Here is a 230,686-nt window from a genome sequence, read left to right as displayed (position 1 = left end):
AAACCAAGAGTCCAAAATTGATCCCTATTTAAAGAAAAACCCAAAATATGCAGAAGTGATAAAAAAAATTGAAATTCCTATTGTAACAAAGCCTTATTTCATAGTTTTTTCCCATAAATTTTATAAAAAAAATAGTGCTTTGGCAGATAAAATTTGGGCTTTACTTGCTGATCATAAAAATAATCCAAAATACAAATCTATAATAAAAAAGTATGAGTAAAAACAATGAGTAACTTTATAAAAATATTTCTAATAATAGCAATTACACTCTCTTCTTTATTTTCAAATGAGCATGAAGAAGAAGCCTCACATATAGAACTTTTGACATCAAATTATCTCTATAACTATGATACTCAAGGTTTGCTAAACGTGGCAAAAAGTTATTTAAAATCTCATAAACAAATAAAAGCTCTTGAAATATTTGATAGTGTAGAAAATAGTAGAATGTTAACTTATTATAAAGATGGTGACAAAACTTTTTTTAATAAACCTCTGCCAAAATTTGACTCAAATATTACTAAACACTCTTTTTCTATAAAATATAAAGATGAAATTGTTGGAAATGCAACTATATATTTTACTAATCAAAACTCTTTAGGTTTAAGCCAAGAAGAGTTGCAGTGGTTAAAAACCCACCCTAAAATAAAAGTACACAATGAACTAAATTGGATTCCTATAAACTTTAATAAAGAAGGCATTCCTAGTGGATTTTCTGTCGAATTTATGAACCTTTTGGCAAAAAAAATAGGTATAAAAGTTGAATATGTCCAAGGGGAATGGAATGAGTTATATAATAAAGCTATTAACAAACAAATTGATGTAATGCTTAATATTATAAAAACAGATGAAAGAGAAAAATTTTTACTCTTTACTCAATCATACCAAAAAGGAAGAATCGGTATTTTTACTCTAAAAAACAATCATTCAATAACTGATATAAACTCATTAAGTGGGAAAAAAGTTGCAGTAGTTGATGGTTTTTTTCAAGAAAACCTTATAAAAGAGAAGTATCCTTTAGTTCAAGTTATAGTTTTAAAAAATGCACAAGAGACTTTATATGCACTTGAAAAAGGGGAAGCAGATGCTGCAATAGGTTCATATATAGTAATGGGTAATTTAATAAAAGAGTTATCACTTTATGAAGTTGAGTATAGAAGTGAATTGGAGATTGATGAAGATACTGATTTAAGAATTGCAGTAAGAAATGATTATACATTATTACACTCTATTTTACAAAAAGCTATTGCAAATGTAGGTTCCCAAGAGTTAAATGCCCTAAGAGAGAAATGGATAGGGAGTAGTTCTACAACTAGAGCAAATATTTTTTCAAGGGATGAATTGCAATGGATTAAAGAGCATGGAACTATAAATGTTGGAGGAGAATTAGATTGGGCTCCCTTTGATTTTGTTGATGAAAACAATCAATACAATGGTCTTGCAAAAGATTATCTGGATTTAATTTCATCTATTAGTGGACTAAATTTTAAAATTAATACAGGCAAAAGCTGGAATGAACTGTTACTCTTACTAAAAGATGGAAAAATTGACCTATTACCAGCAATCTATTACAACGAAGCTCGTGCAAAAGATGTGATATTTACAAGTCCATATCTTGCTATTGCTGACTATTATATAACAAAAAAAACTCTTACAAAACTTGATAACATTGAGACTTTATATGGGAAAAATGTTGCTGTAGTAAAAGGTTATGAAATTACAACTTGGCTAAAAGAGGAACATAAAAAGATTAAACTTGTTGAATTTGATTCTATTATAGAAGCACTACGTTCTGTAGAATCAGGAGAGACTGTTGCTTTTTTAAATGATAATCCATCTTCAACTTATGCAATTGAAAAAAACTTTATTTCCACATTGAAAATCAATAATCTTTTAAAAGAAAGAGCACCTACAAGTCTTCATATGGCTGTCAAAAAAGAATATAAAATACTTGCAGAAATTATTAACAAATCTATAAAAGAGATTTCAAGAGAAGATAAAAAACTAATATCCAATAAATGGATGAGCACTATGCAAAAAAGCACTTCTCTTATTAACTTTAATGAAAAAGAGATTTTATGGTTGTCAAAAAAACCTGTAATAAAATTTGCAGTTGATCCAAATTGGATACCAATTGAAGGAATAAACAAAAAAACACAACTTTATGAAGGGATGATGGCTGATTATCTCTCTTTAATTAAAGAGCATACAGGAATTGAATTTCAATTGATTTCTACTGAAAACTGGACACAATCAATGCAGTTAGCAAAAGAAGGAAGAGTAAATATGCTTGCAGCTGCAAGTAAAACACCCCAAAGAGAAAAATTCTTAAACTTTTCAAAAACTACTTTTACTCTAACTGATGGAGTAATAATGAATAGTAATGCAAACTTCATCTCAAAAGTATCTGACTTGAAAGGATTAAGAGTTGGTCTTTCAGAAGGAACTTCACTATATAACTTAATCAAAGACAAATATCCTGAACTAAATTTGGTACCAATAAAAGGAACAAAAGAGGGTATTGATAAATTAAGAAATGGATTTATTGATGCCTACATTGGAAATTTAGAAGTAATAAGTCATATAATATTTACAAACAATATACTAAACCTAAAAGTTGCTCTAAAGTTGGATAATAGAAGAGATATTCATATTGCAATAAGAAAAGATTATCCAAATGAGGCAATCACTGCAATAAACAAAGCAATAGATATAATTTCAGAAGATGAAATAAATCTTATAAGAAAAAAATGGGTTGGATTAAAAATAGATGAAGGAATTGATTATATATTAGTTGCAAAAGTTGCACTGATTATAATTGTAATATTTTTAATTGTTATTTATTACAACCGAAAATTGCAACATCTAGTAGATAAGAAAACAAAAGATTTACAAGAACAAAAATTAGAATTGGAAAATTTAATCTCACAATTTGATAAAAATGTGATCTTCTCAAAAACAGATCTTGAAGGAATTATTACCCATGCCAGTGATGCTTTTTGTAAAATAAGTGGTTATAGTTATGATGAATTGATTGGAAAACCTCATAATATCTTTAGACATCCTGATATGCCCCAAGAGATTTTTACTTTTATAGGGGAAAGCCTCAAAAAAGAGACTTGCGTAAAAGTTGAAATGAAAAATAAAAATAAAAATGGAACTACTTGTTGGTTTGATACAAAACTTGAACCTGATTACAATAAAGATGGAAAACATATAGGATATTCTGCAATTAGAGTAGATATTACAGATAAAAAAAGAGTTCAAAGATTAAGTGAATCTCTGGAACAAAAAGTAATTGAAAGAACAAAAGAGCTTGATAGCGAAAGAAAATATATTAATTCTGTAATGAATTCCCAAGAAAATTTAGTGGTTTCTACTAATGGATATGAAATTAAAACTGCAAACAAAGCCTTTTTGAAATTTTTTAATGTGGAAAATATTGAAGAATTTAAAAATAGATTTGGAAATTGTATCTCAGATACTTTTGATAATAACTCAAGTGATGAGTTTATAAAAAAAGTCTATTTTGATAGAAAATGGAATGAATATATTCTTGAAACTCCAAATATTATGCATAAAACAAAAATTACTGTAAATAATGAAAGTTTCATCTTTTCAATTGGATTAGAAAAGTTTAAACATGGAGAAGAGTATCTTCAAGTTGCAGCACTAAATGATATTACAGAACTTGAAAATATTAGAGTTGAAGTTGAACAAATGCATAAACATACGCAAGACTCAATTGAGTATGCATCTCTTATACAACACTCTTTAATACCGCCAAATGATACCTTTAAAAAATATTTTAGTGATTATTTCGCTATTTGGCATCCTAAAGATATTGTTGGTGGAGATATCTATTTGCTTGAAGATTTAAGAGATGACAATGAATGTATTCTAATGGTAATAGACTGTACTGGGCATGGAGTTCCTGGCGCTTTTGTAAGTATGTTGGTTAAAGCTATAGAGAGACAAATAACTTCAAAAATTTTAAATAGTCAAGAAGAGGTTAGTCCAGGAAAAATATTAAGCATTTTCAACCGTTCTATGAAACATCTTCTAAAACAAGAGGATAATAATAGTATTTCAAATGCAGGATTTGATGGAGGAATAATTTACTACAATAGAAAAGAGTCAATAATTAAGTTTGCAGGGGCAGAGATTCCTTTATATTATATTGATGAAAATAGAGAATACCACATGATTAAGGGAAATAGACAATCAGTGGGTTATAAAAAATCTGATGCAAACTTTGATTTTGAGGACCATATAATTAAAGTAAAAAAAGATATGCAGTTTTATATAGCAACAGATGGATATGTTGATCAAATTGGTGGAGAAGAAGGGTTCTCTTTTAATAAAAAAAGATTTCAAAAACTTATTGAAGAGATAAAAGATGAATCTTTCGCAGATCAGCAGGAGCTTTTATTAGATAACTTGCATGAATATCAAGGTGATGAGATTAGATGCGATGACATTACCCTTGTGGGGTTTAAAATATCCTAAAAAAGGAAAAAAATGAAATTTTTGATTGTAGATGATTCAAAGGTATCAAGAGAAAAAATATCTAAGATACTGATTCAATTAGGTTATGAAGTTGTTGGTGAAGCAAAAGATGGTCTTGAAGCTCTAAGAAAAACAAAAGAATTGTCTCCAACGTTTATAACTATGGATTTTGAAATGCCAAATATGAAAGGGGATGAAGCTTCAAAAAAAATATTGGCTCTATTCCCAAATGTTAAAATTATAGTTATTACTTCAGTTGTTAATAAAAGAGAACTTCATAATATGCATGAGATTGGTGTTAAAAAGATTTTAAAAAAACCAATCACTAAAGAATCATTGGATTTAGCCCTCTTAGAATTTAAAAAATGATATTTTAAATTATCTTTTTTAAATAAACTCCTTATTAGAATAAAATACTATAATGTCAAAATTATAAATAGGATTTAAGGTTTATGGGAAGAGAGTTATCATATATCATAGGAAGTTTAATAAGATGGGGAATATTTTTTGGTATTTTGTATCTTATATTTACTAACTTTGGTACTTTTTTATTAATACTTTTTGCACTTGTTGTAATTGCATATATTGTAATCTATCAATTTAAAAAAAAGCTAAGAGAGCATAGCAATAGTTTTAGATTTACTTTTAATGGACAAGATTTTAGGTCAAGTTCACAAAATGGTGGATATGATTTCAATTTTGAGCAGTTTCAAGAACAATTTAGAAGAGGTAGTTTTAATACAAATGCTCCATTTAGCGAGGTTGAACAAGCAAAAGAGTTTTTTGGATTTACGACAACACCAACAAAAGAAGAGATAAAAAAGAGATATAAAGAGTTGGCAAAAAAATATCATCCAGATATAAATGGTCAAGATGACGCTTTAATGCAACAATTAAATCACTACAAAGAAGTGCTATTAAAAGCATTTGGAAATTAAAAATAGGATAAGAAGAAGTGAGTAATATTTTTAGATTTGTTTTACTAATCTCAATTATTTTTTTAGAGAATATTAGTGCTAACATTGATAAAAAACAAGAAGAGGTGAAAAAAGACCAAATTATAGTTGGTTATTATGGACGTCCAAATACTAAATCCCTTGGCATATTAGGACAAAGTAATATTGATGAATTGGTTCAAAAAATGAAAGAGAAAGCTAAATACTTTGAAAAAGAGTTAGATAATAAAGTAGAAGTAAAAATGGCCTTTCATATAATTTATGGACTTGCAACATCTGATGCTGGTTCTAGAGATACCTATATGTTAAGACTTTCAGAAAAAAGCCTAATGCCATATATAAAAAGAGCACAAGAAGAGGGTTTTGAAGTAATCATAGATTTACAAATGGGTTCAAATACTCCTGTTGAAGCAATAACTCCTGTATTAAAATATTTAAAATACGATCATGTACATTTAGCTATTGACCCTGAGTTTAAAATACCAAAACATAAAAAGTATCCTCCAGGTAAATTTATAGGTCATATTTATGCACAAGATTTAAATGATGCACAAGAGTTAATTAGTAACTATATAAATGAAAATCATTTAGAAAACAAACTCTTAATAGTTCATATGTTTCATGATAAAATGTTAAGAGAAAAAGACAAAGTAAAAAAATTTGATAATATAAAACTTGTCTATAATATTGATGGACATGGAGCACCAGCAGTTAAAATAAAAATATATAATTCAATATATAGTGAAGAGCAAACTACAATTGCAGATAGTGGATTTAAAATTTTTTATAATAACGACACAAAAATTATGACTCCAAAACAGATACTGGGGTGGGAATCAACTAAGGGTAAAAAAATCCAAAGACAACCCTTTTATATAAACTATCAATAAAAAACGTAAAAAAGAGCTATTAAAAAATACCTTTTTTATGTAAAATTTTAAGAAAGGATATTTATGTTAAGAGCTCTTTTTTTAATCACTCTTTTCCTCTTTACATCACTTTATTCTAAGGAGAATTCTATGGATATTTATAGTTTTAATGTTAAAAATATTGATGGAGAAGAGATCTCTTTATCAAAATACAAAGGTAAAGTTCTTTTAATAGTCAATGTAGCAAGTAAGTGTGGTTTTACAGGGCAATATGAAGGTCTTGAAAATCTTTATGAAAAGTATAAAAATAGAGATTTTATGATTTTAGGATTCCCTTCAAATCAATTTGCAAACCAAGAACCAGGCACAAATAAAGAGATAAAAGAGTTTTGCCAATTAACCTATGGAGTCAATTTTGATATGTTTGAAAAAATTGATGTAAATGGTGAAAATGCTGCACCACTTTATAAATATTTAAAAAAAGCTGCTTTAGGAGTTGTTGGAACAGAAGCTATAAAATGGAATTTTACTAAATTTTTAATTGATAAAAAAGGTAAAGTAATTGATAGATATGCTTCAACTACAAAACCTATAGAACTTGAAGATAAAATTGAAGAGTTACTAAAAGAGTAGACTAAAACTCATCTTTTAGTTTCTCTCTAATCTCTAAAAATTCATCCAAATGTTCAAAAAAGATATCTACAAGTTTTGGGTCAAAGTGTCTGCCTCTTTCTTCTTTAAAGAGATTAAAGATTTTTTCATCATCCCAGGCTTTTTTATAACATCTATCACTTCCTAATGCATCAAAAACGTCTGCCATTGCAGTTATTCTTCCATAGATATGAATATCTTCACCCTTTAATCCTCTTGGATAACCTGTGCCATCCCACTTTTCATGATGTTCGTAAGCAACTGTTGTAGCACATTTTAAAAGGGGTCTTGTTGAGTATTTCAACATATCATATCCCAATTGAGAGTGAGTGTTCATAATTTTTCTCTCCTCTTCATCAAATCTACCTGGTTTATTTAGTATGGAATCAGGAATTGCTACTTTTCCTATATCGTGCATTGGACTAGCTTGTTTTAGCATTTCTGCCTCTTCTTTAGCTAATCCATAATATAAAGCAAAAACTTTTGAATATTCAGCTACTCTTTTTACATGATTCCCTGTCTCTTTACTTCTACTCTCTCCTATTGCACCCATTGTAAAAACAACTTCTCTTTGGGTCTCTTCTATCTCTTTACTTAAAGCTTCTACCTCTTCAAGCTTCTTTTGAAGCTCATCATACTCTTGCCTTTGTCTTTTATCACTTTGTATCATAATCTTATCGTGACGTTTTATATCTTTAATTAGTTTACTTGTAGTCTCTTTAAAACTTTCTTGAAGAAGTTCTAACTCAAAAATAAGTTTGTTTTTCTCTTCATTTGGCATGGTATTACTCTTTAAATCTATTTTTCTACTAAGTTAAAATTTAGTTCCAGGAAATCCTCTTTAAAATCTTCACCAGCTTCAAGGGCGCTTTCGTTATCACTATGATATATCCAGTTTATTTCTATTTCTTTCCCTTTATTATGAGCCTCTTCAAGTAAATCAAAAAAATCAAAAAAGAGCTTTGAACTACTAGAATTAAAATATATGATTTCCAAATTTACTAATGTTTTCTCTTTTCTATCTGAATTAAAAAAATCTTCAACCCAATTCATCATTGGTTTATAAAACTCAAATGTATTTTCTGGATACGATTTTCCTTTTATTTCTATAATTCCATTTGTAGCATCAAGTTTAATATATGGGGTATATTTTGTTTCATCTATTATTAAATCATGCATAATTATTTCTCCTTATTTGTTTTAATTTTTGATATAAAATGAAAATAGTATTTTTCATCAGTAATTTTATTAAATTCAAATTTTATTCCATCACTTCTCTTTGCAATTTCATAAAAACCTATTCCAGCACCCTTCCCATGGGAATCTTTTCCACTTTTTCTTAGAAGCCTGTACTCTTTTTTTATCTCTTCTTTTGACATATCTACAATTTTTTCCAATTTAGGTTCAATTCTATTTTTATCATCTTCAGTTATTATATTTTGACTATGAATATAATAGCAATCATCTATATCTTTTGTAACCAGAATTAATCCCTCTGGACTATTTTCATCATATTCAAGGTTTTTACTTTTTGAGTAGTTCATCATATTTTGAGTAAGTTCAATAAAGATTGTAAAAATATTACTAGAGATGCCTAAGTTAAGATTATTTTGTTCGGCCTCTTTTTCCAAAGCTTCCATCATTGAAGAGATTAAGGATTGTGAAATAAATCCACCATAAGTTAGAAATAAAATTCCATCTTCTTCTACAATATCTTGAATCATTTTAATATTCATTTTCAGCCTTTAAAATATGAGCTTATAAAAAACAAAATATAACTTAAATATACATAATATAATTACTAAATTAAACTTTGATTATTCTTTTATGTTATAAAAATTTTTATTATAAATAATAGAAAACTAAAAATAATAATACATTTTCTAATAAGTTATAAAAAAATTAATGTTATAATCACTTTTAAGCAATAGGATATAGTAATGAAAAAAAATAATGAAAACTCAGAATATATAGGCAAATTCTTAAAAAAAGACTATAACCAATTTAAAGATGGATTATTAGAACTTTTGGATGATTATAAAAGAAAAAGTGAACGACTTGATAAAATTATCAAACAAAGTGATAAGATGCAATTACGTCTAATTGAAGCAAATGAAGAGTTGGATGAATATAAAAATAATTTAGAAATAAAAGTAAAAGAAGAGATTAGAAAAAGAGAAGAGAAAGAAAAAATTATCCTAGAACAATCAAAATTTGCAGCTATGGGTGAGATGATAGATGCAATTGCTCACCAATGGATTCAACCTTTAAACATATTATCATTAAAATTAAATAGTTTAAGCTTTGCCTATGAAAATGGCAAAGTTGATAGTGACTATATCAAAAATTTTGAAACTTCAAATAGAGAAATTATTGAAGAGATGAATAACACTTTAATTGAGTTTAGAACCTTTTTTAGACCAAATAAACCAAGCAGTGAATTTGCTATTGATAAGATGATAAAAAAAGTTCTACTTTTTGTTAAAGATGAATTTATCAAACATAAAATAGAAGTGAATTTTGAAATTGTAGATAGTTTCAAACTTCTTGGAATTGAAAATGAGTTTAAACATATTATTTTAAATCTAATAAATAACTCTAAAGATGCCTTTTGTTCAAATAATATTCCCAAAAGAATCATTACAATAAAAATATATAAAGAAGAACATTATAATGTAGTTGAAGTTAGTGACAATGCAGGAGGAATACCTGATAAAATCATTAATGATATCTTTAAAGCAAATGTCACCACTAAAAGAGAGAATGGAACAGGCATTGGTTTATATTTAAGTACTCAAATTGCACAAAAAAACAATGCACTACTTGATGTTAAAAATATTCAAGATGGCGCATGTTTTACTCTTAGAATACCTAAATAAATTTTATTTTTTCTTTCGAATACATAAAAAACCTATATCGTAGTGTTGATAACTTGGGTTATTGTAAAAATTCATTTGAGAATTTGATATCTTAAAATATGAAGATTCACTAAAACTCCAAGAACCACCTTTTAAATAATTATAATCATTGTTATCTAAAGTTGATGTCCATACCCAAACATTACCAACCATATCACTTACTCCAAATGTTGAATCTCCTTGTGGGAAAAGTCCAATTTGTGTAGTTTTATTTAATTGATTAGTTGCATTATTACAATAATTGTTATCCCAGATATTTCCCCAAGGGTAAAACCTTGTTCTATCCCCTGCATTTGCAATATATTCCCACTGCTCTTTTGTTGGAATTGAATATTCATATTCATTGTCTAAATCTGTTAAATATCTACAAAATGCAACTGCTTCATAATAGGTAATATAAACTATTGGTTGTAAAGGGCTATTAAAATTATCTTTTAATAACTCTTGATTAAATTTCTTTTTAAAATAGATTGATTCTTTGTTAATCATGAAATCATATTTTTCATCTAATGAAGATATTTTGTTATTCATTAACCAAATTTTGGAAGGCACATCTGTCCAATAATTTGAATTTTCATAACCACCTGACAATATGAACTCTTCAAACCAACAATTTGTTATTACATATTTACTGACTTCATACTCTTTATTAGGTATTTTTATAAACTCTTTTGGATTGATCTCTTTTTCACCAAAAGATATAGCATTTTCAGAAAAATCAGTTTTATAAAGAGGCAAAGAGTCAATTTTTTCACTCTCAACGTAACTATTATTTGATTTCAAAAATTCATAAGTACTTATTCTATATGCTCTATTTTCTAACCAATATTTACCTTCTTCTGTACTGAAAATCATTTTTAATAAATTGAAATTATCTTCAAATATATTTATTAGTACCTCTTTATCTATATCAATCACATTAATATTTGAGAGAATTTCATCTTTATAAAACTCTTCTCTTTGAACTAATTTTATTATAAATTTAGACAAAGAATTATTCTTTATTAGAATTGAATGTAGCTCTCTGAAAAACTCTTCTAAAATGCAAGATATAGAGAACAAAGAGAGTATATTTTCATTTGATAATTGAGTGTTTGGATTTAATTTCATATAAATATTAGAGCATAATTTAATTCTATTTATAAGTCTAATTATTAATCTAGGAGACAATAGTTCTAAAGAGGATATTGAATTTAATATATTTTTTATTGGTTGTTCCAAGGATTCATCTGAATTGTTTCTTAAATAAATATTCTCTAATAAATCATTTATTTTCCCATTAAATGAAGGTAAATAAAAAGGCAAATTTATTACTCTATTTAGATACTCCTTACTATTAATAAGTTTCTTTGATAATTTATATTCTAAGGTATCAATATCAGAAGCTATAACAAAAGAGAAACCTTTTATTCTGAAAATTTGATTAATACTATCTAAGATATTAATCACATCTTTTGAACTACATTTATCTAAATTATCAATAAAAACTATAATTAAAAAATCTTCATCAAATAGAGTATTTTCCAAATTTTTCAATACCTCATACACTTGAAATATATGTTCTTCATTTTCAAAATAAATTCCATTATTATTGTCGCAAGTGCTATTTAATGCAGTCAATTTTATATAACTTAATAAATCCAATATGTTGATAATTAAACTATCATCAAATTTTAATCGTTGAAGTTGAAACTCTTTTTCAATTGTATTTATCAAATCAATTAACAAATTATTTTCTTTTCTATATTTCCAAGAATCATAATATACTGTTACAAGTTTTTTCCCATTTTTGTTACTATTTATTTCATTAATTAAAAAATTTAAAAGTGAAGTTTTTCCTTTTCCCCATTCTCCATAAATACCTAAAGAAAAAGGAGATTGCGTATTTAAAAGAGATTCAGATAAGGCTTGTGCATAAATATCAAAATCTAAAAAATCGTATTTTATTTTATCAATTGCATAATCATTTATCATATTCATTTTTTTATAGGTCGTATTAGTTAACATTCTTTTCCTTTTTTTATAATGCAACATTATAATATAAATAATTTAATACATTATTTAATTTGGATATAAATTTCGATTTTTTGAAAAAGAATCTATTTTGAATCAATCCTTGATTTAATCTCTTTTATAATTTTTGACCAATCTTTTATAAAAGTTTTATGCTCTTCTTTCTCTATTTCATCATAAGTAAGATATGTTCTAATATAACTTCTTCTTTTAGCAATTGAATCAAAAATAATCTTATTACTTTTTGATAATCCATATACTTTAAGCCGTTCAAAATCTGGATATTTACTCTTTACTTTATTGAAATTAAAAACAGTATCTTTTATTTTCTCTTTTTCAATTCCAGTGGTAATAAACATCAAATTTTTATTCAACTCATATATATTATTTGCTGATATTAAACAACCTGTATGATCTAGATAAGGATTTTCTCCTGTTGGCAAGATTACTAATTGTGATTTTTTTATTAAATTTAATATCACCTTATCAATTAAAAAACATCCTGCTAAATCTACTACCACTACTTTTGATTCATTTATTTTATTATCAAATTCAAAATCATATGTTAAATATGTATGATTATAAAACTTTGCTTGTCCTGTTATTGCTGAGCCTTGATCATTTGTAATATATGGAACATCAAACTCTTTAGCAAGCCCCAGTGCAATAACTGACTTGCCTATTCCTCCTTTATATCCTGCAGTGAATATAATGAATTTACCTTCTAATGCGCTTAGAAGTTTGTTATTTATTTTTATAAGATTCATTTTGATATTTGTTTACCTTAAATTAAATTTATTAATAATAAATATGATTATACATAAGTCAAATTTAAACTAACTTTAAAAGTTATTTTGTAATAATTTATCCAATTATTACTTATCAGGAGAAACATAGTGAATTTTGAGAATTATAACAAAATTTATCAAGAGATTTTAGACGATGAAAACAATCAACTGTCAGCAAATTATCTTCTTAATAAATATGAAATTAAGCATGATGAAGAGCTAATAAATATATTGAATCAAATTAAAAAGAATGAATATATAAGTAGCGATAATAAGGTTATTAATACACTTTTAAAAGAGCTTAATGAAGATGACGAACTATTAGATATTAATGAAATAATAGATATCAAAGAAAAAGTTATTTCTACCACAAACAATATTGAAGAGAAGGTTGAAATAGCTTCTATTTCTCAAGAAAAAGATATAACAAAAAAAGAGAAAATAATAAATATTATAAATATACTAAAACTAAAAATCAAAGATAATACTAATAAAGACTTTTTTGTTCAATATAAAAAGTATGCTATTCCTACTTTTACAACACTATTTATTCTATTTTTAACATTTTTTATTTTTAATAAAGAAGATAAAAGCATCCCACAACAAAGTACTTTATCTTCAAATGAATCAATAAAAGAAATTAATTCAATTGAAATAAATAAAAAAGATGAACTAACTACAAATAACATATCAACAAATGAAAAAATAGATAATAGTAATAATATATCTACGTTAAATGATGATATATATGATGAAAATCTTGTAGTTATGTCAACCGAAAATGTGGCTGAGAAACTTGACAGAATTGTTACTTATAGTGGGAACTTGGATGATGAGATTAACAAATACACAGAAGAGAGTGAAGAAGAACTAAATAGAGATTTAGAAGAAGTACTTGCAGTGAATACACCATCTAACGTCTCTTCTAATGAAATTAAACTAAATTCATTGGATGAAATTCATAACTATAAAAATAAAATTAAATACCAAGATGGTAGTTTAGTTTTTAATGAACATAGTTATAATGAAAATGATATGCTTTTTGGATTCAAAATATATAAATTAACTCCTATATATGTCAAATTCCAAGATGAAAAAAATCATTTAAGAAAACAAATTTTATTTAAATAAAAGGATCAAAATGAAAAATATACTTTTAATTTGTACATTAATAATACTATTTGTAGGATGTACCATTAATAGACAACCCCAAACACAAAATGATGTTGAACAAACTACAAAAGATGACATAACAGAAAACAGTTTATCAGAAGATACTGAAATAAAACCGACAAAAAAAATAAGCTATACTTATTATCGAATAATACCAAGTAAAATTGAAGTTTTCCCTTATAATAACCTTTATAATACTACACTAATAGATGACAAAAAGATTAAAAACTCTTTTTATGTTGAAGGAAACAAAATTAGAATAGAAAGAGTATATACCTCTGCTATTGGTGACAAATATGGGAAAATTGCAGGAAAAGATTTAATAGTCTCGATGGATGACTTAACAGATTATAAATAAACAAATTTCTAAAATATTGAAAAAATGTGAGATCTGAAAATTTAATAAAAAAAAGAGATATTATTATATTTTTAATAATATTAATATTGCTCTCTTCATATATAATCTTTTTAAATTTTGGCATTACAGATTTAAAAAGTGAATTGAAAACTAAAGATGAGCTTTATAAAATACAAATTAATAATAGAATAAATGAAATTGAACAATTAAACTCTCAACTAGAAGATTTACAAAAGCTTTTAAATATAGGTTTAGATTTGTCAAATAAAAAGGATATTTACCTTAATACAAAATTTGAAGACAAAGATAAAAGTTATATATTAACTTCTATTCCAAGTGCCTCACCATTGGAAAAAGTGTTTATTACTTCAAAGTATGGCACAAGATTTCACCCAATATTTAATAAGTCACTATTTCATTCAGGGCTTGATTTAAGAGCAAAAATAGGAACTGATGTTTATACAACAGCTGATGGCATAGTTTCAAATATAAATGAAAATGATAATGAAGGATATGGAAAAGTAATAAAAATAGTTCATAACTATGGCTTTGAAACTTTATATGCCCATCTTGATAAAATATTTGTAAATGTTGGACAAATAGTAAAAAAAGGGACAATAATAGGACTTTCTGGCAACACTGGAACAAGTAATGGTCCTCATTTACATTATGAAGTAAAATATTTAGATAAAAGCCTAGATCCATTAAGTTTTTTATATTGGAACAAAAAAACATTTGACACAGTATTTTCACAAAATAGTGAACTTATTGATTGGAATAATTTAGTTTTATATATAAAAAACAGTAACAATGAACATAATAATTAAGGAAATATATGAATAATGAAAATGACAAATATCAAAATATTTTAGCCCAACTTCATGAGTTAAATAGACAAAATCTATTAATGGAAAATGAAAGAAATGAACAATTACAAGATAGAATAGAGTACTTAACTAAAATTATAGAAAATAAAAAAGATAATAATACGTCTACAACAATGACTCAAATAGCCTACTCTTTAGTAGCTCTATCTATTATAAATATTATTCTTATTGTTCTTATTCTTTTCAATTTAAATACAAAATCTTCTCAACTTCAAACAAATATACCAACAGAGACAAAAATCTCTACAATTGAAGATAAAAAAGAGTTTATACCCAAAATTGATCCTGATGAGATTGAAAAAAAAGAGGAAACAGATAATAATCAAGAAGATGTAGTTACTTTTGAAGGAAGCAATATGCATACATTAGAAGATGAAAAATATGAAGATATAAAACCAATTATTAAAAAAGATACCATTTATACTTGTGAAGATGACAATTATAATAGAGTTTATAGAATACCATATACAGTTGAGATAAAAGGTAAACTATACTCTGATAAATTTATTTTTATACTTCAAAATGATAATGGAACTAGAAAATGTATGATAAATAAAAATGATATGTAAAAGTTAGGATTATAAATATTTATAATCCTAGCCACCTTTTCCAAAAAGGTTTGAGTGTACCATCCTTTTCAAAACAAGATTTACCATCTATTATATCTTGAGAATTTTTAGGAGAACACCATCTAAGTTGTGTATTACTTGCAGTAAAGGTTAAATACTTTGGATCTATATCTGTATTTGCCATTATTCCACTTGCATCTGTAACTTGTGTACCTGATATATTAAGGATAGTTAGCTTAGGTAGTTTTTTTAAAACAGATATATCTTTTATATTTGTTTTATTTAAAAAGAGATGTTCTATATTTGGGAAATTTAATATAAAGTCAATATTTGTTATAAACTTAGCACTATCTAAATCTAATCTCTTTAGTTTTTTAAGATTTGTTAAAGTACCCATGTCTTCCACTGTAATAGATCTAGGAGGACTAAAGTTTGTAAGATTAATAAAATTATTAATCATTTGAAAATTTTTAACTTTTACATTTCCTAGTCCTAAATATTCTAAGTTTGTTAAATCTTTGATTTGAGATATATCTATGGTATCAATATCTTTCATATAACCATATGATAAACTTTTTAAAGTTTTAATATTATTTATTGGAGATAAATCTGAAACCTGTGTATTATAAAGATCTAAATCCTCTAAATACTTTAAATCTTTTAAAGCACTCAAATCACTTACAGGATTACCATCTAAATTAAGCTCTTTTAGTTTTGTAAGATATTTTAAAATTGAAATATCTTTGATTTGATGATTTGGAAGAGAGAGGTAAGACTTAAAAAGAACTTTAAAGGAGATAAATCTGTGATTTTTATAGTATTATTTTTATCATAGGCAGGTAAAAAACCACTTGTATCAGTCCATATATAAAGATAAGCACACATATCTTTATCAAGTTTTACTCTATTATCTTTAGCTAATGCTTCAAATGTAATTTTTTGTGAAGGTGTTGGATTATTACACATCTGCATAAATCCCCCTTTATCTTTTGCTAAATCTCCTGCAAATAAAAAACAACTACAAATAAAAAATCCTAAAAATATTCTTCTCATCTTTTTGCTCCAACTCTTTGTAAAAACTCTTTCACTTCTTTATATAGCCAACTTCTGCTTGTAGAATGGGATTCTATAAGTAGATATGGAATACTTCCCCTAAGAAGTGTATCATTATAAGGATTATCATCTGCATTATCTTCTAATTGTTTTGTGGTTAGTTTATGAGAAGTATCAATAATTCCTCCAAATTCTCTTTCTTTGAATATATTTTGTAATTTTGTAGCTAAATCTGCCAGTTCAAAGATTCTTTTGAAATTAAATACCATTAAATATTATCATAGTACAGATAAATAATATTACACTTGATATAATCAAGATTTTAAGTTTTTCTTTAAAAATAAGAACTGCTAAAAAAATAAGAACTCCTAGTATACTATTCAATATTATAATTAAAAAAGGAAAAAGGAATAAAAAAATTTTGTCAAAAAATAAAATAAATTCTAAAACCCCTGCAAAAGCAAAAAAACCTAAATTAAATAAACCTAACTCTGGAGTATAGTCCATCAATTCATCTGTATCCATTTTTACAATTTTTTCTAACTCATCGTATCCAATAATAAATATAATATCGAGGTACATTACGTATAATATGATTCCACTAATAATAAATTTTAAAATAAGCCATATATATTTACTCATCATCTTTTTGCTCCCAACCTTTTTAAAAATTCTTCTACTTCGAAGTGTAGCCAACTTCTGCTTGTAGAATGGGATTCTATAGTCCTAACCATCTTTTCCAAAAAGGTTTGAGTGTTTTTCCATCTGCTTCAAAACAAGATTTGCCTTCTCTCACTTCTTTCATACTTTTAGGAGAACATCCTGCAAGAGAACGATTAAAATACTCTTCAATAAACATCTCACTTAAATCTTCAGCGAATTTAATTGACTTTGATTCTTTTAGAGGACTAAGATATTTGATTTTTGTTTTTGTAAAAAGGATTGATTCAAGATTTTTCATTTTTGCCAATGGACTTATATCTTCAACTGGCATATCATGGAAATGGAACTTTTTAATACTATTTGCATTGACTAAAGGGGTTAAATCTGTGATTGGAGTTCCTTTAATAGTAAGTTCTTGTAAATTTGGAAATTGATCGATACATTCTAAAGATTTTAAACTCTCATTCCATCTCAAATCTAAACTTTTTAAGGCTTTTAAATCTTTTAAATCACATAAACTTTGAATATCTACTGATGCTATTGACAAAACTCTCAAATTTGTTAAGTTGCCAAGAAATTTTGAATTTTTCCCTCCCCAAATAGATAACCTTTCCACAGATTGTATGTTACCTATATATTTTAAATCTGTATCATTTGTAACATCGATTCTTAAATCTTTTAAAGGTAAATTTTCTAAGCTTTCCACTCCTTTTGAAACCTTGTTTGAACTTAATTCTAGTTTGGTAAGTTTTGTGAGGTATTTTAGAGGGGTTATATCGGTGATGTTATTATCTCTTAGATTTAAATGAGTAAGCCAATCGAAATATTTTAAAAATGTAATGTCGCTCATACCCTGACCCACTATAGCTTTAAAGCCATTATTATATTTATCATATAATTCTTCACATATTTCAGGGTTATTTATATTAATCTTAAATTTTTCTTCCTTAAATTCATTATATGCATTTACCATCGCATTGATAGTCATTTTTTGTTCAGGTGTTGGATTTTTACATATATCTATAAAGCTATCATTACTAAAAAGAAATGAAATATTTAAAAGTAAAACTAAAAGTATCTTTTTCATTTATGTTCCATCACCTTTTTTATAAATTCTTCTCCTTCAAAGTGTAGCCAACGTCTACTCGTAGAATGGGATTCTATATCCCTAACCATCTTTTCCAAAAAGGTTTGAGTGTTTTTCCATCTGCTTCAAAACATGATTTTCCTTCACGCACTTCTTTCATACTTTTTGGAGAGCATCCTGCAAGGGAACGATTAAAATACTCTTCAATGAATTTTTCTCTCGTATCTTCAGCAAATTGAATTGATTTGGATTCTTTTAGAGGGCTTAGGTATTTGATTTTTGTTTTACTAAACAATATTGAGCGTAGATTTTTCATCTTAGCTAATGGACTTATATCTTCAACAGGCATTTCATAAAAATGAAATTCTTCTATACTATTTGCATTGACTAAAGGAGTTAAATCTGTAATTAGACTTCTTTCAATTCTAAGTTTTTTTAAATTTGGAAATTGGTCAATGCATTCTAATGATTTTAGATTATTCTCAAATAATGTTAATTGCTCTAAAGATTGTAAATCTTTTATATCGCATAAACTACTCATTTTTACAGATAATAACGTTAATTTTTTTAAATTTGTTAGCTTATTTAAAGCATGGGCATTTTTCCCATAAAATAAAGATAAATTTTCTAAAGTTTTAATCCTTCCTATATATTTTAAATCAATATTATCATTAATATCAATACTCAACTCTTTTAAAGGTAAATTTTCTAAGCTTTCAACCCCTTTTGAAACCTTATTTGAACTTAAATTTAATTTAGTGAGTTTGGTGAGGTATTTTAGGGGGGTGATGTCGGTGATGTTATTATCTCTTAGATTTAAATGAGTAAGCCAATCGAAATATTTTAAAAATGTAATGTCGCTCATACCCTGACCCACTATAGCTTTAAAGCCATTATTATATTTATCATATAATTCTTCACATATTTCAGGGTTATTTATATTAATCTTAAATTTTTCTTCCTTAAATTCATTATATGCATTTACCATCGCATTGATAGTCATTTTTTGTTCAGGTGTTGGATTTTTACATATATCTATAAAGCTATCATTACTAAAAATAAATGAGATATTTAAAAGCAATATTAAAAGTATCTTTCTCATTTATGCTCCATAACTTTTTTTATAAACTCTTCTACTTCGAAGTGTAGCCAACGTCTGCTTGTAGAGTGGGATTCTTGCAAGAAATAAATGAGTTGTCCCATATTAAAAGCTTCTAGATTTCCTACAAAATTTTTATTAAAAACTCTTTTTAGTTTATTCATAGTTTGTTTAAATCTATCCAAGCTTTGTTCTACTTCATTGTTCATCATCACTTCAGCTATCCAAATTCCAGTATTTGCCCACTTATCAATAAGAGTATGTACAGGACTATGTGCTATAAGCGTAAAGAGTATTTTCATCAGATTAGTTTGATCTGGATTACCTTCATAGTTGGTTTCTAGCTCTTTTATTTTATCCAAAAGAGTATAGTATCTTTTTGAAAAAATTGCAGGATTCATTATATCTTGCATTTGCTGTTGCATACCATATAGTGGTGTAGTGTTTGAGAGTATGATTGCTTGAGTGATTTTTCCCTCTGGTTCTGTTTGGGCTGTGCGTTTGTCGTATTCATCTTCTTTGGTGACATCCAAGACTTCTAGTCTATCTTGTAAAAACGTCCCTTGAAACTGTACTATTGGATCTACATAGGTATTATCAAACTGGTCAATATTATGATCTAAGATTTTAAATAAAATATTCCATAAAGAATTAGAACGACTAGATACGAGTGAATCTTCATCTATATCTAAAAATGCTGTAAGGGTTTCAATTAGCTGTTTTGAGCCGTTTAAATCTTGGATAAATCCCCATCTATTATAATTAGTTTTCCCTTCTTCCACTTTTCTTTTCGTATCTTCAAACTTTGCTTTTAAAGCTCTAATCCCTTCTAAAATCTCTTCTAAAGCACTCAATAGTTCTTGATACACATCATCTTTTAGGATTTGTCTTTTGGTTTTGAGTAGCCCTTTTGGAATGGTTTCTTTTAAAAAGTCTGATACATTGTATTCTATTTCATTATTGAGTTCTTTTAGGGCTTCAAAGATACCTTTATCAGTTTTGTTTTTTGAATTTTTTGATTCCTCTTCCTCCCCAGTAAATACACTTTCAACAGATTCCAAAAAACGTATTGTTCTCGAATAAAGCCACTCTCCCTCTTGGTGATTTAACCACAAATCAGAAAATTTATCAGTGGGTATTGATTCAAGAGCTTTTTTTGCTTGTTCAATTAGACCCTCTTGGATAAGCTCTCCTTTTTTGTCTGCTTCATTAGTAGGAGTTAGACCTCTAATTGATAGAACTCTTTTTTCTTCTAAAACTTTTTGAATAAGTGATAAATCAAAGAGTGAAAAATCAGCTAAAAAGTTTTGAGTAAGATCATAGTCATTATACACATGTAATACGCTTGCCTCTTTATGAAATATTTTTTCAGTCACCTTTACTTGATGCAGTTTTTTAAAAAAAGGAGTTGAAAGGTATATGATAGATTTTACTTTCCATTTTTGTGGCCATTGAGGTAAGCTATGCATCTCTTTGGTCATCTCATTTATTACATTTCCTCCATGAGAATGTCCTATTAGATGAAAATACACCACTTCATCATCTAATCCTTCATAGTAGCCTTGTGGATTGTATTTATCTTTCATACATAATCGTCTAACAAGATATTTTCCTGCAATCTCACGATTACTTACACAGTTATCTCCACTCCAGCCAAATTTATCAAAGACTATGATATTTTTATCTGCTTTTTCTAAATCTTTCATATCTTGATAAAATTTATCATCCCAATATTGAGATTTAGAATCATAACTATTTGCTCTATGCGTAGTTTCATCGAAACCCAATCTATTTTTCTTTTTTGGATCATGTTGGATATTTACAAAGCTATTTACTGGATCAGTAGTCCCAGGTACGAGTATAAAAATATTTATTACTTTTGGTACAACAACATCATGTAATACTTTGATTTCTATAGGTTTAGACACTGAATTCTCCTGTATATTTTACTATATCATCCTCTTCAAGATTATGAGCTTTTTTTAATTGTTTTGTATCAAACTCTTGAATTATTTTATTTTTATTGACTGTGGTTGTTTTAGTTTCTTGAGCTATCACTTCATCATTTTTATCAAGACCTTGAATAGTTACTTTTACACTTCTACCATTTTTGAGAGTTGTATCTGCTTGCATATACAGTATTTGCTCAAGCTGTTTTGAAATAGCAGTTGAATAGTGATTTGTAATCCTTGGATTGATAATATCACCTTCAACCACTACCTCTGCACCTTCAACACCATTATTAGGAGAATTCTTAACATAATTTGAAGTATGAAAAAATATCCCTGAACTATCCACAGTAGCTACATTTCCTCCACATCTTAAACTTATTCCTGAACTAGCTTCTAGGGTTATCTCATTTATCCCTTCAAAAAGGGCATTTGTAGTATCTAGATGAAAACTATTACTTATATCTACTCCCATCTCATTTGCTACTTGGATAAAAAGGTTTTCTAGGTATTTATCACTTACATCTTTTTCAATATATTTTAAAAGTATATTTCGTATTGATAAAGATAAGTTTTCTTCTATATATGTTTTTTTATCTCTTTTTACTATTGTATTTAAGTCTTTATTTGCAAATATCTCATAATCCTCTTTTACAGTTGTAATCTTCTCTTTCTCTACTGTATTTATCTGATTCTCTTTTATATTCTGGGTATAATCTTTATTTACTGTTAATGTAGAATTAGCTTCTACTGTCTCCTCTTTATCATTATCAATAATAGTCTTAGAGTTATTCTGTATATGTTTGAATTCATCATTTAATACTAAGGTATTCATATCCTTTTGTGCTCGTAAAGATAGATTCTCATCTCCCCTTTTATCTTCAAAGGCTATTTCGTTATATCCTTCTTTATCTTCATATTGTGGAATAGAATATGTCTTTATAAAGCTCTTTGTTTTCTCTTTTGGCAGATTATAGGGATTTTTATTCTCTCCATTATGCAAGGTTCCTATTATGATTGGCAGATCTGGGTCTCCATTTATAAAACTTACTATCACTTCTGAGTTTACCCTTGGCAAAAACTGAGATCCAAAGTTTGTTCCTGAGTAAAAGTTTGACAATCTTAGGTAACAAGAAGAGGTTTGATTTGTCTCAAAGTGGAACAGTACTTTTATTCTTCCTTGTTCATCTACATCTATTGTATTTACGAAATCTTTTGTATTTGATTCTCCATTTGACACTCTTGCTGTTAGAATTCCTGGAATTCTTGGTTTAGTTATTGTATATGGTGGTTTATATATTATATCTTTTGGTATTGCTTTAAAGCTTATCTCATATTGAAGTTGATGTTTTACTATATCATTTATACTCTGTTTATATTCATCCAAGGCATTTGGAAAAAACCCTTCATATTTTACTTCTAATATTATTGAGTCTATCTTTTTATTTGCTTTCTCATCTTCTAGGGCTATACACAAAGAATCTTGTATATTAAGCTCTTGGGAAGTTCCATCTATCTCATTTGATTTTACATATTCTCTTTGAGACTCTATTTTATTGTATCTTGTAAGATCTTTAAAGAGTGATTCATCTAACAAGTTTAGTTTATCTCTTAGGTTCTGTTTTTTTATATCTACTCTTAATTGTCTTGTGCTTTCATTATCTTCTACACTAGAGCTCATTGTTGAGCCATTTGATATTTTATATTCTAAAGAGGGTTTATCTTTATCATAGAAATCTTCTATTCTATAAGAAGCTACAAATTTTTTACTATGATTAAAGCTACAAGTTGAAGAATAGGTTTTTACTGTTGCATGTTCATTTAATTCACAGATAGTTATTGTATATGGGTTATTTGAAGAGTAATCTATTATTAAGCTATATCCCTCCTCTTCACAAAGCATTTGTATAAATTTTAAATCACTTTGGTTATATTGGGTTACATACTCTCTTATTGGTGCTTTTATCAAATCTAATTTTACATCTATTTTTAGATTTAATATTTGTGCATATCTATTTATGATTTCACTTATTATATCACTTACTTTTTTCTCATGAAATATCTCATATCTATTATTTAATCCTAGATAATAAAGGGGGCTTACTATTTGTATTTCGTAGAGGTATTTCCTTGATACTACACTATCTTCTTTAGCTTTAAAGACTTTCCCATAGATTGTTTTTTTTATTAAAGGATTTACTTCATCTGTTAGTTTTAGTTCTACATCTGTATCTACTATATCTTCTACATTTATAAATTCATCACTTACAAACACTAGGTTAAACATATATGGATTATTTACACTACTATTCCCTTTTAATTTATAGACACTATAATTACCATCATACACACCTACTGTATCATTATTCTTATAATTTAGCAGATTTAATCTACAGCTTATATCTTGTCTTACTTCTCTTCTTAACTCTTTTAATGCTATGCTCTCTTCTATTCTCTCTTCTCTCTCTTTTAGTTTCTCTGACATAATATTTCCCTAAACCCTTGTAAACTTTGAACCAGATGCAGTATAAATTACTCTTCTGCCATAAAAATCACTATTTTCTTTCTCTTCATTTGAAGCTCTATTTACAAAACTATCATTTTTTGAAGAGTGATGAAGATAATCATCTTTTAATTTTTGATATAGATCTTTTTTATAGATTTTTAGCTCCTTATTCTCTTCTAAAGCCGTGGATGCCTCTATTAGAGTATCACTATCAGAAAATCTATATGAAGATAGATCTCCTAAAGGGACTCTTTCAAAAGGGTTAATATCTTTTTTGTCCACTAACTTTTCAGTTACATCTTGATAGATAGCACGATTGTGCATTAGCCTTAAAGCCACATACTCATATTTATTTGAAACTTTTGCTTTATGCATATAAACATATATAATATATTGTGAACTATTTGGTAAGAATCTTGAAATATAATAGAAACCATCTTTTTCTAAATTTTCAAAATCTTTTTTTCTATTTATTGTTGATATAGTAAAATTATCAGAATTTAACCAACTATATTTTTTATTCCAAGCTATTATTTTACTTTTTAATTCAGTAGGAATTTCTGAACTTTTTGATAACTGTTTAGCTATAAAAATAGTTTCATTTGAGATATTGTACCCACCTCCAATATCTGCATGGGCTCCTGGAATATAGTACTCTTCAAATTTGTAACCACCTTTGCATAACTTTTTATCCTGTTTCCTAAAACTTTTATTTATAGTAGGGAAAATAGAATAAGCATCAAAATTAAATCTATATTCATCATCTGCCATTAGATGAACAACCTGCCCTACTTTTTTATCATTTCCATCTTTATAAAAGTCTAAATTTAAATCTTTAGAATCATCATCTTGAGTTAAGCCATAGTGTGAAACTGTATCGTATAATCCAACAAACCTAAAAGAGATAGAATCAATTCTTATTTTCTCTTTTTTATAATATGGATTTGAAACTCTTTTTTTACCTAATTGTCCCTCTTTTACATCAGTTCTAAATGGATTAAAAAAAAGTTTTTCAGCAATATTTACATAACCATTCTCCCCAAAAAAAGGATAAAAAATATCTTTATCTCCTTTCATAGAGATTGTGTACTCTCTTCTTGAAGGTTTGATAATATCAGCCTCTTTTAAAATAGAGCATACAAAATGTCTTGCTGTAGCAGCTCCTCTACTAAAACCAAATACATCAAAAACTAGTTCATCTATCCGTTTTATTGAAGCTGCTTGAAGCTGTTCTATAATTTTTATACAACTATAAATAATATGAGCTTTTATCCCTGTCTCTCCAATAGCTAAGCCTAAGCCCCATACAGAGTCTCCTTCATAATCTTTTTCTACAAAAGGATTATAAGTACCTGAGCCACTTTCATACAGTTTAAATCTAGTTGTTGCAGCCACATCAATACTATTTTTTACATCATCTGCATCATAGACTTTATAAAGTCGAGAGATATTTGATTCTCCATTTACATAACTACTTCCTTCATCATCATCTACAAGTATTTTTTCTCTTACAAAATTAGCAATATCTTTTTCTTCTATTTTTTTAGAAGAGTCTTTTATATCAACTAAGAAATCAAAAACCTTTTTTGCATGATTTGCTTTTGTACTTTTTAGAATATCTTTTTCATCTAAAGATAGATTGGATTTATCATCAAAATATCTTATAGGTTTCTCTGCTTTATCCATTTGAGAAAGAAGTAAAATAATTACCTCATTTGAAATCTTTGGGTTAGGAGTTGAAAGAATATATTCTTCAATTTTTTTATGTTGATCATCTGGTTTTCCCCTTGCACCAAGTTCATCAATATTAGATTTATTATCTTGTATATATTTGACAGGTTTTTTTAAAAACTCATTAAAATTTCTATAAAAATCAATATTATAGATATTATTATTTGTACCATCAAAAAAAACTCCATACTCTACTATAAGCTCTGGCATAAAAGAAGCTATTACTCTATCTTCATAATATGTAAGTTCTAATTCTTGTTTATTTGAACCCTTAACTAAATTATAAACATAAGGCATAGAGATTATAATATAAGCTTGTTCATCATCTTCTAATCCATCTTGTTTATCTTTTTCATATGATAGTAATCTTTGTGAGCTATCAAAAGTAAATACTAAAGAGGTGGTACTAATATCCTCTTTTTTCTCTTTTAAATCTTCTTCTAACTTTTTATTATAGGCATTTGCATATTCATCAGCTTTTAATACTGTGCCATAAGATTTTGTTGAAAACAGGGATATCGTAGATAAAAAAACTAATTTTTTATCTACTTCCTGTTCACCTCTATCTTTTAGTTGATTAAAAGTTAGACTTTTACCATCTTTTATACTCTCTTGTTTTACTGCTCTTATTAGATATTTTTGATAATTCTCTTTTACTTTTTTTAAAATTTTTTCTTTATCTTTTTTATCTGCAATTAAATCTTTTGATTCTAAATTAGAAATTATCATATAAGCAATTCTAACTTTTCTATCCTCTTTTAATGCACCCTCATCCACTCTGGAACAATACTCATTTAGATGTAATCCATCATTTTCTTTAAAGTAGGCTCTTCCTATTGTAATATCATTACTCATAAGGTACTCCTAACTCTTTTAACTTATTTATTGATTTTTGATATCCAAGCTTTGCAGCTTTTTTATACCAAGATATTGCAGTATCTTTATCTTTATATACGTAATTATAAATATAAGCTAAATTATTAGCAGCTTTTCCACTTCCTAAAGAATAGGCTTTTGTATACCATTTAATTGCATTTTCATAATCTTTTAAATCTATTTGATATGTATATCCTATATCAGATGCACACTCAATACAGTTTAATTCTTCAAAACCTTTTTTATACCATTTAATTGCATTTTCATAATTTCTAAACTTTTCTGCATAAATAAGCCCTAACCTTGTTACAGACTCCTTACTTCCTAGTTCAAAACCTTTTTTATACCATTTTATTGCATTATCATAATCTTTTAAATCTTCTTCATACAAAGTTCCAAGTCCCCAAACAGAATCAATATTCCCCATCTCAATAGCTTTCAAAAAGTATACTTCTGCTTTTTGAAAATCTAGATGACTTTTTTCAATCATATAAAATAATGCTAAATTATCATAACCTTTTGAATTTCCAAGTTTTCCTACCTCTTCAAAAGTTTCTATTGCTTTATCATATTTTTTTTGCTTTCTATAGATATGTCCAATTGCAAGCAAAGAGAAAGTATCCCCTTTTTCAAAAGATTTTTCATACCATTTTATCGCTTCTTTAAAATTAAATCTTTTATCATATATTACACCTAGATTATGAGCAGCTTTACCATGACCTTTATTTGCAGCTATCGTATAGTATTCAATAGCTTTTTCTTTATCATTTAAAAAACTAGAATATAAGCTACCAAGTTGAGCATAAGATTCAATACTTCCTTTATCTTTTCCTTTATTAAAATACTCTTCTGCTTTATCATAATCTTTTGCCCTCATATAATAAAGACCTATACAGTTATAGCCTTGGATTTCACCATCTTTTATTAGTTGGTTATATGTGTCTAAATCTTGTGTAGTATAAGTATCTTTATTACACTTTTCTATATTGTAAGAACTTGTTTTCAGTTCTATATTCTTTTCATCTGCATAAGCAGTAAATAGAAATACGCTTAGTGTTAGGAAGAGAATTTTTAGAGTTTGTTTCACTATGCTATCCTTAACTTTAAAGTAGGCTCTTCCTATTGTAATATCATTACTCATAAGGTACTCCTAACTCTTTTAACTTATTTATTGATTTTTGATATCCAAGCTTTGCAGCTTTTTTATACCAAGATATTGCAGTATCTTTATCTTTATATACGTAATTATAAATATAAGCTAAATTATTAGCAGCTTTTCCACTTCCTAAAGAATAGGCTTTTGTATACCATTTAATTGCATTTTCATAATCTTTCAAATCTATTTGATATGTATATCCTATATCAGAACCACATTCAATACAACCAAGTTCTTCGAAACCTTTTTTATACCATTTAATAGCTTTTTTATAATCTTTAAACTTTTCTGCATAAATTAGACCTAACCTTGTTACAGACTCCTTACTCCCTAGTTCAAAACCTTTTTTATACCAAACTATTGCATTGGGATAATCTTTTAAATCTTCTTCATACAAAGTTCCAAGTCCCCAAACAGAATCAATATTTCCAATTTCTATTGCTTTTAAATAATATTCTTTTGACTTTATTAGATTCTTAATACTTTGTTCTCTTCTATAAATTATTGCTAAACTATGATAAGCTTCACTTTCTCCCAACTCACCAGCTTTCTTAAAAATCTTAATAGCTTCATCAAAGTTTTTTTGCTTTCTATAGATATGTCCAATTGCAAGCAAAGAGAAAGTATCCCCTTTTTCAAAAGATTTTTCATACCATTTTATCGCTTCTTTAAAATTAAATCTTTTATCATATATTACACCTAGATTATGAGCAGCTTTACCATGACCTTTATTTGCAGCTATCGTATAGTATTCAATAGCTTTTTCTTTATCATTTAAAAAACTAGAATATAAGCTACCAAGTTGAGCATAAGATTCAATACTTCCTTTATCTTTTCCTTTATTAAAATACTCTTCTGCTTTATCATAATCTTTTGCCCTCATATAATAAAGACCTATACAGTTATAGCCTTGGATTTCACCATCTTTTATTAGTTGGTTATATGTGTCTAAATCTTGTGTAGTATAAGTATCTTTATTACATTGTAAAATAGGATAATTCTCTTTTTTTATCTCATTCGCACTTATTATATTTATTAAAATTAATAGTATAAATACTGTTTTTATTCTTTGCAAAGTAAGTCCTTCATATATTTCTTTATATTATATATAAATATTATTTAGTATTATTTTTAACTTCTTGTTCTTTATTCTCATCATAATATAATCTACCTCTTGCAGCATCTTCAGGTTTCCCATCAATATAAGCTGTAAAGTTTATCTCATGCACTTTTTCTTCTTTTAGATTATGAGTTATCTCTTTTTTACCATTGTATTTAGATTCTTCTCTTCCCTCAACTGTCCATCTAATCTGAGCTAACTCATCTTCTCTTGGTTCTTTAATATTTAGTATTGCTTCACATTTTCCCTCTTCATTTGAAGGATAAGAGCCTCTTATATCATCAACTTCAAGATATCTTTTTAGCTCACTTTTTGTGTAACCTTCCTTTTCACTATTTACTACATAACAATGACCATGTCCCCATTTATAGATGTTATCTTCTTGCACATTTACTGTCATAGTTAGACCATTTATTGTTATATTATCATCTGTTGGATTATCTGTGATAATATCCCTATCACTTTCATTATTGTTTTTTATAAAGTACCATTGCAGTTGAGAAAGTTGTGTTTCATTTAAATCTGTTGTTTCAGCCCAAGCATCATTTTGATATTTTTCTACTCTTGCTGTAAAAGTTAAAACATCAGTTATATCTGCTTGTTTTGCTATATCTACATCTAATGATATAACTCTTATTTTTTCATATAAAGGTTTTTTAATTAGTGGTTTAGATACATCTTGCGCATTAACGCCACCATTACTTGAAGTTGTATCTATATTTGAAGATTTTAAGTGTATTCCACCTTGATTTACAGTCAATACATTTCCTCCACATCTAAGGGTTACTCCTGTTTCTCCTATTAGTTCAATAATCTCTGCATTTAGTTTTATATTGTTGCTTTTAAGGTGATAATTGTTTTGTACATCAAGTCTAAAATCTTTTCCAACTTGGGTAAAAAGATTTTCAAGATACTTCTTTTTTACATCTTTTTCCACATACTCTATTGAAGTTCCTTTTATCCTTGTTATCATGTCATTTTCAATAATAGTTTTCATATCATTTTTCACAATTGTGTTTAAGTCTTTATTTGCAAATATCTCATAATCCTCTTGAACAGTTGTAATCTTCTCTTTCTCTACTGTATTTATCTGATTCTCTTTTATATTCTGGGTATAATCTTTATTTACTGTTAATGTAGAATTAGCTTCTACTGTCTCCTCTTTATCATTATCAATAATAGTCTTAGAGTTATTCTGTATATGTTTGAATTCATCATTTAATACTAAGGTATTCATATCCTTTTGTGCTCGTAAAGATAGATTCTCATCTCCCCTTTTATCTTCAAAGGCTATTTCGTTATATCCTTCTTTATCTTCATATTGTGGAATAGAATATGTCTTTATAAAGCTCTTTGTTTTCTCTTTTGGCAGATTATAGGGATTTTTATTCTCTCCATTATGCAAGGTTCCTATTATGATTGGCAGATCTGGGTCTCCATTTATAAAACTTACTATCACTTCTGAGTTTACCCTTGGCAAAAACTGAGATCCAAAGTTTGTTCCTGAGTAAAAGTTTGACAATCTTAGGTAACAAGAAGAGGTTTGATTTGTCTCAAAGTGGAACAGTACTTTTATTCTTCCTTGTTCATCTACATCTATTGTATTTACGAAATCTTTTGTATTTGATTCTCCATTTGACACTCTTGCTGTTAGAATTCCTGGAATTCTTGGTTTAGTTATTGTATATGGTGGTTTATATATTATATCTTTTGGTATTGCTTTAAAGCTTATCTCATATTGAAGTTGATGTTTTACTATATCATTTATACTCTGTTTATATTCATCCAAGGCATTTGGAAAAAACCCTTCATATTTTACTTCTAATATTATTGAGTCTATCTTTTTATTTGCTTTCTCATCTTCTAGGGCTATACACAAAGAATCTTGTATATTAAGCTCTTGGGAAGTTCCATCTATCTCATTTGATTTTACATATTCTCTTTGAGACTCTATTTTATTGTATCTTGTAAGATCTTTAAAGAGTGATTCATCTAACAAGTTTAGTTTATCTCTTAGGTTCTGTTTTTTTATATCTACTCTTAATTGTCTTGTGCTTTCATTATCTTCTACACTAGAGCTCATTGTTGAGCCATTTGATATTTTATATTCTAAAGAGGGTTTATCTTTATCATAGAAATCTTCTATTCTATAAGAAGCTACAAATTTTTTACTATGATTAAAGCTACAAGTTGAAGAATAGGTTTTTACTGTTGCATGTTCATTTAATTCACAGATAGTTATTGTATATGGGTTATTTGAAGAGTAATCTATTATTAAGCTATATCCCTCCTCTTCACAAAGCATTTGTATAAATTTTAAATCACTTTGGTTATATTGGGTTACATACTCTCTTATTGGTGCTTTTATCAAATCTAATTTTACATCTATTTTTAGATTTAATATTTGTGCATATCTATTTATGATTTCACTTATTATATCACTTACTTTTTTCTCATGAAATATCTCATATCTATTATTTAATCCTAGATAATAAAGGGGGCTTACTATTTGTATTTCGTAGAGGTATTTCCTTGATACTACACTATCTTCTTTAGCTTTAAAGACTTTCCCATAGATTGTTTTTTTTATTAAAGGATTTACTTCATCTGTTAGTTTTAGTTCTACATCTGTATCTACTATATCTTCTACATTTATAAATTCATCACTTACAAACACTAGGTTAAACATATATGGATTATTTACACTACTATTCCCTTTTAATTTATAGACACTATAATTACCATCATACACACCTACTGTATCATTATTCTTATAATTTAGCAGATTTAATCTACAGCTTATATCTTGTCTTACTTCTCTTCTTAACTCTTTTAATGCTATGCTCTCTTCTATTCTCTCTTCTCTCTCTTTTAGTTTCTCTGACATAGTTATATTCTCTTCTTTTATGATATATTTACTATAAAACAATTATTTTTTTGATTTATTACTCTATACTAAATAAAAAAGAAGAGGCAATTAAAAACTGCCTCTTTAAAAGTGTGCTGAATTATGCACTTAATCCTACACCTATTCTCCAATCATCTTCACCAGAAGTACTTGCAGTTTCATGTCTCCAAGTAATTTTTCTATATGCAAAAGATACTCTTTCAAGAGGTGCAACTTGACTTTTATTTAAAGTTTCTTCATTATCCATAAAAGAATCGATATTTACGATTACTGCATCTTCCAATACTATACTAAAATAATGTTCTGGTTTTCCAGCATAACTTGTTCTATACCATTTCAATTCTACTTCAGTTAGCGTTTCTCCCTTAGTCAATGCATTGTATAAAAGAGGTGATGATTTATCAAATAGTTTTGATATTACAAATGGTTCATGTACTCTTTGCCCAGATGGTTGTCCAGATTGTGGATCTCTTGGAATACTAATGTTATGAGAGAAACCTTTAATTAGTGCTTCATCTTCATGACCTTTTTGATAAGAGTTACCTATTGACTCTGGTGTAAAAGTACCTTGCGTAATTAAACCTTGAGTACTACCTTTAATCGTAATAAAAATTGGGTTGTTCATTCTTCTTCCTTATAAAAAATTTGTAATGTATTTTACTTAATTAATAATTTAATTATAATTAAAATTATTATAAAAAATTAAATTTATTATCTTTTTTATTATATTTTATAATGTCTTTTTAAATATCTTTTTTCTGGAATAGCATTTAATGCATATTTAAACCATCTCTTTAATGAAAGTGGTACTTGTGACAAATCTCTCATTTTTATTGGATTTTCTAATAATTCTAAAGAGCTTTCTTTAAATAGTTGTTTGTTAGAATAAAGTTCATACATCACACAAGCAAAAGAGAAAATATCTGAATACATTGTTGGTTTAGATTCAATATCTTGTATTAATTCAGGTGCAGAATATTTAGGATTAAATGCTTTAACCTTTTTATATTCTAATGTAAAACTCTCTTCTTCAACACTTTGTGAAATTCCAAAATCAAATATTATAGGAGAATTTGCATCATTTAAAATTATATTTATTGGAGTTATATCTGCATGAATTATATTTTTACTGTGTACATATTTCAAAGTATTGTGCAAAGATTTAAATACTTGATTTTTTACAGAAAGGCTCATTCTTTCTAATGGTATTTCACTTAACAACATACCATTAATATACTCTAATACTAAGTATGGAATATCTGTTTTTCTATCAATTCCAAAATCTAATACTTTTACAATATTATCATGATTTAATCTTCTTAGAAAATTATACTCAGCATAAGTAAAAGCACAAATATCATCTTTTTTTAATAATTCATCAGATGGTATTTTTATTACAATATTTGAATCCTTGCCAAAATATTCACTATATATATCAATCCCTTTATAAATAGTACTTAATCCGCCTTTTGCTAACTCTTCAGCACAGAAATATCTTTTATTTAATACTCCTTTATTTTTTTTAATTTTCTCTTTTTTCTTTATACTATTTTTAGTTATCTCTTCTATTAAATTCATTATTTTCCAATTAAAACTGCAGTTATATTGTCATCTGCGACTGAAGATAAAACATTAAATTTCAAAATATCAATACCCAAATTAAGTGGTTCTTTTTCCATTGATGATTTTATTGTTTGATTTGCTACATTATCATATAAACCATCACTACATAAAAGATATACATCTTCAGGATGTACTATAAATCTAGTTACTTCTATTTTTAAATCACCAGGAGCACTTAATGCTGAAGTTAATACTCTTCTATATCCATAAAAATCATCTATCTCTATTGCATGATCTTTTGTTACAGTACTTAATATATTGTTTCTTAGGTTATAACATCTAGTATCACCAGAATGAATACAAACTCCTTTATTCTCGTAAATATGAAGTAACATTAGAGTTGTTCCTATTTGAACATCATTCCCTAATTTATCCACTCTATTTTGAAGTAAAGTATGAATAATTTTTAACTGTTTACACATTAAAACAATTCTATCTTCAAAAGAACCTTTAAGCTCAAACTCTTCAAAAATATCAGTAACTAAATGACTTGCAAAATTACCTTCATCGTGACCACCCATTCCATCACATACAATCCATAAACCTTTTTCATCACAAGTATAAAAAGCATCTTCATTTACTTTTCTAACATGACCTGGATGTGTGAAATAAAAGCTTTTAAAAGACATTATAAATTCTCACTCAAATAAAATCTTGACAAAGAGTCATTCCCACCAAAGAAATCAACTGCTGAACCTTTAATAAAGAAAGAACCATCATATTCTCCCTTTTTATAAACTATTACAGCCTCATTACTTTTTGAAGAACTATAAGTAAAGTTATCAAGTAACTTAAATAAACTCCAGTCATTATCTATATACTCTTGGGTGACAAGTCCATTTGATAGATCATAAAGTTTAAACTTCACTACGCTATTTTGAGTTTTTGGTGGCCAATAAATTTTTTTACTTATTATTGGTCCATGCTCATAATAGATTGATTGATTGTCATAAAAAAGAAACATTGTTGCAAGATTTCCACTTAAATCCCTTGGTTTAAGTGATATATCAAAACCTAATGTACCACTGTTTTTAAAGAATACACTTCTAATTTTATATGCTCTTAGAACTCCTTGGAGTATGCTTTTATCAATATTCATCATACTACCATCTAAGTTTTTATTGCCATATTCATATGTATTTGAATTCACTGTTACAAAATTTGAAAGATAGTTATTATAAAAACTATCAATTACACCAGATTTTCTAAAGAAATCACTTAAATCATCTAACTTAACAAAGGTGTTAGTCTCTTTTTTATTAAAAGGGTATTTATTCTTTAATCTACTATCATAAAATGAATATACTTCATCTTTGTATTTTTTATTTATATAAGCTTTTGCATTTACTAAAAGATGATTCCAGTTACTTTGTAAAACAAAAGTAAACCATTTTTTTACATGAATTGGTAAAAAATTCAAAGGAACAACAATAGGTTGTAATTTTCCATCAATTCTCTCTTTAACAATTTTAAAAGAGTCAAAATCTGGAGTAATTGCCCCTTGAATTGATGTCATTAATTGGTAAGTATTACTAATTTTACTAATTGGATCTTTTAAAATACTACTTGCTTGGAATTCATCATCAAGTAGTACATTATAGGGTTTAAAAAATTCTCTAAGACTTTTTACACTAGTATTATCCATAATAGATATTGAACTATTCGCAATTTTATTTGCAGCAATTCTTGTCAACTGCCCAGAGGCAACTCTATTTACAACAGCATTTTTAACTTTATCATCAGATTTCATCTGAAGTTCCTCTTCAGGAGTATAAAGTTGAGTATTCTTTTTTAAAGCAGTAAGTATACTAATTATTGGTGAATCAGCAGAACTTAAAAGTGATAATTGATTGTTTAAATCAATTATGGAACTATACGTTTCAATTTTTAGTTCAGATAAGGCTTTATTCCAATAGTTTTTATAGTCATTAAAATAAAAAGAGAGAATTTTTTTATAATAATCTGAAATTTCTAATGTGGTAAAATCAGTTCTCTCCCCTAAAACCCAGTTATTTAATAGAACTTGAGAAGTTAAATCTTTACCTTCATTTATCATAATCTTATACCCTTTTTTTGTATAAAATCCAGGTATAACATAATTACTCCCACCGAATGAAGAGACATTGTTTCCTAGTACATTAGCAAAGATAAAATCATTTAAATTTTTTTGTGCAACTTGATTTTTTATCTCTTTATAGGCAAGTTGTTCTATCCCAAACTTGATTAATCTACTTCTTGCAAATTTTAATGTTTTTGTATCTATTTCATAAGAGTTAAAACCAAGACTTAAAAGATTTTGCCAATGATAGTTTAAATATTTTTGTATATCTGGCATATTTGCATATTTTTTATTTAAGTAAAAAGCAACATATTCTGATAAAAATTCTGCATCGATTCTATTAATTTGATTTAACATAATATAGGCTTTTGTATTATCCCATGTCTTATCAAAATCATTAATTTCAGCTTTTATATTACTTTTGATAAGAGCTGCAATTCTTGGAAGTAAAAGTTTAACCAAGTCAGTATGATAGAGTTGATTTAATTTTGCTTTTCTCTCATCAACTCTAAAAAATAGAATTTTCCAAAAATCACTTGAAGTATTACTATCATTATATTTCTTAATATCATTTAGTTTATTTATAGTCTCTAAAATCTCTACAAAATCATCACTTGGGACAATCTTCTCTTTTTTATCCAAATATATTTCATAATTTTTTTCAAGTTTAGTTAGTAAGTTATTATGATAAATAAAATCTTGTATAATAAAGATGCTAAAAAAAGTTATAAAAAGAAGAGTCACACCATATGTTATCCGCTGATCTCTCTTTATTTTCTTTTTGTAATTATCATCCATTTTAATTATTTCTGACTCTGGGAAAATAATATCATTAAGAAGTTTTTTAATAAAAAGCCCTTTTGTATTGCTTCTTGAATACTCTAAAGAGTTTTTAGGAATAAGTGCATATTCATTGGTTTTTCCAGGAACACTTGTAAAATATACTCCTCTTAATAAAAGTGGTTTTCTATATCTTGTTTGAGAAAAACACATCTCAATAAACAGATTTGCCTTCTCAAAAAAGTTTGAAAAATTTTCACAAAAAGAGAAGATTTTACCTCTATTTTTCTCTTCCCACTCATAATGAAGTTTTTCTAAAACAGAACTATTTAACCTCTTTATTAAATCTTCCAAAAGAGGTTTTATAACTGTTGAATCAATATTTCTATTTTCACTATCAAAAGTAATTCCTAATATTTCATTTTTTTCTTCTTCTGTAAGGGTTGAAAAATACTCATTAAACCCTTCAATCTTATCACTTTTTGTAAAAATCAAATAGATAGGAATACCTGAAGACATAAAAGCCTTTGATAACTCATCAAATCTATCTCTTAAATCTTTTGCATATTGTTCAAGCTCCAACTCTGATTTTTCTATTATTGTTTGGGCACTTATTGGAAGTATTATTCCATTGATTGGTCTTCTCCATCTCTTTTTTGTAAATATCCTTAAAAACTCTTTCCAAATTATTGGATCTTCAGGATTCTGTTTTTGTTCAATATAGTTTCCTGGCATATCAATAAATACTGAGTGTTCTGCAAAATACCATTGAAATGAGTTTGTATTTTTTTCTTCAACTACTTCATTATTACTATAATCAACATTTAAAGGGAAACTAAGCCCTGATGATTCCAAAAGTGTAGTTTTCCCTTCGTTACTATTACCAACAACTAAATACCAAGGAAGTTCATATTTTGCTTTTCTTTTACTTCTATATAAAGAAGACTTTTTTATAATCCCTATTGCTTCATAAAACTTGCTTCTTAAATCTTTTTTCTTTTCATTTATTACTTTTTTATACTCTCTTTCTAACTCAAGTTGCTCTTTTTTCTCTTTTATTGCATCTTGTGTCTCCTCCTTTTTAAAAAGAACAGCCAATAGTAGAATAATTATTGTTCCAAAAAATATGCAAAAAGCAACAAGAAGTCTAAAGTTTAAATCCTTGTATGATTCAAAGAGATACGGTGTTGCAAAAATTACAAATAGTGAAATAAGAAAGGCACTAAATAAAATCCAAAATGAGACCCTTTTAAAAATACTCTTTTTCATCTATTTCTTTCCTTCTAAAGTCTCAATTACAATTTTTTTATTATCAATGAAATTTAAAAAATCACTATTTTGTTCATTTAAAGCATAGGTAAAGATTGAATAAATCACTGAAACGAAAAGAAAAACACCTAAAAAAAGTAGACTATAGGGTACTTTATTAAAAAGTCTATATCTATCTTTTGATGGTTCTTGAATAGTATAAAAAGTAAAAGGATCTTTGCCTTGTACCATTTTTATTTGTCTAAAAAGACTCTCTTTTATATTACTTAATTCAACTTCTCCCCTACTTCTAACTCTATATTTCCCTTCAAAACCTAAAGCTAAACAGATATACATTAACTCTAAAATATGAATATATTTTGCAGAGGTCTTTAGAAATTTATCAAGAAGATGAAAAAAATTCTCGCCACCATAGGTTTCTCTATGAAAAATATTCAATAAACTATTACTTGACCAGCTATTTTGAGTTGTTGAATAATTAATATTCATCAACTCATCAACAAAAGTACATATAATATATCTAGTTACTAAAACTTCAGTATTTTCAATACCATATTTTAAAGCAGTCTCAGAGTAGTGATTTATTTTAGATATACAGTTTTCCCTTACTTCATCCATATCAATATTTTCCGATGGAAATTCACAAACCTCTAAAGCATAAGTAATAATGGGCGAAGCCGAACTAATAAAGGGATTAAAACTTATATCAAACTCATTAAATCTATTTTTTAAATTATTTCTCCTAAATGTACTTGTCTGCTTTTTAAAATTATCATGGGGAGTCATATCAACTCTACTAAAATTTGTTAAAGAGTTACTTCTGTTGTTTTCATTTGTTATTAAAATAGTTTTATTGCTCATTTTTTCTTCTTTCTAATTATCTTTTATTGCCCAGATTGAATAATCTACATTTGATAATTCCGAAGATAAATAGAATGCAAAACCAGTAGATTTTAATAATTCATCTTTATTCTCTTTTGTTAACTCAATACTAAAATATAGATGATTTACTTTAAAAGGTATCTCTTTGGGTGGAGTTGATAATGCTCTGATTTTAAATCCAACTAAATGGAAATTAACAAGCTTTTTTATTGTTTCAATTGTTCCTAATTTTAAACTATTAAGAAGTACTTCTTTAATTTTTTGAGCAGGAACATCAGCTGAAACAGAGAAAATAAATGTAGAATTTTTTATTAAATTTTTGTCTTTAATTAATGCAATATATATACCATATTTTCTTTTTTCAACAGGAAGAGATATACTATTTTGCTCTAATACCATTGAAAGCATTGATTTTATTTCATCAAAAACTCTAATAAAACTTGAATACTGTTCATTATGGTTATATACAATTTGAGCACTTAATCTTTTCTCTTTTTTCATAAAAACAGATAATTCGCCACTTAAAGTTATCAACTCTAAAAATAGAGAATCTGGATGAACTTTATCTTGAGTAAGAAAATAGTTCAATCTTGCCTCAGCTTTATTAAGCAATTGAAGCATTAAATAGTTGCCCAATTCAGTTGCCTGTAAAGTTGTATCACTTAAGGTATCTGCCAATCTTTCAGCTCTATAAGAGATCATACTTAAAAGCTCTTTCGTTTTTGAAACCAAACCTTCACAATTATTAAAATGTAAAAATGTAGCACTAAAATTTTCATCAAGAGAGACAACACCACTTGTTAAGACATTTCCAACTTTTAATATCTCCATTTTTATATAATTGTCATTTATTCCATCTTGAGTTACTAACTTAAAATTTTGTTGTGCAATAAGAATATCACTAATACTTGATTCCCCTGAATTTGTATTTGGCACATTATTAATAACCTTTGCACTGTATCTAGTTAGTAGATTTTTTTGTTCTTCAAAATGAACTTCATCACTATCTTGAATAAATGCAGGTAAAACTAAATATACAATTTTATTTGCATCATTTATTTTTATATCTAAACTCAACTGCTGATTTTTTGAGTTTATATCAAAAAGGGTACCATCTGGCAAAATTCCTGAAATACTTTTTATTGATATTTTCCCTGTATTTAATAGGTTTTCATCAATAGACAAGTTATACAAACCCCAACTATTTGGTTTTGACTGAATTGTTCTTGTCATTAGCTGATAATTAACATGTCTATCATTTTGTTGAAAATGTTGTGGTCTTAAAAATAACCCTTCTCTCCATACTACTCTATTTTGCATCATTCAACTCTTTCAATTGTAAATTTTTTTAATTTTAGTTCGCTATAGTTATAAGAATCCTCTTCTAAGTTTATTGCTTGTTTCCAATTTGTATTATTTTGAATATCTCTAAATTGTGCAACAACTCCTAAAAACCTACTATCTGCATCAAATCTTATTTTGTAAGTCTGTTTTTGATTTGGAGTAATAATATGTTTTGTTTGAGAAATCAGATCTCTACTTAGATTTTTCCCTGACTCTTCCATTAGTGTCCAATAATCATATTTTAAAAAGTTCTCCGCAGATTCAAGTTCATAAAAAGTAAGCATCAAAGGAGATGAAACATTGTTTATATCTGGATTCAAATCATTTGAAGACTCAACAACCAACTCTATATGTGTAGGTTTGGTTGAGCAAGCATTAAAACCTAAAATCACCAACACAATTACTATTAGATTTAATAAATTTTTCATTTTTTCCCTTTTATACTGATGTCAATTTTATTGTGTAACAAATATTGTTATACTCTTTGGAAAAATCTTTTGCTATAAAATTAATTCCAAAATCTTGACTCTCATTGATTTTTTTAAACATATTTACATAAGCATCCCACATCTGATATTTTTTAGGCATCAAACCATTTACTTCACCACTCTCTTCAAAATAGTGTTCTAAGCTTTTGGGTGAAAATTTAGTTGCTGCAATGTTTACTAAATTTTTACTTGAACGATGAAGTGCAATATTATGGATATTTAACTCATTGAAAGATTTTTTAATGGCTTCAGAGAGTTTTAGAGTATCTCTATCCAATCTCTCATTTAAAAGAGTAATAGCATATTGCCCCATTAATACTGGATTATCATCTTTTTTAGGTGCAACATTATCAATCATCAAATCTTTTTTTATTTTCTCTTTTATTCCAAGAGAATTTTTTAAGCCATCCAAAGAGTTAATTACAATTTTTGAAATCTCTTCAACCGTTGCTACTTGGTCTTCCATACTTAAAGTATGAATAGATAATCCAAGTTTTTTTTCTAATATCTCTATTAAACTATTTCCATTTAACTCATTTGGATTTTTAGTTGGAATAAAACTCTCTTCACTTTGACTAATAGTATTAAGCTTTGGAATATTTATGTGTTCATGAATTACTTGAGTTGATACTGAATTTCTATCATTTATACTACTTTCCAAAAAAGGTTCTTTTTCAAAATCATATAGCTCTTCAAACTCTTCACTCTCTTTTTCAAAAATATTTAAAACATTGTTAGTTTCATAGTTCTCTTCCTCTTGAACAATAAAAGAGTTATTCATAACTGTATTATCTTCAAGCAAAAAATCATCATCAGGGATTAAACTTGCAGATAATCTCATAGGGGAATTAACATTTGAGTGTTCTGTTTGTGATTTATAACTTATAATATCCTCATGTCCATAATCATTGTCAATAAATCTTGCTTGAATCTCATAATCGCCTATTATAAAGATATCAGTAGAGTTTATTTTGATAGCAATATCTTTAGGAAGTTTTTTATATGGAGATTTTAGATAAGTTCCATTTGTACTAATATCTTTTATAAAATAGATTCCATACTTATACTCTATTATGGCATGTTTGCTTGATATATGATTTTTGGTATCCACTAAATGAAAATCACACTCTTCATCTCTTCCTATAACGCCATCTGTCATATTAAAATGGAAATTTCTTTTATTTGGAAAATCTTTACCATTTTTTATAATGTCAAATATCAATTTCATCTATTTTGTTCTCTTTATATCTTCAATTTCAGGTTTTACTTGATATAAAGGTTTGTACTCATCTCTAAAACTTGTACAACCAGAAAAACTCATCATAATCATAGAAAAAACTATTAGCAACACTATTTTATTCATATATAATCCTTATTATTTATGTGTAATATAAATTTCACTATTATCATCCATTGAAACGATAAGTGAAGATAATTTATTATCATTTAAACTTGCATCTAATATATATTTTGATAGTTTTGGAGTAAGATTTGTGTTTATAATTAAATCTATATTTCTTGCTCCTGTATCAACACTATTACTTAAAGAGACAACATAATCTAAAAACTTCTCATCCAAAACAAGTTCTATCTCTTTTTTTTCAAGCTGTTTTTCTAAAATTTTCAATTTAAGTTTCGCAATCTCTTTTAAAGAATCATCTTTTAAATTAAGATATGCAATAGTATTCATTCTTCCTAGAAGTGCAGGTTTTAAATATGCCAAAAGTGTTGGTGTAATCTCTTTTGTAACCTCTTGCATTGTTATATCTTTATTATTTAACCAAAGCTGTGTTATTTGTTCTGTTGCAAGATTTGATGTCATTATAATAATTGTATTTTTAAAATCGATTACTCTTCCCTCTCCATCATTTGCCACTCCTTTATCAAATATCTGATAAAAAAGATTTAAAATATCTGGATGTGCTTTTTCAATCTCATCTAAAAGAATCACTGAATAAGGTTTTACTCTAACAGGATCTGTTAATTGCCCACCTTCTCCATATCCAACATAACCAGGAGGAGAACCAATAAGTCTTGAAATTGTATGTTTTTCCTGAAACTCTGTCATATTTATAGTTGTAATAAATCTCTCTCCACCATACATCAAATCTGCAATTGCTCTTGCCGTTTCAGTTTTTCCAACTCCGCTTGGACCAACTAATAAAAAAACACCTGCTGGAGAATTTTCATTTTTTAATCCTGAAATTGAAATTTGTAAAAAAGTATTTAGATAAGAGATTGCTTCATCTTGACCAATAATTCGCTCTTTCATCTTCTCTTCAAGCTGCATAACTGTTTTTATTTGTTCTTGAACCATACTTCCTAAAGGTATTCCTGTCCAAGAAGATATTACCTCAGCAATTTGCTCTTTTGTTACATGTTTATAGATATAACACCCCTCTTTTTGTAACTCTTTTAACTCTATATTTAGTTTTACTAAACTCTCTTTATCAACTGTTGCTTCAATTTTCTCCAAGAGCTCTTTTTGATTTTTCCAGTTCTCTTCAATTCTCTCTTTATTATCAAAAAGATCTTCTATCTCAGAGTCTAATTTCTCTATTTGTAAAGAGTAATCTTGAATAGATTTGTCACTATCTCTACTTAAATGAAGTTTTTCTCTCTCTTTTTCTAATATCTTTGTATTTATTTTTTGCAATTCATAGGGAATATTTGTTTTGCTAATTTTTACATTTGCACAAGCTGTATCTAAAACATCTATAGCTTTATCAGGAAGTTGTCTTCCTGTTATATATCTTGCAGATAAAATTGAGGCAGCTCTAATTGCTTCATCTTCAATATAAACATTATGAACCTCCTCATATTTATGGCAAAGCCCTCTTAAAATAGTTATTGCCTCTTCAACAGAAGGTTCTAATAAATTTATTTTCTGAAATCTTCTTGAAAGAGCTGGATCTTTTTCAAAGTATTTTCTATATTCCAGCCAAGTAGTTGCGGCAATTGTTCTTAACTCTCCTCTTGCTAATGCTGGTTTTAGAAGATTTGCTGCATCTGAACCACCTTCATTTCCCCCTGCTCCAATTAAAGTGTGGGCTTCATCAATAAAAAGAATTATAAATTGAGTACTTGATTGAATCTCTTTTATTACTGCTTGTAATCTTCTTTCAAACTCACCTTTTACACTAGCTCCTGCTTGCAATGCTCCTATATCCAAAGATAATATTTGAGCATTATATAAATAATCAGGTACCTCTTTTTGGATAATTTTTAGAGCAAGACCTTCCACAACAGCAGTTTTACCAACACCCGCTTCACCAACTAAAATTGGATTATTTTTTCTTCTTCTTAATAATATATCTATTGCTTGTTTTATCTCTGCATCTCTGCACAATACAGGATCAATTTTCCCCTCTTTTGCAAGAATAGTTAAATTTGTAGTATATTTTTCTAACTCTGAACCTTTTTCCAAAGCTTTTTTTGTTCCATTTTTTGATGAAGTTTTTTTTATTGCTTCACTATTTAAACCAATAATTAAACCTTTTACTTCTTCAAAATCAATATCTTTTAATAGTTTAAAATATGCAGTATTTGAATACTTTATTGCATTATCAAACAAAGATAAGATAAGAGAAGATTCTGTAATCTCAGTTAATTCCAAAGTAACTTTTGTTGTAAGATATGAATCCTCTAACCACTGAATAAGCAAAATTGAAAAGATTGGATTCCCACTTTCAGTATTAGACAATTTTAAACTTGATTGTACTGAATTAAATACCTCTTGAGGATCTATTTTATACTGTTCTAAAACTGCTCTAAAAACACTTAGCTCATTTTCTAACATACTATATAAAACATCTTCAATTATAATTTCATTTCCACCTCTTTGAACACATCTTTGAGCAGAATCCTCTAAATATCTTTTTGTATTTAAGTCCAAAGAATTAATCAAATCTTTTAGTTCTAACTTCATTTTTTACCTTTTATGCCATAATAATTTGTTCATCATCTCTTAAATCACCTATCCAACAATTTATTCCCAAATAGTTTTTTTCTCCTAAAATAAAAGAGACTTTTTCCTCTTTTTTTATATCTAGGCAAACCTCATGTTCAAACTGTTCATTTAATGAAAAAGTGAGGATTGATTTTATCTCTTCTAATTTTTTGCCTAAGATACTATAATCAATAATTTCATGGGACTTTATATTTTTAAGCAAAACCCTAAACTTGCTATTTTTACTTATAATTGATTCTCCAATTAAAAAATCACTTCCTAAAGTAATATTATTACTTCCTAAAGAGGATTGTTGCCACGATGGAATCTTATATTTTGCTGGAATACATTGAATAACTTCTATCTCATTATGTGACAAATAGTGCTTCAAAATAGATTTTATTGTTCCAGAAGATTTATGTTTCATACTAAGTATTCCAATAGCTGAAATCAACTTTTGAAGTTTTAGTTTTGAGTGTTCTTTATTTTGATTATGAAGACCTAAAAAAGACAGAGCATATTTTGAGAATCTATCGCTCAAATCTTTTTTATACTGTATATAGTATCTATGTTTTTCCCAAATTGGGTAGATAAATTTTTGTAAATGATGATTAAAAAGGTTTAGAAAATCATATAAAACCATATCTTCATCTAAACTATCTAATACCATCTCACTATAATGAGAAGGAAGAGGAGAAGAACTTCCAAAAATTCCTAAAAAATTTAAAGTAAGTTCTGCTTTTACAACACCTTCTTCTTCAATAAATCTAATTCTATCAATCTCTGATTTTTGAAAAGATAAGCTTGTATTAGATTTAAATACAATTTTTTCGTATAAAGCTTCAAAAGTGCTATTTGGATAAAATTTCTTCAAATATATGCAACTTATTCTAATAGCTTGTGGCAACATAACTTTTTTTATTGATTCGTTTAATTCTCTATTTATAATCTCTAACTGCATCTTTTTTATATCTCTTTATCAAATCAACTCTTGAGAACCTAATCTAGGTCTCCATACAAAAAGTTCTTCATTCAAAATATCTACACTTAATCTATGAAAAGAGTTTATATTGCTATATAAAGAGAAAAACTCATTTAATACCGAAGAGAAAAGATAAGCTTCTCCAATACATGAAAATTTGTGAGGATCTATTTTTAACTTTATGTGCATTCCTCTAATTGGCAATCCTTTATCTATCATCTCACAAGTTTCATATTCAATACTCTCTAAACCTTTTAACATCATTAATGTTTTTTCTCTTTGTTTAATATCATGGGCACCAAAAAAATCATAGGTTTCTAGGATTGCTCTTAATGTTTTTACATCACTTAGTGATAAATAATTTAAAGACATATTTGAAATAACTCTCCATAAAAAGTCTCCATCTAGTGGAGGCGGATAGCTAATTGTTGGAATTGTTATATTTTTAAAACTTACATTTGCAGAGTTTGACATTGCATTTAAAATAGAGATATCTCCTAAAAGTAAAGAGGAAGGAACATCTTTATTAGTACACAAAATTTTAACAGAAACTGTTGAATTTGTTTTATTTATATCCTCTTCATTTTCAAAAAGGTTTGAAAATCTTATATAAGTATTAGTTCTCTCTCCATCATTTGTAAGTTTTATTCTTGTTGAATAGTATCCATTATCATCATCTAGATGTTCAAAGGATTCAAAAGGTAAATAGTTTTTATATGTATGTTTTTTAGGAATCCAACCTCTTACTTGCAAAATAGAATAAACTTCACTATAGTTTTTGTCTAAATCTGCTGGCAAAACCAAAAATTCTGTAAAATCACTGTTTTTTCTAATTGGTACGGAATCCGTTTCAAAAATGTTTACTATAGGAGTACAGTAAAGCGAAAAATTCTCTTTTTTAGGTAGATTTGATTGCGCCATTTTTTTTGAAAAATTTATTTTTATTGTAAACTCTCTACTTTGAGACAATATTTCACTAGATAAAGAGCTTATTAGATTTAGATTTTTTATATCTACAAAAAGAAATCTATCTTTAAAACAGAAAAAGTCTTGTAATAGTAAATACCCATCAAAAACATTTGCTGATTGTGGAGTTAAAGGTTCATAGGAAGAACTAAACCCTACAGGGAAGATAGACTCTTTATTAAGAGGAAGTGTCTCAAGCAGATTTTTATCTGAATCTTTTATTTGGATTTCAATACTTTCAATATATCTTGTTAAAAATAGATATAAATCTTGTGCAATAAACTTAGAACCACTTAAATATATTCTTAAATCGTTAAAAACAATATCAAGTAGGCTTCCTGAAGTAGTTAAATTCATATTTAACTCTAAAATACTTCTTTTTCCATAAATATGATAATCGACATTTTTTAGATGAAATGGCATTACTACTGTATCATAGGTGGTTCTAAACTTACATTGTATTGCATCAGGTTTAACCTTACTCAATACTTCTGTTCCTTTATTAACTTTTGTATTTGTTGTTGACTCTTTAATAGGTTCAAACTGTATTATGCTAAAAGAGGGAATTGGCTTTGTATAATTTGACCATAACAATTCAACTAAAGTGTGAGCAACTTCAGGAAGCTCTTTATCAAGCTGTTGCTTCAATCTTCCTGTTAAAAAAGCAAAGCCTTCTAACAATCTTTCAACATCTGGATCTTGTCCCTCTTTTGAAAGAAAAGTTGATAAGCCTGGATTCTTTTTTGAAAAATTTGCACCATCATCTCTTAGGGCAATCAGCTCTTTTTTGTAATAATCATTAAATACCATCTTTGTATATCTTTACCTTACCATTTTTTAATAAATCAGCTTTAAAATCAACTCTTCTACTTTTGCCATTTATTACTAAATAACCTTCAATTAGAATATTCATTTGATTCATTGCTAATCTCTCTCGTGAAACTGCAACTCTTGTTTTATAAAGTCTTGGTTCATACATCTTAATACAACGCTCACAATAAAACTCTATTTTTTCTATAGACTCTTTCATACTCAAATTTATATTATTTAAATCAGGTCTACCATAATCAGTTGCAGTTTCACAGCTACCTGCATTTGTTGAAAATATTCTTGATAAATTGTTTGCGATGGAAGCGTATAACGCCTCCTCCTTTGTCTCATATTGAGCATAATCAAACTCTGAATTTAACCTCTCAAAAAGACTTCCTTTAAAAGGTTTCATTTCTACTCTTTATCAAGTTTTCCTACTAAAGATAACTCAAAACTTGCACCCATATATTTAAAATGTGGTCTTAGTGAAATTTTTACTCTATACCAACCTGGATCATTCTCTATATCTTCAACAACAATCAATATATCTTTAAATGGTTTTTTACTTCTTATTTCTGCACTTGGATTCTCTTGATTTGCAACATACTGTTTTGCCCATCTATTTAGTTCTCTTTCTAAATCTGCTCTTTCTCTCCAAGAACCAATATGTTCTCTTTGTAATACTTTAATATAATGAGACATTCTTGTTATTGCAAATAAATATGGAAGTTGAGTTCCTAACTTATAGTTTAGTGCTGCTTCATTCCCTTCTTTTGTATCAGGGAAAATTTTTGGCATTTGTGCAGAGCTTGCTGCAAAAAAAGCTGCAGAATTACTTCCTTTTCTCATAATCAAAGGAATAAATCCTTGTTCTGACAATTCATATTCTCTTCTATCTGAAACTAAAACCTCAGTTGGAATTTTCATCTCAATGTCACCCATACTTTCAAAAGTATGTACAGGTAAATCTCTTACTTCTCCACCCGATTTTGGACCAATAACATTTGTGCACCATCTGTAGTTTGCAAAACTGTCTGTAAGCTTACTTGCAAAGGTATAAACTGTATTTCCCCATAAATAGTGTTCATGATTTTTTGAAACATCTTCTTTGTACACAAAATTTGAAATTGGATTATCTTCTGGATCATAAGGAGCTCTTAATAAAAATCTTGGAAGGGTTAATCCAACATATCTTGAATCTTCATTTTGTCTAAACCCTCTCCATGCTGCATATTGTGGAGAATTCATTACATCATCAATATCTTTTAAATCAGGTAGCCCTTCAAAACTCTCTAATCCAAAAAACTTAGGTCCTGCACCAGAGATAAAAGGAGCATGTGCCATTGCAGCGATTGATGCGACTTTATTTAAAAATTTTATATCTACATTTGAAGGAGATAATTGATAATCTGCAATAATAGTACCAACAGGTTCACCACCAAATTGCCCATATCCACTTGTATAAATATGTTTATAAAGTCCTGATTGGGTTATATCTAAGCTATCTTCAAAATCTTCAATTAACTCCTCTTTTGACACATTTAGTATCTCCATTTGAATATTCTGTCTAAAATCAGTTCTTTCAACTAATAGATATAATCCTCTCCATTTAGACTCTAAAGCTTGGAACTCTTTGTGGTGTAGTATCTCATCCATTTGTGCAGAAATTTTTTCATCTATCTCTGCAATCATTTTATCAATTATTGATTTATTGACTTTCTCTTCTTCACTATCTGATTTAATTAACTCTTCAATTAAAGCACCAACTCCTGATTTAACAACATCATATGTTTCATCCTCTTGTGAAAGTTTTGTTTGGGCAACAATACTATCTAATAAAGAGAGCGTCTCTAATGATGAACTCTCTTGAAGCATATTTTCTACCATTTATAAATCCTTTATATTATTTAGCACTTAAACTAAGTTCTGCCATTAATTTATCTCTCTCTTCTTTATTTGAGATAGCCTCTTCTATAGCTTTTCTAAAAGCAGGTACATTTCCCAATGGTCCTTTTAATGCCATTAATGATTGTCTTAACTGCATTAAAACTTTCATCTCAGGTACACTTTCAACTATTTTTTCTGGTGAGAAATCTTTGATTCCATTTATTTTTAGATTGACATTTAAAGAAGCATCTTCATCTTCAATTAATCTATTGTCAACATTAAAATTTACTGATAAATTTTGAGCTTTTAACACATCATTAAAATTGTTTTTATCAATTTTTATAGCCCTTTTTTCTTCAATAGATACTCTCTCTTCATTTGGATTATATTCCCCAAGAATTGTTAACTTGTAAGGTATCTCAACATCTTCTTGCACATCTCCTGTTGCAGGTCTATATGTGACGTTTATTCTCTCTTTTGGTGATTCTGATTGTTTGTTCATTTTTTCTCCTATTTTAGTTCAATTTCAAATGCACTTTTTATATCCGATTTACAAAGACGTTTATAAATCTCTTCTAATCTATTGTTTTCAATATCCACATTTGTATAGTTACTCAATATCAATGAATAAACTTTTGATACAAGTTTGGGATTCCACTCGTCTAAATTAAATTTTTCTATATCATTTTGTAAATCCTCCAAAAGTGCTAATGCAATATCTTTTTTACCAAACTCAATTGCTAGTTGAGCGTGATTTAATCTCCAATTAAACTTCTCCTCTTTTGTAGAAGCATTACTGTAATAAGTTGCCATAGATGACATTGACTCTTTTACTTTACCGCTACTTGCTTGTTCAAAAAGTGCATCAATTTTTTTGCTAAATTCATTATCATTTGAAGTTTCATCTTCACTATTATTTGTTTTTAGTTCTTCATTTATCCATTTTTTAACTCTACTTGAAGCAAAAGCTGTATCATCTACAAAATAAAAATCTAATATTCCTTCATTTGTTTTCACAAAACTTATTAATGAATTTTTAACCTCTAAAGAGAGATTTTTATTGTTGGTTTTTTCAAATATATTATGCACATGATAGTGCCCATCAATCCAAAATGGAGAGACTTCAATAATCTCTTCAGCAAGAAATAATGCTTCTTCATATTTTTCTTCTGCAAGCAATTTTTTTAATTCATCCAATTCAAGTTCAGAGGGAGGATATAATGAAGTTCTTTTTCTCTCATTATAAGGTAATCCATCAGTTTCAATCCAAGATAAAAACCTGCTGATTCTAAGAGCTTTTAAATTTGTAAAATCATTTTTTCTATAATAACTTGCCAATAATGATGCGATTTTTTTTAAAGCATTTAAAATTTTTGTTGCATCTGCATCTGATGTTATTTCAGTAATAGCCTCAAAAGATAGAGTTTTTGTATCAATGTTTTGTCTATTTTCCTCTTTTATTAGACTCTCTTTTCCTCTATTTTTCTCTTCATCATAAAAAGGTTTAATAAAATTTATAATTTTTCTAAAATTCTCTTCATCACTATTTAACATCCCTTTTACAACTAAATTCAATTTTAAAAATTTTTCATAAAGAGAGATATAAGAAGTGATAATGTTTTTATTTTGTTCTGTTACGAGTTCATATGTCAAAGTTTCCTCTAACCATAAAATAATATTTTTTTTACTTTTAAGTGATTTAGGGAAAAGATCTACACTAAATTTTTCTAATAATTCAGTAAAAGTAATTAATGAAGTTTCTAATCCACTCCAAGATTTACTTTTCCATGCTGAAAAAAGCCACCATGATGCAAGTTTTAAATCTTTTGTTTTTTTTTCAAGTAGCTCTAAAGTATTATCATAAACTAATGTCCAATCAGTATCCTCTTGGGTAACGCAATGCTCTTTATCTACTTCTTGTTCAATTAGTAAATAAGTATCTTCATATTTGCAATCAATACCGCATTTTTCAATATCTGAAAGTTCATTTAACATCAAACAACTCAATGACTTATAACCTTATATAATAATTTTTTTGTGTATTTTAACTGTTTAAAACTTTAAAATATATAAATTTATTATTAATTTATATTCTTAATTCTTATTTTTTATTAATAATAATTCTATAAATATATATTTAAGAGTATAATATCTTTTTAAATTATTTTTTTGTATGATTTTAAAAAATTTTTGGAAGTAATAATGGGTAATGAATTTAATGTATTGGAAAAAGGTATTATAAAATGTGCTTGTGGTGGGGAAGTAGTATTAACTTCAACAGTACCAAATCTTAAAATAAATGGTGAAAAACCTTTATACTTAAAAGACATACTTAATGCTCCTATTTCAGGTTGTCCTTCAAAAGATCCTTGTACAAAAGTAGCTTCAATATCAGATGCAGGAACTGAAGTAAATGTGTCAGCAACAGGCTTAACCTACCTTCTTAGAACTGATGGTTTTAAATCAGATAAAGGAAGAGCAATAATATTAAATGACCCAGGACAAAGAACATCAAAAATCTCTGCAATACCTAGTTTGGAAAATCAAGATGTAGAACCTGAAGAGGAAATTACTAAAGAAGAGTATCAAGAAGAGATTATAAAAAAAGATACAATATATACCCTAAGCTTTTTAAGAAAATATCAAGACATCTATAAACCTATACGACCGACAAGAGCTTTTAGAAATACCATAGAGACTCACTCAACTGATGCCTTAGATGAGTTTAATGACACATCAATCCACTCACATACCTTTGCCTTTATCTATATTACTCAAAATGGCAAAACAGCAGAGTATCAAGTATTTTCTAAAGGAAATATATATGCAGAATCACAAAAAGATATATTTTTTCAAAATACAGCTACGACTAAAATTACTGAAATTATTCCAATATATGAAGAGAGTAAAATAGATATATCATACAGTAATATACAACTAAAAGATAACTCGGACATAAAAAAACTAAAAAAAATATCTTTTTCTCCAACATCCGTTGATGGGATTAATACATTTTATATAAAAGAACTTGATGATATAGATTTGAGAGAAGTTACAAAACAAGATATAAAAAATAAAAAGATAGAAAAAGGTACAGATGAAAATGTAAATATTGTATGTATTATAGAAGATATTTTAGCAGAAATTGAAGATTTGTACCTTGAATATCACACTAGATACAAAGTGGCTTATAGAAAAAATCACGACATTATAGAGGATATAAAAGCAAGGAACAAATACCCCTATACTATAGCAAATCTTGTGGATTATTTTTATGTTTCAAAAAATGAAGAGAAGATATATAAAGAAGATACAGAAAAACTAAAAACTCTTTATAACAAATTAGTTGGTTTACTTTTAAGTGATGATTCACTTTTAGAAAAGTTTTTCAAAGATGAAAATGATATATCAAAAATACTTGATAAAGATACAAAGAAAGTTGCAGCTTCATACATACAACAAATCAATATCATAAAAAGTGATTTTTTTGAAGATAAAAATGATTCAAAAAGAAAAGAGAATCTTAATAATGCAATGATTACAAAAAGATATTTTAAAACTACAGCAAAAAATCAAAAATTTGTATATATGACAAAAGCTGTAACAGGACAAAGTAAACATGTGGGATATGGGTATAAAAAGTTTGAATTTAATAGTTCAAATCAAGCTTTCACAAAAATAAAAAATGATGCTAGGCAAGTTTTAGCTTATCTAATGTTTTCACTTTATTTTAGTGAAGAGTTTGAAGATGAGTTAAAAAAGTTAGATAATTATAGCAAAATAGATAGTTTAAGAGATAAATTTTTATTACAACTAAAATCAATTGCTCCATTACCTAATATAAGTGATGATAGTATACAAGATGTTCAAAAGGCTGTGAAAGTAAACTCTTCAGTATATTGGGACACAATTGGCGCATTGGAAGAATATAAAGACAACTATTTAAAAGAGTATGAGAATCTAGACCATACAAAAAAGATAAAATCTTTTGAACAATATGGAGATAGTGTCAAATTTAAAACAAAATATTTATACTATGATAAAACACTAAAATACTATAAAAAAGAAAAAGAGTTCGAAACTCCTAAAGAAATCCTAACTAAAATAGTGTCTAAACTAAATGACTCAAAATTAATTGAAGTTTTAAATATCTATAAAAATATAAAAGATACAAATAGCTTCAATTATGTTGTATCTGCTATGAATATAGCTTACATGTTATCAACTCCAAGAATTTATTTAGATGAAGAAACTGATAAAACCTCTTTTTTTAGCTCTTCTCTTACACATATATATGATTTTGTAGTTGACTTGACAAATAAAAGAATAAATCTTTCTGATGAAGAAAAAAATACTCTAAATAAAGAGTATCAAATAGCAAATAACTACAGTGACATGCAAGTAAAACTCTTACTAAATAGTGTGTTTTTCCCAGAAAATAAAAATCCAAAAGGTTTAGAATTTTTAAAACTTTTTGCAAAAAAAGATGAAAATCAAAAACTATTAAAAGAAAATGAAGATAAATATAAATCAGTAACAGGTTTGCCTCAAAATTTAAAATCAAAAGAAAGAGAGCTTTATGAAACTATTAAAAATATTGAAGGGATAACTTCGGGGCTTGAGAAAATTTTAGTAGAGATGAAAAATGTTGCACCTGAAAGAAGAACACTATCAAAAACAGTGTATTTCAGAGTTGGTAGTAAATTAAAAGTATTCTCAAATATTCTAGTATATGCAAGTGCAGCAGACTATCTATTTTTTAATGATGAGAAAAAAACAATAAAATCACATATAGGTTTTATAAATGATATGGCAAATATAAGTGTAATGGTAGGTGGATTTATAGAAAAAAATCCAAAAATGCCTTTAGAAGTTTTAAGAAACTATCTTAGTGCAAAAGCTGTAAAAGAGATAAGTCTTTCAAGTCAAAAACTACTTACATATGCAGAAAATACAATGTTAAAAAAACTCTCAATCATATCAATTGTTGTAACAACACTTTTTGATAGTGTTAATTTATATAAAAGAGAAGATTATGATGCTTTAGCTGTTACAACATTAGCAACAGGTTTAAATATTGCTCTTCTTATTTGTACTCCAACTTTACCTGCTTTTATAACTGGTGTATTATTAACTATTATTACAGGTATTATATTAAATGAGATTATCGACAGCGATGTGGATATATATCTTAAAAAATCGCTTCTTTATAAAACTATTGATTTTTCAGTATTTAAAGCCTTATTTGATAAGGAACAAAGTAAAAAATACCAAGCTTATTATCTATTTGAAACAACAAACAAAGATGATGAGTTAAAAGCTATTTCAGATGATGGTTTTAATGACTATAAAAAACTAATAGATTTTATAGGTAAAAACTACAAAGGAAAAGAAAACTTTTTTGATACAGCACTAAACAATGAGCTTAGTTTCTTAAAAGCTTCTATCTATGGATATAAGTTAGAACTTCTTGATAGAAGAAAAGGTAAAAAACTTAAAAATATTTATGGTAATGATGTTCAATTATGGCAGAATACTTTTGTAAAAGTCCCTCAAATATTGATTGATAACAAAGAAACTAAATTTATTTTTAAAATAGATGACACGTATAAAGAAATAAAACAAAATCTGTTTATCAAGGAAAGTAACTATGCTCTTTATGACTTATTTAATCAAGATTTTAATATTTTAAAAGAATTGGAATTAATAAATTATAAAAAAGCATCTATTATAGTTTTATCTCCATTAGTTGAATTAAAATATAATTTTACTTACAATTATAGAGAGTTAGTATATTTAGATGTACTTGGATTTGAACAAGTGAGCTTTACCCCTGAGGATAAAAATAACTTAGAACAATTTATAGAAAAAAAAGAGGATAAGTAAAATGAAAAAAACAATAATAACTATATCTTTAATTATTTATATACTTGTATCTTTTACAGCGTGTAATGATGATAGTAATAAAAAAGAAGAAATAAAATCAAGTTTAACTATTCCAGAATGGGATGAAAAAGCAAAATCAACTATAGATAACTATTGGAGCCTATGGAATGATGCAAAAAAAGACCCAATGGCAGCGACAAGTATAGGTTATGCCTATTCAGAAAAATTAAATGACTATGAAAAAGCTATTGAATGGTACAAATACTCAAACTCTATGAAACCTCTTCCTGAAACTTCAAATTATGCTTGTTATTCTTATCAACAACTAAAACAATATGAAGAAGCTATAAAATGGTGTGAAGATGCAATTAATATGGGAAGTAAAGATGCTCTAACTGGATTAGGATATAGCTATTCAAAGCTAAAACAATATGATAATGCCATTAAGTGGTATAAAAAAGCTTATGAAAATGATGACATTAATGCAATGATAAATCTAGGTACAGTTTATTTAAATAAAAAAGATTATAAAAATTCTGAACTTTGGTACAAAAAAGCTATTGAAAAAAATGACTATGAAGCATATCAAGGTATTGCAAAACTATATCATGATGGATTTAAAGACGACATAAAAGCCTCAGCCTATGCAATTGCAGTTATCAATACAAAATATACTAAATCATCCGTACTTCGTCTTTTAAAAGATGATTGGAATATTTCAAAAGAGACAATAAAAAAAGGTTACGAACTTCAACTAACCTCAGATGAGTTTCCTATTAAATATAAAGGTGATTTAGGATTATGAATAAAACTGTAGCTATTTTAATTGTTCTTATAGTATTTTTTGGTGGTAGATATATTATTCAAAAACAACATGAACAAGATAGACAACAAAGTATGAGAGGTGCTGTTTTAGATACTTTGAATCCTCACTCTCCTTTTTATAGAGATAATAAATGAGAATCAATATATTAGCTAAAATATCAGTCATACTACTATTAACAATTAGCTTTTCTGCTTGTGAGGATAAAGCTGTAAAAGAAACCCAAACACAAGAAGTAAAATATAAAGCAAGTTTACCTATGCCTGAATCAGGCAACGAACTTAGAAAAATGGGAATTATTGATTTATGGTATGATGCAAAAAAAGACCCCATCCCCGCAATGAAAATAGGATACGCTTATTCAGAAAAGCTACATGATTATGAGAAAGCCTTAGAATGGTTTAAATATGCTGATTCCATGATTCCCTTGGGTGAAAATTCTTATTTTGCTTGTTATTCCCTGCAACAATTAAAAAGATACAATGAAGCAATAATCTGGTGTCAAAAAGCTATCGATTTAAAATGGGATAAAGCTTTATATCAATTGGGAACGGTTTATTATAAAAAAAATGATTTTGATAATGCTTTAAAATGGTTTACTAAAGCATATGAAAAAGGTGAAAAGATAGCAGTAACTAGTATTGGTCTTTCAAATGAAAAATTAGGAAACTATAAAGAGGCAGAAAATTGGTATAAAAAAGGTGTTAAAAATAGTAATCAAGACTCTTATCATAACATTGGAAGGTTCTATTTTTATAGTGTTAAAAACAATCTAAAGGCCAGTGCTTATACAATTGCTCTAATTGATACTAAATATACAAAATCTTCAGTTTTAAAAGTTTTACAAGATGAATGGAATATCCCAAATGAAACAATAAAAAAAGGCTACGAACTTCAACTAACTTCTGATGATTTTCCTATTAAATATAAAGGGAAATTAAATTTAGAGTAAATAAAAATGTCAATTTCTATTAACCCAATGAAAGAGTATATTTATGATAATACAAATAAAGATATAAAATCAACAATAGGTTTTATAAATGATTTTGCAGGACTTAATAGTGCTTTAGTAGGGATAATACAAAATAAAGAGTTTGAAAATATGGCACAAGCTTTTTTAAATAAAATGCACAAAGGATTAAGTGGAAAAGAGGTAATAAAAATAAATCTTGCAAATAATGAATTTTTAACAGCAACTGGCAAATCTTTTGCAAAAGTATCAGCATACGCTGTAATAATTATGTCAATACTTGATGCCATAAAATATGAAAAGAATGAAGACTATGATGCTTTAACGGCAACAGTTGGAATGATAACTTTAAATATCGTAGCTTTATTTGTAACTAGCGGTACTCCTCTTGTTGTATTTGTATCCTTAAGTTCAATTGCTTATGCAATTGTTATGTTAAAACTTGAAGACAGTGCTTTTGAAAGCTATTTAAAAAGGTCTTTGTTTTATAAAGATACTATATATTTAGAAAGTAAAGATAAAAAAATAAATGGCTTCTCAGCAAAATATCTTTTAGAAACAACAAATAGAAAAGAAGAGTTAAAAGCAATAAATAGTGAAGGTTTTACAAGTGCTAAAAAGATAACAAATTTTATAGGAGAGAATTATAAAACAAATGAACTATACTTTGATACAGCACTAAACAATGAACTTAGCTTCTTAAAAGCTTCTATTTATGGATATAAATTGGAACTACTTGATAGAAGAAAAGGTAAAAAACTTAAAAATATTTATGGTAATGATGTTCAGTTATGGCAGAATACTTTTGTAAAGATTCCTAAAGTTATATATGATAGTGAAAATGTAAAATTTATCTTTGTTGAAAACGACAGTTATAACATAATTGAAAAAAGTACCTTATTTGATGAAAAAGATTACTATGTTTATGACTTATATAATCAAAATTTTTCATATTTAGAAGATTTTGAATTTATCAATAAACAAAAAACTTCAATAATTGTAATCTCACCACAAGTAGAACTAAAATATGAATTTATGTATGATTATAGAGAAATTGAGTATCTTGATGCAATAAATTTCAAACAAGTTAGCTTTACTATAAAAGATAATGAAGAATTAAAAAAATTTAAAGAAAAAAAGGATAAAAATTGATAAATTCTATAAAGATTTATAAATTTATTTTTATAATACTATTAAGTCTATTTTTAAATGCTTGTAATAATAATGAAAAAAAGAAACTAGAAAATTCTTTGCCTATCCCTGCATGGGATAAAAATGCTGAAAATAAAATATGGTTTGCATATAAAGAATGGCATCATGCAAAAAAAGACCCAATAGCAGCAACAAACATAGGTTATGCCTATTCAGAAAAATTAAATGACTATGAAAAAGCTATAGAATGGTACAAATACTCAAACTCTATGAAACCTCTTCCTGAAACTTCTAATTATGCCTGTTATGCTTATCAACAGCTAAAACAATATAAAGAAGCTATAAAATGGTGTGAGGATGCAATTAATATGGGAAGTAAAGATGCATTATTTAGATTAGGTAAAGTTTATGAGCTAAACAAAGATTATAATAAGTCTCTTACATATTATAAAAAATCTTTTGAAGATACAAGTGATTTAATGGCACTAAGTAATTTAGGTTCAGTTTACTATGATAATAAAGATTATGAAAATGCAGAAATATATTTTAAAAAAGCTATAGAAAAAGGAAATCTAGAATCTTATCAAAATATAGCAAGTTTTTATCACAATGGATTGAAAGACGACATAAAAGCCTCAGCCTACGCAATTGCAGTTATCAATACAAAATATACTAAATCATCCGTACTTCGTCTTTTAAAAGATGATTGGAATATTTCAAATGAAACAATAAAAAAAGGTTATGAACTTCAACTAAATTCAGATGATTTCCCTATCAAATTCAAAGGTGACTTAGGATTATGAATAAAACTGTAGCTATTTTAATTGTTCTTATAGTATTTTTTGGTGGTAGATATCTTATTCAAAAACAACACGAACAAGATAGACAACAAAGTATGAGAGGTGCACTTTTAGATACTATGAATCCAAACTCTCCTTTTTATAGAGATAATAAATGAGAATCAATATATTAGCTAAAATATCAGTCATACTACTATTAACAATTAGTTTTAGCGCTTGTGAGGATAAAGCTGTAAAAGAAACCCAAACACAAGAAGTAAAATATAAAGCAAGTTTACCTATACCAAAATGGGATGAAAATCTTTCAAGTGAAATGGGAAAATATGCAACTTTATGGCACACATCCAAACACGACCCAATCCCAGCAACCCAAATAGGTTATGCTTATGCAAATAAACTACAAGATTATCAAAAAGCTTTAGAGTGGTTTGAATACTCAAACTCAATGAAGCCAACAGCAGATAATTCTGCTTATGCGTGTTATGTGCTTCAAGAAATGAAACAATATGATAAAGCAATAAAATGGTGTAATGACTCAATCATACAAGAAAGCAATAAAGAAGCATTATTTATGCTTGGGACTATATATGAAGATACACAAAAATATGACAAAGCAATAGAATATTATAAACTTTCAGCTAATAAAGGTTATGTAAATGCAATGAATAACTTAGGATTTATCTATAATGAAAAGTTGAAAGATTTTAAACAAGCAGAACAATGGTATTTAAAAGCAGTAAAACAAAGAAATTATACAGCTTTTAATAATATAGCTCTTTTTTATCATGAAGATTTACGAGATGATATCAAAGCTTCTGCTTATGCTATAGCTTTAATAGGAAATAAGTTTAGTTATAGATCAGTTATAAATCTATTAAAAAAAGATTGGCAAATCCCAAATGAAACAATAAAAAAAGGCTACGAACTTCAACTAACCTCAGATGAGTTTCCTATTAAATATAAAGGTGATTTAGGTTTATAATAAGACTGTAATTATGTTATAGGTAGAGTTATAGAAAACTGTGCACCTTTATGAACTTTTCCTTCATACTCGTATTCTATATTTTCAACTTTAATTGAACCACCCATATTTTCATTTATTATTCTATAAGACATATAAAGTCCTAGTCCTGTTCCATCACTATCACCTTTTGTTGTAAAATATGGGTCAAAGATTTTACTCATTATATCTTCAGGAATACCACCTGCGTTGTCTTTTATTATAATTTTTATACTATTTTCATCACTTATTGTTGAAACAAAAACCAATCTATTGTTAAGAGTATTTGATTTAAGAGCATCTTTTGCATTGTGTACAATATTTATAAAAACTTGAGTTAGCTCGTTTGGGAACCCTTTTATAATCTTATTTTGAGAATCTAAAAAAACATTAACTTCATGAATTTTAAGACTTCCTTTTAATATTCCTAAGTTCTTTTCTAAATTTTCTTTAATATCAAACTCTACTGCATCTTGGCTATTTTTTACAAAACTTATAAAATCATCAATTGTTTGAGAGAGATATTTTGTACTATTTACAATACACTCAACAGAGTTATTAAGCTGTTCATCATCTAAAATTTTCAATTCATTTTGAAGTCTCAATCCACTTGCACTTGTTGAAATTACACTTAAAGGTTGTCTCCATTGGTGGGCAATATTTCCTATCATCTCACCCATTGAAGCAAGTTTTGATTGTTGTAACATCATTTTGTCTTTTTTAAGGACATTAAGATAAAGTTGGTCTATCTTCTTTAAAAAGTAGTTTAAACCAATATTTAAAACAATAAACAACATAAAGATGACCAAAAATATAGCTATCAAATTCTTTTTCATCAAAGAGGAAAACTCTTCATTTTCCTTGGTTAAATCATAATAGACTAATATTTTTGCTGCAACATTTCCTTTATGATCCAAAAGATCAATTACATTAATATGATATTCTCTATTTTGAAACAATATTCTAAAACTGTTTTTTGATAAATCAATTTGATTTAGATTATCTTTTATAATATTTGAACCTCTTGCAAAAATAAAGTTACCAACACGACTTCTATTCTCCAAATTCTTATCTAATGAGACTTCTAAATTACCATCTTTTACAAAAAGTGAAGATTTTATATCAAAAAGATTATTCATTTTTTCAATTATATATTCAGGTTCTATTCCAATTTCAACAACACCAACAAAGGTATCATTATAAAAAATTGGTGTTACAACCCTATGTGTCATTCTGAGTTTTCCAAGTTCAAAACCAAATTGACGTTTTTGAGTGGTGATTGTATCTATAATAATTTTTCTTTTTGTATTTAAACTATCTCCATACATTTCTGGTTTATGAACTCTTAAAAAAGCACTTCCATCGGGTAATCTAAAAGTTACAATTTTAAGAAAACTATTACTTTTTATCATATCTTCGTAATCATCTTTGACAAGTTTATACAAAGCATCTCTATTTTGATTAAAAAACTCTTTTCTTGCCTCTTTACATAACATTTTATCTGTTCTTTGAGAGATTTCTCTATCCATATCATTTATAAAAAGATTAAATACTTTATTTATATGTCTATTCTTTTCTTGCATATCTTCAGATATATGTGTTTTTATTAGATGATTATCATAAATACTAATAATAAATCCTGCTGAAATCAATATCAACATTATTAAGATTAGAATTGTATTTTTTATTCTTTGTTCTTTAGATAGCATAATTGAAAATTCCCTTTTAAAGCTGAAATTATACTAAAATACTACTTTTAAATTCTTTTATAAATGATTTTTTTATAATTTAATAATTTATTAGTTATTTCATAATAAATTTATCTCTATTTTAAAATAGTGATTTTTTAATGCTTTTTCTTATTTTAATAAGTTATATTATTATTTTATTAATAGCCATTTGAATGAATAATTTTTTATTAAAATGAAATCTACTTTCAAGAATTAATTTGCTAAAATCCAAAAATGAATCTGGAAGAAAAACTACAACAATTACCAAACAAAGCAGGTGTTTACCAATACTTTGATGAGAGGGGAAAACTCCTTTATATAGGGAAAGCAAAAGTTTTAAAAAACCGAGTTAAATCTTATTTTAAATTTACCCCTAAACTCCTTCCAGCAGATAAATTAAGCCCTCGTATTTACAAAATGATAACTGAAGTAAAAACTTTGGAGTGGATTGTTGTTCCAAATGAACACGACGCACTAATTTTAGAAAACTCACTTATTAAACAGTTAAAACCAAAATACAATATCTTACTAAGAGATGATAAAACCTACCCATATATCTATATCAATCTAAATGAAGATTTTCCTAGACTTGAAATAACAAGAAGAGTTCTAAATGATAAAAATATAAAATATTTTGGTCCTTACTCAACTGGAGCTAGAGATATGCTTGATTCAATATATGAGATTGTTCCATTGGTTCAGAAAAAATCATGTATTAAAGGGAAAGAAGCTTGCCTTTTTTATCAAATAAAAAAGTGTCATGCTCCTTGTGAAGGGAAAATCTCAAAAGAGGAGTATTCAAAACTTGTAGATGAGGCACTAAATTATATCTACAATAAAAACAAGTTAATTACTAGATTAAATAAAAAGATGCAAGAGTATAGTCTTGATTTAAAATTTGAAGAGGCTATGAAACTAAGAGATAGAGTAAAAACCATAGAAAAATCTCAGATTCAAACAGGAATGGATTTGGCAACAAATGAAAATATTGATCTATTTTCAATTAAAGTTGAAAATAACAAAGGTGTTGTCGTAAGAATGTTCTTTAGGGATGGAAAACTAGCTTCAAGTAACCATGACTATATAAAACCAAATAGAGATGATATTTCAATTGATATTCAAGAGGTTTATGAAAGAGCCATTGTAAACTATTATAATAATGAAATTCCTGTTTTACCAAATGAAATTTTAATCTCAGATGAATTAGAAGATATTGGAGATATTGAAGAGTTTATAAAAAATAGATTCTCTAAAAAAATCCCTATTAATTTTCCTCAAAGAGGCAAGAAAAGAGAGATTATTAATGTTGCATTAAATAACTGCAATGAACTTCTAAGATTAACCAATGCAAAAGAGGCAACTTCTATATACAAACAATTACAAGAACTCTTTAATTTAGGTAAAACTGCATATAGATTTGAATGTTTTGATAACTCACATATGATGGGGCAAGCAACAGTTGCAGCGATGGTTACATGGGAAGAAAAATTTGTAAAAAGTGATTTTAGACACTACAATTTGGAAGCAAAAGATGAGTATTCACAAATGAGAGAGACTCTAATGAGAAGAGTTGAAAGTTTTGAAAAGAACCCTGCTCCTGATATGTGGGTAATAGATGGAGGAGAAACACTTCTAAAACTTGCAATTGATATTAGAGATTCTTTTGGTGTAAACCTGGATATTATTGCAATTGCTAAAGAGAAACTTGATTTTAAAGCACATAGAGCAAAAGGGAGTGCAAAAGATATTATTTTTTATGAAAAAGATAATAAAGTTGAAAGATTAGAACTTCTTCCAAGTGATAAAAGACTTCAATTTGTACAAAGACTAAGAGACGAAGCCCATAGATTTGCTATAACTTTCCATAAGAAACAAAAAAGAAAAGAGGATACTCAAATCTCTCTTTTACAGATAAAAGGTATAGGGGAAGCAAAACTAAAAAAACTGCTTTTATACTTTGGAACCTTTGATAATATTAAAAATGCAAATTTAGAAGAATTGAAAGATGTTCTAAACGAAAAAGATGCTATGCTTTTAAAAAAATATTTCAGATCTCTTGAAGGTTAATCCTTGGCAAAAATTATTATTAATAAATCACACTATTTTCACAACCTACAAACTATTACAAATCATATAGGAGATAAAAATAAAATTGCTGTAGTTTTAAAAGATAACGCTTATGGTCATGGACTTTTAGAAATTGCAAAACTAGCAAATGAGTTTGGTATAAAAAATGCTGTGGTAAGAAATGTAGAAGAGGCAAAAAAAATTGAGACACTTTTTGAACAAATCTTAATTCTCGCTGATTCTAATTTAGAGAGTTATTCACATACTTTTCACATAGCAATAAATGGTTTTGAAGATATCAAAAGGTTACCCGAAAAAACGAATGTTCATCTAAAAGTTGATACAGGAATGCATAGAAATGGTTTTTTATTAGAAGAGCTAGAAGAGGCTATTCATGGGCTTTTAGAAAAAAAACTTATTCTAACAGGCGTATTTACTCACTTTAGAAGTGCAGATGAATTATCATGTGAATTCTTTTGGCAGAGGTCAGTTTTTATACAGGCAAAAAATTTAGTAGAAAGTATATGTGAAAAACTTTTTTTACCCATTCCTAAGTTCCATTGTGCTAACTCTTCAGCCTTATTTAGATTTAAGAATTACAACTTTGACATGGCAAGAATTGGTATTGCTCAATATGGATATTTAGATACAAATCCTATCTTTGATAACCCAGAATTAAAACCAGTAATGTCTCTTTGGGCAAATAAAATTGTAACAAGAGAGCTTAAAAAGAACCAAAAAGTGGGATATAGTGGGAAATTTGTTGCAGATGAAAATATAAAAATATCTACTTATGATGTTGGATATGGAGATGGTTTTTTAAGATTAAATGGAGACAAACAGTACTATACCCCTAAAGGATACCGTGTTTTAGGTAAAGTTTCAATGGATAATATCTCAGTTGATAGTATAGAAGATGAAATTTGTATCTTTGATGACGTAAAAGAATTGGCAAAAATCCATAATACTATTAGTTATGAAATCACAACAACACTTAATCCAAATCTTCCCAAAGAGGTTCGATGAAAAAAATTATTTTTTCTCTTTTTGTAGTTTTTACTACTCTTTTTTCACTCACTTTTGAGGAAGTAAAAGATATAGAGAAAAAGTATGGTGACAATGATGCCTTACCACTATATAAAAAGTTAGCAGAGCAAGATGATGTTGAAGCAATGTTTGAACTTGCTAGAATTTATCTAGAAGGGAAAGTTGTAAAAAGGAATTATTTTAGTGCAAAACAACTTCTAGAGAGTGCAAGTGAAAGAAATCATGATAAATCAACTTATTATCTTGGTAAACTCTATTTATTGAAAAAAGGCCCATATTATGATCCTGTTAAAGCATATAATACCTTTGTTATTGCTGCAAATAATGATTATGCACCAGCACAAAATATGATTGGACAGTTTTTACTCAATGGAATAGCAGTAGACAAAGATTATATTCTTGCAGTTAAGCTTTTTGAAAAAGCCTCAAAACAAGGTTATATTGAAGCTCAATGTAATTTAGCTTTTATGTATGCAAGTGGAAAAGGAGTTTTCCCAAATTTTGGTAGAGCTCACCAGTTTGCCAAAAAAGGGAAAGAAGAAGGAAACAAAAGATGCATAAAAGTCTGGAATGACTATAACTTAGAGAAATATCCAGAAGATAAGGGTTGGAAATTTAATTTCTATACTCAACCCTAACTATAAAAGAATTAAAGTAGCCAAACCTAAAAAACTAAAAAATCCAACCACATCAGTAACTGTAGTTAGAATTACAGTTGAACCAATAGCAGGATCAATTTCAAACTTCTCTAAAAGTATTGGTATAACTGCACCAAAAAAACCTGCACTAAGTAGATTTATAACCATTGAAAGAGCAATTACTAAACCTAAAAGAGGTATTTTAAACCAAATAAAGGCGATTATTCCTATTATAAAAGCAAAAATCAATCCATTTACCAAAGAGATAATAACCTCTTTATTAATTGTCTTTTTTGCATCTTGATAAGAGATCTCTCCCAAAGCCATTTGTCTTACAGTAACTGTCAAGGTTTGAGTTCCTGCATTTCCTCCCATTGACGCAACAATAGGCATTAAAACTGCAAGTGCAACAAGAGATTGAATAGTTGTATCAAAAAAACCAATAACAATTGAAGCTAATATTGCGGTAACTAAATTGATTCCCAACCAAATTGCTCTTTTTCTACCAATTAGATATACACTCTCTTCATTTTCAGCATCATCATTAACCCCTGCAAGTGAATATAACTGTTTTGTATCTTGATCTTGAATTACATCATGGATATCATCGTGGGTAATTCTTCCAAGTAATCTATTCTCTTCATCTACAACTGCCAATGCACTTAAATTATAGTGGGTAAACATCTCAACGGCATCTGAAATATCACTTTTATGATTACAAGAGTAGTTTATAAGTTTATCTTGAGGAATTTCTCTAAAGTGTTGTTGTCTATCAAAAAGGATCAACTCCTCTAAACCAACTGCACCTATTAGTTTTTTATCTTTGTCAATCAAAAACACATGAAAAATATTGTCAAGTAACTCTTCCTCTTTTAAACTCTTTAATCTTTTTATAGCTGTTCCAATATCTTCATCTAAAGTTGCACTAAAAAGCTCACTTTGCATATATGAACCAGCTTCATGGTCATCATACGAGTTTAATTTTTCAATTATCTGTTTATCTTCATCATCAAGTTTAGAGAGAATTGTTTGGGCAATCTCTTCATCTTTTTGAGAAATATTATATATCAGTTCAGAAGCGTCATCACTATCCATTTTTGAAGTAATTGTTGCAATCTTTTTATCACTAATTACCTCAGCAATCTCTTCTTGGATATAACTTGGCATCTCACAAAGAATCTCTGCAAAAAGGTCACTTGGGATTCTCTTACAAACATATTCATACTCTTTGTCATCTAAATCTCTAAGTTTTTCTAACTCTTTTGCCAAGTCATAAGGGTGAATATCAGAAGTACCATCCTTATACTCTTCAATTGAATTTAATAAAAGATTTTTTATATCATTTATTTTGTTTATATCTTCCATCTCATATCCATCTGTTTTTCTTCAATAAATAAAATTGTATTGTCCCTAAAATAAAAAGGATTATAATAAAAATAGCAAAAGCACTACCATTTTCAGCACCTGGTATTCCTCCTACATTTACCCCTAAAAGACCTGTTAAAAATCCCAAAGGTAGAAATATTGCCGAAATAATAGATAAAAAATACATTCTTTTATTTATCTGTTCACTTGTTTTATTTGCAATCTCATCTAAAACGAGTGCAATTTTATCATTAATTGAATCAAGTTCTTCTATATATCTTATTAATTGGTTGTTTATCTCTTGAAGTTGTATTCTATCATACTCACTTAGCCAAGTAACTTTTTCATGATAGAGTCTAAACATAGCTTCCCTTTGAGGAGAGAGGTATCTTCTTATAGCTATTGCTTCCCTTCTTATTGTTGAAATCTTACTTCCTAATTCATAACTATTTGACTCGATTACTAGCTCTTCAATCTCTAAACTTCTATCTTGCATACCATCAATTGTTCCTTCCATTCTGCAAGTTAGTCTATCAAGAATAGAGATAAGAAACTCTGCACTGCTACAAGGACCTTTTTTATGTTCAAGCATCTCAAATATATCTTTTACTGATAAAAGATTTCTCTTTTTTGTACTAATAATCATTGTTGGACTAATAAATAACCTAATTGATATCATATCTTCTGGGTCTGAATCTGGATTTAGATTGACTCCTCTCAAAGCTAAAAGGATATTGTCATCTAAAATTGTAGTTCTAGGTCTTGTCTCTTCTTCCAATAAAGCTTCAGCTGCAATTGGATCAATGCCACTTTTGTCATTTATCCACTCAATTGCCTCTTTGCTAGAGTAATCAAAATGAGCCCACAAAATACCATCCTCTTCTTTGTAGTTAAATAACTCTTCATAAGTAATGCTTTTTGCACCACCATTCTTATCCATAATTACTGCGTGAACTAATCCATTTTCCATGTAGACACCTTTTGTAAATAACTAACATATCTTATAAAAAAGTAGTTTAAAAGGTAACTACCCTATTTTTACCTGCTGTTTTTGCTTTATATAAAGCATTGTCTGCCCTATCGATAAAACTCTCAATGGTATCACCACTCTTTATAGTAGTAACGCCAAAACTTGCTGTTTTTTCTCCTATTATATCAAATTCATTTTCTTCTATCTCTTTTCTTATCTTTTCTGCTAAGTTTTGTGCTCCATTTAAGTCTGTATATGGACAAATTACTACAAACTCTTCTCCACCCCATCTGCAAATACTATCAACATCTCTAATCGCTTTACTTACAACGGAAGAGAACTCCATTAATACTCTATCTCCAACACTATGTCCATATAAATCATTTACAACTTTAAAATCATCTATATCAATAAAAATAATACTAAACTCATTTTTAAATCTATTCCAAATTGTAAATTGATAGTTTAATATCTCAGTAAATTTTCTTCTATTATAAATACCAAGAAGGGAGTCTTTTAGTGATAACTCTTCAACAAGTTTCTTATCTGTTATATCAAATCTAATTGATTGATACCCCATGATTTCACCTACACTATCATATATAGGTTCAACTTTTGCACTTACCCAATAGTATTCACCATTTTTCTTTTTGTTTTTTATCTCACCTGACCAAACTTTTCCTAATTGGATTGTTTCCCATAACTCTTTATAAAGAGATGATGACATATCTGGATGTCTAATAATATTATGGGATTTACCAATAAGCTCCTCTTTGCTATATCCACTTATTTTACAAAAAGCATCACTTGCATATACAATTATCCCTTTTAGGTTTGTAATAGATATTAAAACATATTTGTCAACAGTCTCAACATAAGTATCTAATCTGTTTTTCTGTTTTATTATCTTCATCATACTTAAAAGGTTTGTATTAAACTCCTCTTTATCAACAGGAAGAGATATAAAGTTTACAACTCCACTTTTATAAAACTTACCTCTTAATTCTTTTATTTGAATTAGATTTGTCTTATTTTGTGCCCCTGCAAAAATCAAAGTATCTTTATATTTAATATTCTCTTTAATTTCACGACAAAAATCTACCCCTTTTCCATCTTTTAAATCTGCATCAATATATATAAGTTTTATAAAGTCTTCTTTTCCTAAGATACTCTTTGCCTCTTTAATACTTGTTGCTAACATTGGTTCAAAAAGCAAAGAGTGGAAAGTTTGTACTAAAGAGTGTAACTTTTGTGGGGATTTATTGTCATAACAGATTAAAACTTTTTTATTATTAAAATACTCTAACCCTTGAAGTAAATCTGCAAGATAATATTTTCCTGCATAATTATTATCAATTACATAATCAATAATTGAATAGTTGGTAATTTGATCATAAGCCTCTAAAGTCAACTCATCTAAAGTTACAATTGTAGGAATTTTTTTTTCAAGGATATATTCAAAAAGTTTTTTACCACATCTATCTTCTACATTAAAATCAACTATTGCAGCAAAAAAATCCTCATTTTCTAGTTGTTCTATAACTTGTTCTAAAGAGAGAGCCAAAATAAACTGAAATCTTCTATCTTTTATCCTCTCTTGTAAAAATGCTACTAGTTTTATATCATCATCTGAAACTAATATTTTATGAGTCAAAATTTTTCCTCTGTTAAAGTTATAAATATTATATCCTAAAAAGGAAAATTAATAGAAAAAAAATTATTTCATTATGTAACCAAAGCATCGTGCCATTGAACAATTGATAACCTATATCCACTCTTTACTTCAAGAACTTCATGGGTAAAATAAGGATTGCTCAAAAAGACAACCATATCTCCTGCTTGTGGAGCATATTTTATAACATTTCCCTCTTTGTCATAAAGATAATTAAAAATTAACTCGCCACCTGTAAAGCTGTTTTCAGAGTTTTCATCATTGCAAGAGGTTGCAAAAAGAACAGTTGTAACTTTTCTATTAACAGCCACACATTTAAAACCTATTAGTTCTTCATCATCTATTATCATATTTGAGTCATCACTATGAGCCACATAAAAAGAGCCTTTAGTGTACTCAAGAACTTGTATTTTAGTGCTTGTTGTTAAAGCCAAATTAAAATATTGTTCAATTTTTGGTTGAAACTCTTTAAAGATTTTATTATATAAACTTCTAAACTCTTTATCCAGTTTATAAATTTTTGTTTTTCTAATATCTTTATCAATATGATTTTCATAATTTTCTGCTTTAACCTTTGCATCAATACAATCTTCATCTCTTTTTATAGACTTAACTATCTCTTTGCAAATCTCATCACTAAAAAAGTTTTTTATAATCAAAAAAGGGTAATCATAATATGGATTTGGTAATAGTTTTGTCTCAATATCAAGAGAGTTTAAAGAACTATCACAATATACATAATTACTTATTTGCTCAAGGCTTTTGTTTTCCATCAACACCTACAATTTAAATTTATAGATGCAATTATAAGTTAAAAAAAAAGAAAATTATTGAAAGAATTCTTAAACTCTTACCAAAAGGCGAAGAAGGCTTATTTTAAGGTACTTCAAAAAATAAAAAAACTATTTACTTATATCTTTTAAAAGAAATTTAACTCCACTATTTTCCAAAAATTTAATAAATTTTGCGAAATAGTTTAGAATTAACTCTTTATCATGTCCACTAAGTGAGATAACCACCATTCTTTTGTCATCAATGATTTTAGGCAAAGAAGAGAGTTCAATCTCTTTTGGAATAGTTTTCATTATATCAATTAAATCATTCTCTCCACAATATGCAGTCAAAGATTCTCTATATTTTACAATCAAATTTCTTTCATAATATCTATCTAAAGCTTCCACAACCATAGCTTGACTCATAGAGGGAAATCCAGGAGTAAAGAAAAATCTATTCTCTAAATAAAATCCAGGTACATTATTTACTACATTTTTAAGAAGTTTTGCATTTTGTGGTAGATATGCCATATTTATTCTATGGGGATATGCTTCTTCTTTAAATTGATTGATTATCAGCTCTTTTGCCTCTTCATGGTAATTCATTATTCCATTGGTAAAGATTTTTGCTGCAATCTCTCTTGTATAATCATCAGGAGTTGCTCCAATACCACCAAAACTAAACATTACAGAGTTTTCATCAGCTTTAATAAGATTGTAGATATTTTCCATTAAAAGGGTGTCATCTTCAACTACAAAAGAGGCTTTATGTCTCCAGCCTCTTTTTAGTAGTTGTTCATTTAAGAAAGAGAAATGGGAATCTTTTCTTCTCCCATTTAGTAACTCTGTTCCAATAATAACAGAGTAAAAATTAAGTTCTTTGCTCATTAGATTCTTGATTGAATAAAGGCATCCATTTCATTTACAATCTCTTCAATAGTTCTTTCACCATTGATTTTTTTCAAGATACCTTTTTGTGTATAAAACTCTTGAATATCTGCTAAAGGTTCTGTATATACTTTCATTCTATTATTAAATACTTCAACATTATCATCAGCGCCTCTTGCTCGTCCAAGAACTCTATCTCTTGCTACTTCTTCAGATACTTCTACTTCAATTGTATTTACTAATTCAACACTACTCTCTGTAGCTAAATATTTATCCAACTCTATCATTTGCTCATTGCTTCTTGGATATCCATCAATTACAACAATTGGAGTTGGTGCATTTTTAATTGCTCCTACTATTGTCTCTATAACAATATCGATTGGCACTAAATTCCCTTTTGATACATATGAATCAATTATTTGGCCTCTCTCACTTCCACTTGCCACTTCAGCTCTAAACATATCTCCTGTAGAGTAGTGAGTAATTGTTGTATGTTTCTCTGCAATTAGCTCTGCATCTGTAGTTTTCCCTGAACCTGGGGCCCCAATGATTAAAAAAAGTTTTTTCATTTCCTGTTTCCTTATTGATACTTTTCTTGTGTGTTAAAAAAGAGTGTAATTTTATCCAATTATCTCTATGAGTTTAATAAGAGGGAATAGTATATCTTCACTTTTATTTCAATTCTGTGTTTTCTGCTCTGTATTGTTCACAAAAATCTTCAAAAAGATATTTAACAACTGATTCATAAATATCCTTTTGTAAATCTTCTGCTTCAAAACTATCCTCTTTTTTATAAGTAATTGCTAGAATTTCCAAATCTTTATCTCTTAGAGGAGAAACATCTTCACTTATAATTAAAGCTGTCCTTACAAAATCGATTCCATTTATTTTGTCAATTTTTATTTGAACTAGAAAATTTGAGTAACTTTCACTTTTTGTTTTAACTCCAAGTTCTTGAAGTTTTGCAGTAATATCACCCTTGATTTTCTCTTCTAACTCTTTTGAAATTTCATTTTTCTTATTTAGAATTTTTACATTTAGCTCTTTTAGATTTTCAAGATTATATGGAGTAATTGCAAATAAATACAAAAAACAGAAAAACAGTAAAAAAATTACTCTCATTTTGTTACCTCTTCTAGTATAGCTTTAAATTCGATTTTATCTTTATATCCTAAAACCTTTGTTATTTCTGTCTCATTTTTTGCATCTATAAAAATTGTTGTAGGGAAAAGTTTTGCTTCAAATTTTTTTGGAAAAGAGTTTGAATCTTTATCCACTAAAAGAGGTATAAAACTCTTTTTTATAAGCTTATCTATAGGCTTTTTTTCTAAAGTCTGTTTCTCCATCTTTCTACACCAAGGACAAGATTGTTGGCTAACAACCATCATTATATTTTTATTCTCTTTTTTTGCTTTACTTAAAGCTTTTTCATATTCAGTTTCATACGACATTTTTTTTATAAAATCAGGTGAGATTGCATTTGCATTTGTTAAAAATAGTGTTATACAAATAATAAATAGAACTCTTTTCATCTTTTTCCTAACTTTGCATTCCTGCATTTGAATCTTTTCTTCTTTGGTAATACTTTTTATCAATTACAATATTTTTTTGCTTCTCTTTTCGGGCCCTATCTTTTTCCACATAAATCTTTTTTCTTGTAATTGGATCAATCTCTGTATAATACATAACAGAAGAGTATGTTCCTGGAGTTGGGGTAAAGATTTGAGCTTGTTCTGGATTCATTTTTAGTTCATGGGTTGTAAACTGTTTTAACTCATGCATATCTTTTTCCTCACATCCAGGGTGTGCCGCAATTAAATAGTAGGTTAAGAACTGCTTTTTCCCTGCCTCTTTATTTAATCTATCATACATCTTTTTAAACTCAATAAGAGGTTCTTTCCCTGGTTTTCCCATAAGTTTCAAAACCCTGTCAGAAGTGTGTTCAGGAGCAACTTTCATTTGCCCACTTATATGGTGATTGACAAGCTCTTTTAAATACTCATACCCATATTTTTTATCTGCTGGAATAAAATCATATCGTAATCCTGAAGCGACAAAAGCTTTTTTTACACCTGGAACTTGTCTAATATCTCTTAAAAGTTTTAGATGTCTGCTATGATCAACTTTCATAACCTTGCAAAGCCTGTCATAGTCTACACATCTAATATCATCACAGGTTCCTTTTTTAAGTTTTTTACCACACTCATACCCATACATATTAGCTGTAGGACCTCCTATATCAGAGATTACACCTTTAAACTCTTTATCTTTTGTAAACTCTTTTGCTTCCCAGATAATATTTTTTTCACTTCTTGTTCTAATTGTTCTTCCTTGGTGAACTCCAATTGCACAGAAGTTACACTCTCCCCAACATCCATGATGAGTCTGAATAGAGAATTTAATTGTCTCTAAACACTTTACTTTACCCTGATTTTGATGAAAAGGATGAAGCTCTCTTGCATATTTATATGAAGCAACCTCATCCATCTCTTTTTCATCTAAATAGTCACAAGGTGGATTTTGTATAGAGTATCTATTATCAACTTTTTGGCAAAGTCCCATTGCACTAATTGGATCATTATTTTTATAAAAATCATCAAAAAGGTCAATATATTTCTCTTTGTTTTTTAGACACTCTTCATGGCTTGGAAGTTGAAGATAGCTTTCTATTGGTTCTTTTGAGATATAACAAACTCCTCTTACTTTTGTAGGGTCTTCTCCTTTATCAAGAGCTGTTGAAAACTCTCTAATTGCCATTTCACCCATTCCATAGATTAGATAATCAGCTTTTGAATCAAATAAAATTGGTTTTCTAAGTTTATTTGACCAAAAATCATAGTGAGTTGTTCTTCTTAAACTTGCTTCTATTCCTCCAAGAACTATTGGAACGGTATCTTTATAATATCTTCTTATTAGGTTTGTATATACTAAAGTTGCCCTATCTGGTCTTTTATCATTTTTCCCGCCAGGAGTATAATCATCGCTATTTCTAAACTTTTTTGTTGCAGTATAGTTTGATACCATTGAGTCAATACTTCCACCACTAACTCCCCAGTAAAGTCGTGGCTCACCTAATCTTGTAATATCATCACTATTTATATCTGGTTGGCCTATGATTCCTACTTTAAAGCCTTGTGCTTCAAGTATTCTTCCAACTACGGCAACACCAATAAAAGGAGAATCAATATAGGCATCTCCACTTATTAGTATTACATCGCATTGGCTCCAGCCAAGTTTTTTCATCTCATCTTTTGTAGTAGGTAAAAACATCTATTATCTTTGAATTTTCTTGTAATTCTATCTAAAATGTTTTAACTTCCTATATAAATTTCTAATTAGCTCACTTTTTGGTCAAGTTATCATCAATCTTTTTAATATCCAAAATCATGGCAACTTGTGGTTCATCAAGATCATCTATTTCAACTATACTCTCAACTAAAGTTCCAGCTCCTAAAAAGTGACTTTGAATATGTTGAATAGCTTTTTTTTCAACTACACTAATACTCTCTAAAGAGGATACCAAAATCCCTATGCAGTGCTCTTTATTATCTTTATCATATTCTAAAAGTATAATTGTGGTTAACTCTTCATTTTTAATCTCTTCATTTACAAAACTTCTAATATCTAAAACAGAGATAAGCCTATCTTTATGTAAAACCATACCTTTAAAAGGATTGTTTTTATCCATATCAATTGATTTTTCTAATTTTTCAATCCCTATTGATTCAACAACATTTTTTGCATTAACTGCAAGAAATTTTTTTCCTAGATGAAAAGTTGCAAGCTCTTCACAACTACTATTAAATGATTTTTTTAAAATATTACTGTTTATAAATTTTTTTCTTTTTATTTTAGAAAGTTTATTTAAACACTTCTTCCCAATATAAACAAAAACTAAACATAAGATATCATTTACATAATCATCACTACTACTTTTATACTCTCTATACCCTTTAGAACATCTAACCCCTAGAGCATAGTATTTATTATCAATCTCAACAATTTCACTTATTTTTTCACCATTTTTAAGACTAAAAAATTTATCATCAATATTGATTTTTGAGTTTATTTCAATACTCTCATTTGAAGAAGAGATTACACTTTTATCTCTAGTCGCAAAAATTGCAAAAATAGAATCTTTGTTTTGGGGTAAAGACTCTTGAAGCATAGCTTTAAACTGTGGTTTTGAATCAAAAACAACTGCAATCCCACCTGTTATTTGTTCCTCATTTTTAAAAGATCTAATAGAACTACAATAGATATATGTTGACTCATTTGAGTAAAGCGTTGATTTTTCAAAATTTGAAACACAATATTTTTGTGTATTTTTTAGTTTCAAACTCTTTTCAACCCAAGAGTTAGTTAATACTCTTCCAATTAAATGACTCTCCTTTTTATTTGAAACAGCAATGATTTTGCCACTTCTATCATATACCAAAATATTTGTATATACTGTATATAAATCATTTATATATTTTAAAATTGAAGAGATCTCTTGGGCTTTAGATTCAAGGGTTTCTAGTTCATCAAAAGCTTTTCTAAAATATGTTGTTAATGACCACCATCTACAATCATTTGCTCTTTCATAAAGATTTCTATCCATAATATCTATTGCCAAAGAAGATATAAACTCACTATCTTTTAAAATAGAGTTTATAATAGTTCTATTTAGGTTATTTAATGAGGAATTTGCCTTTGAACCTGTTACACCAATCTCAGATAACAAAGATTTAGAGAACTCTCTATTTGAAGAGTTTATTTTACTTTGGGCAACATTTCCATTCCAAATTACACGGCTTAAATTATCTTGAATATTTCTACTTTTGTTAAATACCTCTTTTAGCTCTTTTGAAAAATGCTCTTCATTTTCCATCATTGCTTCAATTATAAGTTCATCAACCTCTTTTGCAGAATTTGACTCTTCACTTAAAAAGGCATACTCCAAAGGAATCATTATATGTCCATACCATTTAAGCCCAAAAAAGCCTTGATAACCTGTTGTTTTACAAGTTTTTGCTATAAAATCTCTACTTGAAAAAGATACAATTTTGTACTCATCATCCAAAATTATCTCTTGTTTTGAGTTTAGTGCTATGCAGTCCTCATCACTTGAAGAAATTACTCTACCCTCTTCATCTAAAAGCATAATAATCTCTTTATTTTTTTTATCTAAAAGATTGTTAAAAATTCCCTTCATCTCATCTTGAAACTTAAAACAAAGTGATAAAACTCCAATAGTTTCAGAGTTAGAACTATTTGTTCTTGTAACTTTATACGAATAAACCAATGATTTTTTATATTGTGGAATGAAATTATGTGAAGCAAAAGTCTCAACATATTCATCATCAGTATTTAAAACTTTTTGAATAAATGATAAGTCAATATTATCAATATCAACACTATCATCAAGTCTTACTAAAATTTTACCTTTTGTATCTGCTAAGACAATATCATAATAAACCGAATACTTTTTTACATATTCAAAAAATCTCTTTTTTATATTCTCTCTTATCTCAACACTATCTTTATTGTATTTTGAAACGAAATGAAGTAAAAATTCTCTAATATCATCATCTGTTGCTAAAAAACCAATATCGGCAGTTCTTTCAAATAGATTTCTTATAACCACATCAATAGCAACTTGAGCTTTAAATTTCATCTCAGAAGTTGTTTTTTTTACTGTTTCATCGCTTAAATGGTTTAATAAAGTTGTTGTAAGATTTAAAAAATTCTCTTTTGTTTTCCCAATATCAATATTGATATCTCCAAGTTGTCCTAAGAGTGCAAAAATATCCCAAGAAGAACTTAAACGTCCTAACTCTTCTCTATATTTATCCACATCCTCAATATGTTTTATAATAGGATATAACTCTTTTTTTACTTGTATTCCTTTATAATCTATTAAATTTTTTGACATTAATAACACTCCCTTTGTAAAATACGATTTTACTATAAAAGAAAAAAATAATTTTATGATAAGTGTATATGAAATATACAAATATATAATTTATATATTTTAAAATATGATTTATATAGATAGATAAATATGTATAACAAAAATTGATTTCAACCTCAAATTTGACTATAAATAAAGCTTTATGTGAAATAAAAAAATTGAAAACAGAATTTTTTTGTTACTATTATGAAACAATTTTAAATTTATTTTGATGAAAATATTAAAAAGGGTATTTTATAATAAATAATTTTTTACTATAAACTAATTAGTCTCAATTCCTCTTAAAATTGAGTAAAGATTTACTTTCCAATTATATGTATAAAGATTATATTCAACAAGTTTTCCATCTATATGTCCACAGAAAGATTGAGCAATTCTATAATCACAATTTATTGGTACAAGTAAGTGTTTTATATTTTTTTTCCTTGAAAATTTTAAAAGTTGTAATACTTCATCCACATGTAAAAGTTTTGCATCTTCGTGATAGATATTAAGTCTAAATCTTTTTGCAAAGTAATATAACTCATCACTAAAGGCAAAAAAACCAAAAGTTTTACTTGTTTCAACTCTCTGTTTTATATCTAAAAACATCTCATCAAGTTCACTAAGAAAACTTTCATAATTTACCCTATAAATATCTTTACTCTCTGGCTCTATTTCAATTAGTTTATTATATAGATTTTCGGCAAGTTTTCTAACTAACAAAGGATCCAACCAAACATAAGGATTTGCTTTTCCATCATTTGCTTTTACTCTTGGAATCCCTTCTAGCATGTGGAAAATTTTTATACTGTTATTTCTTGCTTTAAATATAGCTTCTATTTTTTGTTCATCTTCTAGATTAAAATTAAAGTAGTAGTTGCTGTTTGAAAACTTCTTAATCTGTGAAATATCATTTGTATCAAAATTCTCTTCATCGAATATTGTTTTGATATATATTGTGTTTTCTGCAATTCTTTTTATAAAAAAACGCTCTACAGGATAGGTTACAGTTATAAAAACTTTTGCAAAGCTAAAGGATGAGAGAAGCAATAATATGAAAATGGATTTATACATATTATTGCCTTTGTGCTTAAGCCTCTATTTTTCTTACTCTAATACTTAACTCTTTTAATTGTTCATTATCAACTTCAGATGGTGCATCTGTAAGCAGACATTGAGCTTTTTGAGTTTTAGGGAAAGCAATAACATCTCTAATAGAATCAGTTCCTGCTAAAAGCATAATCAATCTATCAAAACCTATTGCAAATCCACCATGACTTGGTGCTCCATATTTAAGTGCTTCAAGTAAGAATCCAAATTTTGTATTTGCATCTTCATCAGAAATTCCCATAAGTTTGAATACTTTTGATTGAATCTCTTCTTTGTGAATTCTTATACTTCCTCCACCTAGTTCTGTTCCATTTAGAACAATATCATAAGCAATTGATTCAATATCTTCAATATCTTCAATATTATCTAAATCAAATTTTTCTGTATTTGGCATAGTAAATGGGTGGTGTAAAGCTTTTGTTCTACCCTCTTCTACTTCAAACATTGGGAAATCTACAACCCATAAAAACTCATATTTATCTTTTGGAATAATATTCATTTCATTAGCCAAAAATAGTCTAAATCTTCCCATATAATCCCAAACTACTTTTTTAGCTCCAGCTCCAAAGAATACAACATCTCCAACTTCAAGATTTGTTACTTTTACAATCTCTTCTAAATCTGCTTCACTAAAGAATTTTGTAAGAGGACCTTTTAATCCATCCTCTTTCATTTGGAAGTATCCAAGACCTTTTGCTCCAAATTTTCTTACATAATCTTCAAAACCTTTCATCTGTCTTTTTGAGAAAATATTATCTCCATTTGGACATCTTAGAGCTTTGATTCTATTATTCTTTTTATCTTTTGCAATCTCTGCAAAAATCTCATTTGTTGAGTTTGCAAAAATATCAATTACATCTACCATAGGCATTGCAAATCTAAGATCTGGTTTATCTGAACCATAAGTTTCCATTGCATCACTATATTTCATTCTAGGGAAAGTTGTAGGAACATCTTTTCCACAAGCTGTAAAAGTATCATGAATAAGTTTTTCAGCAACTTTTATAACATCATCTTGAGTACAAAAACTCATTTCAACGTCTATTTGTGTAAACTCTGGTTGTCTGTCTGCTCTTAAATCTTCATCTCTAAAACATTTTGCAATTTGAAAATATTTATCAAACCCTGCAACCATAAGAAGTTGTTTAAATAATTGAGGAGATTGTGGTAACGCATAAAACTCACCTGGATGTACTCTACTTGGAACTAAATAATCCCTTGCACCCTCTGGTGTTGATTTTGTTAAAATTGGAGTTTCAACATCTAAAAATCCAAGCTCATTCAAACAGTTTCTAACTGCAATATTTGCAGTACTTCTAAGTTTGAAAATATCATAAGATCTTTTTGTTCTAAGCTCTAAAAATCTATTTTTTAGTCTTATCTCTTCGTTTACTTTTTCATCACCAAGCTCAAAAGGCATTGGTTTTGATCTATTTTCAATTACTAAAGAGTCAACAATAATCTCAATTTTTCCAGTAATTAAATTAGGGTTTTCTAAACCTTCACCTCTAGCTCTTACTCTTCCTGTTGCAATAAGAACATACTCATCTCTAACACTATCTGCAACTTTCCAAGCCTCTTCATTATCAGTAGGGTCACAAACAAGTTGTACTAACCCTCCTCTATCTCTTAAATCAATAAAAATAATTCCACCGTGATCTCTTCTACTGTTTACCCATCCTGCAACAGTTACAGTTTCACCAATGTTTTTTTCAGTTACTTCAGTACAATAATGCGTTCTCAATTCCTACTCCGTTTTATTTCTCTTTTTATTAAATTCCGCGATTATATCCAAATACGACTTAATTTGTAAGCACTTTTTCAAACCCATAAATTGTACTTTTATATAAAGTCTCTTCATAATCGGCTTGATTATCTATAATCTTAGTTTTAATTACCAATGACTCATTTTCGTTTATTAAATAGTTTACTCCAATTAAAGTAGAATAATCTACCCATTCATAAGCTACATTTGCTCCTAAAAGATTACTATAATCTTCTATAAAACTATCAACTTTATTTATAGAACTAACCACATAGAAATTTTCTCTATCTTTTGCTTGGGTTAATTTTATTAAAAGTGGGTTATAGTTTAACTGTGTTGATAAAACTTTAGCTGGCATAACCTCATAAGCTGTTAGTTGTGTTAAGATTATTGATGTTTTTACTATTGGAGTATTTAGAACAACTGTACTACCAGCAATTCTTTCATCTTCCATAATATCTTTATATTTGTTATTTTGTCTTTCAATCTCTATTATTGCTCCAGGATTTGCAAAACTATTCTCATAGATTTTTTTTAATTTATCACCAAGATATGATTTTACATAAAACATACTATTTTTTCCACTTGATAGTTTTTGCAATAAAGCAACTTGCTTTTCATAAGAGATACCACCAAAAATAAAGTTACTATTGAAAGTCATAACTTCATTTTTATTTATCAAAGGAAAGTAAAATTTAACTCCTTGAATATCCCCCATAGTATTTAAAATATCAAAGCCATCTTTTGTAAATAGTGCTACAACTTTATCAAATCCTCTATCTTTTAAAGATTCAACTTGTGTAATAACATTCTCTCTTTTTTCATTATAGGTATCAAAAGATTCTAACTCGAATTTTGTATTATTAAATATCAAAAAAGCACTGATTGTGCTCATTGTAGACTTTGCATATCTTCCAACAACAGTTGAAGGATAAATTATTGCAATTCTTTTTGTATCGCTGCTTAGATTTGAGATAATACTCTCTTCTTGAACTTCACTCTTTTCAAAAGGATTTATATTTCTTGCATTCTCAAAACTATTTGATTGTCCCTTATTATAAGTTTTATTTGAAACTGAAACCTCTTTTTTTACAGAACATCCAATTAATAAAAAACAAGATAAAAGAATAAATAGTAAATTTTTCAATTTGACTCCAATATAGATTTGATTTTTAACATATCATGAAATGCCTCTCTTTTTAGTGATGGATTTCTTAAAAGATAACTTACACTAAAAGTTGGTAACACAACAAAACTCTTAAAATTAATTATTTTACCCCTAACTTGATTAAAAGGGGTTTTATCTGCACTTAGATAGCTATAAACTTTTTCTCCTAAAGCTACAACCAATTTAGGATTGACTAACTCTATTTCTTTGTATAAATATGAGCTACAACTACTAAAATGAGATGCATTCATTCCATCTTTACTTTTACATTTAACTAAACTTGTAATATATATATCCTCTTTTTTTAAAGGTAGAACATTTTCAATCATTTTTGCTAATTGCTCTCCGTTTTTACCAACAAAATGACTCTTTAGTTCATCTTCTGTTGCTGTTGGTTCGTCAGAAATAAACATCAATGATGCATTTTTATTCCCTTCTCCAAAAAGAACATTTTTTCTTGATTTTGACAACTCACACAAATAACAATTGTTTACCAATGTTTTTAACTCATCAAGACTGTTTGGTAAGTTGTTTGAGTTTAATTCATTATTATAAAATTCTATTTGTTCGTGATAGTCACATCCAATTGACTTTAAAAAATTTAGATGATGTAAAATCTCTCTTTTAACTGCTTTTGTCATACGAAATTGTACAAAAAAACTACTTTTGGAATAATTTGTTCCAATAATTTGTACATTACTATAATTTTATATTGACATATGTACAAATTATTGATACAATCATCAACACAAAAGGAAAAGAATGAGTTATCCGAGTTTTAGAAAGTTGGAAAAAGATTTAGAGGTTAATAAAACAACTTTACACAATTGGAAAAAAAATAGACCAAAACTTTATGAGTTTATTATTGAGTCATATAGAGATAAAGAGTTATTAAAACAGCATCTAAATTTTATGATTGAACAAAAAAAACATATTGAAAATGAGATTGATTTAACAAAAAATAGAGCTATGTGAAAAATAGACCTATGAAGTTTATGATTAGTTACTTTTTAAAAGCGCGAATAGCTAATTTATAGGCTTCATAGGTCTATTTACTTTAAAAAAGAATAAAGGATAATATAGCTTGATATTATCCCTATTTATATCTGTGAGTAATTCTACCCTTATCTAGTGAATATGGTGTAATTTCAACTTTTACTTTATCACCAGGTAATATTTTTATGTAGTGCATTCTCATTTTTCCTGAGATATGACATAAAACTACATGTCCATTATCTAATTCTACTCTGAACATAGCATTTGGTAAAGCTTCAATAACTTTACCATCAATTACTATTACATCATCCTTTGCCACATTTTCTCCTAGGTTTACTCTTCTACTTGACTTAAAATAACTGCTTTTCCATTAACAACAGCAACTGTATGCTCATAATGACTTCCTCTTAATCCATCTTCAGAGACAACATCCCAATCATTTTCTAAGATAATTGGTTCTCTTTTTTTCTGACAAATCATAGGTTCTATACAAAATACCATTCCATTTTTAATTTTTGGACCTGATTTTGCATTTCCTGACTCCAAATAGTTTGGAATCTCTGGCTCACCATGAGGTTTTTTACCAATACCATGACCACAAAATCTAACTAAAGGTTGATAACCTCTATCTACGATAAATTTTTCAATCATTGAAGATAACTCTTTAAATCTCATTCCCTCTTCTATAATATCGATTGCATAATATAAGGCATCTTTAGAACAAGCAATTAGATCTTCATCCTCTTTTGATATTTTCCCTATAGGCATAGTAATTGCTGCATCACCATACCATCCATCAATTTCAGTACCTATATCAAGCCCTAAAATATCACCCTCTTTTAAAACTTTTTCATCTGGAATTCCGTGAATAATAACTTCATTTAGTGAAGTACAAACTCCTGCTGGGAAACCATATAGACCTTTAAAAGCAGGTCTAGCCCCAAGGCTTGCAATAAAATCTTCACCCATTTGGTTAACTTCTAAAAGAGTCATTCCAGCTTTTACATTTTTTTCAAGATATTTTAGAGTCTTCGCAACTGCAACGGATGCAGTGCGAAGTTTTTCAATTTCATTAGGTTTTCTTAAAGGAATAGCCATAATTTTATAGTCCAACCGCACTTAGAGTTTGATATTTATTCATATACTGTTGAGCCTCTATTTTTCTCATTGTATCAATAGCAACTTGAACAACGATAAGAACAGCAACTCCACCAAAATAGAATGGAACTCCCATAGCTTTTACTAAAAGCCAAGGCACAGTTGAGATAAGACCAAGATATACAGCTCCCCAAAGAGTAAGTTTACTTGCAACTTCATTTAAGAACCCAGCTGTTGATTCTCCTGGTCGTACACCTGGAATAAATCCACCTTGTTTCTTTAAGTTCTCAGAAATATCTTTTGCGTTAAATGTAATTGATGCATAAAAGAATGCAAAGAAAACTACAAATAAAAACATTAAGATATTAAATGTATATGAAGTTGGACTAATAAAGTCTGCAATAGCTAACATAAATTTGTTTTGGCTTCCTTGCAATACTGTTGCAGGGAACATTAAAATTGCACTTGCAAAAATTGCAGGAATAACTCCTGATAGGTTTACTTTTATTGGAATATAGTTCATAACTCTTCTGTTTTGATTTTGCATCATAACTTTTCTTGAGTATGAAACAGGAACTCTTCTTTCACCTAATTCAACATAGATAATTGCTCCAACAGTTGCTAAAACAATAACTAAAATTGCAATTACAGTTAAAAAGTTCATTTGTCCATTATTAACTAAATCTATAGTACCACCAATAGCTCCTGGAATTGCTGAAACGATACCTGCAAAGATAATAAGCGAAATACCATTACCTATACCTCTTTGTGTGATTTGTTCACCAATCCACATTAAAAGCATAGTTCCTGTAAGCATTGAAATTGAAGATACTGCAACAAATGTATTCATATCTATAGAAATTGCACTTTGTCCACTTTGTCCAGTTAATGAGTTAAGACCCATTGATACACCAATAGATTGAATAAGAGTAATTACAATAGTTGTATATCTGATGATTTGCATATATTTTTGCATCCCATCTCTCTCTTTTTTCATTTTACCAAGTGCTGGGAAAGTTGCGGCAAGTAGCTCCATAATAATTGAAGCTGTAATGTAAGGCATAATACCTAGTGATATAATAGACAGTCTTGACACTGCATTACCACTAAACATATTCACAAGACCTAATGCATTGTTTGCATTTGAATCAAAAAATTCTTTTACTACGTCAATATTAACTCCAGGAACTGGCACATAAGCCAGTAACCTATAGAGTAAAATAAAACCTAATGTAAGAAGAATCTTATTTATTAGATCTTTATTCATAATCAATTTCCAGTAGTTGTTACGTTTTCGTCTTTAATCTTAGATACTAAATCTTTTGCAGATGCACCAACTAATTTAACTTTTGTAACACTTTTAGAAAGTTTGTATACAGTTTTAATTGTTTCAACTGTAATTTCATTTAGTTCAGCAACGCTTTTTACTTTATCTACATTAAGTGAATATGGTTTTACTACTCTAGAGAAAAAACCAACTTTTGGAAGTCTTTTTTGTAATGGTTGTTGACCACCCTCAAAACCTCTTTTGATTTTGTATCCAGATCTAGCTTTTTGACCTTTGTTTCCTTTACCGGCAGTTTTACCAGTTCCAGAACCTTGTCCTCTACCTATTCTCTTAACATTTTTTGTACTACCTTCTGCTGGTTGTAAATTTTCTAATGCCATCAATTATCCTTTAATTCTTGCTAATGCTTCAACTGTAGCTTGTACAAGGTTGTTTGGATTATTTGAACCTAAAGATTTTGCAATAATATCTTTAACTCCAGAAAGTTCTAGTACTGGTCTTGCAGCACCTCCTGCTATAAGCCCTGTACCTTCTGATGCTGGTTTTAATAAAATTTTACTTGAATTATATTTATGTTCAATATCATGAGCAATAGTAGTACCATGAATATTAACTTTTACTAAAGATTTAAATGCATCATCTAAAGCTTTTTTAATTGCATCAGGAACCTCTTTAGCTTTTCCTGTACCAAATCCAACTGTACCGTTTTTATCTCCAACAACAACTAAAGCTGTAAATCTGAATCTTCTACCACCTTTTACAACTTTTGTTACTCTTCCGATTTTAACGATTGCTTCTTGAAAATCTTCTCTATTTACTGCTGCCATCATTAACCCTTATAATTTAATACCATTATCTCTAAGTGCATCAGCAAAACTTGCTATTACACCATGATAAAGGTATCCATTTCTATCAAATACTACTGTTTCAATTCCAGCAGCTTTTAAGTTCTCTGCAAACTGTGCTGCAACTTTAACTGCATTAGCTTTGTTAACATTTAGACCTAAAGCTTTAGAGTTTACTGCTACTAATGTAACACCTGCAACATCATCAATTGCTTGTGCACTTAAGTATCTATTTGATTTGAAAATAGTTACTCTAGGTGATTGCGCAGTACCTTTAGCTATACTTCCTCTAACTCTCTTCTTTCTGATTGCTCTTAAAGAGTTTTTCTTTAATATATCTTTTGCTCTACTCATACTTCACACCTTATTTCTTAGCAGTTTTACCAGCTTTTCTGATGATTTTCTCATCAGTATATTTAACACCTTTACCTTTATATGGTTCAGGAGCTCTAAAGCCTCTAATAATTGCTGCAGCTTGACCAACTTGTTGTTTGTCAGCACCTTTTACACTAATAATGTTTTTTTCAACAGTAACTTCTAAACCTTCTGGAATATCATAGTTGATTGGGTGTGAATAACCTAATTGTAGTTCTAAGATTTTTCCTTTTACTGCTGCTCTGTAACCAACACCGTTGATTTCTAAAGATTTTGAGAAACCTTCAGATAGTCCAGTTACCGCATTGTTAATTAATGCTCTGTATGTTCCCCAGAAAGCTGATGATTCTTTTGTTTCACCAATTCTTTCTAAAACAACATTACCGTTATCAATTTTAACTTCAACTCTTCCGTGTGTTTCAACAGGAATAGCTTTGTTTCCTTTTTTAACTGTTACGATTGTACCATCAACTGCAACTTCTACACCTGATGGAATTGCGATAGGTTTTTTTCCAATTCTAGACATTACACTCTCCTACCATACAGTACATAGAACTTCACCACCAACATTAGCAGCGAAAGCTTCATCATTTGCAATTACACCTTTGTTTGTAGAAACAATGATTGTACCATATCCATTTTTGAAAGTTTTAATTTCAGAAGCGTTTTTATAAACTCTTCTTCCTGGAGTTGAAACTCTTTTTAATTCGTTGATTACAGATCTTTCGTTATCATCATATTTTAATGTAACTTGGATTGTTTTCTTATTTTTTTCACCATCAACTTCTTTGAATCCTTCGATGTACCCTTTCTTCTCAAGTACACTTAAAATTCCAACTACTGTATTAGAATGTAATAATGTTGCAACTTCTAATTTTCTCATTGCAGCATTTCTAATTCTAGTTAAAGCATCTGCGATTATATCATTCATCATAGCTTTTATTCTCCTACCAACTAGATTTTTTAACGCCAGGAAGTAATCCCTCGTTAGCCATTTTTCTTAAACAAAGTCTACAAAGACCGAAATCTTTGTATACAGAGTGCGGTCTACCACAAACAGAACATCTTGTATATGCTCTTGTAGAGAACTTAGGAGTTCTCTTTTGTTTAGCAATCATTGATTTCTTTGCCATTACGCTCTTCCTTTAGTAAATGGAACTCCAACAAGCTCTAATAATCTGTATGCTTCTTGATCATTATCAGCAGATGTTGAAATTGAAATGTTCATACCATGAGTTTTAATAATATTATCATATACAACTTCTGGGAACATTAATTGCTCATCTAAACCAAAGTTGAAGTTACCTCTACCATCAAAACCGTTTCTGTTTAAACCTCTAAAGTCTTTTACTCTTGGAAGTGCAATTGAACATAACTTATCTAAAAAGTTATACATATTTTCACCTCTTAAAGTAACTTTTACACCTACAGGCATACCTTCTCTTACTTTAAAACCAGCAACTGATTTTTTAGCAATAACTTTTACTGCTCTTTGTCCAGCGATTAAAGAGATAGTATCTTCAATGTTTTGCATTAATTTACTATCTTTCATAGCTTCACCAGCACCAACAGAAATAACTACTTTTTCTAATTTAGCAGTTAATGTTTTATTTTTAGGAAACTCAGACTCTAAAGCTGGCTTGATTTCTGCATTATATCTTTCAAATAGTCTTGCTGCCATCTTACTCACCTTCTACTTTTGCTACATTAGAGATGTTAATTGGCATCTCTTTATTTACAAAACCACCATTTGGGTTTTTCTCTTGATCTGGTTTAACTGTCTTTTTAGCCACTTTACAATCTTTAACGATTACTTGACCTTTTGAAGGGAAAACAGCTAAAACTTCACCAGTTTTACCTTTGTCGTCTCCAGCAATAATTTTTACAGTATCACCTTTTTTAATCTTCAATTTAGCAGCCATTATAATACCTCCGGAGCAAGTGAAACAATTTTCATAAAACCTGCGTATCTAACTTCTCTAGCTACAGGTCCAAAAATCCTTGTACCAATTGGTTCTCTTTTAGCATCTAGGATTACTGCAGCATTGTCATCGAATCTAATTAAAGATCCGTTTTCTCTTTGAACTTCTTTGTGTGTTCTTACAACTACAGCTTTAACAACAGCACCTTTTTTAACTTTACCAGTTGGTAAAGCTTTTTTAACTGAAGCAACAATAACGTCACCTACAGATGCATATCTTCTTTTAGAACCACCTAAAACTTTAATACACATGATCTCTTTAGCACCAGTGTTATCAGCTACATTTAATCTAGTAAAACTTTGAATCATTATTTAACTCCTGTAGCTACTATTGTCTTTAATCTGAAAGATTTAGTTTTTGATAAAGGTCTACACTCAATAGCAATTACTGTGTCACCTTCATTTAACTCATTTTTTTCATCATGAACTAAATACTTTTTAAATCTTTTAACTGTTTTGTGGTATTTAGGGTGTAAAACTTGTCTAGTAACTAATACAGATGCTGTTTTGTCACCAGCTTTTTTAACCACTACACCTTGAATCTCTCTTTTATGTGAACTCATACTTTGGATCCTTAGTTAGCTTTTGCTGCAGTAATAGCTGTTTGAATTCTAGCGATGTCTTTTTTGCACGCTCTTAATTCAGAAGTATTAGTTAACTGCATAGTTTTTAGCTTAGCTTTTAATTCAAAAAGTAGCACCTTTTTCTCTTTTAATAACTCATTTAGCTCTTGTAAGCTTTTCTCATTTAAATCAGAATAAATCATTTTCACTTTCTCTACTTACAATTTTAGTTTTGAATGGTAACTTATGTTGTGCTAATGATAGAGCCTCTTTTGCTAAATCTTCAGACACACCAGCCATTTCGAAGCAAACTCTTCCTGGTTTGATATTCATAACCCATTTATCGATTGCACCTTTACCTTTACCCATTCTTGTTTCAAGTGGTTTAGCAGTAAGTGGTTTATCTGGGAATACCATAATCCATACTTTAGCAGCTCTTTTTACTTTTCTTGTCATAGCAATTCTGGCAGCTTCGATTTGTCTTGAATCAATTCTTCCATGCTCTAAAGCTTTAATACCATATTCACCGTAAGCTAAAGAGTTACCTCTTTGTGCTTTACCTCTGTTTCTACCTTTTTGGTATTTTCTGTATTTCATTCTTTTAGGCATTAACATGATTATTTACCTCTTCTTTTACTTGGTCTTCTTTTTGCAGGTTTAGACTCAACTTCTTTCTCAGTTGGAATACCTTTAGCAAGTACTTCACCTTTGAAAATCCAAACTTTAATACCAATACAACCATAAGTTGTATGAGCTTCAGCAAAACCATAATCAATTCTTGCTCTTAAAGTATGTAAAGGAACTCTTCCCTCTAAATACCACTCAGTTCTAGCCATCTCAGCACCACCAAGTCTTCCAGAAACAGAAACTTTGATACCTTTTGCACCAGATTTTAGAGCATTTTGCATAACTCTTTTCATAGCTCTTCTAAATGCTACCCTTCTCTCTAATTGTTGAGCAACATTTTCAGCAGAAAGTTGAGCAGAAAGTTGTGGTTTTCTCTCTTCTTTAATATTAACTGCAATCTCTTTTCCAACTAATTTTGAAAGAGAGTTTTTAAGTTTTTCAACATCAGCACCTTTTTTACCAATGATAATACCAGGTCTTGCTGCTACTATAGTTACTCTAACTTTTTTAGCTGTTCTTTCAACAACAGTTTGAGCAACACCAGCATAGTAAAGTTCTTTTTTTACAAATTTTCTGATTTTATCATCTTCAGCTACATTTGCAGGCATATTAGAGAATTTAGGAAACCATCTTGATTCCCAGTTTCTATTGATACCTAATCTTAAACCTATTGGATTAACTTTTTGACCCATTACTTGTCTCCTTTTTCAGCAGCCGCTACTTCAATCATAATGTGTGCAGTTGGTCTATTTTTTGGTGATGCACTTCCTCTTGCTCTTGGAGTAAATCTCTTAAGAACAGGACCTTTGTCAACTCTAGCAGATGTAATAACCGCGTCTTGTGGTTCTAATCCTGCGTTTGCTACAGCTGAAGCGATTACTTTTGAAATAATTCCAGCAGCTTTGTTAGGAGTAAACTCTAATGATGCAATAGCATACTCAGCATTCATACCTTGCACTTCTCTTGCAATAAGTCTTGCTTTAATTGGAGAAAGTCTAATAAATTTTAATATTGCTTTTCCCATACTATCATCCTACCTTTTTTTGTACAGAGCCTTTATGCCCTTTAAATGTTCTAGTTGGAGCAAATTCACCTAATTTATATCCAACGTGGTTTTCTGTAACTAATACAGGTACAAAGTTTCTACCATTGTGCACATTAAATGTTAAACCAATCATTTCAGGTAGAATCATAGATCTTCTTGACCACGTTTTAATTGGTTTTTTATCGTTAGCTTCATTAGCTTTAATAACTTTTTTTATTAAGTGTGCGTCTACAAATGGACCTTTTTTTATTGATCTTGCCATCTTAAACCCTTACTTCTTTCTTCTTGAAATGATTAATTTGTCACTAGCTTTTTTCTTTCTAGTTTTATAACCTTTAGTTGGCATACCCCAAGGAGTAACTGGATGTCTTCCTGAGTTAGTTTTACCTTCACCTCCACCGTGTGGGTGATCAACTGGGTTCATTGCAGAACCTCTTGTTTGAGGTCTAATACCAAGGTGTCTAGTTCTACCAGCTTTACCTACTACCATGTTTGAGAAATCTTCGTTTCCAACAACACCAATTGTTGCTATACAAACACCAAGAATTTTTCTCATTTCACCAGAAGGTAATCTTAAGATAACATATTTGTCTTCTCTACCCATGATTTGAGCATATGCACCAGCAGATCTTGCAAATTGTGCACCTTTACCTGGTTTAAGTTCAATATTGTGAACCATTGTACCAACAGGGATATTCATAAGTCTCATTGCGTTACCTGGTAAAATATCAAGACCAGATTCAGCAGCTTGTACTTTATCTCCAACTTTTAAACCAGTTGGTTGAATAATATATCTTTTATCACCATCTAGGTAACTAACTAAACAAATTCTACAGTTTCTGTATGGATCGTACTCAACAGTAGTTACTGTACCTTCAACTCCAAATTTATCTCTTTTGAAATCAATAATTCTATATAATTTTTTAGCACCTGCTTCTTTGTGTCTTGAAGTGATTCTACCGTAATTATTTCTACCAGCTTTAGCATTTAGTTTTACTAATAAAGATCTAACAGTTGGTTTAGAAGTAATATCAGAAGTGTCCATTACAGACATAAATCTTCTTGCAGGAGTTATTGGTCTAAATTTTTTAATTGCCATCTATAATCTCCTTAAGCTGATAGGTTCGCTATTTCAGCGCCCTCTGGTAATGTAACATAGAATTTTTTGAAATCTGGTCTTTTACCAGGTCTTCCTCTAAATCTTTTTACTTTACCATCTTGTCTTAAAGAGTTAATTTTTGATGGAGTTACTCCAAAATACTCTTTAAATACTTCTTTTAAACCGTTTTTAGTCATTTTAGGACTTGTTTGAACAACGATTACACCATTTTCTTGAAGCTCGATTGTCTTTTCTGTATATAATATTGCTTTAATATCTGTAATATCTGCCATCTTACGCCTCTTTTGTTAATGATTCAAGTACTTCTTTTTCAACAAGTACTGAGTGATATGCAGAAATTAAATATGCATTAATTTCTTGTTTTTCAATCATATAACAATTTTTAATGTTTCTAAACGCTAAGTATGTTTTCTCTTCAATTGAGTTAACAATTAAAAGAGTATCTCTTTGGTTTAATCCGTTAATAATTGAAACCGCATCTTTAGTTTTACCAGATTCAACTTTGATTGAATCAGCTACAAATAAAGAACCTCTTTCAGCGTGAGCATTAATAGCAAAATTAAGTGCTAAAGCTTTTTGCTTTTTATTGATTTTTTGATTGTAGTTTCTTTTTGTAGGTCCAAAAATTTGTCCCCCACCAACAAATAGTGGTGATCTTTTAGAACCCCATCTAGCTGCACCAGAACCTTTTTGAGCTTTAGGTTTTTTACCACCACCGCTTACTTCAGATTTGTTTTTAACTCTAGCAGTATTTGCTCTTTGAGCAGCTAAGTATGATTTTACATAAAGGTATAAATTGTGTGAGTTAATGTCTTTGAATGACTCTGGTAACTCGTTTGTTTTAACTACTACTGCGTTACTCATTTAGCAATCCTTACTCTTCCTAATCTACCATTTGGTCCAGATACTGAACCTTTAACAACTAATATACCAGTCTCTGCATCAAATGAAACAATATCATTTTTAACAGTTACATTTGTATTTCCGTAGTGACCTGGCATTTTTCTACCTGGTTGTACTCTTCCTGGCCATTCACAGTTACCAATAGAACCAGTTCTTCTACCCATTCTATGTCCGTGAGATGCTCTACCACCAGCAAAATTCCATCTTTTAACTGCACCAGAGAAACCTCTACCTTTTGTTTTAAAAGTAGTTTTTAAAACTTTTGCTTCAGCTAAAACAGATAGATCTAAATCACCAGCTTCACTGTTAGCAACATCTAATGTTGCAAATCTATTAAACTCTTTGCTTAAACCATATTTTTTTTGTTGACCTTCAATAGCTTTGTTAAATTTTTTACCATCGCTATATGAAACAAGTGCTACACCCTCATTAACATCACATACTTTTGTATCAAGAACTTTTAAAAGTGTAACAGGAGTTGCAGGAACAGATATAGTTCTACTCATACCGATTTTTTCTACGATAAATTCCATCTTTACTTACCCTTTCTTTTTATTCTTGACCCATTGATCTAACTTCAACATCAACTTCAGGAGCTAAGTCAAGTTTCATTAATGAATCAACTGTATCAGGAGTTGCCGCAATGATATCAATCATTCTAGTGTGAACTCTGATCTCAAATTGCTCTCTTGAATCTTTGTTTACGTGAGGACCTTTAATAACTGTGTACTTTCTAATTTTTGTTGGAAGAGGAATTGGACCTCTCAACTCAGCACCAGTTCTTTTAACAGCTTCAACAATTGAAGCAACACTTCTGTCTAAAACTCTATGATCGTAAGCTTTAAGCTTTAATCTAATTTTTTCCATGTTTTTCCTTTAAAGAACTCGTTAGATGTGCCCAAAAAAGCACTCTAACCACATTTAGTGGGCGCGTATTATAATTAATTTTCTATTAAATGTCAATAGTTATGGTATTTCTTAGCTTTTTTTATATAATTTCTTTCCTTTTTTAAAGGACAACTTGAGATTATTTGAAACTAATTTAAGTTAAATAAAAGATTTGAAGCTTTTTAGTGTACTGCTCCATGATAAAAAAAATCACCTAATCCAATGGTAAAGATAAAATCCCCATATAGTGCATGTTCAATACATACCAAAGTAAACGATTTACTATTTAAGTATGTTCTCATAAATATAATTCCTCCAACAAAACTAAAAATTACAGCTATATAGTTTGCAAAAATAATATGTATAAAACCAAATACAAGTGCATTTAGCAAAATAAGTGCTTGAGGCATAAATATCTGTTTATACCTAAAAAGAAAAAACTTTCTAAATATGAGTTCTTGTGGGATTACTGAAAGAATTGGATATAAAAACATTATAAGAATATAGGTATAAGGTTTTTTCTCAATAAAACTAAATAGCCTCTCTTCAAAAAAAATATATGTAAAAATAGAGAGCAAAAAAGCAATAATAATAAATCTTTTAAATACCTCTTTTAACTCATCATATTCAATCCTATCAAAAGCGAAACTTGAAATATCATCTTTTAAAATAAAAAGTACATAAAAAGAGAGAACCCAAAGAGTTGGTACAATTAAAGTAATTGGTATATACCTAAAGAAAAAAAGAAGAGGAAGGGCAATAAAAATAAACAAAAACTCATTTACACTATAAAAATATCTCTTACTCAAAAGTTGCCTTTGTATAATCTAGTTGATTATAATATATAAATATGGTAACAATTTGGTTAATTATTTATAAAAAATTTTCAGCTTAAAAAACTTAGATTTTGCTATACTTGAAAAATGGAAAATTTAAAACTTAACTCATATTATGATGTAATTATTGTTGGTTCTGGTCCATCTGGACTTGGTGCTGCATTTAAAATAGCAGAAAATTCAAAAAAGAGTGTACTTTTAATAGAGAAAAAGAAGATTAGCTCAGGAGGCTTACGAAACGACTGCAAACAAAACTACACTTATCCTGTTGGATTTCCTTTGGAACATTGGGAAAAAGATGAGGCACAAAAGCTTTTAGTGGAAGTTGCAAATCATTTGAAACCCAAAATGGAGACTAGACTAAATATTGATAAATATGTAAACAGAGCAAAAAAACTTGATGTTGATATTTTAGCAATTGATCAAGCACATGTGGGAACAGATAAATCTTCTGCACTTATAAACTCTCTTATAGAACAATTAAAAAATCTTGGAGTAACTGTTGCACTTGAAACAGAAGTTAAAGAGTTACATGAAACTAAAAAAGAGATTAGATTAAGTAATGATTTCAAAATTGAATTCAATGATATTATTTTAGGACCTGGAAGGGCTGATTATGATTGGATGCAAGCTCAAATGGATAGAATCGGTGTAAAATACAGTGATAATATTGTAGATATTGGAATTAGAGTTGAGATGAAAGAGGAAAACTATCCAATAGTAAAAGATTATTATGACCCCAAAATACTTTTCCCAAATAAAGTTAGAACTTTTTGTACAAACTCTGGATGTGCTCATATAGTAAGGGAAAAATATAAAGGTTATTACTCTGTAAATGGACACTCACTTTCAAGAGATAAAAAACCAAACAATCTTGTAAACTTTGCCATGCTTAAAACTATTAGATTAACCCAACCTGTAGTTAGCGGTCAACAGTTTGGAAAGATATTAGGTGAAATGGTTATGCAGCTAAGTGGCGGTTCTGTTATTATGCAGCGGGTTGGAGATTTTAGATTGGGTCAAAGAAGTAAAAAAGAGACTTTTAATGATGACCTTTATGATTTTAAACCAACTCTCTCAAATGCAATTGCAGCAGATTTAAGCCTTAGTATGCCTGCAAAAATTTTAAGAGATATTTGGAGTGCATTAAAAAAACTTGACTCTATTGTGCCAGGAGTTCTTCATCCTTCAACTATTCTTTATTATCCAGAGATAAAAACCTACTCAAATAAACCACAATTTTTAAATAAAAACTTTATGGTAAAAGAGGGTTATTATATCATTGGAGATGGTGCAGGTACAAGTAGAGGAATAACTGCTGCTTGGGCTTCAGGAATTAAAGCTGCAAAGAGTATATTAGAGAAATAGATTTAAAATCTCTAATATACTTCTCTTTCGTCACATAAAATGTCACAATTTCGCGAAATTTTTTAACAAAAAACTAAAATAAATTCACTCTTTAACAATAGATTTAATATTAAGCTATAAAATATGGATATTTGAAGAAGGGTGTAAAATAGAGATGAGAAGAAAGATAGAACAATTTTTTTATGAATTAGAGAATGAAAATGATATGACTTTAAATAGGGTTTTAAGTTGGGGATTTTTCTTTAGTGATGATAATGTCAATCTTCTAAAAAAAGCAAAAGAACTATTAGCTTCAAATGATTTTAGTAAAATAGAAGTCTTTTATGATAATGGAACATATCATTTATGTTTAGAAGAGATAACAAAACATGATATAGAGTCCTTATGTCAAAGATGCAATAACTTTAAAAAATTTGCAAAAGAGTTAAAAATTGAACATTTTAATGGTTTTGATGTAGAAGAACCTTGCTTAGCCTAAGCAACTTCTATTGATAAAAACCAGAAAAAAGAAGAATATCATCACTATGGGCATTTTTCTTATCATTTACAATCAAATCAGTTAATATTGTTCCAATTGCCGGAGCAAAAGTCATTCCAAGCCATCCAAGTCCCATACCATATGTTAGGTTTTTAATCTCATCATCTCTACCAATAAGTGGTATATCATTGGGAGTTAGTGGTCTAAATCCTGTCCAGTATATTTCATTTTTCATCTCAAAAGGCAAATTATATTCAAAAAAGTTTTTCTTTATACTCTCAATTTGTTTTTTAACAACCTTTGCATCACTGCTTCCAATCTCTAATTTTGAAGTAAATCTTACATTATCTCTTCTTGGTGTCATCACAACAAAAAGATCATTAAAAATTGTAGAGGTTTTAGGTTTAAACTTCTCTTCCATCTCAAAAGTTATACTATAACCTTTTGCAGGTGTCATCATCAAATCTCTTCCACACTTTTGAGCTAAAAGGGTTTGATATCCTGTAGAGATTACATAGTGCTCTGCTTCATAGATATTTTTTGAAGAGACCAGATGTTTTACTTCATTGTTTTCAACTCTTATTGAGTTTATTTTTTCATTTAAGATAAACTCAACACCTGCTTTCTCAAGATGATTTTTTAGTTCAAGCATCACTCTTTTTGAATCAAAATAAGCATTTTTCTTAAAAAGTATTGCCCCTTTTATTTTAGATGTAGCACTTGGAAGATACTCAAGAAGTTCATCTTTATTTAATATTTTAAATCTTTGTTCATCTACATAGTTATATTTTTGAAGTCTTTGTTTATAACTCTCTTCTTCTGTAAAAACAGAGAGCATCCCATCTCTATGATAATCAAAGTCTAAACTATCTTCACTAATCATTTTTTCATATAGTTGAAGAGAGATCTCTCCATATTTTTCAAAAAGCATCATTGTCTTTTTTGTTCTTTTTTCATTTGCACTTAAAATGAATCTTGCAAGCCATCTGTAAACTTTTAAATCAAAGCTTGGATGTATGATAGCTGGAGATTGTCCCTTTAACATAAGTTTTAAGGTATTTAAGACAACCCCTGGATAACTTAAAGGTGTTTTATCAAAAGCAGATAATAATCCAGCATTTCCAAAAGAGGTAGAGTCTGTAATAGAGTTTTCATCTATAACAGTTACTTTTTTACCAGATTTTTGTAAATAGTAAGCAGTACAAAGACCAACGATACCACCACCAATTATGATTATATCTCTTTTCATTCTTTATCCTTTTAAGAATAATTTATAATACAACAATCTTTTCTATGGAAATAAAAAAGTTTGTATATAATTTATATATATTCTATTATTATTTTCTTATTTTCTGCTCTAAAATCTTTACTATCAAAGGAAAGATTTTAAAAGAGTTTATATCTGAAACCTCTTTTAGTGTCACTTCCTTTGAACACTTCTTTATACTATTTTTTTCAAAAACAGTATTTAACTCTTCAAAACTTATATTAAAGAGGATACAAATCTCTTCTAAGGTTTTGTTTTCCACTAAATCAATTAGTAGATCCATATCATTATCTAAAGTTACCTTTTCATTTGTAAAAATGTGAATAAACTCATTTAAAAGTTTTTTTACTTTTTTTCTTTTTGTATAAAAGTGAAGTAAAGATAAAATTATCAAAAGAATCCCTGCAACTTTGTGGATTACTAATGTGCTATTATCTATTTGTCCATAAAGGAAAAGATATCCTGTGTAGGTTAACATTATTAAAAATATTGTTATAAAGAGTATTAAAAAGTTTTTATAGATTACTTCTAGCATATTTATTCTTTTTTTATTTTTGAAATGTAAGTATATCATCTGTTGTTTAGAGTTTAGTAAAGTTTAGGGTTTTGTTAATCTTTTATAAAGTTTTTATCTTATTTAAAACTTCTCTTGCACTCTTTTGCAGAGTGTTTACAATCTTTTGTACCAAAAGATTCATCTCTCTTGCTCTCTCTTTGAGAGTAGCGCTTACAACCTTTTTGTTGAAAAAGGTTGCGCCAAAAGCAACCAAACAGTTGTTAAAGCTATCCTTGAATAGTAATAAAATTTTTTAACCTGCGGAACTTATATAATACATTTAAGGGAATATGATAATATATTTCCTTAGAGTTTGAAAGATAATATATCGGTGCGGAACTAAAGCAATTATAAAAAATAATTAGCTTGATGGCGAGTTTGATAGTTATACTTTAAATTTGAGTGGCAACAAGAACAGCATTGCTAGTTCGTATTTTATAAGTCTAAATTTGGTGTAACAATTATCAGGTAGGAGAAATCCTACCCTAACGAACTCTTTATCCTAAAATAAAGGTTCTAGAAATGTATTCTATCGGATTAGATATTAGTAAGTCAACAATCAATGTGTATGTTCCATATAATGATTTAGATTTGATTATTGAGAATAATCTAAAATCAATAAAAAGTTTATATTCTAAATTAAAAAAATATTATAAAAAAGAACTGGATAAATTAGTGTTTGTTTATGAACCAACTTCTAATTACTCTTTTTTATTAAAATCTTTTTGTGCAAATCAAAATATAAAAAGTTTTATTGTCAATCCTAAAAAAAGTGCAAGCTTTGCGAAAGTAATCGGACATAGAAATAAAACAGATATAAAAGATGCTAGATTACTTTCTAAGATGATTGTAACAGCTAAAAATGAAGATATTAAAGTACCTATAATTAATTCGGTTGAAGAAGAGTTAAAAGAATTAATAGCCTGTTATAAACTTATTATTAAACAACAAGTAATAGCCAAAAATCATATTGCAGCTTTAAAAGCAAAAAGAGAAAAGAGCTATTCAATTAAAGAGTTAGAATCACAGTATCAATTTTTAAAAAAGCAAGAATTAAAACTTATTAAACAAATTAAATCTATGATAAAAAAAGATGAGAAACTCCAAGAAGCATTTAAAAATATTCAAACAATTGATGGTATAGGAGAAATATCTGCAATAGTATTATTATCACATTTCACACAATATCCAAATGCCAATCAAAAACAAATAGTATCCCTAGCAGGATTAGATCCAATAGAAAAGAGTTCAGGAAGTTCAGTTAAAGGTAAGACTAAAATATCAAAAGCAGGTTCAAAAATATGTAGAGGTACTTTGTTTATGCCAGCAATGACATCTGTACGACATAATGAAAGATTAAAAAGTTTTTATGATAGGTTAAAAGAGAATGGGAAACACACAACAGTTATACAAGTTGCAATTATGCGAAAATTATTAATTATTGCTCATTCAATTTATAAAAATAATGAAGTCTATGAGCCAAATAGGATTTAATTCTTTTAATGATTATATTTATGTTTTTTTAAGGTGGCAACTCGTCGAAAAAGTGCATTTAGCACTTTTCTCTCCTCAAACAGTTTCGACTTTTTTTCACTTTAAATCATAAAAATCTCGGCTTTAACAAAGTCTGGACTATCCTAGCCACCAACTTTTGCAAAATATTTAAACTTTCATTCTTCTTCCCAACATCTGCAACTGCCGAAAAGATAAGAAAATATTTATGGTATGCGTGAGGACTGTTTGACTGACTAAAAGATATTGAATATACCTTTTATGAAGGAGTTCCGCAACGCAATAAATATTTTTCTATTTTTGAGGGGATTTGCGTAGCAAACAGTGAAGCCGTTGGTGGCTTTTTACATTACTTTTTTCCACAAAAAAGTGATAGAAGCGCAACTCTTTGCAAAAGAGTGCAAGAGAAGTTGTGCCCATGCAAATAGGTACAAGAAAAAAGACTAAAAGCTTTATCTTAAAAATTATCTATTTATTTCTTTTTTGATTTCTTCGATATACAAGTTAACATTTTTTGTCCAATTATAGTTAACATTTCTTCTCATTTCCATGTCAAAGCTATCAATATCAATTAATTCAAGTCTTTTTGATTTAAAAGCTTCCTCTCTTGCATCTTTTGTAAAATAAGAAGTGGTAACTAATACACATTTTGTTGCTATTTCTCGAGACAAAATTCCTAATAAACTTCTAATCAATCTAACACCAATATTTTTTTTAATATACCTTTTACACTCTATATATATTTTTTCTTGTTCTCTAAAATTATCTTTTTTTGCCAAAATATCATAACCACCATCACGAGTCCTTTGAGTAATAAATATTTGATATTCTTTCTTTTTATATAAATATGCAGTTAATAATTCAAAATCTCTAGGACTAATATCTTCTAAAATATTTTGTACTGGTAGTCTATGATTCATGTATTTAGCTTCTATTATTGATATTGCATCAAATAATCCCATTGCCCTTCCCTCAGGAAGAAATTGCACATGTGCCATAGAATAAGCTCTTAAAACATTAATTGCCATATCTGGATGATTTGGTAATAAATCAAATATCCATTCAATTGAAATCCATGGTTTTGAAAATAGTAAGTTTTTAATAAATACATAATTTTTAATATATTTATCTATTTCTTCATCATCTAATCCAAATATCCATTCTTCAAGTTGGGCATCACTACCAAGAGACATATTTTCTACAATAAGAAATTTTCTTAATAAAAATTTTATTTCTGAATCACTACGATTGTCAATTGAATTTATATATTCATGAAAATGCTCATCTGACATAAACTGATAATCTATTACATCAAAATCTTTTTCACTATTTTTTATAATTTTAAGCCATTTTTCTAAAGATATATTATTAGACATACAATTTTACCTTATATTATAATTAGTATAAATTTTATTATTCTAAATAAAGTATTTAGAAGCCTCAGCCTTGAGCTTCAAAAAAATCTCCTCAAAATCAGCAGGATAAACCCTCATCCCACCAATAGAACTTATAAAATTTGTATCACCTAACCATCTAGGCATTGCATGGTAATGAACATGTTGAGCTATTCCAGCACCTGCTGCTTTACCCAAATTCATACCAATATTTACACCTTCACAATTCATAGTATCTTTTAGTAAACAAACTGCTTGTCTAATTCTTACACTCATTCTATCCCAAATTTCAGCTTCTAGCTCTTCTATTTTATCTGTGTGAAAATGTGGTATTACCATTAGATGACCGGGAGAGTATGGAAACTTATTCATTACCACATAACAAAACTCATCATGGAAAAGTACATGATGTTTCTTTTCATCTAAATGTTTTGAAATATGGCAAAAGATACACCCTTCTATCTTCTCTTCTGTAACATAAGAGTATCTCCAAGGTGCGTATAGGTGTTCCATTTTTTGACTCCTTAAAAACTGTCCCAGTTTTGAAGGGACCTTATCTTTCTTCTACTTTTAGCAGGATTTTGTAAAAAAATCCTTAAAGTAGCAAATCCTATTTCATTTAATTTTATTTAAGTCATAGCTTAAATAAAATTAGGTGCATCATTTGCAAAAAGGATTAAATCTCCAGCTTGCGTTTTTGTTGCCAATGTATTTTCTAATTCACTTTTATCTTTTAATACAAAAAGTTTTTCATTATCAATATTTGAGCTTAAAAGTTGTGCATTTAGACTTCCTGTTATTATTGCATAATCAAACTTCTCATTAATCTCATTTGCCAAAAGAATATTAGCTTCAGAAGTTGACTCTACAAGTCCTGGAGTTACTATAACTTTTCTTCCCTCATGATGAGAGCAAATATGTATTGCTTCAAGCATTCCTTCAAGATTTCCATTAAAACTATCATCAATAATAATTTTACCACCTGCTTCTATCTTTTGAAGTCTATGTTCAACTTGAGGTAAGTTACTTAATGCCATTTTTATCTCATCTATGCTCATTCCAAGCTCATGGGCAACAAGAATAACAGCTGTTAAATTTATGGCATTAAAGCTTCCTAAGATTGGTGCACTAAAATGTTCTTGTTTCCCATTTATTACAATATCAAACCAGATTCCATCAAGATTTGACATTGTTACATGAAGATTCTCAGGAAACTTTACAATAGTCTCATAGTCTTTAATAGGTACTGATTCATGAACAAACCCTTTTATCATCTTTGGAGAGGTTAAAATCTCCATTTTTGTATGAATAATATTATCTAAGGTTTTAAAGTATTCTATATGCTGTTCTCCCACACTTCCTAAAACACAATACTCTGGTTCTAAAAAAGAGGTTATCTCTTCAATATCTCCACTTTGTCTAGCTCCAGCTTCTGCTATATAAATCTGTGTATCTAAAGGTAAATCTCTATTTACATCTAAAACTATACCACCAATAGTGTTTACTGATCTTGGAGTTTTATAGACTTTGAATTTCTTTTTTAATACATGGTATAGATAATTTTTAATTGAAGTTTTTCCATATGAAGCTGTAATTGCAATAGTTTTCAAAGAAGGAATTGTTGCTAGTCTATCTTTTGCTTTTCTCTTAAAAGCCATAAAAAGTATCTTCTCTAAAATATATGAGATAGTATATGAAAGGATTAAAGGGATAAATAAGATTGCTGAAGAGTTGCATTTTTGACTTGCCAAACATAAAGATATCATTGCAAAAGTAACAAAAAGCAAAATTAATAAAAATCTTTTTACACGCCCTGTCAAAACCAAAGGTCTATCTAGTTTTTTATTCCATAAAACAAAACTTGTCATAAAAACAAGATAAAAATATATTGCAAAATATAAACTATCTAAAATATGAAACAAAACAATTGGAGCTACAAAATAAGTAATATGCCATTGCCATTTGTGGTGTTTTAAAATTACTCTCTCAAGTCTATAGTTATACCATTGTAAGTTGGTTATTAAATACCAACCCAAAGACATTATCAAGACTATATGAGTGAATATATATAGATACTCCATTATTTAATTCCCTTTTCTATTTTTGAAGATATATTTTGTGCATATTTTAGAAAAAAGTAATGTCCATCTTTATAAGAGTCAAAGCTACTATTTTTTATCAATGAATGGATCTCTTTCCCAGCACTTAAAGAGGTAGCACTATCCTCTTCTCCCCAAAAAATCATACCATTTTTTTCATAAGAGATAAAATGAGCACTAAAATCCTCATTAACTACGTTTTTAAAAGTGCCATACATATTTTCACTCATTTTTTCAACATCTTTACTTCTAAAAGCTTTTGTAAGTTTTCCTAAACCTAATGATTTAAGAAGTTTTGCTAAAAAGATTTTAACTTTTACTTTTAGTGGTTTTTCTTCTAAAATACCTGCTGTGCTAAGAAGTATTAGATTATCTGGATTAAGTAAAGTTGCAACTTTTCCCCCAAAAGAGTGACCTGCAATTGCAACTACCTCAAAATTTAAAATCTCTAAAAAAGTTTTAACAATCTTGGCATACTCTTTTGTGTTTAAAGTGTATTCATTTGAACTTTTTCCAAACCCAGGCATATCAAGATAGATATGTTTAAACTCTTTTAAAAAAGGAGAAAAAGCTTGTTTCATAATCTCTTTATTTGAACCCCAACCGTGTAAAAATAGTATACATTTCTCTTGATTTGGGTTTAATATCTCATAAGAGATATCAAACTCTTTATTATCTATTTTTATACTCTTTAATGCCAACTATTTTCCTTTGGCACTTTGGATTTTATTTACATATTCGTATGTAATATTTATTTTTTTTGTTTTTGGAAGATTATTTGATAAAGAGGTTAAAGTTGAATTAAAATCACTGAAAAGATAGTTTGCCATAGAGCCAGGAATTGGGTTTATCTCATTTAAATAAACTTCATCTTCTAAAACAAAAAAATCACATCTAATCAATGAACCTTCAAAGATATTGTTATAAATCTTTTTAAAAGAGTCTTTGATTTTCTCTTCCATTTGTGTAGAGATATCAGCTTTTAAAGCTGTTGAAGTTCTTGCAAAATCTAAATATTTTTTATCAAAATCCAAAAATTCAGCTTTTTGTGGTTCCTCAATAATAGAAAATTTAAACTCTCCATTTATTTTGCAACCTGCTAGATTGTACTCTTTTATTCCAGCAATAAATGGTTCAATAATAATTGCTTCATCAAATTCAAAAGCAACATCAAGGGCATATTCTAATTCCTCTTTTGATTTTACAATTGAAACTCCTATTGAACTTCCCAATGTTGTTGGTTTTACTATTACTGGAAAATTTGATACTTCTATTTGATTATCTTTTGTATAATATTTATAATCAATTGTTTTTATATCACAACTATAAGCATAACCTTTTGTTAAAAACTTATTAATACTAACAGAACAAGCACTTTTTCTAGGTCCAATATAAGGAAGATTATATAACTCAAACATAGAAGAAAATAGTCCATCTTCCCCATCAGCGCCATGGGCAAGATTTAAATAAACATCAACATCTAAACTTTTTTGAGATAAAAGCCCTTTTTTTACAAAAGATCCCTTTTGTAAAGTTAAAGAGTCACATTTTTTATACTCCCCACTGCTAAAAAGTTTTGATTTTATTGTATTTGTTGGGATATGAAAAAAATCTCTATTTTGGTCACAAAAAATATATATTAACTCCTCTTTTAAAACATCTTTCATTGCAATAGCTGATACTATTGAGATCTCATGTTCATATGATTGACCACCAAAAACTATTCCTATTTTCACTATTTTCTCCTATTTTTGTAACAATTTAAGTGATTCTTTTACAAGATCACTTGTGTTTGTTGATTTGCAACTGTTTAATACTTTTGAAACTATATCTTTTTTAAACCCTAAAGATTCTAAAGCAAGTGAGGCTTCAAGCATTGCTGAAGAGTTACTACTATTCTCTCCATCTGAATCTATTACAAAACCAGAAAGCTCCACTAAAATTCTACTTGCTCCTTTTGGACCAATACCAGGAACTCTTTTTAGCATTGAAATATCTTTTGAAGTTACAATCTGGGCAAAAGAACTAGGTGTAAAGGTGGAACAAATTGCAAGGGCAACTTTTGGCCCAACTCCATTTATTTTTATTACCGTATCAAATAGTTTTTTTTCATTTATATCACTAAAACCATACAAAGATTGAGCATCTTCCCTTATAATATGTGTAATATTTAGCTTAACTTTATTTTCCGTTATTTTTGAGCTACAATTGACTGAAACGAACACTTCATAAACTACGCCATTTACGTTAATATGAAGAGATGTTGGCTCCTTTTTTTCTACTGTTCCTTCTAGTCCGATTATCATTATTTTTCCAAACTTCTAATTTATTTTATACTTTTTTTATATGTAATAAATGAATTAGATTATATAATAAATGAACTTAAATATTGGGGATATCAATAATGCTAAAATTAATAACAAAAAAGATTAGTAACAAAATTATATTTGCACTTTTTGTACTAATGTCACTATCTAGTTTGATTGTGACGTATTTTACGACACTACAAGTGAAAAATGATGCTATTGTTACAACAAAAGAGAATCTTGAAATGTTAAATACAGCAATTTTTCAAAGTTTGAGAAATGCTATGAACACTGGAGATCCTGCTCAAATTATGAAAGCAGAAGAAGAGGCAAAAACAATTAAAGGAGTAAAAAATCTAACAATTGCAAAGAGTCAAGCTTTAATTGATTTATATGCACCAGGAAGTGAATTTACAAATGATAAAGATATATTAAACTCTTTTAAAACAAAAGATAATCAGCTTTTAGAAGATGACAACAATGAGCACACACTTAGAATGATAAAACCAATGATTGCAACACAAGAGTGTCTAATGTGTCATGCAAATCAAGCAGAAGGGGATATAATTGGGATTATGGACTTAACTTTCTCGCTTGATGAATCAGATGGAAGAATTGGAGATTTAGTTATAGATATTTTACTAGCTTCAACAGTATTTGGATGGATTACAATTGGACTTATTTTTATAATTGTAAAAAGAGCTACAAAACCTATTCAGGCTTTAAAAGAGGGATTTAGAAATTTACTTCAAACAAATGACCCAAATATTAAACTTCAAGTTACTTCAAAAGATGAGATTGGAGAAGTAGCACACCTTTTCAATTCCTATATGGAAAAGGTAAATGAAGGGCTAAAACAAGACGAAATTGTTATTGAAGAGGCAAATGATATTTTAGAAAAAACAGGAAATGGTTTCTTTGTTTATAAAGTTGAAGCTAAAGCTGCAAACCCTTATGTTGAGGATTTAAAAAACAAACTTAACACTATGATTTCGCACACAAAAGAGACTTTAGATAAAATCAACATAACTTTAAGAAACTACTCTGAATCAAAATTTGATTATAAAATTGATGATAGAGGAATTTATGGAGATTTAGGTTCTTTAACTGCTGGTATTAAATTAGTAGGGAATAACACTTCTGAAATTTTGGCAATGATTATGAATACAGGAGATGCTTTAAATAAAAATACTCATACTCTTTCAGGAGCATCAAATAACCTTTCTAAATCATCAAGCCAACAAGCAGCTTCATTGGAAGAGACTGCTGCTGCATTAGAAGAGATAACTGCAAATATCCAAGGAAATACTCAAACAACTATTGAGATGTCAAACCTTGCAAGTGATGTTACAAAAGCTGCACATACTGGACATGAGTTTGCAAACAAAACTGCTGTGGCAATGGATCAGATAAATACTCAAATATCTTCTATTAATGAAGCTATTGAAGTAATCGATCAAATTGCATTCCAAACAAATATTCTTTCACTTAATGCAGCTGTTGAAGCTGCAACTGCTGGTGAAGCTGGAAAAGGTTTTGCTGTTGTTGCACAAGAGGTTAGAAATCTTGCAAGTAGATCTGCTGAAGCAGCAAAAGAGATTAAAGAGCTGGTTGAAAATGCAACAAGTAAAGCTGATGAAGGTAAAAAAATATCTGATGAAATGATTCAAGGATATGAAATACTTAACAAAAATATCAAACTCACAATTGAAAAAATTGACCACGTTGCAAATGCTTCAAAAGAGCAAGAGAGAGGTATTATTCAAATTAATGATGCAGTTAATACACTAGACCAAGCAACACAACAAAATGCACAAGTTGCAGAAGAGATTTCTAAAATGTCTAGTGAAATTGCAAATATGTCTAGCTCTCTTGTAACAGCGGCTTCAAGAGCAAGTTTCTTAGAAGAGGCAAGAGAAGAGGTATGTAATGTTGATTTAGTATATGATACTGCCAAACTCAAAGTAAATGTATTAACTGTTAAAGATAATGTGTACTCAAAACTTGGAACTTATGATAAATGGGTTGCCGAAAACTCTAAAGAGATAGATACTTGGATCCAAGAGACTGTAACAAATAATAATGAATTAAATCAAGAAATTTTAACTAACTTAAAAGAGTTAAATAGTAATTTAAAAACTAAACTTCAAGCTCTTATTGATGCAAATGCAAGAAAAGAGCCAAATAGTGTATTAAATCAAAAAGCAAAAGAGATAGAAATAGAGTCTCTTAGAATATTTGGTACACTAAATAATCTGAAAAAAGACGCATGTAAATAGTTAAGATTAATCAATAAAAAGTTAAACTTTTTATTGATTATTTCTGCATACTTTTAATTAAAGCCTCTAACTCATCATTATCTAAAACTTCAGAGTTGTCAGTGTCTCCTGCTATATATTTTGCAGAACTAGCAAGATTAAATTCACTTGAATCAATATTATTGTTTTCACAAACAAAATTTACTACTCTTTCAATTCTTTGTCTATATAAATCTTGATGTTGCAGGATTCCATAAGAACTAGATATTACTTCATCTATTTTTGACATTTTATGTTGTGGTAGGTCTAGATCAGTAAGAAACTCCTCTATTTTTTCAAAGTTTTCATAAATAGAAATTGAGTTAGCTTCAGACTCTTTAATTACATCACATAACTCTTTAATCAACTCTTCATAAGTCATTTCTCTTCCCCTATTTTATATATTATTAAAGTTTATCTTTTTTATACTTAAACAAAATAATAAAAAGAGTGATGAACTTATGGTTTATTTTCTAATGAATAACTTCAGAAATAAACTCTGTTGCGTATGAACCTTTTGGAAGATAAAAAGATAATTCCATCCAATTTTTATCCTCTTTATAGTTTGATTCAACTTCACTTGGAAAGATCCAAGCAAATCTTCTAGCACCATCTTCAAAGATTTTTTTATCAAACTCTTTCTCTATTTCATAAGCAGAACCTTCAGATTTTTTTACTCTTTTACCACAAAGAAGGCCTGTTGGAACTCTATCTTGTTCAAAAAATTTATTTGCTTCAGCTTCCATATCTTCCACATAAAATATTTTTCCATAAGGATAATGACTCATTAAATCTCCAAGCATAAGTTTGAAAGGATGTTTTTGTTTTTTCATACTTTTTACCATATCAAGGGGAAGGTTCAATTTTTTGTATATTTCATTTGCTTCAAAAGCGTCAACTAATTTTGAAAGCTCTATTCTTTTTGAGAGCCAAGAGTTAAAAAGATGGCTTTGATAAGCATTAACATACATCTGTTTTAATTTTCTATCTCTCTCTTTTAACTCTCCATTTATTATCGCTTCACCTTTTTTGTAGTTATCCCCTTCAATTCCAAATCTTTGAAATCCAAAATAGTTTGGCATTCCAAACTGTGCTATTTTAGAGACTGCCTCTTCAATCTTTTTTGCATCTAAAGGCGTAACTCTTTTTAGTCTTATAAAAAAGCTATTACCTTTTAAGTGCCCTACTCTAATCTTATTATTATGTTTTGTAGTCTCTAAAATCTTTATATTATCGTGATTAAATTTTTCTAGATTCTCTTCACAAGATTTTGGAATAGAGATATGTTGAATAGTCATTGCATTTTTATCTTTTAATCCAGCATAACCTATATCTCTTGCTTTACAACCTAACTGCTCAGAAAAAATTTGAACCGCATCCCATGTTGTTAAATCTTTTTTTCTAAATTTAATTATTAGATGTTCTCCCTCTCCACTAAACTCATATAGTGGCACTTCTGTAACAACAAAGTCATCCTTAGTTTGTTTAAATAAAACATCAATCTTTGAATGAGATAGATATCTTTGTAAATTTTCCAAATAGTTTTCCTTTAATCAAAATGGTGATTTTTACAATCACACTTAAATTTTCCATCAATAGCTTTTGCAAAAATATTTAGTTGTACTTTATATTTTTTTGCAATAGTTTCAATCTTCTCTTTATATTTTGGTGAAAAAGAGAAAAGAAGTTCATACTCTTCTCCTGAACAACCAACCTCTTTAGGGATTTCATATAAAAATTCAAACCCTTTTTTACTTCTTTTTGACATTCTTTCAAGTTCAAAAAACAAACCATCTGAAATATCCATAGAGGCATTTATATATTTTGAAACCTCATAAAAGAATTTTGCATTCAGTTTTGGCTCAATAAACTTTGAAGAAGAGGAGATAGCTCCTCCATTCAAAAGAGTCTCTAAATCTTTTTTACAAGAGCCTAAAGTGCCTGTAAAACATAAATAATCATCTTTTTTAATTCCACTTCTAAGTTTAGGCTTTTTTGTTTTTGAGATAATTGTTATACTAATATCTAATTTTGTATTTGAGATTGTATCTCCACCAATTATCTCAAGGTCATACTCTTTTGCAACCTCTAAAAAACCCAAAGACAACTCTTTTATCTCTTTTTTTGAATACTCTTTAGGTATGGCAACAGTTAATAGTGCATATTTTGGTTTTGCATTCATAGCAATTGCATCTGAAATATTTACAAGCATTGCTTTTCTTGCAATTTGCTTTAAAGAAAACCACTCTTTTTTAAAGTGTATATTTTCAAAAAAGGCATCATTGCTATATACAAAGCCATCAATAACTGCACCATCATCACCAATTATTTTTGAAGCTTTATTAAACTGTTTTATAAAAAAATCTTCTTTGTTCATGGGCGAATATTACCATATATAAGCTTGTTTTCTGATATTTTTCTTAAGTGTATTTTTTAGGATAAAAATTATCCTAAATACTTTAAATAAATAATGCTATAATCTTTGTCAATATTTTATTTAGGAGAAAAATTATGCCAAAAATTAACAAATATGTTGATATTGACACTGTAGAAAGAGAAGCAAAAAAAGATTTAATTGATAGACACTCACCTTTCATCCACTGTGCTGCTACTGCAAAAAAAGGGGAACCATTTGAAGTTACAGTTAAAATGGGAAATGAATATACTCACCCAGATGATTTTGATCATTATATTGAGTCTGTTTCATTATTTAATGGAGAGACTTTATTAGCAAAAGCTACATATGTACCAGGAACTTTAGGTAATGTTAAAGCTCATAATACTACTACATTTACAATTATTCCAACTGGAAGCAAACTAAACCTAGTAGCTCATGGTTACTGTACAAAGCATGGTATCTGGGAAGGTACACCTGTAGAAGTAAAAGTAGCTGAATAAGTTATAAACTATTTATACTAAATTATTAAAAGGCAAGAGGTTTTTATCTCTTGCCTTTTTTATTTTTGTTAAAACACCCAGCCAGCTTGAACTAAAAACTTAGAGTTATAATCTGGCTCACTTGTAATAGTGTCACTATTCATTTTCCAAGCCATATATGAGTTTACAAAGAAGTCTTTATAAGTTACATAATAAGAGATACCTATATCTTGTAGGTCTATATCTATTCCTGTAACATTTGTATTATTTGCAGCATAAGCTCTTGCTCTATCGTAAAAAATTCCAACTGTATGAGAATAGTTATTGATATTTGGTAATAAATATTTAGCCTCAATTGTTGCTACATATCCATTTTCTGCACTAGCTTCACTTGTAGGATATACTTTTACCCCTTGACTTCCTCCAATAGATAAATCTTCACTTCCGTCTAAATTCTTTTTAGAAAGAGCGTGTTGATATTTTAATGTTCCTTCTAATGAGATTCTTGGTGTAAAAGATATTGATTTAAAAGCTTCAAAATAGAGTTTTGAATAAGCACCATTTGTATCAGCTCCTGCCATATCATTTTGCAAATCTGCTTCATTATCAAAACTTAGGCTACCTCTTGTTAAAGAAGCTAAAAATGTTGTACTTGTAGGAAAAGAGTTTATTACTTCAGAATTTGAATAATCCAAAGATAGAGTTGCTACATTTATCTCTTTTTCTGAGCTGTCATTTGTTGATCTTATCTCATCTTTGATTCTTTTATTATCAAAGTTAAATTTTAGATATAGATTTCTATCTCTTTGTCTTATTATAGGATACGACAAATTTACATTAAAATCTTTTAAATACCCTTTTGCATCTAAATTTGCATATTTATCGCTAAGTTTATAGTTAGTATATGAGTAACCCAAACCACCTTTTAGTCCACTTGGATGAAGCAGTGTTTCATATGCTCCACTTAGATATTTTAATCCACCTGCATTACTTTGCAATCCCACAAAAGAGAGTTTATCTCCAATTTTAAAAGGAGAGTTAATATCAACTCCAACCATTGCTCTATTTTTATTTGTATATCTACTTCCAAAATTATCAAGTACTATATATCCACTATAGTCGTTTGTTGCAGAAGTTTCTATATCAAAATCACTACTTCCAACTTGACTTCCTGGTTTTACATTTGCTTTTGTTACTATTACTCCAGAAAGATCATTTGCAATTAAAATACTTCTCTCTAAATTTTGAGTTGATATTATTTTATCTTTTTTAGATTCATCAAAAATAGATTGAATAATACTATCTTTTACTTTTGAATTATTTATTATATTGTATTTACCTATTTCACCTTCAACAACTGCTATTTTTAATACTCCATCTTTCATATCTTGCATTGGAATATAAGCTCTTGCTACAAAATAACCTTTATCTCTATAAAGTTTAGTAATAAGTGTTGCTACTTCTTGCATATCAGAAAAACTTAACTCTTTATTTTTATATGAAGAGATTTTTTCTAATATTTCACTACTACTTATTTTACTATTACCCTCTATTTGAAAATCTTTTACTAATACTGTTTTCCCACTTTTATCATCACGCATAGGAGAAGTTACTTTTTTTACACCATCAATCTCTATTAGCTCTTTTTTATCTTTTACTATATTTTTAGGTGGGTTTATCTCTTTTATTATATTCCCAACTTTTGGAGATTCAACCCCGAACAGCATTGTCGAGCTTATTAGTGATAGTGTTATTATTTTATTTATTCTTTTCATCTTTTCTTTTTCCTTAGCCTAATTCTTTTTTAAAAATTTTTTTCTTCTACTACATAAAACTCTTGATCTACTCCACTTGGAAGATTTACTCCTCCATTAATCAACATAACAAGAGAGTTTTCTCCTAAAGGAACATTTACTGAGTTTTCACCTGCACTATTTTGTAATTGGCTTAATGTTACTAATTTTGTATCTTCACCAGCTTCAGCTTTTGCAACCACATTAACACTTTGTCCATTATTAATTTGTACATTTGTTTTTGTATTTGGTTCAAATTTAGGAGCTGTTGCTAATTCAGGTTTTTCAACTTTTACAGTAGTTTGATTTGCAATTGGCGTGATTATTTTTTGTATCTCTTCTTTGTTATTATTAGTTGTTGGTTCTGGTACAGAAGGAGCTTTATAACCAATGAAAACCCCTGAACTTTTTGTTACAGTTCCTGCTGCATTTAATTGAACAACATCTGTTCCTTGTTTTGTTGTAATTACGTCATTTTTTACATTAATATTTGAAGAGAGAGTATCAACAATTACTGTTCCTGTTGATGTGATACCTTTTGAGTTGTTTATTGTACTAATTGTAACATCATCTTTATCTTTAAATGTAAGTGAACCTATTGGAGTTGATGTTATACCTGCTGCTAATACATCTACATCATTATCATCACTATCTAAAGTAAAAGTTCCAGAACCAAGAAGATTTAAATTTTTAGCTATTACATGTCCTGTTCCTGTATCTTCTACTGTTCCATTACTCTCTATAGTTAATGTTTTACCTCCAACATCTACAGTATTATTGATATCTACACCTGTAGTTTTTCCTATTAATGTTAAATCATAAGTTGTTGAAATGTCTCCTGCTGTACTAACTTTTCCTGTATTGTCATCACCAAATACTACTTTTGAAAATCCACTAATTTTAGATAATTCTGTATTTGTAATATCAAGAGTTGAAACATCTGCATTATCAACACTTCCACCAATTTCAATATTCTTTCCTGCAGTATTTTGTTTTAAAGTAAGAGTATTTGTACCATTAATAGCTGCATTTAAAGCAATTTTATCTGCTGCAACTTTTAGTTCACTTGATCCTGCATTTACAGTATTATTAAAGGTAACACTTGAACCACTAAAAGTTTTATTACTATAGGTGGTTACATTATCTATATAAAGATTAGCTCCTAATGCCTGTCCTCCCGAAGCATCCCAAGAACCAGCAACAAAAACAAATTTGTAATTACCAGAACTTGCTGCTGTTACTGAAGCAGGAGCCCAGTTTGTTGTTGCACTTCCATTTGCACCAGTCTCATTTAGTATTACTTGTGTTGCCCCGGTATCAACATTTATAATATATCCAAAAACATCATATGCATCACTACCACCACTTGCTTTCCAAGTAAATGATACACCATCTCCTTCTTGTAATGAAACTGTATTTTCACTTACAACATAAGGTCCATGAACCACCCCATACCCTTCATCCACATCTCCACTAGAGTATGTTAATTGTAGAGAATATGATGAACTATCACCTGTATCATTTGAAAATGCATGAGTATAGTTACCCGTTGAATTATAATCATCATATGCTCCATTATTACTGCTAGAGTTTGTACTTGGAACAATTGTTGGTAGAGAATTATCATTAGGAGTATTTACACCTGCAATTACGCTACTTCCATTAAGTTTAATATTTCCATCAACAATGCTCCAGCCTGTTGCATCACCTGATTCAAAATCATTATTAGCAAACTGTGCAGTTGATAAAGAGTTGATTACTGTATTATATGTTTGTTCTGCGGTTGTATTGATATAGTGAAGTTTTGTTCCTAAATCTAGTTGTCCAGCAGTAACTGTTAATGATTTTAATTTTGAATTTAATCCAACATCATCGTATAAAGTTACTTTTCCTGTACCGGCATCAACTACTAAAGGTGTTTCTCCTGCTACAGTACTATCTATTTGAGTATTTACTGTAAGATCACCATTATTTGTTTTGATTGTAGTTCCAGTACTTCCACTAATTAGTACTTCTCCACTTCCATTGCTATCAGAATCAGCTGCTAAAACTACATTTAATTCTTTAGCATTACTACCTTGTGTTGCATCAATAGATACTCCATCTGCAAATACTATATTATTATCAGCTTGTAAAGTTAAAGTTCTCTCCGCACCTAAATCTGCTGTTGTAATAATGCTACTGTTTACATAGATATTTCCATCACTTCCACTCTCATTTGCAGATGTATCTACATCTGAATAATTTGGAGTATCTGTCTCAATTGTTACATTAGTAGTGCCAAGTGCAGTTAAAATTGCAGTTGCTAATGTTGAATCAATAGTTATATTAACAGGGTCAATTAACCACTCTTCTGCACTAATAGTTGCACCATCAAATATTCTAAAATCTCTCCCAGAAGTCTCCACAAACCCATCAGTAGCATTAATAATTCCACCAACTTGAACTTCACCTCCATGGGCAAAGAGTTCTACTTTACCAGTAACATCATCTAAGCTATTTGCTTCAATAACACCTGTATTATTAACCACCCCTTTTAGTAACTCATTTACTGCATTGGTTGTAAGATATATTTCTCCACCATCTGCTATGATAGTTCCTGAGTTTTTAACTAAAGCATCTAATACTCCCTTGTCAACTGTTAGGTTTACTAATGAGTTTCCATTTAGATTTATACTATATTCACTTGCTCCAACTAAATGAACATCTCCTTTTATAGCTTTTATTACGCCACTATTTTGTACCTCATTTGAAGCAAATACTACATATCCAGAGTTCTCTATATTTATTGTTCCTTGGTTTATAATAGAACTTGTAGAATCTCCTTTAAAACTATAGTTTCCACTTTGGAAATCTAAATCAGAGATATTTTTTGTTGTTGCTAATAATCCTGAAGTATTTATTGAAGCATTTTTACCAAATAAAACCCCATTTGAATTTAATATCCAAACTTGTCCATTGGCATTAAGTGCTCCATTTATAACTGAAGTTTCATTACCAACTACTCTATTTAGAGTAATTGAGTTTACATTTGGTTGATTAAAGTTTACTATTTCATTTTTATCAATACTAAACTTATTCCAATTAATACTAGCTTTTTGTGAAGATTGATTAATATTAGTTACACTACCACTTTGATTAATTGTAGCAGACCCACTTGTTACAACTCCTCCACTTGGAGCAGAGAAAAGTGAAGTAGTTGTAAGTAAGGCACTTACTACTAAACTTATTTTCCCACCTTTTAGTATTCTAAAGGCATTTTTATATTCATGCATATTTTTCATTAAATTCACCTAGCTTGAAATTTTTAACATTTTAACATTTTCCTGACGGAATTCTGACGGAAAAAGTAGCATGGATATGCTATAATATGGTTATTTTTTGGAGTAATAATGCTAAAAATTATCACTGTTTTTCATCTATTTTTTATCATTTTATTTGCAAATAATTCCACATTAATAATAAATAATAAAATTCCAATTTATGACGATTTTGAAATTTACTATATAAAGGATTATTCAAAGAGTCTGAGTATAAAAGATATAGAAAAAAAAGAATTTAATAATTTTATTAAAAATGGTTTTTCATTAGGTTATTCCAATAATACAACTTGGATAAAAATTGATATTTCAAATAAAAGCAATAAAAAGAATTTTATTCTAACTTTAAATGAAACTTTTTATGAAAAAGCTAATTTATACTATAAAAAAGATGGAAAATGGATAAAAAAAGAGAATGGACTACTTACTTATATAGATAAAAGAGAAGTCTCATATAATAAACTATCTTTTATTTTTGACCTAGTTCAAAATGAAAGTAGCAGTATATATTTAGAAATTTATGGAAAATATTCCTATTTTGGGAAAATAATAATTTATGATGACACCTATTTTAAACAAAAAAACTTTTTTGATTCAAATAATTTTTATATCTTTATCTTAGGAATTACATTTGTTATTCTTTTTTTTACAATTGGTTTATGCCTAACATTAAAAGAAAAAATATACTATTATTATGCAAGTTACATCTTTTTTAATATCATCTTTCTAATAAAAATAAGTGGAATTCTCACCTACTTAGACCTACAAAAATATATTTATGTTCTAAATATGTCTGGGGCATATTTAGGTGCTTTTTTGATTTTATTCTCTATTGAATATTTGGAGATAAAAACCTATTTAAAAAAATATTATTCTGCATTAAGATTAAGTTCACTACTATATTTTTTTATTGGTTTTATGTTTTTCTTTCAATATGAACCTTGGAATAGAATATTAAACAGTGCATCACTACTTATTACTTTAGTTTTATTGCCCCTATCTATTTATATATACTATAAAGGAAATAAAAAGAGTATCTATTATACTTTTGCACAAATTATCTTTTTCATCTTTGCAATACTCTTTCTTTTAATGATAGCCGGTGTTTTAGAGTATAACAATTACACAAGATATGGAATTGCTATTGGAAGTACTTTAGAGAATTTAATCTTTCTAATTCTTATTATTAAAAGATATGATGATTTAAAAGAGTCACAATTAAAAGCACAAAATGAGCTACTAACTATAAAAAATAGTCAAGAAGAGCTCTTAAAAAAAGAGGTGGAGGCAAGAACAAAAGAGCTTTTAATTGCTAATAATAGATTATCAGATTTAGTAGAAGAAAGAGAACTTTTATTAAAAGAGATATTACATAGAGTTAAGAATAATTTCCACATGATAATAGGTATGCTTTGGTTCGAAGAGCAAAAACATAAAGATACAAATATATTTTCTGATTTAACAAATAGACTGAAATCTATGTCAAAGATTCATGAATACCTTCTTAAAGACTCAAGTAATATTAAAGATATAGATGTAAAGTCCTATTTTAAAGAGGTGATTCAAACTATTGTTGATACCTACACAAATAAAAAAGTTGATATTATTTACTCTATCCCTGATTTACAAATAAAATTTGACAATGCCATCTCTTTGACTATAATAATAAATGAGATTGTAAATAATTGTGTTAAGCACAATGATAGTTTGGATAATATAAAAATTTTTATTACCTTAGAAAAAAATGATGAAATTGTACACTTGCAAATAAGAGACAAAGGAAAAGGATTTGATATAAACCAGATAAATGAAGGGCTTGGTCTTAAATTAATAAAAGACTATGCAAAAAAATTAAAAAATTCTACATATAACTTTAGTATTGATGAAGGAATGCTTTTTAACTTGGAATATAAAGAGGAAATATGGAATATAAACTTTTAATTGTAGAAGATAATACTATTGCCTATGAGTATCTAAAAGGTATTCTTCAAAAACTTAATTTTAAAAATATTTACCATGCTAATGACTCTTCTACGGTTTTAGATATTGTAAAAGATACTCATATTGATCTTATCTTTATGGATATAAATATAGATGGTTCTTTAGATGGGATAGAGTGCGTAAAGATGTTAGATAAAGAGTATTTTATACCAATAATCTATACAACAGCATATGCAGATTCAAATACAATTGAAGAGGCAAAAAATGACAATGTATTTGGATATTTGATTAAACCCTTTTCAATGGATAGTGTTGAAGCAACACTTAAAGTGGCTCTAAACCTTATGGAAAATCTAAAAAAGATAAAAAAAGAGAAAGAAATAGGTTCTAAAAAGATAGAAAATATAAAGTTAAAAGATGGTTATGATTACTGTATAAGCTCAAAAACCTTAACTTTTAAAGGGCTTGTAATTAATCTTACTAATAAAGAGATGTTAATTTTAGATTTTTTATGCAAGAACCCAAATCAAAGGATATCTTATGAAACACTAAGGGAAGAGATATGGTTTGCAAAAGAGATATCCTCTTCTACAATTAGAGATACAATTTCAAGACTTAAAAAGAAAGTTCCAACACTTTGTATTGAAAATATATCAAACTATGGTTATGTCTTAAAAGTATGATTTTATAGTTAAAATATTTGGTACTATTTTGATACACTTTTCCCTTATAATTGTAGTTATAGGAGGTTGCTATGTTTACAAATATAGAAAACCTAAAAAAATATACACTCTTATATGTGGAAGATGAAGAGACAATAAGAACAAATGTTGTAAGCTGTTTAGAGTATATATTTAATGTTGTTGTGGCAAAAGATGGGAAAGAAGGGGTTGAAAAATTCAATTCATCTGAAATTGATTTAATTATTACAGATTTAAATATGCCAAATAAAGACGGACTTTCAATGCTTAAAGAGATAAAAGAGATTTCGCCTTTAATTCCAACAATTGTAACTTCAGCATATGATGAAGAGGTAAAAGATAATCTTCAAAGCTTGGGGATAACGAAATTGCTTAAAAAGCCATTTAATGTTAAAGATTTAATTGCAAATTCAATAGAGATGTTAACTATAAAATAGAGAGACTAGAGAGACTAGAGAGATTAGAGAGACTAGAGAGATAACTCTAGTCTTTTTTTTAATATTTTACTCTTTCAAAAGAGCAACAATAATCTACTAAAGATGTCACTCTTAACTTATATTTACAATTTTGTGCAATTTCAATACTTGCAGGAGCTACATATTCAACCCAATCTTCAGCTGGTAACATAACTTCTAATGCACCTGAGTTAATATCAATAATTGATTTATTTACAGTATTTAGTTCATATACTCCTGGTAGCATAATCCCTAAAGTTTTTTTACTTCCATCTTGGAAAGTAATACTTCTGCTAGTGATATTTCCATCATATAGAATGTTTGCTTCTTTTCCAATTGAAACATTATTGAATTCCATCAATTTCCCTTTTATAAAATAAAATTTTTGTAATACTACCATAATATTTATTTGAAGCAAATTTCTAATTTTATTTTGTTATAATTTTTCATATTTTTAAATAGAAAGTTTTATGCAGGGCTATATAATAGAGATTAAAACAGTTAAAGATGACGATTTAATCGTATCAATCTTAACTGAAAACCATATTTACACCACATATAGATTTTATGGAGCTAGACACTCAAATATCAATATTGGCTACAAAATAGATTTTGAGCTTGAGTCAAATCTAAAAAGCTCTATTCCAAGACTAAAGGATGTTATCCAACTTGGTTTTCAATGGATATTTGACAATGAAAAACTCTATTGCTGGCAAAGATTTATAAAGCTTTTTTACCCTCATTTAAAAGATGTTGAAACCATAGATGATTTTTATTTTAATCTTTTAGAAACTCTTTGTCATAAAATGATTAAAGAAAATAGTAAAAGAGCAATTTGCAAAGCATATCTTTTTCTCCTTGAACACGAAGGAAGATTACATAAAGATTTGCACTGTTTTTTATGTGAAAAAGAGATAAAAGAGAATATCTCATTGGTTAGAAGTTTTATGCCTGTACATGCTTCATGTACTTATAGCAGAGCTTTTGAGTTTGAAAAAATAAAAGAGTTATTAGATGAAAAAAGCCTAATTGCCTTTAGTGATGATGAAATTGATTATTTATGGAAAATAGTACTTCAAGGACTGTAAGTTTAAAAATAATATAATTGTTAGTATATATTATTAATAGGATTTAAAATGTTTATTCATCAAGAGAAAGATATATTAAACTTTATAGATGAAGAGGGGGAAGATCATAAAGTATCTCAACTTTTAACTAAATACAATATAAAAATTTCAAACTCGCTTATTTATAGTTTACATGATGATTATTCTGCCTTATTAAATTATATTGATGAATTATATTTTAATGAAAAAGATATTCCAAGTGACATTGTAGAAGAGTTACTAAATAATCTTAATTTTAAATCTTTTATTATTTATGCTTTAGAAAAAAAGATGAATAGCATTATCAATGATAATGCAACTATTATTTTTAAAGAGATTTCAACAATTATTGATATTCTCTCTTTTGGTAAAAAATTCTCTATTTTCAATAGCTACAACTCTTATAATCTTGATAATCTATCTTCTTTGTTTAAAGAGTATGAAGAGAGATTAAAGATTTTATATGAAGCTAATAGAGATGATTTTGAGATAACTTTTAAGCACTATACTATTTTAATAGAGGTTATAAATGAGTTATGTTCAATAAACTCACTTGATATTCTTAGAAAAAAGAGTATTAAACCTTTAGTTGAGATAATTACAGAGACTATTAGTATGTCAAAATTTAATATTGAATTAGATAGTGAAAAAATAAATATATTAAACAATATTTTAGGGAAACTTCTATTTTTCTATTCTCATGTTCCATATATTGACACAGCAAACAAAGACTCTTCATACTTAATTGAAGAGTTCCATTTTAATTTTGAGAAGATTTGTTATGGTTATGATCTATCAAAAAATACAGGATTTGGTCTAAATGTAGATGAAAAACCTTTTTATAAAATCTTTTTAAACTCAACAACAACCTTACTTTTAACACTTCTATATAAACTTAAATATAACTATTCAAGTGAGGATTTTTCAAATACTGAAGAGCTAAACCAGATTATAACTCTTTATAAAAATGAGATTAAGCACAAAAAAAATCATAATGTAGAGACTCTAGAAGATTTAAAAAAAGATCTTTTGGAAAATTATATCTATATCTATGATGAAAATGTTAAAGAGAAAGACCATCTTTTTATTGTTGATGAATTTTTAAATAATGAAAATTTCAAAAGTGTATATTTGTCAATTCTACATACTACAATTCTTTTTAGTACGCAGATTCAAGAGGAAAAATTAATTTCAGTCTTAGAAAAATTTAGTTTATCTCAAAAATATAATAACGATTACCATGAATTTTTAAAACTTAGTATTTGTGATGTTATCATTACTAAATTTATTGCTCAAAGAAAAATAACTTTAAAAGATGAATTAATAGATAAAATTATAAATTATATTCATAAAAATAGAACTGCATCTCATCAAATGTCAACATATGCAAAACTTTATTTGACAATATCTTTATATTACTCTTTTTCAGATAATTACAATTGTATTGAAAAATCAAAACTCTACTATTTTTATTATGTTAGTGTAAATGGTTATGAACTTCTTGATAATGAATATTCAAAAATAAATAGAACTATACTGATAAACCATGGAAATCAACATATAAATGAACTAAATTTAGAAAATGTATTAATCTCAGATGCAAAATGTTTAGAAGTTGGAGAGAATGCACTTAATAAATATTTTGTTCAAGAAGAGATGAATAAAAAGAATAGAGTAAATCAAAAACTCTCAAATATCGTTACACAAATATTTACAGATAAAAACTTAGATAATGAGCTTTTAAATAAAGAGATAGAGAACTTTATTTCAAATGAGATTTTCTTTGGTCTAACTTTTGTATCAGTTGATGGTTTATGCAAGCAACAGTGCACTCTTGTTGATATTGGATATGAAAGAATAAGTATAACTCTATTTGATGAGTATAAATTAAGAATTGCCTACTCAAAGGTTTTTAAACAAGTTTTTGAAAGACTTTACATAGACAATAGTGATTATATAAAACAAAATATTATAAATCTTATTATTTGCTATTTAAGAAGTAATCTTGTTTACAATGACTCTGTTACAGGACTTAGAAATCATGAAAAGTTTAAAACTGATATTTTAAAAAGAGATGACAAAGAGTTTATTTTAGTACAACTTTATTATGAAGATCTTTTTAGATTAAATAAAACATATGGATATGAAAAAATAAATCATTATTTTAGAGAGTACATTAAAATTGTAGAAAAAATCACCCCTTTATATAGATTCAATGGACCAAAAATTGGTTTTATAGTTGAAAATAGTAAAAAATATAAAGCACTAATTGAAGAGATAAAAAATATTGAAATGCTAGTAATGGATGAATTAATAAATCCAAGACTGACTATTGCTATAACTTGGGGAAATAAAAATAATATTTTAGAAAAAGCAACACTATGCTTAAACTTTGCAGAAGATAGTAAAGAAGGATATTATGAGTTTAAGTAATTAAGATTTACTCTTAATTACTCATCTAAAAGTCTATCTTGTAGTTTTTCTATAGAGGTTTCTAAGTTTTTAGTTTCTAAATTAAAACTTTTTGCTTTAGCAATCCCATAACCAATGCTCTCTTGTGAAAAACAATCTCTAATATTACAAATTGATTTTAATACAAAAAGAATTTGACTTTTTTGTAAATATTCAGGATTACAGTTATCTAGATCATCAACTTTTTCAATAACATTAATCAGATTATCACTTAAATTCCAATGTTTAAAAATTCTTGCCGTAACTTCAGAAGTTGTTAATCCTATAGTTTCCATTTCACATTGGGCAATTGGTTTACCTGTGGCAAGAAGCTCTTGAAACTCTTCAACTTTGTTGTTTGAAGCTATAATATCAGCAATAACGAACTTTCCTGATTCTTGTAATAACGCTGGTAAAACAAGCTCCTCTTTTAAATCAAAAGAGACTCTACCTAACCACAAAGAAGCCAATGTTGTTGCCAAATTTGAGGCTTTCATAAAATCATCACTATTAATCCCATATGGAGACAAATTTGTTTTCAATAGATTTTGTATAGTTCCACCAATAGCTATTGAAATAGTAAAATTAATCCCCAAAAGGTTTATCGCTTTACTTACTGTCTCAACTTTACTTCTAAAACCAAACATTGCAGAGTTTGAAACTTTTAGAAGGGTTGAGACAATAAGAGCATCTTTTTCAATAATTTTCAAAAGATCATAAGGCTCTTTTTCTTGTTGTTGTCTAAACTCTTCAATTTCTATAACAGTCTTAGGTAAAGGAGGAAGAGATTCAATTTTTTCAATAATATTTTCTGTCACGATTAACTCCTGCTTTATTAGATAATAATTATATCTATTTTTAATTACCTTATCAAGTATTGAATCTAAAGTGCATTACATCGCCATCTTGAACAATGTATTCTTTACCTTCAAGTCTCAATTTCCCAGCCTCTTTACATTTAGTTTCACCACCAAAATTTACATAATCTTCATATGAAATAACTTCAGCTTTGATAAAACCTTTTTCAAAATCATTATGGATAACTGCTGCTGCTTGTGGAGCTTTTGTCCCTTTTCTAATAGTCCAAGCTCTAACTTCTATTTTACCTGCTGTAAAGTATGATTGAAGTCCAAGTTTGTCAAATGCTTTTTGAATAATTTGTTCCAAACCTGACTCTTGAACACCTAAATCAGTCAAAAACTCTTTTGCCTCTTCATCTTCAAGTCCCACTAACTCTTCTTCGATTTTTGCACAAAGCATAATAACATCTGCACCAACTTCTTGCGCATATGTTCTTACTGTTTCAACATACTCATTACCGCCATTTGCCAATGAATCTTCATCAACATTTGCCCCATAAATTACATCTTTATTAGATAAAAATCTAAGTTCTTTATCTAAAAGGATAAACTGCTCACTATCTTTATCTTCAAAAGTTTTTACAGGTTTAAGTTCATCAATATGTTTATATACAGCTTCTGCTACAACTAACATTGAAGCTGCTTCTTTTGAACCTTTTGATTGTTTTTTCAGTTTATCAATCTTTTTTTCCAATTGAGAAATATCTGCATAAATAAGTTCAGTTTCTATAATTTCAATATCTCTAATAGGATTAACATCACCTTCAACGTGAGTAATATTACCATCTTCAAAACATCTTACCATATGCAAAATAACTTCAACTTCTCTAATATTTGAAAGAAATTGATTTCCAAGACCTTCACCTTTTGAGGCTCCTCTAACAAGTCCTGCAATATCAACAAAATCAATAGTTGAATGTTGAATCTTATTAGGATTTACAATTTTTGCTAATGCATCAAGTCTTTTATCTGGTACAGGCACAACTGCTTTGTTTGGTTCAATTGTACAAAATGGATAGTTTTGCGCCTCTGCATTTTGTGCTTTTGTTAAAGCATTAAAAGTTGTTGATTTACCTACGTTTGGAAGACCTACTATTCCTACACCTAATCCCATTAATTTCCTTTTATTTTAATTGACAACTTAAATGTGTCTCAATAATTTTTTTATCTAAATCCACTTGGTCTGATTCAATCTCAGCAAGTGATACTGTTGCAGTTCCTGCTTTTCTTAATACAACTCCAGTTGCAAGATTTGCAAACTCTAAAGAAGCAACAATATCATTATCAAGGGCAAGGGCAAAACCAATTGATGCTAAAAGAGTATCTCCCACACCTGTTACATCATATACTTCTAAAGGTACAGTTGGAAGAACTGATAACTTATCATCTTTTAATAAAGCTACACCTTGTTCTGATAAAGTAATAATTGCCTCTTTGGTTTCAAATTTATTTTTTATCTCTTTTAGTGCTTCAAGCAAATCATCACTATTTTCTATCTCTATTCCAGTTGCAGTTATTGCTTCAGTTTTATTTGGAATAATTAAATAGGCACCTTGATATTTACTATAATCTGTTCCAAATGGATCAACTACAGTTTTAACATTATTTTTATTTGCATAAGAGATAATTTTTTGTGTAAAATCTTTTGTTAAAACACCTTTCCCATAATCTGCAAGTAAAATAACATCATAAGCGTTTATTTTCTCTTGAAGTTTTTCATAAAGTTTTTTAACGTTATCAAAAGAGATATTATTTCTGCTTTCATGATCAAATCTAAATATTTGTTGATTTGCAGTCATAATTCTTGTTTTTTTAGAAGTTTTTCTCCCTTTTTGTTCCAAAAGAAAAGATTTTGTTTCCACTTCATCTAACATATGTTTTAAAAGTTTTGCATTATCATCACTTCCCACAACAGACATTACACTCACTTTTGCTCCAAGTGAAGCTAGATTTCTAATAACATTTCCAGCTCCACCTAAAACATCTTTTTCCTCTTTTACATCAACAATTGCAACAGGTGCATCAAGTGCTATCCTGTCACAATGTCCAATCAAATAAGAGTCAATCATCAAATCACCGATAACTAAAACTTTTGCTTTTTTATCCATTTTAATCATATCTATTCCTAACGCAAAATTTATTCAATTGTTTTTAGAAACTGTAAAGTTGCTCTAACTCCAGCTCCACTTGCTCCATGAGGATTATATCCCCAAGCTTTTTCCACATATGCAGGTCCAGCTATATCAAAGTGAACCCATTTATCTTTATTCTCTTCATTTATAAAATTATCCAAAAATAGTCCTGCTGTGATTGCTCCACCATATCTTGTATTTGCCACATTGCAAATATCTGCAATTTCAGATTTAATTGTTTTTCTCAAAAATCTATTAAAAGGAAGTGTAGTTGCATACTCCCCTGCTTCTAAAGTGTTTGATACAACTTCTCTTTTTAAAACTGTATTATTTCCCATAATTCCAATAGTATATTCACCAACTCCAACAACACAAGCACCTGTTAAAGTAGCAAAATCAAAGATATAATCAATATCTTCAATCTCATCTTGAGCATAACAAAGACAATCTGCAAGAACAAGTCTTCCTTCAGCATCAGTATTTCTAACCTCTATTGTTTTACCATTTCTTGCTACTAAAACATCATCTGGCTTATAGGCATCTCCACCTATCATATTCTCAACAGCACCAATAATTCCATGAATTTCAATTGGAAGATTTAGTTTAGAAACAGCACTCATTATTCCTAATACCGCCGAAGCTCCACTTTTATCACTCTTCATTGTTACCATATAATCAGCTGGTTTAAGTGAAAGCCCACCTGAATCATAAGTTAAACCTTTTCCAACTAATACAACTTTTTTCTTAGCATTTTCTGGTTTATAACTTAAATGGATTAGTTTTGATTCATGAACAGAAGCTCTACCTACACTTAGCATTGCATTCATTCCATTTTCTGCAAGATATTTCTCTCCAAAAACTTCACACTCTAAATTATTGTCTTTAGCAATTTTTTTAGCAGTTTGAGCCATAATTTTTGGATAACAATCAGCAGGAGTTGTATTTACAATATCTCTTGTTTTATTAACTGCTTTTGAGATAATTTTTGACTCTTCAAAGCTTTTTTTAATCTCAGGTGTAATTTTTGGAACACAAATTAAAAGCTCTTGCTTTTTACTTTTTTTCTTCTCTGATTTATATTGGGTAAACTCATATTCTCCTAAAAGAGCACCCTCAACAAGTGCTTTTAAGTTCATATCTTTTAACTCAATCTTTGCTGTTTCAAATTTTGTAGTTTTGAATTTTCTAATTGCCGTTGAAATTGCAATGGCTATACTTTCATAATTTTCATCTTCACAACCAACATAGATTCTTCCTATTTCAGGAAGAAGTGCAAGAGATTCATCTTTCTCTTCAAAACCAATACTTTCTAAAATATCTTTATCACTACTATTTTCAATATCATCAACTATAAAAATCTCTAATTCTGATTCTACATTTTTAAAATCATTTTCAATTAAACTAACTTTCAAGACTTTTCTCCTTTTTTTTAGTTGCCTTATAAAAGTAAAAGATTATGCTTCCAGCAATAATCAATCCAAAAGGTGCTGCAAAATACCAATGCTCTTTTGCCCAGTGTAAGACCTCTAAAATCTCTTCACCAAAATACCAAGCAGGAAGAATTGTTACTGCTGCCCAAACCCAAGCCGAAATTAAATTAATAAATGCAAAGGTTTTTGCACTATATCTTGTTAGACCAATAGATATTGGTATAATTGTTCTCATCCCGTACATATATCTCTGTACAAAAATTATTGGCCATCCATATCTCATTAAAAGAAGGTGTGCTAAAGCAAACTTCCTTCTTTGCTCTTTAAAATTTTTATGAACATAAGCTTTATTAAATCTGCCTATATAAAAATATATCTGATCTCCTGTAAATCCTCCAAGTCCAGCAACAAAAATTGCCATATAAAGATTCATGTGACTTACATGAGAAAGCAGTCCAGCCATAATCAAACCAGCCTCACCCTCTAAAATACTCCATGCAAATAAAATTATGTATCCATAAGTTTTAAGAAGATACACAAATTTATTTTCAATTCCTTCTACCGGGGCTAAGTATAGATTATAACCTAAAAATATAATAAAAAGAGCCACCACTACAAATAGGATTTTCCCTGAATTATTTTGAATTTTTTCTCTCATTTTAAACCCTAACTAAAGTGTAGTATCTCTTTTGCTTGAACCATATCCTTATCACCACGTCCAGAGATGGTAATAATTAATAATTTATTTTTGAATTTCTCTTTTGCTTTTTTTAAATAAGCAACTGCATGGGCACTTTCAAATGCTGGAATAATTCCCTCTTTTTGACTAAGCCATACAAAAGCATCCATTGCCTCTTGATCTGTAATATTATCATAATCAACTACACCCTCATCATTTAAAAATGAGTGTTCTGGACCAATCCCTGGATAATCAAGTCCAGCAGAAATTGAGTGTGCTTCTAAAACTTGTCCATCCTCATCTTGAAGAAGATATGAACACTGACCATGTAAAACCCCTGGAGTTCCTTTTTTAAGTGAACATCCATGTTTATTAGTATCAATACCAAATCCACCAGCTTCAATTCCAATACATTTAGTTTCTTTATCTTCTAAAAAGTGAGAAAAAGAACCTATTGCATTAGAACCACCACCAATACATGCAATGACGAAATCAGGAAGTCTTCCCTCTTTCTCTTGTATCTGTCTTCTAGCTTCCCAACCAATAATACTTTGAAAATCTCTAACCATCATAGGATATGGGTGAGGACCTGCAACAGTTCCAATTATATAAAAAGTGTCTCTTGCATTTGTAACCCAGTATCTAATTGCGTCGTTCATAGCATCTTTAAGTGTTTTACTTCCACTTTTAACAGGGACAACTTTTGCTCCTAGAAGTTTCATTCTAAACACATTTAACTCTTGTCTTTCAACATCTTTTGCACCCATAAAAACTGTACATTCTAAACCTAGAAGTGCAGCAATTGTAGCAGTTGCAACTCCATGTTGTCCAGCACCAGTTTCAGCAATAACTTTTGTTTTTCCAAGTTTTTTTGCAAGAAGCCCTTGGGCAATAACATTATTTACTTTATGAGCTCCTGTGTGGTTTAAATCTTCTCTTTTTAAATAGACTTTAGCACCTATTTCGTCACTAATATTTTTTGCAAAATATAGTGGAGATTCTCTTCCCACATAATCTTTTAATAGATAATCAACCTCTTTCCAAAACTCTTTATCAAATCTAAATTTTTTATAACTCTCTTCTAACTCAATTAGAATTGGCATCAAGGTTTCTGGAACATATCTTCCCCCAAATTTGCCAAAATGTCCATTTACATCTGGGTCAAATTTAGAAGGTTTTGGAATATAATAATTCTCTTTCATAATCTCTTCTTTATATATCTAAAACTGCATACACTTTTGTATGCTCTTCAACTTTTTTTACACCATTTAAAAATGTAAGATTAAGAATAAAACAAGCTTCAAGTAAATTTGCATCAATTTTTTTTATAAGTTTTGAAGCTGCGGTTGCAGTACCACCAGTTGCAATTAAATCATCTATAAGTAAAACATTTGGTTTTTTCTTAGGGAAAGCATCAAGATGTATCTCTACCTCATCATAACCATACTCTAACTCATATTTTTCACATACAGTTGTACTAGGAAGTTTCCCTTTTTTTCTAACAGGAACAAAACCAATTCCAAGTCTATCCGCCAATGCTGCTCCAAAAATAAACCCTCTAGAATCAATACCACAAATATAATCTAAGTTATAAGATTTGTATCTCTCTTCTAAGTGATTCATAAGAGTTTTAAAAGCTTCTTTATTGTTTAAAAGGGTTGTAATATCTTTAAATACAATACCCTCTTTTGGGAAATCGTGTACATCTCTAATTGAATTTTGAATTAAATTTTTATCTGCTTCGTTTAATATCATAATCTCTCTTTACTATTTAGAAATCTCTCTTAAAAAAAGAGTTATATTCTAGCTAAAAAAAAATTATGATTGTATAATAGTCAAGTTTTAATAATATTTTTTATATCTTTAATAGAATCACATACAAAATCTGCAATTGAAGTTTTTTCATCAAACTTATGTCCCGATTTTACTTGAATTGTATTTTTTATTTTTGCATTTTTTGCACACTCTATATCAGCTGTTTTGTCACCAATTAGCCAAGAGTTTTCTAAATCAATCTCATGTTTTTTAAGGATATTATCAACCATACCTGTTTTTGGTTTTCTACAAGAGCAATTATCTTCTGGACCATGGGGACAAAATTCAACTTGATCTATAACTATGCCTTCTTCACCTAATTTATCAATCATCCAATTTGTTAATATTTTATAATCATCGATACTATAATAACCCCTTGCAATACCTGATTGATTTGTTATTATAAAAAGTTTATAACCTAAAGATTGTAGATATTTTAAAGAATCAAATAAAGAATCAATAAATTCAAAATCTTCTATTTTAGAAGTATAATTTTTTTCAACATTAACTACACCATCTCTATCCAAAAATACTGCTCTTTGCATATTAAACCTTTTTGATTTCATATATGCATTGTATCAAATTTATATTAAATCAATATCTTGTGTAGTTATTCCTCTTTTTACAAGCTCTTCACAAACAGAACCAGCTTCTTCATTTACTATAATTTGAATTTTTTCATCTGTAATTTCTAAAATAACACAATCTTTGCTATTTTCATCAAAGATAGTTTTCATTTTTTCTGTATGCCAATATTGAGTATTTAATGTAAGAGCATCCCCAATATTATCAATTTTTCTATTTATTAAGTAGTATGTTTGTATGGAACTTATAGCAGTGACCACATCTCTTTGTATGGTTGAAGCCATTGCTTGGTTTCTTGTATCTAAGTATTTTGGAAGAGCAAAAGAAGAGATTATGCCAATAACAACTATGGCAAATATAAGTTCTAATAGAGAAAAAGCCATTTTCATTTCTACTTCCTTATAATATAATTATAAAAATTATATTAGTTAGAATCTTAAGAAATAATTATGTGAATTATTAGAAATTAACTTTTTTTGCTTTTTTTCCCATTATAAAATATTTGGTATCTCTATATTTGTCTCTTTATTAGTATCAGCAATTGATTCAAAAACAACCTCAATTGGGGCATCATTTGCATTCTCTTTATCAATAAATCTTGTAAACTGTTTTTGGAAATCAAGTTTTACAGTACCTATTGGACCGTTTCTTTGTTTACCAATAATAATTTCAGCCTCTTCAACAGGTTTATTTACGAATTTTGATTTATACTCTTCACCCTTATCAGATGCCTCTTTCTCTTTTCTTGCCTCTTCTCTCTCTTTGTACACATCATCTCTATAAACAAACATAATAATATCTGCATCTTGTTCTATTGCTCCAGATTCTCTTAAGTCACTTAACATTGGTCTTTTATCTGGTCTATTTTCAAGTCCCCTATTTAACTGAGAAAGGGCAATAATTGGTATTTTCATCTCCCTTGCAAGCATTTTTAAACCCCTTGAAATATCTGATACTTCTTGGTGTCTATCTTTATTTCCAACCCCTTGCATAAGTTGAAGATAATCTATAATAACCATTGAGATTTTATTCTCTTCATTTTGAGCAAGTTTTCTAACTCTAGCTCTTAATTGATTAATATTAACACTTCCTCCATCATCCACAAAGAGTTTTTTTCTATTTAAATCTTCAAAGGCTCCATTTAGATTTGACCATTGATTATCATCTAAATCACCTTTTCTAAGATTTTGTAAAGGGATAGAGGTTTTAGCAGCAAGCATCCTTAACATAAGTTGTTCTGCTGGCATCTCCAGAGAAAAGAAGATTACACCTTTTCCTGCTTCAACATTTTTAAGGCACATATTTAAAACTAATGCTGTTTTTCCCATTGCTGGACGGGCTGCAATAATTACTAAATCCCCTTGGTTAAATCCAGTTGTTCTTTTATCTAAATCATAAAATCCTGTGGTTTCACCAATTAGGTGTTTATTTCCCAACTCTTTCATTTTTTTAATATATGAAAGGGTATCTCCTGTTACAACTTCCATATTTTTTAGCTCTGAAGTTGCACTATCTGTTGAGATTTTGTAAAGCTCCCCTTGCACTACATCTAAAGCATCATTTGCACTTGTTTCATCTTCTAGAGCAACTTTTTTAATAGTTGTTGCTAAGTTAGCAAGTTCTCTTTTAACTGCACCATCTTTTATCTCTCGTACATATGCTAAAGTATTTGTAATTGGGTTTGCAGACAAGATTTCTAATAATATTGAGTCATCAACATCTTTTGAATCAACTCTTTTTCTAATAAACTCTTCATCAATTGGCATATCTGAACTATGAAGTTTTACCATTACATCAAAAATCTTTTGGTGCGCAGGCAGATAAAAATCTTTTGGTTTTAAAACCCCTAAAACATCTTCAATCTCTTCGGGATTAAAAAGAATTGAGCTTAAAACAGCTCTTTCAATATTTACACTATATATACTATCCATCTACTCTCCATACACGTACCAATTAAAAAGTATTATTTTATATTTTTTTGAGGGTTAAATTGTAGCTAAATTTATTTTATAAGTGGTTGTAAGCAGAAGCTTTAGCTATTTTTTTTAGCCTCAGCTTCTACCTCTTCTAAAAATCTATCAAGTAGTTCTTCTGTTGGAAGTTTTGCTATAGTTTCACCTTTTTTTATAATAAGACCAACACCCTTCCCATAAGCTATTGCCACATCTGCTGCTTTAGCTTCACCAAGAGCATTTACTACACATCCCATAACTGAAACATTAAGTGGAGTTTTAATATGTTTTGTTCTTTGTTCAACTTGCGCTACTGCACTTACTAAATCTGCTTCAATTCTTCCACAAGTAGGACAAGAGATAATATTAAGTCCCTCTTTTGTAAGTCCAGCATCTTTTAAAATAGCCCTACCTACTTCAATCTCTTTTTCAAGCTCTCCTGTAATAGAGACTCTTAAAGTATCACCTATTCCATCTAAAAGCAAACTTCCTAATGCAATTGAAGATTTAATAGTTGAGTGAAACAAAGTTCCAGCTTCTGTAACTCCTAAATGAAAAGGATAATTATTCATAGGTCTTAAAAGCCTATAAGCTTCTACTGTTCTTTGAACATCACTTGCTTTTAAAGAGATTTTAATATCTTCAAATCCTAAATCTTCCAAAAATTTTATATTATAATCAGCGCTCTCAACCATACCTTTGGCTGTTTGTCCATATTTATCTTCAAATTGAGATTCCAAAGAACCACAGTTTACTCCAATTCTAATTGGTAAATTTCTTTGTTTGCAAGCCTTTACAACCTCTGCAACTCTTTGTTTATTACCAATATTCCCTGGATTGATTCTAATACAGTCAACAACTTCTGCCGCAATAAGAGCTAATTTATGATTAAAGTGAATATCTGCAACAATTGGCAAAGAGCTTTGTGCTTTTATCTCTTTTAATGCATTTGCTGCTTCAATATCAGGAACAGCAACTCTTACTATATCAGCACCTGCAAAATGCAATGCTTTTATTTGCTCAACTGTTGTATCTACATCTGAAGTTTTGCTATATGTCATAGATTGTACTGAAATTGGTGCATCACCACCAATTGCCACATTCCCTACATATATCTTTTTTGTTGGATATCTATTTATATTTTTCATAGGTGGATTTTATCCAAAAAATATTAATTATTCGTAAAAAATTTTTACTATTTTACTCTTTTATTTTCAATAGTTTTTTTCAAGGCTACTCTTTAATTTATCAAAAAATAAATAATTTTTATATATAATAAAATATAAATTAAATTTGGATTTTGATGTTTAAAAATAGATTTTTGATAAATTTTATAGTCTTCTCGATTATCTCCCTTGTGATTTATGTTTCATCTGCCTTTTATATACAATCTGAGGAGAAAAAGCAGCTAAATCAAAAATATACAAATATCTCCATCTCCATGAAAAATGATATTGCTAACCTTATTTCAGAGAAAAAAAATGCTACTTTAGCAATGGCAATTTCCATCTCAAGAAATAAAAATATAATTAATTCACTTCTATCAAATAATAATTCAAATTTAAAATTTGAAGAGTTTTCAAAGGAGTTAAAAGAGAATACAAAATTTAAAAATGTTTGGTTTCAAATAATTAATAAAAATGGAAATAGTTTTTATAGAAGTTGGACAAATAAGACTGATGACTCATTGGTTTTTAGAGATAATGTAAATATTGTATTAAAAGAGAAAAAAAACTTAGCCACAATTAGTATTGGAAAATTTGATATGACTTTTAAATCAATGATTCCAATTATTCACAATAATGAAGCAATAGGTGTTTTTGAAATAATTACCCACTTTAACTCAATATCAAAAACCTTGGAAAAAACCAAAATTGATTCTATTGTTTTAGCAGATGAAAAGTACAAAGATAAAATAATTTACCCTTTTACAAAAATGTTTTTAGAGGATTATTATATTGCAAATTTAAATGCAAAACCCTCTTTAATTGATTTTATAAAAAAAGAGGGAGTAAAAAGAATATTAAATGAAGAGAAATTTTTAATTATCGAAGATAAACTTATTACTACTTTTAAAATTAATGAATACAAAAATCAAATAGGATATGTAATCTTAGTAAAAAATCTAAATGAGATTGATCTTTTAGATGTGAAAAATTTCAAAAGAAACTCTAGACTTTTTGTTCTTCTTATAATATTTTTTATTGGTCTTTTATATACAATTATCTCATACTATATCTATTTAAATAGTATTAAAAAACTAAATATTGAACTGCAAAATAATTTTGATGAAATAAAAAAACAAGAGGAAAAAAATCAAATTATTCTTGATTCTCAAAAAAATATCATAGTAATTACTGATGGACGTATAATTAAAAATTCAAATAAACAATTACTTGATTTCTTTAACTTCAATAGTTTGGATAGTTTTCAAAATAGATACAAATGTATTTGTGAAACTTTTATTGATATGTATGATGATACCTATATTGTTGACAAGGATTATGGTGGTAAAAATTGGGCTGAACATATTTTGGCAAATCCAGATATTAAATTTAAAGCTGCAATATTAAAAGATAGTAAACTTTATCATTTTACTTTAAATGTAAACTCCACAATATTTGACAATGAAACTATTCCCTATATTATTGTAACACTAACTGATATTACCCATGAGATTGAACAACAAGAAAAATTGATGAGATTAAATGATAGTTTAGAAGACTTAGTTGAACTAAAAACAAAAGAGTTATTAGAACTTAATGAATCCTTAGAAAAAAGAGTTGAAGAGGAAACACAAAAAAATAAAGAGAAAGATAGGATGCTTTTCCAACAAAGTAAAATGGCTGCAATGGGTGAGATGTTAAGTAATATTGCCCATCAATGGAGACAACCATTAACCTCTATCTCTACAGCTATTAGTTCTTTAAAACTACAAAAAGATTTAGATTTACTTGATGATAAACATTTTGATTCAACTTGTGAGATGATACTTAAAAACTCAGAATATCTTTCACAAACTATTGAAGATTTTAAAAACTTCTTTAAAAAAGAGAAGAGTAAAACAAACTTTTCACTTCTTAAATCTATACTTGAAAACTTCTCTTTGTTAAAAGACAAGTTTAAACATAGCCAAATAGAGTTAATTGTTAATATTGATAAAGATATTAAAATATTTGGTTTTAAAAATGAGTTTCAGCAGGCAATTTTAAATATTTTGAATAACTCTTCGGATGCCTTTGATTCACAAGACAGCAATAAAAGAAGAGTTGTTTTAATTGAATATATTGACAATATTTTATATATAAAAGATAGTGCAGGAGGGATTCCTGAAGATATAATATGTAGAATTTTTGAGCCCTATTTTACTACAAAACATCAAAGCCAAGGGACAGGCATTGGTCTTTATATGACAAGAGAAATTTTGACAAAACATATGAACTATATTTTAGAGGTTAATAACTGTAGTTTTTCTCTTGAAAATGAGAAATTCTATGGTGCTTGTTTTAAAATCAATTTTATCTAAAACTTTTTTTGGATATGAACCCTATTAAACTTTTATTTTGATAAACTAAGATATAATTGCGCCATACTATATATAAGGAATTAAATGCAAAGTTTTACTGGTTTTGATATAGTAATTGTAAGTTTAACTGTTTTAATTGGTCTTAAGGGACTCTTCAGAGGTTTCACAAGAGAAGTATTTGGTTTAGTAGGAATTATTGGTGGTATATTTGTAGCATCAAGACTCTCACTTGAAATTGGAACAAAAATAGCACCTCTTTTATCTTTAGAGAATAATGCAACAATCAAATTAGTTGGTTTTATTGTTGGACTTGTTGGTTTTTGGGCAATTGTTTATGTTTTGGGAATTGTTATAAGTAAAATTTTTTCAATGAGTGGACTTGGGGTTTTTGATAGAATTTTAGGATTTGTTTTTGGAAGTGCAAAGATGTTTTTTATCTTCTCTATTATTGCTTACTCTTTATACCAAATCCAATCTTTTAAAGATTTAATGGTTGACAAAACAGCAAATTCTACTACATTTCCACTTCTTATTAAAACTGGAAGTTTTATAGTAAAACTTGATGCTTCTGATTTTGTTAAAAAAGTTGAAGATAGTGTATCAACAGAAGAGAAAATGGAAGAAGATCCAGATTTAACTGAGAAAAAATCTATTACTAATGAGATTAAACAGACAGTAAAAGATTTAAAAGATGCAACAGTTGAATCTACAAATGCAGTAATTCAAAGTGCTAAAAAAGGCGTTGTAGAAGAGCTAACTAAATCAAATGATAGCGAAGAGACACCAAGCAATACAGAAACAAAAGCAGAATAAAATTTAAAAAGGAAATTAATATTGTTTGAAAATAAATTTATACAACAAAGAATAGAAAAAGCAAATTTATTAAGAGAAAAAGGTATTAATCCATATTCAAATGAATCACATAGAAATACCACTATTTCAAAATACTTAAATGTAAATAGTGACCTTTTTCAAACTGAAGAAAAAAGAGATGAAAATAGAAATTATACAGTAACTGGTAGAATTAAATTTTTTAGACTTATGGGAAAAGCTTCATTTTTAAAAATTGAAGATGAGAGTGGAGTTTTACAAATATATGTAGCAAGAGACAATCTTCCTGAAGATTTTTATAATGAAATTTTTAAGAAATTTGTTGATATTGGAGATATTGTAGAAGTTAGTGGATACCCATTTATTACAAATAAAGGTGAATTATCACTACATGTATCAGATTTAACTATTTTAACAAAAGCTATTTCGCCACTTCCAGAAAAATATCATGGAATTCAAGATAAAGAGCTAAGATATAGACAAAGATATCTAGATTTAATTATGAATAGTGAAGTTAGAAAAACTTTTCAAATTAGATCAAAAGTTATCTCACTTACAAGAAGATTTTTTGAATCAAAAGGTTTCTTAGAGGTTGAAACTCCAATGATGCACCCAATTGCAGGTGGGGCAAATGCAAAACCTTTTGTTACTCATCACAATGCACTAGATGTAGATAGATACCTTAGAATCGCACCAGAGTTATATCTTAAAAGATTAATAGTTGGTGGATTTGAAGCAGTTTTTGAAATCAATAGAAACTTTAGAAATGAGGGTATGGATGCAACACACAATCCAGAGTTTACCTCTATAGAATTTTATTGGGCATATAAAACATATAAAGACTTAATAGCTCTAACAAAAGAGTATTTTGAGTACCTATTTGATCATTTAGATTTACCAACCCTTCTTCCTTATGGGGAAAATAAAATTGATTTTTCTAAATTTAGTGAAATTCCTTTAATTGAATCATTATCTACAATTGGTGGTGTTCCTGAAGAGATTACTCAAGACAAAGATAAAATTATTGCATTTTTAAGACAAAACAATCTTGAAGTAAATGAAGGGATGAATTTAGGTCAACTTCAAGGGGAACTTTTTGATGAGTTTGTTGAAGCTAAACTTATTAATCCAACTTTTATTACAGAGTATCCAGTTGAGATTTCACCACTTGCTAGAAGAAGTGATGAAAAACCACATTTGACAGATAGATTTGAACTATTTATTGCAGGGAAAGAGATTGCAAATGCCTTTAGTGAGTTAAATGATCCACTTGATCAATTACAAAGATTTGAAGCACAAATGGCTGCAAAAGATAGCGGCGATGATGAAGCACATGAGATGGATGAGGATTTTGTAAATGCCTTATCTTATGGTATGGCTCCAACAGCTGGTCAAGGTATTGGTATTGATAGATTAGTAATGATGCTTACAAATGAGCACTCAATAAGAGATGTGTTGCTATTCCCAGCAATGAAACCAGTGAAATCAGAAGTGAATTTACTTGATAACGAAGAAGAATAATTAATAATAACCAGGAGATAATAGAATGAGTTTTATTTCAGATGCAACATTAGAAGAAGCAGATAAAGAGATTTTTGATTTAGTAGAGGCTGAAAAAGAGAGACAAACAGACCACTTAGAGATGATAGCAAGTGAGAACTTCACAAGCCCAGCAGTAATGCAAACAATGGGATCAGTATTTACAAATAAATATGCAGAAGGATATCCATATAAAAGATATTATGGTGGATGTGAATTTGCAGATAAAGCTGAACAATTAGCTATTGATAGAGCATGTGAAATATTTGGTTGTAAATATGCAAATGTTCAACCTCACTCAGGAAGTCAAGCAAATGGTGCAGTTTATGCAGCACTTATTAAAGCAGGAGATAAAATTCTAGGTATGGATCTAAGCCATGGTGGACACTTAACTCATGGATCAAAACCAAGCTTTTCTGGTAAAAACTATCAAGCATTCTATTATGGAGTTGAATTAGATGGTAGAATCAATTATGATAAAGTTTTAGAGATTGCTAAAATTGTTCAACCAAAAATTATTGTTTGTGGAGCTTCTGCTTATCCTAGAGAGATTGATTTTAAAAGATTTAGAGAGATAGCTGATGAAGTTGGAGCATACCTGTTTGCAGATATAGCACATATTGCAGGATTAGTTGCAGCAAATGAACATCCAAGCCCATTTCCTTATGCACATGTAGTTACAACTACAACTCATAAAACATTAAGAGGACCAAGAGGTGGTATGATTTTATGTGATGATGAAGAGATTGCAAAAAAAATAAACTCTGCAATTTTTCCAGGGATTCAAGGTGGACCACTTGTTCATGTAATAGCAGCAAAAGCTGTTGCATTTAAAGAAGTACTTGATCCAAAATGGAAAGAGTATGCAAAACAAGTTAAAGCAAATGCACAAGTTTTAGCAAAAGTTATGGTTTCAAGAGGTTATGATATAGTTTCAGAAGGAACAGATAATCACCTTATTCTTGTATCATTTTTAAATAAAGATTTTTCAGGTAAAGATGCAGATGCAGCATTAGGGAATGCAGGGATAACAGTAAATAAAAATACAGTTCCAGGAGAAACAAGAAGTCCATTTATTACTTCAGGTATTAGAATAGGATCTCCAGCATTAACTGCAAGAGGGATGAAAGAGAAAGAGTTTGAGATTATTGCAAACAAAATTTGTGATGTTTTAGATGATATAAACAACACACAATTACAAGAGAATATTAAACAAGAATTAAAAGAGTTAGCTAGAGGTTTTGTAATTTACACTAAATCAACATACTAAAAGTTTATAACTTAAAAGTATCAAGGATTACTTATGGAAATTAGAGGCGAAGATTTTATAAAAAAAGTTCAGTTACAACAAGAGAGAAATGAGATAGAACAAAGATTAAATGAGATAAAAAATAGTGAATCTCTTTTTGATGAACAAACAAGACAAAGACCAGCTCAACAACAATCAGAATTTGATAGGGAGATTGAGATTCAAGAGGAGAGAGAGTATAGTGATATTATGCTAGGTAAAGCAGGTTCAAATGAAAAAAGTAAGAAAAGATATCTTATTTTAGGGCTTATACTAGTTATACTCTTTTTATTGACAATTATTATAATTCGCCTTGTTACAAATGATTCTACTTCAAATGATTCATTTACAAAAAATGGTACTGCTACAAATGAGACTAGCACTGAGGGTGAAAATATTGAGGATCAGTACCAAAAAATTATAAATGAAAAACTAAAAAATATAAAAGAAGAGAAAGAGAAAGAGGCTCAAATAGAAGATAAAATAAATGAGAATCTTAATCTTTCAAAAATTGAAGAAAAAGAGCTTGTTGAAGAGAAACCTGAGGTTAAACCTGATGTTTTTAAAGTTAAAGATGAGATAAAACCAGCTGAACCAGTTGCTCCTGTAGTAAAAAAAGTTGAAGAGAACAAACCTGTAGTAAAAAAAGCTGAACCTGTTAAACAAACAGCTCCTATATCAAACAGTATTACAACAAAACCAAAAGGAACTTTTGTTCAAATTGGTGCGTTTTCAAAAATGCCTACAGCTAAATATTTAACAAACATTTCTAGCAAAGGTTTTTCATATAAAATATATAAGGTTTCAATTAACAACAAAATATTCCATAAAGTCTTAATTGGCCCTTATAATTCAAGAACACTTGCAAAAAGTGCTTCAGAAAATATTAAAAAAGAGTTAAATGTTTCAGGGGCATTTATACTAACATACTAATAAGGTAAAGATTAGATGGATTTTTTTTCAAAAGAGCTTTTTCTAGATCAGTTTACTCCGGTATCTATCTACGAAAAAGTTAAAAGTTTATACAAAAATGAGATAACATTCTTATATGAAAGTACTATTAATTCAGCTGAAGGAAACTACTCATATATAGTTATTGGTGATCGAGAGCGAGTTTGGTACAACAATGGAAAATGTTTTTATAAAAACGAAGCAGAAGAAGTAACAGAAGTTGATTCAAATCCTCTTAAATTTTTACAAAATTACTATAAAAATATAGACAAAACCTTTTATAAAAATAAATCAGAAGAGTTAGGAATTGGACTTATTGATGGGTTTATTGGAAATGTTGGTTATGATATGGCTAAAGAGTTTGAGCCTGTTTTAAAAAAACATATGAATAATCTTGAAGACCAATTGGATATCCCAGATTTAGACTTAATTAGACCAAAAATTGTTTTAGGATTCTCTCACAAAACTTCTAAACTTATAATGGTTACCTCTTTAAAAAATAAAGAGGCTGATTTAGAATCAATATATCAAGAACTAACTTCTCCATATAAATTTACTCCAATTAAAAAAGCAAAAATTTTTGATGAAGGAAAATTTAACTATACAAAAGAGCAATTTTTTGAGATGGTATCAAAATCAAAAGAGATGATACGTTCTGGAGATATTTTTCAAATTTTAATGTCAAATAGATTTATACAAAAAGCTGAAGTTGATCATTTAAGTTTTTATAGAGTGCTAAGAAGTAAAAATCCTAGCCCTTATCTTTTCTTCTTAGAGTTTGATAATTTCTCTATTGCAGGAAGTTCTCCTGAAGTTATGGTAAGACTTGTTGACGAACATATTTTACTAAGACCAATTGCAGGAACTAGAAAAAGAGGGAAAAATCTAGATAGAGATTTAGAACTTGAAGAAGAGATGGTAAAAAATGATAAAGAGCGAGCAGAACATATTATGCTTGTTGATTTAGGAAGAAATGATGTTGGAAGAGTTGCCCTTCCTGGAACAGTAAAAGTTACAGATTTGATGCGAGTAGAAAGATACTCTCATGTAATGCATATGGTTTCAGATGTTGAAGCAAAAATTGATGGGAGCAAATATGATATGTTTGACCTTTTTGCAGCAACATTTACAGCTGGAACTATGACAGGAGCTCCAAAAATTAGGGCAATGGAACTAATTGCACAATTTGAAGGTATCAAAAGAAACTTCTATTCAGGAAGTGTTGCATATTTTGGTTTTGATGGAAATATGGATAGTGCCATTACAATTAGAACTACTATGCTTACAAAAGATACTGTTATTTTCCAAGCAGGAGCAGGAGTGGTTGCTGATAGTATTCCTGAAATGGAGTTCTTAGAAGTTCAAAATAAACTAGCAGCAAATATCTCAACACTAAAAGATTTATCATAAAGGAAGAATTTTGTTACTTGGAGTAAATATAGACCATATTGCCGTTTTAAGAGAAGCAAGAAAAATAAACGATCCTAATCCTTTAGATGCAATCTCAATTTGTAAACTAGCAGGTGCAAATCAGATTACTATTCATCTAAGAGAAGATAGACGACATATTCATGATGAAGATGCAAAACTTATATGTCAACTCTCACCTTTACCTGTAAATTTAGAGTGTGCAATTGATGAAAATATTATTGATACAATTTGTGAATTAAAACCTTTAAGAGCTACTTTAGTTCCTGAAAAAAGAGAAGAGGTAACTACTGAAGGTGGACTTGATTTAAAAACAAACTTTGACAAAATTAGAAAAGCTGTAAAAAAACTCCATGATAATGAAATAGAGGTCTCTTTATTTATTGACCCAGATCTAAAAATGATTGAATTAGCTTCACAATTAAATGTTGAGTGGATTGAGTTACATACAGGAAGTTTTGCAAATATCTATGCAATGTTATATAGCAATCTGGCAAATACTCACCACTGTATTAAAGAGCTTGATTTACCAAGAGAAGAGCTAAAAGAGTTACTTGTAAAAAGTAAAAAAGAGTTAAAAATTGCTTCTAAAAGAGCAAATGAATTAGATTTGAAAGTTGCAGCAGGTCATGGGTTAAACTATCAAAATGTAACTTCAATCTCTTCAATAAAGGCTATAGAAGAGTTAAATATTGGACAAAGTATTATTGCAAGATCTGTTTTTACTGGACTTGAAAAAGCAATAAAAGAGATGAAAGAGCTTCTATAATGAATAAACCAACTATAGCAATATCAATTGGTGATTTAAATGGAATTGGTATTGAAATAGCACTTAGATCCCATGAAAAGATTAAAAAATATTGTAAACCTCTATATTGTGTTAATAGGGTTATGTTAAACAAAGCTGCCAAATTACTTGAACTAGAAATTCCAGAAGATTTCAAACTTTATGAGATAAAAGGTGAATTTGATATAAAACCAGGGAAAGTTTCAAAAAAAAGTGGAAGATACTCTTATGACTCTTTTATGGAAGCAATTAATCTGGCAAATGACAAAAAAGTAAATGCCATTGTTACTCTACCAATAAACAAAGAATCTTGGAGCAAAGCAAAAATCAAATATAAGGGTCATACAGAAGTTCTAAGGGACTATTTTGGGAAAAATGCAATTATGATGCTTGGTTGTAAAAAGCTTTTTGTATCTTTATACACAGAACATATTCCACTAAAACAAGTTGCAAAATCAATTGATGAAGAGAGTCTAAGCTCTTTTTTAATTGACTTTTATAAAAGTGTGAAAGTTAAAAAAATAGGAGTTTTAGCTCTAAACCCACACGCAAGTGACAATGGTGTTTTAGGAGATGAAGAGGTAGAAATCTTTAAAGCTATAAAAAATGCAAATAGTAGTTTAAATAAAGAGATTTTTAAAGGACCACTTGTACCTGATACTGCCTTTTCAAAAGCCTCAAGAAGTAATTTTAGATATTTTGTTGCCATGTATCATGACCAAGGTTTAGCTCCACTAAAAGCTCTATACTTTGACCAAAGCGTTAATATAAGTCTAAACCTTCCAATTGTAAGAACCTCAGTTGACCATGGAACAGCTTTTGATATTGCATATGAAAAAAATAGAGCCATAAACTGTAAAAGCTATAAAAATGCAATTAAAGAGGCAGTAAATCTTCAAGAAAATAGAGTATGACATCTTTAGAGTTCTGCCATGAGCTTGAATTTAATAAAATCAATTTTATTGAAAGAAAGATAAGAATCACCCATCCAAAAACAATTTTAAGAGGCTCTCCAAGAGTTGGCAAAAGTTTTTTAATATATGACTATTTATCAAATTTTGCACCCAAAGATTATATCTACATAGACTTTCTAGATTTTAGAGTTGATAAAGAGGAGATATCTTTAGGATTAGAAGAGTATATATTTAGAAATAAAATCAAAGTAATAGTTTTAGAAAATTTCCAGTTTGATATAAAAATTCCTTTTTGTGATAGTGTTATTATAACTACAAAAATGGATAACAAAATCAAAGGTTATAAAAATCTATTTTTATGGGCATTGGATTTTGAAGAGTATCTTCTTCATGATAAAAAAAATCAAAATATCACTCAAAGTTTTAATAGTTTTTTAAAATATGGAAATCTTCCTCAAAGTGTTCAAATCAGTGAATTTAAAATATATAAAGAGTTACAAAATATTTTAAAACTTATTACTAAAGATGAAACTTCTTTAGAGATTTTGAAAACTCTTATTTTAAATATTGACGAAAAAAAATCACTAAATCAACTTTTTTTGAATCTTAAAACTAAGATGAAAATCTCAAAAGATAAATTTTATGAAGAGTGCAAAACTTTTGAAGAAGAAAATATTATTTATTTTTTACCAAAATATAATCAAAGCAAAGCAAACAGAAAAATATTTCTTTATAATGGGGCATTTTTTGATGCAATCACCCATAAAAAGAAGTTTAAAAATGAATTAACAAATATTATTTTTCAAGAATTAAAAAATAAGTTTAAAGAGATTTATTATCTAGATTATATAGATTTTTTTATTCCTGAAAAAAATCTTGCAATTATCTCTATCCCTTTTTTCAACTCTGTTTTGATGCAATCTCAACTAAAAAAAATAAAAAAAATTGCACTTGATTATAAGATAGAAGAAGTGAACATAGTAACTGTTTCAAATAGTGAAGTTATAAATTCAAATGATATTAAAATAAGTGTACTTCCATTCTATGAATGGGCTCTAAGTTAATTTTATCAACTTTTTTTTAGGATTTTTTAGATAAAATCGCACAATTACAAAAGGACACAAATGAGAAAGAGAGTACTTGTAAAATTTTCTGGTGAAGCCCTTGCTGGTCCAGAAGGGTATGGTATTGATACCCAAATCTTAGATTATATAGGTAATGAAATAAAAGAGTTAATTGATAACAATATTGAAGTTGGTATTGTTATTGGTGGAGGAAATATCATCAGAGGTGTTACAGCTGCAGCTGATGGTGTTATTAAAAGAACAAGTGCTGACTATATGGGAATGTTAGCAACAGTTATAAATGGTGTTGCTATGCAAGAGGCTTTAGAACATAAAGGACTTTCTGCTAGACTTCAAACTGCAATAAAAATGGAACAAATTGCTGAACCTTATATTGTTAGAAGAGCAACTAGACACTTACAAAAAGGAAGAGTTGTTATATTTAGTGCTGGTACAGGGAACCCTTACTTTACAACTGACACTGCTGCAACTTTAAGAGCAACAGAAATTGATGCTTGTATGTTAATCAAAGCAACTAAAGTTGATGGTGTTTATGATAAAGACCCAATGAAATATCCAGATGCAGTTAAATTAGATGTTATTACTTATGATCAAGCTTTAGAAGATCATATTAAAGTAATGGATGATACAGCAATTGCGTTAGCAAAAGACAACAAACTTCCAATAGTTGTAGCTAATATGAGTGAAAAAGGTAATCTACTAAAAATAATCAATGGTGATTTAAGTAGATGTTCAATAGTAAAATAAATATTAAGGAAAACCAATGAGATTAGAAGAGAGAATGTCACAAGCTTTGAAAAAAGTAAATAACGATAGGTATATTTTAGCAATTGCAGTGGGACAAAGAGCAGATGAATTAAGTAAAGGTGCAAAACCTCTTTTAGATAAAAATACACAAAATATGAAATATACAGATATTGCAATTGATGAAATTGCAACTGGAGTTCTAAAAATCGAAGGTTTGGTTTCTAAAGAGTAATAAAGCCTTAAAGCTTTATTACCTTAGGTACACTTATGGATCCATTTATTCAAAAAGTCCAAAGTATTAATACTTTGGATGATGCTATAGCACTACTTCACCACGAAACAAGAGTTAGCCCAAAACTTGAAGAGATAATTGACTTTGCAATAAAGGCACATGAAGGTCAATTTAGAAAGAGTGGTGAACCTTACGTTATTCACCCAATTTTAGTTGCAACTGTTGTCTCACACTTCTCAACTGCTGAAGATGTAATTGCTTCTGCATTACTTCATGATGTGGTGGAAGATACAAAATACTCTTTAGAGTTTGTTAGAGATAAATGGGGAGATGGTGTTGCCCATTTGGTTGATGGATTAACAAAAATTGATGCAATAAGGGAACATGAGCTTATTCCATCGGATTCTGACAAAAGAATCATCTCTTCAGCAATGACTTTTAGAAAAATGCTTATTGCTTCAATTGATGATGTAAGAGTTTTAATAGTAAAACTTTGTGATAGATTACACAATATGCTTACCCTTTCAGCTCTTCCTGAAAACAAACAACAAAGAATAGCGGAAGAGACTCTTGTAGTTTATGTACCAATTGCTCACAGGCTTGGGATATCAACAGTTAAAAATACTTTGGAAGATTTAGCATTTTCATATATTTACCCAAATGAGTATAAAAAGATTGATGATTTTATGGTAGAACATCAACATGCAATGCAACTATCTTTTAATAAATTTATCTCTTCAACAAAAAAAGTTTTAGAGAAAAATGGTTTTGATTTAAACCAAGTACAAATCTACAGCAGAATTAAACACTACTACTCAATATATTTAAAAATGCAAAGAAAAGGTGTAACTATAGATGAGATTTTAGACCTTTTAGCAATTAGGATTTTAGTTCCTGAAGATATTGATTGTTATAAAGTTCTAGGATTTTTACACTTGGAGTATAAACCTCTAATATCTAGATTTAAAGATTATGTGGCAACACCAAAAGAGAACGGGTACCAAACTATCCATACAACAGTATTTTATAACTCAAAAATCTATGAAGTTCAAATTAGAACTTTTGAGATGAACAAAGTTGCAGAGTATGGTATTGCAGCACACTGGAAATATAAAAGCGGTTTAAAACATCAACCAAATTTGAACTGGCTAAAATCATTAGAGTACTCAAATGATAATGTAGAAGAGTTTTACCAAGATACAAAAGATGATTTATACGCTGAAGAGATAGTTGTATATTCACCACATGGAGACACTTTTAATCTCCCAAGAGGTTCAACCGCTTATGATTTTGCCTATGCAGTTCACACAGATGTTGGTAAAAATGCCATTGAGTGTTATATAAACAAAATTAAAAAGCCTCTTTTAACAGAACTTCATAGTTCAGATATAGTTTCAATAAAAACTGTTGATTATGCAATTCCTAGATGTTCATGGCTAGATTTAGTAAAAACAAATAGGGCAAAAAAGCAGATAAGACTTCTTTGTTCTCAAAGAATCAAAGAGATTGATGAACTAACAGGAAGAAATATAATAAATACTGTTTTTTCTAAATATATGGATAATGTAACCTCTATATACAAATTTGACTCACTTTTTAAAGTGCCTCAAATTATTGATTATTTCAAACATGTAAAGCATGAAATTGAAAAAAAGATAATTGAAGATAGAGGTTTTGTAGCAAGATTTAAAATCTACACCACAAAAATAAAGAAATTTAAATTTGATAATATGATTTTATATTCAAATTTTAGTATTAATTCTGTATCATTTGACCACTGTTGTCACCCTAAATTTGGCGATGAAATAGTAGCTTTTAGAGATGGAAACAAAGCTGTTATTCACCATAAGATGTGTGACAAAGCTTATAAAAAAATTATGAGCAATGAACAAATGCTTCTTTGTAAATGGACAAAAGATACACTCTACCAATATAAAATGGTTGTAAGCCTCCCAAATACCAAAGGCGAGCTTGCAAGATTGTTATCATATATGAGTCAATATGAAGGATATATATTATCAGTTGACTATGGTAGGGAGAGACACTCATATAGACAATATTGTGATATTGAGTTTGAAATAAATATTGCAAATGTTGAAGAGGTTAGAAAAATTATAGAGAAAAAAGCAAAAGTTATAGAGTTTTTCTCAAAAAAAGATGCATACACTAAAAAATAAGAGAGAAGAGAATGGAAGAGAGAGTAAAAGAAGCCCTTGCAGAGATTCAAAGAGGAACTGCAGAAATTATTGATATTGAAAGAATAGAGATATTAATTAAAAACTATTATGAAAAGGGTGAAAATTTTTATGTAAAAGCTGGATTTGATCCAACTGCTCCAGATTTACACTTAGGACATACAGTACTTATTCAAAAAATGGCAACTTTCCAAAAATTTGGTGGAATAGTTCAGTTTTTAATTGGGGATTTTACTGCAACAATTGGTGATCCTACAGGAAAAAGTGAAACAAGAAAAGTATTAACAGAAGAACAAGTTATTGCAAATGCACAAAGTTATAAAGAACAAGTTTTCAAAATTTTAGACCCAGAAAAAACAGAAGTAAAATTTAACTCAAAATGGTTAAAAGAGTTAGGAACAGGTGGACTTATCTCATTAGCTTCACATTTAACAGTTGCAAGAATGTTAGAAAGAGATGATTTTTCAAAAAGATATGCGAGCAATACACCAATTGCTGTAAGTGAATTTACTTATCCCTTACTTCAAGGATATGATTCTGTTGCAATGGGTACAGATATAGAACTTGGTGGAACAGATCAAAAGTTTAACTTACTTATGGGAAGAACTCTACAAAAAGCGTATAATACTGGAAAACAACAAGCAGTTCTTATGATGCCAATTTTAGAAGGACTTGATGGGGTTCAAAAGATGTCAAAATCTTTAGGAAATTATATTGGTGTTACAGATGAACCAAACGATATGTTTGGGAAAACACTCTCAATTTCTGATGAATTAATGTGGAGATATTATGAACTTCTATCTTCAAAATCTTTAAAAGAGATTGAAGAGTTAAAAAATGGTGTAGAAAATGGAACTTTACACCCTAAAAAAGTAAAAGAAGCTTTAGCTATGGAGATTGTTGAGAGATTCCATGGTGAAGGTGAAGGTGAAAAAGCAAAAGCGGAATTTGAAAAAGTATTTGCAAATAAAGATATTCCTACAGATATGCCAGAGTATGAGATGGAATCTGGAATTTGGCTTTGTCAAGCTTTAGTTGATGCACAATTAGTTGGTTCAACTTCGCAAGCAAGAAGAGATATAAAAGCAAATGCAGTTAGTATAAATCAAGAAAAAGTAAATGACGAAAAACTAAATTTAGAAATAGGTGAATATATTTTACAAAAAGGTAAAAAAAGTTTCGCTAAGATAATAATAAAATAAAGGCAAAGTTTGAAAATAGGGAAATATGAAATAAAGCATCCAATTATCCAAGGTGGAATGGGAGTTGGAATTAGTTGGGACAAATTAGCTGGAACTGTTAGTCTTGAAGGGGGACTAGGAGTTATTTCTGCTGTGGGAACAGGATATTATAAAACTGAAGATTTTAATATCAAAACTAGAAAAAATAAACCCGTTGATGTAATCAACTTCTACTCAAAAGAAGCACTAACTGCAATAATAGATAATGCAAGAAAAATTTGTGGTGATGCTCCACTTGCTTGTAATGTTTTGTATGCAATAAATGACTATGGAAGAGTAGTAAAAGATGCTTGTGAAGCTGGTATAAATATGATTATTACAGGAGCTGGACTTCCTACAAATATGCCAGAATTTACAAAAGATTTCCCTGACGTTGCTTTAATCCCAATAGTTTCAAGTGCAAGAGCTTTAAAACTAATTTGTAAAAAATGGAAAAGATATAATAAACTTCCTGATGCAGTAATTGTTGAAGGTCCAAAATCAGGAGGACATCAAGGTTTTACTTATGAGCAATGTTTCCAAGAGGAGTACCAATTAGAAAATATTGTACCAGAAGTTATAGAAGAATCTAAAAATTGGGGAGATTTACCAATAATAGCTGCTGGTGGAATCTGGGACAAAAATGATATTGACAAATTTTTAGCAATGGGTTGTTCTGGTGTTCAAATGGCTACAAGATTTATTGGAACTTTTGAGTGTGATGCAGATGCACAGTTCAAAAAAGTTCTTATTGATGCAAAAGAGGAAGATATTCAACTTATGAAATCTCCTGTTGGTCTTCCAGCTAGAGGAGTTATGACTAAGCTTCAGGAATCAATGGAAGATGGAACAGCTCCTAAAGTTGCATGTGTATCAAACTGTGTGGCACCTTGTAATAGAGGACGTGAAGCAAAAATTGTAGGCTACTGTATTGCAGATAGATTAGGGGCAGCTTATAAAGGTGATTTAGATACGGGATTGTTCTTCTCTGGTTCAAATGGATATAGACTAGATAAACTTATCTCAGTTCATGAATTAATGGAAAAACTTACAAAAGGAGAATAAAATTTTAAAAAAGTTTATTCTTCTAACTCTTTTATTACACCTATCACTCTTTGCAGTTGATAACCTAGAAAATAGCTATAATCATGCTAGAATGGGTTATCTAAAAGCTGTATTAAATGATGATAAAAATCTTGAAATCAAAAATCTTAAAATATTAATCTCTACTGGAAAACAACTTAAAAGAGATGTCTCAAAATATGAAAAAGAGTTAAAAAAATATGATGGTCAAGCTGTATCTAAAGAGAGACCAAAGATAATTAAACTAAATGAAATTGAAAATGTAAAAAAAATAGATAATATAAAAAAACCTAAAGTAGATGATAATGCTGACTCTTCAAAATATACTATAAAAGCAGTTGTATCAAGAGATAATATGATTATTATCGATTTTTATGACTCAATTACAAAAGATTTTGTTGATTTCAAAGAGGATAAAACTTCAAACACTTTCCAAGACATTTACCAACTAAAAGGTAATTTTAAAGATGCTTATCCAACTAAACTCTCTATAAATGGTGTTGATCAAATAGTTATAAAACAGAAAGATTCAAAAACTTTAGAGATCCTATTTGAAGATAAAACAAATTTGAAAACAATCTATTTTATAAATAGAAATAGAGTTGTTTTAAAGGTTTTAGATTTAAACAAAAAGAAAAATAAAGCTACTATTTCAAAGGCTGTAAAAGTGTATAAGCCAGGTCTTAATAGAGTTGTAGTTTTAGATGCAGGACATGGTGGAAAAGACTCTGGTGCCATTGGTAGTGAAGATAAAATGTATGAGAAATATACTGTATTTAATGTAACAAAATATCTAGAGTCTGTTTTAAAAGAGAGAGGATATAAAGTCTATCTTACTAGAAATAGTGATAGATTTATAAAAGTTAGAAATAGAACAGTATTAGCAAATGATAAACATGCAGATATTTTCGTCTCTATCCATGCAAATGCAGCACATAAATCAAAAATAAAAGAACTTCAAGGGATTGAAACTTTCTTCTTAAGCCCTGCAAGAAGTGAAAGAGCAAAAAGAGTTGCGGCTTTGGAAAATCAGTCTGATATAAGCAATATGAGTGGTTCAACACAAAAAGCATTTTTAGAGTCACTTAATAGACCAAGAATAACAGCATCCCATAAACTATCAATTGATATTCAGAGAAATATGCTTTATGAAACAAGATTACTTCATAAAGATGTTGAAGATGGTGGTGTTAGAGAGGGTCCTTTTTGGGTTCTAGTTGGAGCACAAATGCCTTCAGTTTTAATTGAGATTGGTTATATTACTCACCCAAAAGAGGGTAAAAGATTATTTAATAAAAAATATCAAGAGGCTTTAGCAGTTGGAATTGCTAATGGAATTGACTCTTATTTCGCAAAAAATCCGTAATCTTTTTTATTAAAAATATCTGTTTTGTTTTTATTGGTGGCAAATTATCAATATCAAAAAATTTAGCTTTTGAGTTTTCCCAAGAGAGATATTTTTCTAAAAGTTTATCCTCAACAAAATATTCATCAATCTTAGATATTTTGTTTGCATCAACAATCCAAACACCAATATTTTTTTTGTCATTTCTTTGTTCAAAATACTCTTCAAAAAAGAAAGTCTCTACCTTAATTGAACACTCTTCAAGAAACTCTCTTTTTGCACACTCTCTTGAGTTTTCACCAAAAGTTTTAACCCCTTTTAAACAGCCCCACTTCTCTCTACTCTTTACTGATTTACATAATAAAATCTTTGTTTTGCCTTTTTCAATCTTATAAAGAACTATTCCATAAGCTTCTATTTTTGCCATTAATTTCTACTCTTCCTTTTATAGATAAATAGTGATAATACAAACCAAAGAAACATTGGCAGTAAAAGTGAAAATTCGGGTTTTATTACTCCACTATTTGAGAATTTGTGAAGCATAAAAAAGACTCCCCAAACTACTAATGTAGTGAAAATAGAAAATGAGGTAAAAGTCCCCATATTAAAAAATCTTCTATTATATGAAGTAAAAATAAAAATCAACATAATAAGAGGTATTATAAAAAATGGCATAAATATATCATAATATATAGCTGCTCTAATTTTATCTGTATTTATATCCTGCTTTGATAAAAGTGAAAGAGCAGAGATTGCATCAAGAACTGAAAAATTTGATTTATCTTCATATACGTTATCCAAAATTTTAGGTTTAAATCCATCTAAGGTAACTAAAAATTTTTCATGTCTAACTTCAAGCTTAGAGGTTTCAAAATTCATAAATTCTGGTTTTTTAACAACTTTTACATCAAGAACATACCACTTATCATTTTGAAAATATGCCTTTTTTGCAATAATTGTCTCAACTATATCATCATCTTTAACTTTATAAATATGAATTCCCTCTGCTTGTTTTTTCAAAGGAATAAGTCTTTTAAAGTAGACAAAATTATCATTGTATTTTAAAAATATATCAGATTTTGTATTTGTAAAATAGTTTCCGTCAAGTATCTTTTTTTTCTGTTCATAAGAGTATGCCATTGGTGTCATCTGAATTGCTATTTGCAAAATTATAAGGATTAAAGAGATAACAATAATAGGGAAATAGATATTAAATCGTTTTGCTCCTAAAGAGGTAAAAGCTACTAACTCATTGTTTCTTACAAAAATAACCAGAGTTAAAATCCATCCAAAAACAAGAGACAAAGGCAAAGTTAATGTAAGAGTAAAAAATCCATTATACATTAAATATAGTAGTTGTAAGTTTGCAGAACTAGGAAGTTTTCCTGAATTTTGAAGAAAATCCATCCCCACAAAAAAGAGTTCTAGAGACATAAGAACAATAAAAAAGTGTAAAAAATATTTTTTTAATATATATTTTGTTAGGATGCTCATCTTATTTCAACGTAAATTTTGATTTAACTTCGTTTATTGATTCACCACCTTTGAGGGCATCAATTGCAGAAATTGTATGGGTGATTATACCTTCTAATTTATTTAATTCTTCTTTTGAAAAGTTTGATAATACATAGTTTGAAACATCTTCTTTATTAAGAGGCTTTCCAATACCTACTCTAACCCTTATATACTCTTTTCCTATGTGTGAATCAATTGATCTTAAACCATTATGACCACAATGCCCACCACCTATTTTAAACTTTACAGTTCCAAATGGTAAATCCAAATCATCATGAATTACAATAATATTTTCAATATCAATTTTATAATACTCTTTTATTCCAATTACAGCTTCACCTGAAAGATTCATATAAGTTTTTGGTTTTGCAAATAGATTATAACCTACTTTGTAAACATCTGCTTTGAAATTTGATTTGTTTATATTTGAAGAGTTTTGGCCTTTAATCATCTCATCGATGATTAAAAAACCTACGTTATGCCTTGTTAACTGGTATTTTTCCCCTATATTACCAAGGCCAACGATTAAGTACATTTTTAATTAAATTACTTAGCTTTAATTACACCCACAACTGGTACTCTTGGGTCTAAGAAACAATCAACACCTTCTGGCATAGAAATATCTCTAATTAAAATAGAGTCACCTGTATCAAGGTCAGCAATTTGTAAATGGAAAGATGTTGGTAAGTTTTCAATTGTACATTTTACTGGAATTCTTTTCTTATGGAAAATGAAAAGACCTTTGTTTTTTAAACCTTTTGGTGTACCTTCAACTGTTACAGGAACTTTATAAGAAGTTCTAACACCTGGTTGTGCAACCATTAAATCAACGTGTAATAAATCAGATGTAACTGGATCTTTTTGATACTCTTGAACTACTACTTTTAATACATTTCCGCTAACATTTACATCAAATGCAACTGAAGCTTTATTTTTTAAATATTTAATGAAGTCATTTCTTTTAAATGCAGCATTAACGTTTTCTAAACCTTTACCATAGATATTAGCAATTAAGTAACCATCTCTTCTTAAAGATTTAGTCTCTTGTTTTGTCATACTATCTCTTTTGATACCCTCTAACATAACTTTCCTTTGTTTTAAAATTAAGAGCGTGATTATATTTAATTTAAGTTTAAAATTTGTTTAAGCTACTTTTTATTTATATTTTTAATGTAATAATATAGAGATTTTAGTTCTTCATCTGTTAAAAAGTATGTGGGCATAATTTTAGAGTCAGTTTTATCTGCTGTCATCTTATCTATAAAGAGTTGAAAACTTACCCTGTTTATAGCTGGTGCAATAATTGATTTCATTTTCATTCCTTTACTTTTTTTGTCAAACTCACTATATTGGGCAATAAGAACATCTTTATCTCCCTTTTCATGACATTTGACGCACCCTATTCCCCTTGGATTTTCATAAAGCATAGCACCATATTCAAATTTAGTAATAAAAGAGTTATCGTCCTCTTTACAAAAGAGAAAAAGTGGGAAAAGAAACAATAAAAGTGTAAGTTTCAATCTTAACCTTTGTGTAAAACTTTTTTGGATATTATAGCACCCTAAAATTAAATATATATGAGGCTAATAAGCATGACAATACTTGATGGTAAAGCTCTATCAGCAAAGATTAAAGAAGAGGTGAAAGTTGAAGTTGAAGAACTTCAAAAAACTAAACAAATCACTCCTGGATTAGCTGTTGTTTTAGTTGGTGATGATGCAGCTAGTGCAACTTATGTAAATAGCAAACACAAAGCTTGCGAAAATGCAGGTATCTATTCAGAAGTACACACAAGACCCTCTTCTACAACACAAGAGGAACTTTTAAGTTTAATAGAAAAGATGAATAACGACTCTAAATTGGATGGTATTTTAGTTCAACTGCCGCTACCAAAACATATTGACACAACTACTGTCTTAGAAGCAATCAATCCACTAAAAGATGTAGATGGATTCCATCCTTATAATGTAGGAAGAATGGTGTCAAACTTAGATGCATTTTTACCTGCAACCCCTTTTGGAGTAATGAGAATGTTCCAAGAGTATAATATAGATTTAGTAGGAAAAAATGTGTGTGTAATTGGTTCTTCTGATATTGTTGGAAAACCTATGGCTTCACTTTTAATCAATGCAAAAGCTACGGTTGAAGTGTGTAACTCAAAAACAAAAGATTTAAAAGCCCATACATTAAGAGCTGACATTATTATTGTTGCAGCAGGAAGAGTAAACCTTGTAACTCCTGATATGATAAGTGAAGGTGCAACGCTTATTGATGTTGGTATAAATAGATTAGAAAATGGAAAACTTGTTGGAGATGCAGACTTTGAAGGGTGCAAAAATAAATGCTCTTATATCACTCCTGTTCCAGGTGGAGTTGGACCAATGACCATTGCAATGCTTCTAAAAAATACAATTAAAGCTGCAAAGCTTAGAGATAAAAGAAAGTAGTTAAATGTTAGGAAAAATTTATAGATGGTCTAGTTCATGGACAGGAACTGTTATAATAGTTTTAGCTATTATATTTTTTGTTGCACAAGCTTTTGTAATACCAAGTGGAAGTATGAAAAACACTCTTTTAATTGGTGATATGCTTTTTGTAAAAAAATTCTCTTATGGAGTTCCTGTTCCAAGAATTCCTTGGCTTGAAATACCAGTATTCCCCGATTTAAAAGGAAATGGTCACTTAATAGATGGAGATAAACCTCAAAGAGGTGATATTGTTGTTTTCAGATATCCAGGAAATGATGCAATTCATTATGTGAAAAGATGTGTAGCAACAGGTGGAGATATTATTGCTCTTAAAGACAAACATCTATTACTACACCCAAGTGAAGGTAATGAGTTTGTAAAAGAGAACTATAAAGATCAACAAGTAGTGGAAATTAGTGGAAAACTTTTTATTGTTGATCCATATAGAAAAGATCATCCTGGAATTCATAATGATCCAGCAGTTACTAAAGATGGGCTTCAACCATATCAACTTTTTGATATGCTTCCAATACAAATACCACAAGGTGAATTTTTTATGATGGGTGATAATAGAGATCACTCAAATGATTCAAGATTTTGGGGAACAGTTGAATACAAATATATTGTAGGAAAACCTTGGTTTATCTACTTCTCTTGGAGTGAAGACAAAGAGATTAGATGGGATAGAGTCTTTAGAAGTGTTAGCAGCATTGAAAAATATATGGAAGGTAAAAAATTAGAAATAAATCATGAAAAGGGAATATATTAATGAAATACTTTATTGGTGCTGATCACGCAGGTATTGATATTAAAGCTTATGTAAAAGAGTTGTTTGAAAAAAGAGGTCATGAAGTAGTTGATATGGGTCCTTTTTCAAAAGATAGAGTTGATTATCCAGATTTTGCTGCAAAAGTTTGTAAAGAGGTTCTTGCAAATGAGGGAAGCAAAGGAATTTTAATCTGTGGTTCAGGCATTGGTATGTCTATGGCAGCAAATAAATTTGATGGAATTAGAGCAGCCCTTTGTCACAATGAATACTCTGCAAAAATGGCAAGAGAACACAATGATGCAAATGTATTATGTCTTGGGGAGAGAGTTTCTGGATATGGTATGGTTGAAGCTATTGTTGATGCATGGGATAAAGCCTCTTTTGAAGGTGGAAGACATGAAGGCAGAGTTGAAAAGATAAACAATCTTTTTGGAAGCTGTAGAGTTTAAGAGTTGGAAAGATTATCTTTCCAATCTCATTAAAAGCCCATCTTCATCTTCATAATAATCTCTAAGCTCTTTTGCTACTTTAAAACCAAACTTCTCATACAATTTTATAGCTTTAAAATTAGATTTTCTAACTTCAAGCTGCATATTTTTGTCTTTTAGTTTTTCTAAACTAAACTCTAAAAGTTTTGATGCGATACCCAAACCTCTAAACTCATCTAAAATTGCCAAAGAGTACAATCTATAAAAATGTTTTCTATTTAACCACAAAATATACCCTGCAATTTTGTTTTCAATAACTACTTTATATAGATTGTTTTTTTTTACATGATAATAAAATGAGCTTAAATCTAAAGCCATAATATCACCTAAAAAGACATTTTTTTCAATTTCAAAGAGTGTTTTTACATCACTCTTTGTTGCTTTTTCGATTTTCATTTTTGGTATATTGTATATTTTGGAACTAATTTATTTGGTCTATATGACATTTTAACTTTTTTCAAGTTTTCAAATCCCATATCATCACCAACGTTAACATACTCAACATCATATTTATCTTTTAGAATTTTTGTAAATTCCCTGAAAATAAATTGTGCACAACCAAGTATTTCAAAATCTGTTTTTTCAATAATAACACTTGCAGTTGATTCGTTAATTCTCTCACCAACTGTAAAACCTTTTATCTCATCATTTATATAGATAACAAGTCCTACAACATCAAGATTTTCATAATCATTTATCAATCTTTTAATTGCAAATCTCTCAAAATATATACCATCTAAAAAGACTTCAACTTCCTCTTTTGGCATATAAGTTGTTCTATCTTTAACCCATTTATTAAATAGATTTAGAACCCCTATTCCATGTTTCTCTTTATCTAAAACTTCTATTCTATGTTCAGGATAAATTTTTTTGAATTTATTTATCTCATTTCTTTTTGATTTATAAGAGTCACCTTTTAAATCTATTAGGTCTTCTACCTTATAAATATAGTCAACTAACTTTTTCTCGATAATGAAATCTTTTAACATCTCATAGATTAAAGTACCCTCTTCTAGATAATCAACAAATCCTTCTAGAATATTTTCATGTACATATTCGATTTTAGAGTAATTTCTATTACTGTTATGGTCATTCATAATCTCAAAGCACTCTAAAATTGCTTTATAAGTATTCTCTTTTTTACCCAATGGAGGTAAAAGCATTGACAACTCACCTGAATTTAAAATGAAAAGACAGAATGTATCATTTACGATTGCATAAAATCCAGTTGCCGTTGATAACCAGATATAATTTCCTGCGAATGTATAATCACTTAGATCTACATTTATCTGTTTAAGATACGCAGTCATTACATCTCTTGCTTTCAAATCAAAATGTTTTAAAATGTGGTTGCCAATTGTTAGTGTTGACATTTTTAATTTTTCCTTAATGTTGAATTTTTTTGAAATTATACTCCTTATTTTTTCAATTTGCATCAAAAATAAAAGAAAATAAACAAAAATCTTCTAAGCGCCTATTTATCAATATTATGAAATAATCAAAAGAAAAAAAAAGAGTTAAAATGAGTGAAGATTTCGTAGCATATTTAGTTGTTTTTACTGTTGTTGCATTAATGATGTTAGGTAAAAAAATGATCTTCTTTCCTAATGAAATAAAAAGTGATAAAAATAATGATTAATCCAAAAATTATTGACTATATATTCTCTTCTGCTTCTATTCAAAGATGGAATGATTATCCAAGAATGGTTGAGCTTGTTGAACTTGATAAACAAGCCCATAAATTTATTATTGCATACTTTATAGCAAAGTTTGAAGATGATGTAAATTATAAACATTTAATAGAAGCTGGGATTTTTGAATTTTTAAGAAGAGTAGTTGTAACAGATATTAGACCAGATGTATTTAGAAATGCCCTACAAAAAAGAGCAAAAGAGATTAACTCTTGGGTTATTAAAAATCTTGAAACTTCTTTAGAAGATATAGACAATGGATTATTTTTACAAAAATTTGAAGAGTATCTAAATAATCCACATATCTATAAAAAAGAGAGATTTATATTAAAAGCTGCTTCATATCTATCTACAAGATGGGAGTTCTCTATTGTATATCAGACATCAAGTTTCTTGTCTGATATAGAAAGTGTCAAAAAAAGTGTTGATGAAGAGTTAGAAGACTATTATGAACTAATTGGTGTTAGAAAAATAGCTTTAAATAAAAAATTGGCAAAAGTTGTTGACTTAAGTGGAAGATTAAGATTTCAGAAAAGATGGGCACAAACTCCAAGAATACCAGAAACTTCAGTATTAGGACATATGTTAACAGTAGCTATTTTTTCATATTTTTATTCCCTAAAAGTTAATGCTTGTGATAAAAGACTTGAAAACAACTTTTATGTATCTTTGTTTCATGACTTACCTGAAGCTTTAACTAGGGATATAATCTCTCCTGTAAAATACTCAGTTGATGACTTATCAGATATTATTGCAGAGTATGAAATTAAAAAGATAAATGAAGATATTTTGCCAAATATTCCAGAGTTTACTCAAGATGAATTTTGCTATATTTTAGGAGTTTATAAAAACTCAAAAGATGAGTTTGCCAATAGAATTTATGATGGAGAGGTTCAGTTCGTAGATGAAATCTCAAAATTTAATATGGATAGATACTCTCCTGTTGATGGGAAAGCTTTAAAACAGTGTGATAAACTCTCTGCTTTTGTTGAAGCTAGCTTATCAATTTCCCATGGTATAAAATCAAAAGAGCTTCTTAATGGGAAAAAACAGATAATGAAAACACTAAAAGAGATAGAAGGCGTTGATTTTAAACAATTAGCTCAAGATATTGATGAAGAGTTTTGTACAACAGGACAAACTCAAGTTAGAATGGAGTTTGATTAAAAGAGAAAATCTCTTTTAATCTATTTAGAAAGTAAATTTTAAATTAAAATAAACATATCTACCAGGATCATTAAAAAGTGTTCTTTCACTTCCTACTGCAACATAACTAATATCTCTATATGTATTTGTTGAATTATATGTTTTATCTAAAATATTATCAACTCCTAAAGTAATATCTAAATTTTTATTTACTTTTTGGTTGAACTTAGCATTTAATAATGCATATCCACCTAACTCTTGTTCTAATGCTGAGCTATCATAATCACTCCAACTATCAACTGCAATAACTTCTGTTGTTAGTCTTGATTTTCCCACTTCATAATTTAATGCAAAATTAGCTTTTAATGGTGTAACTTCTGCTAAATCTTTATCGGCATAATCTCCATCTTTTTTACCTCTTTGATAGGCAACTCCATAATCAAAAGATAGATTTTCGTTAATAAAATATGAGCCATTTATATCTAAACCATAAATATATGCATCTATATTTTCAAAAGATGTTCCCATATTATAAATATAATCATCAAGTTTTGAATAAAAAAGTTTTGTTTTTATAAAAAAATCACCTATATTTTTTTCAAAACCTAAATCAACTTCATAATTTTTTGTATCTTCCAAATTTTTATTTGCTGTAAATCCCATACCACTATAATATAACTCTCTTGCATCAGGAACTCTTGAAGACTTTCCAATCCCTGCAAAAATTCTTGTATCTTCATCTAAAGAGTATGTCCCAAAAATATTTGCACTTATCGCACTATAATTTTTCTTATTACTAATATTTTCTATATCTGTATTATCATATCTTGAACCAAATTCTAATTTTAAATCACCTATTTGTTTTTCAAGTTTTGAAAATAGAGCTCTATTTTTTGTATCAGTTGAAGGAAATGATTCAGCACTTGGAGTTATAGCACCTGTAACTCTTGTTGTCATATAGTTATTACTTCGCCAATTTCTTATACTTGTGTCTACACCATAAGTCAAAGTTGAATTTAAAATATCCATACTATTTTTGAGTTTTGCTCCCCACATTGATGTTTTCATAAAACTTGTCATATACATCATATTTCCAGAGTCTCTATATCTTGTACTCATTGGATGATCAACATTTGAATAATAATAATCAAAGTTTAACTCTTTTGAATACTCTCCTAAATCTCTTTTTGTATATCCAAATGTATAGATATTTGAGTTATCATAATCTGCATCCATTCCACCTGTTGGATAAAGAATATTGTCACTTCTATTTGCTGTATAAGAGACTTTTATTTCAGAACTATCATCAATATTAAATATAGTTTTTGCAAGTAAAGTCTTTTTTTCATAGGCTTTCATCCCTCTATATGCTGCTAAATATTCACTTGTTGAAGAGGCAATTCCAGATTCAACTTGTTGACCATAAAAATCATTTCCATTGCCATCTTCATATTGGTCACTCTCTTCTTTAGAAGCTGAAATTAAAAATTTAATTTTATCATTTCCTCCTTCTAATGTTGTACTAAGTTTTCTATATCCAAAACTTCCAGCACCTACATTTACTTCTCCTGAAAAACCTTTTTTTGGTTCTTTTGTTTTAACACTAACCTTTCCACTTAATGTACCAAAGTTTTCAATATCATAAGGACCTTCAATAACTTGTATTGAATCTACATTGTTTGATAAAACATGTGAAATTGTTGGATCCATTCTATTTGGACAAGCTCCATAAATTTTTGCATCATCTATCAAAACATTTATATTGTCTTTTTTTTGACCTCTCAAAATAATATCATTTGCAATACCACTTCTTCTTACAATACTAATTGATGGAATATTTTTCATCAATGATTCAGCTAAATCAGCTGATTTTATCTCTTCTGAACTTACGTCCTTTACAACTTTTGAATTTATCTCTTCAATAACATCAAGTGTTCCAATATCTACAGAATTATCTGCATATAATATTGAAGCACATACAACTCCTATTGTGATTATTTTTTTCATGCATATCCTTAATTAAAAAATATTGCATTATATTTTTGATTTGTTAATTAATTATTAATTTTTATTTATTTTTAAGAAATATTATAAGATTTTGATTAAAAGAGAAAATCTCTTTTAATCATTAGAAGCTAAATTTAAAGTTAACGTAAACATATCTACCTGGATCATTTAATAATACTGGTGTTCCTCCTGTTGCAACATATGTAATATCATTATAAGTATTTGTTGTAGCATAAGTTTTATCAAAGATATTATCAACTCCAATTGTTACATCAAGATTTTTATTAATCTTTTGGTTATATTTTGTGTTAACAACAACATATCCAGCAAGCTCTTGTTCTCCATTATCTGCATCATAACTATCCCATCTATCTGAAGCAATAACTTGAGTTATTAATTGACTAGCACCAAAATCATATGTTAAAGATAGATTAGCTTTTAGTGGTGGAATCTCTCCCAAATCTGTATCACTTTGCCCAGATAAAGCATCATCTTTTTTACCTCTTATATATGAAACACCATAATCAACAATAAAATTCTCAAAAGGAAGATAATATCCAGAAACTTCTACACCATAAATTTTTGCATCTACATTTTCAAATGTTGTACCAGCTTTATTGTAGATATAATCATCAAGTTGTGAGTAAAAAAGTTTTGTTTTAACAGAAAAACTATCAAAAACTTTTTCAAAACCTAAATCAAGTTCATAGTTTTTTACAGAATCTAAATCATCATTTCCTACTATTGCTCCCCCAGAGTTTACAAAATATAACTCCCTTGCATCTGGAACTCTCTCAGATTTACCAATACCTGCAAATACTTTTGTTGTATCATTAAAATTATATGTACCAAAAACATAACCATTTAAAGAATCAAAATCTCTATCTCTTTTTGTTTCATCTGTAACATCAATAGAGGTGTCATCAAATCTTGAACCAATCTCTAAATCAAATTTTCCAAAGCTCTTCTCATATTTTCCAAATAGGGCAACATTTTGAGTATCTGCACTTGAAATAGACGCTCTTATATACGGATTTAAAATATTTGAGTAGTGTCCACTCCAATTTCTTGTACTTGTATCTGCTCCAAACTCTAACTCTCCACCTGCTAAGTCAAGTGAATTTTTAACTTTTGCTCCCCAAATTGATGACTTCATATTATTTGTCATATAGTTTGAACCAACTGCATTATTTCTTAGAGTTGTACTCATTGGATGGTCAACATCAGAATAGTAATAGTTGATATTCAGCTCTTTAGAGTATTCACCTAAATCTCTTTTACTATATGAAAGAGTATAGATATTTGAATTATCATGGTCTGCATCCATAGGAGTATTTGGATAAAGAACATTATCACTTCTATTAGCATTATATGAAAGTGAGATATCTGAACTATCATCTATATTAAAAATCAACTTTGTTAAAAGTGTTCGTTTTTCATAAGCTTCTAAACCTGTTGTTGAATATCTATTTGCAGTAGCTACTGAATGAGCTATTTGTTGTTCAAGAAAATCTTTTCCATCTCCATCTTCATATTGATTTGAAAACTCTCTTGATGCAGAGATAAGAAATTTTACATTATCATTTCCTCCACTTACAGAAAAAGAGCCTTTTCTATAACCAAAACTACCCATATTTAAGTCAACTTCTCCACTTAGATCTTTTGATATCTCTTTTGTATTTACTTTTACTAAACCACTTAAAGTACCGAAATTTTCCACATCATAAGGACCTTCTACAACTTCAACCGATTCTACATTATTTGATAATACATGTGAAGTTGGTGGATCCATTCTATTTGGACAAGCACCATAAATTTTTGAATCATCAATAAGAACATTGATATTATCCTTTTTTGATCCTCTTAGTATAATGTCATTTGCTATACCACTTCTTCTTACTATATTTATTGATGGGATATGTTTCATCAATGTTTCAGCCAAATCTGCTGATTTAATCTCATCTGAGCTAATATCCTCTACAACTTGTGTAGTTACATCTTCAACAACAAGTGAACCAATATCCACACTATTTTCTGCACAAAGCATAGATGCACAAACCAATGAAATACCTACTATTCTTCTCATTTATTTCCTTTTATGATTTTTTTTATTCTATTTATTATCTGTTAATTAATTGTTAATATTAATATTATATTAAGGTTAAGATTATAAAAATTGTTTATTATATTTATGATATACTAAGCACAAAAGGAGTTTGATGGCTAAAATTAGTTTAGATATAGATGATAAAAAACTACCAATTGTTCTAAATATCTTAGAGAATCTCAAAGCAGGATTGATAGATAAAATTGAAGTTGAAAAGAGTCAAAAAATTAAACCAGTATCTTCATCTCTTGATACAACTTCATCAAAAAAATACCTGTCAAAACAAGAGTATAAAAAAAGAGTTCAACAAAAAGTTGAAATGGATGAATTTTTACCTAAAAATATTTCAACAAGCAAATATCTTAGTGCCCAAGAGTTCAAAAACAAATTAAAAGGAAAATAAAAATGCAAATAACACTTGTTGCTATTTTATTTATTGCATTACTTGGTTTTATAATTTATAAAATAAATAATAGATTTGCACTAAAAGAGTTAATAATCCTAGTTTCAATAATTGTTGTTTCTGTATTGGCTCTTGTAATGCTTCTTAGAAATGAAGAAGAGAAAGTTCCTCAACTTTTTAAAACAAAATATGAACAAAATAGAAAAGTTACAATTTCAAAAATGAGTTATGAGAGATTAAATAATAAATATATCACGTCTAAAACTGAGTTTGTCTATAACTTTGATTTTATTATTTCAAAAGATAATAAAGAGCTGGTTTGTGAAGTTAAAAATGTAGTAATTAAAAAAATAGAAGATGAATATATCTTTGAAAACTTTAATACAATGGATGAAAATTGTCAAGAGAAATAGAGATGAAAGAGTATAAAAAATATATAAAAAATCTCAATGAAGTTGAGAAAAAGATAAAAACTTTACCTTTAAGTAGAGTAGATGAAGAGGCAAAGCTTCTAAAAGAGATTTTTAATTTTGCCTATGAGAAAAACTGTTTTAAGTTATATAACTTTGACAAAGAGCTTCAAGATAAATTGAAGTTCAAACTCTTTTCAAAACTTACAAAACACTCTGCATCTTTTACTTTTTTAGCAATCCAAATACTTGCAGCCAATGCTATTATGGCTAAAAATAATTTTCCAAAAAGAGAACACTACTTTAAACAAAAGTGTGGAATTGCAATAAATCATTTAAGAATGAAAAAAAGTTTTGTAAAAGCAAAAAAGTGTGAAGGGGGATATGAACTAACAGGGGTTTTAACTTGGGCTAGTGGATATAAGATTTTTGACCACCTTTTAATTGGTTTCCATTATAAAGATCAAGAGCTTGAAGGTCTTTCACTATTTCAAGAGAATAAAAGTTTTAAAATTATTGATTTACCAGAGACTTTTGTTGGACAATCACTAAATACTGTAAATGTAAAACTTGAGAATTTTTTTATTAAAGATGAAGATATAGTTTCAAAAAATCCAATTGGAAATTACACAAAAAATAAATCTCTTTCAAAAACAGTTCATTATGCGCTTTATGGATTAGGAATTGGCTCACTTAATTTTATAAATGATAAAAATCTAAAGGCAAACTCTAAAGAGAAATTAAAAAAGATAAAAAATGCATTTATGAATACAAATCATCCAGAAGAGCTTGATAAACTAAGAGTTAAACTCTTTAATACTCTTCAAAAAATCATAACATTAGCAATGATAGTTGATGGAGGGAAATCTATCTTAAAAGAGAAGACTCTTCAAAGATACTATAGAGAACTAATTATGTTTAATGCAAATGGACTAAATGAAGAGATAAAGTCTCTTTTTCTTGAAAAATTTTAGTTCTTTTATGCAGGTTTAAAAGAGCTTTTTGTTTTACATACTTGTGGAAAAAGGCATTTATCACACTCAGGATTTAATGCCTTACAGGTATATCTTCCAAAAAGAACCATTGCTTGATGAAAAATATGCAAATCATCTTTTAATTTCTTAACAAGTTCTGCTTCAGTTTTTTCTACTGTTTTTTCATAAGAGAGTCCCAATCTATGAGAAACTCTGAAAACATGGGTATCTACAGCCATTAAATTTGCACCTTCAAACTCAATCATAAAAACATTTGCTGTTTTGTTTCCAACCCCTGCTAATTTTTGGAGCTCTTTTTGATTGTGAGGAATCTCTCCATTGTAGTTTGCAATTACACTTTGCGCCATCTTTATTATATTTTTTGATTTATTGTTAAAAAAAGAGCAGCTCTTTAAAAGCTCTTTTACATCATCCAAAGAAGCGTCAGCAAGCTCAAAAACAGAAGGATATTTCTCAAAAAGTACTGGAGTTATAATATTTACTCTTTTATCTGTACATTGGGCTGATAAAATAATGGCAATTAATAGTTCATAATCATTTCTATAGTTTAGCTCTGTAACTGCATTATTGAAATTTTCCAAAAATGCCTCTTTTATAATCTCAATATCCTCTTTTGTAGCTTTTTTTAATTTTGGCAACTTTATATCCTCTAACTATCTTTTGTCCAGTCAAACTGCATCTGTTTTGCAACTTTTTGTGCTAATTCTAAACTATAAAGTTTTGAAACTAAATGCAAACTCATATCAATACCAGCTGATATCCCTGCTGAAGTTATAATATCACCTTCATCTACCCATCTTACATCTTCAACTACTTTTAAAAGTGGAAAATCTTTTTTTAAATCAGGAATATCTTCCCAGTGTGTTGTAACTTTATGCTCTTTTATCACCTCTGCCTTTGCTAATAAAAATGCTCCTGTGCAAACAGATGCCACAAATTTTACATTCTTTGCAATCTTTGAAATCCAAGAGATAACTTCATCTTTTTTAAGTTCACCTGTATGAACTCCACCTGCAACAACCAAAACATCAATTTTTGGATGATTATCAATTGTATAATGGGATAAAACTTTATAATCACCCCTTGCTTTTACCTCTTTATTTTGAGAGACTAAAAAAAGCTTATGTTTTTTGCTCTCTTCTAAAAATCTATTTGCAACTGAAAAAACCTCATAAGGTCCAGAAAAATCCAAAACCTCAGCCTCATCATATATATAAATTGCAATATTCATTTTAAGCCTTTTTAATTTTCTCTATTTGATCTCTTAATCTAATAGCCTCTTCAAAGTTCAAATCTTTTGCAGCTTTTTGCATCTTTTTATTTAATTCAACTAAAATTTTCTTTCTCTCTGTTGCTGGAATTTTATTCATTTTTTCTCTTTTCCAAGCTGTATCATCATACTCTTCAAGTTTTAGATTCTCATCTAATGCTCTTTTTGTTGTTTTTGGAGTTATTCCATGCTCTTTATTAAAAGCCTCTTGAATTTCACGTCTTTTATTTGTTAAATCAATTGCATATTGCATAGAGTCTGTAATCTTTTTAGCAAAAAGGATTACTCTACCATTTTCATTTCTTGCGGCTCTTCCCATAGTTTGAACCAAAGAGGTTCTACTTCTTAAAAATCCTTCTTTGTCTGCATCAAGTATTGCAACAAGTGAAGTTTCTGGAATATCTAGTCCCTCTCTTAAAAGGTTTATTCCAACTAAAACATCAAACTCTCCAAGTCTTAGTTCTCGAATTATCTGATTTCTCTCAATTGCATCAATATCACTGTGCATATATTTAACTTTTATTCCCAAATCAGAGTAATAAGAGCTTAACTCTTCTGCCATTTTTTTAGTTAATACCGTTACTAAAACTCTTTGATTTTTTGCTATCACTTTTTTTATTTCATCATGCAGTTTTTCAACTTGGAATTGGCTATCCATTATCTCAATAATTGGATCAAGCAATCCTGTTGGTCTTATTATTTGTTTAGCTACTACTGAACTTTGTTCTAACTCATACTCAGCAGGAGTTGCACTAACAAAAAGATATTTTGGTGCTTTTTTTATAAACTCTTCAAATTTTAAAGGTCTGTTATCTAAAGCACTTGGAAGTCTAAAACCATACTCTACTAAAACCTCTTTTCTACTTCTATCTGCTGCATACATTCCTCTAAATTGAGGCAGAGATACATGTGATTCATCAACTATTAAAAGAAAATCTTTACCCATTTGTTCAAAATAGTTCATAAGTGAGTATGGAGTCTCACCTGGTTTAAGTCCTGTTAAGTGTCGTGCATAGTTCTCTATCCCTTTACACATACCAGTACCTTCAATCATCTCCAGATCAAACTCAACTCTCTGTTTTAATCTTTGATACTCAACTAATTTCTCCTCTTTTTGGAAAAAATCAAGTCTCTCATCAAGCTCCTCTTCAATCTCTTTTACTGCCCTTCCTAAATTTTCACTTGTAACAACAAAAGGATTTACAGAGTAAATAATTGCTTCATCAAGCTCTTTTACTTTTTCATTTGTCAAATACTCATGTTTGGTTATAGATTCAACTTCATCACCAAAAAACTCAACTCTAATATACTCATCTTCAAAGTAAGCAGGAAAAATATCAATAACATCCCCATTTACTCTAAAATCTGCTCTGTCAAAAAAATTGTCATTTCTTTTATATCCCATCTCCACAAGTTTTAGTAAAAACTGCTTTTGAGAATATTCAAAACCAACCTCAATTCTTTGAACCATTGCTTTATACTCTTCAGGGTTTCCTAAACCATAGTTTGCTGAAACTGAAGCAATTACAATTACATCATCAAAACTAAGAAGTGAAGCTGTTGCAGATAATCTTAGCCTTTCAAGTTCAGAGTTTATAGAGGAGTCTTTTTCTATAAAAAGGTCAGTTCTTGGAATATAGGCTTCTGGTTGATAGTAATCATAGTATGAGATAAAATACTCAACATGATTGTTTGGGAAAAATTGTCTAAATTCACTATAAAGCTGTGCTGCTAAAGTTTTATTATGGGTCATGATAAGAGTTGGCATCTGTGTTTTTTCTATCACTTTTGCCATAGTATAAGTCTTACCTGAACCAGTAACTCCCTCTAAAGTTGTATATTTATTGCCACTTAAGATGGAGTCACTTATTGCTTTAATTGCTTGGGGTTGATCCCCTGAAGGTTTATATTCACTATTTACTTTAAAATTACTCATGGGCAAGATTATATCGAAGAATTAATTATGAGTAGTTTTACATTTTGTATTAAATAAAAGTTATATGTTTTTTCTCATTTCCCTTAATTTTGCTGTTTCTGCCATTATTTGTAACTCTTTATCAGCTGAAATAACTATATTTGGGTCAACTGTAAAATCTATTCTTGTATCTCTTCCTTCATAATCTACTTTATTTAATATAGTTTTTATTGCATTGTATCTTGCAATAAATTTATCATCACTTCTAATAATTGTCCAAGGAGATATCTCTGTATTTGTCTCTTTTAACATTCTATATTTTTTCTGAGTAAACTCTTCCCATCTCTCTTGCATTTGAAGGTCAATTTCACTAAGTTTCCACTGTTTCAATGGATTCTCTTCTCTCTCTTCAAATCTTTTTGCTTGTTCCTCTTTTGATACAGAAAAATAGATTTTCAAAAAGTGAATTCCATTTTCTACAAAATTTTCTTCAAATCTAGGAACAGTTTTCATAAAGATTTCATACTCTTCTTCACTACAAAAACCAAAAACAGGTTCAACCATTGATCTGTTGTACCAGCTTCTATCAAAAATAACTATTTCACCACCTTTTGGGAATTGTTCAATATATCTTTGAAAATACCATTGACTTCTTTCAACATCAGAGGGTTTACCTAAAGCAACAACTCTATAATGTTTTTCATTCATGTATCTAGTTATTCTTCTTATTGCTCCACCTTTACCTGAAGCATCTCTACCTTCAACTAAGATTATCATTTTTTCATTATATTTTTCTAGATGATCTTGTAGTTTTATAAGCTCAACTTGAAGAGTTCTTAAAGCCTCTTCTTGCGATCTATATTCGTACTTTTTATGTAAATCTTTTAAAAACTCTTCTGAAGGATCTGCTTTTATTGTTTTTATAAACTCGTTATAATCCAATATATCTTCAATCTCTTTTTCATACAATTTATCAATTTTCATTACTAATCTCCAAAATTAAAAAGGTAAAATATCCAAAAAAAGTTACATTTTAATGATAAATATAAAATTTATCTATTTCGCGTAATCTTTATAATTTGCAAGAAAGTAGAAAATAACAGAGACTTCTCTACTTGACCAGATATAATGTTTGCATAAATCATCTTTTTGCGCATGAAAGTCCACATATGCTTCATACTTTTTTATAATTCCAGTCATCAAACTTTTTATATCATTTTCATTTGAATCAAGAAGAAATTTATGAAAAATTGTCTCTTGATCATAAATTAGAATATCATCAGATCTTTTAAAAATTGCCAAAAGAATAGATACTTGCCAAGAGTGCCACTCTTTTGCATCAAGTTCACTAATTCTTTTATCTTTATAATTAAAGGTTTTGTATGAGTCAAAAATTTTTCTACTAATCTCTTTTAACAGTGAAGTTCCCATCTTTTCAATTGCAGGGGGAACATAAAGACTATATGTTTTTGGCATAGGCACACGAAAAGACGTTTTTGAATTAGTTCTTTTTTTTGTAACAGGGCTGCTCTTTGTTGAACCATTAGATAGTAAAATTGCAATTGCAACTAAAACTAATATTAAAATTGCTCCTACAACTAATAAAAAAACAAGAGCTAAATGACTCATAAATTCTCCCCAATAAACCTATCTGCAAGTCTAAAATATTTTTTATCACAACAAAGTGATGGAATATTTACATAGAGCTTTTTATCATGTTCATAACTTTTACCTTCATGGTAGTGTCCTTCTATGATAATATCCGAATTATAATTTTTCACCCTATTCTTGGCAAAGGAGTTAAAATCCTCCATTTTGCGACAAATATTTTTTTCTATTAAAGTATAATATACTTTTTTTGAAATTAAATAATTAAAATCTAAAAAATTTAAAATTTTTAATAAATAGTGATTTCTAATAATGGAACAATAGAGATTATAATGCCAAGGAGTAAAAATATCTCCATGGGCAATCTTTACACTTTTCTCTCCATATTTTGCAAATACTGGTTGCTTTTTTCTCTCAATTATTAAAACTTTTGGAAAAAGTTTTTTTAAATTAAAATCGTGATTCCCCTCTAAATAAACAACTTCAAGATTATTTGAAAGCTCATTTATTTTATCAATAATATCTTGATTTTGTTTAATGAAAAAATCAATCTCCCCAGCAATAAAATCAAAAATATCTCCCATCAAAAAAAGTTGAGAACACTTCACTTCACCACTTTGCAACTTCTCTAAAAAGATTCGAAACTCCAATCTTTTTTCATTGTAATGTGAATCTGCTACAAAAATAGCATCTCTTTTTATATTAAGGTACATATGCTATTTTTGGAATCCCTTCATCTTCTTCAAAGCCACACATTAAGTTTGCATTTACAACTGCTTGAGATGAAGCCCCTCTTAATAGATTATCTATTGATGAGTTTACAAATAGTGCTTTACCATTTCTTGCTACAAAAATATCACAAAAATTTGTCCCTGCTGTTGATTTTATATCAACTGGAGTTTTTCTAATTCTAACAAATTTTGAATTTTTGTAACTCTCTTCAAGAATTTTTTCAACATCAATTTCATCTTTTAGTGTTGCATAAACAGACACTAACATTCCTCTTGTTATAGGTAACAAGTGGGGTACAAAATTTATTTGAAACTCTTTTGATTTTACTAATTTTACTTTCTCTTGAATCTCTGGCATATGTCTATGTTTAAAAGGATTATATGCATGAATATTCTCATTTAAATGAACAAAATGCGAAGTTTCACTTAATTTTTTCCCAGCACCACTAACTCCTGATTTTGCATCTATAAAAATTGGTGTTTTCTCTTCTATAAAATCTACAAAAGGAAGAAGTGCCAATAGTGAAGCTGTAGGATAACAACCTGGATTTGCAACTAGCTTTGCCTCTTTTAACTCTTTTTTATAGTATTCTGGAAGACCATATACTGCCTCATTTATATGTTCTTTATCTTCATGGGGACAATAGTGTTTTTCATAAGTTTCAAGTTCAAGTCTATAATCAGCACTTAAGTCAACAACTTTTACACCAAGCTCTAAAAGCTCTTTTGCAAAAGCCATTGAAGTCTTATGAGGTAGCGCCAAAAATGCCAAATCTGCCACTTTGCTAATCTCTTTTGCATCTGCTTTTTGCACCTTTACATTTAATACATCTTTTAAGCAAGGGTGCAACTCTTCAAGAGTCTCTTCTCCACTTGAGTTTGCTATATAAGTAATATCAAATTTTGGATGGTTTATTAATATTTTAATTAATTCAAGACCAGTATATCCACTAGCTCCAATAATTGCTACATTCATTATAATTTAAGCTCCTTATATGTAACACTTAAAATCTCATATGTTCTCTCTCCACCAGGAAGTTTTGCAGTTATCTCATCACCTTCCTCTTTACCTAATAGTTGTTTTGCTAAAGGAGAGTTGAAAGATATCATTCCTTTATCTGCATTTGACTCAACTCCACCAACAATTGCATAGGTAAACTCCTCTTCTGTATCAACATCAAGTAACTCAACAGTTGAGCCAAAACTAACTTTATTGTGAGGCAAACTTTCAGGATCTATAATTATAGCCTTTGAAATAATTGAACCAAGTTCCGCTATTTGTGCATCAATTAAAGCTAATTTATCTTTTGCAGCATGGTACTCTGCATTCTCTTTTAAATCACCTAATTGTCTAGCTTCATCTAATGCAATTACTGTATCAGGTCTTTCTCTACTTTTTAATAGTTCTAACTCTTTTGTTATTTTTTCATACCCGACACGTGTCATTGGCTCTTTATCCATATAAGCCTCCTATTTCTATAAATTTATGTTTTGATTTTCTTTGGTATAATACCGAAATTTTTATAAAAGAGTAGATATGCAAAGATATGATAGAACACTGAAACTATTTGGTGAAGAGAATTTTAAAATATTTCAAAATGCAAAGCTAATTCTTCTAGGAGTTGGAGGAGTTGGAAGTTTTGCCCTTGATTCTCTTTACAATACAGGAATTACAAATATAACAATTGTTGATTTTGATACCTATGAAGAATCAAATATGAATAGACAATTGGGAAGTCATGGCAATATTGGAAGAACAAAGGTTGAAGCTTTAAAAGAGAGATACCCAAAAATCACACCAATTCATGCAAAAATAACTCCAGAGTGGATTGATAATTTTGATTTTTCATCTTATGATTATATTTTGGATGCTATTGATGATATTAAACCAAAAGTTCACCTTATAAATAAATATTATACAAGAGTAATCTCTACAAGCGGAAGTGCGAAAAGGCTAGATCCAAGCAAAATAGAGTATTTATCAATTTGGGATACATATAATGATCCTTTTATTAAAAAAATTAGAACTGAATTAAAAAAACTAGGCTTTAAAAGAAAATTTAAAGTTGTTTTTTCAAGTGAAAACCCTAATTGCTTGGAAAAAGGAAGCTTTGAAGCAGTTACTGGCTCTTTTGGTTTTATGATGGCTTCAGTTACAATTAAAAAACTAATTAATAAGAAAAAGTAAAATAATTTTCTAAAGTTAAGTATAAGAAAAAAAGCATTATAATTTAACAATAATCCATACAAAGGGTATTTATGAGTGGTATCAATAGTGTTGAACAAATGACACAAGGTCACCTAAGAAATGTTCAGCAGTTAGCAGTATTTTATACGGGTCACAATAATATTTATGCAATTAACATTGCTAAAGTTAAAGCATTTATTATTACTGAAGAAGTTACAATAAATGACACTCCAACAAACACTAATGTAATTGCAGGAATTGCAACTATTAGAGGGGAGCCTGTGACACTTGTTAATCTAGATGCTTGGCTTGGACATCCTGGACATGCTATTCAAGATTATAAATTAATTATCTATTGTGAATTTAACCATAAAAAAGTTGGTTTTCTGATCAAAGATATGCTTGATATAGTTGAAAAAACAACAGATGAACTTAGACATTCAGAAGAGACAAACTCTAAAATAACTTATACTACATATGTAAGAGTTCATAATAAAGATGAACTATGTACTGTATTTAATGCTGAGCAATTATTAAAAGATTTAGGTTGGGTTGATGATGGTGAAGATACACTAAATAAATATGTGGAATCACCTTTTGATACTTCAAGACTAATTTTAGCAGCTGAAGATTCAAATGTTGCTAGAGAAGTTTTAATTAAATTCTTTAAAAAAGCAAAAGCAAATTATGAAGTATATACAGATGGAGCGCAACTTTTAAAAAGACTTGAAGAGTTAGATCCTGAAGATATTGGTCTAGTTATTACTGATATTGAGATGCCAGCAGCTGATGGTTTCCAAGTTGCTTCATTTATAAAAGGAAATGATGAATATTGTAATATTCCAATAGTAGTTAATTCATCTATGACTACAGATGCTGTTAAAAATAAAATGCTTCAAATAGGTGTTGAAGGTTTTATAGGTAAAACTGATATTCAAGCTTTATATCAAGCTGTAAAACAGTATCTTAGATAAGAAAAAGGAGAAGCGCTTCTCCTTTTTCTACTTAGGCTTTTTTAAGCCACTGCTCAAACACTTTAATTTGTTCAACGGTTTGAATTGTTGAAGTTCCACCAAAAGAGTTTCTTGCATTCATTGAGTTTCTTAAATCAAGATACATAACAATATCTTCACTAATATCTTTTAACTCATCATTTGCACTTCTAATCTCATCTAAACTTAATTCACTAATATCTTTGTTTAAAGAGTTAGCTTTGCTAACAACATCTTTTGTAATATAGTAAGCTGTTCTAAAAGGCATATTCTGTTTTTGTACTAAAAAATCGGCCAAGTCTGTAGCACTTAAGTGCCCAATTTTACAAGCTGCTTCCATTTTATCTACATTAACTATCATTGTTTTAATTACTTCAGTTAAAATTTTAAGTGAGATTTCAATGGTTTTAACAGAATCAAAAACACCCTCTTTATCCTCTTGTGTATCTTTGTTATATGCTAAAGGAAGTCCTTTCATTACTGTAAATAGTGAGATAAGATTTCCATAAACTCTTCCTGTTTTTCCTCTTAAGAGTTCAGGGACGTCTGGATTTTTCTTTTGAGGCATAATAGAACTTGTTGTTGCATATTCATCACTCATTCTTACAAATTGGAACTCATATGAAGACCATAAAATAAGCTCTTCAGCTATTCTACTTACATGCATCATAGAAGTTGAAATATTAAAAAGTATCTCTAAAGCAAAATCTCTATCACTTACACTATCCATTGCATTTGCTGTTGGAGAGATAAATCCTAGAGTTTGACTTGTTAAAAATCTATCAATATTATGGGGAGTTCCTGCTAGTGCTGCACTACCAAGAGGAGAATAGTTATTTCTTTCATAAGAACTCTCAAATCTCTCATAATCCCTTTTAAACATATTTGCATATGCAAGCATATGATAACCGAAGTTTAGTGGTTGTGCATGTTGTAAATGAGTCATTCCAGGAATTAGTGTAGTTGTATGTTTATTTGCAACATCAATAAAAACAGAAATTAACTCTTTTAATTGTTCTTTTATGCTCTCATTTTTATCTTGTACATAGAGTCTAAAATCTGTTGCAACTTGGTCATTTCTACTTCTTGCTGTATGAAGTCTTTTCCCCGGTTCTCCAACAATCTCAGTTAATCTACTCTCAACAGCCATATGAATATCTTCAAAAGCTAATGAAAACTCAAATTTTCCACTCTCTATCTCATCTTTTACTTGTAAAAGACCATTTTCTATCGCCTCTTGTTCTTCTTTAGTTAAGATTCCCTGTTTACATAACATTTGTGAGTGAGCAATAGAACCTCTAATATCTTGAGCATATAACTCTTTATCAAACATAATTGAAGCATTAAACTCATCTAATATTTGTGCATTTGTATTTTTTAATATTTGATTATTTTGATTTGGCATAAATTATCCTAATTGGTGATTGGGGAATTATATCATAACTATATTTAGTTAAATGGGTTGAAATCACTTCTCATTTTCAATTTTTTTAATTGTCTCTTTTATAATATTAAAGATCTTTTTTCTAGCTTCTGGTTCATCATTTTCAGGGACATCCCAACCAACAATACTCATATATTTTTCAATTAAACCTTCCACATCCTCTACAATATCATCATGTAGTTGTTCTAACTCTTTATCTTGTGCTGTCATAATATCTCCTTTAAATAAAATAAATTATAACATAATAAAAAAAGGCCTATGTTAAATATAGACCCTCTTTTAACCACAATTAAAAATTCTTAAATACTAAAAACTTTCCCACTCACTATCATCTGATACTTTTGGTTTAATTTTATTATTTTCTACTTTTAGCTTTTGATTTGGTTTACTCTTTTTTTGTATAGATGAACTAGCTATTAAATTCTTTTTCCCAAAATTTTTTGCTTTTACACTATCTTTACCTATAAACTCTTTTTCATTTGCACTTGATACAATCAATTTTGCTATTTCATCTGTTTGAACTGCTACATCATGGGTTTGATTAGCTATTGAAGCATTTTGTTGAGTTTGTTGATCTAAACTATTTATAGCATCATTTATCTGTTCAATTCCAGTTAATTGTTCTTTTGAAGCTGCCTCTATATCAGAAATCAACTCTATAGTTTTTGAGATATTAAGACTTAATTCATTATAACCTTCAATCATCTTATCTGAAATTGATTTACCATTATTTGCTTTGCTAGTTGCATTTTCAACAAGATTTTTAATCTCTTTAGCAGCTTCAGCAGATCTATTTGCAAGGTTTCTTACCTCTTGGGCAACAACGGCAAAACCTTTTCCTGCCTCACCTGCAGTTGCTGCTTCAACAGCAGCATTAAGAGAAAGGATATTTGTTTGAAATGCAATTTGGTCAATAACAGTAATTGCTTCATTTATAGAGTTTACTTCCACATCTATCTCATTCATTGCTTCTGTAGTCTCATGGGCCAATTTTTTACCCTCATTTACAGAATTTGTTACTTGATTTGCAAACTGAGACATTTTCACAACATTTTGAGTATTAGATGAGATATTACCTGTAATCTCTTCCAAAGCTGCTGCTGTCTCCTCTAAAGAGGCTGCTGCTTCATTTGAATTTTTATTTAAAATATCCACATTTGTAAGTAATATATTTGAACTTTCATCAAGGGTTAAACCATTTTGTTTATTTTCCACTAACATTTCATTAATAATATTTGCAAAATTATTTAAACCTATTGCTGTTTCCCCTAAATCGTCCCCTGTTAATCTATGTGTAAAATCTAGTTTTTGAAAAGATGATAAGATATTTGATATTCTATTTAAATCACTATCAATTTTTGAAGATACTATTTCAAATAGTTCATTTATACCATTTTTAAGTTCTTCAATATTTTCATTTTTAGTAGATTCAACAATTTTTTGTTTCATAAAACCAGTTTTCGCTAATTCAATAGATTTTTTTACATTATCTATAACTTTTTTTGCATCAGTTATATCTTGTGCAAATTTAACAACTCTAATTACTCTACCTCTATTGTCCTTTACAGGAGTATATGAAGCCTGAATCCAAATAGAACTGCCATCTTTTCTAATCCTCTCAAACTCGTTTATTTGCGATTTTCCGTTTGCTAAATCTTTCCAAAAAGTTTCATAAGCTGATGTATTTGTATATGATTTTTCACAAAACATTCTATGGTGTTTACCTACAACTTCATTTAGATTGTAACCCAATGCATTTAGAAAATTACTATTTGCATGTATTATTGTACCTTCTGGTTTAAATGAAATTATCGCATAATTTTCTTCCATTGCGATCAGTCTTGCAGATTCCTCTTCACTTTTCCCTAAATTAAACATAAATACTCCCCTCTATTAAAAATTTTTATTATTATTTTAGGTTAATTTTAATGATTTATAATTAAAGTAAGTTGAAGAGAATGCCCCTATTTTGGTATCTACAGGGGCATTTTAATAATATATGAAGAGATAAGTTATATAGGTAAAACTCTAATGTTTTCATCTACTCTTTGTTTAAGTACTGATTCAATGGCATATAGCGTTCCCGTATCTCCAGAAGCACAACCTGAACAAGCACCTAAATATCTAATATAAATATCATAGTGTGGAATATTCTCTTTTATATCAATAATTTCCATATTCCCACCATCCATCATAAGCATTGGTCTAATATCTGAATCTAAAATACTATCAATTAGTTTTATTCTTTGTACAATTGTCATTTTATCAAATGAAGATTCTCCAGAAGCACTTGCATCAGCAGCAGTTTTCATTCTATCATGGTCCATCTCTTTTCTTGTATTTTCTAAAATATCTACAAGATACATCTCTTTTTCTTCATGTCCACCTGGTTTTATACACGATTTACAAAAAGCCCCTGCTTTTGTATAATCTGTAATCTCTTCAACAGTTTTAAGGTCATTTATTTTAATAACCTCTTGCAGTGTTGCTAAAGATACCCTTGCACACTCACATACAATGAACTCTTCCTCAAAAGATTCCATATCTACACCTTTATATGTAGCTGCTGCTTTTTTGATAACATCATAAGCCATTACAGAACAGTGCATTTTTTGAGGAGGAACAGCAGGAACATCTGGATGATCTCTTAAAGCTTTTTCAACATCAATATTTGTAATTTTTACAGCTTCATCAACACTTTTACCAATACAAAGTTCTGCCATTGCATCTGATGAAGCAATAGCTGTACCACAACCAAAAGATTTAAATCTTGAATCTAAGATTTTATCTGTTCCCTCTTCTACGCACCAGTAAAGTCTAACTGCATCTCCACAAGACTCTGCTCCAAAGTCAGCAACGATAAGTTTTCCACCCATCTCTTTTGCTTGCTCTTCTGTAATCTCACCTTGATATACTGGATTGTCCATTCTTCTTATAACTTGATTTGAATATTCATCCCAAATTGAACCTGTAATTAAATCATTTTTTGCCATTATTAATTTCCTTCCTCTATTTTTTACAATTGTGACACGTGATTTTTTGGTGTATATGCATATGAACTTGAAATATTTCTCAATCTAGTAACTGCATTTTTAATAATTTCAATTGCATAATCAATCTCTTCTTCAGTATTAAATCTACTTAAACTAAATCTAACACCAGTATGAGCCAACTCACTATCACTTCCAAAAGCATTCATTACAGGATTTGCCTCTAAATCTTCTGAAGCACATGCACTTCCTGTAGAAGCACCTATTGTTTTTTGGTTTAAATCCCAAAGCATAGATTCTCCCTCTACACCTCTAATTGAGATAAGAGTAGTATTTGGTGTTCTATTCTCTTTACCACCAATTACAATTGTATCAGGTATCTCTAAAATCGCATTTTCTAACTTATCTCTTAATTTTCTTACATGATTATCTTCATAAGCTAATGCCATTTTTGAAGTTGCCAATTTCATTGCAACTCCCATTCCTACCATAGAAGCCACATCAACTGTTCCAGCTCTGTGACCACCCATTTGCTCACCACCATGAAGTAAAGGAGTTAGCTCAAAACCTTTTTTAACATATAAAGCTCCAACCCCTTTTGGTCCATGAAATTTATGAGCAGAGAGAGATAAATAAGTTACATTAGTTGCTTGAACATCAACTGGAACTTTTCCAATTGCTTGAGTTGCATCAGTGTGAAAAGGAACCCCAGCCTCTTTACAGATTTCTCCAATCTCTTTTATAGGAAAAAGTTTTCCAGTCTCATTATTTGCCCACATAATTGATACTAATGCTGTATCTTCTCTAATATAATCTTTTACTTGTTGTGCATCTAAAGTACCCTCTTCATTAACACTTAAATAAGTTACACTTACTCCTTGAGACTCTAAAAATCTACAAGTTGCAGTGATTGCAGGGTGTTCTACTTCTGATGTAATAATATGATTTTTATTTCCATTTAATATTTTATCAATCCAAATACCTTTTAAAACAGTATTATTACTCTCAGTAGCATTTGCAGTTATAATAATATCATCTTCATCAGCTGCGTTTATACCCTCATATAAATAATTTAAAGCCTCAACCATTTTTGGATGGGTTCCTGCTCCAAATTTATGAAGAGAGTTTGGGTTACCATATATGTGGCAAAAGAAAGGTTCCATTGCTTTAAAAACTTCTGGATCTACCTTTGTTGTTGCATTGTTATCTAAATATACTTCCATACATATTCCTATTTCTCATTCTTTAGCAAACTTAATGCAAGAAGCGTTCCACAAAAATTTGCCATTTTTAATTAAAATTTCGAAATTATATTTTAAATAGGATAAAAATAGTCTTAATTAAATTGATTAGCTATTTTATTCTATTACAAAACTAATTTTTTTCATTTTTTTAAAATTATATATTATTACAACAATTCTTAATCTTTTGAATTTAGACTAATTATTTAATTGTATTTTAATGAACATATGTTACATTACATTTATGAAATAGGACAATTTATATCCTATTTATAAAAGGGGTTTAAAATGAGTGATAATAAACAGATAAAAGAGATTTTAAACAGAGACTATAAATTGGGCTTTGAAACCCTTATTGAGAGTGATACTTTCCCTAAGGGACTAAATGAAGATGTTATAAAAGCTATATCAAAAAAGAAAGATGAACCACAATGGCTTCTTGAATTTAGATTAAGTGCTTATAGCAAATGGTTAAAAATGGAAGAACCAAACTGGGCAAATCTAAAATATCCAAAAATAGATTACCAAGACATCTCATACTTTTCAGCTCCTAAAAAAAAGCTTGATTCTTTAGAAGAAGTTGATCCAGAGATTTTAAAAACTTATGAAAAACTTGGAATTCCTTTAGAGGAACAAAAAGTTTTAGCAGGTGTTGCAGTTGATGCTGTGTTTGACTCAGTGTCGGTAAAAACAACTTTTCAAAGTGAGCTTGAAAAACTCGGAATTATATTTTGCTCAATCTCAGAAGTTGCACATAAACATCCTGAGCTTTTAAAAAAATATCTAGCGTCAGTTGTTGGAAAAGCTGACAACTATTTTGCTGCGCTAAATAGTGCAGTTTTCACTGATGGAAGTTTTGTATATATTCCACCAAATACTAGATGTCCAATGGAATTATCAACTTACTTTAGGATAAATGCTTTAAATACAGGACAATTTGAGAGAACTTTAATAATCTGTGATGAAGGCTCTTATGTCTCTTATAATGAAGGGTGTTCAGCACCAAGTAGAGATGAAAGACAACTTCATGCAGCGGTTGTAGAACTAATTGCTTTGGATAATGCACAAATTAAATACTCAACTATACAAAACTGGTATCCAGGAGATCAAGATGGAAAAGGTGGTATTTTAAATTTTGTTACAAAAAGAGGAATTTGCAAAGGGGAAAACTCAAAAATTTCTTGGACTCAAGTTGAAACGGGTTCAGCAATTACTTGGAAATACCCTTCATGTATTTTAAAAGGGAAAAACTCTGTTGGAGAGTTTTATTCTGTGGCAATTTCAAGCCATGCCCAACAAGCTGACACAGGTACTAAAATGATACATATAGGAGAGAATACAAAATCTACTATTATCTCAAAAGGTATCTCAGCTATGAAAGGTGTTAATGCATATAGAGGTCTAGTTAGAGTTGGTAAAAATGCTAAAAATGCAAGAAATATCTCTGAGTGTGATTCTCTTTTAATTGGTAATAGGTGTAAAGCTCATACTTTTCCATACCATGAGATAAAAAATAGCAGTGCAAAAATAGAGCATGAAGCAACAACTTCAAAGATTTCCGATGAACAACTGTTTTATTTAAATCAAAGGGGAATTGATGAAGAGGATGCCATTGCCATGATTGTAAATGGTTTTTGTAAAGAGGTTTTAAAAGAGCTTCCTATGGAGTTTGCAGCAGAAGCTAAAGAGTTACTTAGTATCTCTTTAGAGGGAAGCGTAGGATAAAAACTCAGATAAGAACAAAAAAACGTTAAGAGACAACTCGTTGTCTCCTTTAGAGTTTCTCGAAGAGAGTGTAAACACAGGCTTCTTTAGGTGTGGCTTAGCCATACCGTTAAAAGAAGTCATAAATAAAAAGGTCCCTTAAAATTGGGGACTAATTTTAAGGATATTTTATGTTAAATATTAAAAATTTAAAAGTAAATATAGATGATAAAGAGATTTTAAAAGGTTTAGATTTAGAGATAAAAAAAGGTGAAGTGCATGTTCTAATGGGACAAAATGGTGCAGGAAAATCAACTTTGGTTAAAACTCTAAGTGATCATTATGATTGTAAAGTAACCCAAGGGGAACTACAATATAAAGATAAAAACCTTTTAGATTTAAGTGTTAGTGACAGGGCAAATGAAGGTATTTTTATGAGTTTTCAAAATCCTGTTGAAATTCCAGGGGTAAATAATAGCTACTTTCTAAAAACAGCACTTAATGAAAAAAGAAAATATAATAGTGAAAAAGAGCTTGATGCCATAGAGTTTTTAAAACTAACAAAAGAGGAGTTAGGAAAGTTTGGAATTGATAAAAAGCTTCTTCAAAGGGATTTAAATGATGGATTTAGTGGAGGAGAAAAAAAGAGAAATGAACTTATTCAACTTCTTTTATTAAAACCTGATTTAATTCTTTTAGATGAGATTGACTCTGGACTTGATGTGGATGCAATTAAAACTGTTGCAAATGTTATAAACAATCTTCTTGATGGGAATAGATCAGTATTGATGATAACTCACTATGATAAACTAATGTCATATATTAAACCAGATTTTGTACATATTATGCAAGATGGTAAAATTGTAAAAACAGGAGATTACAATCTTGCACTTGAAATTGATAGTAAAGGTTATGAGGGAATAGGAAATGAGACTAATAAATCTTAAAAATGAAGAACTTTTAATTGATGAACCAACAACAGAACCTATTAAAATTATCTATTATCCTAAAAAAGAGAAAAAAAATAGACTGAAAATAAGAATAAAAGAGAATGTTTCTGCTTCAATAGTTGAAGTTTTTGCAGGAAATGATTTAATAGTTGAGTTTGATAGGGAGTTTATTGTTGAAACAGGAGCTAAATTAGAGTATCTAAAATTCCAAAATGTAGGGGAAAACTCTATTCTTGATATGAACTATAGTATTAATTTAAAAGAAGATGCTAAACTGAATATGACAAATTTAGAGTTAGGTTTTGGTTCAAATAAAAGTAACTACACTATAGATTTGAATGAAAAAGGCTCAATATTAAATATTAATGGGTTAGTCAAACTTTCACAAGATACTGACTCAAAATCAATTTTTAGAACTGTTCATAATGGTTCAAATTGTATTAGTAATATTGCCTATAAACACATTTTAGATGATAGTTCAAAGGCTACTTTTGATGCTTTAAGTGAAGTTAATGAATCTGCTCTTTATTCAAAAGTATTTCAAAGCTCAAATACAATCTTATTAAGTGATGATGCAGCAATATTTGCCCAACCTCATCTTCTAATAAATATTGATGAATTAGAGGCTAGTCATGGGGCAACAACAGGAAGTTTAGACAAAGATCAACTTCTATATCTTCAATCAAGGGGAATAGAAGAGAGAAAAGCAAAAGAGATGCTTTTAAAAGCTTTTGAGAATGAAATATACAGTAAGATAGAGGACTCAAAAATAGTTGACTTTTTAGAAACTCTTAAAGGAGATAACAATGTTTAAAAGAGATTTTCCCTATTTTGCAAACTCTAAAACAGTATATCTAGACAATGCAGCAACAACACAAAAGCCAAAAAATGTAATAGATTCTCAAATTGAGTATTATGAAAAATATTGCGCAAACACCCATAGAAGTAGTTATGGTGATGCAAATATGGCAACTAGAAAATATGAAAATAGTAGAGAACTTTTAAAAGAGTTTATAAATGCAAAAAAGAGTGAAGAGATAATCTTTACCAAGGGAGTGACTGAAGCAATCAATATGATTGCTGATACTTTTACAAGGGATTATAAGAGTGTCATTATCTCTTCATTGGAGCACCATTCAAATATCGTTCCGTGGCATATGCAAGGAAGAGACTTAACCAATGGTTTAAAAGTTGTAGGGTGTGATAATAACCTAAACTTCGACTTTGAAGAGTATGAAAATATTTTGAAAAAAAATCCAAACTCTTTTGTTAGTGTTACTCATATCTCAAATGCTTTTGGAAAAATTCATGATATTAAAAGAGTTTGCGACTTAGCTCACAAATATGAAAGTGTTGTTTTAGTTGATGGTGCACAATCTTTGGCTCATGCAAAAATTGATGTGCAAAAACTTGATGTTGATTTTTTAGCTCTATCTTCACACAAGACCTTTGGACCAACAGGAGTTGGTGCACTTTATGTAAAAGAGAAACATTTAGAAAATATGAAACCATATCAAACAGGTGGAGCAACAATTAATGAAGTAGATTTTAATAGTTCTACACTTTTGAATTCCCCTTACAAATTTGAAGCAGGAACTCAAAATATTGCTGGTGTTATTGGTTTTGGTGAAGCTTTAAAATATATAAACCGTATTGGTTATGAAAATATTAAAACTGTTGAAAAAGATGTATACAACTACTTAAATAGTGAACTTGAAAAGATTCCAAATATCATTTTTTATAATGATACAAAAGATTGTATAGGAAGTAGAAGTTTTAATATTAAAAATATTTCCCATGATGATATAGGAATTTTGCTTGATAAAATGGGAATAGCTGTAAGAGTTGGACACCATTGTGCACAACCTATTATGAAAAAATTGGGTATAAAAGGAACTATTAGAGTATCAACATCTTTTTATAATGATTATGAAGATGTAAATAGATTAATAAAAGCACTGAAAAAAGCTTTGGATATGCTAAGTTAAGGAGAGTTTGTGACAATAGAAGAGAAAATAGCAAAGATAAAAGAGGATCTGGATTTTTTTGAGGACGAACTACAAAAATATGAATATATTATTGATTTAGGTAAAAAATTAGATTCTTTAGAGGATGAGTACAAAACTCCTGAAAATATTGTGCATGGTTGTACTTCTCAAGTTTGGTTAATAAGTGAAGAAAAAGAGGGGAATCTTTACTTCAAAGGAACTTCTGATGCAATTATTGTAAAAGGGCTTATCTATATAATTTTAGAGATTTTTTCAGGGGAAAAAATTGAGACACTAAAAAGTGTAAATATGGATATTGTTTATGAGTTAGGTTTATCTGAAGTTATAACTCCAAATAGACAAAGTGGTGTTATAGGGATGATAAAAAAGATTAAAGAGTTGGCACAAAAGGCTTAAAATGAAAAATGAAGAGTTAAAAGAGAAAGTAATTGAAAAGTTAAAAAGCGTATATGATCCAGAGATACCTGTAAATATTTATGATTTAGGATTAGTTTATTCTATTGAATTTGAAGTAAAAAATAATTATACTTACTGCACAGTAGAAATGACTCTAACTTCCCCTTCATGTCCAGTTAGTGATAGCTTAGTTGAACAAGTAAAATACTACACACAAAGTGTTGATGAAATAGATGAAGCTTATGTTCATTTGGTTTTTGAACCTATGTGGCAACCATCTATGATGAGTGAAGAGGCAAGAGAGATTATGTCTGTGTCAGGAGCGGCTATTTAGTTGAGTAGAAGAGACAAACTTTTTATTATTGTTTATACAATTACAATTTTGTTATCTGTAATGTATGCAACCCAACCTTTGCAACCACTTTTAGCAAAAGAGTTTGATATTTCAATGACAAAAGCCTCTTCATTTACAGCTGTGATTATGCTATTTTTAGCAATCTCTCCTATTATATATGGATATATTTTAGAGTCAGTAAAAACAAAAACTGTTTTAAAAATAGCCCTTATAATTCTTCTTATAACCAACTTCTGTCTCTCTTTATCAAATAGTTATGAGATGTTTTTAACTATTAGAACAATTGAAGCAATAATAATTCCTGCAATATTAACAGGAGCAATGACAGTTTTAGCAAAAGATAAAGAGAATACAAAACTAAATATGTCTATTTATGTGGCTGCAACAGTATTTGGAGGAATGATTGGTAGGGTTTTCTCTGGTTTTATTGCAGAAGAGTTTGGTTGGAGAGTTGTGTTTGTATCCCTTTCCCTTGCTTTAGTTGTGGCATTTTATTTTATAAATAAAATTGAGTTTAAAGGTGATGCAGACTTAATGAAACCAAACTTTAAAGACATATCAGATATCTTAAAAGATAGACGATTTAGCACCATCTATGCACTTATGTTTATAGTTTTTTTTGTTTTTGCAGGACTTTTAAATATTCTGCCTTTTAGAATAAAAGAGCTTTTGCCAGATACAAGTGAAACAAAAATAGGACTTCTGTATTTAGGATATGGTATGGGGATTTTGATTTCACTAACTATTCATAAAATAATTAAATTTTTTAAAAAAGAGATTCCAACAATTTTTGCAGGACTTTTTGTTTTTGTTCTTGCAACTCTGCTTTTTTTAAATGAAAATGGAACAATACTATTTTTAAGTGTATTTGTATTTTGTGTTGGAATGTTTACTATTCATACGGTTTCAACAAGAGTTGCAAACTCCCTAAAAGTTTCACAAAGAGGATTAACCTCAGGGATGTATCTTAGTTTTTACTATATTGGAGGTGCAGTTGGTTCAATAATTCCTTCAATAATCTATAGCACTTTTGGTTGGGATACAACTATTTTTATGTTTATTTTCTTACTTCTGCTTATCTGCATTTTTATATTTTTTAGTAGAGGGTTATTTAAAGATTACAACTAAAAGAGAAAAACTCTTTTAGAAGATATAAACTGCGGCAAACCAGCCAAAAAGTATTAGTGGAATATTGTAGTGTAAAAATGTAGGTACAACTGTATCCCAAATGTGATCATGTTGCCCATCAACATTTAGTCCAGATGTTGGACCTAATGTACTATCAGAAGCTGGGCTTCCAGCATCTCCTAGAGCTGCAGCTGTTCCAACGATACAAATAATTGCCATTGGTGAAAAATTTAGTTGCAAACAAAGAGGCACATATATTGTAGCAATAATTGGAATAGTTGAAAAAGATGAACCAATTCCCATTGTGATAAATAGCCCAACAACTAACATTAGTAAAACTGCTAGTGATCCATTATCTCCAATAATTTCAACAACAGAGTTAACCAAAGTTTGAACAGAACCAGTACTATTTATAACATTTGCAAAACCATTTGCAGCAATCATAATAAAACCAATCATTCCCATCATTTTAATACCTTTTGTAAAGAAATCTTGAGTTTGATCAGCCTTTACAACTCCAGCCAAAATAAAAATTAGAAAACCAGCAAGTGAACCTAAAATAATAGAATCTGTGTAGAGTTGCAATCCAAGAGCAGTTAACACAGAGAGTGCAGCAATAAAAATAAAAAATGAGTTTATCTCTTTTTTCTTTGTTTCTAACTCTAAAATCTTTTTAAAATCATAGTGTCTTTTTTTTCTATAGGTAAAAAATATGGCAATTAAAAGTCCCAAAAACATCCCTAAAACTGGAATTGCCATAGCAATTGGAAGTTGTTCTGAACTAGCCTTTACTCCATTTTCCACTAAATTTTTCAATAAAATTTCATTTAAAAATATTCCACCAAAACCAACTGGTAAAAACATATATGTAGCAACAAGTCCAAAAGTAATAACACAGGCAACAGCCCTTCTATCTAGCTCCAACTTTGCCATTGAGTGAAGAAGTGGAGGGATTAAAATAGGGATAAAAGCAATATGAACAGGAACTAAATTTTGTGAAGAGATAGCAGCTAATAAAATAAGTGTTAGAATTAAATATTTTAGATATAAAACATGAAAAGTGCTCTCTTGCATATTTACTTTTTTTATTATCATATTTGAAAGCAAATCTGTAATTCCAGATTTTGAAATGGCAACGGCAAAGGTTCCAAGCATTACATAACTTAATGCTATTGTCGCCCCATTTCCCAAGCCACCATTAAAAGCTTCCATAGTCTCATTTAGAGATAAGCCTCCTGTTAGTCCACCAATAATTGCTCCAACAATAAGAGCAATTACAATATTAACTCTAACAAGAGTTAATAAAACCATTATGCTTACTGCAATAATTACAGAATTCAATATTATTCCTTTAAAAAATTATTTATAAATTGTAGATTAATTGTATTTTAATTTTTAATTAATTGTGAAAGTTTATAGAAATTGGTATGAAAAAGCTATTAAAGAGTTTTTATTCACCAATTATAGTTGCAACAATAGTTCTTGCTCCACCAAAATTTCTATGTTCTCCTAAATAGATTCCTTGCCAAGTTCCAAGATTTAGTTTTCTATTCGTAATTGGGATTGTCAAAGAACAACCCAATATTGAACTTTTAATATGTGCAGGCATATCATCATCACCCTCATATGTGTGTTCAAAATAACTTTTATTTGAGACAACATCATTAAAAAAAACTTCCATATCACTTCTTACACTGCTATCGCAATTTTCATTTATACTTAGACTTGCACTTGTATGTTTTATAAAAAGATTCAAAGTTCCAATATGAAAATCTTTAATCTCATCTTCAATATTTTTCATAATATCATTAGTTATTAAGTGAAAACCGCGAGGGTGTAATTTTAATTTAAACTCTTTTTGTAACATTTTCATAATCAAATCATAGCAAAAAATAATTTATTTTACTGTACAATGATTATATGGAAAAAGAAAAGAAGATACAAAAGAAAAAAACTACCTTACATATGGTTCTTGAGCTATTATTCAAAATATTATTAGTGCTTGCTATTATAATATTTACTTTAGTAATGTATCAAAAATTTGATTTTAATACACAAGGATTTGATTTTTCTAGTACAAATAAAAGTAAAACTGAGCCTAATATGCCCTCTGAATTAAAGTGGTTTGATGATTTCAAAGGTATTGAAAATGTTCCTGATAAAAATCAAAAAGATGATTCTGACGAGCCAAAAAACTTTTTACAATACCAATCTGATAAAAATAAAAAATAGTTGATAATATGGAAATATTCTACATAGTAAGTTTTTTGCTATTGGGTATAATTACTTGTTTTATTCTCTACTCTTCACTCAAATACTTTATTACTATGTGGAAATTTAAAAATAGAAAAAAAGATGGAAGTGAAGATGATGATTTTAAATATTTTGACTAAAGCTCTTTTACAATCTTATTTGTAAGTCTATTTACAGCAGGTGCAACAAAAAAAACTATAGGGAAAGCACATACAAATGCTTTTAAAAATGCCTCTAACCACTTTAAGATAAAACCATCTATAAAACCCAGATTTATAAACGTAATCACAAAACTCATTATAAAACTCATAAAAAGTGACATGAAAAATGCAAAGACAACTCTTCTGTATCTTGGTGGTATCAATTTTTCTCCTTTTCTAAATACTCTTTTGCGACTCTTCTTCCATATTCTATTAACTCATTTGCTTTATGAAACTCATAAAACTTGCAAACTTTGCTAGAGATATTTATCATAATATCTGGAGAGTTCTCTTTTAACTGTTGTTTTGTAATAACTTCTTGCATGGTCTCTATTGAGTTACTAATTATTTCAAAGTAACTAATTTTACCTTTTTTAGATTTATTAGTGATAAATTCTGAAATTTTAAGGGCTAAAAGAGAATCTGTTTTTGTAAAAATATCGCTGTATTCCTCTTTGATTTCGCTATTATCATTTAAGTTTACTGCTATTATTAAATCACTATTTTTATCTACACATGATATTGGTAAAGGATTACAAAGTCCACCATCAAAGAGTAATCTCTTTTCAATTTTTTGTGGAGTAAAAAGTGTTGGTATTGCTATTGAAGCTCTAATTGCATCTTTTAGAGATCCACTATTTATAACAACCTCTTCCCTACTATTGATATCACTTGCAACAGCTGTAAACTTAATATCTAAATCCTCGATATTTATATCTTTTATAAACTCTTCAAGTTTTTCAAAAACCTTTTGTCCATTAATCATTCCACTCTTTTTAAAGGCAAAATCTACAAGTTTAAGAACATCAAATACATTAAACTCCAAAACCCATTTTTTATACTCTTCAAGTTTACCACTTGCATAAAGTCCACCAATTAGTGCTCCCATTGAAGAGCCTGAAACACTCACTATTTCATAGCCTCTTTTTTCTAATTCCTCAATTACTCCAATATGGGCATAACCTCTAGCCCCTCCACTTCCTAATACCAAAGATACTCTTTTTTTATCCATTTTTTAACTTTAATAATAAATTTTCATCTATTATAGCAAATTAAAATAATCTATATTTAACCTAACAAAATAGATAAGTTCTGTTCAACTTTATTACTCCTTTAATTTTTAATAGAAAAACAAATATAATTCGCAAAAGGAAAAAAATGCAAATTGCCCCCTACTTCACTTTTAAAAAATTTCTAAAAGACAAATATGGCACAACTCTACACTCAATTCCAGTTGATTTGGATTTAGGTTGCCCAAATAGAGATGAAAACAATCTAGGTGGTTGTACCTTTTGTCCCTCAAATGGAGCTAGAGCAGCTCAAACTTTAGATGCACAAAGTGTAAAAGAGCAAATAGAAAAAGCAATAGATTTTTCCCAAAAAAGATACAAGGCAAAAGAGTTTATGCTCTATATTCAAGCCTATACAGGAACTTTTACCTCTGTAATAAATCAAAAAAAAAGCTATAAAGAGCTTCTTAGTTTTTATAACTTTAAAGCTATTAGCATTGGAACAAGACCAGATTGCTTAAGTAAAAGTACCTTGGAGTATCTAAAAGAGCTAAATGAAGATATTGATGTATATGTTGATTTGGGCGTTCAAACCCTAAATGATAAAACTTTAGTAAATATCAATAGAGGACACGACTCTAAAACCTCTTTAGAGGCTATTAAAAAATTAAAAGAGTATGGTATAAAAATCTTTGCCCATATAATTGTGGGTTTTCAAGGGGAGAGTAGAGAAGATTGGCTAAATACTTTAAATGGGGCGGTAAAAGCTGGCGTTGATGGAATAAAAATACATAATCTCCATATTATAAAAAATACAGCCCTTCAAAAAGAGTATGAAAAAAAACCTTTTAAAACTTTGATGGAGTATGAATATGCAAATGAGCTGATTTTTCTAATACGTAATACTCCAAAAAATATCCCAATAATTAGAGTCTCAACAGATACTCCTACAACTGATTTAATAGCCCCTTTGTGGAATATGCAAAAGGGTGAGTTTATAGAGTATATAAATGAAGCCATGCTAAATGGCGGTTTCTTTCAAGGGGATTTCCTTGAAAAAATAGAAGTTCCAATACAAAAGCAAAATAGTTTTAATCTTGAAGATGGAAGTATTACAATTTGGGATAAAAGCTATAAAGATTACTACCATGCAAAAGCTGGAGCCTATAAAGAGGCTAAGGAGCTTTTTATAAAACAATCAAACCTAGAGCAAAGATTGGAAAAAGGAGATGTTGAACTTTTAGATATTGGTTTTGGTATGGGTTACAATACTCTTTGTGCAATGAAACTAAAAAAGAAAAATGCCCTAAATATTACAGCTTTAGATAAAAATAGAGTTATTATAAAACAGGCAGTTAGTTTAATAAAAGAAAAAGACGAAAAAGAGATTTTAGAAAAAATCTTTAAAAAGTTAGAGTATAAGGATGAAAAGAATCATCTAAAACTAATTATTGATGATGCAAGATACTCAATCACAAAATTGACAAAAAAATATGATATAGTTTTTTTAGATAGTTTTTTACCAAATTTAAACCCTTCTCTGGTTACTTTCGAGTTTGCAAAGCTAATAAAAGAGGTTTTAAAAGATGATGGGATAGTTATTACTTCCCAGAATAACCCAATGGTAAGAAATGCTTTTAGTAAAGCTATGTTTTCTTTAAAAGAGTTTGAGATAGAAAGAAGCGATATAAAAGGCTTAGTTTTAACGCTTGGAGAAAAGAATAACTCTAAAGATTGGGGGCAATACTACGAAGATCCACATCTTATATTCAGAGAAAAACAGATAGTTACAAATGCCGAACAAAAAGCATAGGGAAGATATATAAGTTTGTCTAATTAAACTTATTGTAAAATATTATATATTAGATATGCAGGGATTATTATGTACAAAAATATTGAGACAGTTTTAAGTCATATGACTAAATTTGCACCCTTTGAGGATAGTGCAGGAGCTTCACACTTTCCAATTTATAACACAGGAACCTTTGATTTAAAGAAACAAAAAGGTGAAAAAATATATGACTATACAAGAAGTGATAACCCAACAAGGGAAGTTTTAGAAAACCTATTTGCCCATGTTGAAGGTGGAAAAGGTTGCGTGTGTACACACACAGGTATTGCTTCAGTTGCCTTACTTTTTGAGACAGTTTTAAAAGCAAACTCTCATATACTTGTAGAAGCTGATTGTTATGGGGGAACCTTTAGACTTCTAAAAGTATTTAAAGAGAAATACAATATAACAGTACATTTTGCAAACTTTTTAGATTTTGAAAAGCTTGAAGAGATTTTAAAAAACAACCCAATAGATTTGGTTCTTTGTGAATCTCCAACAAATCCTGGACTTAAAATAATTGACTTAGAAAAAGTAGCAAAAATAGTTCACAAATATGAAAGTCTATTTGCAGTTGATAACTCACTTGCAACTTTTATCTCTCAAAAGCCTTTAGATCTTGGAGCTGATTTCTCACTATTTTCAACTACAAAATATGTATCAGGACATGGAGCAGTTGTTGCAGGTGCAATAGTTGCAAAAACGCAAGAACTTTCAGAACAGATTCACTACTATGCAAATGCCCATGGAAGAAGTCAAAATCCAATGGATGTATATCTAATTTCCCTAGGTGTTCCTACTTTAAAGGTGCGAATGATAGAGCATCAAAATAGCTCCCTAGAAATTGCAAAATTTTTGGAAGAGCAAAGCTATATTACAAAAGTTACTCACCCAGGATTAAAAACTCATCCCCAATATGAATTGGCAAAAAAACAAATGAAATATATTCCAGGTGTTTTTTGTGCAGATTTTAGATCTCTTGATTTAGCTGAAAAATTTATTGAAAATACAAAAATCTTTGGGGAGAAGTGCTCTTTTGGAAGCCCTGATTCAAGAGTAGAAATCCCTGCAAAAATCTCCCACGCCTCTTTTTCTAAAGAGGAGCTTGAAGCTATTGGAATAGCGGAGGGAACAGTTAGATTCTCTATTGGTTTAGAGAATGTTGAAGATCTAATAGAAGATATAAAACAGGCTGTAATATAGATGAATGAGAGTTTTTTTAAGCCTATAGTTGCAGGAGAAACCCTGCCAATTAAAAATATCCATGCTGTTTCCGTATCTATGCCAACGCTAGATGATGTAATTGGATATGAAGAACAAGATAAAAAGACCTTAGAAGTTATAAAAAGTGGATATCCAAGATTTATTTTACATCCATATCTAAAATTACTAGCTAAATATATTAAGAAAAAGTATCAAATAAGTGATAATTATGAGGTTGTAATTCTAAGCTCAAAAAAAGCTGTTGAACTTGTAAGTGATAAATACTACATCTACAATAAAATTGATATAAATGAACCTTTTGGTGTAATTTTAGTTCAAAATGGGACTTCACAACTACAAAAAGTATTAAGTTATATTCAACACGTGGGATGTAACCTCTCTTCAAGATTAGCTGAAGATTATCTTTATAAACACAAGCTTATTGATTCACTTCATAAAGAGAAGTTAGAAGATAGTAAAAATGCCCAAACTATTGTAAAAACTACTTTGGCAAAAGCGTATAAACAGCCCTTAGAAAATATAGCTCTAACGCCCTCTGGAATGAATGCCATATATTCTGTGGTTAGAGCTCTTAATACAATCCAAACCCACAATGGAAGAGATATTTTAGTTCAATTTGGATGGCTATATTTAGATACTATGAATATAGTAAACCATCACTTCCAAAGACAAAAGGTATTTTCTGATATTGCCAACCTTGATTTGCTAGAAGATTTTTTAAAACAAGATGGGTTTAAAGTAACTGCAATTATAACTGAAATGCCAACAAATCCACTTCTAAAATGTGTTGATATAAAAAGATTAAGAGCGCTTTGTGATAAGTATAATATTCCCCTTGTAATAGATACAACTTTTGCAACTCCTTATAATCTTGATTTAACAGATTATGCAGATATTTTTGTGGAGTCTTTAACTAAATTTGCTTGTGGAAATGCAGATGTTTTAATGGGAGCTTTGATTTTAAATAAAAAAAATAGACTATCTCATATGAGTGGTGAGTTTTTTAAACACTGTGAAAAAGTATATATAAAAGATATCCAAAGATTAGCATATGAAATAAAAGATTATGAAAAAAGAGTTAAAAAAATCTCTTCAAATACCAAAGCATTAGTTGAGTATTTTAAAACTTCACCTCTAATAGACAAACTCTATTATTGCCTTGATGAAACAAACAAAGAGAACTACTCTCAAGCTATGATAGATGACAACTGCTACACTGGCATTATCTCAGTAACTTTTACAAAACCTTTTAGGGAAGTTTATGACAGACTAAACTTTGCAAAGGGTCCAAGTTTGGGTACAGAGTTTACTCTTCTTATGCCTTACACCTATTTGGCTCACTATGATTTAATCAAAACAGAAGAAGGAAAAAAGTTTTTACAAAAGATTGAACTTCCAATCGATATTTTAAGAATCTCTGTTGGAATTGAACCAATAGAAGAGATTATAAAAGAATTTAAAAAAATATAATACTAAACCTTATAATAATTTTTAAATCAAACATATGTTATAAATATCTATAAATAATTAATTTTTGTATATATTATCTAAATAGAAACGAAAATTAATTTATTACTAAATCAGCTTTGATAATATCATTTCAAGAAATGAACTAGGAGTTAACATGTCTATTAAGAAAAAAATCATAGGTGCTTTTATGGTACTTATTATTACTACAATTTTGGCCAGCCTTTATGTTGCAAATAATATCCGTGATATTAAAACAAATGTTAAAAATCTTGTAACAAAAGATTATGCAGGTGTTGATTATCTTTTAGAATCAGATAGAGATTCTTATCAATCAAATGTTGCAATATCTCAAATAATCAATTTTGGAATGACTTTTCTTTTGGAAGCAGATAGGGACTCTTATCAATCAAATGCAGCTATTTCTAAATCATTGGCAAGTCATGATAAAGAGAAAGCAAACAAAATAATAAAAGATGAAGTGTTAAATAATCTAAATCAGGTAAGACAAAGATTTGATAAGTTTTCTGCTCTTTTGGCCCATGAAATGCCTGAGCACAAGGCAAAATTTGATGAATTTGACACCTACTATCAAAAAACAACAGAAAATACAAACAAACTAATTGAGATGATAAATGCGGAAAAGTTTAATGATGCAAATAGATTCTATTTTGACCAATATTTATCAGATTATGAAAAGATGAGAGGAGCAATGGACTTTTTTACAGAAGCATCTTATAAAGTAATTGAAAATAATCAAAAAGATACAGATGCCGCTATAAGTAGCTCTTTTACAACTTTTATAATTATGACTTTGATTAGTATTGCACTTACAATATTTTTCTCAATTTATTTAAGCAAAACAATTAACAAGTCAATTACAAAATTCAAAGATGGTCTTTTGGGATTTTTTGCATATTTAAACAAAGATAGTACAACGGTTAATTTACTTGATAATAGTTCCAATGATGAAATTGCCGAAATTGCAACTGTTGTAAATGAAAATATAAATAAGACGAAAATATTGTTAGAAGAAGATATTTCATTAATCGATGATGTAAAAAGAGTTGTTGCTTTAGTTAAAGATGGTGATATCAAAAAAAGAATTGAAAGACAAACACACAATCAATCTTTAGAAGAGTTAAAAACAATTTTTAATGATATGTTAGAGACCATCTCTAAAACAGTCGCTGATAATTTAAATGAGATAAAAAAATCTCTAAAAGAGTATCAAAAACTGAACTTTACATTTAGAATAAAAGATGCAAAAGGTGACACAGTAGAAGGACTTAACACTTTAGCAGATATTATCAATGAAATGCTTGTTGATAATAAATCAAATGGTATAACATTACAAAATAGTGCTTATACACTTTTAAAAAATGTAGATAAACTTAGCCAATCATCAAATGAAGCAGCAGCCTCTTTAGAACAGACAGCAGCAGCACTTGAAGAGATTACCTCAAATATCTCTCATAATACAGAAAATGTAGTAAAAATGGCACAAAATGCTAATGAGCTTAGACGCTCATCTTCAGAGGGTGAAAAACTTGCAAATCAAACTACTTCTGCAATGGATAGTATAAATGAACAAGTTACAGCTATTAATGATGCAATTAGTGTAATTGATCAAATAGCTTTCCAAACAAATATTCTTTCACTTAATGCTGCTGTTGAAGCTGCAACTGCTGGTGAAGCTGGAAAAGGTTTTGCTGTTGTTGCACAAGAGGTTAGAAATCTTGCTTCAAGAAGTGCTGAAGCAGCAAAAGAGATTAAAGATTTAGTTGAAAATGCTACAATAAAAGCTAATGATGGTAAAAATATCGCTGATACAATGATTAAAGGTTATGTTGGGCTAAATGAAAATATTACTAGAACTTTAGAGTTAATTAGTGATGTTGAAGTTGCAAGTAAAGAGCAACAAACAGGTATTGTTCAAATTAATGATGCAATAAATCTTTTGGATAGACAAACTCAACAAAATGCTGCTGTTGCAAATGAAACAAAAGATATAGCAAATCAAACCCAAGAGATTGCAAATGAGATTGTAAAAGAGGCTGATGAGAAAGAGTTTATTGGAAAAGATAAAGTAACTGAAAATTCAAATACAAAAACACACTCTAATTCTTCTAAAAATAGTCAAACAACAAAAGAGGTAAAAACTCAAGTCAAACCAAAAGATGAGAAACCAAAAGTACAAAATCAAAAAAACCAAGCTTCTAAGACCATAACTTCAAATACAAAAGATGATGATGAGTGGGAGAGCTTTTAAGCTCTTTTACTCAAAAATAGTATAAATATTATATTTTTACAAAATTCACAAATTTTTTTTACATTTTTTTTGCATAAAAAAAGTAATTATTTTATAAAAATAACTAATATAATCGTCTCACAAATATTGATTTCAAAATCATTTTTAACTTTTAAAAAAATAATTATACCTTATAAAATATACAAAATAATTATAAGTTTAACTTAAAATTGTTTTAAGACAATAAGCCTTAGAATGGATAGTATACTAACTTTTTGAGGTGAAACATGGGAATTAAACAAAAAATAGTAATCTCTTTTTTGATACTAATTGGGATATCAATATTATCAAATATTTATATTTCGTATAACATTACAAAAGTAGAGGCAAACTTTTCTAAATTAACAGAAAAAGATTTTGCAGGTATCACTGTTTTATTAGAGGCTGATAGAGACTCTTATCAATCAAATGTAGCAATCGCACAGATTTTTAATATCTCAAATATGGAAAAAATCAAGAAGCTAATTGATAAAGGAGTAAAAGATAATCTAGACCAAGTCAAACAGAGATTTTATAAATTTAAAGGTTTTGTTCAAAAGGATATGCCAGAACATAAAGAAAAATTTGCAGAGTTTGACACCGCGTATTCTCTAGTTGCACAACATACACAAAAGATTTTGGAACTGATTGATAAAGGAGAGATAGATACTGCAAGGGCATATTATTTTAATACTTATGTAAAAGATTATGAAATAATGAGAGACTTGATTGATTTTTTTAGTCAAGAAACATATCATATTGTTGAATCTAATAAAAATCATACAAGTTCACTAATAACTGACTCTTTAACAACTTTTGTTGTAATTGCAGTTTTAGTAATAGTAATTGGCATATTACTTACAATTATGCTTAGTAAAAGTATTAATAACTCTCTTACAAAATTCAGAGATGGAATTCTTGGTTTTTTTGCATATTTAAATAAAGAGAATTCAAATGTTGATTTACTGGATGATAGTTCAAAAGATGAGATAGCAAAAATAGCAACTGTAGTAAATGATAATATCAAAAATACTAAACTTCTTATAGAACAAGATATTGCTCTAATTGAAGATGTAAAAAGAGTTGTTGCTTTAGTTAAAGATGGAAATATTAAAGAGAAAATCAATAAATCAACGAAAAATGAATCACTTGAGGAGCTTAAAACAATATTCAATGACATGTTGATTACTATTTCAAAAAGCGTTGCTGATGATTTAAATGAGATGAAAAAATCTCTAAAAGAGTTCCAAAAACTAAACTTTACATTTAGAATAAAAGATGCAAAAGGTGACACAGCAGAGGGTTTAAATACTTTAGCTGAGATCATCAATAAAATGCTTGTTGATAATAAATCAATAGGATTGACTCTTCAAGAAAGCTCTTTTACTTTATTAAGAAATGTGGATAAATTAAGCCAATCATCAAATGAAGCAGCAGCCTCTTTAGAGGAAACAGCAGCAGCACTTGAAGAGATTACCTCAAATATCTCTCACAATACAGAAAATGTAGTAAAAATGGCACAAACTGCTAATGAGTTAAAAGCCTCATCAAATGAGGGAGAGAAACTTGCCAATCAAACTACTTCTGCAATGGATAGTATAAATGAACAAGTTACAGCTATTAATGATGCGATTAGTGTAATTGATCAAATTGCATTTCAAACAAATATTCTTTCACTTAATGCTGCTGTTGAAGCTGCAACTGCTGGTGAAGCAGGAAAAGGTTTTGCAGTTGTTGCACAAGAGGTTAGAAATCTTGCAAGTAGATCTGCTGAAGCAGCAAAAGAGATTAAGGATTTAGTTGAAAATGCTACAGTTAAAGCTAATGATGGTAAAAATATCGCTGACATAATGATTAAAGGCTACGAAGGATTAAATAATAATATTAACAAAACTTTAGAATTAATTAGTGATGTTGAAGTTGCAAGTAAAGAGCAACAAACAGGTATTGTTCAAATTAATGATGCAATAAATCTTTTAGATAGACAAACTCAACAAAATGCTGCTGTTGCAAATGAAACAAAAGATATAGCAGATCAAACCCAAGAGATTGCAAACACAATTGTAAAAGAGGCTGATGAAAAAGAATTCATAGGTAAAGACTCATTATCTGCATCAAAAATTACCAAAAAAAATAGTTCTAGAACTGAAACTTTGACAAAAGTCACAACTAAATCTGAAACTAAACCTTTAACAAAAAAAGTTGAAAAACCTAAAGTTGAAGAAAAAAATAGAACAATTACAGCTAATAATAAAGATGATGATGAGTGGGAGAGCTTTTAAGCTTTCCCCTTACACTAAAGAAGCATTTAGAAAAAGTAAAATCCCTAAAACAAACATAATTACAGGAGAAGCTATCTGCAAAAAGTTTGTTAAAGCGTGTGATTTTGAAGAGATTTTTTGTAGACTTAGTCCTAAAAAAGATGAACCAAAAATTACAATCCCCATTCCAAGACTAATAAAAATTGACGCTAAAAGTACTGCAAAATAGGTTTTTAGAACAAAAGCATAGATAAAGAGTATAACTGTTCCAGGGCAAGGTATCAATCCTGCTGTTAAAACAAAATACAAATCTTTTTTCATAAAATTTGGTTTTAGTTTTGTACTTCTATTTGGGGCAACTGCACTCCAAGTTGGTCTTATTGATGAACAACTAGCACATGAACAGGTTTTATTATTTAATTTATTATATAAAATATAGATTGCTAATATCATAATTAGTATAGATGAAAGTTTTGTTAAAATTTCAACTGAATCTTTTACAAAATTATTTAATATTGATTCCAATAGAAATACAGAGACTAATACTAAAATAAGAGCGCCAATTATATGCACAAAAGCACTTGCTTGTGAGATAAAAAAGGCCTTTGTATATGAACTTTTGTTTGATACAAAATATGAAAATGCCAAAGATTTTCCATGTCCTGGACCCAAAGCATGAATTATTCCATATAAAAAAGAGATAAGCAAAAGAAAAAACAGAGCTATATTATCGCCCTTTTCAATTTTCACTAGATACTCTTTTATATTTTTTGTATATTTAGCTAAAAGTGTAGGTGTTTGCTCTTTTTTAATCTCATCTTTTTTTTCTACTTGAGTATTTTGTGATACCTCTTTTGTAGGATTCGAATCTATATAAAAAGCAACACTTTGTTTGTTTACCTCCTTTTCAACACTATAAGGGGCTTCAAAATTTATCATATTTTCTACTAATAAAAGAATAAAGTAATTTTCATCATCATTAATATTTATATATAAAATATTATCTTTTATAACATCATAATTTAATTCAAGAACATACTCAAAGTGTAAAAGTCCATTTTTTATATATGATTTATATGAGCTAACAACAATTGGTTTAGAGTTCTCTTTATCTATAACTTTATCATAAGAGATATGGGTTAAAAAATTTTTGGGTTCTATATATTTTAAAAGAGCATCTTGAACTGGAACCAACTCCTCTTTATCCAAATATCCACTTTGGTTTTGGTCATAAACTTCATTTAGCTGATCAGTAAACTCTTTGGTTAATACCCAAAGAATTTTTGCACTTTTAATTTTAGTATCTGAGGAATCAATCTTTATTGAAACTCTTGTCTCAGGAGAATACAAAGTACAAAGTGCACACCCAAAAAGAGTGTGCGAAAAAAGAAGTAGTAGTAATATATATCTATTTATACGATTTTGCAATCTCGTTTGCTACCTTTATTAAATTTTCATCCCATTTTTCTGATAAAGGATCAATTACTGCAACATTACCATTTATACTCTTAGATATAGTTTTTGCACCTTTTTGTGAAAACTGTGGTGCAACAAAAACAATTTTTATATTATGTTTTTGTGCCTCTTCAACTAACTCAATAAGTTGTGCAGGTTTTGGCTCTTTTCCTTGAATCTCAATTGAAATTTGTTCCAAATGATATCTTTTTGAAAAATATCCCCACGATGGGTGAAATACCATAAAAGCTTTGTCATCATAATCTTTTAAGATTGATGCAATTTTTTCATTTAAATTATCTAATTCAAGTAGAAAACTATCTAGATTTTTTTTATAAAAATCACTATTTTTTGCATCAATTTTTACTAATGTTTCATATATATTTTGTGCTTGTGTTTTTACCAAAATTGGATCTAACCATACGTGTGGATCAAGCCCTGAATGTTCATGCTCATCATGATTAGGCTCATCCTTTTCATGATGCTCTTTTTCGTGTTCGTGTTCATGTTCATGCTCATCTTCATGATGATGTGCTGCCATAGCAAGTTTTTCAATTCCTTTTGAAGTATCAACCATTAGCATTGTTTTATTTGCATTTTCAAATCTGTCAAGCCAAGCTTTTTCAAATGGCACTCCAATCGAAAAGTATGCCAAAGATTTAGACAAATTCTTCATTTGAGAAGTTTTTGGTTCATAAGTTGCAGGAGAAGAACCTGGTTGAACCATTACATTTACTTTCATTTTATCTTTTGCAATCTTCTCTACAAAATATTTTTGAGGAAGAATTGAAACAGTTACTTCATTTGCAAAAGCAAATGTTGAGAATATAACTAGTAGTGTTAAAATTAATTTCATATCAATATCCTTTTTGCAATGAAGTTGCATTTTTCGAATTCTAATAAATAAAAACTTTGATGCAACTGAATTGCATTACTATAAATTTCAAATAAAATCTAACTTTAAAATTATACGGATATAATAATTTATGAACTTAGAAAATATATCAAAAACAATCAAATTAACAACTGCTAGAAAGGCTATTTTAGAGACTTTTATTGAGTCTAGCAGACCATTGTGTTATGAAGATATTAAAGATAATCTTCATATGGATAAAGCAACATTTTATAGAAATATTACAAAATTTGAAGAGGAGAAAATAATCCACTCTTTTGAGTCAAATGACAAAAAAAGGTATTTTGAGATACCAAAAGTCAAACACTCTCACTTCATTTGTAATATTTGTTCAAAAATTGAGTGTATTCATGAAAAAGTTAATGTAAATATTGAAGGTCATCAAATTGATAACATTGTAATAAAAGGCATCTGTCCTGAGTGTCTAAAAAAATAGGGAAATAATCAATGATTCAAAAATTAATAACTTTAGATAAGTTTATAAATAAAGAGGCATTAAGTGGTATTCTACTTTTTATTGCCACAGTTGCGGCAGTAATTGTTGCAAACTCTTCATTAGGTCAAGCCTATTATGATTTATGGCATACTCCCCTTGGCATAAAACTAGGCGAATATGAAATATCAATGACTCTTACATATTGGATAGATGATGCCTTAATGGCACTATTTTTTCTAATGGTTGGATTAGAGATAAAAAGAGAGATGTTAATTGGTGAACTTTCATCAATTTCAAAGGCATCGTTTCCTATTGTTGCAGCAATAGGAGGAATGGTTGTACCTGCTTTAATTTATGTGGCGTTTAATAGTGAAAATCCTTATGGTTTTGGTATTCCTATGGCAACAGATATTGCTTTTGCTCTTGGTATTTTAATGTTAATGGGAACAAGAGTAAACCCTGCATTAAAGCTCTTCTTAGTAGCTCTTGCAGTTGTTGATGATTTAGGTGCAGTTATTGTTGTGGCAACAGTATATACAAATGAAATACACACTCAATACTTTTTACATGCAGCTATTATTTATGCAATTATTTGGGTATTAAACTTTAAAGGTGTTACAAAAATTACTCCTTATTTGATATTGGGAGTTGCTCTTTGGATATATATCCACGCAATTGGAATTCATGCAACAATTGCCGGAGTATTACTTGCCTTTGCAATACCTATTGGCTCTAAAATTGAGGAGAAAAAGTTTTTAGATGAATCAAGAAAAGATTTAGATGATTTTGAAAATCATATTGATAATACTTTAATACTTAATCACCATCAAATAGACTCTTTGGAAAATATCGCTTACAACTATGATAAGGTTCAAAATCCACTAGTTAGATTAGAACACAATTTACATGGATTGTCAGCATTTTTTATTATGCCACTATTTGCATTTTCAAATGCTGGGGTGTTAATAGATTTTTCAAGTGTAAATGAACACTTTATGATTGTATTAGGTGTTGTTTTAGGTCTTGTAATTGGAAAACCTATTGGTATTTTAGGTCTTACATATTTAGCAGATAAATTAAAACTTATAAAAAAACCTGAAGATATATCTTGGGCAGAGATATTAGCAGTTGGTTTTATTGCAGGAATTGGTTTTACCATGTCAATTTTTATTACCCACTTAGCATTTGCCGATGAAAATATTATTGCAGCTGTTAAACTTGGAGTTTTTGCAGCCTCTTTTATTGCGGCTACTATTGGTGTAATTTTACTTTTAAATGTAAAAAAATTAATTAATAATTAACATAAATTTAGTAATATTCGCAAAAAGGATTAAAATGATGAAAAAACTGTTTTTAACTATGTTGCTAGCAAGCACTTTTAGTTTTGCTTCTCAAATAGAGATAGAAGATGCTTATGTTAGAGCAACACCTCCAGCAGTTCAAAATTCTGCCGCATTTATGACAATTAGAAATAGTTCATCAAAAAATATTTTACTTGTAAAAGCTTCAAGTGATGTTGCAAAAGTAGTAGAACTACATACCCATGAGATGAAAAATGGAGTTATGAAGATGTATCAAGTTCCATCAATTGAGATCTTAGCAAATAAAGAAGTATCGCTAAATCCAGGGGGATACCATATAATGCTAATTGAACTTAACAAAGCGCTTAAAACTAATGACACAATAACTCTTAAACTTGTTTTTTCAGACAATAGTACTAAAGAGATTACAGTTCCTGTTAGAACTATAATGGATGGGATGAATCATCAAAATCACAAAATGATGAACCACAACTAATGGATAAAAAGAAGAGTATTATAAAAAGTGCAATACTTCAAGTAGGTATTGTTCTTTTTCTTATAATTGGCTATTTTTCAATTGATTTTAACTCACTTTATCAATCTTTTAAACCAGAAGCAAGTTTTGTAAATCAAGATACAAATTGTGATTTACATAAAACCTCTTGCCTTATTACAATTCAAGATGGAACAAGCTTTGAATTAGAAGTTACTCCAAAAGAGATTCCTTTAATGAAAGAGCTTACTTTTACAATAAAAAGTAATAAAAAGGATTTAAAAGATTTAACTCTTAATATCTATGCAACAAATATGTTTATGGGAGAGTTTGACCTTCCAATTAAAAACTTAGGAAACAACCTTTATGAAGCTAAAGGAACACTTCCAACTTGTCCAATGGGAAATATGCAATGGAATGCTGAAATAAGAGTAGAAAAAGGTTTAGAAACACTTGGAGCAAGGTTTCAATTTAAAACGGATAAATGATGAAAACTTTTTTAAAACTTACTCTTAGCTTTTTGGTTGCTGCTTTACTAATAGTAATAATCTCTCCTTATGTGGATAAATATAAAGAGCATAAAAAGTATGATTTTACCCTTGATACAATAAATGGCAAAATTTCAAAAGATGATTTCAAAGGTAAAGTTTTGGCTATCTATTTTGGATATACCTCTTGTCCTGATGTTTGCCCAACTTCTCTTAGTTCACTTGCCTTTGCTCTAAAAAGTTTTGACAAAAAAGAGATTGCAGATTTTAGAGGCTTATTTATAAGTGTTGATCCAAATAGAGATTCCCTTGAAAATTTAGAGGAATATGCAAAATACTTTCATCCAAATTTTATTGGAGCAACCTCAACAAAAGAGAATATTGATGATATTACAAAAAGATATGGAACTTTTTATAAAAAAGTTGAGTTAGAAGGTTCTGCTATGAACTACTCTGTTTCACATACTTCGTTTATCTATATTTTTGATAAGAAGGGTGATTTTGTAACAAAAATTGACCATTTTTCAGCCCCTAAAAAAATTCAAGAAACACTAGAAAAAGTTTTTTAATAGCAATTTTATTCTATTTTTATTTCCTATGTTTGGATATAATAGATAAATGAAACTAGAAACACTTAATGAAGTTTTTTTTGAAAATATAAAAAATTCAAATGACAATTTTGTAAAACATTTCCATGATACTTATATAATAGGTATAACCCATGATGGAATGTTTAAATCAATAAATCAAAATAGAGCTACACTTTTATATAAAAATTCAACTAGAGTTTTAAACCCTGGTGAAATTCATTGTGGAGATTCAAACTCTTGGAAATATACCAATTTTTATCCACCCCTTGAACTAATTAGTGAAATTTATGAGCAAATATATTTTGAAAAAGCATTACCTTGTTTTACTAAACATATACTTGAAGATATAAATCTTTATAACCTTTTATTGAAGTTTTTTATTAGTGCCTATTCAAATGAAGATAAGTTAGAAATAGAATCAAATTTAATTATTGCTGTTTCATATCTAATAAAAAACTATACAGATTCTACAAAAAAATATTCCCCATTATTTGATGATAAAAAAATCATTAAAGATAGTGTAGAGTTTATGAAAGATTGTTTAGATACAAATATCTCTTTAGATGACTTGGCACTTAATTCAAATCTTAGTAAATACCACTTTTTAAGAGTGTTTAAAAATAGTATTGGAATAACTCCCCACCAATTTATACTTTCCCAAAGGGTTCAAAAAGCAAGGGAACTTATTGTAAAAGGGGAACAGCTAAATCAAGTTGCTTCAACAGTTGGATTTAGTGACCAATCACACTTTATAAAAAATTTTAAAAGAATATATGGTTATGTTCCAAGTGAATTAAAAAATAAAGATAATTTTATAATTTATAAATAGATATATAGAAATTTAATAATTTTTTTAATAATCATAAAACATATATCATATATAATAATTAAATTTAATTATCAAGGAGAATTATGAAAAAGATATTAGTTCCTATTCTTTTTTCATTTATGGCATTATTTATCACAGGTTGTAGCATTGATTACACAGCTTCCATTCCAAACTTTAAACAAGAATATCAAACAAAAAAAAGAATAGTTATTGTTCCACCTTCTGTAAAAATGTATGAAATAAGTACAGGTGGAGTTGAAGAAGAAATTAGTGATTGGTCAAAACTTGCAATGGAAAATATGCAGAAAAGTATAATAAATAATCTTCCAAAAGAACAACAATTGAAATATGAAGTTATAAATTATTCTACTCTACCAGAGTTTGAAAAAGAACTAATAACAAATAGTAATAATCTATTATTTAGAATATCTCCAAGCATTCACCAACATGCATTAAAAATTTCAGTAGCGAAATTCGATGAAAAAATAGAAAATTTTGACTATACAATAGGAGATGTTTTATCTAATATTTCTGAAACTGGAGATATTTATCTTTTTCTTAATGCAGAAGATAGAGTCCAAACAAGTGGCAAAAAAGCTGCTGAAGTTACAAAAGCTATAATAGGTGCACTACTATTTGGCGTAGGTGTAGGAGATATTGGTGGTATCACATTCTCATCTGTAGCTATGGTTGACGCAAAAACAGGGAAATTGATGTGGTATAACTACTATATTTCAAAAGGAGCAGTTGATTTAAGAGAAGAAAAAGGTACTGATGAAGTTGTAAAGGTTCTATTTAATGGATTACAAAGTAAAATCTAATTCAATTTTTCTAGTAATATTAATATTACTGTATTCAGGATGTGGCTCATATGAAAATGTAAATATGTATCAAAAAAGCAATCTATTTGATTCAAATGAAAAAAATTTACTTAAGGCATCAAATGAACTCTCTAAAACAATAGATAAAAATGAAAATACTATGCACAGTAAAGAGTATAATGAATATCCTAATTTAGTTTTGAAAAAACTGCTTAAAGATGATAAATTTTATGAAAAATCTGAAATAAACTTTAATGTAAAAGTAATAAAAAGCCCTACATTAAATGCTTTTGCTCTACCAAATGGAAATATCTATATTCACTCTGGGATTTTAGCAAAACTTGAAAATGAAGCTCAACTTGCTCTGTTACTTGGACATGAAATGACCCATATTATTTACAAACACAGCTTAAAGAAAAAAGAGAATCTTAAAAGCAGTGCTGCAGTAGCACAAGTATTTTCAATTTTTACAATGCCTTTTGATGGAGGACTAACCTCCCTTTTACTTTTAAATTCATCTATATCAGGATATTCGATAGAGAGTGAAAATGAAGCAGATAGACTTGGTTATGAACAGATAGTAAAAGCAGGGTATGATCCACTTGATGCATCTAAACTATTTAATATTATGCTAAAAGATATAGAGTTAAATGACAAAAAAGAGGCTTACTTTTTTAGTACTCACCCAAAAGTTGTTGATAGAATAAAAAGTTCTACGTCTATAATTGAGTCCTCATATAAAGGAATAAAAGGTGAAACTAATAAAAAAGAGTATCTAAGCTATGTAAAATCAATATTAATGGAAAATATTGAAACTGATTTAAATCTTAGAAGATATAAATCAGCAGAATACTCTATTAAAACTTTAGAAAAAGAGTATGGTAATAATTTAGGAGATGTAAATTATCTGCAAGCTGAACTAATAAGACTAAAAAAAGACAAAAATAGTTTTGAAGAGGCTCTAAAAAACTATAACCTTGCTTTGGAGAAAAATAGTTCAAATTATAAAATCTATAAGGGATTAGGATATTTATATTATCAAAATGATAAAAAAGATGAAGCTAAAGAGGCATTTAAAAAATATCTATCTTTAAATGAAGAAGCTAAAGATAAAAATTATATTGCCTACTATATAAATCAATGTAACACAAAAGGAAAATAATGAAAAATATTAAAAAAAGTCTATTTTTAACTCTCATATCAACAGTAATCTTCTCAGGATGTGCTAGTTGGCAAAATGTAACAGGAATTCAAAAACTGAATACTCAAAAACTTACACTTGATCTAAAAGACGAAAAATGGCATGCACTTAAAATTGATACTAGTGAACTATATATTCTTACAAAAGATGGAACGGCATTACAAGATATTGATATTAGAAGTAATTCACTTGATGATGCCTTAAAATTCAGTAAAGTAAAAATACCAAAAGATATTTTAAATCATGAGTTAGCTCAACTGATAATAGAAGATTTAAAGGTTGCAAATGAAATGAATTCATTTAAAATTTTAAACAATAGCCCTGAGAAAATAGACACTAAAGATGGTGTTAAAATTATCTATCAATTTAATGATCAATATAATAATATAATTAAAAGAAACGCAACTTATTTTATTTATGATGAAAAACTATATTCAATTAATTATATTGCACCAAATCAATATTATTACGATAGAGATTTAGAAGAATATAATAGAATTAAAGAATCTATTAAATTAGATTTATAGAAAAATTCAATAGCAATTTTGTACTATACAAATAACTCTTTTTTTGTTAAACTCCCAGCAAAAAAAGAGTTATTATGACTGAAAAAAACAAAAATATTTTCTATATCTTACTTTTCTTATCTATGCTAGCTTGGGGTGGGTCATGGGTAAATGTAAAAGTTTTAAGTGCATACATAAATGAATTTGAAACTATGTTTTTAAGATTTTTTATAACTGCTCTTACTATGATTCCTATAATTATAATTTTAAACAAATCTTTTAAAATAGATCTTAAAAGTTTGGCTCTTGTTATTATTACCTCAATTGCTTTTATTTTGTATATGAAATATTTTTTCTTAGGAACAAAATATGGAACAGCAAGTTTGGGTGGAGCTTTTGTAACTACACTTATTCCAATAAATACTTTTTTAATTTTGGCACTTTTGGGAACAAAAAAAATTGTAAGAAAAGATGCTTTTGCCCTTTTTATAGGAGCAATTGGAGTTATGACAATGTTACATGTTTGGTCTTTTGATATTGAAAAAATATTTACAATTCATAATCTATATTTTATTTTAGCTTCAATTCTTTGGCCAGTTGTAACAATACTTAGTTCAAAGTCAACAAAGATTTCACCTGTAGTTTTTACTTTTTACTTATATGTTTCAACTTCTATTATCAATATACTCTTTTTTATTGACATAACAAAACTACCTTATGAACATTTTGATTATATTTTTTGGCTAAATATCTTCTTTTTGACAATATTTGCCTCAACTTTTGCAAATACAGTATACTTTTTGGGTATTGAAAAACTTGGAGCAAGAGAGGTTAGCTCTTTTATCTTTTTTGTTCCCTTTGCCGCGATTGTCTTAAGTGCAATTTTTTTAAAAGAAAAAATAGATTTTTCAATTATTCTTGGGACACTATTAACTATAATTGCCATCACAATTTTAAATAATATAAAAATTTTTAGAAAGAAGAAAATATCTAGTGAGCAAACAGCATAAAAAACTAAATGCATTAACTCTATCTGGTTTAATTATTGGACCAATTTTAGGTTCTGGAGTTATACTCCTTCCTCCAATGCTTTATAATATGATTGGAAACTACTCCCTTATAATTTGGGCAATTATCCTTCTTCTTGGATTTATTTTTGCTCTTGTATTTGGTAAACTTGCAACTTTGTATCCAGGTGATGGGGGAGTTAGTTTGGCTACAAAAGCAGCTTTAGGTAAAAAGTATCAACTTTTAACCTCGTTTTATCTTATTTGCGCAGTTTTTTTTGGTCCAGTTGCTGTTTTATTAATTGCTGCAAAGTTTATTCAAGAGTATTTTCCTAATACTTCTTTAGAAGTTTTAGCCTTTTTTGTATATGTAATAACCTATTTTTTGCTTCTTATTAGAATAAGTTTTTTAGGGAAATTAATGCTTATTGTAACCTCTGCAATAACAATTATTTTTCTTTTTTCAAGTATAAATATTCTTTTTACAACAGATCACTTTTCATTAAATATTCATAATATAAGTTTTGAAGAGTTTGGTTACTCTTTTATTTTAGTTTTTTGGGCAATTGTAGGATGGGAAGTTATTGGAAACTACTCAAATGAAGTAGAAAATAGTATTACCTTGACAAAAGCTGTTGTTTTTTCAGCTATTGTAGTATCTCTTGTTTATATTTTAATGACCCTTGCAATATGTTTTGGAGAGTTCCCAAAAGATGAAGAGTTTAAACTTCTCTTTTTAATTGAACCAATATTTGGCAAATATTCAAATATTATCTTATCAACAATCTCAAATATCTTATGTATTGGAACTTTGATTCTATTTGTTGGAGGAGTATCTAGACTTATAACCTCTTTACAACTTACAAAAATATCTTCAAAAGTCTCAAAAAATGGTGTACCAATTGGAGCTTTAAATATCTTATCTATTATATATATAATTACACTATTTTTAGTATATATTGACTATTTAACCCTTGATAATCTTGTTGCATTTGCAGATGGTTTTTTTATAGCAAACGCTATTATTGGACTTATTACAGCTATTGTTTTATTTGATAGAGGCATTTTAAAATATGGTGCAATTTTTCTTACCTTGCTATTTTTTGCAATACTTTTATTCTCTAATATTTTTATACTTATTACTATTTTTGCACTTTTGGCTTTTACCTATTTAAAAAAATAGTCTATCTTCCCAAATCTTTTAAAAGTTTTTGAAACTCTTTAGACTCTTTTAAAAGCTTTTGTCCAGCAAGAATAATCTCATCAACTCTTTTAGGAGACAACTCCAAAGAGGTTTGGGTTAATAAAAATTTTTTAGCCTCTTTTTTTGGTAACTGTTTAAAGTTTAGCTCAATTAGATAAAACTCAATACTATTACAATCCTCTTTATCTTTGCATCTTACCTTATCAACTTGCTTTTTCCAGATATTAAAATTGTACTTCATCAAATCAAGGGTATCACTGTTGTATCTTGTTAATTGTATGGTACTTACTGCACCCATAGTTGTAGAGATATCAGGAGGTAACTCCTCTTTTGCTATTTTTGGATTTAAAGTATCTGCTGCATTTACAACTATTAAGGCAACTCTTTTACTATTTGGAATTCCAAACTCTTCTAAGACTTTTAGAAAATTATTATCATGTTCTGTTACTATGTATAAAAGAGATCTGATTCCCAAATTATCAGCAATACCTCCATCAACTAAATGTAGATACTCATAATTCTCTTTATCATAATATTTTCTAATTCCTAAACTCTGTTCATCATTATATGAGAGTTCAATATCTTTTTTATCTTCAACTTTAAAATCACTACACCCTTTATAGTTTTTAAGAGTAATAGGAGAAAAAAGTATGGGTATAGCTGAAGATGCAGTTACTGCCCTTCCAATTGGATAGACTTCCCAATCAGAACAGATTCTTCTGAAATTTTCTGGGCTAAAAGCAAAGGGATTTCCTGTTGAGATATCAGTTGCATTTATTATGATTTTTGGTGAATCTTTTCTTAAGTCTTTAAAGGTTTTCTTACCAAATATCTCCTCTTCATAATAATCAGCAACATAATCACTTCTTCCAGAAAAAGAGAGATAAAACCAGTTAAAAGGGTTTAAAAAAGTATCTATTAGTGTAGTTTGTATTGGTTTTTTTAAAAATTTATCTTCAAAATCTTCAAATATTTCATCCCCATAAAGTCCATAATAAGCAGAAGTAAAACTTCCACCTGAAACTGAAGAGATAACATCAACTTCATCTAATAGATTTAAGTTTTTAAGCTCTTTTAATACTCCATATGAAAGAGATGCCGCCCTAGTCCCACCACCAGAAAAAGTTAAGATTAAAGAGAGGTCATCTTTTGGATTAAGTAGTTTATCAACCTTTAACTTTTCAAACTTCTCTTTTGTTATTGGTTCATTTAAAATTGGCTTTTTTGAAGCACAAGCTGAAAAAAATAGAATTGGTACTATTAAAAATATACTCTTTATAAAACTCTTCAAAAAAACCCTTAATTGATAAATTATCTTACATACGAACCATTATTAAAATCGATTGTTGTTCCATTTACATACTCTGGACAATCTGTTGCCAACCAAAAGATCACTTCAGCTGCTTCATCAGGTTGGGCAAATCTTCCACTTGGAACTGCTTTTTTAAACTCTGCTTTTCTCTCCTCTGAGTTATCTTTTTGCATATCAGTTTCAACTGGACTTGGAGCTATACAATTTACAATAATTCCATGGCTTCCTAAAAGTTTTGCAAAAATTTTTGTGGCATTTATAAGTCCTGCTTTTGCAATTCCATACCAAATATCAGGATGCCCTATTTGCCCTGCTATAGAAGCTGTATTTACAACTCTTCCGTAACCTCTTTTTTTCATATCTTCACTAAAAATTGTGATTAATTCAACAGGAGCATATAGATCCACATTCATAATATGTTCTTTTGCCTCTAAAGGGTAGTTGTCATAAGTATATTTGGGTTGCATATAACCTGCATTATTTATTAAAACATCAATCTCTCCAACCTCTTTTGCTAAAGCTTTAAGCCCTTGCATATTTGATAAATCATACTCAATTGTTTTTACTTTTGGATTATCTTTTAATGGAAAATTTGAGAAATCCCTTGCTACTGCAATAACCTCAAAATCTACTTCTAAAAACTTTTTTACAACTTCTAATCCTATCCCTTTATTTCCACCAGTTACTAATACTCTATTTAACATGCATTATCCTTTTAAATTTGTTTAGTAAAATAGAGTTTAGTAAAATTTTTATTATTTTTCAAATATTAATTAAATCAAATTGTTTATCAAGCATAAGTATCTCTCTTTAGTTTAATCTCTCTGCTTTAAAAAATATTGCATAAAAAACAGGAACCAAAATCATTGTAAGTATAGTTGCTACAACTAAACCAAAAATAATAACAACAGCCATAGAAGCAAAAAAGGGATCACTAACAAGAGGAATCATACCCAAAGCTGTGGTAAGTGCTGCCATAGATACAGCCCTTAATCTACTTATCCCCGAATGGTGTATCGCTTCATTTAAAGGCAACTTATTTATTTCATTTTCCAAAGTAATCTCATCTATTAAAACAATTGCATTTTTAATTAGCATCCCTGAAAGGGATAAGAAACCAAGTAAAGACATAAAACCAAAAGGTAGATCCATCACTAAAAGACCTATAACCACACCTATTAGAGCAAAAGGAACAGCAAGCCAGATTATAATTGTTTTTTTAAGAGAGTTAAATAATGCAATCATTATTAAAACCATTAAAATAAAAAACAAAGGAAGCGATTGCATGATTGGTTTTTGTGCATCATTTGAACTTTTATATTCTCCAAACCATTCTACATGATACCCATCTTCAAAATCTATATTTTCAACTTTATCTTTTATATCAAATAATAAATCATTTGGAAGTTTACCCAAAATTGGATCAGCATGGATTGTTAAGGCTCTTTTTCTATTATATTTATAGATAATATCATCTTCAAACACTGTTTTATATGAAGTTATTAGCTGTTTTAAAGGGATCATTTTGTTTGCCACAGGAGAAAATATTTGTATATTTTCTAAATTTTTAACATCTTCCCTCTCACTTTTTGGAGATCTTAAAATTATTGGTAGAAGTTCAGTTCCATCCCTATAAACACCTATGGTTCTTCCTTGAAATGTATCTAAAATAGCTTGAGCTATATCATCTTTAGTAATACCATTTAGATTTGCTTTTTCATAAGAGATTATAGGTTTTAATACTTTAACTCTATTTCTCCAATCACTTCTTATCCCTTTTGAGTATGGTGATTCTTCAAATATTTTATAAATTTTTTGCTCATAAAATCTGATTTTATCTAAATCTTTTCCAAATATTTTTGCTTGAACTTTTCCCCCATCACCAGGTCCTAAAATAAATTTTTTCCCATATACATTTAGATCTGGATATTTTCTTTTTGCTAAATTTTCAATCTTTTTAATTATTTGTCCAGATTCTTTATAATCTTTTACATCAATTAACATTTGTGCAAAGGCTGGATTTGGTTTTTCTGGATCATAAGTTAATATAAATCTTAAACTTCCACTTCCAATAAAAGTTGAAATATGCTCCACACCTTCTAGTTTTAATATATCATCATTTAAGCTATCAAGGTATTTTGTTGTTGTTTCAATTGCAGTTCCTTGGGGAAGGAAATAATCAACAATAATTTGAGGTCTAGAGGAATCAGGGAAAAAGCTTTGTTTTACATGCTTAAAATTCATCAAAGATAAAACAAATACCACAAGAGCGATTGCTACAATTAAAAATCTATGATTTAAAGCAAATTTTAAAGAGGTGCCATAAGCTTTGTAAAGAAAAGATTTATATTCATCTTCATCTGCTTCTTTATTGTTTCTTTTCTTTTTATTTTGTTTTAAAAATTGTACAGCCAAAATTGGAGTTAAAGTCATTGCAGTAACCCAAGATAAACCTAAAGAGATCATTACAACATAAAATAAAGATCTTGTAAATTCTCCTGTTGAATCATCAGATAAACCTATAGCACCAAAGGCTAAAATTGCAATTATTGTTGCTCCAAATAAAGGAAAAGCTGTTTGTTTTACAACTGTTGAAGCTGCCTCTTTTGCATTTATTCCTCTATTTATACGAACTAAAATCCCATCAACAACAACAATTGCATTATCAACCAACATCCCTAAAGCAATTATTAAAGCACCTAATGAGACTCTTTCGAGTAAAATCCCCAACATTGGCATAAATATAAAACTTACAATAATTGTTACTAATAAAACTGCTCCTATGATTAAACCTGAACGTAAACCCATAAAAATTAATAAGACTATAATTACAATGGCAACTGCTTCAATTAGATTTACCATAAAAGAGTTAATTGCTTCTTCCACATCTTTGCCTTGATGGGATATTACACCTATTTTTATACCTAAAGGTTTATCTTTTTCCAACTCTTCTAATTTTTGATCAAGTAACTCCCCCATCTTTACTACATTTCCACCCTTTGCAGTAGAGATACCTATTGCAATTGAGTTATGCCCATCATATTTTAAAAGCTCACTACTAGGTTCTTTATAAGAATCTTTTATTGTAGCTATATCTTTTAGGAAAATTTGAGAATTACTTCCATTACCTTTTATAACAATATTTTCTAATTCTTTTACATTAGTAAAACCATCTGCATTTACTCTAATAAACTCAGTTCCTACATTAATCCTACCAAAATTTGGAATAAGATTTTTTAAATAAAGCTCATTTGCTATTTGCTCTTTACTAATTCCAAGTTGGGATAGTTTCTCTTTATTAATCTCCACGATTAAAGCTCTTTGTTGCTCCCCGAAAGTATCAACTTTTCCAACCCCTTCAACTAAAATAAGCTCTTTTTTTAAATAATCCACATAATCTTTTAATTCCTCATAGGTATAATCATCCCCATATATTGATAACACTATCCCATAAACATCACCAAAATCATCATTTATATAAGGGGTTTCAACCCTTGGAGGTAGATATGTTTCATTTATTTTTTTTCTAAGTTCATCCCAGATTTGTTGAAGCTCTTTTGATTTGTATTTATCTTTCATAGTAACTTGAATAAAAGATTGCCCTGCACTATTTTTTGTAATAATCTTTTTTACATATGGCAAAGTTTGAATAGTCTCTTCAAGTCTATTTGAAACCTCTTTTTCAACTTCAACTGCACTTGCCCCTGGATAGTTTGTAATTACTAAAGCATCTTTGATTGTAAACTCAGGATCTTGTAGTTTTCCTATTCTTTCATATACTATTAATCCATATGCAACGCCTAAGATTGTAAGCATATAAACTAAAAGTTTATTCTTTAAACTAAATTTTGCAAAATCCATTTTACTTATCCAGTTTTTCGTACTCTTTTACTTCATCATTAGCTTTTAAAAATCTAACGCCTGAAATAACAACTCTTGAAACATTTTTAAGTCCTTCTAAAACTTCAACAGAATCACCTGAAACTTCACCTATTATTATTTTTTGTTTTTCTACTTTATTATCTTTATTTACCATCCAGATATAATCATTTTTTGATTCATCTGAGAAGAGTGCTTTATAAGGGATAAAGGTCCTATTATTTTTTGATTCTTTTAAAACCGCTTCAACTTGAGCTGTCATCCCAGGAAGGATTGTAACGCCATTTTGGTGATCCATTTGTAATGTAGTTTCAAAGGTTCTTGTAACTTTTTCAGCAGTAGTTGAGATATCCATTAGTTTAGCTTCATATTTTTTATTCCCTAAAGTTACATAAAATTTTACTAAAGATGATATGTATTCAGGAGACAAATCCCCTTTAAATTGAAAAATATCACTTTCAGGAATAAAAAACTTTACTTTATATGAAGAATTATCTTGCAATCTAACTATAGCTTGTTTAGCTGTGATTCTTGCAAAATCATCTACTAATTTTTTTGCCATAACTCCATCAAATTCAGCTATAAGTTTAGTTTCTTCCAGATTCTTTTTTGCAACTTGTAATGCTGCTTTTGTAACCTCATTATTTTGTTTTTGCTTTTCAAAGTCAGCTTTTGAAATATACTTATCCCCATACAATTTTTTGTATCTTTCATAATCTTTATTTGCTTTTATATAATCTGCTTTGGCTGAATTATAATTGGCTTTATAAATCTCATCATCAAGTTTTGCTATTACAGAACCTTTTTTTACTTTTTGTCCCTCTTTATAATAAAAGTCTACAATTTTACCATTAACTTCAAAGGCCATTACAGTGTCTTGAAAAGCTTCAATTTGTGCTGGATATTCAAAAGATTTTTCTATATTTTTACTATCACTTAAATTTAAAATCTTAACTACTTTAATTTTTTCTTTTTCAATTTTTTCCCCTTTATTATCTAAACATCCAGTAAAAATAAAAATTGAAATTAAAAAACCTATTATTATATTTATATTCATCTATGAACTCCTATTTTTCGTACATTGCATCTAATATAATATTTGATATAAAATCTACAATATAATCTAATGTTTTATCAGCATTTAATTTTAATTCATTGTCATTTGCAAAAGGTAAATTACACATTTTTATGGCATAAAAAGATTCTATTGTTCCATAAATAAGGCAATGAATAGCATAGATATCCATATTTTTATATTTCTCTTTTAAAGTTAAATTATTGATAATTTCTTGTAAATATTTAATCTCCTCTTCAATATATGGAATAAAACTTTCATCTACATTTACTCCAAAATTTGCTTTTTCCCTTAAAGCTAATGCTACTAGATATGGATTCTCTTTTATGGTTAAAACTATTGCTTTGAAGTAATCTCTAAAAAGAGTTATTGGGTCTTTTTTCTTATCAAATATTTTTTTAATATTGTTATTACCTCTTATTATCTCATTTTTAATAACTTCATTATATAAACTCTTTTTATCTTTAAAGTGATAATAAATTGTTGCTTTATTTATCTCAAGTTTTTTTACTAGATTATTCATGCTTAAAGCATCATAACCAACTTTAGAGAACTCTTGTGCTGCAATATTTAATATTAAATCTTTTGTTTTCATTTTTATACCAACCGTTCGGTTAAATTTTTATAAAATAATATATCAAAAAAGATTTATTGTCAAGTTAAAAATATTTAAAAAATTTTTATATTGCATTTTTTTATTATTTTTAAAATATACTTTTTATAAAAAAGGAGATTAAATGAAAAGTTTTTTAGTATCTCTATTTCTTGTTATAAACCTTTTTGCTGTTGACTCTATTATGCTTCCACTAAAAGGAGTTGAAGTAAGCCATACTTTTAGAAATGGTTTAACAAAAAATTATACCATTCAAAGAGAAGTTCCTACAGAGTGCATAAATATAGCAGTAAGTGTTGAAAATTTCCAAAGTGAAAACTTAGCCTCAAATAAAATTTCAAATAGTTGTAAAAAAAGTTTTGTAACTACAAAAGGAGTTATACAACCTTTGGTTCTAATTGAAGGAGTAACAACAGTTGCGGAGTTAGAGGTTTTGGATTTCATTGAAAACAAAGTAAAAAAAGAACCTTCAAAATATATCTTAGTTGATAGTAGAAAAAGAGATTGGTTTGACAAAGGTACAATTCCAAGTTCAACTAATATTCCATACGATGAACTAACTTTTGATGAAGACTTTTTAGAAGAGTTTCATAGAGCCTTTAAACTCCTGGGTGTAGAGATTATAAACAAAGGAAAATATGATTTTTCAAAGGCTAAAACTGCTCTTCTTTTTTGTAATGGTTCTTGGTGTGCTCAATCTCCTAGAGCTATAAAAGAGCTTATTAAAATTGGTTATCCAAAAGATAAAATTTTGTGGTACAGAGGTGGTATTGCAGCTTGGGCAGGAGTTAGTTTAACCTTGACAGAGGATTTAGAGACTTTAAAATAGTCTCTTAATCTTGTCCAAACATTTTTTTAAAAGCTTCAGCTATCTCTTGATCTGTATGAATTCTTTGAATTTTTACACTTTTTGGTGCAACTTCTATTGTTTTATTATTCTCATTAAAGAGTTGATTTAATTTAATTTTTCCACCAAGCTTCTCTTCAAGTTTCTCTTTATATTTATCTATTTTCTTCTCTATTTTTTGTTTTACAAAAGCAGAGGTATCAACAGATACTTTTGGACTTGACAACTCCCCTTTAACTGTTGTATCAAAACTATACTCTTTTATTTTTGATTGAATTAAGGCATTAATAGTATTTGCTTTTGTATCTAATGTAGAACTAGGAACTGTAATAGTAGTATTTTCACTTTTCATATTTATATATGAGTTTATAATATTCTCTTTTATATCACTTTTTAATTCTGTTTTTTCATAAATTTCTCTTGTTAAATCAAATTTTGCAAAGGTATTTATGATAGTTGAAAACTCATTTTTCACAAACTGTCCATTTAGAAGTTCACCTACAACAGTTCCCTCTTTTGAAGCTAGATTATATTTGATATCAATATTTGATTTAGAGTTGAAAATCTCTGGATAATAGAGCATATGAAGAAGTGGTTTTATCTCTACAGCATCTATTTTTGAGCTAAATTGATTATTTAAAAGATTAAAATTAACTGTTCCATCAAATAGTGCTGTTTTTCCATCTACACTAAGAGAATCTTTTGATTGGGCAATATTCCCATCAACTTTTAATTTTCCTCTCATATTTTGTTGAGTCACATCATAAAGTTTTGTTAAATCTGCAACATTTAAAGAGTAATCACTTGTAAGTTTAGAGTTGTTGATATCATATACTAAACTATTCATAACAAGTGTAGCTAGACTTGTATCCAATTTAACTACTGATATTGCTTGAGCACCTTTTAGGTTTGTTGTTACATCACTTTTATATGTAATTTGTTGTTGCAGTTTCTGATTAAAGTTTTTATTTATTACACTATTGTTTATTAAACCATCAGAGATTTTTGTTAAAATAGTCCCATCTAATGTTGGCAACATAGCATTTTTAATATCTCCATTAATTGACAATAATCCTGAAGCATATATTGGTTGATCTACTAAATAAAGAAGTTCTTGGATTTTTGCATTTTTGATACTAAATTTAATATTTGAAGGTTCAAAGTTTACAAGTTTTAAATTGTATATTGTATCACCTGAAGCTAAAAGGCTTTTTCCTTCAACAATCGCTAAATTTTGATCCCCTTTTATTGTACCTTTTGTTGAAAAAGAACCATTAAATTTTTGTTTTGTAATATTTTGTAATTTTGAAAGGTCTTTAACATTTATATCATAAGCTAAATCAACACTTTTGGCAAATAGATCCAGTTTCCCTTCGATATTTATAATTGAATTTTCATCTAAAGTTGCTTTAAAAGCAATTGAACTTGTAGTTAATTTAAAATCATTAACTTTCATATTTACATCTTTTTGCCCCTCATTAACCTTTTTTTCAATAATTGAAGCTACAAAAGAGTTTCCAGGTGAAGTAAAAAGAAGTGCATAAACAGCACCTAAAACAATGACAATCAATACAATTAAACCGAAGAATAGTTTTTTCATACCTAACCTTTAAAGAGTCTCATTAAATATTTTTGATTATACTCCAAGAAGATTAATTTAAGTTTATTTTATGCAAATTGATATTAATTGGTAATTTTGAATAATTTCTAATCAAATTTTAATATTTTTTGATATAAAATGCTGACCATTGCAAAGTGATAAGTAGGGATACGCAAGCCGAACAGACTTTGTAAAAAAATATATATTAAGGAATATGGAATGAAAAAAATCGTTCTTTTAATGCTAGCGTTTGCTGGTTTTGCTTTTGCTGCTGAAGCTGAAGCTGGAGAAATGTTAAAAGCTTACTCTGTAGTTGCTGCAGGTATTGGTCTTGGTCTTGCTGCACTTGGTGGTGCTATTGGTATGGGTAACACTGCTGCTGCAACAATTGCTGGAACTGCTAGAAACCCAGGTCTTGGTGGAAAATTAATGACTACTATGTTCATTGCATTAGCGATGATCGAAGCTCAAGTTATTTATGCATTAGTTATTGCGATGATCGCACTATATGCAAACCCATTTATGTAAGATCTGATTTAACTACAGATATTAATAAATCTTAAAAGGTCAAGAGATTTTTCTCTTGACCTTTTTTTATGCCCATATAACTCTATTAAATTTTTATATTTGTTGAAACTTTTCTGCTACTTTTCTATGATATAGTTCATGCCATATTAAAACATTTGGAATTAACATGAAAATAAAAAGTATTAAAACAAAACTTTTGCTTCTTGTATTAGTGGGTATTTTTGTCTCTTTTTCAATTCTTGGTTTTTATAATACAAGAAGCAATTATGAGGCTCAATATAATCTTATTAAACAACAAGAGATAAATCTTGTTCAAGAAAATTCAAAGTTTATTGATGCATTTTTCAAATCAAAGATTGACATTATAACTGCAACAGTGGATGAATTAAAAAAAGAAACAATAACAGTTGATAATGAAAAGCTTTATGAAAAATTTACTTTAAGTAAAAAAGCTGGTGATTTTGTTGATGTCTATATAGGTTTGAATAGTGACGGTTCTCTTCTTTTAGCAAATAAAGATATTCTTAATATGGAAAAAAATAAATATGATGCAAGGAAAAGACCCTGGTATATAGATAGTGTAGAAGCAAATAAGACAATTGTTACAAAACCTTATTTAGATAAACTTACAAATAAAATTGTTGTATCCATATGTGCTCCTTTGATACAAGATGGGAAATTAATAGGTGTTGTAGGTTCAGATATTTTTATTGATACTATTGTTAATACTATATTAAATATAAAACTAGATGAGATGGGATTAGCTTATTTAATCGACCAAGAGAGTATTATTTTAATTCATAAAGACAAAGATATATTAAATAAGAAAGATGAACTTTTTCCTCAAATAAAAACAAAAAATGATGTTGATTTTGGTGAAGGAGTTACAAAAAATATTGAAAAACTTGCTGCATATAGCACAATTCATACTACTAATTGGAAATTGGTTTTACAATTAAATAAACATGAAATCTATAAAGATATAAAGAGTAAAGTAATAAATGAAATACTCTTATATATGGCACTTCTTATAATTGTACTTCTATTTATTTTTTATGCACTTTTAAAAATTTTAGCTCCAATAAAAATTGTTGAAAATGGTTTTCACTACTTTTTTAGATATCTAAAAGGGGAAGAGAGCCATATAAAAACAATTAATATATCTACAGATGATGAGTTTGGAACTATGGCAAAGGTTATCAATGCTGAGATGCAAACCATTGCAACCAATATGGAAAAGGATCAAGATTTAATAGATGATGTAAAAAAAGTAGTTTCAGATGTAAAAAATGGATTGCTTAATGTTGAAGTAAAAAAATCAACCTCTAATAAATCTTTAAATGAACTAAAAAATATCTTAAATGATATGATTATCACAATTAACAACAATGTAAACAGTGATATAAATCCTATTTTATCAAAACTTGAAGATTATGCAAAATTAAACTTTAAAGAGGATATCCCAAATGCTAATGGTAATATAGCAAAAGGATTAAATAACCTTTGTCTTATTATTAATCAAATGCTTCAAGCAAATAAATCCAATGGTCTTACTCTTGAAGAGAGTTCAAAACTACTTCTTGAAAATGTTGATGTTCTAAATAAATCTTCCAATGATACAGCTGTATCATTGGAAGAAACTGCTGCTGCTTTAGAAGAGATTACAAGTACAGTTATAAATAATACAAATAGAATTCAAGAGATGTCAAATCACTCTAATGAATTATCCCTATCTATTAAGGAAGGTCAAGAATTAGCCAATTCTACTGTAACCTCTATGGATGAAATAAATGAACAAACACAAGCAATTGCAGAAGCTATTACAGTAATTGACCAAATTGCATTTCAAACAAATATTCTTTCACTTAATGCTGCTGTTGAAGCTGCAACTGCTGGTGAAGCTGGAAAAGGTTTTGCTGTTGTTGCCCAAGAGGTTAGAAATCTTGCAAGTAGATCTGCTGAAGCTGCAAAAGAGATTAAAGATTTAGTTGAAAATGCTACATTAAAAACTGACAATGGTAAAAAAATTGCTGATAAGATGATTGAAGGTTATAAAAAGCTAAATAATAATATCAAAAAAGCCACTGAGGCAATCAATGATATTTCAGAAGCCTCAAAAGAACAAAAAACCAGTATTGAACAAATCAACGATGTTGTTACTAGACTTGACAGACAATCTCAAAGTAATGCTTCTGTTGCTAATCAGGCTCACCAAATCGCAGAAAATACTTCTAAAATTGCTTTTACTATATTGGAAGAAGTTAACAAAAAGGTTTTTAGAGAGAATTGATTTCTCTCTATTACTCCTCTTCTTATTAAGCAAATTTATAAATCTAAAAATTCTTTTTTAAAAGGTCACTTTTAGTTCATTTTTAACTACTAAAATAATTTAAGTGATAGGAATTATCTAAACTTTAAAGGCGTTGCTATGAAAAAACGTGGAATAAAAACAAAAATATTAGTTCTACTGTTTATCTCTATTTCAATCTCATTTTTTGTATTAGGGTTTAATAGTATAAAATCAAAATACGATATGCATTTTTCAACTCTGAAAGATAAAGAGATTGCAATATCAAAAGAGAGTTCACAATTTATATATAACTATTTACAATCAAAAATAGATATTTTAAAAGCTGTTGCAGATGAACTACCTCAAGAAGAAGAGAAACTAAATATTGACAATCCAGAGATCTTAAAAGAACTTATTTTAGCCTCAAAAGCAGGAAACTTTTTTGCAGTATTTGTTGGTTTTGAAAAAAATGGCTATTTTGTAAAATCTGATAAAGAGAAAAGAACACCCCAAACTACAGATTATGATCCAAGAAAAAGAGGCTGGTATATAGAAGCTGTAAAAAAAGATGCTGGAGGAGTTACTGAACCATATATTGATTATAGTACAGGAAAACTTGTAGTAAGTATCTATTATCCTTTAAAAAGAGAAGGAAAAATAGCAGGTGTAGTTTCATCAGATATTTTTATTGATACCATAACAAATTCAATTAAAAATATTAAATTCAAAGAGAGTGGTTTTGCTTATTTGGTAAATGAAAAAGGAGATATCCTTATTCATAAAAATAAAAAACTTGTAAATGAACATAAAAAGAGTGAATCTTTTATCAAGTTAAAACAAAATAATACAACTAATTTTGGAGAGATAAATGATAATAACGGCAAAGAGTTGTTTTTAGCATTTTCTCCAATAAACTTAACTAGCTGGTACTCTGTAGTGCAATTGGATAAAAAAGAGATTGTAGATGAGATAATAGCTGCTATGATAGATGAAGCAATAATATATGTGATTCTTTTAGTTATGATTTTACTTCTACTCTTTTTCTCTATGATAAAGTTACTTGCTCCTTTAAAAAGTGTTGAAGATGGACTTGAAAACTTTTTCAAATATTTAAAAGGGGAGATTGAAGAAGCTCAAAAATTAAATATTAAAACTGTTGATGAATTTGGAAGTATGGGGAAAGCTATTGACAAAGAGATTGAAGAAATTTCGAAACAATTTGAGAAAGACAAAGAGTTAATAGATGATGTAAAAAAAGTAGTTTCAGATGTAAAAAATGGATTGCTTAATGTTGAAGTAAAAAAATCAACTTCTAATAAATCTCTAAATGAATTAAAAGATATCTTAAATGATATGATTATCACAATTAACAACAATGTAAACAGTGATATTAATCCCATTTTATCTAAACTTGAAGATTATGCAAAATTAAACTTTAAAGAGGATATCCCAAATGCTAATGGTAATATAGCAAAAGGATTAAATAACCTTTGTCTTATTATTAATCAAATGCTTCAAGCAAATAAATCCAATGGTCTTACTCTTGAAGAGAGTTCAAAACTACTTCTTGAAAATGTTGATGTTCTAAATAAATCTTCAAATGATACAGCTGTATCATTGGAAGAAACTGCTGCTGCTTTAGAAGAGATTACAAGTACAGTTATAAATAATACAAATAGAATTCAAGAGATGTCAAATCACTCTAATGAATTATCCCTATCTATTAAGGAAGGTCAAGAATTAGCCAATTCTACTGTAACCTCTATGGATGAAATAAATGAACAAACACAAGCAATTGCAGAAGCTATTACAGTAATTGACCAAATTGCATTTCAAACAAATATTCTTTCACTTAATGCTGCTGTTGAAGCTGCAACTGCTGGTGAAGCTGGAAAAGGTTTTGCTGTTGTTGCCCAAGAGGTTAGAAATCTTGCAAGTAGATCTGCTGAAGCTGCAAAAGAGATTAAAGATTTAGTTGAAAATGCTACATTAAAAACTGACAATGGTAAAAAAATTGCTGATAAGATGATTGAAGGTTATAAAAAGCTAAATAATAATATCAAAAAAGCCACTGAGGCAATCAATGATATTTCAGAAGCCTCAAAAGAACAAAAAACCAGTATTGAACAAATCAACGATGTTGTTACTAGACTTGACAGACAATCTCAAAACAATGCTTCTGTTGCTAATCAGGCTCACCAAATCGCAGAAAATACTTCTAAAATTGCTTTTACTATATTGGAAGAAGTTAACAAAAAGGTTTTTAGAGAGAATTGATTTCTCTCTATTACTCCTCTTCTTATTAAGCAAATTTATAAATCTAAAAAGATATAATTTCAATCTTAAAAAAAAGCGTCCGTGGTGGAATTGGTAGACACGCTATCTTGAGGGGGTAGTGCCTTCCGGGTGTACGAGTTCAAATCTCGTCGGACGCACCATTTTATAAACTATCTAAAATTTGTAATTTAACCTAATCCTTAATTCATCATCTTTGGCATCTTTACTTCCCATCTCATAAGCAGCTACAATATTAAGACCTTTTAACTTACCTGCAAAGTTATATCCACTCTTTATTGCTGTATATGCTCTATTATAACCTGCACCATTCTCATCTAAATAACTAGTTCCTAGATATAGATTAGGATTAATATTATATTTTGCTGTCAATTTATATGCATTTTGATCTTTTTCATATTGGTATGCAAAAACTTCTGACCATGTATATGCTAAATCGGCTCCATTACCAAGTCCAGGAATTACATCAGCATCTTTTCCTGTTGATGTAAATGCAGCTATTAAATCTAATGCTCCAAAGCTTACTTTTCCTTGAAATCCCAATAGATATCCCCTATCTTTGCCCTCTTCTTTACTGCTATAGTATTGTGATGAAATTGTATAGTTTGAAATTTTATAATCTACTTGGAAATATGCAGTTTTAAAAGCATCAACGGCATCAAGATATGCTGCAACTAGTGTTAGGTTTTCAATAGATTTATTTTTTAAAGCTAGAGTGTAGGCACCATTATCAAGTCTAAAGACCCATGGAGAAGCGGCTGATTTAAAAGTTTTACGGAATTTACCGATTTTACCATTTTCATCGGTTCTTGCTTGAAACTTATTCATAAACCCCAAAGTCACAATGGTATCAGAAATATCACTATTTATTATTGAAATACCTTCAAAAGACTCTTTATTTATTCTTGAAGCACTTGCTCCCATTACAGGAGAACTAAAATAGATCCGTCCTATGTTAGCTATAGTTTTTAAAAAGGAGTAAGAGAGATATGCTTCAGATAGCTGAGCTCCTGAACCCCACATATTATTCTTTCTAGCTATTTTACTATGTTCATCAACCCAAGGAGAAGTTGCTGTTTGTACAGTAGTTTTTACACCAAACCCTTTGTAACTTGCGCTCATATAACTAATATCAAGACCTAAAGTTAAGATATCATTATCTTTTTTAGAGTCTTTGTATCTTGAAAAATAGTAAGACTGAAAGGCTCCACTTACTTTACCATTTATGATTGCATCTTTTAAACTTGATGCACCTAAGCTAGAAATAGCAAAAAAAGGTACAATAGCTAAACTAAATTTATTCATTTAATGCCCATATATTAAATTAATTTTTTTAATATATATATAAGTCTGAACTTAATAATAATTTTTAAAAAGCTATTTTTACATTTATTGCTCTAATAAATAACTTAATTATTTTAGGTCTTATGTATATTTGGACCTATTTTGGTAATTTTATTCCATCTCTAACACATCTAACAAAGTTATTTGCATCTTTTAAATCACTATATCCATCACCATTATTAAAGTGTATAGTCCAAGCTCTTTCTCCATTATTTGTATTTGAAGTACTACTCCAATACCAATCTGCAGCCACATGTTTTAATCTTCCTTTTTGTGCAAAAAGATTTTTTAATTCATCTTTTGTAGGGAGTCTCCAATCTTTTAAGTTAGCAATAACTATATTTTTACAATAGCTTGCAGCTGTATCTCCAGAAGTATCATTATCTTTTTTAGCATCAAAATTCTTTTTTGATAACCAAGGTTTTTTAGCCACACTTACTATAATATTATCTTGCCACATAAGTTTTTGTGTATTATCAATATAGATACTATCTTTTATCTCTTTAGCTAATCTCTCTTTTTCTCGTTTTTTTCTCTCAATCTTCTCTTTTTCAATCTTCTCTTTAGCTAATCTCTCTTTTTGAGCTTCCACATCAAACTCTAAAGTAATACTCTCTTTAGTATCTTCTTGCACATCAATCTCTAAACTTTTATCTAAAAATTGTTCAGCACTTATATTTATTATATATTTTCCTTTTGGCAATCTCATATTAGGTTCATAATTTTCACCATTTATCAATATATTTGCATTTGGGACATCTACTATTAATGTTACAAAATATGTTGGTTCCTCCTCTATCTCATCCATACTAACCCACACATCACTTTTTAACCCATTACTATCTGATTTTGCAACTTTTACGTAGTTATCTTTTATATCTGCTGTCTCATATTGTTTTCCTCTTTTAAGAGTATCTAAAACTTTTTTATCTTTTCCATACCCATCATACACATTTGTATCATTTCTAATATAAAACTTTTTTGTAATACTATTTTGATCTAACATCACTTGTAATTTTTCATTATTAGGTAAACAGCCACTTAAAGAAAACATTATAAAAATTGCTAAAAAAAGTTGTACTATACTTTTTGTTTTTCGCACGATAAAATCTCCATACATATTTTTAACACAATATGCTTTTAAAAAATTCAAGTTGAAATTATAGCAAATATTGATTAACCATTTATTATTATAAATCCATTTTATAAGCTAATAAGTAGTGATATTTATATACAATTACCTTTCACTAAAGGACTGTTGTCACCATTTTATCAATGATTATGACAATATAAAGGAATCTATTTGAGATATATTATATCTAGTATTATCATTGCAGGATTAATTCAAGTATTTTTTTGGATTACACATAATAATTTAGTTTCATTAATTGAATCTCCTTCAAATAGAGTTGAATCTCTATCATATACTCCATATTATGGTTATGATAAAAAAACTTTGTCTCACAAACAAATAGAGAGAGACTTAGATGTATTAGCACCCATTACAAGAAAAATAAGAACCTACTCATCAATAGAAGCAGAGCTAATTTTAGATGCAACAGCTCATAAAATATTACCTATGGACTTAGGTATTTGGTTAAGTGGCGATTATAAACAAAATGATTTAGAGTTACAAAGAGCTTTAATGCTCCTAAAAAAGTACCCTGATAGAATTGAAAATGTAATAGTAGGGAATGAGGTTCTATTAAGATCTGATTTAAAAGAGGCTGAACTTTATGCCTATATTGATTATCTAAAAGAGTTTACAGACAAGCCTATTTCAACAGCAGAAACATGGGATATATGGGAAAAAAATAAAGATTTAATCAAACATGTTGATTTTATTACCGTGCACATTTTGCCCTACTGGGATAAAATAACTATTAAACAATTTAATAGTTATGTTTTAGATAAATATAATGCAATTCACAATCTATACCCTGATAAAAAAATATTTATTGGTGAGATTGGTTGGCCAAGTAATGGATACAACAACGTAAACTCTGTACCAAATCTAAAAAACCAAGCAACTGCAATTAGAGAGTTTATAAATCTTGCTAAAAATAACAGTTGGTCTTACAATATAATTGAAGCCTTTGATCAACCTTGGAAAGGGGCATTGGAAGGAAATGTTGGGCAATATTGGGGAATTTTTGATGCAAATAGAGATCTAAAGTTTAATCTAATTGGAGACATTGAACTAAATCAATTTTGGTTCTATCAAATGATTGCCTCAATTATAATTGGAGCACTCTTAACAATTTTTAGTCTTAGAAATAGAAAATTAAACTTTAATCATGCATTAGCTTATTCAATAGTAGCTCAAGGTATGGCTTTTGGTTTAGTTATGGACTTTACTTATCCTTTTACAAATTATATGAACCTTGGAGTATGGGGAATGTGGACAATTGGAACTCTTCTAATGTTTCCACTTGTTATTATGACTTTGGCAAAAGCAAATGAACTCTTTAAATCATCAATTGGGACACCGCCAACAAGAGTACCTTCTCTTAACCAAAAACTAGAAACTGCTCCATTTGTATCTATTCATGTACCAGCATATAAAGAGCAACCAACAGCTTTAGCACAGACTTTACAAGCTCTTTCAAAACTAGAGTATCCAAACTATGAAGTTTTAGTTATTATCAATAATACCCCTGAAGAGTTTTATTGGAAACCAATAGAAAAGCTATGTGTTGAGTTGGGAGAGAAATTTATATTTATGAATATAACTTGTACAGGTTTTAAAGCAGGAGCTCTAAACAGAGCCTTAGAACAAACAAATAAAGAAGCTGAAATTGTTGCTGTAATTGATGCAGATTATGTTGTAGAACCAACATGGCTACTTGATTTAGTTCCACTATTTGATGATCCAAAAGTTGCAATTGTACAAGCACCGCAAGATCATAGAGATGGGGATGAATCTATAATTAAAACTGCTATGAATGCAGAATATGCAGGTTTCTTTGATATTGGAATGGTCGAAAGAAATGAAGAGAATGCAATAGTTGTTCATGGAACAATGGTTATGGTAAGACTTAGTTCAATGATGGAAGTTGGAGGCTGGGGAACAGATACAATAGTTGAAGATAGTGAGTTAGGACTTAGACTGTTTGAAGCAGGATATATAGCGCATTATACAAATAAAAGATATGGTTATGGACTTCTTCCTGATACTTTTGAAGCTTTTAAAACCCAAAGACACAGATGGGCTTATGGAGCAATACAAATTCTAAAAAAACACTACAGAGAGTTTAAACCAAGTGCAAAAAAACTGACTCCTAACCAAAAGAAAAAGTTTATAACAGGTTGGATTTTTTGGTTAAGTGATGCTATTGGGCCTGTTATGACAATAATGAACCTTATTTGGGTTCCTGTAATTATTTTTGTTGGAGTTACAATACCAACTATTCCACTTACAGTTCCAATTATTACTGCTTTTTTAGTAAATATATTACACACTTTTATTCTCTATAGAATCAGAGTAAAAGCTAGTATACTTGAGACTTTTTTAAGCTCAATTGCTTCTATGAGTTTGCAATTAATTATCTTCAAAGCAGTTTGGGATGGTTTTGTAAAAGATGGGCTACCTTTTAAAAGAACAGATAAAGGTGGAGGGAAAGCTAAGAAAAAAAGTGATAACCCAATAAAATATGAGACTACACTTTGTCTTCTACTTTTAATCTCATTTTTTGCACTAATTTTTACAAACAATACAAGAATTGTAGAGATCTATGTCTTTGCTGCAACAATATTTATTCAAAGTATTCCATATCTTTCAGCTGTAATTATGAGATTTTTGGAACTTTATTCTATAAAAAAACAAGAGATATAAAAATCTAGTTTTTTATGATTACAAGCTGAAACCGTAGTTTTGGTATAATTATTTCAATTATACCAAACTAGGAAAATCCTATGGATAAAAATCTAATCAGTTATGCCATTTGTAGCCGCTTCAAAACGGAGACTTTTGAACAAGTTTCACAAAGATATAAAACAACTCTTCACAAAGATATTTTGGTTGTAAATATAGATAAAGAACAAACAATAATTCTTTTTCAGTATGGAGTATATGTTTGTTGGAGTGTAAATTTTGAAAATACAAAATTTTTCCAAGACTTTCTTGGAGATTTTTGTTTAGAGCCGTTTAAACAACCTATTGTTGAACAATTTAGCTACGAGATAAAAGATCAATTTAATATTAATTTTGACCAAGTTATTTTAGGAGATGACTCTATTTTTGCAAAGATTGCAGTATCTACCTCTTTAGCTCAAAATATAAAACTAATAGAGTTTGAAGAAAAGATTGAGTCAACAATAGATAAAAACTCTAAAATTCCTACTCAATTAGCTCAATATGGGAAAATCAACCTAAACAAAAAAGAGACCGCAAAAAAAATAGGTAAACTATTTTTAGTAAAAAGTAGAGTAAATCTTCACTATGATTTGCTTGATACACCTGAATTTTTCTGGGAATATCCACAATATGAACACTACTATGACAAAATTTCAAGATATTTGGATATTAAATCTAGAATAGAGGTTTTAAATAAAAAGGTTGAGATTATTCAAGAGCTTCTTGATATGTTAAGTAATGAGCAAAACCATAGATACTCATCTTTTTTGGAGTGGATTATTATTATTCTAATTGGAGTTGAGATTGTAATGGGACTTTGGGAGCATATCTTTAAATAGTATCTTCAAAAAATGAAGATACTATCTATTTTTTAATTTGTTTTTAACATTTCCCAATATTTTTCATATACAGGAAGAGCTTTACCAACATCAGTTTGGAATTCACTATTTTTTAAATCTTCATCGATTGGATATATCATTCTATTATTTCTAACTGTATCTTCCAAAAGTTCAACTGTTTTAGCATTTGGAGAAGCATAACCAATCTCTTCACTAATAACTTTTGAAACCTCAGGTTTTAAAAGGTAGTTTATAAAAATGTGTGCATTATCAATATTTTTTGCACCTTTAGGAATAACTAAAGAGTCAATCCAAACCAAAGCACCCTCTTTTGGATAGATATATTTAATCTCTGGATTCTCTTCATTTGCCATAAACCCTTCACCATTAAAGTTCATTCCAAGTTTTACTTCTTCATTTAAGTAAACTTGTTTTTGAGATTCAGAGTAGAACATCTTTACATTTGGTAAAAGTTCTTTTAGTTTTACATAAGCCTTTTCAATCTCTTTTGGATTTGTTGAGTTTGCAGAGTATCCTAAAATTTTAAGAGCCATTCCAAAAACTTCTCTCATATCATCATTTAAAAGTACACTGTTTTTATAAGTTGGATTCCATAAATCTGCCCAAGAATCAACTTTACCTTTTACTAAAGAGGCATTGTAGCTAATCCCTGTACTTCCCCATAAATATGGAATTGAGTACTCATTATTTGGATCAAAAGGTTTTGATAAGAGCTTACTATCAAGATTTTTATAGTTTGGAATTTTTGTTTTATCAATTTTTGCAAGCAACCCTTCTCTACTCATTTTATTTACAAAATATGTAGAAGGAACAAGAATATCATAGCTTGAGGTACCAGTAGTCTTCACTTTTGCATACATAGCTTCATTTGAATCATAAGTTGAATACTTAACTTCAATACCTGTCTCTTTTGTAAAATCTTGCAATACAGAATCAGGCATATATTCTGACCAGTTATAAACATAGAGTACTTTCTCTTTTGCAAATAAAGAGAGTACTAAGGCAGCACAAATAAAAAGAGTTTTCACTTCTTCTCCTTAATTAAAAATTGCGAAAATAATACCATAACTAATGTGAAAACAAACATGATTGTACACAAGGCATTTATCTCAGGTTTAACACCAAGTTTTACCATAGAATATATTTTCAAAGGTAAAATTTCATAATCAGGACCTGTTACAAAAAAGCTTATAATCACATCATCAAATGATAGAGTTAAACTAAGCAAAAATCCCGCAACAATAGCAGGAATAATATTTGGCAAAATAATATTAACAAAAGTTTTAAATTCACTAGCTCCCAAATCTTTGGCAGCCTCTATTATATTTTTGTCAAAACCATTTAATCTTGCTAAAACTGTAACAATTACAAAAGGCATACAAAAAGTAATATGAGCAATAAGCAAAGTAGTAAATCCCAAAGGAAGAGAAATAAAAACAAAAAGCATAAGTAAAGAGATACCCATTACAATCTCAGGGGACATTATAAGAACGTAAACTAAAGTATTAAAAATCTTTTTCCCAAAAAAGTCATATCTAAAAAGAGCCAAAGCTCCCAAAGTTCCCAAAGTTGTTGCTAAAACAGCCGATGAAAAAGCTACACTAACTGAGTGCCAAGCAGCATCAAGTAAAGAGCCGTGTTCCAATAATTTCTCATACCACATAAATGAGAAACCTTTCCATCCTATTGTATATTTTGAAGCATTAAAAGAGTAAACAATAAGTACTGCTATTGGCAAAT

At 28.7% G+C, this 230,686-nt stretch carries 222 protein-coding genes, 1 tRNA gene and 2 pseudogenes (2 of these 225 running past the window's edge); 90 read left to right on the top strand and 135 right to left on the bottom strand.

Annotated elements, in window-relative coordinates; translation table 11 throughout:
* From AEBR_RS05115 to AEBR_RS05090, 6 genes are all read left to right on the top strand, one after another.
* A protein-coding gene (locus tag AEBR_RS05115; RefSeq protein ID WP_164969479.1) for a substrate-binding periplasmic protein crosses the window boundary here: on the top strand, positions 1–220 show its 3' end. The gene continues 554 nt to the left of window position 1, outside the view; the window shows 220 of its 774 coding nt (coding positions 555–774); its start codon lies off the left edge, out of view; its stop codon occupies positions 218–220.
* A gap of 5 nt (positions 221–225) precedes the next feature.
* Positions 226–4,506 carry a transporter substrate-binding domain-containing protein gene (locus tag AEBR_RS05110; protein WP_129087213.1) on the top strand — a complete coding sequence of 1,427 codons (4,281 nt, stop codon included), beginning with the start codon at positions 226–228 and terminating at the stop codon, positions 4,504–4,506.
* A gap of 12 nt (positions 4,507–4,518) precedes the next feature.
* Positions 4,519–4,875: a response regulator gene (locus tag AEBR_RS05105; protein WP_129087212.1), complete on the top strand. Its 357-nt coding sequence runs from the start codon at positions 4,519–4,521 to the stop codon at positions 4,873–4,875.
* 83 nt (positions 4,876–4,958) lie between these two features.
* On the top strand, positions 4,959–5,444 hold the full coding sequence (locus AEBR_RS05100; RefSeq protein ID WP_129087211.1) for a J domain-containing protein: 486 nt from the start codon (positions 4,959–4,961) through the stop codon (positions 5,442–5,444).
* A 17-nt stretch (positions 5,445–5,461) separates the two neighbouring features.
* Entirely contained in the window at positions 5,462–6,352 is an 891-nt protein-coding gene (locus AEBR_RS05095; protein WP_129087210.1) for a hypothetical protein, read from the top strand.
* Between the two features lie 129 nt (positions 6,353–6,481).
* On the top strand, positions 6,482–6,964 hold the full coding sequence (locus AEBR_RS05090) for a glutathione peroxidase (protein ID WP_129087209.1): 483 nt from the start codon (positions 6,482–6,484) through the stop codon (positions 6,962–6,964).
* Between the two features lies 1 nt (position 6,965).
* Here AEBR_RS05090 and AEBR_RS05085 read toward each other — a convergent pair whose 3' ends face one another.
* The 3 genes from AEBR_RS05085 to AEBR_RS05075 are packed head-to-tail and all read right to left on the bottom strand — an operon-like array spanning position 6,966 to position 8,718.
* Entirely contained in the window at positions 6,966–7,763 is a 798-nt protein-coding gene (locus tag AEBR_RS05085) for an HD-GYP domain-containing protein (RefSeq protein ID WP_129087208.1), read from the bottom strand.
* A gap of 17 nt (positions 7,764–7,780) precedes the next feature.
* Positions 7,781–8,161: a DUF1987 domain-containing protein gene (locus AEBR_RS05080; protein ID WP_129087207.1), complete on the bottom strand. Its 381-nt coding sequence runs from the start codon at positions 8,159–8,161 to the stop codon at positions 7,781–7,783.
* A gap of 2 nt (positions 8,162–8,163) precedes the next feature.
* Positions 8,164–8,718 (bottom strand): SiaB family protein kinase, encoded by a 555-nt coding sequence (locus AEBR_RS05075; protein WP_206732115.1) that lies wholly within the window; start codon positions 8,716–8,718, stop codon positions 8,164–8,166.
* 204 nt (positions 8,719–8,922) lie between these two features.
* Here AEBR_RS05075 and AEBR_RS05070 point away from each other — a divergent pair, with 204 nt between their 5' ends.
* Positions 8,923–9,861: a sensor histidine kinase gene (locus tag AEBR_RS05070; protein WP_129087206.1), complete on the top strand. Its 939-nt coding sequence runs from the start codon at positions 8,923–8,925 to the stop codon at positions 9,859–9,861.
* Between the two features lie 3 nt (positions 9,862–9,864).
* Here AEBR_RS05070 and AEBR_RS05065 read toward each other — a convergent pair whose 3' ends face one another.
* On the bottom strand, positions 9,865–11,907 hold the full coding sequence (locus AEBR_RS05065) for a P-loop NTPase fold protein (RefSeq protein WP_164969478.1): 2,043 nt from the start codon (positions 11,905–11,907) through the stop codon (positions 9,865–9,867).
* A 92-nt stretch (positions 11,908–11,999) separates the two neighbouring features.
* A complete protein-coding gene (locus AEBR_RS05060) occupies positions 12,000–12,680 on the bottom strand; it encodes a hypothetical protein (RefSeq protein WP_129087204.1) in 681 nt (226 codons plus the stop codon).
* Between the two features lie 129 nt (positions 12,681–12,809).
* Here AEBR_RS05060 and AEBR_RS05055 point away from each other — a divergent pair, with 129 nt between their 5' ends.
* The 4 genes from AEBR_RS05055 (at position 12,810) to AEBR_RS05040 (ending at position 15,688) form a co-directional block, all read left to right on the top strand.
* Positions 12,810–13,832 (top strand): hypothetical protein, encoded by a 1,023-nt coding sequence (locus tag AEBR_RS05055; RefSeq protein ID WP_129087203.1) that lies wholly within the window; start codon positions 12,810–12,812, stop codon positions 13,830–13,832.
* Between the two features lie 10 nt (positions 13,833–13,842).
* Positions 13,843–14,232 carry a hypothetical protein gene (locus tag AEBR_RS05050; RefSeq protein ID WP_129087202.1) on the top strand — a complete coding sequence of 130 codons (390 nt, stop codon included), beginning with the start codon at positions 13,843–13,845 and terminating at the stop codon, positions 14,230–14,232.
* A gap of 143 nt (positions 14,233–14,375) precedes the next feature.
* Entirely contained in the window at positions 14,376–15,059 is a 684-nt protein-coding gene (locus AEBR_RS05045) for a M23 family metallopeptidase (protein WP_172658853.1), read from the top strand.
* Positions 15,060–15,067: 8 nt separating this feature from the next.
* The gene (locus AEBR_RS05040; protein WP_129087200.1) at positions 15,068–15,688 is read left to right on the top strand and encodes a hypothetical protein; all 621 of its coding nucleotides are present in this window, start codon (positions 15,068–15,070) and stop codon (positions 15,686–15,688) included.
* 19 nt (positions 15,689–15,707) lie between these two features.
* Here AEBR_RS05040 and AEBR_RS05035 read toward each other — a convergent pair whose 3' ends face one another.
* The 28 genes from AEBR_RS05035 to tssA form a co-directional block, all read right to left on the bottom strand.
* On the bottom strand, positions 15,708–16,421 hold the full coding sequence (locus AEBR_RS05035; RefSeq protein ID WP_323807952.1) for a leucine-rich repeat domain-containing protein: 714 nt from the start codon (positions 16,419–16,421) through the stop codon (positions 15,708–15,710).
* Positions 16,415–16,741 carry a hypothetical protein gene (locus AEBR_RS05030; RefSeq protein ID WP_129087198.1) on the bottom strand — a complete coding sequence of 109 codons (327 nt, stop codon included), beginning with the start codon at positions 16,739–16,741 and terminating at the stop codon, positions 16,415–16,417. Before AEBR_RS05030 ends, AEBR_RS05035 begins: the two co-directional genes overlap by 7 nt.
* Positions 16,738–17,010, bottom strand: a complete 273-nt coding sequence (locus tag AEBR_RS05025) for a hypothetical protein (protein ID WP_129087197.1) — start codon at positions 17,008–17,010, stop codon at positions 16,738–16,740. The genes AEBR_RS05030 and AEBR_RS05025 overlap by 4 nt, the downstream gene beginning before the upstream one ends.
* Positions 17,000–17,383: a hypothetical protein gene (locus tag AEBR_RS05020; protein ID WP_129087196.1), complete on the bottom strand. Its 384-nt coding sequence runs from the start codon at positions 17,381–17,383 to the stop codon at positions 17,000–17,002. Before AEBR_RS05020 ends, AEBR_RS05025 begins: the two co-directional genes overlap by 11 nt.
* Positions 17,384–17,459: 76 nt before the next feature.
* Entirely contained in the window at positions 17,460–18,491 is a 1,032-nt protein-coding gene (locus AEBR_RS05015) for a leucine-rich repeat domain-containing protein (RefSeq protein WP_129087195.1), read from the bottom strand.
* A 73-nt stretch (positions 18,492–18,564) separates the two neighbouring features.
* Positions 18,565–19,593, bottom strand: coding sequence for a leucine-rich repeat domain-containing protein (locus AEBR_RS05010; protein ID WP_129087194.1), 1,029 nt, complete (start codon positions 19,591–19,593; stop codon positions 18,565–18,567).
* Positions 19,590–21,518 (bottom strand): lipase family protein, encoded by a 1,929-nt coding sequence (locus AEBR_RS05005; protein WP_129087193.1) that lies wholly within the window; start codon positions 21,516–21,518, stop codon positions 19,590–19,592. The genes AEBR_RS05010 and AEBR_RS05005 overlap by 4 nt, the downstream gene beginning before the upstream one ends.
* Positions 21,511–24,024: a type VI secretion system Vgr family protein gene (locus AEBR_RS05000; RefSeq protein ID WP_172658852.1), complete on the bottom strand. Its 2,514-nt coding sequence runs from the start codon at positions 24,022–24,024 to the stop codon at positions 21,511–21,513. The genes AEBR_RS05005 and AEBR_RS05000 overlap by 8 nt, the downstream gene beginning before the upstream one ends.
* 9 nt (positions 24,025–24,033) lie before the next feature.
* Positions 24,034–26,631, bottom strand: a complete 2,598-nt coding sequence (locus tag AEBR_RS04995; RefSeq protein WP_129088442.1) for a T6SS phospholipase effector Tle1-like catalytic domain-containing protein — start codon at positions 26,629–26,631, stop codon at positions 24,034–24,036.
* Positions 26,624–27,793 (bottom strand): tetratricopeptide repeat protein, encoded by a 1,170-nt coding sequence (locus AEBR_RS04990; RefSeq protein ID WP_129088441.1) that lies wholly within the window; start codon positions 27,791–27,793, stop codon positions 26,624–26,626. The genes AEBR_RS04995 and AEBR_RS04990 overlap by 8 nt, the downstream gene beginning before the upstream one ends.
* The gene (locus AEBR_RS04985) at positions 27,786–28,883 is read right to left on the bottom strand and encodes an SEL1-like repeat protein (protein ID WP_129088440.1); all 1,098 of its coding nucleotides are present in this window, start codon (positions 28,881–28,883) and stop codon (positions 27,786–27,788) included. The genes AEBR_RS04990 and AEBR_RS04985 overlap by 8 nt, the downstream gene beginning before the upstream one ends.
* Before the next feature lie 40 nt (positions 28,884–28,923).
* Positions 28,924–31,815: a type VI secretion system Vgr family protein gene (locus AEBR_RS04980; protein WP_172658851.1), complete on the bottom strand. Its 2,892-nt coding sequence runs from the start codon at positions 31,813–31,815 to the stop codon at positions 28,924–28,926.
* A gap of 121 nt (positions 31,816–31,936) precedes the next feature.
* Positions 31,937–32,461 carry an Hcp family type VI secretion system effector gene (locus AEBR_RS04975; RefSeq protein WP_129088126.1) on the bottom strand — a complete coding sequence of 175 codons (525 nt, stop codon included), beginning with the start codon at positions 32,459–32,461 and terminating at the stop codon, positions 31,937–31,939.
* Positions 32,462–32,559: 98 nt separating this feature from the next.
* A complete protein-coding gene (locus AEBR_RS04970; RefSeq protein ID WP_129088127.1) occupies positions 32,560–33,414 on the bottom strand; it encodes a serine/threonine-protein kinase in 855 nt (284 codons plus the stop codon).
* Complete coding sequence (locus AEBR_RS04965) at positions 33,414–34,088, bottom strand: PP2C family protein-serine/threonine phosphatase (protein WP_128981806.1); 675 nt, start codon at positions 34,086–34,088, stop codon at positions 33,414–33,416. The genes AEBR_RS04970 and AEBR_RS04965 overlap by 1 nt, the downstream gene beginning before the upstream one ends.
* The gene (gene tssM / locus AEBR_RS04960) at positions 34,088–37,567 is read right to left on the bottom strand and encodes a type VI secretion system membrane subunit TssM (RefSeq protein WP_129088128.1); all 3,480 of its coding nucleotides are present in this window, start codon (positions 37,565–37,567) and stop codon (positions 34,088–34,090) included. The genes AEBR_RS04965 and tssM overlap by 1 nt, the downstream gene beginning before the upstream one ends.
* On the bottom strand, positions 37,568–38,428 hold the full coding sequence (gene icmH, locus AEBR_RS04955) for a type IVB secretion system protein IcmH/DotU (protein ID WP_129088129.1): 861 nt from the start codon (positions 38,426–38,428) through the stop codon (positions 37,568–37,570). It abuts the gene before it with no gap.
* Positions 38,429–38,440: 12 nt separating this feature from the next.
* On the bottom strand, positions 38,441–39,769 hold the full coding sequence (gene tssK, locus AEBR_RS04950) for a type VI secretion system baseplate subunit TssK (RefSeq protein WP_129088130.1): 1,329 nt from the start codon (positions 39,767–39,769) through the stop codon (positions 38,441–38,443).
* Positions 39,769–40,221 (bottom strand): type VI secretion system lipoprotein TssJ, encoded by a 453-nt coding sequence (tssJ, locus tag AEBR_RS04945; RefSeq protein ID WP_129088131.1) that lies wholly within the window; start codon positions 40,219–40,221, stop codon positions 39,769–39,771. Before tssJ ends, tssK begins: the two co-directional genes overlap by 1 nt.
* A gap of 10 nt (positions 40,222–40,231) precedes the next feature.
* Entirely contained in the window at positions 40,232–41,509 is a 1,278-nt protein-coding gene (gene tagH / locus AEBR_RS04940; RefSeq protein ID WP_129088132.1) for a type VI secretion system-associated FHA domain protein TagH, read from the bottom strand.
* Complete coding sequence (locus tag AEBR_RS15550) at positions 41,510–41,644, bottom strand: hypothetical protein (protein WP_267284949.1); 135 nt, start codon at positions 41,642–41,644, stop codon at positions 41,510–41,512.
* Between the two features lie 12 nt (positions 41,645–41,656).
* A complete protein-coding gene (gene tssH / locus AEBR_RS04935) occupies positions 41,657–44,209 on the bottom strand; it encodes a type VI secretion system ATPase TssH (protein WP_129088133.1) in 2,553 nt (850 codons plus the stop codon).
* A 10-nt stretch (positions 44,210–44,219) separates the two neighbouring features.
* Entirely contained in the window at positions 44,220–45,191 is a 972-nt protein-coding gene (gene tssG, locus AEBR_RS04930) for a type VI secretion system baseplate subunit TssG (RefSeq protein ID WP_129088134.1), read from the bottom strand.
* 18 nt (positions 45,192–45,209) lie between these two features.
* Positions 45,210–46,988 (bottom strand): type VI secretion system baseplate subunit TssF, encoded by a 1,779-nt coding sequence (gene tssF / locus AEBR_RS04925; RefSeq protein WP_129088135.1) that lies wholly within the window; start codon positions 46,986–46,988, stop codon positions 45,210–45,212.
* Positions 46,978–47,400: a type VI secretion system baseplate subunit TssE gene (gene tssE / locus AEBR_RS04920; RefSeq protein ID WP_129088136.1), complete on the bottom strand. Its 423-nt coding sequence runs from the start codon at positions 47,398–47,400 to the stop codon at positions 46,978–46,980. Before tssE ends, tssF begins: the two co-directional genes overlap by 11 nt.
* 2 nt (positions 47,401–47,402) lie before the next feature.
* The gene (tssC, locus tag AEBR_RS04915; protein ID WP_129088137.1) at positions 47,403–48,875 is read right to left on the bottom strand and encodes a type VI secretion system contractile sheath large subunit; all 1,473 of its coding nucleotides are present in this window, start codon (positions 48,873–48,875) and stop codon (positions 47,403–47,405) included.
* Between the two features lie 16 nt (positions 48,876–48,891).
* On the bottom strand, positions 48,892–49,377 hold the full coding sequence (gene tssB, locus AEBR_RS04910) for a type VI secretion system contractile sheath small subunit (protein WP_129088138.1): 486 nt from the start codon (positions 49,375–49,377) through the stop codon (positions 48,892–48,894).
* Positions 49,378–49,385: 8 nt separating this feature from the next.
* Positions 49,386–50,882, bottom strand: coding sequence for a type VI secretion system protein TssA (gene tssA / locus AEBR_RS04905; protein ID WP_129088139.1), 1,497 nt, complete (start codon positions 50,880–50,882; stop codon positions 49,386–49,388).
* A gap of 195 nt (positions 50,883–51,077) precedes the next feature.
* Between tssA and AEBR_RS04900 the strand changes: the two genes are divergently transcribed.
* Genes AEBR_RS04900 through AEBR_RS04865 form a run of 8 tightly spaced genes read left to right on the top strand, consistent with a single transcriptional unit; the run spans position 51,078 to position 59,488 of the window.
* Entirely contained in the window at positions 51,078–54,761 is a 3,684-nt protein-coding gene (locus tag AEBR_RS04900; RefSeq protein ID WP_129088140.1) for a hypothetical protein, read from the top strand.
* 1 nt (position 54,762) lies between these two features.
* A complete protein-coding gene (locus tag AEBR_RS04895) occupies positions 54,763–55,566 on the top strand; it encodes a tetratricopeptide repeat protein (protein WP_129088141.1) in 804 nt (267 codons plus the stop codon).
* Positions 55,563–55,721, top strand: coding sequence for a hypothetical protein (locus AEBR_RS04890; protein WP_164969521.1), 159 nt, complete (start codon positions 55,563–55,565; stop codon positions 55,719–55,721). The genes AEBR_RS04895 and AEBR_RS04890 overlap by 4 nt, the downstream gene beginning before the upstream one ends.
* Complete coding sequence (locus AEBR_RS04885; protein WP_129088142.1) at positions 55,718–56,536, top strand: tetratricopeptide repeat protein; 819 nt, start codon at positions 55,718–55,720, stop codon at positions 56,534–56,536. Before AEBR_RS04890 ends, AEBR_RS04885 begins: the two co-directional genes overlap by 4 nt.
* A gap of 6 nt (positions 56,537–56,542) precedes the next feature.
* A complete protein-coding gene (locus AEBR_RS04880; protein ID WP_129088143.1) occupies positions 56,543–57,706 on the top strand; it encodes a hypothetical protein in 1,164 nt (387 codons plus the stop codon).
* Complete coding sequence (locus AEBR_RS04875; RefSeq protein ID WP_129088144.1) at positions 57,703–58,509, top strand: tetratricopeptide repeat protein; 807 nt, start codon at positions 57,703–57,705, stop codon at positions 58,507–58,509. Before AEBR_RS04880 ends, AEBR_RS04875 begins: the two co-directional genes overlap by 4 nt.
* The gene (locus AEBR_RS04870; protein ID WP_164969522.1) at positions 58,506–58,664 is read left to right on the top strand and encodes a hypothetical protein; all 159 of its coding nucleotides are present in this window, start codon (positions 58,506–58,508) and stop codon (positions 58,662–58,664) included. Before AEBR_RS04875 ends, AEBR_RS04870 begins: the two co-directional genes overlap by 4 nt.
* Positions 58,661–59,488 carry a tetratricopeptide repeat protein gene (locus AEBR_RS04865; RefSeq protein WP_129088145.1) on the top strand — a complete coding sequence of 276 codons (828 nt, stop codon included), beginning with the start codon at positions 58,661–58,663 and terminating at the stop codon, positions 59,486–59,488. The genes AEBR_RS04870 and AEBR_RS04865 overlap by 4 nt, the downstream gene beginning before the upstream one ends.
* An 11-nt stretch (positions 59,489–59,499) precedes the next feature.
* Here the strand turns inward: AEBR_RS04865 and AEBR_RS04860 are convergent, their stop codons facing one another.
* Positions 59,500–61,215 carry an ATP-binding protein gene (locus AEBR_RS04860; protein ID WP_129088146.1) on the bottom strand — a complete coding sequence of 572 codons (1,716 nt, stop codon included), beginning with the start codon at positions 61,213–61,215 and terminating at the stop codon, positions 59,500–59,502.
* Positions 61,216–61,470: 255 nt separating this feature from the next.
* Between AEBR_RS04860 and uvrC the strand changes: the two genes are divergently transcribed.
* Genes uvrC through AEBR_RS04845 form a run of 3 tightly spaced genes read left to right on the top strand, consistent with a single transcriptional unit; the run spans position 61,471 to position 64,988 of the window.
* On the top strand, positions 61,471–63,303 hold the full coding sequence (gene uvrC, locus AEBR_RS04855) for an excinuclease ABC subunit UvrC (protein WP_129088147.1): 1,833 nt from the start codon (positions 61,471–61,473) through the stop codon (positions 63,301–63,303).
* A 3-nt stretch (positions 63,304–63,306) separates the two neighbouring features.
* Positions 63,307–64,329: an alanine racemase gene (locus AEBR_RS04850; RefSeq protein ID WP_129088148.1), complete on the top strand. Its 1,023-nt coding sequence runs from the start codon at positions 63,307–63,309 to the stop codon at positions 64,327–64,329.
* Positions 64,326–64,988, top strand: a complete 663-nt coding sequence (locus AEBR_RS04845) for a tetratricopeptide repeat protein (protein WP_129088149.1) — start codon at positions 64,326–64,328, stop codon at positions 64,986–64,988. Before AEBR_RS04850 ends, AEBR_RS04845 begins: the two co-directional genes overlap by 4 nt.
* On the opposite strand, the gene mgtE is transcribed toward AEBR_RS04845, so the two are convergent.
* The 14 genes from mgtE to AEBR_RS04775 all read right to left on the bottom strand — a co-directional run bounded on the left by mgtE (position 64,989) and on the right by AEBR_RS04775 (position 81,278).
* The gene (mgtE, locus tag AEBR_RS04840; protein ID WP_129088150.1) at positions 64,989–66,353 is read right to left on the bottom strand and encodes a magnesium transporter; all 1,365 of its coding nucleotides are present in this window, start codon (positions 66,351–66,353) and stop codon (positions 64,989–64,991) included.
* Between the two features lies 1 nt (position 66,354).
* Positions 66,355–67,323 (bottom strand): zinc transporter ZntB, encoded by a 969-nt coding sequence (locus AEBR_RS04835; RefSeq protein WP_129088151.1) that lies wholly within the window; start codon positions 67,321–67,323, stop codon positions 66,355–66,357.
* A 46-nt stretch (positions 67,324–67,369) separates the two neighbouring features.
* Positions 67,370–68,977 carry a diguanylate cyclase gene (locus AEBR_RS04830; RefSeq protein WP_129088152.1) on the bottom strand — a complete coding sequence of 536 codons (1,608 nt, stop codon included), beginning with the start codon at positions 68,975–68,977 and terminating at the stop codon, positions 67,370–67,372.
* A 71-nt stretch (positions 68,978–69,048) separates the two neighbouring features.
* Positions 69,049–69,768: a prolyl hydroxylase family protein gene (locus tag AEBR_RS04825; protein WP_129088153.1), complete on the bottom strand. Its 720-nt coding sequence runs from the start codon at positions 69,766–69,768 to the stop codon at positions 69,049–69,051.
* A gap of 129 nt (positions 69,769–69,897) precedes the next feature.
* Positions 69,898–70,656 (bottom strand): competence/damage-inducible protein A, encoded by a 759-nt coding sequence (locus tag AEBR_RS04820; RefSeq protein ID WP_129088154.1) that lies wholly within the window; start codon positions 70,654–70,656, stop codon positions 69,898–69,900.
* Positions 70,656–71,225 carry an adenylate kinase gene (locus tag AEBR_RS04815; protein ID WP_129088155.1) on the bottom strand — a complete coding sequence of 190 codons (570 nt, stop codon included), beginning with the start codon at positions 71,223–71,225 and terminating at the stop codon, positions 70,656–70,658. Before AEBR_RS04815 ends, AEBR_RS04820 begins: the two co-directional genes overlap by 1 nt.
* 103 nt (positions 71,226–71,328) lie before the next feature.
* A complete protein-coding gene (locus AEBR_RS04810) occupies positions 71,329–71,778 on the bottom strand; it encodes a hypothetical protein (protein WP_129088156.1) in 450 nt (149 codons plus the stop codon).
* The gene (locus AEBR_RS04805; protein WP_164969523.1) at positions 71,775–72,188 is read right to left on the bottom strand and encodes a thioredoxin family protein; all 414 of its coding nucleotides are present in this window, start codon (positions 72,186–72,188) and stop codon (positions 71,775–71,777) included. Before AEBR_RS04805 ends, AEBR_RS04810 begins: the two co-directional genes overlap by 4 nt.
* A gap of 7 nt (positions 72,189–72,195) precedes the next feature.
* On the bottom strand, positions 72,196–73,926 hold the full coding sequence (locus tag AEBR_RS04800) for a YgiQ family radical SAM protein (RefSeq protein WP_129088158.1): 1,731 nt from the start codon (positions 73,924–73,926) through the stop codon (positions 72,196–72,198).
* Between the two features lie 70 nt (positions 73,927–73,996).
* Complete coding sequence (locus AEBR_RS04795; RefSeq protein WP_129088159.1) at positions 73,997–76,573, bottom strand: chemotaxis protein CheW; 2,577 nt, start codon at positions 76,571–76,573, stop codon at positions 73,997–73,999.
* Between the two features lie 300 nt (positions 76,574–76,873).
* Positions 76,874–77,668, bottom strand: a complete 795-nt coding sequence (locus tag AEBR_RS04790; protein ID WP_129088160.1) for a metal ABC transporter solute-binding protein, Zn/Mn family — start codon at positions 77,666–77,668, stop codon at positions 76,874–76,876.
* Between the two features lie 16 nt (positions 77,669–77,684).
* On the bottom strand, positions 77,685–79,448 hold the full coding sequence (aspS, locus tag AEBR_RS04785) for an aspartate--tRNA ligase (protein ID WP_129088161.1): 1,764 nt from the start codon (positions 79,446–79,448) through the stop codon (positions 77,685–77,687).
* A 58-nt stretch (positions 79,449–79,506) separates the two neighbouring features.
* Positions 79,507–80,616, bottom strand: a complete 1,110-nt coding sequence (locus tag AEBR_RS04780) for a hypothetical protein (RefSeq protein WP_129088162.1) — start codon at positions 80,614–80,616, stop codon at positions 79,507–79,509.
* Positions 80,613–81,278, bottom strand: coding sequence for a uracil-DNA glycosylase (locus tag AEBR_RS04775; protein WP_128981868.1), 666 nt, complete (start codon positions 81,276–81,278; stop codon positions 80,613–80,615). Before AEBR_RS04775 ends, AEBR_RS04780 begins: the two co-directional genes overlap by 4 nt.
* A 121-nt stretch (positions 81,279–81,399) precedes the next feature.
* Between AEBR_RS04775 and AEBR_RS04770 the strand changes: the two genes are divergently transcribed.
* Positions 81,400–81,612, top strand: a complete 213-nt coding sequence (locus AEBR_RS04770) for a hypothetical protein (RefSeq protein WP_128981870.1) — start codon at positions 81,400–81,402, stop codon at positions 81,610–81,612.
* A 121-nt stretch (positions 81,613–81,733) separates the two neighbouring features.
* Here AEBR_RS04770 and infA read toward each other — a convergent pair whose 3' ends face one another.
* From infA to AEBR_RS04650, 24 genes are all read right to left on the bottom strand, one after another.
* Positions 81,734–81,952 carry a translation initiation factor IF-1 gene (gene infA, locus AEBR_RS04765; RefSeq protein ID WP_072682044.1) on the bottom strand — a complete coding sequence of 73 codons (219 nt, stop codon included), beginning with the start codon at positions 81,950–81,952 and terminating at the stop codon, positions 81,734–81,736.
* Positions 81,953–81,966: 14 nt separating this feature from the next.
* Entirely contained in the window at positions 81,967–82,731 is a 765-nt protein-coding gene (gene map, locus AEBR_RS04760) for a type I methionyl aminopeptidase (RefSeq protein WP_129088163.1), read from the bottom strand.
* Positions 82,732–82,735: 4 nt separating this feature from the next.
* Positions 82,736–83,998: a preprotein translocase subunit SecY gene (gene secY, locus AEBR_RS04755; RefSeq protein WP_128981874.1), complete on the bottom strand. Its 1,263-nt coding sequence runs from the start codon at positions 83,996–83,998 to the stop codon at positions 82,736–82,738.
* A 2-nt stretch (positions 83,999–84,000) separates the two neighbouring features.
* Complete coding sequence (gene rplO / locus AEBR_RS04750) at positions 84,001–84,399, bottom strand: 50S ribosomal protein L15 (protein ID WP_128981876.1); 399 nt, start codon at positions 84,397–84,399, stop codon at positions 84,001–84,003.
* Between the two features lie 3 nt (positions 84,400–84,402).
* Positions 84,403–84,846, bottom strand: a complete 444-nt coding sequence (gene rpsE, locus AEBR_RS04745; RefSeq protein ID WP_128981879.1) for a 30S ribosomal protein S5 — start codon at positions 84,844–84,846, stop codon at positions 84,403–84,405.
* 9 nt (positions 84,847–84,855) lie between these two features.
* Positions 84,856–85,218, bottom strand: a complete 363-nt coding sequence (gene rplR / locus AEBR_RS04740; RefSeq protein ID WP_129088164.1) for a 50S ribosomal protein L18 — start codon at positions 85,216–85,218, stop codon at positions 84,856–84,858.
* A gap of 10 nt (positions 85,219–85,228) precedes the next feature.
* Positions 85,229–85,765, bottom strand: a complete 537-nt coding sequence (rplF, locus tag AEBR_RS04735) for a 50S ribosomal protein L6 (protein WP_128981883.1) — start codon at positions 85,763–85,765, stop codon at positions 85,229–85,231.
* A 9-nt stretch (positions 85,766–85,774) separates the two neighbouring features.
* Complete coding sequence (gene rpsH, locus AEBR_RS04730) at positions 85,775–86,173, bottom strand: 30S ribosomal protein S8 (RefSeq protein ID WP_128981885.1); 399 nt, start codon at positions 86,171–86,173, stop codon at positions 85,775–85,777.
* A 13-nt stretch (positions 86,174–86,186) separates the two neighbouring features.
* Positions 86,187–86,372, bottom strand: coding sequence for a type Z 30S ribosomal protein S14 (locus tag AEBR_RS04725; protein ID WP_128981887.1), 186 nt, complete (start codon positions 86,370–86,372; stop codon positions 86,187–86,189).
* Entirely contained in the window at positions 86,372–86,920 is a 549-nt protein-coding gene (gene rplE, locus AEBR_RS04720) for a 50S ribosomal protein L5 (protein WP_129088165.1), read from the bottom strand. The genes AEBR_RS04725 and rplE overlap by 1 nt, the downstream gene beginning before the upstream one ends.
* 1 nt (position 86,921) lies before the next feature.
* A complete protein-coding gene (gene rplX, locus AEBR_RS04715) occupies positions 86,922–87,161 on the bottom strand; it encodes a 50S ribosomal protein L24 (protein ID WP_128981891.1) in 240 nt (79 codons plus the stop codon).
* Positions 87,161–87,529, bottom strand: coding sequence for a 50S ribosomal protein L14 (gene rplN / locus AEBR_RS04710; protein ID WP_128981892.1), 369 nt, complete (start codon positions 87,527–87,529; stop codon positions 87,161–87,163). The genes rplX and rplN overlap by 1 nt, the downstream gene beginning before the upstream one ends.
* Complete coding sequence (gene rpsQ / locus AEBR_RS04705) at positions 87,529–87,783, bottom strand: 30S ribosomal protein S17 (protein ID WP_128981894.1); 255 nt, start codon at positions 87,781–87,783, stop codon at positions 87,529–87,531. Before rpsQ ends, rplN begins: the two co-directional genes overlap by 1 nt.
* Before the next feature lie 11 nt (positions 87,784–87,794).
* Positions 87,795–87,986 (bottom strand): 50S ribosomal protein L29, encoded by a 192-nt coding sequence (gene rpmC / locus AEBR_RS04700; protein WP_128982019.1) that lies wholly within the window; start codon positions 87,984–87,986, stop codon positions 87,795–87,797.
* Positions 87,973–88,398 (bottom strand): 50S ribosomal protein L16, encoded by a 426-nt coding sequence (gene rplP, locus AEBR_RS04695; RefSeq protein ID WP_128981896.1) that lies wholly within the window; start codon positions 88,396–88,398, stop codon positions 87,973–87,975. Before rplP ends, rpmC begins: the two co-directional genes overlap by 14 nt.
* Before the next feature lie 2 nt (positions 88,399–88,400).
* Positions 88,401–89,102 (bottom strand): 30S ribosomal protein S3, encoded by a 702-nt coding sequence (gene rpsC / locus AEBR_RS04690; protein WP_129088166.1) that lies wholly within the window; start codon positions 89,100–89,102, stop codon positions 88,401–88,403.
* Complete coding sequence (rplV, locus tag AEBR_RS04685; protein WP_128981900.1) at positions 89,102–89,434, bottom strand: 50S ribosomal protein L22; 333 nt, start codon at positions 89,432–89,434, stop codon at positions 89,102–89,104. The genes rpsC and rplV overlap by 1 nt, the downstream gene beginning before the upstream one ends.
* Positions 89,435–89,438: 4 nt before the next feature.
* Entirely contained in the window at positions 89,439–89,717 is a 279-nt protein-coding gene (gene rpsS, locus AEBR_RS04680; protein WP_128981901.1) for a 30S ribosomal protein S19, read from the bottom strand.
* A 9-nt stretch (positions 89,718–89,726) separates the two neighbouring features.
* Positions 89,727–90,554, bottom strand: coding sequence for a 50S ribosomal protein L2 (rplB, locus tag AEBR_RS04675; protein WP_129088168.1), 828 nt, complete (start codon positions 90,552–90,554; stop codon positions 89,727–89,729).
* 11 nt (positions 90,555–90,565) lie between these two features.
* On the bottom strand, positions 90,566–90,847 hold the full coding sequence (locus AEBR_RS04670) for a 50S ribosomal protein L23 (RefSeq protein ID WP_128981905.1): 282 nt from the start codon (positions 90,845–90,847) through the stop codon (positions 90,566–90,568).
* Position 90,848: 1 nt separating this feature from the next.
* Entirely contained in the window at positions 90,849–91,439 is a 591-nt protein-coding gene (rplD, locus tag AEBR_RS04665) for a 50S ribosomal protein L4 (RefSeq protein WP_128981907.1), read from the bottom strand.
* Positions 91,436–92,011, bottom strand: a complete 576-nt coding sequence (gene rplC / locus AEBR_RS04660; RefSeq protein ID WP_128981909.1) for a 50S ribosomal protein L3 — start codon at positions 92,009–92,011, stop codon at positions 91,436–91,438. The genes rplD and rplC overlap by 4 nt, the downstream gene beginning before the upstream one ends.
* Before the next feature lie 19 nt (positions 92,012–92,030).
* Positions 92,031–92,345: a 30S ribosomal protein S10 gene (gene rpsJ / locus AEBR_RS04655; RefSeq protein WP_128981911.1), complete on the bottom strand. Its 315-nt coding sequence runs from the start codon at positions 92,343–92,345 to the stop codon at positions 92,031–92,033.
* A gap of 203 nt (positions 92,346–92,548) precedes the next feature.
* Positions 92,549–93,175: a CPBP family intramembrane glutamic endopeptidase gene (locus AEBR_RS04650; protein ID WP_129088169.1), complete on the bottom strand. Its 627-nt coding sequence runs from the start codon at positions 93,173–93,175 to the stop codon at positions 92,549–92,551.
* A 114-nt stretch (positions 93,176–93,289) separates the two neighbouring features.
* Between AEBR_RS04650 and AEBR_RS04645 the strand changes: the two genes are divergently transcribed.
* Positions 93,290–94,570: an NAD(P)/FAD-dependent oxidoreductase gene (locus AEBR_RS04645; protein ID WP_129088170.1), complete on the top strand. Its 1,281-nt coding sequence runs from the start codon at positions 93,290–93,292 to the stop codon at positions 94,568–94,570.
* Between the two features lie 154 nt (positions 94,571–94,724).
* Entirely contained in the window at positions 94,725–95,048 is a 324-nt protein-coding gene (locus AEBR_RS04640; RefSeq protein WP_129088171.1) for a hypothetical protein, read from the top strand.
* 7 nt (positions 95,049–95,055) lie between these two features.
* Here AEBR_RS04640 and AEBR_RS04635 read toward each other — a convergent pair whose 3' ends face one another.
* Both AEBR_RS04635 and AEBR_RS04630 read right to left on the bottom strand, forming a co-directional pair.
* The gene (locus tag AEBR_RS04635; RefSeq protein ID WP_129088172.1) at positions 95,056–96,297 is read right to left on the bottom strand and encodes an NAD(P)/FAD-dependent oxidoreductase; all 1,242 of its coding nucleotides are present in this window, start codon (positions 96,295–96,297) and stop codon (positions 95,056–95,058) included.
* 88 nt (positions 96,298–96,385) lie between these two features.
* Entirely contained in the window at positions 96,386–96,850 is a 465-nt protein-coding gene (locus AEBR_RS04630; RefSeq protein WP_129088173.1) for a hypothetical protein, read from the bottom strand.
* 543 nt (positions 96,851–97,393) lie between these two features.
* Between AEBR_RS04630 and AEBR_RS04625 the strand changes: the two genes are divergently transcribed.
* Positions 97,394–98,365, top strand: coding sequence for an IS110 family RNA-guided transposase (locus AEBR_RS04625; RefSeq protein ID WP_129088458.1), 972 nt, complete (start codon positions 97,394–97,396; stop codon positions 98,363–98,365).
* Between the two features lie 482 nt (positions 98,366–98,847).
* Here AEBR_RS04625 and AEBR_RS04620 read toward each other — a convergent pair whose 3' ends face one another.
* The 6 genes from AEBR_RS04620 to ruvA form a co-directional block, all read right to left on the bottom strand.
* Positions 98,848–99,759 (bottom strand): restriction endonuclease, encoded by a 912-nt coding sequence (locus AEBR_RS04620; protein WP_129088304.1) that lies wholly within the window; start codon positions 99,757–99,759, stop codon positions 98,848–98,850.
* A 42-nt stretch (positions 99,760–99,801) separates the two neighbouring features.
* A complete protein-coding gene (locus AEBR_RS04615; protein ID WP_129088305.1) occupies positions 99,802–100,290 on the bottom strand; it encodes an HIT family protein in 489 nt (162 codons plus the stop codon).
* 128 nt (positions 100,291–100,418) lie between these two features.
* Positions 100,419–101,858, bottom strand: coding sequence for a Mur ligase family protein (locus AEBR_RS04610; protein WP_128981930.1), 1,440 nt, complete (start codon positions 101,856–101,858; stop codon positions 100,419–100,421).
* On the bottom strand, positions 101,858–102,577 hold the full coding sequence (locus tag AEBR_RS04605; protein WP_129088306.1) for an alpha/beta fold hydrolase: 720 nt from the start codon (positions 102,575–102,577) through the stop codon (positions 101,858–101,860). Before AEBR_RS04605 ends, AEBR_RS04610 begins: the two co-directional genes overlap by 1 nt.
* Positions 102,578–103,612: a D-alanine--D-alanine ligase gene (locus AEBR_RS04600; RefSeq protein WP_129088307.1), complete on the bottom strand. Its 1,035-nt coding sequence runs from the start codon at positions 103,610–103,612 to the stop codon at positions 102,578–102,580.
* Positions 103,613–103,621: 9 nt separating this feature from the next.
* Positions 103,622–104,182, bottom strand: coding sequence for a Holliday junction branch migration protein RuvA (ruvA, locus tag AEBR_RS04595; protein WP_129088308.1), 561 nt, complete (start codon positions 104,180–104,182; stop codon positions 103,622–103,624).
* A gap of 98 nt (positions 104,183–104,280) precedes the next feature.
* On the opposite strand from ruvA, the gene AEBR_RS04590 reads away from it, so the two are divergent.
* Positions 104,281–106,461 carry a methyl-accepting chemotaxis protein gene (locus tag AEBR_RS04590; RefSeq protein ID WP_129088309.1) on the top strand — a complete coding sequence of 727 codons (2,181 nt, stop codon included), beginning with the start codon at positions 104,281–104,283 and terminating at the stop codon, positions 106,459–106,461.
* Positions 106,462–106,498: 37 nt separating this feature from the next.
* Here AEBR_RS04590 and AEBR_RS04585 read toward each other — a convergent pair whose 3' ends face one another.
* From AEBR_RS04585 to AEBR_RS04575, 3 genes are all read right to left on the bottom strand, one after another.
* Positions 106,499–106,861 (bottom strand): hypothetical protein, encoded by a 363-nt coding sequence (locus tag AEBR_RS04585; RefSeq protein ID WP_129088310.1) that lies wholly within the window; start codon positions 106,859–106,861, stop codon positions 106,499–106,501.
* A 91-nt stretch (positions 106,862–106,952) separates the two neighbouring features.
* Positions 106,953–108,017, bottom strand: a complete 1,065-nt coding sequence (gene truD / locus AEBR_RS04580) for a tRNA pseudouridine(13) synthase TruD (protein ID WP_129088311.1) — start codon at positions 108,015–108,017, stop codon at positions 106,953–106,955.
* Between the two features lie 11 nt (positions 108,018–108,028).
* Positions 108,029–108,856: a thiamine-phosphate kinase gene (locus AEBR_RS04575; protein WP_129088312.1), complete on the bottom strand. Its 828-nt coding sequence runs from the start codon at positions 108,854–108,856 to the stop codon at positions 108,029–108,031.
* A gap of 134 nt (positions 108,857–108,990) precedes the next feature.
* Between AEBR_RS04575 and AEBR_RS04570 the strand changes: the two genes are divergently transcribed.
* Positions 108,991–109,377, top strand: a complete 387-nt coding sequence (locus AEBR_RS04570; protein WP_129088313.1) for a class II SORL domain-containing protein — start codon at positions 108,991–108,993, stop codon at positions 109,375–109,377.
* A 68-nt stretch (positions 109,378–109,445) separates the two neighbouring features.
* On the opposite strand, the gene AEBR_RS04565 is transcribed toward AEBR_RS04570, so the two are convergent.
* The gene (locus tag AEBR_RS04565; RefSeq protein ID WP_129088314.1) at positions 109,446–111,131 is read right to left on the bottom strand and encodes a ShlB/FhaC/HecB family hemolysin secretion/activation protein; all 1,686 of its coding nucleotides are present in this window, start codon (positions 111,129–111,131) and stop codon (positions 109,446–109,448) included.
* 29 nt (positions 111,132–111,160) lie between these two features.
* Positions 111,161–114,433 (bottom strand): filamentous hemagglutinin N-terminal domain-containing protein, encoded by a 3,273-nt coding sequence (locus AEBR_RS04560; protein WP_129088315.1) that lies wholly within the window; start codon positions 114,431–114,433, stop codon positions 111,161–111,163.
* Between the two features lie 108 nt (positions 114,434–114,541).
* Here AEBR_RS04560 and AEBR_RS04555 point away from each other — a divergent pair, with 108 nt between their 5' ends.
* From AEBR_RS04555 to AEBR_RS04545, 3 genes are all read left to right on the top strand, one after another.
* Positions 114,542–116,410, top strand: coding sequence for a 7TM diverse intracellular signaling domain-containing protein (locus AEBR_RS04555; protein ID WP_129088316.1), 1,869 nt, complete (start codon positions 114,542–114,544; stop codon positions 116,408–116,410).
* Positions 116,392–117,093: a response regulator gene (locus AEBR_RS04550; RefSeq protein ID WP_129088317.1), complete on the top strand. Its 702-nt coding sequence runs from the start codon at positions 116,392–116,394 to the stop codon at positions 117,091–117,093. The genes AEBR_RS04555 and AEBR_RS04550 overlap by 19 nt, the downstream gene beginning before the upstream one ends.
* Before the next feature lie 71 nt (positions 117,094–117,164).
* Positions 117,165–117,548: a response regulator gene (locus AEBR_RS04545; RefSeq protein WP_129088318.1), complete on the top strand. Its 384-nt coding sequence runs from the start codon at positions 117,165–117,167 to the stop codon at positions 117,546–117,548.
* Positions 117,549–117,606: 58 nt separating this feature from the next.
* On the opposite strand, the gene ppnP is transcribed toward AEBR_RS04545, so the two are convergent.
* Positions 117,607–117,924 (bottom strand): pyrimidine/purine nucleoside phosphorylase, encoded by a 318-nt coding sequence (gene ppnP, locus AEBR_RS04540; RefSeq protein WP_228712005.1) that lies wholly within the window; start codon positions 117,922–117,924, stop codon positions 117,607–117,609.
* A 112-nt stretch (positions 117,925–118,036) separates the two neighbouring features.
* Here ppnP and recO point away from each other — a divergent pair, with 112 nt between their 5' ends.
* Together recO and AEBR_RS04530 are read left to right on the top strand one after the other, a co-directional pair.
* A complete protein-coding gene (gene recO, locus AEBR_RS04535; protein ID WP_129088319.1) occupies positions 118,037–118,654 on the top strand; it encodes a recombination protein RecO in 618 nt (205 codons plus the stop codon).
* A gap of 48 nt (positions 118,655–118,702) precedes the next feature.
* Positions 118,703–121,105 carry a hypothetical protein gene (locus AEBR_RS04530; protein WP_129088320.1) on the top strand — a complete coding sequence of 801 codons (2,403 nt, stop codon included), beginning with the start codon at positions 118,703–118,705 and terminating at the stop codon, positions 121,103–121,105.
* 17 nt (positions 121,106–121,122) lie between these two features.
* On the opposite strand, the gene AEBR_RS04525 is transcribed toward AEBR_RS04530, so the two are convergent.
* From AEBR_RS04525 to ispG, 11 genes are all read right to left on the bottom strand, one after another.
* A complete protein-coding gene (locus AEBR_RS04525) occupies positions 121,123–121,941 on the bottom strand; it encodes an HDOD domain-containing protein (protein WP_228712006.1) in 819 nt (272 codons plus the stop codon).
* 52 nt (positions 121,942–121,993) lie between these two features.
* Positions 121,994–123,097: a redox-regulated ATPase YchF gene (gene ychF / locus AEBR_RS04520; protein ID WP_129088321.1), complete on the bottom strand. Its 1,104-nt coding sequence runs from the start codon at positions 123,095–123,097 to the stop codon at positions 121,994–121,996.
* Positions 123,098–123,107: 10 nt separating this feature from the next.
* A complete protein-coding gene (locus AEBR_RS04515; protein ID WP_129088322.1) occupies positions 123,108–124,100 on the bottom strand; it encodes a bifunctional heptose 7-phosphate kinase/heptose 1-phosphate adenyltransferase in 993 nt (330 codons plus the stop codon).
* A gap of 20 nt (positions 124,101–124,120) precedes the next feature.
* Positions 124,121–125,527 (bottom strand): leucyl aminopeptidase, encoded by a 1,407-nt coding sequence (locus AEBR_RS04510; protein WP_129088323.1) that lies wholly within the window; start codon positions 125,525–125,527, stop codon positions 124,121–124,123.
* A complete protein-coding gene (locus AEBR_RS04505; protein WP_129088324.1) occupies positions 125,517–126,203 on the bottom strand; it encodes a DedA family protein in 687 nt (228 codons plus the stop codon). Before AEBR_RS04505 ends, AEBR_RS04510 begins: the two co-directional genes overlap by 11 nt.
* Before the next feature lie 8 nt (positions 126,204–126,211).
* Positions 126,212–127,426, bottom strand: a complete 1,215-nt coding sequence (gene trpB, locus AEBR_RS04500) for a tryptophan synthase subunit beta (RefSeq protein ID WP_129088325.1) — start codon at positions 127,424–127,426, stop codon at positions 126,212–126,214.
* Between the two features lie 10 nt (positions 127,427–127,436).
* Positions 127,437–127,979 (bottom strand): adenine phosphoribosyltransferase, encoded by a 543-nt coding sequence (locus AEBR_RS04495; RefSeq protein WP_129088326.1) that lies wholly within the window; start codon positions 127,977–127,979, stop codon positions 127,437–127,439.
* Between the two features lie 80 nt (positions 127,980–128,059).
* Entirely contained in the window at positions 128,060–128,584 is a 525-nt protein-coding gene (gene gmhB, locus AEBR_RS04490; protein WP_129088327.1) for a D-glycero-beta-D-manno-heptose 1,7-bisphosphate 7-phosphatase, read from the bottom strand.
* A gap of 39 nt (positions 128,585–128,623) precedes the next feature.
* On the bottom strand, positions 128,624–129,013 hold the full coding sequence (locus tag AEBR_RS04485) for a type II secretion system protein (RefSeq protein ID WP_129088328.1): 390 nt from the start codon (positions 129,011–129,013) through the stop codon (positions 128,624–128,626).
* Positions 129,014–129,115: 102 nt separating this feature from the next.
* The gene (locus AEBR_RS04480) at positions 129,116–130,555 is read right to left on the bottom strand and encodes a replicative DNA helicase (RefSeq protein WP_129088329.1); all 1,440 of its coding nucleotides are present in this window, start codon (positions 130,553–130,555) and stop codon (positions 129,116–129,118) included.
* A 101-nt stretch (positions 130,556–130,656) separates the two neighbouring features.
* Positions 130,657–131,724 (bottom strand): flavodoxin-dependent (E)-4-hydroxy-3-methylbut-2-enyl-diphosphate synthase, encoded by a 1,068-nt coding sequence (gene ispG, locus AEBR_RS04475; RefSeq protein ID WP_129088330.1) that lies wholly within the window; start codon positions 131,722–131,724, stop codon positions 130,657–130,659.
* A 293-nt stretch (positions 131,725–132,017) separates the two neighbouring features.
* On the opposite strand from ispG, the gene AEBR_RS04470 reads away from it, so the two are divergent.
* The 15 genes from AEBR_RS04470 to AEBR_RS04400 all read left to right on the top strand — a co-directional run bounded on the left by AEBR_RS04470 (position 132,018) and on the right by AEBR_RS04400 (position 149,768).
* Positions 132,018–134,102, top strand: a complete 2,085-nt coding sequence (locus AEBR_RS04470) for an ATP-binding protein (RefSeq protein ID WP_164969531.1) — start codon at positions 132,018–132,020, stop codon at positions 134,100–134,102.
* A gap of 84 nt (positions 134,103–134,186) precedes the next feature.
* Positions 134,187–134,915, top strand: a complete 729-nt coding sequence (locus tag AEBR_RS04465; RefSeq protein WP_129088332.1) for a CvpA family protein — start codon at positions 134,187–134,189, stop codon at positions 134,913–134,915.
* A 21-nt stretch (positions 134,916–134,936) separates the two neighbouring features.
* Positions 134,937–136,454, top strand: coding sequence for a lysine--tRNA ligase (gene lysS, locus AEBR_RS04460; RefSeq protein WP_420370932.1), 1,518 nt, complete (start codon positions 134,937–134,939; stop codon positions 136,452–136,454).
* Positions 136,455–136,479: 25 nt separating this feature from the next.
* Positions 136,480–137,742, top strand: coding sequence for a serine hydroxymethyltransferase (locus tag AEBR_RS04455; protein WP_172658850.1), 1,263 nt, complete (start codon positions 136,480–136,482; stop codon positions 137,740–137,742).
* A 33-nt stretch (positions 137,743–137,775) separates the two neighbouring features.
* Complete coding sequence (locus AEBR_RS04450; protein WP_129087582.1) at positions 137,776–138,693, top strand: SPOR domain-containing protein; 918 nt, start codon at positions 137,776–137,778, stop codon at positions 138,691–138,693.
* A gap of 15 nt (positions 138,694–138,708) precedes the next feature.
* Positions 138,709–140,121 carry an anthranilate synthase component I family protein gene (locus tag AEBR_RS04445; protein WP_129087581.1) on the top strand — a complete coding sequence of 471 codons (1,413 nt, stop codon included), beginning with the start codon at positions 138,709–138,711 and terminating at the stop codon, positions 140,119–140,121.
* A 10-nt stretch (positions 140,122–140,131) separates the two neighbouring features.
* Entirely contained in the window at positions 140,132–140,908 is a 777-nt protein-coding gene (locus AEBR_RS04440) for a pyridoxine 5'-phosphate synthase (protein WP_129087580.1), read from the top strand.
* On the top strand, positions 140,908–141,840 hold the full coding sequence (gene pdxA / locus AEBR_RS04435) for a 4-hydroxythreonine-4-phosphate dehydrogenase (RefSeq protein ID WP_129087579.1): 933 nt from the start codon (positions 140,908–140,910) through the stop codon (positions 141,838–141,840). Before AEBR_RS04440 ends, pdxA begins: the two co-directional genes overlap by 1 nt.
* Complete coding sequence (locus tag AEBR_RS04430) at positions 141,837–142,904, top strand: ATP-binding protein (protein ID WP_129087578.1); 1,068 nt, start codon at positions 141,837–141,839, stop codon at positions 142,902–142,904. The genes pdxA and AEBR_RS04430 overlap by 4 nt, the downstream gene beginning before the upstream one ends.
* Before the next feature lie 60 nt (positions 142,905–142,964).
* Positions 142,965–143,672, top strand: coding sequence for a UMP kinase (pyrH, locus tag AEBR_RS04425; RefSeq protein WP_128981783.1), 708 nt, complete (start codon positions 142,965–142,967; stop codon positions 143,670–143,672).
* 16 nt (positions 143,673–143,688) lie between these two features.
* Positions 143,689–143,904, top strand: coding sequence for a DNA-directed RNA polymerase subunit omega (locus AEBR_RS04420; protein ID WP_128981781.1), 216 nt, complete (start codon positions 143,689–143,691; stop codon positions 143,902–143,904).
* A 35-nt stretch (positions 143,905–143,939) separates the two neighbouring features.
* On the top strand, positions 143,940–146,081 hold the full coding sequence (locus tag AEBR_RS04415; protein WP_129087577.1) for a RelA/SpoT family protein: 2,142 nt from the start codon (positions 143,940–143,942) through the stop codon (positions 146,079–146,081).
* 11 nt (positions 146,082–146,092) lie between these two features.
* Positions 146,093–147,301, top strand: coding sequence for a tyrosine--tRNA ligase (tyrS, locus tag AEBR_RS04410; RefSeq protein WP_128981777.1), 1,209 nt, complete (start codon positions 146,093–146,095; stop codon positions 147,299–147,301).
* 9 nt (positions 147,302–147,310) lie between these two features.
* On the top strand, positions 147,311–148,384 hold the full coding sequence (locus AEBR_RS04405) for a nitronate monooxygenase (RefSeq protein WP_128981775.1): 1,074 nt from the start codon (positions 147,311–147,313) through the stop codon (positions 148,382–148,384).
* 91 nt (positions 148,385–148,475) lie between these two features.
* The gene (locus AEBR_RS04400; RefSeq protein ID WP_129087576.1) at positions 148,476–149,768 is read left to right on the top strand and encodes an N-acetylmuramoyl-L-alanine amidase family protein; all 1,293 of its coding nucleotides are present in this window, start codon (positions 148,476–148,478) and stop codon (positions 149,766–149,768) included.
* On the opposite strand, the gene AEBR_RS04395 is transcribed toward AEBR_RS04400, so the two are convergent.
* The 5 genes from AEBR_RS04395 to AEBR_RS04375 form a co-directional block, all read right to left on the bottom strand.
* Entirely contained in the window at positions 149,731–150,174 is a 444-nt protein-coding gene (locus AEBR_RS04395; protein ID WP_129087575.1) for an NUDIX hydrolase, read from the bottom strand. The genes AEBR_RS04400 and AEBR_RS04395 overlap by 38 nt on opposite strands.
* Positions 150,174–151,241, bottom strand: coding sequence for an LptF/LptG family permease (locus AEBR_RS04390; protein WP_129087574.1), 1,068 nt, complete (start codon positions 151,239–151,241; stop codon positions 150,174–150,176). Before AEBR_RS04390 ends, AEBR_RS04395 begins: the two co-directional genes overlap by 1 nt.
* Position 151,242: 1 nt before the next feature.
* Entirely contained in the window at positions 151,243–151,797 is a 555-nt protein-coding gene (gene pth, locus AEBR_RS04385) for an aminoacyl-tRNA hydrolase (protein ID WP_129087573.1), read from the bottom strand.
* A gap of 11 nt (positions 151,798–151,808) precedes the next feature.
* Entirely contained in the window at positions 151,809–152,345 is a 537-nt protein-coding gene (locus AEBR_RS04380) for a 50S ribosomal protein L25/general stress protein Ctc (RefSeq protein WP_129087572.1), read from the bottom strand.
* 65 nt (positions 152,346–152,410) lie between these two features.
* Entirely contained in the window at positions 152,411–152,782 is a 372-nt protein-coding gene (locus tag AEBR_RS04375) for a c-type cytochrome (protein ID WP_228712185.1), read from the bottom strand.
* A gap of 72 nt (positions 152,783–152,854) precedes the next feature.
* On the opposite strand from AEBR_RS04375, the gene folD reads away from it, so the two are divergent.
* Genes folD through rpiB form a run of 3 tightly spaced genes read left to right on the top strand, consistent with a single transcriptional unit; the run spans position 152,855 to position 154,948 of the window.
* A complete protein-coding gene (folD, locus tag AEBR_RS04370) occupies positions 152,855–153,709 on the top strand; it encodes a bifunctional methylenetetrahydrofolate dehydrogenase/methenyltetrahydrofolate cyclohydrolase FolD (protein WP_129087571.1) in 855 nt (284 codons plus the stop codon).
* A 4-nt stretch (positions 153,710–153,713) separates the two neighbouring features.
* The gene (gene lepB / locus AEBR_RS04365) at positions 153,714–154,499 is read left to right on the top strand and encodes a signal peptidase I (RefSeq protein WP_129087570.1); all 786 of its coding nucleotides are present in this window, start codon (positions 153,714–153,716) and stop codon (positions 154,497–154,499) included.
* Positions 154,499–154,948 (top strand): ribose 5-phosphate isomerase B, encoded by a 450-nt coding sequence (gene rpiB, locus AEBR_RS04360; protein ID WP_129087569.1) that lies wholly within the window; start codon positions 154,499–154,501, stop codon positions 154,946–154,948. Before lepB ends, rpiB begins: the two co-directional genes overlap by 1 nt.
* Positions 154,949–154,960: 12 nt before the next feature.
* Here rpiB and AEBR_RS04355 read toward each other — a convergent pair whose 3' ends face one another.
* Positions 154,961–155,383, bottom strand: coding sequence for a GNAT family N-acetyltransferase (locus AEBR_RS04355; RefSeq protein ID WP_129087568.1), 423 nt, complete (start codon positions 155,381–155,383; stop codon positions 154,961–154,963).
* On the bottom strand, positions 155,380–156,360 hold the full coding sequence (locus AEBR_RS04350; protein WP_129087567.1) for a DUF2156 domain-containing protein: 981 nt from the start codon (positions 156,358–156,360) through the stop codon (positions 155,380–155,382). Before AEBR_RS04350 ends, AEBR_RS04355 begins: the two co-directional genes overlap by 4 nt.
* Before the next feature lie 258 nt (positions 156,361–156,618).
* On the opposite strand from AEBR_RS04350, the gene AEBR_RS04345 reads away from it, so the two are divergent.
* Positions 156,619–157,845, top strand: a complete 1,227-nt coding sequence (locus tag AEBR_RS04345; protein WP_129087566.1) for an HD domain-containing protein — start codon at positions 156,619–156,621, stop codon at positions 157,843–157,845.
* 24 nt (positions 157,846–157,869) lie between these two features.
* Here AEBR_RS04345 and AEBR_RS04340 read toward each other — a convergent pair whose 3' ends face one another.
* Both AEBR_RS04340 and AEBR_RS04335 read right to left on the bottom strand, forming a co-directional pair.
* Positions 157,870–159,831: a TonB-dependent receptor gene (locus tag AEBR_RS04340; RefSeq protein ID WP_129087565.1), complete on the bottom strand. Its 1,962-nt coding sequence runs from the start codon at positions 159,829–159,831 to the stop codon at positions 157,870–157,872.
* A 121-nt stretch (positions 159,832–159,952) separates the two neighbouring features.
* On the bottom strand, positions 159,953–161,917 hold the full coding sequence (locus tag AEBR_RS04335; protein ID WP_129087564.1) for a TonB-dependent receptor: 1,965 nt from the start codon (positions 161,915–161,917) through the stop codon (positions 159,953–159,955).
* A 133-nt stretch (positions 161,918–162,050) separates the two neighbouring features.
* Here AEBR_RS04335 and AEBR_RS04330 point away from each other — a divergent pair, with 133 nt between their 5' ends.
* The 3 genes from AEBR_RS04330 to AEBR_RS04320 are packed head-to-tail and all read left to right on the top strand — an operon-like array spanning position 162,051 to position 163,725.
* Complete coding sequence (locus tag AEBR_RS04330; protein ID WP_129087563.1) at positions 162,051–162,341, top strand: hypothetical protein; 291 nt, start codon at positions 162,051–162,053, stop codon at positions 162,339–162,341.
* 2 nt (positions 162,342–162,343) lie between these two features.
* Positions 162,344–162,754: a hypothetical protein gene (locus AEBR_RS04325; RefSeq protein ID WP_129087562.1), complete on the top strand. Its 411-nt coding sequence runs from the start codon at positions 162,344–162,346 to the stop codon at positions 162,752–162,754.
* The gene (locus AEBR_RS04320) at positions 162,739–163,725 is read left to right on the top strand and encodes a hypothetical protein (protein ID WP_129087561.1); all 987 of its coding nucleotides are present in this window, start codon (positions 162,739–162,741) and stop codon (positions 163,723–163,725) included. The genes AEBR_RS04325 and AEBR_RS04320 overlap by 16 nt, the downstream gene beginning before the upstream one ends.
* A 5-nt stretch (positions 163,726–163,730) precedes the next feature.
* On the opposite strand, the gene nth is transcribed toward AEBR_RS04320, so the two are convergent.
* The 8 genes from nth to greA all read right to left on the bottom strand — a co-directional run bounded on the left by nth (position 163,731) and on the right by greA (position 170,731).
* A complete protein-coding gene (gene nth / locus AEBR_RS04315; protein ID WP_129087560.1) occupies positions 163,731–164,384 on the bottom strand; it encodes an endonuclease III in 654 nt (217 codons plus the stop codon).
* Between the two features lie 11 nt (positions 164,385–164,395).
* Positions 164,396–164,977: a DJ-1/PfpI family protein gene (locus tag AEBR_RS04310; RefSeq protein WP_129087559.1), complete on the bottom strand. Its 582-nt coding sequence runs from the start codon at positions 164,975–164,977 to the stop codon at positions 164,396–164,398.
* Between the two features lies 1 nt (position 164,978).
* The gene (gene uvrB / locus AEBR_RS04305; protein WP_129087558.1) at positions 164,979–166,952 is read right to left on the bottom strand and encodes an excinuclease ABC subunit UvrB; all 1,974 of its coding nucleotides are present in this window, start codon (positions 166,950–166,952) and stop codon (positions 164,979–164,981) included.
* Between the two features lie 60 nt (positions 166,953–167,012).
* Entirely contained in the window at positions 167,013–167,915 is a 903-nt protein-coding gene (ppk2, locus tag AEBR_RS04300; RefSeq protein ID WP_129087557.1) for a polyphosphate kinase 2, read from the bottom strand.
* A gap of 72 nt (positions 167,916–167,987) precedes the next feature.
* Entirely contained in the window at positions 167,988–168,560 is a 573-nt protein-coding gene (locus tag AEBR_RS04295; RefSeq protein ID WP_129087556.1) for a hypothetical protein, read from the bottom strand.
* Positions 168,557–169,252 carry a UDP-2,3-diacylglucosamine diphosphatase gene (locus tag AEBR_RS04290; RefSeq protein WP_129087555.1) on the bottom strand — a complete coding sequence of 232 codons (696 nt, stop codon included), beginning with the start codon at positions 169,250–169,252 and terminating at the stop codon, positions 168,557–168,559. Before AEBR_RS04290 ends, AEBR_RS04295 begins: the two co-directional genes overlap by 4 nt.
* Positions 169,242–170,246, bottom strand: coding sequence for an N-acetyl-gamma-glutamyl-phosphate reductase (argC, locus tag AEBR_RS04285; RefSeq protein WP_129087554.1), 1,005 nt, complete (start codon positions 170,244–170,246; stop codon positions 169,242–169,244). The genes AEBR_RS04290 and argC overlap by 11 nt, the downstream gene beginning before the upstream one ends.
* The gene (gene greA / locus AEBR_RS04280) at positions 170,246–170,731 is read right to left on the bottom strand and encodes a transcription elongation factor GreA (RefSeq protein ID WP_128981726.1); all 486 of its coding nucleotides are present in this window, start codon (positions 170,729–170,731) and stop codon (positions 170,246–170,248) included. Before greA ends, argC begins: the two co-directional genes overlap by 1 nt.
* 76 nt (positions 170,732–170,807) lie before the next feature.
* Between greA and AEBR_RS04275 the strand changes: the two genes are divergently transcribed.
* Positions 170,808–171,458, top strand: a complete 651-nt coding sequence (locus AEBR_RS04275; RefSeq protein WP_129087553.1) for a tRNA threonylcarbamoyladenosine dehydratase — start codon at positions 170,808–170,810, stop codon at positions 171,456–171,458.
* A 71-nt stretch (positions 171,459–171,529) separates the two neighbouring features.
* Positions 171,530–172,432, top strand: a complete 903-nt coding sequence (locus tag AEBR_RS04270) for a chemotaxis protein CheV (RefSeq protein WP_128981722.1) — start codon at positions 171,530–171,532, stop codon at positions 172,430–172,432.
* 31 nt (positions 172,433–172,463) lie between these two features.
* On the opposite strand, the gene argH is transcribed toward AEBR_RS04270, so the two are convergent.
* The 5 genes from argH to AEBR_RS04245 all read right to left on the bottom strand — a co-directional run bounded on the left by argH (position 172,464) and on the right by AEBR_RS04245 (position 178,107).
* The gene (gene argH, locus AEBR_RS04265; protein ID WP_129087552.1) at positions 172,464–173,855 is read right to left on the bottom strand and encodes an argininosuccinate lyase; all 1,392 of its coding nucleotides are present in this window, start codon (positions 173,853–173,855) and stop codon (positions 172,464–172,466) included.
* Between the two features lie 63 nt (positions 173,856–173,918).
* Positions 173,919–174,104: a hypothetical protein gene (locus AEBR_RS04260; protein WP_128981718.1), complete on the bottom strand. Its 186-nt coding sequence runs from the start codon at positions 174,102–174,104 to the stop codon at positions 173,919–173,921.
* A gap of 96 nt (positions 174,105–174,200) precedes the next feature.
* Entirely contained in the window at positions 174,201–175,772 is a 1,572-nt protein-coding gene (locus AEBR_RS04255) for a methyl-accepting chemotaxis protein (protein ID WP_129087551.1), read from the bottom strand.
* Between the two features lie 134 nt (positions 175,773–175,906).
* A complete protein-coding gene (locus AEBR_RS04250; protein WP_129087550.1) occupies positions 175,907–176,887 on the bottom strand; it encodes an iron-sulfur cluster assembly scaffold protein in 981 nt (326 codons plus the stop codon).
* 23 nt (positions 176,888–176,910) lie between these two features.
* On the bottom strand, positions 176,911–178,107 hold the full coding sequence (locus AEBR_RS04245; protein WP_129087549.1) for a NifS family cysteine desulfurase: 1,197 nt from the start codon (positions 178,105–178,107) through the stop codon (positions 176,911–176,913).
* Positions 178,108–178,413: 306 nt separating this feature from the next.
* Here AEBR_RS04245 and sufB point away from each other — a divergent pair, with 306 nt between their 5' ends.
* The 7 genes from sufB to AEBR_RS04210 all read left to right on the top strand — a co-directional run bounded on the left by sufB (position 178,414) and on the right by AEBR_RS04210 (position 184,667).
* Positions 178,414–179,850, top strand: a complete 1,437-nt coding sequence (gene sufB / locus AEBR_RS04240; protein WP_129087548.1) for a Fe-S cluster assembly protein SufB — start codon at positions 178,414–178,416, stop codon at positions 179,848–179,850.
* 170 nt (positions 179,851–180,020) lie between these two features.
* Positions 180,021–180,776, top strand: a complete 756-nt coding sequence (gene sufC / locus AEBR_RS04235) for a Fe-S cluster assembly ATPase SufC (RefSeq protein WP_129087547.1) — start codon at positions 180,021–180,023, stop codon at positions 180,774–180,776.
* Positions 180,757–181,593 carry a SufB/SufD family protein gene (locus AEBR_RS04230; protein WP_129087546.1) on the top strand — a complete coding sequence of 279 codons (837 nt, stop codon included), beginning with the start codon at positions 180,757–180,759 and terminating at the stop codon, positions 181,591–181,593. Before sufC ends, AEBR_RS04230 begins: the two co-directional genes overlap by 20 nt.
* Complete coding sequence (locus AEBR_RS04225) at positions 181,586–182,767, top strand: aminotransferase class V-fold PLP-dependent enzyme (RefSeq protein WP_129087545.1); 1,182 nt, start codon at positions 181,586–181,588, stop codon at positions 182,765–182,767. Before AEBR_RS04230 ends, AEBR_RS04225 begins: the two co-directional genes overlap by 8 nt.
* Positions 182,768–182,776: 9 nt before the next feature.
* Positions 182,777–183,184 carry a SufE family protein gene (locus AEBR_RS04220; protein WP_129087544.1) on the top strand — a complete coding sequence of 136 codons (408 nt, stop codon included), beginning with the start codon at positions 182,777–182,779 and terminating at the stop codon, positions 183,182–183,184.
* Between the two features lies 1 nt (position 183,185).
* Positions 183,186–183,518 (top strand): metal-sulfur cluster assembly factor, encoded by a 333-nt coding sequence (locus AEBR_RS04215; protein WP_129087543.1) that lies wholly within the window; start codon positions 183,186–183,188, stop codon positions 183,516–183,518.
* Entirely contained in the window at positions 183,519–184,667 is a 1,149-nt protein-coding gene (locus AEBR_RS04210) for an MFS transporter (protein WP_228712184.1), read from the top strand.
* A 15-nt stretch (positions 184,668–184,682) separates the two neighbouring features.
* On the opposite strand, the gene AEBR_RS04205 is transcribed toward AEBR_RS04210, so the two are convergent.
* Positions 184,683–186,008, bottom strand: coding sequence for a Na+/H+ antiporter family protein (locus tag AEBR_RS04205; protein ID WP_129087542.1), 1,326 nt, complete (start codon positions 186,006–186,008; stop codon positions 184,683–184,685).
* Between the two features lie 109 nt (positions 186,009–186,117).
* Positions 186,118–186,540 (bottom strand): secondary thiamine-phosphate synthase enzyme YjbQ, encoded by a 423-nt coding sequence (locus AEBR_RS04200; RefSeq protein ID WP_129087541.1) that lies wholly within the window; start codon positions 186,538–186,540, stop codon positions 186,118–186,120.
* Positions 186,541–186,587: 47 nt separating this feature from the next.
* On the opposite strand from AEBR_RS04200, the gene AEBR_RS04195 reads away from it, so the two are divergent.
* Together AEBR_RS04195 and AEBR_RS04190 are read left to right on the top strand one after the other, a co-directional pair.
* On the top strand, positions 186,588–186,899 hold the full coding sequence (locus AEBR_RS04195) for a hypothetical protein (protein WP_129087540.1): 312 nt from the start codon (positions 186,588–186,590) through the stop codon (positions 186,897–186,899).
* A gap of 8 nt (positions 186,900–186,907) precedes the next feature.
* A complete protein-coding gene (locus AEBR_RS04190; protein ID WP_172658849.1) occupies positions 186,908–187,060 on the top strand; it encodes a hypothetical protein in 153 nt (50 codons plus the stop codon).
* Here AEBR_RS04190 and AEBR_RS04185 read toward each other — a convergent pair.
* Both AEBR_RS04185 and AEBR_RS04180 read right to left on the bottom strand, forming a co-directional pair.
* A complete protein-coding gene (locus tag AEBR_RS04185) occupies positions 187,057–187,284 on the bottom strand; it encodes a DUF2798 domain-containing protein (RefSeq protein ID WP_128981692.1) in 228 nt (75 codons plus the stop codon). The two genes, AEBR_RS04190 and AEBR_RS04185, sit on opposite strands and share 4 nt — an antisense overlap.
* Entirely contained in the window at positions 187,281–188,132 is an 852-nt protein-coding gene (locus AEBR_RS04180) for a patatin-like phospholipase family protein (protein ID WP_129087539.1), read from the bottom strand. Before AEBR_RS04180 ends, AEBR_RS04185 begins: the two co-directional genes overlap by 4 nt.
* A gap of 146 nt (positions 188,133–188,278) precedes the next feature.
* Here AEBR_RS04180 and mnmL point away from each other — a divergent pair, with 146 nt between their 5' ends.
* The 6 genes and pseudogenes from mnmL to AEBR_RS15585 all read left to right on the top strand — a co-directional run.
* The gene (gene mnmL / locus AEBR_RS04175) at positions 188,279–189,943 is read left to right on the top strand and encodes a tRNA modification radical SAM protein MnmL/YtqA (protein ID WP_129087538.1); all 1,665 of its coding nucleotides are present in this window, start codon (positions 188,279–188,281) and stop codon (positions 189,941–189,943) included.
* A 69-nt stretch (positions 189,944–190,012) separates the two neighbouring features.
* Positions 190,013–191,164 (top strand): trans-sulfuration enzyme family protein, encoded by a 1,152-nt coding sequence (locus AEBR_RS04170; protein WP_129087537.1) that lies wholly within the window; start codon positions 190,013–190,015, stop codon positions 191,162–191,164.
* Positions 191,165–192,655 (top strand): PLP-dependent transferase, encoded by a 1,491-nt coding sequence (locus AEBR_RS04165; protein ID WP_129087536.1) that lies wholly within the window; start codon positions 191,165–191,167, stop codon positions 192,653–192,655.
* Between the two features lie 154 nt (positions 192,656–192,809).
* Positions 192,810–194,924, top strand: a complete 2,115-nt coding sequence (locus tag AEBR_RS04160) for a HAMP domain-containing methyl-accepting chemotaxis protein (protein ID WP_129087535.1) — start codon at positions 192,810–192,812, stop codon at positions 194,922–194,924.
* Between the two features lie 266 nt (positions 194,925–195,190).
* Positions 195,191–195,664: pseudogene (locus tag AEBR_RS15590) on the top strand (MCP four helix bundle domain-containing protein); the annotation flags it as partial.
* Positions 195,665–196,276: 612 nt separating this feature from the next.
* A pseudogene (locus tag AEBR_RS15585) lies at positions 196,277–197,224 on the top strand (methyl-accepting chemotaxis protein); the annotation flags it as partial.
* Between the two features lie 9 nt (positions 197,225–197,233).
* Here AEBR_RS15585 and AEBR_RS04150 read toward each other — a convergent pair.
* On the bottom strand, positions 197,234–198,631 hold the full coding sequence (locus tag AEBR_RS04150; RefSeq protein ID WP_172658848.1) for a nickel/cobalt transporter: 1,398 nt from the start codon (positions 198,629–198,631) through the stop codon (positions 197,234–197,236).
* Positions 198,612–199,514, bottom strand: a complete 903-nt coding sequence (locus AEBR_RS04145; protein ID WP_129087533.1) for a metal ABC transporter solute-binding protein, Zn/Mn family — start codon at positions 199,512–199,514, stop codon at positions 198,612–198,614. Before AEBR_RS04145 ends, AEBR_RS04150 begins: the two co-directional genes overlap by 20 nt.
* A 130-nt stretch (positions 199,515–199,644) precedes the next feature.
* On the opposite strand from AEBR_RS04145, the gene AEBR_RS04140 reads away from it, so the two are divergent.
* The 11 genes from AEBR_RS04140 (at position 199,645) to AEBR_RS04090 (ending at position 208,426) form a co-directional block, all read left to right on the top strand.
* Entirely contained in the window at positions 199,645–200,007 is a 363-nt protein-coding gene (locus tag AEBR_RS04140) for a Fur family transcriptional regulator (protein WP_129087532.1), read from the top strand.
* Positions 200,008–200,018: 11 nt separating this feature from the next.
* Positions 200,019–201,308, top strand: a complete 1,290-nt coding sequence (gene nhaA, locus AEBR_RS04135; RefSeq protein WP_128981675.1) for a Na+/H+ antiporter NhaA — start codon at positions 200,019–200,021, stop codon at positions 201,306–201,308.
* Positions 201,309–201,342: 34 nt separating this feature from the next.
* Positions 201,343–201,804: a copper chaperone PCu(A)C gene (locus AEBR_RS04130; RefSeq protein WP_228712183.1), complete on the top strand. Its 462-nt coding sequence runs from the start codon at positions 201,343–201,345 to the stop codon at positions 201,802–201,804.
* A complete protein-coding gene (locus tag AEBR_RS04125) occupies positions 201,804–202,289 on the top strand; it encodes a hypothetical protein (RefSeq protein ID WP_129087530.1) in 486 nt (161 codons plus the stop codon). Before AEBR_RS04130 ends, AEBR_RS04125 begins: the two co-directional genes overlap by 1 nt.
* Positions 202,289–202,858 carry an SCO family protein gene (locus AEBR_RS04120; protein ID WP_164969500.1) on the top strand — a complete coding sequence of 190 codons (570 nt, stop codon included), beginning with the start codon at positions 202,289–202,291 and terminating at the stop codon, positions 202,856–202,858. The genes AEBR_RS04125 and AEBR_RS04120 overlap by 1 nt, the downstream gene beginning before the upstream one ends.
* A 49-nt stretch (positions 202,859–202,907) precedes the next feature.
* A complete protein-coding gene (locus tag AEBR_RS04115) occupies positions 202,908–203,708 on the top strand; it encodes an AraC family transcriptional regulator (RefSeq protein WP_129087528.1) in 801 nt (266 codons plus the stop codon).
* 83 nt (positions 203,709–203,791) lie between these two features.
* Positions 203,792–204,529 (top strand): hypothetical protein, encoded by a 738-nt coding sequence (locus tag AEBR_RS04110; RefSeq protein WP_129087527.1) that lies wholly within the window; start codon positions 203,792–203,794, stop codon positions 204,527–204,529.
* Positions 204,507–205,691 (top strand): M48 family metalloprotease, encoded by a 1,185-nt coding sequence (locus AEBR_RS04105; protein ID WP_129087526.1) that lies wholly within the window; start codon positions 204,507–204,509, stop codon positions 205,689–205,691. The genes AEBR_RS04110 and AEBR_RS04105 overlap by 23 nt, the downstream gene beginning before the upstream one ends.
* Entirely contained in the window at positions 205,691–206,257 is a 567-nt protein-coding gene (locus AEBR_RS04100) for a hypothetical protein (RefSeq protein ID WP_129087525.1), read from the top strand. The genes AEBR_RS04105 and AEBR_RS04100 overlap by 1 nt, the downstream gene beginning before the upstream one ends.
* A gap of 74 nt (positions 206,258–206,331) precedes the next feature.
* A complete protein-coding gene (locus AEBR_RS04095) occupies positions 206,332–207,246 on the top strand; it encodes a DMT family transporter (protein ID WP_129087524.1) in 915 nt (304 codons plus the stop codon).
* The gene (locus tag AEBR_RS04090) at positions 207,230–208,426 is read left to right on the top strand and encodes an APC family permease (RefSeq protein WP_129087523.1); all 1,197 of its coding nucleotides are present in this window, start codon (positions 207,230–207,232) and stop codon (positions 208,424–208,426) included. The genes AEBR_RS04095 and AEBR_RS04090 overlap by 17 nt, the downstream gene beginning before the upstream one ends.
* Before the next feature lies 1 nt (position 208,427).
* On the opposite strand, the gene AEBR_RS04085 is transcribed toward AEBR_RS04090, so the two are convergent.
* The 5 genes from AEBR_RS04085 to AEBR_RS04065 form a co-directional block, all read right to left on the bottom strand.
* Entirely contained in the window at positions 208,428–209,738 is a 1,311-nt protein-coding gene (locus tag AEBR_RS04085; RefSeq protein ID WP_164969499.1) for a patatin-like phospholipase family protein, read from the bottom strand.
* Positions 209,739–209,758: 20 nt separating this feature from the next.
* Positions 209,759–210,463, bottom strand: coding sequence for an SDR family NAD(P)-dependent oxidoreductase (locus AEBR_RS04080; protein ID WP_129087521.1), 705 nt, complete (start codon positions 210,461–210,463; stop codon positions 209,759–209,761).
* Positions 210,464–210,569: 106 nt separating this feature from the next.
* Positions 210,570–213,620, bottom strand: a complete 3,051-nt coding sequence (locus tag AEBR_RS04075; RefSeq protein WP_129087520.1) for an efflux RND transporter permease subunit — start codon at positions 213,618–213,620, stop codon at positions 210,570–210,572.
* 1 nt (position 213,621) lies between these two features.
* Positions 213,622–214,695, bottom strand: a complete 1,074-nt coding sequence (locus tag AEBR_RS04070; RefSeq protein ID WP_129087519.1) for an efflux RND transporter periplasmic adaptor subunit — start codon at positions 214,693–214,695, stop codon at positions 213,622–213,624.
* Between the two features lie 10 nt (positions 214,696–214,705).
* Positions 214,706–215,308, bottom strand: a complete 603-nt coding sequence (locus AEBR_RS04065) for a TetR/AcrR family transcriptional regulator (RefSeq protein ID WP_129087518.1) — start codon at positions 215,306–215,308, stop codon at positions 214,706–214,708.
* A gap of 142 nt (positions 215,309–215,450) precedes the next feature.
* Here AEBR_RS04065 and AEBR_RS04060 point away from each other — a divergent pair, with 142 nt between their 5' ends.
* Complete coding sequence (locus tag AEBR_RS04060) at positions 215,451–216,155, top strand: rhodanese-like domain-containing protein (RefSeq protein ID WP_129087517.1); 705 nt, start codon at positions 215,451–215,453, stop codon at positions 216,153–216,155.
* A gap of 4 nt (positions 216,156–216,159) precedes the next feature.
* On the opposite strand, the gene AEBR_RS04055 is transcribed toward AEBR_RS04060, so the two are convergent.
* Entirely contained in the window at positions 216,160–217,773 is a 1,614-nt protein-coding gene (locus AEBR_RS04055) for a hypothetical protein (RefSeq protein ID WP_129087516.1), read from the bottom strand.
* A gap of 219 nt (positions 217,774–217,992) precedes the next feature.
* Here AEBR_RS04055 and AEBR_RS04050 point away from each other — a divergent pair, with 219 nt between their 5' ends.
* The 4 genes from AEBR_RS04050 (at position 217,993) to AEBR_RS04035 (ending at position 223,029) form a co-directional block, all read left to right on the top strand.
* On the top strand, positions 217,993–218,301 hold the full coding sequence (locus tag AEBR_RS04050) for a F0F1 ATP synthase subunit C (protein ID WP_128981649.1): 309 nt from the start codon (positions 217,993–217,995) through the stop codon (positions 218,299–218,301).
* Positions 218,302–218,467: 166 nt separating this feature from the next.
* A complete protein-coding gene (locus AEBR_RS04045; protein WP_172658847.1) occupies positions 218,468–220,591 on the top strand; it encodes a methyl-accepting chemotaxis protein in 2,124 nt (707 codons plus the stop codon).
* 138 nt (positions 220,592–220,729) lie between these two features.
* Complete coding sequence (locus AEBR_RS04040) at positions 220,730–222,868, top strand: methyl-accepting chemotaxis protein (protein ID WP_129087514.1); 2,139 nt, start codon at positions 220,730–220,732, stop codon at positions 222,866–222,868.
* Between the two features lie 75 nt (positions 222,869–222,943).
* Positions 222,944–223,029, top strand: a tRNA-Leu gene (locus tag AEBR_RS04035).
* 13 nt (positions 223,030–223,042) lie between these two features.
* Here the strand turns inward: AEBR_RS04035 and AEBR_RS04030 are convergent.
* Together AEBR_RS04030 and AEBR_RS04025 are read right to left on the bottom strand one after the other, a co-directional pair.
* Positions 223,043–224,191: an OprD family outer membrane porin gene (locus AEBR_RS04030; RefSeq protein ID WP_129087513.1), complete on the bottom strand. Its 1,149-nt coding sequence runs from the start codon at positions 224,189–224,191 to the stop codon at positions 223,043–223,045.
* A gap of 136 nt (positions 224,192–224,327) precedes the next feature.
* Entirely contained in the window at positions 224,328–225,383 is a 1,056-nt protein-coding gene (locus AEBR_RS04025; protein ID WP_129087512.1) for an Lcl C-terminal domain-containing protein, read from the bottom strand.
* Between the two features lie 150 nt (positions 225,384–225,533).
* Here AEBR_RS04025 and AEBR_RS04020 point away from each other — a divergent pair, with 150 nt between their 5' ends.
* Positions 225,534–228,065, top strand: a complete 2,532-nt coding sequence (locus AEBR_RS04020) for a glycosyltransferase family 2 protein (protein WP_129087511.1) — start codon at positions 225,534–225,536, stop codon at positions 228,063–228,065.
* Between the two features lie 80 nt (positions 228,066–228,145).
* Positions 228,146–228,925 carry an RMD1 family protein gene (locus AEBR_RS04015; protein WP_129087510.1) on the top strand — a complete coding sequence of 260 codons (780 nt, stop codon included), beginning with the start codon at positions 228,146–228,148 and terminating at the stop codon, positions 228,923–228,925.
* 32 nt (positions 228,926–228,957) lie between these two features.
* Here AEBR_RS04015 and AEBR_RS04010 read toward each other — a convergent pair whose 3' ends face one another.
* Both AEBR_RS04010 and potC read right to left on the bottom strand, forming a co-directional pair.
* Positions 228,958–229,974 carry an ABC transporter substrate-binding protein gene (locus tag AEBR_RS04010; RefSeq protein ID WP_129087509.1) on the bottom strand — a complete coding sequence of 339 codons (1,017 nt, stop codon included), beginning with the start codon at positions 229,972–229,974 and terminating at the stop codon, positions 228,958–228,960.
* Positions 229,971–230,686, bottom strand: the 3' portion of a protein-coding gene (potC, locus tag AEBR_RS04005; RefSeq protein WP_129087508.1) for a spermidine/putrescine ABC transporter permease PotC. Its footprint extends 40 nt past the window's final position; the window shows 716 of its 756 coding nt (coding positions 41–756); its start codon lies beyond the right edge, outside the window; its stop codon occupies positions 229,971–229,973. Before potC ends, AEBR_RS04010 begins: the two co-directional genes overlap by 4 nt.

This window comes from Halarcobacter ebronensis, from assembly GCF_013201825.1.
In the GTDB taxonomy this organism is placed as follows: domain Bacteria; phylum Campylobacterota; class Campylobacteria; order Campylobacterales; family Arcobacteraceae; genus Halarcobacter; species Halarcobacter ebronensis.
The sequence above is the reverse complement of the archived record's forward strand: the minus strand, read 5'-3'. Positions and strand labels throughout refer to the sequence as shown.

Coding starts and splice junctions, on each gene's coding strand:
- greA (WP_128981726.1), bottom strand. CDS start 170,731: ATGGATAAAGAGCCAATGACACGTGTCGGGTATGAAAAAATAACAAAA.
- AEBR_RS05075 (WP_206732115.1), bottom strand. CDS start 8,718: ATGAATATTAAAATGATTCAAGATATTGTAGAAGAAGATGGAATTTTA.
- recO (WP_129088319.1), top strand. CDS start 118,037: ATGCAGGGCTATATAATAGAGATTAAAACAGTTAAAGATGACGATTTA.
- tssH (WP_129088133.1), bottom strand. CDS start 44,209: ATGAAGTTAGAACTAAAAGATTTGATTAATTCTTTGGACTTAAATACA.
- AEBR_RS04615 (WP_129088305.1), bottom strand. CDS start 100,290: ATGGAACACCTATACGCACCTTGGAGATACTCTTATGTTACAGAAGAG.
- AEBR_RS04195 (WP_129087540.1), top strand. CDS start 186,588: ATGGAAAAAGAAAAGAAGATACAAAAGAAAAAAACTACCTTACATATG.
- AEBR_RS05080 (WP_129087207.1), bottom strand. CDS start 8,161: ATGCATGATTTAATAATAGATGAAACAAAATATACCCCATATATTAAA.
- AEBR_RS04995 (WP_129088442.1), bottom strand. CDS start 26,631: ATGAGTAATGATATTACAATAGGAAGAGCCTACTTTAAAGAAAATGAT.
- rpsS (WP_128981901.1), bottom strand. CDS start 89,717: ATGGCAAGATCAATAAAAAAAGGTCCATTTGTAGACGCACACTTAATA.
- AEBR_RS04230 (WP_129087546.1), top strand. CDS start 180,757: ATGAGACTAATAAATCTTAAAAATGAAGAACTTTTAATTGATGAACCA.
- AEBR_RS04270 (WP_128981722.1), top strand. CDS start 171,530: ATGAGTGGTATCAATAGTGTTGAACAAATGACACAAGGTCACCTAAGA.
- folD (WP_129087571.1), top strand. CDS start 152,855: ATGACAATACTTGATGGTAAAGCTCTATCAGCAAAGATTAAAGAAGAG.
- ruvA (WP_129088308.1), bottom strand. CDS start 104,182: ATGATAATCGGACTAGAAGGAACAGTAGAAAAAAAGGAGCCAACATCT.
- rplO (WP_128981876.1), bottom strand. CDS start 84,399: ATGGCATTAGAAAATTTACAACCAGCAGAAGGTAGTACAAAAAATGTT.
- AEBR_RS04775 (WP_128981868.1), bottom strand. CDS start 81,278: ATGACAAAAGCAGTTAAAAGAGAGATTTTACATCATCTAAATTTTTTA.
- AEBR_RS04100 (WP_129087525.1), top strand. CDS start 205,691: ATGAAAAATATTAAAAAAAGTCTATTTTTAACTCTCATATCAACAGTA.
- secY (WP_128981874.1), bottom strand. CDS start 83,998: ATGAATAAAGATCTAATAAATAAGATTCTTCTTACATTAGGTTTTATT.
- AEBR_RS04145 (WP_129087533.1), bottom strand. CDS start 199,514: ATGAAATTAATTTTAACACTACTAGTTATATTCTCAACATTTGCTTTT.
- rpsH (WP_128981885.1), bottom strand. CDS start 86,173: ATGATGAATGATATAATCGCAGATGCTTTAACTAGAATTAGAAATGCT.
- AEBR_RS05025 (WP_129087197.1), bottom strand. CDS start 17,010: ATGGTATTTAATTTCAAAAGAATCTTTGAACTGGCAGATTTAGCTACA.
- AEBR_RS04810 (WP_129088156.1), bottom strand. CDS start 71,778: ATGAGAGTAATTTTTTTACTGTTTTTCTGTTTTTTGTATTTATTTGCA.
- rplC (WP_128981909.1), bottom strand. CDS start 92,011: ATGGAATTTATCGTAGAAAAAATCGGTATGAGTAGAACTATATCTGTT.
- AEBR_RS05085 (WP_129087208.1), bottom strand. CDS start 7,763: ATGCCAAATGAAGAGAAAAACAAACTTATTTTTGAGTTAGAACTTCTT.
- AEBR_RS04640 (WP_129088171.1), top strand. CDS start 94,725: ATGAGAAGAAAGATAGAACAATTTTTTTATGAATTAGAGAATGAAAAT.
- pdxA (WP_129087579.1), top strand. CDS start 140,908: ATGAATAAACCAACTATAGCAATATCAATTGGTGATTTAAATGGAATT.
- AEBR_RS04390 (WP_129087574.1), bottom strand. CDS start 151,241: ATGAGCATCCTAACAAAATATATATTAAAAAAATATTTTTTACACTTT.
- AEBR_RS04820 (WP_129088154.1), bottom strand. CDS start 70,656: ATGAGCAAAGAACTTAATTTTTACTCTGTTATTATTGGAACAGAGTTA.
- AEBR_RS04835 (WP_129088151.1), bottom strand. CDS start 67,323: ATGGAAAATGGATTAGTTCACGCAGTAATTATGGATAAGAATGGTGGT.
- AEBR_RS04130 (WP_228712183.1), top strand. CDS start 201,343: ATGATGAAAAAACTGTTTTTAACTATGTTGCTAGCAAGCACTTTTAGT.
- AEBR_RS04560 (WP_129088315.1), bottom strand. CDS start 114,433: ATGAAAAATATGCATGAATATAAAAATGCCTTTAGAATACTAAAAGGT.
- AEBR_RS04505 (WP_129088324.1), bottom strand. CDS start 126,203: ATGAGAGAAAAAATTCAAAATAATTCAGGGAAAATCCTATTTGTAGTG.
- AEBR_RS04200 (WP_129087541.1), bottom strand. CDS start 186,540: ATGAAAATGTTACAAAAAGAGTTTAAATTAAAATTACACCCTCGCGGT.
- trpB (WP_129088325.1), bottom strand. CDS start 127,426: ATGAAAGAGAATTATTATATTCCAAAACCTTCTAAATTTGACCCAGAT.
- lepB (WP_129087570.1), top strand. CDS start 153,714: ATGTTAGGAAAAATTTATAGATGGTCTAGTTCATGGACAGGAACTGTT.
- AEBR_RS04070 (WP_129087519.1), bottom strand. CDS start 214,695: ATGAATATAAATATAATAATAGGTTTTTTAATTTCAATTTTTATTTTT.
- AEBR_RS04125 (WP_129087530.1), top strand. CDS start 201,804: ATGGATAAAAAGAAGAGTATTATAAAAAGTGCAATACTTCAAGTAGGT.
- rpiB (WP_129087569.1), top strand. CDS start 154,499: ATGAAATACTTTATTGGTGCTGATCACGCAGGTATTGATATTAAAGCT.
- AEBR_RS04495 (WP_129088326.1), bottom strand. CDS start 127,979: ATGATATTAAACGAAGCAGATAAAAATTTAATTCAAAATTCAATTAGA.
- AEBR_RS04480 (WP_129088329.1), bottom strand. CDS start 130,555: ATGGATAGTATATATAGTGTAAATATTGAAAGAGCTGTTTTAAGCTCA.
- AEBR_RS04105 (WP_129087526.1), top strand. CDS start 204,507: ATGGATTACAAAGTAAAATCTAATTCAATTTTTCTAGTAATATTAATA.
- AEBR_RS04275 (WP_129087553.1), top strand. CDS start 170,808: ATGCAAAGATATGATAGAACACTGAAACTATTTGGTGAAGAGAATTTT.
- AEBR_RS04345 (WP_129087566.1), top strand. CDS start 156,619: ATGATTAATCCAAAAATTATTGACTATATATTCTCTTCTGCTTCTATT.
- AEBR_RS04455 (WP_172658850.1), top strand. CDS start 136,480: ATGAGTTTTATTTCAGATGCAACATTAGAAGAAGCAGATAAAGAGATT.
- AEBR_RS04465 (WP_129088332.1), top strand. CDS start 134,187: ATGCAAAGTTTTACTGGTTTTGATATAGTAATTGTAAGTTTAACTGTT.
- AEBR_RS04890 (WP_164969521.1), top strand. CDS start 55,563: ATGAATAAAACTGTAGCTATTTTAATTGTTCTTATAGTATTTTTTGGT.
- argH (WP_129087552.1), bottom strand. CDS start 173,855: ATGCCAAATCAAAATAATCAAATATTAAAAAATACAAATGCACAAATA.
- AEBR_RS04120 (WP_164969500.1), top strand. CDS start 202,289: ATGAAAACTTTTTTAAAACTTACTCTTAGCTTTTTGGTTGCTGCTTTA.
- AEBR_RS04380 (WP_129087572.1), bottom strand. CDS start 152,345: ATGTTAGAGGGTATCAAAAGAGATAGTATGACAAAACAAGAGACTAAA.
- mnmL (WP_129087538.1), top strand. CDS start 188,279: ATGCAAATTGCCCCCTACTTCACTTTTAAAAAATTTCTAAAAGACAAA.
- AEBR_RS04055 (WP_129087516.1), bottom strand. CDS start 217,773: ATGAAAAAACTATTCTTCGGTTTAATTGTATTGATTGTCATTGTTTTA.
- AEBR_RS04170 (WP_129087537.1), top strand. CDS start 190,013: ATGTACAAAAATATTGAGACAGTTTTAAGTCATATGACTAAATTTGCA.
- AEBR_RS04045 (WP_172658847.1), top strand. CDS start 218,468: ATGAAAATAAAAAGTATTAAAACAAAACTTTTGCTTCTTGTATTAGTG.
- AEBR_RS04065 (WP_129087518.1), bottom strand. CDS start 215,308: ATGAAAACAAAAGATTTAATATTAAATATTGCAGCACAAGAGTTCTCT.
- sufB (WP_129087548.1), top strand. CDS start 178,414: ATGAGTGATAATAAACAGATAAAAGAGATTTTAAACAGAGACTATAAA.
- AEBR_RS04040 (WP_129087514.1), top strand. CDS start 220,730: ATGAAAAAACGTGGAATAAAAACAAAAATATTAGTTCTACTGTTTATC.
- AEBR_RS04225 (WP_129087545.1), top strand. CDS start 181,586: ATGTTTAAAAGAGATTTTCCCTATTTTGCAAACTCTAAAACAGTATAT.
- AEBR_RS04290 (WP_129087555.1), bottom strand. CDS start 169,252: ATGTACCTTAATATAAAAAGAGATGCTATTTTTGTAGCAGATTCACAT.
- AEBR_RS04115 (WP_129087528.1), top strand. CDS start 202,908: ATGAAACTAGAAACACTTAATGAAGTTTTTTTTGAAAATATAAAAAAT.
- ychF (WP_129088321.1), bottom strand. CDS start 123,097: ATGGGATTAGGTGTAGGAATAGTAGGTCTTCCAAACGTAGGTAAATCA.
- AEBR_RS04260 (WP_128981718.1), bottom strand. CDS start 174,104: ATGACAGCACAAGATAAAGAGTTAGAACAACTACATGATGATATTGTA.
- AEBR_RS04515 (WP_129088322.1), bottom strand. CDS start 124,100: ATGATTAAAATGGATAAAAAAGCAAAAGTTTTAGTTATCGGTGATTTG.
- AEBR_RS04900 (WP_129088140.1), top strand. CDS start 51,078: ATGGGTAATGAATTTAATGTATTGGAAAAAGGTATTATAAAATGTGCT.
- AEBR_RS05015 (WP_129087195.1), bottom strand. CDS start 18,491: ATGAAAAAGATACTTTTAGTTTTACTTTTAAATATTTCATTTCTTTTT.
- rpsQ (WP_128981894.1), bottom strand. CDS start 87,783: ATGAGTTCACATAAAAGAGAGATTCAAGGTGTAGTGGTTAAAAAAGCT.
- AEBR_RS04530 (WP_129088320.1), top strand. CDS start 118,703: ATGTTTATTCATCAAGAGAAAGATATATTAAACTTTATAGATGAAGAG.
- rplP (WP_128981896.1), bottom strand. CDS start 88,398: ATGTTAATGCCTAAAAGAATGAAATACAGAAAATACCAAAAAGGTAGA.
- rpsE (WP_128981879.1), bottom strand. CDS start 84,846: ATGGCAGCAGTAAATAGAGAAGATTTTCAAGAAGCAATCGTTAAAATC.
- tssM (WP_129088128.1), bottom strand. CDS start 37,567: ATGAAAAAGAGTATTTTTAAAAGGGTCTCATTTTGGATTTTATTTAGT.
- AEBR_RS04350 (WP_129087567.1), bottom strand. CDS start 156,360: ATGTCAACACTAACAATTGGCAACCACATTTTAAAACATTTTGATTTG.
- AEBR_RS04970 (WP_129088127.1), bottom strand. CDS start 33,414: ATGAATTTAATAGAAGAGATAACTAAAAATAGTATAAAGAAAAAAGAG.
- AEBR_RS05060 (WP_129087204.1), bottom strand. CDS start 12,680: ATGAATCTTATAAAAATAAATAACAAACTTCTAAGCGCATTAGAAGGT.
- AEBR_RS04550 (WP_129088317.1), top strand. CDS start 116,392: ATGGAATATAAACTTTTAATTGTAGAAGATAATACTATTGCCTATGAG.
- AEBR_RS04805 (WP_164969523.1), bottom strand. CDS start 72,188: ATGAAAAGAGTTCTATTTATTATTTGTATAACACTATTTTTAACAAAT.
- AEBR_RS05110 (WP_129087213.1), top strand. CDS start 226: ATGAGTAACTTTATAAAAATATTTCTAATAATAGCAATTACACTCTCT.
- AEBR_RS05050 (WP_129087202.1), top strand. CDS start 13,843: ATGAAAAATATACTTTTAATTTGTACATTAATAATACTATTTGTAGGA.
- pyrH (WP_128981783.1), top strand. CDS start 142,965: ATGAGAAAGAGAGTACTTGTAAAATTTTCTGGTGAAGCCCTTGCTGGT.
- tssB (WP_129088138.1), bottom strand. CDS start 49,377: ATGAACAAACAATCAGAATCACCAAAAGAGAGAATAAACGTCACATAT.
- AEBR_RS04590 (WP_129088309.1), top strand. CDS start 104,281: ATGCTAAAATTAATAACAAAAAAGATTAGTAACAAAATTATATTTGCA.
- AEBR_RS04190 (WP_172658849.1), top strand. CDS start 186,908: ATGGAAATATTCTACATAGTAAGTTTTTTGCTATTGGGTATAATTACT.
- AEBR_RS04165 (WP_129087536.1), top strand. CDS start 191,165: ATGAATGAGAGTTTTTTTAAGCCTATAGTTGCAGGAGAAACCCTGCCA.
- AEBR_RS04335 (WP_129087564.1), bottom strand. CDS start 161,917: ATGAGAAGAATAGTAGGTATTTCATTGGTTTGTGCATCTATGCTTTGT.
- AEBR_RS04795 (WP_129088159.1), bottom strand. CDS start 76,573: ATGTCAAAAAATTTAATAGATTATAAAGGAATACAAGTAAAAAAAGAG.
- tagH (WP_129088132.1), bottom strand. CDS start 41,509: ATGAAATTGATATTTGACATTATAAAAAATGGTAAAGATTTTCCAAAT.
- AEBR_RS04450 (WP_129087582.1), top strand. CDS start 137,776: ATGGAAATTAGAGGCGAAGATTTTATAAAAAAAGTTCAGTTACAACAA.
- AEBR_RS04990 (WP_129088441.1), bottom strand. CDS start 27,793: ATGAGTAATGATATTACAATAGGAAGAGCCTACTTTAAAGTTAAGGAT.
- AEBR_RS04630 (WP_129088173.1), bottom strand. CDS start 96,850: ATGCTAGAAGTAATCTATAAAAACTTTTTAATACTCTTTATAACAATA.
- AEBR_RS04420 (WP_128981781.1), top strand. CDS start 143,689: ATGAGATTAGAAGAGAGAATGTCACAAGCTTTGAAAAAAGTAAATAAC.
- AEBR_RS04295 (WP_129087556.1), bottom strand. CDS start 168,560: ATGAGTCATTTAGCTCTTGTTTTTTTATTAGTTGTAGGAGCAATTTTA.
- AEBR_RS04430 (WP_129087578.1), top strand. CDS start 141,837: ATGACATCTTTAGAGTTCTGCCATGAGCTTGAATTTAATAAAATCAAT.
- map (WP_129088163.1), bottom strand. CDS start 82,731: ATGGCTATTCCTTTAAGAAAACCTAATGAAATTGAAAAACTTCGCACT.
- tssF (WP_129088135.1), bottom strand. CDS start 46,988: ATGGTATTTAATGATTATTACAAAAAAGAGCTGATTGCCCTAAGAGAT.
- AEBR_RS15550 (WP_267284949.1), bottom strand. CDS start 41,644: ATGAATAAAATAGTGTTGCTAATAGTTTTTTCTATGATTATGATGAGT.
- AEBR_RS04215 (WP_129087543.1), top strand. CDS start 183,186: ATGAAAAATGAAGAGTTAAAAGAGAAAGTAATTGAAAAGTTAAAAAGC.
- AEBR_RS04485 (WP_129088328.1), bottom strand. CDS start 129,013: ATGAAAATGGCTTTTTCTCTATTAGAACTTATATTTGCCATAGTTGTT.
- rplB (WP_129088168.1), bottom strand. CDS start 90,554: ATGGCAATTAAAAAATTTAGACCAATAACTCCTGCAAGAAGATTTATG.
- AEBR_RS04015 (WP_129087510.1), top strand. CDS start 228,146: ATGGATAAAAATCTAATCAGTTATGCCATTTGTAGCCGCTTCAAAACG.
- AEBR_RS04310 (WP_129087559.1), bottom strand. CDS start 164,977: ATGAATATTGCAATTTATATATATGATGAGGCTGAGGTTTTGGATTTT.
- AEBR_RS04415 (WP_129087577.1), top strand. CDS start 143,940: ATGGATCCATTTATTCAAAAAGTCCAAAGTATTAATACTTTGGATGAT.
- AEBR_RS04340 (WP_129087565.1), bottom strand. CDS start 159,831: ATGAAAAAAATAATCACAATAGGAGTTGTATGTGCTTCAATATTATAT.
- AEBR_RS04075 (WP_129087520.1), bottom strand. CDS start 213,620: ATGGATTTTGCAAAATTTAGTTTAAAGAATAAACTTTTAGTTTATATG.
- uvrB (WP_129087558.1), bottom strand. CDS start 166,952: ATGAGTAATTTTAAAGTAAATAGTGAATATAAACCTTCAGGGGATCAA.
- AEBR_RS04160 (WP_129087535.1), top strand. CDS start 192,810: ATGTCTATTAAGAAAAAAATCATAGGTGCTTTTATGGTACTTATTATT.
- nhaA (WP_128981675.1), top strand. CDS start 200,019: ATGATTCAAAAATTAATAACTTTAGATAAGTTTATAAATAAAGAGGCA.
- AEBR_RS04980 (WP_172658851.1), bottom strand. CDS start 31,815: ATGTCAGAGAAACTAAAAGAGAGAGAAGAGAGAATAGAAGAGAGCATA.
- AEBR_RS04470 (WP_164969531.1), top strand. CDS start 132,018: ATGAAAAATGATATTGCTAACCTTATTTCAGAGAAAAAAAATGCTACT.
- AEBR_RS05010 (WP_129087194.1), bottom strand. CDS start 19,593: ATGAGAAAGATACTTTTAATATTGCTTTTAAATATCTCATTTATTTTT.
- rplV (WP_128981900.1), bottom strand. CDS start 89,434: ATGGGAAAAGCAATATTAAAATTTATTAGACTTTCTCCAATTAAAGCA.
- AEBR_RS04725 (WP_128981887.1), bottom strand. CDS start 86,372: ATGGCAAAGAAATCAATGATTGCTAAACAAAAGAGAACTCCTAAGTTC.
- AEBR_RS04080 (WP_129087521.1), bottom strand. CDS start 210,463: ATGTTAAATAGAGTATTAGTAACTGGTGGAAATAAAGGGATAGGATTA.
- AEBR_RS04255 (WP_129087551.1), bottom strand. CDS start 175,772: ATGTTTAATTTAGGGAAAAGTGAAGAGGAATCTGCAAGACTGATCGCA.
- rplF (WP_128981883.1), bottom strand. CDS start 85,765: ATGTCTAGAATTGGAAAAAAACCTATCGCAATTCCATCAGGTGTAGAA.
- AEBR_RS04815 (WP_129088155.1), bottom strand. CDS start 71,225: ATGAAAAAACTTTTTTTAATCATTGGGGCCCCAGGTTCAGGGAAAACT.
- AEBR_RS05020 (WP_129087196.1), bottom strand. CDS start 17,383: ATGAGTAAATATATATGGCTTATTTTAAAATTTATTATTAGTGGAATC.
- AEBR_RS05030 (WP_129087198.1), bottom strand. CDS start 16,741: ATGAGAAGAATATTTTTAGGATTTTTTATTTGTAGTTGTTTTTTATTT.
- argC (WP_129087554.1), bottom strand. CDS start 170,246: ATGAATGTAGCAATTATTGGAGCTAGTGGATATACTGGTCTTGAATTA.
- AEBR_RS04325 (WP_129087562.1), top strand. CDS start 162,344: ATGCAAATAACACTTGTTGCTATTTTATTTATTGCATTACTTGGTTTT.
- AEBR_RS04050 (WP_128981649.1), top strand. CDS start 217,993: ATGAAAAAAATCGTTCTTTTAATGCTAGCGTTTGCTGGTTTTGCTTTT.
- rplR (WP_129088164.1), bottom strand. CDS start 85,218: ATGAGTAGAGCAAAAGATATATTAAAGAAAAACTCTTTAAGAGCAATC.
- tssE (WP_129088136.1), bottom strand. CDS start 47,400: ATGAAACCTTTTAAAGGAAGTCTTTTTGAGAGGTTAAATTCAGAGTTT.
- AEBR_RS05065 (WP_164969478.1), bottom strand. CDS start 11,907: ATGTTAACTAATACGACCTATAAAAAAATGAATATGATAAATGATTAT.
- AEBR_RS05070 (WP_129087206.1), top strand. CDS start 8,923: ATGAAAAAAAATAATGAAAACTCAGAATATATAGGCAAATTCTTAAAA.
- AEBR_RS04585 (WP_129088310.1), bottom strand. CDS start 106,861: ATGACTTATGAAGAGTTGATTAAAGAGTTATGTGATGTAATTAAAGAG.
- AEBR_RS04620 (WP_129088304.1), bottom strand. CDS start 99,759: ATGTCTAATAATATATCTTTAGAAAAATGGCTTAAAATTATAAAAAAT.
- AEBR_RS04880 (WP_129088143.1), top strand. CDS start 56,543: ATGTCAATTTCTATTAACCCAATGAAAGAGTATATTTATGATAATACA.
- tssJ (WP_129088131.1), bottom strand. CDS start 40,221: ATGAAAAATTTATTAAATCTAATAGTAATTGTGTTGGTGATTTTAGGT.
- rplE (WP_129088165.1), bottom strand. CDS start 86,920: ATGGCAGCAAGACTATTTGAAAGATATAATGCAGAAATCAAGCCAGCT.
- AEBR_RS04670 (WP_128981905.1), bottom strand. CDS start 90,847: ATGGCAGATATTACAGATATTAAAGCAATATTATATACAGAAAAGACA.
- mgtE (WP_129088150.1), bottom strand. CDS start 66,353: ATGGAAGATATAAACAAAATAAATGATATAAAAAATCTTTTATTAAAT.
- AEBR_RS05090 (WP_129087209.1), top strand. CDS start 6,482: ATGGATATTTATAGTTTTAATGTTAAAAATATTGATGGAGAAGAGATC.
- ppnP (WP_228712005.1), bottom strand. CDS start 117,924: ATGGAATTCAATAATGTTTCAATTGGAAAAGAAGCAAACATTCTATAT.
- AEBR_RS04445 (WP_129087581.1), top strand. CDS start 138,709: ATGGATTTTTTTTCAAAAGAGCTTTTTCTAGATCAGTTTACTCCGGTA.
- AEBR_RS04975 (WP_129088126.1), bottom strand. CDS start 32,461: ATGAACAACCCAATTTTTATTACGATTAAAGGTAGTACTCAAGGTTTA.
- AEBR_RS04140 (WP_129087532.1), top strand. CDS start 199,645: ATGAACTTAGAAAATATATCAAAAACAATCAAATTAACAACTGCTAGA.
- AEBR_RS04885 (WP_129088142.1), top strand. CDS start 55,718: ATGAGAATCAATATATTAGCTAAAATATCAGTCATACTACTATTAACA.
- AEBR_RS04180 (WP_129087539.1), bottom strand. CDS start 188,132: ATGGATAAAAAAAGAGTATCTTTGGTATTAGGAAGTGGAGGGGCTAGA.
- AEBR_RS04095 (WP_129087524.1), top strand. CDS start 206,332: ATGACTGAAAAAAACAAAAATATTTTCTATATCTTACTTTTCTTATCT.
- rpmC (WP_128982019.1), bottom strand. CDS start 87,986: ATGATTTATTCTGATTTAAATGAGAAAAGCTTACAAGAGCTAAATGAG.
- uvrC (WP_129088147.1), top strand. CDS start 61,471: ATGAATCTGGAAGAAAAACTACAACAATTACCAAACAAAGCAGGTGTT.
- AEBR_RS04865 (WP_129088145.1), top strand. CDS start 58,661: ATGAGAATCAATATATTAGCTAAAATATCAGTCATACTACTATTAACA.
- AEBR_RS05040 (WP_129087200.1), top strand. CDS start 15,068: ATGAATAATGAAAATGACAAATATCAAAATATTTTAGCCCAACTTCAT.
- AEBR_RS04770 (WP_128981870.1), top strand. CDS start 81,400: ATGAGTTATCCGAGTTTTAGAAAGTTGGAAAAAGATTTAGAGGTTAAT.
- AEBR_RS04625 (WP_129088458.1), top strand. CDS start 97,394: ATGTATTCTATCGGATTAGATATTAGTAAGTCAACAATCAATGTGTAT.
- AEBR_RS04060 (WP_129087517.1), top strand. CDS start 215,451: ATGAAAAGTTTTTTAGTATCTCTATTTCTTGTTATAAACCTTTTTGCT.
- AEBR_RS04610 (WP_128981930.1), bottom strand. CDS start 101,858: ATGGAGTATCTATATATATTCACTCATATAGTCTTGATAATGTCTTTG.
- ppk2 (WP_129087557.1), bottom strand. CDS start 167,915: ATGAAAATTGATAAATTGTATGAAAAAGAGATTGAAGATATATTGGAT.
- AEBR_RS04895 (WP_129088141.1), top strand. CDS start 54,763: ATGAAAAAAACAATAATAACTATATCTTTAATTATTTATATACTTGTA.
- AEBR_RS04565 (WP_129088314.1), bottom strand. CDS start 111,131: ATGAAAAGAATAAATAAAATAATAACACTATCACTAATAAGCTCGACA.
- AEBR_RS04570 (WP_129088313.1), top strand. CDS start 108,991: ATGCCAAAAATTAACAAATATGTTGATATTGACACTGTAGAAAGAGAA.
- tssK (WP_129088130.1), bottom strand. CDS start 39,769: ATGCAAAATAGAGTAGTATGGAGAGAAGGGTTATTTTTAAGACCACAA.
- ispG (WP_129088330.1), bottom strand. CDS start 131,724: ATGAAAAATATAAATAGATATCCAACAAAAAAGATATATGTAGGGAAT.
- AEBR_RS04545 (WP_129088318.1), top strand. CDS start 117,165: ATGTTTACAAATATAGAAAACCTAAAAAAATATACACTCTTATATGTG.
- rpsJ (WP_128981911.1), bottom strand. CDS start 92,345: ATGGAAAAAATTAGATTAAAGCTTAAAGCTTACGATCATAGAGTTTTA.
- AEBR_RS04555 (WP_129088316.1), top strand. CDS start 114,542: ATGCTAAAAATTATCACTGTTTTTCATCTATTTTTTATCATTTTATTT.
- AEBR_RS04790 (WP_129088160.1), bottom strand. CDS start 77,668: ATGTATAAATCCATTTTCATATTATTGCTTCTCTCATCCTTTAGCTTT.
- sufC (WP_129087547.1), top strand. CDS start 180,021: ATGTTAAATATTAAAAATTTAAAAGTAAATATAGATGATAAAGAGATT.
- rplD (WP_128981907.1), bottom strand. CDS start 91,439: ATGAGTAACGCAGTAGTAGTTAAAACAAACGAGTTACCAGAGTCATTC.
- AEBR_RS04870 (WP_164969522.1), top strand. CDS start 58,506: ATGAATAAAACTGTAGCTATTTTAATTGTTCTTATAGTATTTTTTGGT.
- AEBR_RS05000 (WP_172658852.1), bottom strand. CDS start 24,024: ATGTCAGAGAAACTAAAAGAGAGAGAAGAGAGAATAGAAGAGAGCATA.
- AEBR_RS05100 (WP_129087211.1), top strand. CDS start 4,959: ATGGGAAGAGAGTTATCATATATCATAGGAAGTTTAATAAGATGGGGA.
- AEBR_RS04860 (WP_129088146.1), bottom strand. CDS start 61,215: ATGCTATCTAAAGAACAAAGAATAAAAAATACAATTCTAATCTTAATA.
- AEBR_RS04800 (WP_129088158.1), bottom strand. CDS start 73,926: ATGTTTTTACCTACTACAAAAGATGAGATGAAAAAACTTGGCTGGAGC.
- AEBR_RS04825 (WP_129088153.1), bottom strand. CDS start 69,768: ATGGAAAACAAAAGCCTTGAGCAAATAAGTAATTATGTATATTGTGAT.
- gmhB (WP_129088327.1), bottom strand. CDS start 128,584: ATGCAAAGAGCAGTATTTTTGGATAGAGATGGTGTAGTTAATGTTGAA.
- AEBR_RS04250 (WP_129087550.1), bottom strand. CDS start 176,887: ATGGCAAAAAATGATTTAATTACAGGTTCAATTTGGGATGAATATTCA.
- AEBR_RS04645 (WP_129088170.1), top strand. CDS start 93,290: ATGGAAAATTTAAAACTTAACTCATATTATGATGTAATTATTGTTGGT.
- AEBR_RS05105 (WP_129087212.1), top strand. CDS start 4,519: ATGAAATTTTTGATTGTAGATGATTCAAAGGTATCAAGAGAAAAAATA.
- AEBR_RS04400 (WP_129087576.1), top strand. CDS start 148,476: ATGGGTTATCTAAAAGCTGTATTAAATGATGATAAAAATCTTGAAATC.
- AEBR_RS04030 (WP_129087513.1), bottom strand. CDS start 224,191: ATGAATAAATTTAGTTTAGCTATTGTACCTTTTTTTGCTATTTCTAGC.
- AEBR_RS04965 (WP_128981806.1), bottom strand. CDS start 34,088: ATGTCTTTTAAAAGCTTTTATTTCACACATCCAGGTCATGTTAGAAAA.
- AEBR_RS04395 (WP_129087575.1), bottom strand. CDS start 150,174: ATGGCAAAAATAGAAGCTTATGGAATAGTTCTTTATAAGATTGAAAAA.
- rpsC (WP_129088166.1), bottom strand. CDS start 89,102: ATGGGTCAAAAAGTTAATCCAATAGGTTTAAGATTAGGTATCAATAGA.
- tssG (WP_129088134.1), bottom strand. CDS start 45,191: ATGCAGTTAGAGATTATAAATAGAGAATTAAACGAATCAATAAAAAAA.
- AEBR_RS04330 (WP_129087563.1), top strand. CDS start 162,051: ATGGCTAAAATTAGTTTAGATATAGATGATAAAAAACTACCAATTGTT.
- AEBR_RS04635 (WP_129088172.1), bottom strand. CDS start 96,297: ATGAAAAGAGATATAATCATAATTGGTGGTGGTATCGTTGGTCTTTGT.
- tssC (WP_129088137.1), bottom strand. CDS start 48,875: ATGGTAGAAAATATGCTTCAAGAGAGTTCATCATTAGAGACGCTCTCT.
- AEBR_RS04845 (WP_129088149.1), top strand. CDS start 64,326: ATGAAAAAAATTATTTTTTCTCTTTTTGTAGTTTTTACTACTCTTTTT.
- pth (WP_129087573.1), bottom strand. CDS start 151,797: ATGTACTTAATCGTTGGCCTTGGTAATATAGGGGAAAAATACCAGTTA.
- AEBR_RS04110 (WP_129087527.1), top strand. CDS start 203,792: ATGAAAAAGATATTAGTTCCTATTCTTTTTTCATTTATGGCATTATTT.
- AEBR_RS04575 (WP_129088312.1), bottom strand. CDS start 108,856: ATGAACAAAGAAGATTTTTTTATAAAACAGTTTAATAAAGCTTCAAAA.
- rplX (WP_128981891.1), bottom strand. CDS start 87,161: ATGGCTGCTAAATTGAAGATTAAAAAAGGTGATACTGTAAAAATTATT.
- AEBR_RS04245 (WP_129087549.1), bottom strand. CDS start 178,107: ATGGAAGTATATTTAGATAACAATGCAACAACAAAGGTAGATCCAGAA.
- tyrS (WP_128981777.1), top strand. CDS start 146,093: ATGGAAGAGAGAGTAAAAGAAGCCCTTGCAGAGATTCAAAGAGGAACT.
- AEBR_RS04355 (WP_129087568.1), bottom strand. CDS start 155,383: ATGAAAATCGAAAAAGCAACAAAGAGTGATGTAAAAACACTCTTTGAA.
- icmH (WP_129088129.1), bottom strand. CDS start 38,428: ATGAGCAATAAAACTATTTTAATAACAAATGAAAACAACAGAAGTAAC.
- rplN (WP_128981892.1), bottom strand. CDS start 87,529: ATGATTCAAAGTTTTACTAGATTAAATGTAGCTGATAACACTGGTGCT.